Source organism: Microbacterium sp. SL62 (genome assembly GCF_026672635.1).
GTDB lineage: Bacteria > Actinomycetota > Actinomycetes > Actinomycetales > Microbacteriaceae > Microbacterium > Microbacterium testaceum_A.
In genome coordinates this window covers 1,192,251-1,422,936 of sequence record NZ_JAPPRM010000001.1, presented here as the reverse complement: position 1 = coordinate 1,422,936, position 230,686 = coordinate 1,192,251, and the positions used below count along the sequence as shown (strand labels likewise).

Below are 230,686 nucleotides of genomic sequence, written 5' to 3'. Positions count from 1 at the left end.
CCAGGGTGAAGTCGGGTTCGATCCGCGAGGAGTCCCGCGCGGTGGTCGCGACGCGGTGTCCCGCGTCCTGCAGTCGTTTCGCCGTCGCCTGACCGATGTCGCTCGAGGCCGCGATGAGGAGGAAGTTCGCCATGCCCGGATCATGACGACCCCACCCGGGAGGGAACGGGTTCTTGACAAGCGCCGTCGCCGTGGTCCGCGACTGTAACAGTCCGGTCGACCCCTCCGACACCGGAGAGAATGGATGCCATGGACTGGCAGATCTCCGAAGACACGGTGCCCTCGGCCCCGGTGACGGAGGCCGACGCCCGGTCCCTCCTCGGCCGCCCTCCCGCCACCGGCGCCTGGCGCGACGGCGACCCGGTCGGCGACCGCCGCTTCGCCGCGTTCGGGGCGTTCGAGACCGAGAGCGGCGAGTCCCTCCCGGCGTTCCGCCTCGCCTTCGAGACGTGGGGCGAGCTCTCCCCCGCGGGCGACAACGCGGTCCTCATCCTGCACGCCCTCACCGGCGACAGCCACGTGCGCGGCGCGGCCGGGCCCGGCCATCCCACGGCCGGGTGGTGGAGCGACCTCGTCGGCCCCGGCGCCGCGATCGACACCGACCGCTTCTTCGTGGTCGCCCCGAACATGCTGGGCGGATGCCAGGGCTCGACCGGCCCCGCGAGCATCGCGCCCGACGGGTACGAGTGGGCCTCGCGTTTTCCGTACCTGACGATCCGCGATCAGGTCGCGGCGCAGGCCCTGCTCGCCGATCGCCTCGGCATCGGCAGCTGGTACGCCGTGGTCGGCGGCTCGATGGGCGGCATGCACGCGATCGAGTGGGCCGTCGGTCACCCCGACCGTGTGGAGCGTGCCGCGATCCTCTCGGCCCCGCCGATCACGACGGCCGACCAGATCGCGCTGAACTCCGTGCAGATGGACACCGTGCGGGTCGACCCCCGCTTCGCGGGCGGCGAGTACTACGACGCGGGCGACGGGGACGGCCCGCACCGCGGTCTGGCGCTCGCCCGCCGCATGGCCCTTCTCAATTACCGCAGCCCCACCGAGCTCAACTCGCGCTTCCAGCGGTCGTGGCAGTCGGGGGTCAGCCCCCTGGGCCGCGGCGGACGCTTCGCGGTGGAGTCGTACCTCGACTTCCACGGCAACAAGTTCACCCGCCGCTTCGACGCGAACAGCTACCTGACCCTGGTCGAGGCGATGAACTCGCACGACGTCGGCCGCGACCGCGACGGCGTCGAAGACGCCCTCGGCCGCGTCACCGCGACCACGCTGGTACTCGGGATCGACAGCGACCGCCTGTTCCCCATCGACGGCCAGCACCGCATCGCCCGCGGGGTCCCGCACACGCTCGACGGCGACAGCGCGGTCGTGCTCTCGAGCGACTTCGGCCACGACGGCTTCCTCATCGAGACCGCCGCGGTCGCCGCGCACCTGCGCCGCCTGCTCGCGAGCTGAGCATTCCCGGATGCCGTGAGCCCGCGGCATCCGCGATTTCGGTCGACCCGCGAGCGCGCTCGCGCCCGCTTCAACGCTGCGTCGGGATCGAGCCGGTGATCGCCGTCTGCGCGGCCTCGGCCGCCGGCATCCGGTGGGTGGGGTGACGGCCGGTGCGATCTTCGACGCGATAGGCGAGCACGGCGACGACCAGTCCGCCGAGGGCCAGGACCGCCCCCACCCACGCGGGGGCCACGAGTCCCAGCCCCGCGGCGATCGCGAGGCCGCCGAGGAACGCTCCGAGGCTGTTGCCGATGTTGAGCGCCGAGTGGTTGAGGGCGGCGGCGATCGACTGGTTGTCCTCGGCGACGTCCATGAGCCGCGTCTGGATGGCGGGGCTGAGCGCCGAGCCGCAGAAGGCCACGAGGAACGCGAACAGCACGAGACTCACGATCCACCCGGCGGTCAGGGCGAGGCCCACGGAGGCCGCGCCCAGCGCGATCAGCCCGGTGAACAGCCAGAAGCGCAGGTCTTTGTCGGCGAGCGCTCCTCCGACGATGTTGCCGATCGTCATGCCGATGCCCACGAGCACCAGGACGAGCGAGACGGCCCATTCCGGCTGGCCCGCGACGTCGGTGATCATGGGCGCGATGTAGCTGTACATCGCGAAGAAGCCGCCGAATCCGACGGCGCCGATGCCGAGCGCGAACCACACCTGTCCGAGCCGGAAGACCCGCAGCTCGTCGCGGAGGCGTCGACCGGGCGTGCCCGGGTGCTTCGGCACGAAGAACGCGATGCACAGCGTCGCGAGGGCGAAGATGCCCGCGACGACCGCGAACGCGGCACGCCACCCGACCTGCTGGCCGAGGAGGGTGCCGAGCGGCACGCCCACGACGTTCGCGATCGTGAGGCCCGTGAGCACGAAGGCCACGCCCTTGGCGCGGTTGCCCGGGCCGAGCACGTCGGCGGCGACGAGGGCGCCGATGCCGAAGTACGCCCCGTGCGGGAGTCCTGCGAGGAAGCGGGATGCCGCGACCAGCTCGAACGTGGGGGCGATCACGGTCAGCAGCGTGAAGAAGGCGAGCGCTGCGGCCAGCACGATCATCACGCGGTGCCGCGGGAAGCGCGCGACCGACCCGGCGATGGTGGGGGCTCCCACCACGACGCCGAGGGCGTACAGCGAGATGAGCCACCCGGCTTGGGCGATCGCGTCGTCGGGCGACGCCGCGTAGGCGGTGGGCAGCAGGTCGCGGCCGATGTTGGGCAAGAGGCCCATCACCACGAACTCGGTCATGCCGATGCCGAAACTGCCGATGGCGAGAGAAAGGAGCGCCCGCATCGCCGCACCTCTCGAGGTCGTCGAAGAGGTCACCAGCCGATCGTAGTCGGCCGGCGAGGGTCAGGTCGAATCGTTTCGAGAACCGGGAGTGGCGCCCGCGCGGTTCAGTCCTCGCGACGCTCCAGCGCGTCCTCGAGCCGCTCGATCTTGCCGTCGAGCTCGCCGGTCCGCCCGGGGCGGATGTCGGCCTTGAGTACGAGCGAGACACGAGAGCCGTAGGGCATCACGGCATCCGTCGCCGCCTTCACGACGGCGAATACCTCGTCCCACTCCCCCTCGATCTCGGTGAACATCGAGGTCGTGCGGTGCGGCAGCCCCGACGCGCGCACGACGGCGACCGCCGCGGCGACGGCGTCGTGAACCGAGGCGTCGGGGTTCTCGGCGGCGAGGGTGCCGACGCCGGAGGGGGCGACGGAGAAGGCGATGAGCATGGTCCGAGCCTACGGCGGCGACCCGCCGGGCGGAACGGGCTCAGCGCCCGGACGGAACCCGCGCGGGGATCGGCCGGCGCCCCGTCACGATCTCGCGCAGCCCCGCCGGCGGACGCACGCGCCCCGTGGGCACGCGCACCACGCGCACGATCGCCCATACCAGCAGGACCAGGGCGAGCAGGTTGCGCGCCTCGAGCACGACCACGGGGAAGGGGTTCGGGTGCGTCGCCATCAGTCCGTCGTACATCAGCGGGTACATCCACTGCGTGAGAGCGGCGATCACGAGCGTCATCCCCGCGAACGCGTACCAGCGGCGACGGTCGATCATCAGGCCCAGCACGACCGGGGCGAACAGCCACACGTAGTACTGCGGCGAGCCGACCTTGTTCAGCGCGATGAACGCGGTCACCAGGGCCAGCGAGAGCGGGGGGAACAGCGAGAGGAAGGTCGCTCCGCGGCGCATCTTCATCACGCCGACGACGGCGACGGCGACCATCGTGAGCAGCATGATCGGGGTCATCGCGGCGATGAGGGGCTCGGCGCCCGGCCCGGTCACCTGGAAGGTGAGTACGCCGCCGTCGTAGTAGACCTCACTGCCGGGCACGTAGAAGGCCGCCAGGAACATGTACAGGCCGCCGACCGGCGCCTCCATCTGGATGCCGCGGGACGTCTGGTCTCCCACGAAGCCGAAGACGTAGGGCGCTCCGCCCAGCGCCACGACGGGGATGATCGTCGCGAGCGACACCGCGACCGCGCCCCCGATCAGCGCCAGGCGACGGCGCACGACGATGAGACCCGTGGCGAGGATCGCGGCGGGCCACACCTTCATCCACACCGAGATCGAGAGCAGGAGCGATGCCACGAACGGGCGCCGCAGCATCCAGATGCTGCCGAGGATCGCGAACGGCACCGTGATGCCGTCGATGCGATAGAGCCCCACGGGACCGATGAGGAGGATCGCGGCGAGCCAGAACCATGCGGCGAGCACGCGACCCGTCGAGCGGCCCGTGCCGACCAGCACGACGAAGGCGACGAGGTTGAACAGGGCGACGGTGATCGCCCACGCGGGGGTGTACCCGACCGCCCAGGCGAAGACCCACGCGAACGTCATCGGCAGGAAGGCGAGCTGCGGGTAGATCCACTTCTCGGTGATGCCGGGCCACGCCCACGCGTCGCTGCGCGTGCACGAACTCACGTCGATGCCGCCGAAGAGCGCGCAGCGCGACCAGGGTTCGTATACCAGGTACACGTCGCCCATGGGCTCGTTGGGCTGCTGATAGCCCAGGATCCCCACCACGACGTGTACGGCGACGAACGCGACAAACAGGGGAACGACACGCCTCAACACCGCCTCATCCTAAGCGGGCGGGGCTTCCCGACCCGGACGGCCGGCGGCGCGACCCCCGTCGTCGCGCGGTGCGCGGGGGCGAACCGTTACGTGATCGAGTCCCGCAGGACGGCGGCCACGACGCCCGGGAGGGCCTCGGCGACATCGAGCGCCGCGATCGGTCCGCCGCCTTCTTCGAGGGCGAGGGATGCCGCCCGCCCGGCGCGTCCGTGCAGCCACGCGGCCGCGGCGGCGCTGGTGGCGAGGTCGCCCACGGCGTCGCGGCCGGCGGCCACCGACCCGGCCAGGACGGCTCCGAGCACCCCGCCGAGCACGTCACCGGTGCCCGCCGTCGCCAGCCACGGGGTCCCGGCCGACACGCGACGCGTCCACCCGCCCGCGGCGGCGACGATGGTCACCGCCCCCTTCGAGAGCACCACTCCCCCGAACGCCTCCGCCGTCTCGCGAGCCGCCGCCTCTCGCGCGTCGTCGTCACGGGCGTCGGCCGCCGGCATCCCGAGGCTCTCGCGGAGCCGGTCGAGCTCCCGCGCGTGCGGGGTGACGATCACGGGGGCCGTCGCCCCCGGCACGAGATCGAGCGCTCCGGCGTCGACGACGACGGGGATCTCTCCCGACAGGATGCCGCGCAGCGCCGCGGTCTCGGCGGCGTCGCGCTCGGCGGCATCCGTCCCCGATCCGATGACCCACGCCTGCACGCGCCCGTCCGCGGTGACGGTCTCGGGGCGCCGGTGGAGCACGAAGTCCTGGGCGCGCGCGGGGCCGAGGTATCGGACCATCCCCGTTCCCGTCCGCCAGGCCCCCTCGACCCCGAGGACCGCGGCGCCCGGGTATCGGGCCGAGCCGGTGCGCAACCCGACGACTCCGCGGGAATACTTGTCGTCGTCCGCCGTTGGCTTCCGCAGTGCACGGGCGACGTCCTGCCCGTTGAAGTCCTTCGCCGTCATGGCGTCACCCTAGAACGCAAAGGTCCTCATGAGTTCCCTCTTCACACCCCTGTCGATCCGCGGTACCGAGATGCGCAACCGCCTCTGGGTCTCGCCGATGTGCCAGTACAGCGCTGTCGAGGGAGTGCCGAACGAGTGGCACCACGTGCACCTCGCGCAGTTCGCGGCCGGAGGCGCGGGTCTGGTGATCGCCGAGGCGACCGCGGTGGCCCCCGAGGGGCGGATCTCGCCCGAGGACGCGGGCATCTGGACCGACGCGCAGGCCGAGGCGTGGGCCCCGATCGTCGCCGCCATCCGCTCGCGCGGAGCGGTCGCCGGAGTGCAGCTCGGCCACGCGGGCCGTAAGGCCTCGACCACCTCGCCCCTCACCGGCGGTCGCGGCACGGTCTCTCCCGCTGAGGGCGGCTGGACCACCGTCGCCCCCTCGGCTCTGGCGTACGACGCCTTCGCCGCCCCCGTCGCCCTCGACGCCACGGGGATCGAGAAGGTCGTCACCGACTTCGCGGATGCCACCCGCCGGGCCGTTCGCGCCGGCTTCCAGGTCGTCGAGGTGCACGCCGCCCACGGCTACCTGCTCCACCAGTTCCTCTCGCCGCTCACGAACCACCGCGACGACGAGTACGGCGGATCGTTCGAGAACCGTGTGCGCCTCCTCGCGCGGGTGACCGAGGCCGTGCGCGAGGCCGCGGGAGAGGCGGTCGTGTTCGTCCGCTTCTCGGCCACCGACGCCGCCGACGGCGGCTGGGACGTCGCCGACACCGTCGCGGCCTCGCGTCTCGTCGCCGACGCGGGCGCCGACCTCATCGACGTCTCCAGCGGCGGCCTCGTGCCCCATCAGCACATCGTCCCCGGGCCCGGCTACCAGGTCGACTACGCCGCGACCGTCCGACGCGAGACGGGCCTGCTCGTCGCGGCCGTCGGCATGATCGACGACCCGACCTTCGGCGAGCAGATCCTCGCCGACGGCCGCGCCGACGCGATCCTCTCGGCCCGCGAATGGCTCCGCGACCCGCACTACGCGCTGCGGGCCGCGGCCGAGCTGGGCGCACCGAGCCCCGCCCCCGCGCAGTACCTCCGCGCGTACTGAGGCCCGCCGCACCCGCGCACCCCGGCCGACATCACACGCAACGACCGCACCCTCACCCGAAGACACCGGATGCCACGAGGCCCAGGCCCCGTGGCATCCGGTGTTCTGCGTTCAGACGAAGCGACGACGCTCGGTGGCGTCCTGCACCTCGCCGACGAGCTCTTCGATCACGTCTTCGAGGAAGAGGACCGACTGCACGTCGCCGCGGTCGTCGCGCACCTGGGCGAGGTGACGACCGGAGCGGCGCATGAGGGCCAGGGCGTCCTCGAGATCGGTGGTCTCGAGCATCGACACCATGTGGTGCACGCGCTTGGCGGGGATGGGGCGGGCCATGTCGGCATCCGATCCCTCCGCCGCGCGCAGCACGTCCTTCAGGTGCACGTAGCCCGTGGGGTGTCCCGTCTCGTCGACGATCACGTACCGCGAGTATCCGTGCTGGGCGACGGCGCGCTCGATCTCGGCCGGGGTGGTCGTCTCGGGCAGCGTCACCAGGGCGCTCACCGGCACCGCGATGTCGGCGGCCTTCTTCTCGGTGAACTCGACCACGGCGGTCACCGTTCCGGCGGAGTCGTCGAGCACGCCCTCGCGCCGCGACTGCGTCACGATGGTCGCGACCTCGTCGAGCGTGTAGGTCGAGGCGGCCTCGTCCTTCGGCTCCACGCGGAACAGTCGCAGCACGTGGTTGGCCGTCCAGTTGAGCGCCACGATGATCGGGTGGAACGCCTTCGAGACGGCGACCAACGGCGGGGCGAGCATGAGCACGGCGCGATCCGGGAGCGAGAACGCGAGGTTCTTGGGCACCATCTCGCCGAACACCACGTGCAGGTACGACACCACCAGCAGCGCGACGACGAAGCCGATCACGCCGACGGCGGCCTCGGGCAGCCCGGTGAGTCCCAGCGGCCCCTCGAGCAGGTGGTGGATCGCGGGCTCCGAGACGTTCAGGATCAGCAGCGAGCAGATCGTGATGCCCAGCTGGCAGGTCGCGAGCATGAGCGTCGCGTGCTCCATGGCGTACAGCGCGGTCTTGGCCGCGCGCGAGCCGCGGTCGGCGTGCGGCTCGATCTGCGAGCGGCGCGCCGAGATGACGGCGAACTCCGCGCCGACGAAGAAGGCGTTGGCGGCCAAGAGGACCACCAGCCAGGCGATTCCGGCCCAGTCGCTCATCGCTGGTCACCGCCCTTCGCCGCGCGCACCAGCTCGTCGACGTCCTGTTCCACCGGGGTCGGCGTGAACTGCACGCGGTCGACACGCCGGCCGTCCATGCGCTGCACGGCGAGTCTGCCGTCTTCGAGATCGACGGTGTCGCCGACGACGGGGATGCGCTCGAGCGCCGCCATGATGTAGCCGCCCACCGTGTCGTACACCTCTCCCTCGGGCACGCGCACGCCGGCGCGGTCGAGGGCCTCATCGGGCCGCAGGTCGCCGGGGAACGTGACGGACGCCGCCGAGCGCACGACGCCGGCGCGCGAGCGGTCGTGCTCGTCGAGCACCTCGCCCACGATCTCCTCCACGAGGTCTTCGAGGGTGACGACCCCGGCTGTTCCGCCGTACTCGTCGATGACGATCGCCATCTGGTACCCGCGCGAGCGCAGCTCGGACACCAGCGCGTCGAGGTGCACGGTCTCGGGTACGCGCAAGGGCTCGGTCGACAGAGCGGCGACGGGAACCTCGCCGCGCTTCTCGCGAGGCACACCGATCGCGGCCTTGAGGTGCACGACGCCGACGATGTCGTCCATCGACTCCCCGTACACGGGGAAGCGGCTGTGCCCGGTGCGGCGGGCGAGCTGCACCACGTCGTCGGCGGGGTCGCCCGCGGCGAGCGCGTGCACGCTCGGGCGCGGGGTCATGACGTCGGCCGCGCTGAGGCGCGCGAAGGTGAGGCTGCGGTCCAGCAGCGAGGCCGTGTCCTTCTCGAGCATGCCGGCGCTGGCCGATCGCTTCACGAGGCTCGACAGCTCCTCGGCGGACCGGGCTCCCGACAGCTCCTCTTTGGGTTCGACGCCCATCGCGCGCAGCACGCCGTTGGCGCTGCCGTTGAGCACGACGATCGCGGGCTTGAACACCGCGGTGAAAGCGACCTGGAACGGCATGACGAGCTTGGCCGTCTGGCGCGGGATGGCCAGCGCGAAGTTCTTGGGGACGAGCTCGCCGAGGATCATCGAGAGCACGGTCGCGAAGCCGACGCCGATGACGGCGGCCACCGAGACGGTGAGCGCCTCGGGGAGCCCCCACGACTGGAAGACCGGCCGGAGCAGGTTCGAGATCGCCGGTTCCATCGTGTAACCGGTGAGCAGCGTCGTGAGCGTGATGCCCAGCTGCGCGCTCGACAGGTGCGTCGAGGTGATGCGCAGGGCATCGATGGTCAGCGACAGACGGGTCTCACCCGCGGCACGACGGGACTCGAGGTCGGCACGGTCGAGGTTGACGAGGGCGAACTCGCTCGCGACGAAGAGTCCTGTTCCCACGGTGAGCACGAGCCCCACGCCCAGCATGACGAAATCCATCAGGCATCACCCCCGCTCGATCGATCGGCGGAAGAGGGTCGTTGGGGCCTGGGTCTACAACTGGGAGGGTCGTCCATCGTGACGTCGATTCTATTGCAGCCCCGGGCGTGCGGCATCCGTCTCGTGCTCGTCTTCGGCAGTCGAGAAGATGGACGAATGGATGCCGACACCCCGGCGCAGCACCGCGCCGCCGCCGCGGAACGAGCGGTGCTCGAGCGCTACCTCCACCGCTACGGTCCGGTCGCCTGGGCGCACGCCTCCGTCGCCGACGCCCGCAGCGCCCGGACGTGGCACTACTGGTGGCACGCCCACCTGATCCACCTGCTCGCCGACGCCGAGCGCAACCGCCCCGACCCGCGGCGCCGCCGACTCCTGCGCCGACTGGGCCGCGGCGTGACGCTGCGCACCATCGGGCGCTGGACGACGCCGTTCTACGACGACATCGCCTGGATGGGACTGGGACTGTTCACCAGCCGCGCGAACCCCCGCGCGTTCCGCAAGATCGCCGGGCGCCTGCACGAGGCGATCGACCCCGGTGTCGGCGCCCTCCCGTGGAGCGTCGGCAGCGCGCTGTACAACGCGCCCGCGAACGCCCCGGGGGCGATGGTGCTGGCCTTGACCGGTCACCGCACCGAGGCGGAGCGGCTCGCCGACTGGATGGCATCCACCCTCGACGACGACACGACCGGTCTGGTTCGCGACGGCATCGAGCACGACGCGGTGCGGCCCGACCTGTGGACCTACAACCAGGGCGCGACGATCGGACTCGAGCTGCTGCTGGGCGAGTCGGCGATCGACGAGACCGACGCCGCGTGGAGACACGTGCGCCGGGCGCGCGAGCTCGTGCACGCGGTCGAGCGGTGGTGCGCCGACGACGGCGGGCTCTTCCCCGCGGCCGGAGGCGGCGACGGGGGCCTGTTCGCCGGCATCCTCGCCCGCTATCTCGCCGACGCGGCCGCCGAGCTGTCCGAGAGCGAAGACGACGAGGGCGACGCCGCGGCGCACGCGGCCCGGCGACTGGTCGAGCGCAACGCCGACGCCCTGTGGGAGGGCCGCCGCGACGGGCTGTTTCCGGCCGACCCGCGCCGCGCGGCCGTCGCCGACGGCGACGACCTGGACCTCTCGGTGCAGCTGGGCGCCTGGATCACGCTCGAGGCCGCGGCGACCCTCGACCGCCTGCTCACCAGCTGACGGGGAGCGCCTTGCCCTCGTCGTACCCGGCGGCCGACTGCAAGCCGACGCGGGCGCGCTCGTGGAACTCGGCGACGGTGGCCGCTCCCGCGTACGTGAACGACGAGCGCACGCCCGAGGTGATCATGTCGAGCAGGTCCTCCAGGCCCGGACGCTGCGGGTCGAGGTAGATGCGCGACGACGAGATGCCCTCGGCGAACAGCTCCTTGCGCGCCCGCTCGAACGGGTCGAGCGCACCGAACCGTCCCTGCACCGCCTTGGTCGAGGCCATGCCCCACGACTCCTTGTAGATGCGCCCTCCGGCGTCGGTCTGCAGCTCTCCCGGCGCCTCGATGGTCCCGGCGAACCACGAGCCGACCATGACCGATGCCGCACCCGCGGCGAGTGCGAGGGCCACGTCGCGGGGGTAGCGCACGCCGCCGTCCGCCCACACGTGCGCCCCCACCGACCGTGCGGCTTCGGCGGTCTCGAGCACCGCCGAGAACTGGGGCCGCCCGACCGCGGTCATCATGCGGGTCGTGCACATCGCTCCCGGTCCCACGCCCACCTTGAGGATCGTCGCCCCGGCGTCGGTCAGGTCGGCGACGCCGTCCGCGGTCACCACGTTGCCGGCGGCGATCGGGATGCCGAGATCGAGGGCGGACACCGCGCGCAGCGCCCGGAGCATCTGGGCCTGGTGGCCGTGGGCGGTGTCGACGACGAGGACGTCCACCCCGGCGTCCGCGAGGGCGCGCGCCTTGGTGGCGACGTCGCCGTTCACCCCGACGGCCGCGGCGACGATGAGGCGCCCCCGGTCGTCGACACCCGGGCGGTAGACGGAGGCGCGCAACGCGCTGCGTGCGGCAAGGGTGCCGACCAGCCGGTCGCCGTCGACCACCGGCACGATGTCGACGCCCGCGGCCTCGATCCGCGCGAACACCTCGCGCGGGTCGTGCACGTCCGCCGCGTCGAGCGCAGCGGCGTCCCGACGAGCGATGTCACCCAGCGTGGCGTCAGGGAGGGCCGTGGCGAGGCGCCCCGCGGACACGATGCCCCGCACCGCGGACACGTCCACCACCCCGTCCTCACGAGCGACGGCCACGACGATGCCCCGACCGGGCACCGCCGGGAGGATGCGGCGGGCGTCGGCGACGGTGGCCTCGGGCGGGAGGATCAGGGGCGTGTCCCACGCGGTCGGCTGGGCCTTGACCCACGACACGGCCTCGACCAGATCTTCCAGCGACATGTCCTGCGGCAACACGCCGAGGCCACCGCGACGCGCCAGGGTCGCCGCGAGCCGCGTGCCCGTGACCGAGTTCATGTTCGCCGAGACGAGCGGGATCGTCGCCCCGCTGCCGTCGGCGGGGGCGAGGTCCACGTCGAGGCGGCTCCGCACCTCGGAATGGCGGGGGACGAGGAACACGTCCGAGTACGTCAGGTCGACATCGGGCTGCGCGCCGGAGAACTCCATGGCATCCACCTCACCACATCAGGGGAATGTAAAGACCCGAAAGGCGTCCAGAATCCTCGGCTAGGCTGGCAGGAACGCAGGACGGCGACGTCCGCGTATCCACAGGAATCTTCATCGAGGAAAGCAGGCGATCGACTGTGTCGAGCCAGGTGACGGGCGTCGGTACTTCGAGCGAGGGCGAGTTCGGCGCGAACGAGTGGCTCGTAGACGAACTCTACGAACAGTTCAAAGTCGACAAGCACTCCGTAGACAAGGCCTGGTGGCCGATTCTGGAGGCGTACCACCCGGTCGTCGATGGATCCTCCGCCGCCGCTCCCCCGCCCTCCGCGCCGCAGGCGCCGGCGGCGTCCGAGCCCAAGCCGGTGACGGCTCCCATCCCCGTGGTCGGTCAGGCGCCCGTCGCCCGCACGACGGCGAAGCCGGCCAAGCCGCAGCCGATCCCGGCGCAGGCGCCCAGCGTGGTGCCCTCCGCTGCCGGAGAGAGCACCGAAGAAGACCGCGTGACGGTCCTCAAGGGCATGCCGAAGGCCCTGGCGTCCAACATGGACGACTCGCTCACGGTGCCCACCGCGACCAGCGTGCGCACGATCCCGGCGAAGCTGATGATCGACAACCGCATCGTCATCAACAACCACATGTCGCGCACGCGCGGCGGCAAGGTGAGCTTCACCCACCTCATCGGCTGGGCGCTGATCCAGGCGCTCAAGGAGTTCCCCAGCCAGAACGTCTACTACGCCGAGATCGACGGCAAGCCCTCGGTCGTGGCCCCCGCCCACGTCAACCTCGGCATCGCGATCGACATGCCCAAGCCCGACGGGTCGCGCGCCCTCCTCGTCCCGAGCATCAAGCGGGCCGACACCCTCACCTTCGGCGAGTTCCTCGCCTCGTACGAAGACCTCGTGCGCCGCGCCCGCACCAACAAGCTGACCCCCGCCGACTTCCAGGGCACCACGGTCTCGCTCACCAACCCCGGCGGCATCGGAACGGTCCACTCGGTCCCCCGCCTCATGCGCGGCCAGGGCGCGATCATCGGCGCCGGTGCGCTCGACTACCCCGCCGAGTTCATGGGCGCGAGCGAGAAGACGCTCAACGAGCTGGCGATCGGCAAGACGATCACCCTCACCAGCACCTACGACCACCGCGTCATCCAGGGCGCCGGCTCGGGCGAGTTCCTCAAGAAGGTCCACGAGCTGCTCATCGGGCAGCGCGGCTTCTACGACGACATCTTCGCCGCCCTGCGCATCCCCTACGCGCCCATCCACTGGGCCGCCGACATCAGCGTCGACATCTCCGAGCGCATCGACAAGAGCGCCCGCGTGCAGGAGCTCATCAACTCCTTCCGCGTGCGCGGCCACCTCATGGCCGACATCGACCCGCTCGAGTACGTCCAGCGCACGCACCCCGACCTCGAGATCGAATCGCACGGGCTGACCTTCTGGGATCTCGACCGCGAGTTCGTGACCGGAGGTCTCGGCAACAAGCGCGTCGCCAAGCTGCGTGACATCCTCGGCGTGCTGCGCGACTCCTACTGCCGCACCATGGGCGTCGAGTACATGCACATCCAGGACCCGGCCCAGCGCCAGTGGTTCCAGAGCAACCTCGAGGTCAAGTACACCAAGCCCGGCCACGACGAGCAGCTGCGCATCCTGTCGAAGCTGAACCAGGCCGAGGCGTTCGAGACGTTCCTGCAGACCAAGTACGTCGGTCAGAAGCGCTTCAGTCTCGAGGGCGGCGAGTCCCTCATCCCCCTGCTCGACCAGATCCTCCAGGGTGCGGCCTCCGCCGGACTCGACGGGGCCGCCATCGGCATGGCCCACCGCGGGCGTCTGAACGTGCTCACCAACATCGCCGGCAAGACCTACGGGCACGTGTTCCGCGAGTTCGAGGGCGCCGTCGCGATCGGCAGCAAGCGCGGCTCCGGAGACGTCAAGTACCACCTCGGCACCGAGGGCACCTTCGTCGGTGACGCGGGCGACGAGCTCCCCGTGTACCTGGCGGCCAACCCCTCGCACCTCGAGACCGTCGACGGCGTGCTCGAGGGCATCGTCCGCGCCAAGCAGGACCGCAAGCCCATCGGCACGTTCTCGTGGCTGCCCATCCTCGTTCACGGCGACGCCGCGTTCGCAGGTCAGGGCGTCGTGGTCGAGACGCTGCAGATGTCGCAGCTGCGCGGCTACCGCACCGGCGGCACGATCCACGTGGTCGTCAACAACCAGGTCGGCTTCACCACGACTCCGACCGACGCCCGCACCTCGGTGTACGCCACCGACGTCGCCAAGACGATCCAGGCCCCGATCCTGCACGTGAACGGCGACGACCCCGAGGCCGTCGTCCGCGCCGCGGAGCTCGCGTTCATGTACCGCGAGGAGTTCCACCGCGACATCGTGATCGACCTCGTCTGCTACCGCCGCCGCGGTCACAACGAGGGCGACGACCCCTCGATGACCCAGCCCCTGATGACGAACCTCATCGAGGCGAAGCGTTCGGTCCGCCGTCTGTACACCGAGTCGCTCGTCGGCCGCGGTGACATCACCGAAGACGAGTACGAGCAAGCGAAGCAAGACTTCCAGAACCGCCTCGAGGTCGCCTTCGCCGACACGCACGAGGCCGAGACCGGTGCGAACCCCGTCGTCACCATCGACGCGACCGAAGAGCCGGCGGTGGGCGCTCCCGAGACCACGGGTGTTTCGCGCGAGGTCGTCCAGCACATCGGCGACGCCTTCGTGAACAAGCCCGACGGCTTCACGGTGCACACCAAGCTCCAGCAGCTGCTCGAGAAGCGCCACGACATGAGCCGCAACGGCAACATCGACTGGGCTTTCGGCGAGCTCCTCGCCTTCGGCTCGGTGCTGATGGAGGGCACCCCGGTACGCCTCGCGGGCCAGGACTCGCGTCGCGGAACCTTCGTGCAGCGTCACTCGGTGCTCCACGATCGCGACAACGGCCAGGAGTGGCTGCCGCTGGCGAACCTCAGCGAGAACCAGGGCCGTTTCTGGGTCTACGACTCCCTCCTGAGCGAGTACGCCGCCATGGCGTTCGAGTACGGCTACTCGGTCGAGCGCTCCGACGCGCTCGTGCTGTGGGAGGCGCAGTTCGGAGACTTCGCCAACGGCGCCCAGTCGGTCATCGACGAGTTCATCTCGTCGGCCGACCAGAAGTGGGCGCAGCAGTCGAGCGTCGTGCTGCTGCTCCCCCACGGCTACGAGGGCCAGGGACCCGACCACTCGTCGGCCCGCATCGAGCGCTACCTGCAGATGTGCGCACAGGACAACATGATCGTCGCCCGCCCCTCGACCCCCGCGTCGTACTTCCACCTGCTGCGTCGTCAGGCCTACCAGCGTCCCCGTCGCCCGCTCGTGGTCTTCACCCCGAAGGCGATGCTGCGTCTGCGCGGCGCGACGAGCCCCGTCGAGGACTTCCTCGAGGGTCGCTTCGAGCCCGTGCTCGACGACAACCGCGGGGTCGACAAGGGCGCCGTCACGCGTGTCCTGCTGCACGCGGGCAAGATCCACTGGGATCTGCGCGCCGAGCTCGACAAGAACCCGAACCCCGAGATCGCCCTCGTGCGCCTGGAGCAGTACTACCCGGCGCCCATCGAGGAGCTGACCCGCGTCCTCGGCGAGTACCCCAACGCCGAACTGGTGTGGGTGCAGGACGAGCCCGAGAACCAGGGGGCGTGGCCGTTCATCGCCCTCGAGATCGCCGATCAGCTCGGTGGCCGCTCGATCCGCCGCATCTCGCGCGCCGCCGCGGCCTCGACCGCGACGGGTTCGCCGAAGGTGCACGCCAACGAGCACGCCGCGATCATGAAAGAAGCGCTCGCGCGCTGACCCGCACGCCGAGGGGCCCGAACGACATCCTGTCGGTCGGGCCCCTCGGCGTTTCACCGCACCGGCGGCAGAGGGCTACAGCGTGTCCCCGGGCGCCGCGCTCTCACCAAGAGCTGCGCACACGCGCGCCTCGGCGGGAGGCCTGGCGGGGCCGGGATCGCCGAAACTGCATCTCGCCGACGAAGCGGCGTCATCCTGCGGCCCCGTTGTCAGCGAGATGCCGTCTCGCGCTCCCCGCGCCCCGCGCCCCGCGCTCCCCGCGCCCGCGGATCGGGCCTACCGCGTCGCCAAGCCGGGTCCGCGATCCATTTCCGGGCGAAGCCGCTCACGCTGTCTTCCGGCGGTGGCCTCAGGATGCCGGCGCAGCCAGCCCCAGCGTGGGCGCCAAGGCCGGGATCGCCCAGGCCAGACTGCCGTCGAGAGCCTCGCCGGTGTGCCCGGCTCCCTCGACGATGTGCGTCTGCACCGTGAATCCCGCGGCCTCCGCCGCCTTGGAGTTCGCGAGCTGCCCCGGGCCGTAGGTCTTGTCTTCGCTCCCCCACGTGAAGATCGCCGTGTGGCCGCTGAACGTGCCGGGCGCCGCGGCCGCCATGACCACCGACGGCTTGTTCGCCTGGAAGGCCCCGGCGTCTCCGTTGTACACGTCCTTGACCGTCTGATCGACGTGCTCCGACCCGGGGAACTCATTGCCCATCACGTCGAGCATCTGCCCCCACGTGCCCGGGTACTTGGCCCCGTACAGGGCGGCGCACGAGCCGCCGTTGGAGAACCCACCGATGGTCCAGTACGTGTGGTCGGTGGTGATGTTGAGGTTCTTCTCGGCCCACTGCGGCACGAGCTGGTTGATGTAGGTCGCAACGGCGCCGTACTTAGCGGAGTCGACGCACGTCGGATCGCGATCCGGGGCGGTCAGCTGGTCGACGACGATCGCGATGGGCGCGAGTCCCTTGTTCTTCGCAGCGAAGGCGTCGAGCGCCTTGGCCAGCGCCGTCGGGTCGGGAGAACCGGGTTGCCCCATCATGAACACCAGCAGAGGGAGAGCGGGAGGCTTGGCGACCTGGGCCGCGGGGGGCAGGTAGAGCGACGCGTCGCGCGCGGCGTACTGCCCGGTGGGGATCTTGGTGCTCCCCGTCAGAGCGCTGACCGATCCCTTGGTCGGCATGTCGGCCGGCGGCTCCCACGTCTGGTAGAGCGTGGCGGGATCTTCGGCGACGGCGTCCTGCTGCGGCAGAGACGCCGGATCGAGGGCTTGGACGCCGAGGATCGCGGCGAGGTTGTGGGTCACCCCGTACGAGGTGTTCACGCCGAGGACCCCCGCCAGCAGGGAGGCGATCACGGCGACGACGCCGAGGACGCGACGCGGCCACGGGGCACGGAAGATCCCGACGATGCCGATTGCGACGGCGACCATCGATCCCGATGCCCACCAGATGGCCGCGCCGGGCAACGGACCCTGGAAGGTGTTCATCGCCTCGAGGATCTTCGCGACGACGAACATCACGACGCCGGCAGCGATCCCGATCACGAGCGTGCCCACGACCCGACGCGGACGCCACACCACGACGGCGATCACGCCGAGGGCCGCGACGATGGCGCTGATGAGCAGCATGGGGCTGTCGATCAGTTCGAACGACAGGATGAACTTGTTCACCGGCGTCCCTCCCAGGCGGTTCGGGCCAGCGCAACGATCTCGCGGCGTGACGCGTCGGGCAGGTAGGCGCGTCCGACCGCGGCCCCGATGGCGGGAAGCTGCAGCGGATCACGGTAGGCGAGCGAGAGCGGGCGGTACCGGGGCCGGAACTTGCCCTTGAAGCGGAAGAGCGACGCGAACCCGTACGCCGGTTCGAGGACCTCGGCGAGCCAGCGCAGCAGAGCCCGAAGAGGCGCGGGGTCGCCGTCGACGGCTTCGTCCGGGTCGTCTGCGAGAGGCGCTCCCGACAAGCTCAAGACGGTGGCGCCCTCCTCTTGCAGCTCGAGGGCGGCCTTGGCGATGAGGAACTCCATCATGCCGTTGGGGCCGTCCGAGCGGCGCCGCATGAAGTCCAACGTCCACCCCGAGATCTCACCCGCCGTCCACGACGGCATCCAGCTGGTGACCGCCTCGATGCGATCGTCGGGGCCGACCGCCAACAGCAGGCGCACATCGCGGTCACGGAGTTCGTCGAGAGAGCCCAGGGTGAAACCCATCTCCGGCAGGGCGCGGTCGGCGACCCACTCCTCGTCGATGGCGATCACCTGCGAGGACTGACCGACGCTCAGTTCGTGCCAGCGCGACCACACGGCCGTGTACCCCTCGCGCTCGGCCCGGGTGAGGGGCTGCCGCACCTTCTGCCAGGTCTTGCCGGCGAAGGTCAGGCCCGGGAGGTCCATGACCGTCTCGACCCCGACGGGGACGTGTCTCCACCCCAGGTCGACCAGATCGTCGAGGGTGTCGGAGTGGATGCTGTAGAACGCCGGGGTCCACCCGTGCTCGACGCAGTAATCGGTAAAGCCCCTCAGCGCCTCCGGGCGCCGCCCCTCGGGGGCGAGGGGGTCGCCGACCGCCAGTGCCACGTCTCCACTCAAGCGGTAGGCGACGGCGCACTCCCGGTCGTCGGAGTACCAGTGGCTGTTCCCGGCCCAGGTGCCGAGGAAACCGAGCGTGTCGCTCCCGCGTCGCAGCAGATCGCGGTAGTGGCTGTCGTCGACCGCGGCGGGGCGCCGCGAGCGTCGATAGAGCCAGAGGATCGCGGCGACCACGATGGCCCAGAAGAGCACGCCGATCCACTGGTACGCGAAGAGCGCGGGTCCGCTGTGCGGGAACGCCGTGGACCCGCCCGGGTGGGTGAAGGACGGCGGGAGGAACCGTCGCACCGTCAAGCCGAGCAGATCGAGGACGGACACGTCCCGGTCGAAGGCGCGGTGCCCGATCGCCTCGACCACGAAGAGCGTCGTCGCGCACACGACGAAGGCGAGGGTGACCACCACGGCGACGATCCGCGCCGCGCGCGGGGTGGCGCGCACCGAGAAGCGCGCGCGGGCGACGACCAGGGCGGCGGCCAGCGCGAGGGGGATCACGATCGTCGCGATCGCCCAGAGCACGTACTCCGCGCCGCTGCCGTCGACCCACGGGTCGATGCGCAGGCGGCCGTCCAGCAGAGAGATGACGGGGAGGACGGCGGATGCCACGAGCACGAACTCCGCGACGATCCAGGCCGAGCGCCTCCCCTGCCGCAGCCCCCACGCGGCGACGAGGAGCAGCACGAGAGGCACGATCGCGAGGAGGGCGGGGCCCGCGCCCCGGGTCATGAGGAGGCCGATCTGCTCGTCGCAGACCGACGACGCGACTCTGCCGCACTGCGCGAGCAGTTCGTCGTCGTATTGCATGTAGGCGTCCACCACGAGCGAGAGCGGCCCGCGGCCTCCCCCGCTGACGAGCGCGACGATCGGGCCGCTGCCCACGACCGCGACCAGCAGGGCGAGGAGGGTTCGCGTCTCGCGCGTCGAACTGCGGTGCCACGACCGGCGCTCGCGGCCCCGCGCGAGCAGGGCACCGACGAAGAGTCCGATGACGGCCGCCGAGAGGCGGTACCAGGAGTCGGCGTCACCCGCGTAGAGCGCGAAGAGGGCCAACAGGGCGAAGCCGACCAGACGCAGACGACGACGCCAGAGCGTCGGTGCGAAGGCCGATCCGGCCATGACGGCCCCGGCGATCGCCGTGGTCGGGTCGAGCACGGGGACCTCGGCCGCGACGACGGGGCGGAGGTCGGTGATCGTCCAGGCGGCGGCGTGCAGGCCGATGCCCACGAGCAATCCGCTGAGCCCGATGGCGGCGAGGAACAGGCTCGTGCGCCGCGATCCGACCAGACGTTCGACGTACGCGAGCGCGGTCAGAGCGAGCAGCACCGACGAGAACGCGTCGATCGTCGAATCCGGCACGACGAGTGCGGTCAGCAGGGTCCACCAGCGGCCGCTGGCGAACGTGGCCAACGGCCCTGCTCCCCAGACCAGCGCGTCGTCGCCCCACAGCGACCCGGTCGCCGCGGCGGACGCCACGACGATCACCGCGACGACGATCGCCACCGGGTTGTGCGACAGGTAACGACGCAGCGACGCGCCCACCCTCGTCAGGCGTGACGGCGGTCGGTCGGCGACCGGAGGAGCGGCGGATTCGGACATCGGCGAAAGCGTATTGCCAATTCCTATGAGAAGGCGTCAGTACCAGATGTCGAGCAGCGGGGTCGCCTCGGGGGTGAAAGCCCGGTCGACGGAGACGAGGACGTCGGCCCCTGCCCGCACGAGTCCCGCGTGGGCGAGCTCCGTCGAGCGCACCCCGCCGAGCAGGAGCGAGCTCAGGGCGCCGACCGTCAGCTCGACCTCCGACGCCTCGCTTTCGTCCGCCCGGGTGACGACGGCTTCTCCGTCCGCGCCGACGCGCAGACGCCACGTTCCCTCGGCGAAGCCGAGCGGGTCGGCCACGCGGAGCACCACGTCGAGTGCTCCCGCGTACCGCCGCGAGCCCAGGGCCCCGGGCACATCGAGGATGCGCAGCCAGTGGTGGTCGGTGAGGGTCGCCGTCACGGCGCGACGGTCGGCGACCATCCACTGCACCGGCGGCACGGCGGGCTGCAGCCACGCTTTCACCCGACCGACGAGGTCGTGCTCGATCGCGAATCGCCAGAGGGCCGCGGACGCCTCGGCGTCGACGGCGAACAGGGCGCGCACCTCGAGCTCGTGCGCCGAGAAGTCGTCGCGCTCGTCGATCGTGTAGACGAGGATGCCCGTCTCGTCGCCGTCCGCGCCACGATAGGCGACCGCGCGGACCTTCTCGCCCGACTTGTCGCCGGGCGTGAGACCCGCGATCCCGCGCCACCGCCCGTCCCACCCGGGTACCGACCCGGGGCGCTGGATGCGCACTCGCTCGTGGACGGCCGCCACGCGCTCCACGACTGCCTCGCGCGGCACGAAGTCGAGCCGCCCGGGTGCCGTCGGACCCGTCCAGCGGGCGCGGCCCGTGTCGATCTGCACGTCGGAGGCCCACGCGGCGGGCGAGAAACCCCAGCGCCCGTAGATCGTCGCCTCGGTGACGGTGAGGCCCGCGATGGCGAAGCCGGCCGCGGCCGCCGTCCGCAGTTCACCGCCGATCATCGCGCGCGCGATCCCCCGGCGACGGTGCGTCGCGGCCACCGTGACGGCGCTGATGGACCAGAGCGGGGCGACGCGCCCCGGCGAGGTCGTCAGCTCGGAGGCCCACGAGTCGATCGTGCCGACCGGCACCGCGGGCTCGACGCCCCGACGGTCGTAGACCGCCGTCAGACGGCGGGTCCGCAGGGTCTTGCGCGCGTTCTCGGCCTCGTCGTCGGTCGACTCCCCGCCCAGGAAACCCCGGGCGACCGCCCGCTGGAACGGACGGAACCCCTCGCCGTCGGCATCCACCCGCTCGTATTCGAGCCCGGAGGCGGCGAGGTCGGCGGCGGAGGTCGGGTCGAGGGGCAGCGTCAGAGTGTCGAGGGATGCCATGACCCCAGCCTAGGGATCACCTCCGACACGCGGCGAGCGAACGCCCGCGGCGTCAGTGCGTGGCCTGGATGGCGCGCAGGCGCGAGAGCACCTGGTCGCGGAGTTCGTCGGGCGCCGTCTCTTTGCACGCACGCGCGACCACCTCGGTCAGCGTCCGTGCCACGAGGGCCTCGTCCTGGCATCCGGGGCAGTTCTCGAGGTGCTCCCGGATGTCCTTCTGCTGGGTCTTGCAGACCTCGTTGCGGAGGTACTCCTCAAGGTCGCGTCGCGCCTTGTCGCAGCCGCAGTCGCTCATTTCTTCTCTCCCGTCGCGGCCTGGATGCCGCGCTCCTTGGCGTAGTCCGACAGCAGGTCGCGCAGCAGCCGCCGGCCGCGGTGCAGACGGCTCATGACCGTACCGATCGGAGTCTTCATGATGTCGGCGATCTCCTGGTAGGCGAAGCCCTCGACGTCGGCGAGGTACACCGCCATCCGGAAATCTTCGGGGATCGACTGCAACGCGTCCTTCACGACGGATGCCGGCATGTGGTCGATCGCTTCGGCCTCGGCCGAACGGGCGCTGCTCGCGGTGGTCGATTCGGCTCCGCCGAGCTGCCAGTCCTCGAGATCGTCGATCGCGCTCTGGTAGGGCTCGCGCTGCTTCTTGCGATACGTGTTGATGTACGTGTTCGTCAGGATGCGGTAGAGCCACGCCTTCAGATTGGTGCCCTGCGTGAACGTCGCCCACGAGCCGAAGGCCTTCACGAAGGTCTCCTGCACGAGATCGGCGGCGTCGGCCGGATTGCGCGTCATGCGCATCGCTGCGGCGTACAGCTGATCCATGAAGGGCAGCGCCTGCTCTTCGAACTGTGCGCGGGGCTCCGCCTGTGGGCCGGCGTCTGCGGTGTCGTTCATCGCGCGCCAGTCTACGTCGAGCGTGTCGGCGACCACCGGGATGGCCTCCGGCAGGCGGTCGCGTTCGAGAAGTGCGGTCACGTGTCGTCCCCTTTCAGTAGGCTAGGAACCGATGACTCCCCTTGGGTATTCCCCTTCCGCCGCCACTCCCCGCGGTGAGTGGGACGCGCCCGTGTCCGACGGCCCCCTGGATGCCACGGTCACCGTGCCGGGTTCGAAGTCGCTGACCAATCGCGAACTGATCCTCGCCGCGATCGCCGACGGCCCCGGCACGCTGCACGGACCGCTGCACTCCGACGATTCCGCGCGCATGGTCGACGCGTTGCGCATCCTCGGCGTCGGGATCGACGAGATCGAGACCGGCTCGCCCTTCGGCCCCGACCTGCTGGTGACCCCTCCGTCCTCGTTCACGGGCGACGGCACGATCGACTGCGGCCAGGCCGGAACCGTCATGCGGTTCATCGCCCCCGTGGCGGGCTTCGCCCGTGGCGACGTGCACGTCACCGCGCACGAGAGCGCACTGCACCGTCCGATGGGCGCCATGATCCACGCCCTGCGCGACGTCGGTGTCGACATCGACGACGGCGGCCACTGGGCCCTGCCGTTCTCGGTGCGCGGGCACGGACACGTGCGCGGCGGCGAAGTCGAGATCGATGCGAGTCAGTCGAGCCAGTTCGTCTCGGGGCTCCTGCTCGCGGCCGCACGCTTCGACGTGGGGCTCCACCTGCGTCACGTCGGCTCGCGCCTTCCGAGCATCCCGCACATCGACATGACCGTCGAAGCCCTCGCCCACCGCGCGGTGCACGTCGAACGCCCCGCTCCCGGCGAGTGGATCGTGCCGGCCGGCCCCGTGCGCGCAAAGGACGTGGCGATCGAACCCGATCTCTCCAACGCCTCGCCGTTCCTCGCCGCGGCGATGGTCACGGGCGGCTCCGTCACCGTCACGGGCTGGCCGTTGCACAGCACGCAGCCGGGCGCTCTCCTCGTCGACATCCTCGCCGAGATGGGAGCCCGCGTCAGCCGTCGCGGCGGCGCCCTCACCGTGGCCGCCGGAGACGACGGCATCCTGGGTGTCGATCTCGACCTGTCCGCGGCGGGCGAGCTGGCGCCGACGCTGTTCGGCCTGGCGGCGTTCGCCGACGGTCCCACCACGCTCCACGGGATCGGGCACATCCGCGGTCATGAGACCGATCGCATCAGCGCCCTCGTCGGAAACCTCCGCTCGCTCGGCGGCGAGGCCCACGAGCTCGACGACGGCATCCGCATCGTGCCGCGGCCCCTCGTCGGCGGCGAGTGGAAGGCCCACCACGACCACCGTCTCGCCACCACCGGCGCCCTGATCGGTCTGCGTGTTCCCGGCGTGCGGATCGACGACATCGGAACCACCGCCAAGACCCTCCCCCAGTTCGCGGCGCTGTGGCAGGCGATGCTGCGCGCTCCCCGCGTGTGAGCGAGCAGCGACCGTGAGCTGGCTCGACGACGCCGACGACGACGAGGACGACCTCCGCTACGACGAGTCGTCCATCCGCGTCCGCCCCAATCCCAAGGCGAACAGGCCGCGGACGAAGCGGCGTCCCGCCCATGCCGACGCGCAGATCGCCCGCGTGCTCGGTGTCGACCGCGGCCGCTACACGGTCCTCGTCGACGAGGACGGCCCCGACGAACGTCGTGTGCTGGCCACTCGCGCGCGCGAGCTCCGCAAGCAGCCCATCGTCAACGGCGACCGCGCCCGCGTCGTCGGCGATCTCACGGGCGACGAAGGCACCCTCGGGCGCATCATCGGTCTCGAGGAGCGCACGTCTCTGCTGCGCCGCAGCGCCGACGACACCGACCAGGTCGAGCGCGTGATCGTGGCCAATGCCGACCAGATGCTCGTCGTGGTCGCCGCGGCCGACCCCGAACCCCGCGCCCGCCTCGTCGACCGCTACCTCGTGGCGGCGCTGGATGCCGGCATCCGTCCCCTGCTCGTCGTCACCAAGACCGACCTGGCCGACCCCACGGAGTTCCTCGCGCACTTCGTCGGTCTCGACCTGCGCGTGTTCACCAGCGCGCAGGGGCAGATGCCCCTCGACGAGATCGGCGAGGCCCTCGTCGGCCACTCGACGGTGTTCGTGGGGCACTCGGGCGTGGGCAAGTCGACGCTGGTGAACGCCCTCACGGGGTCGGAGCGCGCGATCGGTCATGTGAACACCGTCACCGGGCGGGGGCGTCACACCTCCTCGTCCGCGGTGTCGCTGCGGTACCGCGGACGCGCCGGCTCGGGCTGGGTCATCGACACCCCGGGCGTGCGGTCGTTCGGTCTCGGACACGTCGACCCCGCGCACGTCCTCGGCGCGTTCACGGATCTGGCCGAAGTGGCCGAGGAGTGCCCGCGCGGCTGCACGCACCTGCCCGACGCTCCCGACTGCGCCATCATCGAGGCGGTCGAGTCCGGCCGCCTCGGCCCCGGGGCCGCCGCCCGGTTGGACTCCCTGCAGCGCCTGCTGACGACGTTCCAGGGCATCGAGCGTTCTAGGCTGGAGGGGTGACGAACCTCGAAAAGGGCGACATCGCCCCCGACTTCACCCTCATCGACCAGGACGAACACCCCGTCTCGCTGGGCGACTTCCGCGGCCGCCGCGTGATCCTCTACTTCTACCCCGCGGCTCAGACGCCGGGATGCACCACGCAGGCATGCGACTTCCGCGACAGCCTCGCCTCTCTCCAGGGCGCCGGGTACACGGTGCTCGGGATCTCGCGCGACACCCCCGAGAAGCTGCGCGCGTTCCGCGACAGCGACGGTCTGACCTTCCCGCTGCTGAGCGACGCCGACCACGCCGTGCACGAGGCCTACGGCGCGTGGGGCGAGAAGCAGAACTACGGCAAGACGGTCACGGGCGTGCTCCGCTCGACCTTCGTCGTCGACGAAGAGGGCAAGATCGTCGAGGCGATGTACAACGTCAAGGCCACCGGCCACGTGGCGCGTCTGCGCAAGACCCTCGGTCTCGCCGCCGCCTGATCCGCGAATGCCGCGACCCCGCCCCGCACGAGCGGTCGGCGGGGTCTTCGCGTCTGCGCCGTGACTCAGTCGTCGTCGCGACGTCGCGGCGCCGCCGCGCGCACCGCCAGCGCGAGCAGCACGAGACCGACGACGGCCGGCACCGCGATGAGCACGGCGATCGCCGGAGACGCCCACTCCCCGGTCACCGCGCCGATGGCGACCGAGAGGATGAGCAGTTGCGTGACGATCCCCCCGGATCGACCGGCCGAGACATCGCGGGCCGTGGCGACGCCGAAGGCACCGACGATGGCCGCACCGACCACGGTGAGGACGATGAGGGCGAGCGAGCTCACCACCGAGTCGGTGTCGCCGCCGACGAGGGCGACCGTCTGCCAGCCGGCGAGCGCCAGGATGCCGAGGCTTTCGAGTCCGAGCAGGACCGCGGCAGCGAGACGAATCGGCATCCGGAAGGCCTCCCCGGCGGGCGAATCCGCGCCGTTACGATCTGGAAACCTCGCGGTTACCTCTTGATCAGGCGGAATCGCTATGGGAGCATGGAACAAGCCGTGTGCTCCCACAGCGAAGTGGGGCGAGCAATCGCTCGCGTTCCCACCAGGGTACCGGACCCGAATCCCGGTGCCGAATCGACCAATTTTCTGTTACAAGGAGCACCCCCATGGATTGGCGCGACAAAGCAGCCTGCCTCACCGTCGACCCCGAACTGTTCTTCCCGGTCGGCAACACCGGCCCCGCGGTCGACCAGATCGAGAAGGCCAAGTCGGTCTGCGCTCGCTGCACCGTCACCGAGGTCTGCCTGCAGTACGCCCTCGAGTCCGGCCAGGACTCGGGCGTCTGGGGTGGTCTGAGCGAAGACGAGCGTCGCGCGCTCAAGCGCCGCGCCGCTCGCGCCCGCCGCGCCTCCTGACGTCCGTCGCCGCGCCGAAGCCCGCCCCTCGGGGCGGGCTTTCGCGCGTTCAGGGCCCTGGCTCCCGCCTGAGCGCTCCCCGCGCCCCACGACACCCCGAACCTTCGAGACCCCGCGCCGCGCGCGCGACGCGGTAGGGAGCCGAGGCGACACGCCGTCCGGATCAAGGGATGCCGCGGGGCGGTGCCGCGTCAGGCTGCGGAACCGCCGATGTAGCGCAGCGGGATCTCGATGGTGACCTCGGTGCCGCTACCCATCAGGGTGTGCCAGTCGATCGTGCCGCCGAGCTCGCCCTGGATGAGGGTGCGGACGATCTGCGTACCGAGCCCGCGGCCCACCTGACCCTCGGGCAAGCCCACTCCCGTGTCGCGCACGCTGACCTCGAGCATCTCGCCGCTCCGCTCCGCCGCGATCTCGACATCGCCCTCTTGCCCGGCGAGCCCGTGCTCGACCGCGTTGGTGACGAGCTCCGTGAGCGCGAGGGCCAGCGGGGTGGCGAACTGACTCGGGAGCGTGCCGAACTTGCCCGTGGTGCGCGTGCGCGCCCGTGTGTTGGGGGCCGCGGCGACCTCGGCGACGAGCTTGAGCACGCGCGCGAAGACGTCGTCGAAGTCGACGTTCTGGGCGAGTCCCTCCGAAAGGGTGTCGTGCACCACGGCGATCGCCGACACGCGGCGCATGGCCTGGGTGAGCGCGTCGCGCGCCTCGTCGGAATGGGTGCGGCGCGCCTGGATGCGCAGCAGCGAGGCGACCGTCTGCAGGTTGTTCTTGACGCGGTGGTGGATCTCGCGGATCGTCGCGTCCTTGGTGATGAGTTCCTGCTCCTGGTGGCGGATCTCGGTCACGTCGCGACTCAGCACGATCGCGCCGATGCGCGTGCCGCGGTCGCGCAGCGGGATCGTGCGCAACGAGACCTGCACGCCGCGCGCCTCCATGTCGGCGCGCCAGGGAGCGCGCCCGCTGACGACGACGGGAAGGGACTCGTCGACGTCCTGGCGCTTGGCCGGGAGGATGCGCGCGGTCACCTCGGCGAGCGACTCACCCTCAAGCTCGTCGTCGAAGCCCATGCGGTTGAACGCCGAGAGCGCGTTCGGGCTCGCGAAGGTGGTGATGCCGTCCACGTCGAGACGGATGAGTCCGTCGGAGGCGCGGGGAGCCCCGCGCCGGGGGGCGGTCGGGGCCGAGAGGTCGGGGAACTCGGCCGAGGCGATCATGCCGAAGACGTCGTCGGCGCAGTCGTTGAAGGTGATCTGCTGCCGCGAGGGGGTCCGCGTCTCGCCGAGATTGGTGTGGCGGGTCAGCACGCCCACCGTCGTCACCGCGTGGCCCTCGCGCGAGAGCTCGCGCACGATCGGCACCGCGCGCACGCGCGTGGGCGTCTCTTCGAACCAATCGGGGGATGCCGAGTCGACGATGCGACCGCTCTGGAAGGCCTCCCGCACCTGGGTACGCCACTGCGGACGGACGCGGTCGCCGACGATGTCGCGGTAGAAGAGCGTCGCCGCTCCCCCGGGCCGCGTGTGGGCGACGGCGACGAACGAGTCGTCGGGAGTGGGGACCCAGATGACGATGTCGGCGAACGCGAGGTCGGCGAGCAACTGCCCGTCGCCCGCGAGCCGGTGCAGCCACTCGACGTCCGCCTCGCTGGAGCGGCCCTGGGCGTAGACGAGTTCACTGAGTGTCGACACCCCTCCACCCTAGGGGGAGCCTCCGACGCGGGCATCCGCGAGAGGCGTCCGGCCGGCGCTCGGTGAGGGTGCGGGTGAAGTTCGACCGCCTCGAATGCGTCGGCAGGTTAAGGCGCGGGCGAGAGAAACCCACCCGTCCCCTCGAGCTCTCCTGCCCGGCAGGCCCGGGCGGTGCGCAGGGTGAGGTCGCGACGTCCGCACAATGGTGGACGTGGTGAGGCCAAGACGGAGAGGCACTCACCCCGTGGACGATTTACCGTGACGACGAACGTCGCACAATCGCCCGGAAGCGATCCCGTCCGGGTGGTCGCGCCAGCGCCCGACGATGCGCGCCGCGACCTCGAGGTCGGGGCTCCCCCGCGCCGGGACGCCGATCCCGAAGGCGTTCACGCGTCCGCCGGCGAGCAGCCCGACATGACGCGGAGAGCGTCCCTCTCGAGCGACCCGTGGGCGACGAGGTCCGTGGAGCTGAGGGAAAGAGTCGCGGTGCGGAACGGTCGACGCGGCGACGAGAAGAATGACCGCGGCTCCTCCTCAACCTCACCCCGTCGAAAGCCCTCCACAGACACCGCGAAAACTCCGTGGCCCGTGCGATGACTGTCCTACTGTCGGCCTCACCCCGACTCGCCGAACGTACGACGCACAGACAGAGGACCCATGCCCGAATCAGCACGGCGACGCGAACCTTCGCGGCGTGCCCAGCAGAACGCCCGTCCAGTGAGCAATCCGGGTCCGGAGCACGCCGCTGACGGCCTCCCCGCCATCGAGGTCTTCGTCGGCAACATGGTCCGCGGTGTCCTCGAGGTGGTCGCCGGCGTCCGTGACCCGGAGCAGTTGGCACGGTGGATGTCCGAGGAGGTCTACCGTGCGCTCCTCGTGCGAACGAGCCTCGCCGCCCGCGCCCGGAGTGCGCGAGGCGTTCAGATGTACCGCGCCGTCCACCATGTCCGCGGCATCCGCCTCTTCTCACCTCGGGAAGGTGCCCTCGAAGCGACCGTCATCGTCTCGGGTCGTCTGCGTACCCGCGCCATCGCCCTCCGGCTCGAGACGATCGAGCGACGGTGGCGCATCACGGCGCTCCACCTGCTGTAAGCCGGCGACCGCCCGACGAGACCGCGCCGACCGGCGAAGTCGTCGACCTCTTCTCGCCCGCTCGCTTGCGACCGTGCGGAAGAGGTCCGCGCCCGCCCCGGGTCACGGCCGCCAGGAAGCCAGGAAGTTTCCGAGACGCTCGATCGCGTCGGTGATGACGCGGGCCTCAGGGAGCGTGACGATGCGCACGTGATCGGTCGCGGGCCAGTTGAAACCCGACCCCTGGACCAGCAGCACGTGCTCGGCCAGAAGGAAGTCGCGGACGAACTGCGCGTCGTCCGGGATCTCGTACACGTCGGGATCGAAGCGCGGGAAGGCGTAGAGCGCCCCCCGCGGCATGACGCACGAGACGCCCGGAATGGCCTCGAGGCCCTGCCACGCGGCATCCCTCTGCTCGTGAAGACGACCCGTCGGGGCGATGAGCGCGTCGATCGACTGCACCCCCGACAACGCCGCCTGCACCGCGAACTGCGCCGGCACGTTCGGGCACAGGCGAGTGGATGCCAGCAGGTTGATGCCGTGCAGGAATCCCTGCGCGTGCTCCTTGGGGCCGGTGATCGCGAGCCAGCCGGAGCGGTATCCCGCCACCCGGTAGGTCTTCGAGAGGCCGTTGAAGGTGAGGCAGAGCAGGTCGGGGGCGACCGTGGCCATCGGGATGTGCACCGCGTCGTCGAACAGGATCCGGTCGTAGATCTCGTCGGCCAGCAGCAGGAGCGAGTGCTCCCGGGCGATGTCGGCGATGCCCTCGAGGATCTCGCGCGAGTACACCGCGCCCGTGGGGTTGTTCGGGTTGATGACGACGATCGCCTTGGTGCGGGGCGTGACCTTGGAGCGGATGTCCTCGAGGTCGGGCTGCCACTCGCGCTGCTCATCGCACAGGTAGTGCACGGGCGTGCCGCCGCCCAGGCTCGTCATCGCCGTCCACAGCGGGTAGTCGGGGGCGGGGATGAGCACCTCGTCGCCCTCGTCGAGGAGCGCCTGCATCGTCATCGTGATGAGCTCGGACACGCCGTTGCCCAAGAAGACGTGATCGGGGTCGAGGTGGGGGAAGTCGGGCTCCTGCTCGTACCGCGAGACGACCGCGCGACGAGCGGACAGGATGCCGCGGCTGTCGCTGTAGCCGTGGGCGTTGGGGACCGAGGCGATCATGTCGCGCACGATCTGGTGCGGCGCCTCGAAGCCGAAGATCGCCGGGTTGCCGGTGTTGAGCTTGAGGATCGAGTGCCCCTCGGCCTCGAGTCGATCGGCCTCGACGAGGGCCTCCCCGCGGATCTCGTACAGGACGTCCTTCAGCTTGGATGACTGGTCGAGGGGGCGCAGCGGGCTCATCGGTTCAGGATATCCCCGGGCCGTCGCGGCCAATCGACACCGCGTGGACCCCTCGGTCGGGCCAGTCCCCCGACCGGCGGCCGGACGACGTACCCGAAAACGACGGATGCCGCGCCCCGACCTCGGGGCGCGGCATCCGTCGTGCGATCACTTCTTCTTGGCGGCGCGACGATCGGCGCGGTTGCTCGCGGCGGGCTCATCGCCCGGGGCCACCCGCTGGCCGAAGGCTCCGCGGGCGGCGGGGGCCTGCTCGGCAGGCGGCTCGGCCTGCTGCTCGGCCTGACGGAGGCGGTTGGTGGCGGCCTGCTGCACCTGACCGCGGTCGTTGCGGACCTCGACCTCGCCGGCGTCATTGGCCGCGGAGTACTCGAGGCGCTGGGTCTCGACCGGCGTCGGGGCAAGGCCCTTCGCCTCGACCTGAGCCTCGTCACCCTCGACCTTGCGCACCTCGACCTCGAGGTTGTAGAGGAAGCCGACCGACTCCTCCTTGATCTGCCCCATCATCGACTGGAACATCTGGTAGCCCTCGCGCTGGTACTCGATGAGCGGGTCGCGCTGGGCCATGGCGCGCAGGCCGATGCCGTCCTTGAGGTAGTCCATCTCGTAGAGGTGCTCACGCCAGCGGCGGTCGAGGACCTGCAGCACGACGCGTCGCTCGAGCTCGCGCAGCGCCTGCTCGCCGAGGGCCTTCTCGCGGTTCTCGTACGCGATGCGGGCGTCGGAGATGATCTCGCGCTTGAGTCCCTCGGGCGTGATGCGACCCTTGTTGCCACCCGCCTCGGCCACGACCTCGTCGATCGTGACGCTCACGGGGTACATGGTCTTCAGCTCGGTCCAGAGGGCGTCGAAGTCCCACGACTCGGTGTGACCCGAGCCGGTGTGGTCGTCGATGACGGCGGTGATCGCGTCCTCGATGAAGTGCTGCACGCGATCGGCGATGTCGTCGCCCTGGAGCATGTGGCGACGGTCGGCGTAGATCGCCTCGCGCTGACGGTTCAGCACGTCGTCGTACTTCAGCACGTTCTTGCGCATCTCGGCGTTGCGCGCCTCGACCTGTGACTGGGCGCTCTTGATCGCGCGCGAGACGAGGCCCGACTCGATTGCGACGTCGTCGGGGAAGTTCGTGCGCGCGAGGATCGCCTCGGCCGCGCCCGACTGGAACAGGCGCATGAGGTCGTCGGTGAGCGAGAGGTAGAAGCGGCTCTCACCCGGGTCGCCCTGACGGCCCGAACGACCGCGCAGCTGGTTGTCGATGCGACGCGACTCGTGACGCTCGGTGCCCAGCACGTATAGGCCACCGGCCTCGACCACCTTCGCGGCCTCCTCGGCCACGGTGTCGCGCATGCTCTGGTACACGGTATCCCACTCGGACTCGTAGGCCTCGGGGGTCTCGACCGGGTCGAGGTTCTTCGCCTTCATCTCCTGCACGGCGAGGAACTCGGCGTTTCCGCCGAGCATGATGTCGGTTCCGCGACCGGCCATGTTGGTGGCGACGGTGACGGCGCCCAGGCGGCCCGCGCGCGCGACGATCTCGGCCTCGCGCGCGTGGTTCTTGGCGTTGAGGACCTCGTGACGCACGCCCTTCTTCGCCAGAAGCCGCGAGAGGTACTCGCTCTTCTCGACGCTCGTGGTGCCCACGAGGACCGGCTGGCCCTTCTCGTGGCGCTCGACGATGTCTTCGACGACCTGCGCGAACTTGGCCGTCTCGTTCTTGTAGACGAGGTCGGACTGGTCCTTGCGGATCATCGGCTTGTTGGTCGGGATGGGAACCACGCCGAGCTTGTAGGTCGACATGAACTCGGCCGCCTCGGTCTCGGCGGTACCGGTCATGCCGGCGAGCTTGTCGTACAGACGGAAGTAGTTCTGCAAGGTGACGGTCGCGAGGGTCTGGTTCTCGGCCTTGACCGGCACGCCCTCCTTGGCCTCGATCGCCTGGTGGATGCCCTCGTTGTAGCGACGACCCACGAGGATGCGGCCGGTGTGCTCGTCGACGATCATGACCTCGTCGTTCATCACGACGTAGTCGGTGTCGCGCTTGAACAGCGCGATCGCCTTGATCGAGTTGTTCAGGAACGAGATCAGCGGGGTGTTGGCCGATTCGTACAGGTTGTCGATGCCGAGGTAGTCCTCGACCTTCTCGATACCGGGCTCGAGCACGCCGATCGTGCGCTTCTTCTCGTCGACCTCGTAGTCGACGCCGGCCTCGAGCGTGCGGGCGAGCTTGGCGAACTCCGCGAACCAGCGGTTGGCTTCGCCGGATGCCGGGCCCGAGATGATCAGCGGGGTGCGGGCCTCGTCGATGAGGATCGAGTCGACCTCGTCGACGATGGCGTAGAAGTGACCGCGCTGCACGAGGTCTTCTTTGCGCCAGGCCATGTTGTCGCGCAGGTAGTCGAATCCGAACTCGTTGTTCGTGCCGTAGCTGATGTCGGCCTCGTACTGCTCGCGGCGCACCTCGGGGGTCTGTCCCGCGACGACCGTTCCCGTGGTCATGCCGAGGGCGCGGTAGACGCGGCCCATGAGCTCGGACTGGTAGCTCGCGAGGAAGTCGTTGACCGTGATGACGTGCACGCCCTGTCCGGCGATCGCGTTGAGGTACGCGGGCAGCGCCGCGGTCAGCGTCTTGCCTTCACCGGTCTTCATCTCGGCGATGTTGCCGAGGTGGAGGGCTGCCCCACCCATGATCTGCACGTCGTAGGGCCGCTGGCCGAGCGTGCGCTTGGCCGCCTCGCGAACGGCGGCGAAGGCCTCGGGCATGAGCTGATCGAGCGTCTCACCGGCTTCGTAACGCGCGCGCAGCTCGACGGTCTCGTTGCGCAGCTCGTCGTCGGTGAGTTGCTCGTAGTCCTCTTCGAGCGCTCCGGTCGCTTTCACGACGCCCTGCAGTCGGCGCAGGATGCGGCCCTCGCCGGCGCGCAGCAGTTTCTCGAGCGGATTGGCCACGGAGCATCTCCATCTGTCGGGTGCGGCGCCCGCGTGGACGCCGGCCTGCGAACAGGCATACATCGCCCATGTTATCCGTGTTACCCGTTCGTGACCTGCGAGGAGGCCGCAATCCGAAAGAGCGGTGCGCGCCCGCAGCGAACACACGGCGACGCCGCCGAACCCGACGCTTAGGATCGACCCATGGCCGGTTTCTGGGGCAAGAGGAAGCGCGAAGAGCAGGACGCGGCGGATGCCGATCTGGCACGCCGAGCGGAGCTCGCGATCGTCGCGGCCGACGAGCGCGTGCGCCTGACCTCGGACGAACTCGATTTCGCCCGCGCCGAACTCGGCGACAAGGCGACCGAAGACCTCGCGGCGGCCCTCGACTCCGTGCGCACCCACCTCGCCGAGGCGTTCCAGCTGCACCAGCTGAACCACGACGAGATCCCGGACACCAAAGAAGAGCTGCGCACGCGCAACGCCCGCATCATCCAGCTGTCGCAGTGGGCCGAAGACCTGCTCGAAGAGCGCACCCAGGTGCTCCAGCCCAAGATCGACGCGGTGCGCCGCGCTCCCGAGACCCTGGCGCGGGTGCGCGCGGATCGCGACCGACTCGCCGAGCGCGTCCCGAACGCCCGCGAGGTCGTCGACAGACTGTCCCGCCGCTACAGCGATTCGGCCCTGGCCCAGATCGGCGGCAACCCCGAAGAGATCGAGCAGCTGCTCGACTTCGCCGTGCACACCGCCGCCGTCTCAGAGCGCCGCCGCGAAGCGGGCCAGCGCGAGCAGGCGTCGGTCGCCCTCGAGGCGGCCACCGAGGCCGTTCGTCGGGCGGAATCGCTCCTGGATGCCGTGGACACCTTCGAGATCGAAGCCCTCCGCGCCGAGTCGACTCTCGCCGCCGTGGTCGACGACTCCCGCAACGACCTGATCGAAGCGCGCCTCGGCGCGCAGACACCGGCCGTGGTCCAGGCCATGGCCACGCTGCAGCAGGCCTTGACCGCGCTCCCCGCCTCGGGATCGCGCAGCGATCCCTTCCAGGCGCTGTCGTCGCTGCGCCAGGCCAACGCCGATCTCGACCTCGCGCGCGAGCGCGCTGCCCGCCCCGTCCCCTCGCAGGATCAGGTGGAGCACGCGATCGACGACGCCGACCGGCAGATCGCCGTCGCCCGCGGCCTCATCACCGGTCACCGCGGATGGATCGGTGCCGACGCGCGCACCCGCTTCGTCGAGGCCGAACGCCTCCGCGCGGGTCTGCCGCTCGGTCCCGTGCCCGAGGACCAGCGCGAGACGGTTCTCGCGACCGCGCGGCGCGCCGGGTCGCTGGCATCCGAGGCCCTGCAGATCGCTCAGCGCGACATCGAGCAGTCCCGCCCGAACGACTGGAGCGGAGACAACCGCGGCGGCGGGTACGGCCGCGGGGGCGGAATGGGCGGCGGCAACATGGTCGGCGGCATGCTCGGCGGCCTCGTCATCGGCTCGTTGCTGGGCGACATCTTCGACGGCTGAGCCTGCTTCCCACGGCTCGCCCCGCACGACGACGCCCCCGGTCCGAGGACCGGGGGCGTCGTGTCGTTCTCAGGTCAGGATGCGACCCCGACGGCCGGGGCGGCCTGGGTCGCCAGCGCGATCACTCCGTAGTCCCAGCCCTTGCGGCGGTAGACGACGCTCGGGTGATCGGTGCGGGCGTCGATGAAGAGGAAGAAGTCGTGGCCGACGAGCTCCATGCGGTCGACGGCGTCTTCGACCGTCATCCACTCGGCGCCGAACTCCTTCTGTCGGATGACCACGGGCGAGTAGTCCTGTTCGTCGGCACCGGTCTCTTGCACGGGCACCGAGCCGGTCGCGACGGCACGCAGCACCTCGACGGAGGCGGGCTCGACGTCGATGCCGGCGAGCTCTCCGGTGCCCTTCTCGAACTTCGCGCCCCGGGGGTGGTTTCGCGCGTCGATGCGCTTGTCCTTCGCCCGGCGCACCTGCTCGGAGATCTTGTCGACCGCGAGGTCGAGGGCCGCGAACTTGTCGGTGTCGGTCGCCTCCGCGCGAACGACCGGGCCCTTGCCGTCGAGCGTGAGCTCGACGGTGTCGTCTTCGAGACGACCGTTGCGATAGGAGCGGTGGGTCACCTTGACCTCGAGCGCGTGAGCGCGCGGCGCCAGGTGCTCGATGCGACTGACCTTCTCTTCGACCACCGAGCGGAAACGATCGGTGATACCGACTCCCACGCCGACGATGTTGGTGTCCATCTGTGACCTCCTTGTTCCGGGTTCCGCCCGGTCTAAGGGCGGAACATCCGTCGCCTTCAGTCATCCTTACGCTAGTAGCCCGCCACCCCCGTGTCACGTCTCAATCACTCGGGATTCACCTTCGATGTTCCTGCGACGCGGCGTGTGCGCCAGCGCCACGGCGATCACCTCGTCCGCCCCCGCCGCGCGCAGGGCGCGTGCCGCCTCGGACAGCGTCGATCCGGTGGTCACGACATCGTCGACGACCACGACGACCCCGCCCGGCACAGGTCGGGCGGCGAAGGCTCCCCCGACGTTCTCGCGGCGAGCGCTGCGACCGAGTCCCCGCTGGTCATCGGTCGCGCGGGCCACCCGCAGCAGTCGCTCGTGCGTCCACCCCGCCCGCCGCAGCAGGATGTCGAGGGGGCGGAAGCCCCGTCGCCGGAAGGCCGCACGCGTCCCCGGCACGGTCGTCACGCGCGCGCCGGCGGGCACCGCGAGACGCAGCACGGCATCGAGCGCCGGGGCCAGGTCGCGCGCGAGGCCGGTCCGCCCCTCCTCTTTGAGCGAACGGATGACGCGGGCCGCGACCCCGTCGAACGCGAGCGCGCTCGTGACCGTCATCCCCGATCCGATGGCGCGGCGGATCGGGCTCGGGGCCAGGGCGTCACGGCATCCGGCACAGAGATCGGTGTCGACGACACCGCACCCGGCGCACGCGACGGGGAGCCAGAACGTCAGGGCATCTCGGAACGACGAGGTCAGGGCCGCGGACAAGGGCATGCGCTCAGCCTGCTCCGCGGCGCGAGGGCTCCGCCCGCCCCGCCGCCCCATCGGGGCGGAACTGCCCGGACGAGCGCGCTGGGGAGAAGGGTCAGGAGGTCGTGCCCTGCTGGGCGGCGAGCACGCGGATGCCGGTGGCCACCAGGGTCCACGAGCTGCCGCGACGGCTGTAGAGGCGACCGGTGTCGTCGAGGACGCGGACGCTCGTGCTGCCGGCGGCGAGAGTCGTCGCGCCGTCCGGTGCCGCGGCCTCGGTGCCCCGGCCCCCCACATTGAGCTCGCGCAGACGGCTGGCGCCGTCGACATCGGCCAGGACTCCGACCGTGGTGTCGTCGAGCCACGCCAGATCGAACGCCCCCTGCTGCGCGAACGACAGCACGTGCGGAACCCCGAGATCCACCTCGCCGCCCTCGCGCTGGATGCCGGCCACCCACACCTCGCGCGTACCCGAGACCGTCACGATCGCCGCGACCCGCGTGCCGTCGCGCGAGATCTGCATCGCACTGATCTCGGAGGCATCGGGCCACGCGTTGCCCACGTTGCGCGGAACGCCCTCGGCCGTGATGACCCGCAGCTGCGTCGGAGCGGCGCTCGGCACGCTCCAGATCGCCCCCTCGGCGTCGATCGTGGGCGCGATGAGCCCGGAGCGCTCGTCGAGGAGGAAGGTGCGCCCGTCGGCGAGCGCGCTCGCGACGGTGCCCTGCTGCGTGCGGACGGCCGCCAGACTCCGATCGGCCTCGAGTTCCACCGAGGCCGGCGAGAGCGACTCGATCGCGTCGGAGAGCCCGCCGAGCGACTCGACCGTGTCGCCGGCGAGCGCGCCGAACGCCCCCGCCGTCGTGAGCACGGCCGGAGAGGGATCGACGCGCGTGACGCGGACCGACACCTCGGACGCGGGGACGGGAGTGCCCTCGACCGTCATCTGGACGTCGCTGATCCCCGCCGTGACGAGACTCTTCGACAGCTGGGTCTGCATGCGGTCCAGCGTCGTCCGGTCGAGGCTCAGAGCGGCCCGCGGCAGCTGCACCTGGGCGACCCCGCTCGACGAGAGCGTCACCGACCGCCCCACCAACGACAGCTCGTCGGGGAACGCCGTCTTGACCGCCCCCGCGAGCCACGCACTCGGCTGACCGTCGACCAGGGCCGTCGCCACCCGGCTGGCCACCAGCGCCCGCGGGAACCAGCGGACGTCGGGGACGATGAAACTCCACGTGGGATCGAAGTACGCGATGGATGCCGACTGGTAGACGGTCGGGAACACCTCCTCGTACAGCACGACCCCGTCGGGCGCCGAGGTGATGCGCCATTGATCGTCGACGCGCGCGAGGGTGAACGACAGCGTCTCCGCGGTCCCCGAGGCCGTCGGAGCGTAGGCGCCGTTGGCATCCACTCCCGCCATCGTCGTGAGCGAGACCGTCACCCCGGTGCCGTCGGCGTTCGCGGTGGCGCGGCGATCGGCCAGACGGTCGATCGTGACCCGCGCTCGCGGATCCCACTGCGTCCCGGACGCCAGGAACAGCTTCGCCGTGGCCCAGTCGTCGGCGGGACCGGAGCCGGCGCGGAGGAACCCCTCCACGATCTCGGCGGGAGACGCGTCGTCCTGCGGCCCGTCGGGGACGAACGCGAAGGCCTGCGTGTCGTCGACCTGCGGGCCGCGACCGGGGTTGACGTACCCGGAGGTCGGCAGGCCCGTGCAGGCGGTGAGCACGAGGACGAGGGCGAGGCCGACGAAGGCGATAACGCGTCTCATGTCGTCTTCCTCACTCCCGGACGGGTGGAGATGGGCTGCGTGAGCCCCAGGGCCTCCAGGGCCCCGCCCTGCTCGTCGTCGGGGACGAGCGGCAGGGGCGAACTGCTGACCGGCTCGCCGGCCCGCGGGAGCGTGAGCACGAAGTTCGAGCCGCGCCCCGGCTCCGACCAGACCGACAGCGTCCCCCCGTGCAGCTTGGCGTCGCCGAGCGCGATCGACAGGCCGAGGCCCGTGCCGCCGATGGTGCGCACGCGAGAGGGGTCGGCGCGCCAGAAGCGGTCGAAGACGCGCTCGACGTCGTCGGGCTGCATGCCCAGACCGAAGTCGCGGACGCCGAGGGCCACGGCATCCCGATCACTGTCGACCGACACCACGATCGGGCGTCCCTCCCCGTGCTCGATGGCGTTGCCGAGGAGGTTGCGCACGATCCGGCGCACGCGCCGGGCGTCCATGTCGACCGGGGTGTACCCGCCCGGCGCGACCAGGCGCACGTCCGAACCGTGCCCCTCGGCGAGCTGCTCCATCGAGAGGATGACGTCTTCGGCGAGGTGGGCCAGGCTCGTCGGCTCGAGCTCGAGCTGCACGGACCCGGCGTCGTACCGGCTGATCTCGAGCAGGTCGGTGAGCAGCACCTCGAAGCGCTGCACTTGCGCGTGGAGGAGCTCGGCCGCGCGGCCGGTGGCGGGATCGAACTCCTCGCGCTGATCGTTGATCATGTCCGCGGCGAGCTTGATCGTGGTCAGGGGCGTCCGCAGCTCGTGGGAGACGTCCGAGACGAAGCGCTGCTGCACGAGCGAGAGGTCGGCCAGCTCCTTGATCTGCGACTCGATGCTGTCGGCCATCGCGTTGAACGAACGGTTCAGGGTCGCCAACTCGTCCTCGCCGCGCACCGGCAGACGTACCCCGAGATCACCCGCGGCGAGCTTGGCGCTGGTCTCGGCGGCATCCGCGATCGGGGTCGTCACCGATCGGAGGACGAACCACGCGATCGCACCGATCAGCAGGACCAGGACGAGCCCGACCACCCACAGCAGCACCTGCACGAACGCGAGGGTCTGCGAGGCGCTGGTGAGGTCGTATCCCATGTACAGCTCGTAGGAATCGACCCCGTCCTCGGCGGGGAAACGCAGTTGATGACCGACCAGGATGCCGGGAACCTCACGGCCGTCGTCGGCGGGCAGCGCCACCGATTGCCACCACTGCAGATCGGGGCTGGACTGCACCTGCGTACGCAGCGCATCGGTCACCATGCTCGACTCGAAAGCCGGGGAGATGAAGGGCTGCGGGGCCAGGGGCGAGGGCGGCCCGATGCGGTACAGCGCGATGAGATCGCTCGACGACTGCTGCGACAGGCGCGTCGCGATGCCGTTCATCAACGTCTGCGCGGCGGCGGGATCGGTCGAGTCGACGGCGGCGTCGAGGGTCGCCTGGGCCGCCGCGGTGGCGCGCTGGGCCTCGAGGAGCACCTGGTCCTTGCGGGCCGTGAACAGCTCGTTCTGGATGACGAGCGCCATGGCGACGCAGGTCACGAGGATGGTCGCCGCCGTGAGCGTCACCGTCAGCACGATGGTGCGGAACCGCAGCGAGCGGCGCCACAGGGTGGCCAGGCGGTCGCGCACCATGCGCCAATCCCGCCATCCCCGCACTCGCGGGAGGGTGCGCACCGCCCCCGTCATGAGGGGATCAGGCCACCGCGCCGGCGCGGTAGCCCACGCCGCGCACGGTCGTCACGATGCGCGGGTTGTCGGGGTCGGCCTCGATCTTGGCGCGCAGTCGCTGGACGTGCACGTTGACCAGGCGCGTGTCGGCCTTGTAGTGGTAGCCCCACACCTGCTCGAGCAGCATCTCGCGGGAGAACACCTGCTGCGGTTTCTCGGCCAGGGCGACGAGAAGCTCGAACTCGAGGGGCGTCAGGGCGATCGGGACGTCGCCGCGGCGGACCTCGTGCGCGGCGACGTCGACGACCAGGTCGCCGATGCGCAGCGTCTCGTCGACGGGGGCCTGCACGGGACGCAGACGCGTGCGGATGCGCGCGACCAGCTCCTTCGGGTTGAAGGGCTTCATGATGTAGTCGTCCGCACCCGATTCGAGGCCCTTGACCACGTCGGCCGTGTCGGTGCGCGCCGTCAACATGATGATCGGCACGCCGGACTCGGCCCGCACGCGCGTGCAGATCTCGATGCCGTCGACGCCCGGGAGCATGAGGTCGAGCAGGATGAGGTCGGGACGCTCGGTGCGCCAGGCGTCCACGGCCTGGGCGCCGTCCGCGCAGAACACCGTGTCGAATCCCTCGGTGCGCAGCACGATGCCGATCATCTCGGCCAGCGCGGTGTCGTCGTCGACCACCAGGATCCGTGAAGTCATTCGGGTGCAGGTCTTCCGTCTCGAACCCGCTCGGGGACGGGTGGAGCGCCCCGGGTGAGGGCGCGTCATATCGAGAGTAGTCGACCTGCCTGGGCGACAGGGGTGCGTGTCGGGGGTGTGTGACACGATGAGGACACCGCCATGTGACGAGGAGGGGCCCACATGACCGCGTACCCGGCTTGGACACCGGCATCACGACCGGGCATCGTCCCGCTGCACCCCTACGGGTTCGGCACGATCCTGGCCCGCTCGTTCGTCGCTCTGCGGCACAACCCCAAGGTGCTGCTCGGGTTCGCGCTCGTCGTGCAGGCCGTGGCGTACATCCTCGTGACGGTCGCGATCGGCGGGGTGGCGATCGCGAGCTTCTCGCGACTCGACACCGTCGCCCCGGGCAGCGACGAGTTCGACGCGATCACCGCGGGCTCGGTCGCGCTGACCGGTATCACCGCTCTCGTACTGGGGGTGCTGTCGGGAGCGCTCGGCGTCGTCGTCCAGGGCGTCGTCGTCGCCGAGGTCGCCCACGCGGTGGTCTCCGAGAAGCCGACCCTGCGGGCCGTCTGGGGCCGCGTCCGCCCGGTGTTCTGGCGGCTGATCGGCTACAGCGCTCTCACGATCGGCGTCGTGGTGATCGTGGTGGGCGTGCTCGCCGGGATCGTGACGCTGCTGGTGATCGCCGCGACCTGGGTCGGAGCGCTCGTCGGCGTGCTGTTCTTCCTCGCGCTCATCCCGCTCTCCCTGTGGCTGACCCCGAAGCTGTTCCTCGTCCCCTCGGTCATCATCCTCGAGCAGGCCCCCGTGTTCCGGGCGATCGCCCGGTCGTGGCAGCTGACCCGGGGGCGCTTCTGGTCGACGCTCGGCGTCATCATCGTGATCTCGATGGCGTTCGGCCTCGTCGCCCAGATCATCTCGATCCCCCTCAGCCTCGTGAGCGGGTTGGTGCCGGCCATCATCGCCCCCACGGGCGACAGCGACGTCAGCGCCGTCATCGGGTTCGTCGCCCTGCAGGTCGTCGGGCAGTTCGGCATCCTCCTCGTCCAGTGCATCGCCCTCGTGGTGCAGTCGACCTCCGCCGTCCTCGTCTACGTCGACGCCCGCATGCGCGTCGAGGCGCTCGATCACGACCTGCAGTCGTACGTCGAGGCCCGCGACGCCGGTGCCAGCGACCTGAACGACCCCTACCTCGTGGGAGTCGGTCGCGTCGTCGAGCGCCCCGCCCCCGTGCCGTTCGGCGCCGCCCCCGCGTTCGCGGGCTACGCGCCGCCGGTGGGCACCGCGGGGTACGCCGCACCCGCCGGATACGGTGCACCGTCGGCCGGAGGTTACGCCCCCGCGCCGCAGGGGTACGCGCCGCCGCAGGGCCCGCCGGCACCGCAGAGCCCACCGGCGCCCCAGGGCTACGCGCCACCGCAGGGACCCGCGGTCCCGCAGGTGCCGGCGCCCGGCGCGACGACCGAGCCCTCGCCGCCCGCAGCGGACCGCTCGCGAACGACGTGGGCCGCCCCCGGGTCGAGCGAAGACGCGTGATCCCCACCGTGCTGGCGGCGGCGTTCCCGCTGCTCCCCGACCCCGACCAGGCTCGCGAATGGGCCGAGCAGGAACTGCGCGATCCCACCTACCAGGCCGCCGAGCCCACGTTCATCGACCGCATCTCGCAAGCGGTCGGGCGGTTCCTCGAAGACCTCCTGCGCGTCCCTGAAACCGGCGGATGGGGGCCGTCGGCCCTGATCGTGCTGGGCGTCATCGTGGTCGCCGCGATCATCGTCGGCATCCTGATCTGGGGCCGCCCGCGGCTGTCGACGCGCGCCACCGAGCCGGCTCGCGCGCTCTTCGACGACGACGATGCGCGCTCGGCCGACGAACTCCGCGCCGACGCCGCCGCCGCCGCCGGCAGAGGCGAATGGGACGAAGCGATCGTGCTGCGCTTCCGGGCCGTCGCCCGCGGCCTTACCGAACGCGGGCTCGTCGACCCTCCGCCGGGCGCCACCGTGCGCGCGTTCGCCCGCGAGACGGCCACCGCTCTGCCCTCGCTCGTCCCCCTGCTCGATCCGGCGGCGACGACCTTCGACGACGTCCGATACCTCCGCCGCCCCGGCACCGCCGAGCGCTACCGCGCGGTGGCCGATCTCGACGACGCGGCGGTGCGCGCCCGCGCTCTGCCGGTGGCACCCCGATGAGCGCGCCGACGGCGACCGCCGCTCCCGTGCGCTCCCGGCGCAAAGCCGCGCTCGGGTGGGTCGCACTCGTCGTCGGGCTCCTCGTCGTGGCCCTCGTCGGGGGCACCCTCGTCTTCGGCGGATACACGCAGCGCGCGATCCTCGATCCCGAGTCGGCGGGGCCCGAAGGCAGCCGCGCGGCCGTGCGCATCCTCGAACAGCAGGGGGTCACGGTCACCGTCGCCCGTGACCGGTCCGCCGCCGAGCGCGCCCTCGCGGGCGGCGGGGCCACCCTCGTCATGCGGGACGCGCCGATGCTGTCGGACGAGGGCCTGCGCGATCTGGCCGGACGCGCCGCCCACGTGGTCCTCGTCGAGCCCCGCTCCCGCGCTCTCGACGTCCTCCTCGACGGCTCGGCGCTCGGGGGCTTCTCCGCCGACCTGGCGACGGGTCCCGAGTGCGCCCTCCCCGCCGCGGCGAACGCCGGAACCGCCCGCGTCGGCGAGCTCCTGCGTCCCGGCGACGACGTCGACGGGTGCTATCCCGTCGACGGCGAGTTCGGACTCCTCCGCTCCGTCGCGGCCGACGGCACGACGGTGACGGCCCTCGACGGTCTCTCGGTGCTGACCAACACCGCTCTCCCCCTCGACGGCAACGCCGCTCTCACCCTCGGCGTGCTCGGGCAGACCGACTCCGTGGTCTGGTACGTCCCCTCGCTCTCCGACGCGGATCAGGGGACCACCGCCCCCACCCTCGGCGACCTCACCCCCGACTGGGTGACGCCCGCCCTGTTGTTGCTGCTGACCGCGGCCCTCGCGGCCGCGATCTGGCGCGGCCGTCGCTTCGGGCCCCTCGTCGCCGAGCGCCTGCCCGTCACCGTCCGCGCCACCGAGACCACCGAGGGTCGCGCTCGTCTGTACGCCTCGTCCAAGGACGCCGCGCACGCGCTCGACGAGCTGCGCCGCGCCGCCCGGTCGCGCCTGGGCCGACTGCTCGGCCTGACCACGCGCACCTCGCCGAACGACGTCGCCGACGCCGTGGCGCAACGCCTCGGCGCGGACCGCGCCCAGGTGCGCGGCATTCTCGTCGACGACACCCCCCGCACCGACCGCGAACTCGTCGCGGCGGCCGATCGCCTCCGCGACCTCGAAGAGAGCGTGCGCGCCGCCGTCCGAACCGAAGGGACCACCCGATGACCGACAGCCCCGAGACCCCCGCAGCCGCGGCCCCCGTCGCGCGCGGCGACGACCACGCGGAGCTGCGCGACGCGATGCACCGGGTCCGCCTCGAGGTCGGCAAAGCCGTCGTCGGACAGGACGGAACCATCACGGGCCTGCTCATCGCCCTCCTCTCCCGGGGGCACGTGCTCCTCGAGGGCGTCCCCGGCGTGGCCAAGACCCTTCTCGTGCGCTCCTTCAGCCGCGCCCTCGGCCTCGACACCCGCCGGGTGCAGTTCACGCCCGACCTCATGCCCGGCGACGTCACCGGGTCGCTCGTGTACGACGCCCGCGCGGGGAACTTCGAGTTCCGCCCCGGTCCGGTCTTCACCCACGTGCTGCTCGCCGACGAGATCAACCGCACGCCCCCGAAGACGCAGGCGGCGCTGCTCGAGGCCATGGAAGAGCGACAGGTGTCGTCCGACGGCGAGAGCCGCGCGCTCCCCGATCCCTTCCTCGTCGCCGCGACGCAGAACCCGATCGAGCACGAGGGCACCTACACCCTGCCCGAGGCGCAGCTCGACCGCTTCCTCCTCAAGCTCGTCGTCGACCTGCCCGGTCGCGACGCCGAGGTCGACGTGCTGCGGCGGCACGCCTCCGGCTTCGACCCGCGCCGCCTCGACGACGCCGGTGTCGCGCCGGTCGTCACGGCGCCGCAGATCCTCGCGGCCCAGCGTGCCGCGGCATCCGTCGCCGTCGACGACGACCTGCTCGGCTACGTCGTCGACCTCGCCCGCGCGACCCGCCAGAGCCCCTCGGTGCTGGTGGGGGTGAGCCCCCGCGCCTCCACGGGTCTGCTGGCCGCGGCCAAGGCCTGGGCCTGGCTGAGCGGCTACCCCGCGATCACACCCGACCACGTGCAGACGATGCTCGTGCCCGTGTGGCGCCACCGGATCCGCCTGCGCCCCGAGGCCGAGATCGAGGGCGTCTCGGTGGATGCCATCCTCACCTCGGTCCTGCAGCAGACCCGCGTTCCCATCTGATGTTCGTCACCGGCCGTCTCGCCCTGCTCGTCGCCCTCGGCGTCGTCCCCCTCGTGCTGTTGAGTACGGCGGGGGTTCCGGCGTGGGCGGTCGCCGGCGGATGGGTCCTGCTGTGCGTCGTGCTGGCGGTCGTCGACACGACGCTCGCGGCCGATCCGCGTCGCGTCGAGATCACGCGCACGCACCCCGAGCGGGCGCTGCGCGATGAACCCGTGGCCGGCGAGCTGAGGGTCCGCAACCTCGGTACCCGCTTGCTGCGCGCGCGCGTGCGCGACGCGTGGCAGCCGACGGCCGGGGCCCCCGACGAGCGCCAGCGCTTCACGGTTCCCCCGGGCGAGCGGCGTGCCGCCCCCCTGCCGCTGCTCCCCCGCCGTCGGGGAGAGCTGCGCAGCGCCTTCGTGGTGGTGCGCGCCCTGGGCCCCCTGGGGCTGGCCGGCCGGCAGGGGCGCGTCGACGCCCCCGCCCGGATCCGCGTGCTGCCGCCGTTCACCTCGCGGCGGCATCTGCCGTCTCGTCTCGCCCGGCTCCGCGAACTCGACGGCAACACGAGCCTGCAGGTGCGCGGGCAGGGCACCGAGTTCGACAGCCTGCGCGAGTACGTGCGCGGAGACGACGTGCGATCGATCGACTGGCGCGCCACCGCCCGCGCGGGGACCACGATGCTCCGCACCTGGCGGCCCGAGCGCGACAGACACGTCGTGATCGTCATCGACACGGGTCGAACGGCGGCTGCGCGCGTGGGCGACGGGGTGCGCCTCGACGCCGCGATGGAAGCGGCCCTGCTCCTATCGGTGCTGGCGACGCGCGCGGGCGACCACGTGCACCTGCTGATGTTCGACCGCCTGCCCCGGGCGCGCGTCACCCGCGTCGACGGGACCCAGCTGCTTCCCGCCCTGGTGGATGCCATGGCCCCGGTCGACCCGCAGCTCATCGACACCGACTGGGATGCCGCCTTCGCCCACGTCCGCGGGTTCACCGTGCGCCCGGCGCTGGTCGTCCTGCTGACGGCGGCCGACGACCCCGAGGCCGCGCGGGCCTTCCTCGCCTCGCTCCCCGCGGTCGCCTCGCGCTCGCGCCTGCTGGTGGCCACCGCCACCGACGGCCCCGGAGACACCCCGGTGCACCGCGACGCGTCGGACGTCTACGCCGCCGCCGCGATCGAGCGGGCACGTCACGACGCCGAGCGGGTCGCCGCGGCCATCGTGCGCGCCGGGGGCGACGCCGTCTCGGCATCGGCCGACGACCTGCCGCCCCTCGTCGCCGACCGTTACCTGGCGCTGAAGGCCGCCGGTCGGCTGTAGCACACCCACCCCCCATGCAGCCTGCGACATATCTCGCGGCTTATCCTGGGGGGTACCCTTCCAGCCGTCGATGCGTTCCCTCCGCGCCCGGCTGCGCCGTCTACGCACAGGATGCGGGAGATCTCTTGCCAGGTAACGCCACCACGCACTTCGACGATGTGGCCCTCGTTTCGGTGGCGAGCGTCCTGCCCAGCCGCGTCACGACGTCGGACGACATCGAAGACCGTCTCGCCCCGGCGCTGCAGCGCCTGAAGCTCAAGCCGGGACTCCTGCGTCGCGTGGCGGGCGTCAACGAGCGCCGCAACTGGGCGGAGGGCGAGTCCTCCGACGAGGCGACGATCGCCGCCGGTAAGCAGGCCCTCGCCGACGCGGGCGTCGACCCGAGCGAGATCGGTCTGATCATCAACACCTCGGTGACGCGCAAGCACCTCGAGCCCTCGGTGGCCGTGCGCCTGCACCACGGCCTGGGCCTGCCGAGCTCGGCGATCAACTTCGACGTCGCAAACGCGTGCCTCGGTTTCATCAACGGCATGAGCCTGGCCGCCGGCATGATCCAGTCGGGTCAGGTCAAGTACGCCCTCATCGTCAACGGTGAGGATGCCGACGAGATCCAGGTCAACACGATCAACCGCCTCGTCCGCGAGGACCTCGACCGCGACGCCTTCATGCAGGAGTTCGCCTCCCTGACCCTCGGCTCGGGAGCCGCCGCCGCCGTCCTCGGCCGCGCGAGCGACCACCCCGAGGGCCACCGCATCGTGGGCGGCGTCACGCGCGCCGCGACGCAGTTCTACGACCTCTGCGTCGGCAGCGTCGACGGCATGTTCACCGACGCCAAGGCCCTGCTCAAGGGCGGGCTCGACCTCGTCGTCTCCGCCTGGAAAGAGGCGAAGGGCGAGTTCTCGTGGACCGGCATGGACCGCTACATCACGCACCAGGTGTCCTCCGTGCACACCTCGGCCATCGTCCGCGCCGCCAAGCTCGATCGCGAGCGCGTCCCCGTGACCTACCCCGCCCTCGGCAATGTCGGCCCGGCCTCGATCCCGATCACGCTCGCCGCCGAGCAGAAGACGCTGCGCCGAGGTGATCGCGTCCTCCTGATGGGAGTGGGCTCCGGCCTGAACACCGGCATGCTGGAGCTGGCCTGGTGAGCTTCGCGCGCGTCACAGGACCCCAGGCCACGCTTCCCCCCGCGGGTCTGCCCGGGCTCGACCCGGCCCTGTCGCGCCTCGTGAGCGTCGACGGCGTCCTCGCCGATGCCGGCGCCACGCGCCTCTGGCACGTCCTCGACACGGGCGACGCCCTCGCCGAGCGCGGCGTCGAGCCGATCGGCACGATCGTCGCCGTACACGGCAATCCCACGTGGTCGTACCTGTGGCGAGCCCTCGTGAACGCCTCCCTCGCGCGCGCCGAAGCCGGAGCGGCCGTGTGGCGCGTGCTGGCCGTCGACCAGCTCGAGATGGGCTTCTCGGAGCGATCCTCGCTGCGGCGCACCCTGGCCCAGCGCATCGCCGATCTCGACGCTCTCGTCGAGGGTCTCGGCATCCGGGGTCCGATCGTGACCATCGGTCACGATTGGGGCGGGCCGGTCTCGCTCGGCTGGGCCGTGGAGCATCGCGATCGTCTCGCCGCGGTGATCGCCTTGAACACCGCCGTGCACCATCCCGAGGGGGCGTCGCTGCCGTTCGCGTTGCGCGTGGCCACGGCTCGCGGCCTGCTCGCCGCCGGCACGACGGGCACGACGGCGTTCCTCGACACCACCTTGGCGCTGGCCGAGCTCGATCCGGCGGTCACGGCCGCGTTCCGGGCGCCGTACGCCACCGTCGCCCGTCGCCGCGGGATCGGCGGCTTCGTCGCCGACATCCCCGCGACCCCCGAGCATGAGAGCACGCCCGCGCTGCACCGCATGTCGGCGGGTCTGCGCGAGCTCGAGGTGCCCGCTCTGCTGCTGCGCGGTCCGAAGGACCCGGTGTTCGGCGAGGACCACCTCGACGACCTCATCGACCGCCTGCCGCACGCGGACGTGCACCGTTTCGAGGGGGCAGGCCACCTGGTCGCCGAGGAGCGCCCGTACGCCGACGTCGTGCTCGACTGGCTCGACGAGAAGGTCGTGGATGCCGTCGCCCCCGCGACCCGTTCGCGTCGCTCCGCCGCCGCGAAGCGCGCCGCCGCCGTTCCCGCCCCCGAAGCCGCCGCCGCGCCCTCCGGCCATCTGTGGGACGCTCTCGACGCCCGGCGCGATGACGACGGCACCGCCGTCATCGACATGACCACCGAGAGCGACGGGGCACCGCTGCGCGTGAGCTGGCGCCGGCTGTCCGCCCGCGTCGACGAGCTCGCCGCGGGACTCGATGCCTTCGGCGTGCGCGCGGGCGACCGTGTCTCGCTGCTCGTGCAGCCCGGCCCGACCCTCACCGCCGCCCTGTACGCGTGCCTGCGCATCGGTGCCGTGGTCGTCGTGGCCGACCGGGGTCTCGGCATTCGGGGTCTGTCGCGCGCCGTGCGCGGCGCCGTCCCCGACGTCGTCATCGGCGAGGTCGCGGGTCTCGCCGCCGCTCGCACCCTCGGCTGGCCGGGGCGTCGGATCTCGGCCGCCGCCCTTCCCGCCGTCACCTCCCGCGCGCTTGGTGTCGAAGCGAGCCTGTCCGACTTGGCCCGCGCCGGTCGGGGCCGCGCCGTGCCCGCTGCCCCGGGCCCCGACGCCGACGCGGCGGTGCTCTTCACCTCGGGTTCGACGGGACCGGCGAAGGGCGTCGTGTACACGCACGCGCAGCTGACCGCGTTGCGCGACACCCTCGCCGCGCACTTCGGCGTCACCGCCGAAACGGGCCTGGTCACCGGCTTCGCCCCCTTCGCCCTGCTCGGACCGGCGCTCGGCACGCGCTCGGCGACGCCCGACATGGACGTGTCCGCCCCGCGCACCCTGACCGCGGCCGCCGTCGCCGCCGCCGTCCGGGCGTCCGACGCGCGGATCGTGTTCCTGTCGCCGGCGGCGGTCTCGAACGTCGTCGCGACGGCGTCCGACCTGACCCGCGACGACCGCGCGGCCCTCGAGAAGGTCGAGACGTTCCTCTCGACCGGTGCCCCCGTGAGCGTCGATCTGCTGCGCCGCGCGCAAGAGCTCATGCCGAACGCCGTGGCCCACACCCCCTACGGCATGACCGAGTGCCTGCTCGTCGCCGACGTGACCCTGCCCGAGATCGAACAGGCGCGCGGCGACCGCGGGGTCTGCGTCGGCCGCCCGCTCGGCACCGGCCAGGTGCGCATCTCGGCCCTCGACGCCGAGGGTCGCGCCGCGGGCGAACCCCGGACGGACGCCGGGGTCACCGGCGAGGTCGTCATCTCGGCGCCCCACCTCAAGCGCGGCTACTTCCGGCTGTACCTCACCGACCGCGAGGCCCGGCGCGGGCTTCCCGAACGCTGGCACCGCACGGGCGACGTCGGTCACCTCGACGTCGACGGCCGCCTCTGGATCGAGGGGCGCCTCCCCCACGTGATCACCACCGCCGACGGCCCGGTCACTCCCGTCGGGATCGAGCAGAACGTCGAGTCGGTTCCCGCCGTCGAACGCGCCGCGGCCGTGGGCGTGGGACCGGTGGGCCGACAGGTCGTCGTGACGGTCGTCGAAGCCGGCGTGCGGCGCCCCGGTCTGGCATCCCCCGATCTGACCGAGAGGGTCCGCGCGGCGACGTCGCAGCGTCTCGCGGCCGTGCTCGTGGTCCCGACGCTCCCGACCGACATCCGCCACAACTCGAAGATCGACCGCTCGCGCCTGGCCCGGTGGGCGGAGCGCGTGTTGGCCGGAGAGAAGCCGACGGCGCCGTGAAGGTCCTCGCCACCGGGTCGTCCGGCTTCCTCGGCCGCGCCGTCGTACGCGCTCTCCACGACGCGGGCCACGAGGTGCGTACCCTGCAGCGCCGCCCCTCGGGCGTCGACGGCGCCGACGACCGGCTCGGATCGGTCACGGATCCGGATGCCGTGGCATCCGCCCTTGAGGGCATCGACGGGATCGTCCACCTCGCGGCGAAGGTCTCGCTCGCCGGTGACCCCGCGCAGTTCCGCGCCGTGAACGTCGACGGCACCCGCACCCTGCTCGACGCCGCCGCGGCGGCCGGCGTCACGCGCGTCGTGCACGTGTCGTCGCCGTCGGTCGCGCACGCGGGACACGCTCTCGCGGGCGTGGGCGCGGAGCTCGCTGATCCGGATGCCGCGCGCGGCGAATACGCCCGCACGAAGGCCGAGGCAGAGGTGCTCGCGCTCTCCCGCGCCGGCGGGGGGACGGCCCTCGTCGCGATCCGCCCGCACCTCGTCTGGGGCCCGGGCGACACCCAACTCATCGAGCGCGTCGTCGCCCGCGCGCGCCGGGGCACCCTGCCCCTGCTCGACGGCGGCACGGCGCTCATCGACTCCACGTACGTCGACAACGCGGCATCCGGGATCGTGGCCGCCCTGCACCGTGTCGACGAGGTCAGCGGGCGCGCCTACGTGCTGACCAACGGCGAACCGCGGCCGGTCGGCGACCTTCTCGCCGGCATCTGCCGCGCCTCGGGCGTCACTCCCCCGCGATTCAGCGTGCCCGCGGGAGTGGCCAAAGCCGCAGGCTCGCTCATCGAGCGGGTCTGGGCCGTGCGTCCGGGTCAGGACGAACCGCCCATGACCCGCTTCCTCGCCGAGCAGCTGTCGACCGCGCACTGGTTCGACCAGACCGAGATCCGCCGCGACCTGCGGTGGAGTCCCACCGTGTCACTGGACGAGGGCCTCCGCCGCCTCGCGCGCGCCTGACCCCGCGGCATCCGGCCCCTCCGCCGCCCTGAAGCCGCCGCGCGCGGCATGCGTGCACAACGCAGGACTTCCGCGCCTTCAGCGCGGTCCGATCCACCGAATCGGCGCCCCGGGCCCGGCCGTTCCTGTGTTGTGTCCCGCGCGGGCCCCAGACCCGGCACACGCGCGTGCGTCCCGCCCGATCCGGCCGTCCGCCCCCGGGCACCGCAGCCCCTGCGGCGCAACGCACGACTTGCGTCGGCGATGCGGCCGCCACGGCCGGTCCGGCCACCCGGGAGCATGGAAGTCCTGCGTCACGTCCGCGCGGGTGCCATCCGCAGACGCGGAAGGCCCGCCCCGCGAGGGGACGGGCCTTCCGGATGCCGCGACGACCGAGCCGCAGCGGACCGGGCTCAGACCAGGTCGAACCGGTCGAGCTCGGTGACCTTGCGCCACGCGGCGACGAAGTCGCGCACGAACTTCTCCTTGGCGTCGTCCGAGGCGTAGACCTCGGCGAGCGCGCGCAGCTCGGAGTTCGACGAGAACACCAGGTCGACGCGGGTGCCGATGCCGACCTTCTCGCCCGAGCCGTCCTTGGTGCCCTCGAACGCGTGCTTGCCGCTGTCGAGCGGCTTCCACGTCGTGCCGAGGTCGAGGAGGTTCGCGAACACGTCGTTGGTCAGGGCGCCGGGGGTGTCGGTGAACACGCCCCAGTCGCTGCCGTCCCAGTTGGCACCGATCGCGCGCAGGCCGCCGACCAGTACGGTCATCTCGGGAGCCGTGAGCGTCAGCAGGTTGGCCTTGTCGAGCAGCAGGAACTCCGCGGGCAGACGCGCCTCGCGCGAGGCGTAGTTGCGGAAGCCGTCGGCCACCGGCTCGAGCCAGCGGAACGACTCGATCTCGGTCTGCTCCTGCGAGGCGTCGGTGCGGCCGGGGGCGAAGGGCACCTCGACCTCGACGCCGCCGGCGAGGGCGGCCTGCTCGACACCGGCGTTGCCCGCGAGCACGAGCAGGTCGGCGATCGAGACCTTCTTCTCGCCCTGCGCGTCGAAGTCGGCCTTCACGCCCTCGAGCACGGAGAGAACGGATGCCAGCTGCTCGGGGTTGTTGACCGTCCAGCTCTTCTGCGGCTCCAGGCGGATGCGCGCGCCGTTCACGCCGCCGCGCTTGTCGCTGCCGCGGAACGTGGATGCCGCGGCCCACGTCGTGGTGACGAGCTGCTGCACCGTGAGACCGCTGTCGAGGATGCGCTTCTTGAGGGCGGCGGCATCCGCCTCGTCGATCAACGGGTGGTCGACCGCGGGCACGGGGTCCTGCCACACGAGCACCTCGGCGGGCACCTCGGAGCCGAGGTAGCGCTCGCGCGGTCCCATGTCGCGGTGGGTGAGCTTGAACCAGGCGCGGGCGAAGGCGTCCTGGAAGGCCGCCGGGTCGTCGAGGAACCGGCGCGAGATCTTCTCGTACGCGGGGTCGACGCGCAGGGCCAGGTCGCTGGTGAGCATGCGGGGCTCGCGGCGTCCCTCGGAGTGTGCGAGCGGCACCATGTCGGCTCCCCCGCCGTTGACGGGCCGCCACTGGTGGGCGCCCGCGGGGCTCTGGAAGAGCTCCCACTCGTAGCCGAAGAGGATGTGGAAGAACTCGTTGTCCCAGCGGGTGGGGTGGTAGGTCCAGGTGACCTCGAGGCCCGAGGAGATCGTGTCGTCGCCCTTGCCGCTGCCGAAGTCGCTCTTCCAGCCGAAGCCCTGGTCTTCGATGTCGCCGGACTCGGGGTTGGGGCCGACGTGCGAGTCGCTCGCCGCGCCGTGCGTCTTGCCGAAGGTGTGGCCGCCGGCGATGAGGGCGACGGTCTCCTCGTCGTTCATGGCCATGCGACCGAACGTCTCGCGGATGTCGCGTGCCGACTTCAGCGGGTCGGGCTCGCCGTTGGGGCCCTCGGGGTTGACGTAGATGAGGCCCATCTGGACCGCGGCGAGCGGCTTGTCGAGCTCGCGATCGCCCGTGTAGCGCTCGTCGCCGAGCCACGTGGTCTCGGGGCCCCAGTACACGTCGTCGTCGGGCTCCCACACGTCGGTGCGGCCACCGGCGAAGCCGAAGGTCGAAAAGCCCATGTCCTCGAGCGCGACGTTGCCGGCGAGGATCATCAGGTCGGCCCACGAGATGGACTGGCCGTACTTCTTCTTGACCGGCCACAGCAGGCGACGGGCCTTGTCGAGGTTGACGTTGTCGGGCCAGCTGTTCAGCGGGGCGAAGCGCTGCATGCCCGCGCCCGAGCCGCCGCGACCGTCGGTCACGCGGTAGGTGCCGGCGCTGTGCCAGGCCATGCGGATCATGAGGGGGCCGTAGTGGCCGAAGTCGGCGGGCCACCAGTCCTGCGAGGTCGTCATGACCTGCTGGATGTCGCTCTTGACGGCGGCGAGGTCGAGCGCCTCGAAGGCCGCCTTGTAGTCGAAGCCCTCGTCGAGCGGGTCGCGCAGAGCGTTGTTCTTGGCGAGGATCTTGACGTTCAGGCTCTCGGGCCACCACACGCGATTGGCGGATCCCTGGGTGGGGTGGGGCAGGGCGCCGGCGGGCTCGCTGTCGGCGGGGGCTTCGCCCACGGGCAGTCGGTTGTCGTCGGGGGCGGCACCATCGTGGAAGACGGGGCACCCGTTCAGAGCGTCGCTCATCGGGATCCTCTCGGTTTTTCGGCTTCGGACTTCGCCCGACAATCGGAGCACACGCCCCAGAACGTCACCTCTGCGGTTTCGATGAGAAAGCCGCTTCCCGCCGGCATGTGCAGGCACGGCGCGGCCCCGACGACGCAGTCCACGTCGTCGATGCGGCCGCACCCGGTGCACACCACGTGGTGGTGGTTGTCGCCCACGCGCAGTTCGAAGGTTCCGGCGTGGCCGGCGGGTTCGATACGGCGGGCGAGTCCCGCGTCGGCGAAGTCGCCGAGCGCGTTGTACACCGACTGCTTGCTCGTTCCGGGGAGAGTGCCGACGATCCCGTCGTAGACGGCGTCGGCGGTGGCGTGCGGCCGGGCGCGGAGGGCTTCGAGGACGGCGATGCGTGTCGCCGTCACCCGCAGACCCGCCCCGCGGATGAGGGCATCCGCGGGAGCGTCCGGCCGACTGTCGAGCATGCGACCAGCGTATCTATTTTTGAGTGAATCAAAAATGACACGCCGGGAAACGCTCGGGAACGCTCACCCGATCGTCGTCATGGCGCGGAGCACACGGCATCCGGATGCCGTCACCCCGCCGTCAACGTCGGAGTGCCCGCCTCGTACTCAGTGAGATCACCCGTCTCGCCCACGCGCGCCGCGCGTCGACCCACGACCAGCATGTAGAACAGGAAGACCCCGAGGGCCAGAGCGCCGATCGCGATCTTGATCTGCCACGGCCACTCGCGCGGGGTCACGAATCCCTCCACGAGGCCCGACAGGGCCAGGGCGAAGACCAGGCCCACGGCCACCGTCGCGAGCGATCGACCCGCCGCCGCGAGCGCCTCCGCCCGCGTCCGCCGGCCCGGGGCGACCCACGCCCAGAAGATCTGCAGGCCCGCCCCTCCCGCGACGAAGATCGCCGTGAGCTCTAGCAGACCGTGCGGGAGGATGAACTGGAAGAACAGGTCGCCGCGGTCGAACGAGAACATGATCGCCGCCGACGTCCCCACCCCCACGGCGTTCTGCATGATCACCATGAGCGGCCAGATGCCCGTGACCCCGAACAGCACGCACTGCGCCGCGATCCAGGCGTTGTTCGTCCACACCGACCCGGCGAAGATGGCGTTCGGGTTCTCGCGGTAGTAGCTCACGAACTGCTCGTCGGCGTAGTTCTGCAACTGACTCTGCTCCCCCAGCGCCGCCACGGCCGCGGGATCGCCCGAGATCCACAGGGCGACGAGCGTCGCCACCACGAGGAAGCTCAGGGTCACGGCGAGCGTGCTCCAGCGCACGCGATACAACGCCGCCGGCAGCTGCAGCACGAAGAAGCGCGGCAGCTGCCGCAGGACGTTGTCGCGGACGCCCGTGAGACGCAGGCGCGTCCGCGCCAGCAGGATCGAGACGTAGTCGCCCTCGGGCGTGCGTCCGGCCGAGGTCTTGATGTCGGCCAGGTCGGCCGAGGCCGCGCGGTAACGGGTGACGAGTTCGTCGACGTCGGGGCCGCTCAGGCGTTTACGGCGGCCCAGTTCGTCGAGTCGCGCCCACTCGTCGCGCCGGGCGGCCGTCAGGGCGTCGAGGTCCATGTGGTCAACTGTACGCATGGCTTCGTCGTCGACCCCCGCTCCCGCGGTCGCCCTCGTCCACACGAGCGCCGATGAGACGCTGACCGGAGAGGCCGTCGCCCTCGACGTCCAGCCCGTCGGCTTCTTCTTACGCGCGGTCGGCGCCGTCATCGACTTCCTCGTCGGGGTCGTGCTGCTCATCGGCGGCGCACTGCTGCTGGTGTCGATGGTCGCGGCGGGCACCCTGCCCGAGTCCGCCGTCCGGATCGGCGTCATCTCGCTGCTGGTGCTCGTGACGGTCGCGATCCCCACCACCGTCGAGACCCTCTCGCGCGGCCGGAGCCTCGGCCGCCTCGCCGTGGGAGCGCGCATCGTCCGTACCGACGGCGGGGCCGCGGGCTTCCGCCAGGCCCTGATCCGCTCGCTCACCGGGGTGCTCGAGGTGTGGTTCACGCTCGGCGCGATCGCGGCGGTCGTCGGCATGTTCACCCCGCGCGCCCAGCGCCTGGGCGACCTGCTCGCCGGCACCGCGAGCGAGCGCACCCGCACGCGCCGTCTTCCTGATCCGGCCCCCGGCCTGCCCGCCGGCTGGGAGTCCTGGGCCGCGATCGCCGACGTGTCGCGCCTGCCCGATCGACTGGCCGCGCGCGTCGCGCAGTTCGTCCGCGGGGCCGACGCGCTCGAGCCGGCCGCCCGGGTGCGCGTCGCCGCCTCGCTCGCCGAGGCCGTGCGTCCCTTCGTCTCACCGCTGCCCCCGTCCGACCCGGAGGGGCTCGTGCGGGCGGTCTCGGCGGTGCGCCGGGACCGCGAGTACCGCGCGCTGCTGCTCGAGAACGATCGGGCGGCGACCCTCACCGAGAAGGCGTGAGTCGCCGAGGATCGTCGCTTCGGACGCGCCGTAAGCGGCGATTCCCGGCGACGCGCGTCTGAGGGACGCTCACGCCCGAGAGCCGTCAGCGGATCAGGTGCGCAGCGTCTCGTGACGAACGACGACCCAGCCCTTGGGCACCGACAGCCGGTCGGCGTGAATCGCGCACAGATCGTGCGCGTGCGGGTCCCCCGCGGGACCGAGGGGGCCGAGAGCCGCCATCTGGTCGCCGTAGTCGTAGGTGAGGGTGCTCATCGCCTCGCGGGCGCATCCCACCTTCGAGCAGAGTCTGTCGCGCATCGCGGGTCAGCCTAGTCAACCCCTCCGACACCGCGCGGACGCCGCGCCGCTCGAAGCGCATGCCGGCGCCCGGGCGGCAGCATCCAGACCGGGGGTGGGGCACATCGGCGGGCCCCCGACCCGACACACCGGCGGCATCGGTCTCTCAGCGGCGTCCCCCCGTCGTGCATGCGACGCGCCGAGGCCGCCCCGGACAACCCCGGTCCGGATACCGGGACCCCGGCCCGCCGATCACTCCGGCGTCGACGAGCGGGGGACACGGCACGACCGAGCCGGGCCCCCGAACGTAGGATGGGCCCATGATGCGTCGCCGATCCCGCGAAGCGCGACCCGTGGCCCGCCCCTCGCGGCACGGTCGTCACGGCCGTGAGAATCGCAGCCCGGTCGTACGCCCGCCGTTGCCCCCGATCGACACGCGCGTCGAGAGATTCGACATCGCGGTCGGCGCCGCGGCCGAGTTCCTCCGCTCGGCCTGGACCGACCTGCGCGAGGTCTCGTTCGAGATCGGGATCATGCCTCCCGCCGCGGCCGACGGCATCCCGCGCTGGACCGTCCTGCGCGAACAGAAGCGCATCATCCTCTACCGCGTGCCGATCGAACGCCTCGGTCACCCCCATCACGACGATGACCTGCACCGGCGGATGATGATCGAGGGCGCGGTCTTCCGGGCGGCCGCCGAGTACCTCGACCGCGACCCGTGGGACCTCGGCCCCGAACGCTTCCGCTTCTTCTGACCCGCACCCGGCGGCGCGACGCTACGGCAGGATCGTGAGCGCCGAGGCCGCGGCATCCGCCGGCCACAGGGGGTACGACGCCAGCGCTCCGGCGCCCGCGTACGTCACGGCCGCGCGCACGGGCGCCCCCGTCTCGAGACGGTAGACGCCCGCCGCGACCGGCACGGCGACACTGGCGCCGGCGGCGACGGCCGTGGTGACCGCGGCGCCGCCATCCGCGGGGGTGAGGGTGACGGTCGCGTCGGTGTCGCCGCCGGCGATCACCAGGTTCGCGCCCACACCCGAGGCAACGGCGATATCGCTGGGCGTCGAGATGGCGGGCGCGGGGACGTACCAGGCGAAATCGGAGCCCTCGCCGAAACCGGTGGTCGACCACGTCGCCCCGACGATCGGCGCGGTGGCCAACACGTCGACCGTGTACGCGCCGGCAGCGGCGCCCGACAGGTTCACCGAGGTGGGCAGCCCCGCCGTGAGAGGGATGTCGGTGGGGGCGGGAGCGCTGACCGAGGGGTCGTTCGGCACGAGCGTCACGGTCGCCGAAGCGTCGGATCCGGGAGACAGCAGGCGCAGCACCGTGCCCGCCTGGCTGGCGTCCGCGGCCAGGACCTGCACGCCCGGCATGACCAGTCGCGTGTCGGCCTGTGCGAGAGGCGCCACCTGATCCACCCCGCCCGGCAGCAGCAGACGCGTCAGCTGCGCCTGCAGCGACGCGTGCACCGGGGCGCCCGACGACACGACGCGCACGACCGGGCTCTCTTCTCCGAGCAGCAGACCCGCAAGGGGCACGACACGGCGACCGCCCGCGGGAACCACGAGGTTCTGACCGCTGGGAGGATCCGACACCCCCTTGGCACCGTAGACCGACAGCTGGACGGTCGCGGGAACGGCCCCGGGATTGGCGAGGACGACCAGATCGTTGGCGCCCGTCGTGGTCGCGCCCCCGACGAGCCAGGATTCCGCCAGGGGCGGGCGGCAGGCGGATGCCGCGAAACCGACGAGGTCGCTCGCGGCGGCCGTGGCGGACCCGGCGGCGGCGAGCGGGGACGGAACGCCGTCACGGGGGGCCGCGCGCAGGGCTTCGGCGTCGCCCGAGGCGTCGGAGGTCGCCCCCGTCAGCGCGGTCGAGGAGGCGTCGGAGTCGGCGGGACCGCTGACCACCTGCTGGCCGGCCGCCGAGCTCAGCGAGCTCGCGGAGTCGGCGCTCCGCCCGAGGGCCAGCAGCGGACCGTCGCACGCCAGGACCGTATCGCCGGGGGCCGGCGTGGCCTGCACGCGCACGGGGGTCGCGGAGTACTGCGGCCAGGGCGCGGCGATGCCGACGACCGTGCCGATGACGGCGGCCGTCGCCACCGCGGCTCCCGCGACGACGCGGGCGCTCGTGGCGGCGACACGGACGAGACGACGCTCGCTCATCGGGATCCTCCCGGGTTCGGGCCGACGATGCGCGGCGTCCGGCGGGCGACCCGGCGCGAGGCCGCGGTGGGCACCGCGAGCAGGAGGGCGACGAGAACGACACCGAGCGAACCGACGGCAACGAGTCGCTGGAGGCCCAGACGGTGGTCGTCGAGCGCGGGACGCGGCGTGATCGCCGCGTTCACCCGCCACAGGTCACCGCGTGTGGTCGCTCCCACGGGGTCGAGCAGGTCGCGCTGGTCGAGCGAGGTGGCCGCGCCCAGTCGCGTGCCGCGGATCACGTCGTCCTCGCCGGCGGGAGCCGACTCGAGCAGCACGAACGAGATCCCGCGTGCGGCGAGCCGCGACACGACGTCGTCGGCGGAGGGAGTCACGAGGTCGGCGGCGAGGGCCGCGAGCTCGACGTCCTGATCGTCGGCCGTGGTGCGCGTGGCTTCGACGGTGCTCTGCCCCGAGAGGGTGGCGCTCCCGCCCCACACCACCTGTACGCGCAGGCCGTCGGAGCGCGGGTCGAGGACGATCGTGCCGATGTCGAGCGACCCGCGGCCCTCGGCGGCGACGAACGCCGGGAGGGTCGAGACGGGACCGTTCGTGAGGACGGAGCGGTCGGTGCCGGGGCCTGCGGTCTGCGCGGTCAGGGCCGGGGCGACCGAGACGGCGAGAGCGGCGAGGGCGAGCAGCGCGCCGACGGGGCGGAGCACGCGGACGCGCGCGGGGATGCCGGCGTCGAGCGCCACCACGGCCCCGCCGACGGGACCGATCCACGCGAGGCTCAGTCCCGCTCCCGGCCAGATCGGCACGGGCTCGGAGTGGTCGAACGACACGGCGATCCCCACCGCGGCGAAGGCGGTGGCCAGGCCCGCGACGGCGATGACGATGAGGGCGGATGCCGTGATCCACCGCGGCGTGAGCACGGCGAGCACGGCGAGGACCGCGAGAGGGGCCACGAGCAGGCCCACCCACCAGACCGGTCCCTCCGTCAGGCTGGCCCACCCGCCCGGGTCGGACGTGGGGAACCCGGCTGCCAACAGCGCGCGGCCGAGCGGCGTGGCCGAGGCCTCGGCTCCCGCGTAGACGATGCCGGGGTCGGCGAGCAGGCCCCAGGGGTTGCCGGCGCGCACCTGGGTCCACACGAGCGGGGCGAAGACGACGGCCGAGGGGATCAGGAGCCACACGACGCGGGCGACACCGCGGCCGGCCACGAGCGCGACGACGACGAGCGCCGCCGACCACAGGACCACGACCGCCGGCGCGAGCGAGGGCGCGCACGCGAGGACGGCGACGAGCAGGAGGGAGGCCGCTCCCGCGGGCGCCCACGAGCGATGCGCCACGCACGCGGCGTAGAAGAGCCACGGCAGGAGCAGGTGGACGAGCACACCGGCCGGCCGCCCCTCGGTGAGGGCGGCGAGGAAGGTGGGGGCGAGCGCCCAGGCGACACCGGCGACGATGCGCAGCATCGACGACTCGGTCACGCGGGTCGCGGCGAACCACCCGCCCAGCACCGCGAGCGGAAGGGCGAGCACCCAGAGCACGACGAACGCGCGTGAGGGGTCACCGGGCGACAGCGTGCCGATCAGGGCGACGAGAGCCGAGAACGGGTCCGCCGGGCCGATGGCATCCAGGCCGAGGGGGCGCGCTCCCCAGGCGGCGTCCTGCCACAGCTGGGCGACGTTCTGGCGCAGCGGGGCGAGGGCTCCCCCGCCGAGCACGGGCCACGCCAGCAACGGGGCGAAAAGGGCCGCCGAGACCGCGAGGGCGCCGAGCACAGCCCATGCTCCCCCGCCGACGAAGAAGCGCAGTTCCGAGCGCACGGGGGCGTCGGGGTCGGCGACGTCGCTCTCCCAGCGCAGCCGCATCTCCGAGCGGGAGACCCGGAGCGGCGCGAGCCGTGACCATCCGACCACCCGCGAGGAGCGGATGCGACGACGGGCCCGGGCGATGGCCGCCGGTCGGGCCATGACGAGCAGCGTCGCCCCCCACTCGGGAAGGACGCGGTACGGGACCTTCGAGACCAGGTGCAGGATCGTGCGCCACAGGGCGAGCGGCAGCAACGACAGCCAGTGCAGCGCCACCGCCGGAGCGGGCGCGTAGACCAGGCGGCGGTGGAGTTGCGCGGTCCGTGTCGCAAAGGCGCGGCGCCGCGCGCGGCGGCGACCGCGGGCCATCGCCGCGACCCCGTCGCCGGCGACGGCGACACGGGCGGCGGGCACGAGCGAGACGAGGTGGCCCGCGAGACGTGCGCGCACGCCCAGATCGAGCCCCTCGTCGGCGCCGCCCAGCGCGGGGTCGAGACCGCCGAGGGCGGTCCAGGCGTCGCGGCGAACGAGCAGGCCGCGGACGTCGGCGCCGAGCACGTCGGCATCGCCGTCGCGCTGTCCCTGGTCGAGTTCGCCGGCCGCGAGCTCGACGGTGCCGCCGTAGCGGTTCATGCTCACGCCCAGCGAGAGGATCGCGTCGCGGTCGTCCCACGCCACGAGCTTGGGGGCCGCGACGACCAGCGGGGGCGAGAGTTCGAGGGCGCCGGCCAGGCGCACCAGGGCGTCGGGGCCGGGCGCGGTGTCCTGCGCGAGCAGCCAGACCGCATCGCCGGTGAGGCGCGGGGTGGCCAGAGCCGTGGCGGCGGCGAACGAGGTGCCGGCCGGAGCCGTGATCACGCCCTCCGCGCCGGAGGAGGCGGCGAGACGCGTCAGAGCGGGGTCGGAGCCGCACAGCACGATCGTGAGGGCGTCGACGGGGCGGGTCTGGGCGGCGAGGGCCGCGAGGGTGCGCTCCAGATGGTTCGCTGCAGGAGTGCGTCCTTCGGGACGCACGACGAGGATGGCGTGAACACGGGCGGGCATGACGCGGATCAGCCTAAGCGCGTGCTCCCCTGATCACGGACGCCGCGCCGTCGGCGCGAGGATCGCTCGAGCGGACGGATGACGCGGATCAGGCGCGACGCTTGAGCTTGCGGCGCTCGCGCTCGCTGAGGCCGCCCCAGATGCCGAAGCGCTCGTCGTTCTGCAGCGCGTACTCGAGGCACTCCGACTTGACGTCGCACGACGTGCAGATGCGCTTGGCATCTCGCGTCGAGCCGCCCTTCTCGGGGAAGAACGCCTCGGGGTCGGTCTGCGAGCAGAGCGCATCGGTCTGCCAGGCGAGCGTGTTCTCTTCGGTGGAGTCGATGTCGCGGCGAACGCCTGGTACACCGAGATCGACCGGATCGACGAACCAATTCTCCGGGACACCGGACCGGTACTGCGACGTCGCCATATCGTCCTCCGCCTCGTTCAAGCCCCCATGACGCGGTTCCGCGCAGTCATAATTACACCCGTGTCATTCCGCTGAGTCAAGTCGCGGATCGTAAACCCTCAAGGGCGAGGTGAACCTTTAGCCGCGTCCCCGGCGTGTCGCGGCTCTCACGCACCGGGCATGGCGACGAAGACCTCGCCGCCACCGTCTGCGGCGAGAGGGGACTCGTCGGGCGTGACGAGGGCGGCCTGACCCGGGAGCACGGTGATGCTCCGCCCCGAGGCGCCCGTGAGCACGGTCTCGCCCGTCACGCCGAGGGCGATCGCGACACCGCGGAGCTCCAGGCTGCCCACAGCGCCCACCTCGAAGCGACCGAGCGCGAAGTCGGCGATCCCGGGCGCGAAGACCTCGGCGTTCTCCCCCGTCGCGACCGGGCGCAGGAACGGGGGTTCGGCCGGCCGGAAGTCGACCAGGGCGAGCAGTTCGGACACGTCGATGTGCTTGGGTGTCAGGCCCCCGCGCAGCACGTTGTCGCTCGCCGCCATGATCTCGACGCCGAGACCGGCGACGTAGGCGTGCAGGACGCCGGCGGGGACGAAGATCGCCTCCCCGCGGCGCAGCTCGACGAGGTTCATCAGCAGGGCCACCACGATGCCCGGGTCGGCGGGGTACGCCGCGTGCAGCGACCGCGTCAGGGCCAGCTCGGCGCCGAACTCCGGCGCCTCGGCCGAGGCCGCGGCATCCACGATCTCTTCGATCTCGGCGCGCTCGGCCTCGCCGAGCAGCCAACCGATCGCGGAGCGCAGCGGGTCGTCGCCGGCCAGGTGGGCCCGCAGGGTCTCGACGGCGGGAGCGTCACCCAGGGCCGAGACGAGGGCACGCGTGCGCTCCAGGTCGCGGAGCCCCGCGAGGGCGGTGAAGGTGTCGCTCAGTGCGACGATCACCTCGGGCTTGTGGTTGTCGTCCTTGTAATTGCGCTCCCCCGCATCGCGGGGAACCCCGGCACGCTCCTCACGGGCGAAGCCCTCGACCGCTTGCTCCTTCGAGGGGTGCACCTGGATCGAGAGGGGAGCTCCCGCGGCGAGGAGCTTCAACAGGTACGGCAGCTTCGCGGGAACACCCTGCTCGGCCGCGACGGCCGGCAGCCACGCGTCGAGCGTGCGGGCGGAGCCGTCGTGCACCTCGGCCGGCGATCCCGGGTGGTCGCCGAACCACACCTCGGCTTCGGGGGCCCCGGTGGGCTCGCGCCCCTCCAGGTCGGCGATGAGGGTCGGGCTCCCCCAGGCGTAGTCGCGGGGGGTGTTCGAGATGGCGATCAGCACGGCGTCAGCATAATGTGCGCACCCGACGGCGACGGATGCCGACCGCTACCCTGAACAGACCATGGCGATGCACACGAATCACCCGGTGTCGGCGCTGCCGACGGCACCGGCGCGCGAGACGACCGGGCACCTGCTGCTCCGGGCCTGGTGCGTCCTCCTGCTCGTGCTCGCCCTCGGCGGTGTCGGCCTCGTGCACGCCGTCGGGCCGGCCGCGACCGCCGTGGTCGTGGCGGCCAGCGCCGTCGTGTCGGCGATCGTGTGGCTCGTGGTCCGCCCACCCCTCGCGGTCCGGCGACTGCCGTGGATCGCCGCCGGCTACCTCGTCTGGGCGACCGCGTCGCTCGCATGGAGCGCGTGGCCCGCGGCATCCGTCCTGACTCTCCTTCTGCTGTGGATCACGACCTTCCAGGGACTGTTCGTCGGCGCCGTCCTCACCTGGAGGGATGTCGTGCGGGCGATTGCGTCCGCCGCGAAGTGGGTAGTCGGGCTCTCGCTCCTCTTCGAGATCGCGGTCGCTCTGATCGTCCGGGGACCGCTGCTCCCGGGATTCGCCGCGCCGACCGCAGGCGCGGATCCGGTCGCCCCCTGGTCCGACGGCGCCCTCCTCACGGGCGGCCGGATCCAGGGGATCTACGGCGACGCCGACCTGTTGGCGGCCGTCATGCTCGTCGCCATCATCGTCTTCGGCGTGCGGTTGGCGGCGGGGGCGCCTCGGCGGGCCCTGCTCATCGTGTGGATCGCGGTGGCCGGATTCCTCTTCGTCCGCGCCGCGTCGATCACCGCCGTCATCGCCGCGGCCTTCGTCGCGCTCGTGCTGGGGACCGTCCTGGTCATGCGGACGGCCAAGCGCCCCGGCGAGCGCACGCGGTGGTACCTGCTCTACGCCGCGATCGGGCTCGGGGGCGCTGCGGCGCTGTGGTTCGGGCGCGACACGATCTTCGAGATGCTGGGCCGCGGCGCCGACCTCACGGGTCGCGAGGGCATCTGGGCCGACGTGCTCACCCGGGCCGACCAGCATCCGTTCATCGGCTGGGGGTTCTCGACGCCGTGGATCAGCACGGAGCCGCTCATCGACGGCTGGATCGTCGACCAGGGGCAGACCGTCGCCCAGGCGCACGGCATGTGGCTCGACGCGTACCTGCAGCTCGGCGGGGTGGGCATGGCGCTGTTGGCGCTCGTGTACCTCGCCTACCTGTGGAGGTCGTGGTTCTTCGCCGTCGATCGCCCCCGGTGGGACCTGCGAGCCGATCGCCCGCACTCTCCCCTCACGCTCCTGCCGACCCTCGTCGGCGCCCTCCTCGTCGTACAGGGACTGACCGACTCGGGCCCCCTGCTGCTGTGGGGCTGGATGTTCGTGGTCCTGTTCGGCGCGAAGATCAAGCAGACCCCGCTCGTGGGGGTCGGCCCGAGCGAGCAGAGCATCTCGATCGAACGCGGCGAACTGCAGCGCCCCGCGCCCTGACCGGCAAGCGTCGGACGCTCAGGGTGGCGCGGAGAGCGCCCGGTAGACTTCCCGCTGGCCGTCCGCGGCCGCGGCTCCTCGACCGAAAGATCTCTTCGTGACGTACACCCTGCAGAACGCCGTGCTGCCGCTCGACCGCGACCCCGACCTCCTCCCGTTGTACGTCGACCCCGAGACGTGGTCGACCATCGACGAGGAACCGGTGCGGGTCACCAACGTCGCCCAGCTCAGCAACATCCTCGATCGCCACCGCGCCCGCATCGTCGCGGGTCGACGCGTGTCGTTCGGCACGTACTTCAACGCCTTCCCCGCCTCGTACTGGCAGCACTGGACGGCCGTGCGCCAGGTCCGCCTCACGGTGCACACCTCGGGGGATGCCACGGTGCTCGTGTACCGCTCGAACGGCGGCGGCACGAAGCAGCGCATCGAGACCCGAGAGGTGCGCGGCGACGCCGTCGCCACCTCGTTCGACCTCGTCCTCGATCAGTACAGCGACGGCGGCTGGATCTGGTTCGACGTCGCCGCCGACCGCGCGGACGCCATGTTCGAGGGCGCCGAATGGACCACCGAGCAAGAGCCGGTCCGCGGCGGCAAGGCGAGCATCGGCGTCACGACCTACAACAAGCCCGACTACTGCGTCGAGACGCTCATGGCCCTCGCCGACGCCCCCGACGTCCTCGACGTCGTCGACCGGGTGTTCATCATCGATCAGGGCACCGACCTGGTCGAGGCGCAGGACGCCTACCCGGAGGTGGCCGAGCGTCTCGGCGACACCCTCCAGGTGGTGCGTCAGCCCAACCTCGGCGGCTCCGGCGGCTTCGCCCGCGCCATGGTCGAGACCCTCGCCCGCGAGGGCAGCGACTTCGTGCAACTGCTCGACGACGACGTGCGCATCGAGCCCGAGTCGATCCGCCGCTCCGTGGTGTTCGGTCGATACGCCTCGGTGCCCACGATCGTCGGCGCCCACATGTTCGACCTGCTCGACCGGCCGAAGCTGCACGCGTGGGCAGAGGTCGTCGACGACGCGCCCTTCATGTGGCGTGCCCTGTTCCAGGAGCGTCTCCCCCACGACTTCAGCGTCGCCAACCTGCGCCAGAGCCCCCTGCTGCACATGCGCCTCGACGCCGATTACAACGGCTGGTGGATGTGCCTCATCCCGACCAGCATCCTGCGCGAGATCGGCCTGTCGCTCCCCGCCTTCATCAAGTGGGACGACGCGGAGTTCTGCGTCCGGGCTCGGGATGCCGGCTACCCCACGGTCTCCATGCCCGGTGTCGCGCTCTGGCACGTGTCGTGGCTGGGCAAGGACGACTCGATCGACTGGCAGGCGTACTTCCACGCGCGCAACCGCATCGTCGCCGCCCTCCTGCACTCGCGATCGCCGCTGGGCGGAACGCTGATCCGGCACAGCCGTCGCGTCGACCTCAAGCACCTGATGATGATGCAGTACTACCCGGTTGAATTGCGTCACCGCGCACTCCGTGACGTGCTCTCCGGCCCCGATCACATGCGCGCGAACCTCGCGACGGCCATGCCCGACGCGCGGACGGTCGCGAAGAAGCACCCCGAGACCGTCGTGCACAAGGATTCGGGCGTGCCTTTGCGCTCACGCCGCGGACGTCAGGTGTTCAAGCGCCTCAAGAAGCATGAGTTCGACAGCCCGACGGGTGTGGCTCTGCGGACCTTCACCGTGCGCACGCTCCTATCGCACTGGTTCCACACCCCCCAGCCCGAAAACGTCGCGCAGCCCGAGGTCGAGTTCGGCAAGGGCGACGCCCACTGGTGGCGCGTCCCGCTCTACGACAGCGCCCTCGTGAGCGCCGCCGACGGGTCGGGCAAGAACATCTACACGCGCGACCGCGCAATGTTCCGCCGCATGCTCGTCGACAGCTGGAAGCTGCACCGCCGCCTCCAGCGCGAATGGCCCCGCCTGTCCCGTCAGTACCGCCGCGCCCTGCCCGACCTCGTCTCCGAGGCCAACTGGCGCGCGACCTTCGAGGAGCGTCCGTGACCACGGCCCCGTTCGACCCGAAGACCGCGACGATCGTCGTGGTCACCTACAACCGCACGCACCTGCTGACGCGGTTGCTCGAGAGCATCGAGCGCATGGACCCGGCGCCCGGTCACCTCGTCGTGATCGACAACGCCTCGACCGACGACACGACCGCGGTGGTCGAGTCGTTCCGCGACCGCCTGCCCACCGAACTGGTCTACCGCCGCCTCGAGACGAACACCGGTGGTTCCGGAGGCTTCAGCGAGGGCATGCGGGTCGCCTACGAACTCGGGTCCGAGTGGATCTGGCTCATGGATGACGACGTCGAGGTGGTCACCGACGGGCTCGCCCGGATGGGCCACTGGACGCCGCGTTTCCGCAGCATCCAGGGACGCCGGTACGACTACGACGGCAGCGAGTTCTACTGGCAGTACCGGGTGGCCGAGTCGATGGCGATCCCGATCCCCTTCGCTCCGGCGGATTTCGACGACTCCGGCTTCAAGCCGATGAACTCGGGCTGCTTCGAAGGCATGTTCATCCACCGCGACATCGTGGCCAAGATCGGCCTCCCCGATCCGCGCTTCTTCATCTACTGGGACGACCAGCTCTACGGGTGGTTGGCCTCGCGCCAGACGCCGTCGGTCATCGTGAACGAGTTCGTGCTGCGTCGCACGCGCGAGATCAAGCAGTGGGACATGGGCATCCGGCACATGAACGCCTCGAGCGACGCGTACCGGTACTACATCATGCGGAACCGCGCGTACCTGCAGAAGTACTACCGCGCGCTCGGCGTCTACCGCGCGCTGCCCTTCACCCTCGGGACGACGCTGACCTTCGTCAAGGAACTCATCCGTCTCGTCGTCGTCGAGCGCAAGATCACCGGCACGAGCCACCTCTTCCGCGGACTCCGCGACGGCCGACGCATCCTGCGCGACGCGTCGTGGAAGCCCATGCCGCCGCTGGAGCAGTCGCAGCCGGTGTAGCGCCCGGTGTCGAGGTGCCCGGCGGCCGTTGCGAAGAGACCGGCGCTGGAGCGGCCGCCAGTTCACCCCGGTCCGGGCGTCATTCCCACGGGCCCGGAGAACCTGCTGGGCAGGACAGATTCCACGCCGCGGGCGGAAGCTCCGTCGTCGGTGCGGGTCGACCCATCGCCACCCATTCCGGGTAGGACAGCCCGCGGTTCGACAGCGGCGGCTGGAGCCCGGACGACGGATCGTAGGAAAGGTTCATCGCCCCGACGTAGCTGAGCCCGGAACTACGAGATGCTATGCGCCACACCGCGTCGTTCGCCGTCCTCGTCACCGCCATCGGAGTCGGAGAGCCAGCGCGAGTCCACTGCTCGTACGTCACCCGACCACCCTTGCCTGCAGCCGTGTCGCAGAGATAAGCGATACCTCCGCCGGCGTCCCAGCTCAACCGCACGAAGCCACGACCGTCTCGAACCTGGTACGACGGGTAGCCCGCCTCACGCCACTGCCCATACGTCAGCTTGATGACCATGCCGGTGTGATCCTCAGCGAGGAGCTCCGCAGACGTCCCCCACTTGTGAACGGACACGCCCTCGCCCCACGCGACGGTGCGGACGGGCGGGTACCCCGCAGCCCGGTACTCGTTCCAGTCGACGTCCTGCATGATCTGGATGCCGGCACGGTCGAACGCGCTCACCGCGATGACGGTCGGAAAACTGAGGATCTTCTCGTACGTCGTCTTCGCATCGACGAAGGTGGGGAAGCCGCGAGCCGACCACTCGGCGAAGTCAAGGGCGACGGCGCCGTCATCGGTCACCTCGAAGATCGTTCCGTCGTAGGCGGTACGAACATACTCTGGCGCATTCGGCGCGGCGTGGGCAGCTGGGGCGAAGAGACCGGCGAGGGCCGCGGATGCTGCGAGGGCGCTGAGCAGTCGGAGCTTCATGTCTTCGGAACGATCTTTCTTTCGGGTCTGGATGTCGAACAGATCAGGAGAAGGGGGCCGGGTCCCCCATACCGCAGTACCGCTCGACGCTCGAATAGCTGGGCTCGGGCGCGGGAGCAGGCGACCCCATTCCTCGCCACTCCTCGTATCGAAGCTCTCGAAGAGTCAACCGTGGCGGATTGCCGTCAGGGACATACGCCATGTTCATGGCACCCAAATACACGAGTCGCGATTGGCGCGGGTCAGGTCGCCACAGGACATCCCGGGCGGTGCCCACCACGACGTCCGGCGGAGGCGAGCCTTAGCTGCGCCACTGGTCATAAGTGAGACGCGCTCCGCGACCGCCGGAAAGGTCGCACATGTAGGCGATTCCGCCGGATTCGTCCCATGACAGGCGAACGAAGCCCCGATTCTCCCGCGTCGCGAAGGCGGGGTATCCCGCGGCTTGCCACTGGAGCGCGGTGAGGACGATGACGTCGCCCTGGCGATCTCGCGCGAAGATCTCAGGACCGGTAGCCCATTTATACGCGGTCAAAGACTCGTCCCACGGCGCCGTCCACACGGCCGGAAATCCGACGGACGCATACTGCGACCACGTCAGGGCTCTCCGCAGTTCTTGCCGAGCCCTGGGAAAGGCGGTCAATGCGGTGACGGTGGGCAGAGTGAGGGTGCGGTGATAGACGGTCTCCGCGGTCCGCCAAGCGGGAAAGTCGCGCTCCGCCCACCCGTCCCAGGTGAGCGGGGTCACGCCGCTGCTCGTCACCTCGTAGATCGTCCCGTCATAGGCCGTGCGCAGATACTCGGTACCCGCGACTGCACCCGCCGGAAGCGGCGGCGCCATCAGCGCCCCCGCGACGATCACAACACCGATCATCGCCGTCCCGAGACGTGTCCCCACACAAGCCTCCTCGGCCGCTCCCCGTGCTTCGAAACGAAACGTACCGCATTTTCCCAGGCTGACACGGTCGACCGACCGGATGGAGGAACCGTTCGTCGTTCGCGCCGGTCCGCGAACCCTGCGCACTCTGATCGCGGCGAAGGGCTCAGGAGAATTGCAGCAGCGGAAGCAGTCTTTCTTCGAGAAGGGGCACGGTCGATAGCACCCACGAGTTCGTCAGATGATGTGCATCGCGGTACACGATGCGGCCGCCCTGGACGGCAGGGCACCAGCCCTCGGGGCAGATCACGTCGTTCACGTCGAGCGGGTGGATGAGCGAAGACGACTCCACGTGATCAGAGCGCGGCACCGACGCGTCGAGAACGTCTGCGCGCGCGACACCGCACGTCTCATCCTTGCTCGACACGTCGCCGAGACACTCGAGAGGACCCGAGCCGACCCAGGGATTGTCTCGAATGACCACCACGGGGATATTGCGGTCGGTCAGTCGCGTCCACGCACGCTCGTATGCCACCGGCACCATTTCTTTCACCGTCGAACCGGTCGCCGGACGGGTCCATGTCGTGAAAACGGCGTCCGGGGACAACGTGCGTATCTCTTCGAGCGCGTTGTCGCCCCATTCGAGGCAATCCTCATCGAACTGTTCGACGCCCTCGCTCCCATCGACCAACTCGCATCCCCACTTGATGGCCGTCGCGACCCGGAATCCATGTATCCGGCCGAGCTCAGCGATCGCATCCGTCCACTGTTCGGTATGGGAGCCGCCTGCGACGACAACGGTGCGGTCCGCACCCACATCGCCGTAGAAACATATCGGGACCTCGGAGACGATCGAATTGCATCCGTCGAAGACGGCACGCGACTTGTCCTCGAGAGCCATGGACACGTCGGGAATGAACCCGTCCGACGGATTCCACGGGAAGAGATCCGGGTAGGTCACGGCGGCCGCGCCAGGATAACGAGCCAGGTCTTGAGCCGCCACTCCCAGCTGCGCTCGTCCGAGGTCGACGTGCGTCAGCCATGCCGCGGGAACGCCCACGGCCACGACTGCGACGAGCGATGTGAGGACAAGCCCAGGACGCCAGAGCCTCGCGTTTCGCATCCGACGAATACGGGTCGGGTCCATCCACCCGGCGACGACACGGTGCGTCACGAAGGCCAGCACCGCGCTCAGGAGAAGAACCGCCGACCCTGCGAGCCAGCCCACCTCTGCGCCGCCGCGTGCTTCGGTGACGAAGATGAGGATCGGCCAATGCCAGAGATAGAAGCCGTGGGCGTAGGTGCCGGCCGCGGCGAGAGGACGCCAGGAAAGGGCACGAGACGGCGCCCACGAGCCACCGACGTTCCAGATGAGGACGGCAGCCGCCCCGATCGGGAGCAGCGCTGCAGGCCCAGGGAAGAATTGGGCTCCATCCAGGAAAACACTCGTGCTGAGGATGAGAGCAAGGGCAAGCCACCCCAGGGCGGAACGTGCATGGGAACTCGCCGCACTCCCAGCCGGACGAGGAGAAGTGCGCCCCGCCGTGACCAGTGCGAGGAGCGCACCCGCGAGGAACTCCCACGCCCGCGCCAGGGTGTCGTAGTAGGCCGTCGGCTGGTCGACGACCGTCATCACCGCGGCATACGCGAAGGACAGCACCGTAGCCACGGACACGGTCACGACCAACCGTCGTGACGTGACAGCGACGCCTCGCGTCCTGGCGATGAGAGCCACCGCGCCCGCCACCGCGAGGATGACGAAGAACTGGCCCTGCACAGACATCGACCACAGGTGTTGAAAGGGGGCGTCCACAACCCCCGCAGCGCCGTACTCCTGGCCGACCGCGACGAGATACCAATTCTGGATGTAGAGCAACGAGCTCACCGCTTGGCGGGAGACCTCTGCCCACGTCGTGGATGGAGCCGAGACGGCGGCAACGACCACGACCGAAGCGACGACCACGACGAGCGGCGGCAGGAGCCGTCGTCCGGTGCGGATCAAATACTCCCCCGCATCGAAATCACCCCGGAGACATGCTCTCGCAACGCCCCCGCCCACGAAGAATCCCGACAGCAGAAGGAAGACATCGACACCGCCGGAGACACGATGAGTCCAGATATGCGACACGGCGACGAGGACGATGGCCACCGCACGCAGACCGTCTAGATCGGCTCTCCGAGCCCGGCTCGCTCTGCCCGCCCCCGTCGCTGTTCGCTCACGACGCTCTCGTGAGGACGATGACAACACCTTCACACCGCTGCGGGCGCGACTCGCGGGCGTTGCGGCCGGATGCCACGTCGCGAGCGCGTCGCGGAGAGAACGGTCCACCCGAGGCCCAGGAGGAGGGCAGCGATGGCCGCGCCGATCTCGAGCACGGCCCCCGGGGGACGGAACGTCACGGTCACCTCATCCCCGGGCGCGGCCGTGGACACATCGACGGTCAACAAATAGCCGCGCAGGGGATCGGACAGCTCGGCCCCGTCCACCGTGTAGCCGGGCCACGCCAGCCGGCTCATCACGACCTTGCCGTCGCCGCCGACGGAGTCGACCCGGAACGTGAGGCTGGAGTCCGTTTGATCGACGACGTCGACCGCTGTGCCCTCATCCGCCCAGACGACTCCGCCTGCCGGTGGCGACTGCTGAATGCGCTCCATCGTCCATGCGTATTCACCCTCGTGGGTGATCTGCCACCCGGCGGGGACGACGAGAGGGGGATCCGGGAAGGTGTCCCGGTATCCGAGGATCCGACTGACGGACAGAAGATCGACGAGCGGCACCCCCGTCGTGGGGTCGGTCCGGAAGAGAGCCGGCAGAGCCCCCTGACAAGTGCTCCCTCGAAGATCGAGACAGAAGTCCTGAGAGAACTTCGAGTACGGAAGGACCGTGTAGACGTTGGACACAGCCGCGTCCGAGAAGTACCACTCGTTGGCGATGAGCCGTTCGGAGTACGACGCGGGATCCCCCGCCGATGCATAGGCGTCGCCCACCGTGAAAGTGTCGCCCCCGCCACCGGGGAGCACCGAGGTGAGATCAGCCGTCTGGGTCGGGCTCGCGAAGACGGGCAGCGGCGTGTGCGGAAAGGTGCGTAGTTGCAGAACGGTCAGGCCGACCGTCGAGACGACGAGGACGGCCGCCGCGGTCACCGCAGCCTTTCCGAGCGATCGGCGGGATACGGCGTCCTTGCGCTCATCCGCAGCCTTCACTCGTCGTGCGGTCCAGCTGAGTATCAGGATCGCCACGATCTGGACGGCGAAAGTGCCCCAGATGGATCGCCACGGGCCCGGCGTCAGAGCCCAGGTCAACGCCAGCAGACCACCCCCTGTGGCCATGGCCGCGATGACGCTCGACCGTGTCACCCGTTCGGGGAATCCGCGACTCATCAGAATCGCGAAGAGAAGCAGCGCAGCCAGCGCCACGTAGGGCATGAAACGAACGGGCCACCGGATCGGACCGAGAGTGCTCGGAGCCACGACGATGTAGGCAGACACGGCCAGCAGTACGACGGGCATCGCCGTGCCGCGCCACATCTCCCGCCCCCACGGGCGAACCATGACCACCAGCGGAAGCACCCAGGCCACGTACATGAGCGGACCGGCCGTCACCGGCCCCCACCAGGAACTGATGGTCGCGGTCGTGAGAGGGGACGCCGACGTCGCGAAGTCGCCCAAGTCGGCGTTGAGGAACATGTCATTGCTGATGCCCACCGCGCCTCGGTCGGTGACGGGTGCGGTCAGCACACCGGGCAGGTAGATGACGACGGTCCAGAACGCGCCCCAGGCGGATGCGAGAACGACACGCAGGACTGCCGTCTTGTCGCGGGCGATCATCGCCTGCACCAGGTGCGCGACGAGGAGCGCGACGAGAACGATCGTGCCGAACACGTAGCCGGAGGCGATGAGGAGGTAGCTCGCGACGAGGAACGGCCAGGGCTGTCGTCCCCGCGTCACACGACGCAGCGTCCACCATGCCCAGGGGAAGAGTGCCGAGGTCATCAAGCCGGTGGACCACGATGCGGCATCCATGTAGGCGGTGAACCCCGCCATCGGAACGAGCGCCGCGCTGAGCGCTGCCCAGGGCTGGCGTACCAGGAACGACCGCATGAGGAAGTAGGCGCCGAGGGCTGAGATCGCGAGGAGCGCGATCTTCACACCCGCCGTCCAGAGGGCGACGTCGCTCGATAGCCGCGTACCGATGGCGATCAACCACGTCAGCGGACTGATGAGCCCCCACTGCCCCTCCGCCCAGTAATTACCGGCTTGCCATGCTTGCGGACTGAGAAGCGGAATCTCACCGCGAAGAAGGCGACCACCCAGCTCGTACCATTGCCCGACGGACCCGAGCTGTGTGTCGTCCGCGTAGTAGAACCCGGGTGTCCACAGCTGGCGCAACGTACCGATGGCAACGGCGAAAACGACGACGGCGATCGGCCACCAGACGTTCTTCACACGCGACCCAGCAGTGGCTTCGCGGCTCACGACGATGCAGCCTGGTGACGACGGGCATCCTCGATGTAAGACGTCCACGCCTCGGGCGAGACGATTTCGGGCGCGCGACTCCGGTACTTCTCTCGGAGCGACTTCCATCGGAGCACCAGTCGGGCATGGAGCCGCGCCGACGTCAGCAGTGCCGTCACCATCTTTCGGCGGTCGCGCTGGTACCAGGCGACGCCCATTCCGTCCGGTGAGGTCACGAGCGCGGAGTCGATGTCGGCGAAGCGCCACCATGAGATGTCCTGCGCCGCGATGATCCGCTGCGGATTGCGGCGACTCGCGGCCGACGCGGGCACGAACAACTGGCGGAAAGTTACACGGAGCGCGAGCGAGAGGGTGGCGAAGGGGTTCGTCGGGCGCCGCACCTTGCCGGTGATCCGGCTCGAGCTCGGGCGAATCGGCGGAAGCGTGCTGAGTTCACCCTCGACGGCCGCATCGATGTACCCGCCGCGGATCGCGCGGATCTCGGCCTGCCGGGTGGGAAGCATCTTGGCAATCGCGTCCGGCCCGCGAAGGATGTCGCGGAGGGCCTCCTGGCGGAGACGGGCCGAGGAGTACTGCAGCAGAAAGAGCTGCTTGACGTCGCCGAGGAACGAAATCAACGGAAGCGCGTTGCCCGGTGTCGTACCGTGAAGCAGACCCGTGATCCATCTGTTGCGGTGGAAGAAGTACTCCTCCCAGGTGCGCGTGGGGTCCTTGTCGTGCCAGGCCATATGCCAGACAGCGACTCCCGGCAGGCAGATCGTGGGGTATCCGTGGGCCTGAGCTCGGATGGAGTACTCGATGTCATCGAACTTGATGAAAACGGGCAGCGAGAGACCGATCGACCGCAGGATCTCGGTCGGGATGAGGCACATCCACCACCCGTTGAAATCAGTGTGGAGTCTGCGATGCAGATCGCTCGTCGTTCTGAGGGGTTCCTCGACGAAGTCGTGGTTGTATTCGCTGCCGCCGGAGGGGGCCATCCAGACGCGTCGAGGATCCCATACTTCGCCGCGCGTGTAGAGAACGGATCGGTCGTCCAAGTGCAGCATGCCGCCGCCGACGATCGTCGGCACGACGGCGAAGTCGGAGAAGAGCACGCTGCGTGCGATGGCCTCCGGCTCGGAGATGGCGTCATCGTCGAGAAGCAGCACGTACTCGCTGTCGCGGCCGATGCCCTCGAGCATCGCGCGGGAGAAGCCCCCCGAACCGCCGAGATTCGGCTGTCGGACGAGATCCAGACGGGATCCCAACATATCTGCAGCGGCGGCGAAGCCCGGCTGATCGGAGACGAGGTCCGTGCCCTGGTCGACGACGACCACGGCGTTCACGACGTCGACGAGCGACTCATCACCACCGAGGATCTCGAGCTGTTTCAGGCAGTAGGACGGACGGTTGAACGTAGTGATGCCGACGGTCGCCGCGCCCGTGCGTCGACGAACGCTTTCTTCCACGCTCCAGTCAGCCTCGAGCAGGACCGCGTCGTCGTTGCCGCACGCGATTTCGAACCAGTACATGCCGCCATCGACGAACGACGTCACCGGAAGATCGAAGGTGACCGTCTCATTGTCGAACGAACGCGACGCGACAGCCGACGATCGTCCTCGCGCACTCGACCGATAAACGGAGATCAGTCCTGTGCCGGAGAACGATGCCGTCAGTCTGACCTCCCGCACCGAGGTGTAACGCTGCCAATAGCTAGCGGGGAAGGCGTTGAAGAATGCGGCCAGCGAGACGCGACGGTGGGCGTAGATGCGGATCGAACGCCGACCGACGATCTCATAGAACTCGCCGGGCTGAGAACCGTCACCGGTCCCCGTGTCGACGTAGAGCGCGGACACTTCGGCGACATCCTCCGTGGGGAAGACGGCTCGATTGACGACGGCGTAGTGCTGCTCCGAGTGATCCATGGCGCTCACGCGAGGGTGTTGTTCCACATGGACAACGCGGAGCCGATGGCCATGTGCATGTCGAGGTACTGGTACGTACCGAGGCGTCCGCCGAAGTGCACATCCTGCTCACCCTTCGTCAGCTCTCGGTAAGCGAGCAGGCCGGTGCGATCATCGGCCGTGTTGACCGGGTAGTAGGGCTCGTCTGCGCGGGTGGCGAAGCGCGAGAACTCGCGAACGACGACCGTCTTGTCGGTCGGGTATCGATCGGCGCGCTCGGGGTGGAAGTGCTTGAACTCGTGGATGCGCGTGTACGGCACGTCAGCATCGGCGTAGTTCATCACGCTGGTTCCCTGGAAGTCGCCGATCGGCAGAACCTCCTGCTCGAAGTCGAGGGTGCGCCACGACAGCTCACCCTCGGCGTAATCGAAGTAGCGATCGACAGGCCCGGTGTAGACCACGGGCACCTGACCGACGGTCGCCTTCTTGTTCAACGGCTGCGACTCGTCGAAGTAATCGGTCGACAGCTTCACCTCGATGTTCGGGTGGTCCGCCATGCGCTCCAGCCAGGCGGTGTAGCCGTCGACGGGGAGGCCCTCCCACGTGTCGTTGAAATAGCGGTTGTCGTAGGTGTAACGGACCGGCAGGCGCGAGATCACCTCGGCGGGCAGATCCTTCGGATCGGTCTGCCACTGCTTCGCGGTGTAATCGCGGATGAACGCCTCGTACAGGGGGCGACCGATCAGGGCGATCCCACGCTCCTCGAGGTTGGCGGCATCCTTCGCCTCGAACTCCCCCGCGAGCTCGTGCACGAGCGCACGCGCCTGGTCTGGGGTATACGCGGCCTGGAAGAACTGGTTGATGGTGCCGAGGTTGATCGGCAGCGGGAAGACCACGTTCTTGTGCGTCGTGTACACACGGTGCACGTAGTTCGTGAACTGCGTGAAACGGTTGACGTACTCCCACACGGTCGGGTTGGACGTGTGGAAAAGGTGAGCGCCGTACTGGTGCACCTCGATGCCCGTCTCGGGCTCGTTCGCCGAATACGCGTTGCCACCGATGTGGTGACGGCGGTCGATGACCGTCACCTTCCGCCCCGCCTCGGCCGCCCGTTCGGCGATGGTGAGGCCGAAGAAACCTGAGCCGACGACGAGGAGATCCATACTGTGCAACTTCTTCCGTTCGCAATCCGTGAGGGCATGCGAGACCCGGACGGCCTCCGATGCGCTCCCGGGAGTCTACCCGCGGCAGGCAGCCCGGACCGCACGGAACGTGCGGATGATGAGGGGACGCCCCGGTAAGCTGGGGCGCGCCCCACCGGGCTGTCAACGGTCATTCAGACTCGAGGCGGTAGCGTCGTGTGGTCCGTGGTGTGCCCACCGATCCCCCGCACGCGTCGGCGATCGGTCGTCTCCGAGTGGCCCACCGACACCGAATGAAAGGTTTGCGAACGATGAGTGTCATCACGGTCTCGCGACCTTCTCGACCGGCATCGCCGATGGCGAGCCGTCCTCTCCTGGAAGATGACGATGTCTGAACGCGAGACCGTCGGTGGGATGTCCGGTCCCGATGGACCGCTTCTCCGCCTGATCAAGGATCGGCGGATCGCGTTCGTCATCGTCGGTGTCATCAACACCGTGGTCGGCTTCGCGTGGTTCGCCCTTTTCGACCTCAGCGTGGGACGACTCTGGGGATACATGGCCACTCTGCTGTTCGCACACGTGGCATCCGTCCTCTGCGCTTTCGTCCTCTACAGGCGCTTCGTGTTCCGCGTCCGGGGGCATGTCTGGGTCGATCTCGCGCGCTTCGAAAGCGTGTACCTCGTCGCCCTCGGGATCAATGCCCTGCTCCTCCCCCTGTTGGTGGAGTTCGGGGGCCTGCAACCCATCGTCGCGCAGGCGGTCATCGTCTTCGTCACGACTCTCGTCAGCTACATCGGCCACAGCCGGTTCTCGTTCCGAAGGAAAAAAGTCTCGTGAGGACACCCCGACTCAGCGTCGTGATCCCCGCCTACAACAACGGCAAGACGATCGCGGAGACGATCCGCTCGATCCTCGCGGATGGGGGCGACGATATCGAGTTGGTCGTGGCGGATCACTCCTCCACCGACGACACGCTCGAGCAAATCCGGCAGTTCGCGTCGGACGATCGCGTCACCATCCTCGAAACTCCATCGGGCGGCGGCGCGCCCCGAAACTGGAACCGCGTGACCGAGAGCGCCCGGGGCGAGCTGCTCAAGCTCGTGTGCGGCGACGACATCGTCCTTCCCGGGACGCTTCGTCGGCAGATGGCGATTCTCGAGGACCCATCCGTCTCGCTGACCGCCTGTCGGCGCGACATCGTGGATGCCGAGGGCAAAGTCCTCTTCTCCGGCTGGGGTCTCCGCGGTATCGGCAGGCGCATGCCCGGGCACCGCGCTGTGCGAGCCGCCGTGCGGGCAGGATCCAATCTGTTCGGCGAGCCTGCCTCGGTGATGATGCGCAGGTCGGCGCTGGAAGACGCCGGCGGTTGGCGTTCGGACTTCCCCTACCTGATCGACCAAGCGACTTACTCGCGCGTGCTCTTCCAGGGCGACTTCGTACCGGACCTGGCCACCGGCGCGACGTTCCGCATGAGTGCGACGCAGTGGAGCGTGGTTCTCGTGCGCGACCAAGCGACCCAAGCCAAGCAATTCCACCGTGCGCTGCACGCCGAGCACCCCCGCGCCGTGTCCGCCGTCGACGTAATGGTCGGCAACGTCCGCGCGACATTGATGGCGAGAGCGCGCCAGGTTTCGTACTGGATGCTGAAGCGGAGAATGCGATGAACGCCCCCGAGAACCCGGCCTACGTGCACAACATCACCATCGTCATCCCGGTCTACCAGGCCGAGCGAACCCTCCGCGATGTCCTCGCAGAGATCGTCCCCCTCACCGAGGGCTTTCGCACTCCCCACGGACGAACGGGGCGCGTCACCGAGGTCATCACGGCTTACGACCACGGCCCCGACGGCTCAGCGGCAGTGATCCGCGAGTTGGCCACCGAGTTCTCCTGGGTGCGTCCGGTATGGCTCAGTCGGAATTTCGGCCAGCACGCGGCCACGCTCGCCGGAATCGCCTCCTCCGGCGGCGACTGGGTCGTCACCTTGGATGAAGACGGCCAACACGACCCCTCCTTCATCGGCAGCCTGCTCGACACCGCGCTCGACGACCAAGCCGACGTCGTCTACGCCGAGCCGACGAACCGCCCTCCGCACGGCGCCGTGCGCAATGCCGCGTCGAAGGCCTCCAAACGCATCCTCGAGACCGTCTTCGGTGGCGGGCGCGCTTCACACTTCAACAGCTACCGCCTCATCCTCGGCGAGGTGGCACGCAGTGTCGCCGCCTATGCCGGAACGGGCGTCTACCTCGACGTCGCACTCGGTTGGGTCGCGGCACGTATCGTCACCTCGCCCGTCCAGCTACGAGAAGAAGGAGACCGCCGGTCCGGATACTCCTACCGCCGCCTGATGGCGCATTTCTGGCGGATGATCCTGACCTCCGGTACCCGCGGACTGCGGTTGGTCACCGCGGCTGGAGCGGTGTTCTTCGTGGGCGGAGTCCTTTTCGCCATCTACCTCGTCATCATGCGCTTCGCTTCAGGAGACATCCCGGAGGGATGGACTTCGCAGATGGTCGTCACGGCCCTCGGCACGGGGCTCATCCTCGTATCCCTCGGAATCGTGGCCGAATATCTCGGGGTGGCGGTGAACATGGCCATGGGGCGGCCTCCCTACTTGATCGTGCGAGACCCGGCCGCGGGACCCCTCGGGCACGCACGCGATGGCAAGTGACAACGGCTGGGTGATCGGTCGCGGTCTCCTGGGGCGCGCTGTCGAACGCGCTCGGGGCCTGCCGCCCATCATCCGACCCGTGCGGTGGGGGGACGCCGACGACGCCCTGTCGGACCTTCGCGCGCACGCGATGGCGCTCAGTCTCGTCGAGGGACCTCTCGAGATCTATTGGTGCGCAGGACGGGGCGTCACATCGACGCCGCAACATGAACTCGACGCCGAGGTCGAGCTCTTCGAGCGGGCGCTGACGGAGTTCGCGTCGATCCTGCGGGGTCGCGACGTGCGCTTCTTCCTCGCCTCATCGGTGGGGGGCGCTTACGCTTTGGCCTCCGAACCGCCCTTCTCCGAGCACACACCGGTCGCCCCCGGCTCCTCATACGGTGTCGCGAAACTGGCGATGGAACGAAAGCTCACGGAGACCGCCCGGTCGGCAGGCTGGCGAGCGTTCATCGGGCGCATCACCAACCTGTACGGACCCGGTCAGGATATGGGGAAGGGGCAGGGGCTCATCTCCGTCATCACGGACAGCTACGTCTCCGGCAAACCGGTCTCCCTTTACGTGTCGCTCGACACCTTGCGCGACTACATCTACGAGGACGACTGCGCCAGAGTCGTGGCAGCGGGGACCGAACGACTGTCGACCGAGGCACCGGGAACGACGATCACGAAGATCGTCGGGGCCATGACCGCCGTCTCCATCGGAGCGCTGCTCGGAGAGATCACCCGCCTCCGGCGGCAGCGCTCACGAATCACCCTCGGCCAGAGCAGGGCCGGTGGCCAGGCCTCCGATCTGCGGGTGCGATCCGTCGTCTGGACCGAGCTCGATGCCCTGGTGCGGACCACATTGCCCGAGGGATTGGACAAGGTCTATCGCTCCCGCATGCGCGCCCAAGCGGAGGTCGGAGCGTGAGCGGTTCGCGCGCTCACCGCGTGACGGCAGCGGGAGGAGCGGTCTTTTCCGCCGTCCTGTACGCGGTCCTCATGTTCTGGCCGCTTCTCGTGTCGCCTCCGGGGCCGCTCCGGTCGATTCGAACGTTCGCCTGGCACGACCAACTCGGATACCTGAGCATGGTGGCCAACGTCGCGGACGGCGACGTCAGCAACACCGAACCCGTCACCGAGACGGGTGTGAATCATTACCCGCGCTTCTATTACACGACCGTGGGTCTGGTCGCGCACGCCCTTCACCTCGAGCCCATCACCGCCTGGAACGCCGTTTCGCTCGTGTTGCAGGTGTCCGCAGTGGTCGCTCTCTCCTTGTGCCTCGTCGTCGTCTCACGACGAGCGTGGGCAGGTTTCCTCGCGCCGCTGCCGTTCTTCGCCGGCGTTCTCGCTTTCTCATCGCCCCTGAGCGATGTGTGGTTCCGCCCGCTCGACTCGCACGCCGTTCTCTGGGGGCCCTACGGGGTGATGTTCTCGAACAACGGTGAGACGGCGGGAATCTGCATCATCGTGATCGCTACGAGCGCGCTCGCGGCCGTGTGGTTGCGCCCCCGGCGCGCCTCCGTACGGGTGATGACCTCGGTCGTGGCCATGCTCGCTCTCGGGGGGCTCTCGAGTTTTCAGACCTACAGTTTCCTCAGCGGCGCCTACGTGGTTGCTTATGTCGCCGCCGCCCTGTTCCTGACTCGTCCCGGGCATCGACGGTGGTGGATCGCTCTGACGCTCGCGACATTCCCGGTCCTCTTCGTGGCGGGCCCTCTCGTCTCCAGCGCCGCCGGACAACTTCCCGCCCTCGTGTTCGGACTCCTGCCGGCGGTCCCCGGACTCGTGCGCGGGCTCGTCCTCACGCGAGGTCTTCTCGCGGTTTATGCCGCAACCTTCGCGGCGGCCGCGCTTCCGCAAATCGTCTGGACGTTCTCCGGCGTTCTCCAGGGCGACCCCTTCTTGAGCTACCGAGTCGCCTCGAACGTGAACCTGGGTGTCATCCGACCGGAAACGCTTGTCGCCTCGACGGTTGTAGCGGTGCCGCTTCTGGTCGTGCTGACCCTGGCGATCCGTCGACGGGCCGCCATTCCCGCCGCCGTCGCTTCCGCCGGCGTGGTGGTGTGGGGCATCCTGGCTACCAACGACGTCTGGGGCGCGAACGCTGAGCCGTATCGTTTCTGGATCGACTGCTTCCTCTTCGGGGGGATCCTCACCCTCGTTGCCGGAGCCGCACTCATCGGCGGCGCCGAGCGAGAGGCCGCGCCGCGCCGTGTCACCGTCGGAGTGACCCGTGCCCTCGCCGTGGCGTGTGCCGCCCTCTACGCGGTGGGCCTGGTGGATTTCATCAATTTCACGGGCGATCCTCGAATGTCGGAAACGTGGAACCCCGACGCGCCCCGTGCCGCCGCGGCGACAGAACTCGCGCGATCGACCGTCGACGCCGACGACAGGCTTTTGCTCGTCGACACGTGCATGGACGACCGAACGGTCAAGGCCACGTCCGGAGCGCCGATGGCGTTCTACTATCTCGGAATGGCGTGGCCGACCGATCGAGAGGCGATCCAGACGGTCATGGACCACCGAGAAGCAGGCAGCCCCATCAGCTCTGATCTCGCGTCAGACGCCGGCGTCGGGTGGATCCTCCGGGATAGCGCCTGCCCCACCCACATTGAGGTCACGGGAGAACAAGGGACCTTCGTGGCGGAACGCAGCTACGGCGAGGGCCAGACCCTGCAACTCTGGCGATTGCCGTGATCGCGGTCTCGGGACCGGCGGTCAACCTGGCAGGATGGACATCGTGAAGGGCATCATTCTCGCCGGCGGCTCCGGCACGCGTCTGCATCCGATTACGCTCGGCGTCTCGAAGCAGCTCATCCCTGTCTACGACAAGCCGATGGTCTACTACCCGTTGTCGACGCTGATGCTCGCCGGCATCCGCGAGATCTTGGTCGTGACCACCCCGCACGACGCTCCGTTCTTCGAGCGCCTCCTCGGCGACGGCTCGCAGTTCGGAGTCGAGCTGTCGTTCGCTGTCCAGCCTTCCCCGGACGGGCTGGCCCAAGCGTTCACGATCGGTGCGGATTTCATCGGTGACGACAAGGTCGCCCTCGTCCTCGGAGACAATCTGCTGTACGGCCCGGGCCTGGGAACGCAACTGAAGCGCTACGCCGACGTCGACGGCGGCGCGGTGTTCGCTTACTGGGTTGCCGAGCCCTCGGCGTATGGAGTGGTCGAATTCGACGACGACGGGCGAGCGGTCTCCCTCGAGGAGAAACCGTCGCAGCCGAAGAGCAACTATGCGGTGCCGGGTTTGTATTTCTACGACAACGACGTGATCGACATCGCCCGGAACCTTGCGCCGTCCCCACGCGGCGAGTACGAGATCACCGACGTCAACGCCGAGTACCTGCGACGCGGCAAGCTCCAGGTGGAAGTCCTCCCGCGCGGAACGGCGTGGTTGGACACGGGCACCTTCGACCAGATGACGGATGCCGCGGACTACGTCCGCACCATGGAGCGTCGCACCGGACTCCGCATCGGAGTCCCGGAAGAGGTCGCGTGGCGGCAGGGCTTCCTCTCAGACGACGAAGTGCGCGAACGGGCGAACAAGCTGGTGAAGTCGGGGTATGGCGCATACCTGCTGGAGATCCTGGAAAGGGGCCGCTGATGGCACATCTTCTCGTTACCGGCGGTGCCGGTTTCATCGGTTCGAACTTCGTTCATCACGTCGTCGAGCACACCGACCACACCGTCACCGTGCTCGACAAACTGACCTACGCGGGCAACCGAGCTTCCCTGGAGGGCCTGCCTCCGCAGCGCGTTCGTCTCGTCGTCGGCGACATCGCTGACGCCTCCGTCGTCGACCCGCTGGTCGCCGAGGCGGATGCCGTAGTCCACTACGCCGCCGAATCGCACAACGACAACTCCCTGCACGATCCGCGCCCTTTCCTCGACACCAACATCATCGGGACTTACACCCTGATCGAGGCGGCGCGTCGATACGACGTGCGGTTCCACCACATCTCGACGGACGAGGTGTACGGCGATCTCGAACTCGACGACCCGGCCCGCTTCACCGAGCGGACTCCGTACAATCCCTCGTCGCCGTACTCGTCCACCAAGGCCGGGTCTGATCTGCTGGTGCGCGCCTGGGTCCGCTCGTTCGGCGTCCGGGCAACCATCAGCAACTGCTCGAACAATTACGGTCCGTACCAGCACGTGGAGAAGTTCATCCCCCGCCAGATCACCAACGTGCTTCGCGGGATCCGTCCCAAGCTCTACGGCACCGGCGAGAACGTGCGCGACTGGATTCACGCGGACGACCACTCGTCGGCAGTTCTCACCATCCTCGACAAGGGAGAGATCGGCGAGACGTACCTGATCGGGGCGGATGGCGAGAAGGACAACAAGAGTGTCGTCGAGCTGATCCTTCAGATCACCGGCCAGGCTCCCGATGCATACGACCTCGTGACCGATCGTCCCGGTCACGACCTGCGGTACGCAATCGACTCCACCAAGCTCCGCACCGAACTGGGATGGACCCCCACGTATGGTGACTTCGGCTCGGGCCTGGCTGCGACCATCGACTGGTATCGCGAGAACGAGGCGTGGTGGGCCCCCGCCAAAGACGGCGTCGAAGCTTTCTACGCCTCGAAAGGGCAGTAACCCTTGACGCTCGAGTTCGGCCGATCCCTCGGTAGCCGCACCACGCCGATTCCGGGACTGATGCTCTTCGACCTCCCCGTTCACGGAGACGCGCGAGGGTGGTTCAAAGAGAACTGGCAGCGCGAGAAGATGACCGCGGGCGAGGTGGGGTTGCCCGATTTCGGACCCGTCCAGAACAACATCTCCTTCAACGATTCGGTCGGCACGACGCGCGGTATTCACGCCGAGCCGTGGGACAAGTTCGTCTCCGTCGCGACCGGTCGTATCTTCGGTGCGTGGGTCGACCTTCGCGCGGGCGACACCTTCGGTGCCGTCTTCACGGCGGAGCTCGATCCCTCGCGAGCAATCTTCGTCCCGCGCGGGGTCGGTAATTCCTACCAGACGCTCGAAGAGGACACCGCTTACACGTATCTCGTCAACGACCATTGGTCACCGGATGCGACGTACACATTCCTCAACCTTGAGGACGAGACCGTCGCGATCGATTGGCCGATCCCCCTCGACGAGGTCGAGATCAGCGAGAAGGACAAGAGACATCCGCGTCTCTCCGACGTCGTGCCGATGCCTCCGAAGAAGATGCTCGTCACGGGTGCGAACGGCCAACTCGGACGTGCCCTGAAGGCCGAGCTCGGAGATCACGCGTGGATCGAGTACGCGTCTCGAGCTGACCTGGATGTGACGTCACCCGATCTGACAACGGCACGACGATGGCGTGACTACTCGACCATCATCAACGCGGCGGGCTTCACCAAGGTGGACGACGCGGAAACCCCCGCAGGTCGAGTCGCCGCGTGGTCCGAGAATGCCGGTGCCGTCGCAGCGCTCAGCAAGATCTCCAGCGAGAACGCCATCACTCTTGTCCACATTTCGAGCGACTACGTCTTCGACGGCAGCAAATCCGGGAGCTACACCGAGGCCGATCCGGTCTGTCCGCTCGGCGTTTATGCACAATCGAAGGCCGCCGGTGATGCCGCTGCCGCCGCTTCGACGGGTCGGCACTACATCATCCGTACCAGCTGGGTCATCGGCGATGGAGCGAACTTCGTCCGCACGATGGCTTCACTTGCCGAGCGGGGGGTGAATCCTCGTGTCGTCGACGATCAAACGGGTCGTCTCACCTTCACCGCCGACATCGCCGCAGCGATTCGCACACTTCTCGAGCGGCGGGCGCCCAGCGGGACGTACAACGTCACCGGATCCGGCGACGCAGCCACATGGTTCGACATCGCACGCGAGGTCTTCCGCCTCACGGGCCACGATCCCGAGCGGGTCACCGGTGTGAGCACAGCGGAGTATTTCGCGAGCTCGACGGCCCCGGTTGCGCCTCGCCCCGCCAATAGCCTTCTGGACTTGACGTCCGCCGAGCGCCACGGCATCCGTACCCCGTCTTGGCGGGACAGTCTCGAGGCCTACCTCGGATCGATCTGAACACTGCGATAGCGCGTGAGAAAGCCCCCGCCGTCGGCGGGGGCTTTCTCGCACGCTATCGCACCTGATCAGGTCATCGGCTGCCCGAGGGGCAGGCCCGTGACGGTCGAGGGTGACAAGGTCAGCACAGTGGGATTGCCGTTCGCGAGAGCCTGCAGGGTGGCCCAAGACTGAACGTGCCGGTACACACCTCCGGTTGCGACATAAACCTTGTCACTCGACGACGATTTGACGAAAACGGTCTGCAGCGTCCCGGCTCGCGTGGTGAAGCGCTGACAGGCGGCCTCCGAGAGTTTCGGAACGGTGAAGCCTTGAGCAGCGGTGGCCGCCACGGCCGTGACTCCGCCCGAACCGACCGCGAAAGTCGTTCCCGCACACGAGATCCACACTCCGAGCGGCGAACCCGCGGGGGTGAGCTTCGCGATCTCCGCATCAGCCAAGGGGACGAAATCCGTGCGCATCCCTGCATCCCGGGCGAGATCGAACGACGGCACCGCCACTGTGGTGGTACCGGACACCAACGACAGAGTCGCCGCTGTCCCCTTGACGATCTCTCCGTCGGCGATCGGAGCACCGCCACGAAGCCCGTCGAAAGTGCCTGCCGACACCGTCGCAATCGTCATGTCCGTCCCGTTCATGTACGCCATGAGCGACGACCACGTTGCGGCCACGCGACGGGTGCTCCCATCGACCGCTGCAACAGACGTGCGTCCCGCGACCTTGATGAGAGGCGTCTTGCCCATCGACGGACCTCTGGTGAACTGCGCGCACGTCGGTGATCCAGCATTCATAGCGGACAGCCCCGAGACGCTCGGGTCCGGAAGCGGGTAGATGACGCCCGAACCGGGGAAGAAGGTGGTCCCGTCGCAGTTCAGGAGCGAACGAACCTCGCCGACTTCTCGGTACCGGCCGAAGAGATCGGTGTCGGATACGACGGCCATCGTCGATGCGTCACGGTTGTACTCGGCGAGGTCGCTCCACGAGCGGACCCACACGAGGGAGCCCGCGTCGATGGTCATGTAGACCTTGTCTCCCCCGGTCGATTTGACCACCTGAGCGGGGGCGAAGAAGAGCGGGCTCTTCGACTTGGAGGCGAGGACCCCACGGCTCAGAGATGCTGCGTAAATCGGTGTGCCGGGATCGCCGTTGGCTGCCCGAGCGGCCGCCTCGTTCCACATCGGCGTGACCGTCGACGACGACTCGATCCGTCCCCACTGCGTGGTCCCGGCGACCCGGTAGTACGCGGTCATCTCCGAGCCCACCGAGGCACGTTGGAACAGCGAGCCCGCCACCGAAACGGGCGCCGCGCAATCTCCACCCCATCGGCTCACGAGATCGCAGGACGCGAGACGGTGTCGTTGGCCGTCCTGGAAGTAGGCGATCTCCCCGGTGGAATCGTCCCGCAGAACGGGTCCCGTATCGCCCGAGGCGGTGAAGCCGGAAAGGTATCCGTCGGTCACCGTGTAGACCTGCCCGAAAACACTCGAGAGAGATGCGAGGTTGTCCCCGTCGGTGACGTGCCAGCGCCGCCCGTTCGAGACGAGGTAGACGGCGGGGTTCGCAGCCGTTCGAACCAGAACCATCCCCGTTCCACGAACGGTTCCGAACCACTCGGTGAAGTAGTGGTAGAAGTTGCGGTTTCCGTAGGCGGAGCATCCGTCACCGGTGCCGGTGCCCGCCGCCAACGCGGCAGCATTGGGTTGGTAGGGCGTGTAGTAGTAGAGATCTGCCGTGGCCTGGTTGGCGACGAAAACCGGCGAAGACCCGCAGTTGGCATTGGGGTTGAACTGGATGTTCCACGTGTTGCCGGGGGCGTACCACGTGAAATACCGACTGGTGCCCGGGGGGTTCGCATAGCGCTTGAACTGCCAGGCGGCGCCGTAGACCTGGTTGAAGAAGCCGTAGTACCTCGTGTCGCACGCCGCCGTGTCCGGGCACCCCTGGCCCATCGCGATGCGATAACGCCAGTCACTCGGCCATGTGTGAGTAACCAGTCCCTGCTCTTTCTGCAGAGTCGCGAGGATCACCTGAGGGTTGATCCCGCAGGCTTGAGCGACTTTGAAGATGATCCGGGAGGCACGCTCGTCCGAAGCTCCAGAGTACGGCCCGCACATCGCGTCCGCTGCTGTCGTCCGAGACGTATCGCGCCAGTCCTTCAGACAGGTGTATCCACTTTGGCAGTTGGGGACACGGGCCTCGAGGAACCGCTGGATGTCGTCCTCGCTCATCGTGGCGGAGTTGAAGAACACCCCATCGTCGATGATGTTGCCCGGTGTGAATCCGTCGAGTGACGCCAGTCGCGGCACGCCGATCGCCGCCCTCGACTCGCTGGCGGCGGCGAGCGGTGCAGATTCGAGACGCGGCTGGGCCGCAGCGGGCGCTGGCACGGCGAAGGCGAGGAGGACTGCCATGACAGCGGACCCCGAGAGGACGCGCGACGCGATTGACCGCGACCATCGATGATTCACTTGAACAGTCTCGCCCGCCGTGCGGTGGTCCGCGAGCATTTTCTCGACGACTCGCCGCGATGCGCGCGCTCCCAGCCTGCCGCCAGGCGAACGGCCGCGGGCGGATTATGATAGCTCGGGCGCGTGTCGCCGATCTCCCGAAAGAAGGCTTATGAGCGCTGTGACGAGCGACGACGTTCTGATTCCGCCAGGCCGTGGCATCGGCTTGGCCGACGTTTTCAGACGGCGCTACCTGCTGTCCCTCATCGTGCGCAAAGAAGTGCAAATCCGGTACCGCGGCTCCGTACTGGGCTGGATGTGGTCCTATGTGAAGCCGCTGGTCCAGTTCGCGGTTTTCTACCTCGCTATCGGTGTATTTCTCGGCCTGAACTCGCGGGTCGAATTCTTCCCGCTGTATCTGCTCTCCGGAATCACCATCGTCACCTTCTTCAACGAGGCCTTCACGAACGGCACTCGTTCACTCGTGGACAACGCCGCCCTGATCAAGAAGATCTACTTGCCTCGGGAGATGTTCCCGGTGTCGAGCATGATGATCGCCGGAGTCAACATCCTTCCGCAGATCGCCGTACTGGTCGTGATCGCGCTGTTCTTCGGGTGGGCGCCGTCCGTTCTCCACATCGCTGCGATTCTGCTCGCTCTGGTCATCATCGCGGCTCTTGCGACGGGGCTCGGCCTGCTCTTCGGCGCCGTCAACGTCACTTTCCGCGACGCCCAGAGCTTCGTCGAGATCATCACCATGTGCGCGGTGTGGGCATCTCCGGTCATGTACCAGTGGGAGATGGTCGCGGACAAACTGCCGGACTGGCTCTTCGTCGCCTACCGGTTGAACCCGCTGACCGTGTCCGTCGAGCTCTTCCACTACGGCATCTGGTACCCGCTCAACCCGTCGGGCGGTCAACTACTCCCCGACATGTGGACATACGCCGGCATCGCCACCGCCATCTCTCTTCTGTTCCTGATCGTGGGACAGCTCGTCTTCCGTCAACTGGAGGGGCGTTTTGCCCAGGACCTCTGAGGCCACCGAACCGCGCATTCGTGTTGCGGACGTGCATAAAGAATTCAAGCTCCGACACACGCACTCCGTGAAGGAGACGTTCCTCGCGGCGGTGCGGCGCAAGCAGCTGACCACAGAGTTCCATGCCCTGAACGGCGTCAGCTTCGACGTGGGGGCGGGCGAGTCCGTCGCCCTCCTCGGATTCAACGGCTCGGGGAAATCAACGCTGCTCAAGCTCATCTCAGGCGTCCTGCGACCTGACAGAGGAGGCGTTTACACTCGCGGGCGCGTCGCAGGCTTGATCGAGGTGGGAGCGGGATTTCACCCCGATCTCTCCGGGCGGGAGAACATTTATTTGAACGCCGCCATCCTCGGCATGAGCAAGCGAGAGACCGAGGAGCGGTACGAGGACATCGTGGCCTTCAGCGAGATCGAGAAATTCATCGATACAGAGGTGAAGCACTATTCGTCGGGGATGTTCCTGCGCCTCGCCTTCTCCGTGGCCATCCACACCGAGGTCGACATTCTCCTCATCGATGAGATCCTCTCGGTCGGAGACGAACCCTTCCAGCAGAAGTGCTTGGCACGCATTCGCGAGTTGCATGCTGCCGGCAAGACGCTGGTCGTCGTGTCCCACGACCTCGATATGGTCTCCGACCTGTGCGAGCGCGGCATACTCCTTCGAGACGGCGGAGTGGCGTTCGACGGCGGGAGCAAGGACGCCGTCGCGCTCATGCGAAACTAACGGAACTCCTCACCGTGCGAAGGGTGGTCGTGCAGCTCACAGCGCACGACCACCCTTCGCGTCGCGGAACCGATGAGAAGCTCTTCAGTACGTGAAGTCCTCACATGCGACGCCGTTGCTGTTCGCATCGAGGCGGAACACGTCTCCGTAGGCCTCGAAGTAGTACGCGAACGCCGCCTGGGCTGCTGCCTGTGACGGGAACGAGTTGCAGTTCTTCGTGTCGCCAGGATGAGCGGGGACTCCACGCAGTTCGGGCGTCGGCCGACCCATGACAGCCCACTCCTGGGCGGTGACACGTCGGTTCGTCGTGGGACCGGCGTACCAGATGTCGAGGGAACCATAGTTGCGCCACACGTGATCCCCCGCGAATCGCGGGGCCGTCGCCTGTTGAGGGAAACCCTCGTCTCGCCACCGGCTGTACCCGATGGGTCCGCCCTGCCCGGTCGGGAGGTCCGCCATGAAGGCGATCGAACTATCCCAGGTCAGTCGGACGAATCCTTGGTTCGCTCGACGTTCGAACGGCTCGAAACCGGAATCCCGCCATTCCTCGTAGGACAGCGCGTGCCGGACACCCCCGACGTCCTGCACAAAAATCTGGTCACTCGTGCCCCACTGGTAGAAGACCGACCCCTCGATCCATCCGGCGCTCCGGGGGCTGGGAAATCCCGCTCGGCTCCACTCGGAGTATGTGATGTGTCGCCACACCCATCGATCGCGCGTCTGACCGAAGAACGTCACGGCGCTGATGGTCGATGACCAGGGATAGCGAACGTAATCGGTGGGCGCGGGTTCCGGCTGCGGGAAATCGGCTGCCGCCCACTCTTCGTATGACAGGGCGTGAATCTCCGTGTCCGAGACGCGCCAGATCGTTCCGTCGTAGGCCGTGAGCACATACCGCTCAGCCGGCACCGCGCACTCGATTTCTACGACCTTGTTCAGGATGGGCTGACCACTCTCCGTCGATACCGTCACGCGGTACACACCATCGCCGCGCTGTGTGACCGGCAGGTCTACCCGCCCCCGGGGAACCACCTCAGCCCCGTCTCCGAAGTCGAGTGTTCCGTCATCGCCTTTGTCGACGTCGAAAACGACGCCCTGCATGACGCTGGTCCCATTGCGCATCGACACGGTGAGAGTTCCACCGTCGCCACATGAGACGAACACCTCCGCCGTTACACTCCCCTCGACCGCGGAGGCTGGCATAGCGACAAGACCCCCCTGCATCGACCCGAGCAGAACAGCCAGAGCACCCGCTCGAAGGCCACGCCGTACAGCTGTGGACGTGATGTTCGGTTTCATTTCCCCCCCCCCAAGGATAAAACGGCCGCATTGCCGTTTCACATCACTCTAGGGGGCGCCCTCACAGCTCCGCGTGCAGCGCCCACACCCGGTCGGCCGAGGCCCCCCAGGCGAATCCCTTCGCGCGGTCGCCGGCCAGCACGCGCAGGCGCTCGGCATCCTCTCCCAAGGCTCGTGAGAGCGCGGAACCGAGCCCGTCGGCCGGGGCGAAGGCCGCGGCATCCGCCAGCACCTCGCGGAGAACCGGCGCATCGACGGCTGCGATGGGCACCCCCACGGCGAGGGCGTCGACCGCCCGCCACGGCCAGTCCGCGCGCGCGGACGAGGCAACGAACGCCGCCGCATGCGAGAGCACGGCAGCCCGGTCCCAGCGGTCGAGCGCACCACGGGCGTGCACGCACCCCTCGGCCAGCCCCGCGGCGACGGCGAGGTCGATCACGGCGGGCTCGTCGCCCTCGGGCACGTCGAGGACGACGACGTCGCCCTCCCACCCCGAGGCGACGACGGCGGCGAACGCGCGCCCGAGGGCGTCGGAGGCCGCGCTCCCCCCGGCTGCCGCGACGAATGTCTGCGGCAGGTCGAGGGCGCGCAGGCGCCCGACGGCGTCGGAGGGCACGCGCAGTCCCGCGGCGGGAGCGCCGCCGATCACGCGCAGCTTCTTGACGAGCTTGGGCTTGGCGACTTCGGCGAGGCGCTCGGCCATCGCGTGCGTGGGCACGATCACGGCGTCCGCGTGCTTCGTCACGCGCGAGAGCAGCGCGCGGCCGGCGAGAACCTCGGCCTTGGGCAGTTCGTCGGGGGTCTCCCACGCGCGCAAGTCCCATAGGGTCACCACGATCTGGTGCGTCTCGTTGACGCGGTCGTGGCGCACGAGAGGTGCGAGCGGGGTCGGCGAGTGGATGAGTCCCTTGCCGATTCCGGGGGCGACGCCGAGCTGCCAGGATGCCGCGAGCTCGCGGCGACGCATCGACAGACGGGTCTCGGAGCTCAGGCCGGCGATGCCCTCGCCGTCGGGGATCCCGGGTGAGGGGACGATCGCGCCGACATCGCACCCGCGGGGGGCGGTGGCGATGAGGGCCTCGGTCAACGAGGCGGACGCTTCGGCGAGGTCGAGGGAGGTCGGGGCGACGAGCTGGTCCAGCACGACGCGCAGGGTCACGGTCACGAGGAGGGCGCCTCCGTCTCGGTCGGCGGGTGCAGTTTGTCGTGCACCATCTGCTGCACCTGGGCGTAGTCGGGATCGAACTCGTCGACACCGCCCGCCGGGGTCAGCTCGAGCGTGCCGACCGGCTGGCCCTTCGCCTCGAGGGCGAGGTTCACCAGGGTCGGGGCGATGAGCCCCTGCGGCAGGTCGGTCTGGACGATGTTGGTTCCGGCGGTGGCCACGTCCTGGAAGTGCGTGAGCACGTTCTGCGGGGTGGTCTGCGCGAGGATCGCCTCCTGCAGCTCGCGCTGGCGGCGCATGCGGTCGAAATCGCTCGTCGTGTACCGCGAGCGGGCGTACCACTGGGCGGTGTCGCCGTTCATGTGCTGCTGCCCGGGTTCGATCCAGCCGAAGGCCCAGTCGTCGACCGGCTGACCGTCGTAGGCGGGGCCGCCCTTGGGCAAGCGTTCCTTGACGTCGATGTCGACGCCGCCGAGCGCGTCGACGAGGTCGGCGAAGCCCTTCATGTCGATCAGCACGTAGTACGGGATCTGGATGCCCATGATGCCCTCGGCGGCGTCCTTCGTCGCCTCGATGCCGGGCTCGGACCCCTCGGCCTTCGCGTTCGGGTACAGCGTGTTCCCGTCCTGGCAGACCTCGACCTCGGTGCGGAGCTGGTTGATACCGCTGCCCCAGCCGCACGTCGCGTTGGCGTACCCGGTGTGCCCGTCGGGGTATTTGTCCTGCATGGGTCCCGGGGCGAAGGGGAAGTGCGGCATGTCGCGCGGGATGCCGGTGATCGTCGTCGCACCGGTGTCGGCGTTGATCGAGACGACCGAGATGCTGTCGAAGCGCATGGAGTCGCGCCCCTCGCCGGAATCGGCGCCCAGAAGGAGGATGTTGTAGTACCCGTCGGACGGCGGGACGACGGGGGCGGACTGCGCGAACAGCTCCGAGAAGGTGTCGCGGGTCGTTCCCGCCGCCTGTGCCGCCCACGCCGCGCCCGAGCCGGACACGACGAGCAGCGCCACCGAGACGACGGCGATGGCCACGCGCGACAGCGGTCCGACCTTGACGAGTCGGACCAACCGCAGCGTGTCGATGGTCAGGACGATCCAGAGCACGGCGTACGCGATGAGCGCGATCTGCACGAGCGTCAGCGGGAGAGGGCGGAACCACGACAGGAAGTCGGGGATGAACGATCCGGTCGCCAGGGCGAACAGTCCGCTGGGCAGGAGCAGGGCTCCGAGACCGGCGAGCACCAGGATCGTCCACATCGCCAGGGTCGCGCCGAGGCCGAATCGACCGAGGCGCCTGTTGCCCGCCAGAACCTGAGCGGAACCGGGAAGCAGGAAGTTGAGGGCGACGAGCCACCACCCGCGACGGGTCATGACCGCCCGCGAGGTCGCGTCGGGATGACGCATCGGGCGCTGCTCGACGACGTGCGCCCGAGAGCGGGGCCGGGCGGCGGCGAGCGTCATAGGGAATCCTTCAGGCGACGGTTCTTCTCTTCGACCTGCGCCTCGAGATCGCGCGCGTAGGCCTCGACGCGCCCGGCGAGCGCGGTGTCGGCGCTGCCGAGGATCCGCGCGGCGAGGAGGCCGGCGTTCTTCGCTCCGTTGATCGAGACGGTGGCCACCGGGATGCCCGCGGGCATCTGGACGATCGAGAGCAGCGAATCGAGGCCATCGAGCGTCGCCAGCTGCACGGGGACGCCGATGACAGGGAGGGCGGTGACGGATGCCAACATGCCCGGCAGGTGCGCGGCTCCTCCGGCGCCCGCGATGATGGCGCGTAGCCCGCGTCCGCGCGCCTCGCGCCCGTACCGGACGAGCTTGTCGGGGGTGCGGTGGGCGGAGACCACCTCGACCTCGTGCGGGATGCCGAACTCGGTCAACACCTCGCTGGCGGCGTTCATCACGCGCCAGTCGGAGTCGGAGCCCATGACGACGCCGACCACGGGCGTCTCGGAAGAATGCAGCGGCCGGGTCACCGGTCCAGGGTAGGGCGGCTCGCTGGAAGATCTCGGAACGGCGCGCTCAGTCGAAGAACGCGGCGGCCGCGCGACCCTCGTAGACGACGTCGTCGAGGTCCTCCCCGATGACGTTGACGTGGCCCACCTTGCGGCCCGGGCGCGGGGCCTTGCCGTAGGTGTGGATCTTCGCGGCGGGGTGCGCGGCCATGGCGGCGGCGAACCGCTCGTCGAGGCCGCCCTCGGCGGGGCCGCCCAGGACGTTGATCATGACCGTCCACGGGGCCACGGCATCCGTCGATCCGAGGGGCAGGTCGAGGACCGCGCGCAGGTGCTGCTCGAACTGGCTCGTGATCGCACCGTCCTGCGTCCAGTGACCGCTGTTGTGGGGGCGCATAGCGAGTTCGTTGATCAGGATGCGCTGGTCGCTCGTCTCGAACAGCTCGACGGCGAGCATGCCGGTCACGCCCAGTCCCTCCGCGACCGCGACGCCGATCTCGGCGGCGACGCGCTGGACGCGGGCGTCGGCGCGGGGCGCCGGGGCCACGACCTCGGCGCACACGCCGTCGCGCTGCACGGTCTCGACCACGGGGTAGGCGCGCACCTCGCCCGAGGGACGACGTGCCACCTGCTGGGCCAGTTCGCGGGTGAAGTCGACCAGTTCTTCCGCGAGGAGGGCACCGCCGTTGCCGTCCTCGGCGAGCGCGGCGAACCAGTCGTCCGCCTCGGTGGCGGCGGAGACCACCCGGACGCCCTTGCCGTCGTACCCGCCGCGCGGCGTCTTCACGACCGCTCGCCCACCGTGCGCGTCGAGGAATTCCTGCAGATCGGATGCCGTGGACACGGCGGCCCAGTCGGGCTGCGGGAGCCCCAGCTCGGCCATCTTGGCGCGCATGACCAGCTTGTCCTGCGCGACCCCGAGCGGTGCCGGCCCCGGGTGGACGCTGACACCGGCGTCGACGAGGGCGGCGAGCACATCTTGCGGCACGTGCTCGTGGTCGAAGGTGATCACGTCGACGTCGCGGGCGAAAGCCAGCACGGTGTCGGCGTCGCGGTAGTCGCCGACCGCTGTCGCGGCGAGCGCGGCCGACATGCCCTCGCTCTCGGCGAGGACGCGGATCTCGACCCCGAGCTCCACGGCGGGCGCGATCATCATCCGCGCCAGCTGTCCGCCACCGACCACTCCGACTCGCAGCGCCATGCCGCTCCTTCCGTCGGCATCCATTCTGTCTGGCCGCCCGCGGGGGCGCGAGTCGGTCCGGATGGCCGGGCGATGGGGACCGAGCCATCCGCCGGTGCACCTTGCGCTGGACACAACGCAGGAGATGTGCGCGCGCGACCCCGGTCGCAGCGCGATCTCGGCAGGAGGAGCGTGCGTCTCCTGCGTTATGTCGTCAGGGGGCAGGTGCGCACGCCGGGGCGGACGGTGGCCGCGGCGCGCTCAGAGACCGCCGACGGCGCCCGAGCCGAAGGTCTGCGCGTCGCGGTGGGCGAGGATCTGGTTGACCTCGACCTGGTCGACGAGCGTCTCGTGAACGAGCACCGCGTGCGGGATGTTCTTCAGACGCAGCGGAGGCTCGACGCCGTTCGAGAGCGAGAGCGTGCCCGCGCCCCACATCCTTTGCAGGATGCCGCGCCGCATCTCGATGGCGTACCCGCGCACGTGGGAGACTTCGCGCCGGTTGGCCCCGAAGGGACCGGAGCGCTCGATCACGCGGCGCGTCGTGATGGTCCAGGTGTGGGAGAGCCATACGAGGTAGGGGACGACCACGAGCAGCAGGACGAGCAGGCCCGCCGCGGTCAGCAGCATCCAGTTCTCGTAGGGCGCCGGCAGGTTGTCGTAGAAGAAGGCCGCCGCCCCCGCGACGCCGATCAGGACGAGCGCCGACCAGAACAGGCGCCGCGCGTGCGAGCGCAGTCGAGCGATGCGCAACTCGGGCGCGGCCGTCCCCGGCGCCGGCATCCGCGGGCGCCCGATCGAGTTCGACGGCTGGGTCACGGTCTCATTGTGCGACGCGCGAGGCCGGGCGGGCCGGTGCCACGCGGGGCGCCTCGCCGTCAGCGGACGTGGACCACGTCTCCGGCCGAGACGACGGTCTCGATGGTGCCGGCGTCGACGACGAGGCGCCCGTCCCGGTCGAGGCGCGTGGCCGTGCCCTGGAGGGTGGAGCCGTCGGGCATCGCGACGGTCACCTCTTTGCCGACGGTGACGCAGAGTTTCTCGATCTCGGAGTGCACACGCTCGACGTCGTCGTGCACGAGGCGCGAGAGCATCTTGCCGAGATCCTCGAGGTAGTCGGCGAGGAGGCGGTCGTCGTCGCTCTCCGCGCCGATCGCGGCGAACGAGGTCGCGGTGGTGACCGGAAGATCGGCGCGGCTCATGCGCGTGTTGACGCCCGCCCCGACCACGACCGTGTCGGCCGCGCCGGGTACGACCTCGGCCAGGATGCCGCAGATCTTGCCCCCGTCGACGAGCACGTCGTTCGGCCACTTCAGCTCTGCCGTTCCGCCGTGGCCGGTGAGCTGGGCGCGCACCGCACGCGTCATGGCGGCGCCCGCGACCAGCGGGATCCACCCGCGCTGGGCGATCGGGACCATCGCCGCGTCGACGACGACCGAGACGGCGAGCGCGGTTCCGGCCGGTGCCGTCCAGCTGCGGTCGAGCCGCCCGCGCCCGGCGCGTTGGTCGTCGGTCACCAGCAGCGACAGGTGCGGCCACCCCTCGGGATCGGCGGCGACCGCCGCGATCACGTCGGCGTTCGTGGAGTCGGTCGTCTCGACGACCTGCACGCGCGGGCTGTGGGCGGCGGCGAGCGGGTATCCGGCGGCGGGGATCGGCATGAGCACACCCTAGAGAACGCGCCGGGTCCACGGCATCCTCTTGCGCTCGACGCGGCGGCCCGGCACGGGAGGACATGGGCGGATGCCACAGCGCCTCGCGCATTCGCTTGTGCGCACCCTCCAACGCGGGCGCCGACGCTGTCGCTAGGGTGGAAAGCGTGACCGACCAGCCCGATCTCTTCACCACCGCCGGCAAGATCGCGGACCTGCGCAACAGGTTCCAGGAGGCGGTCGTCGACGCCGAAGCCGCCGCCCGCGACAAGCAGCACGCGAAGGGCAAGCTCACCGCCCGCGAGCGTCTCGAGATGCTGGTCGACCCCGGCTCGTTCGTCGAGCTCGACGAGTACGTGCGCCACCGCACCTCCGCGTTCGGCATGGACAAGTCGCGCCCCTACGGCGACTCGGTCGTCACCGGCACCGGCACGATCCACGGCCGCACGGTCGCGGTGTACGCGCAGGACTTCTCGACCTTCGGCGGGTCGCTCGGCGAGGTCGCCGGCGACAAGATCATCAAGGTCATGGAGCTGGCGCTGCGTAGCGGCATCCCGATCATCGGCATCCTCGACTCGGGCGGAGCCCGCATCCAGGAGGGCGTCGTCGCCCTCGGCAAGTACGGCGAGATCTTCCGCCTGAACACCGCGGCATCCGGGGTCATCCCCCAGATCTCGATCATCATGGGACCCGCCGCCGGTGGAGCGGTGTACTCCCCCGCCCTCACCGACTTCGTCATCATGGTCGACAAGACCAGCCAGATGTTCGTCACCGGCCCCGACGTCATCAAGACCGTCACCGGCGAAGACGTCGGAATGGAAGAGCTCGGCGGAGCCCATACGCACAACACCCGCTCGGGCGTCGCGCACTACCTCGCCGACGACGAGGACGACGCGATCGACTACGCGCGCGGCCTCATCAGCTACCTGCCCGACAACAACCTCGCCGAGATCCCCGTCTACGACACGCCCTTCGAATTTGAGACGACGGATGCCGACCGCTCGCTGAACACCGTCATCCCCGACTCCCCGAACCAGCCGTACGACATCCACACCGTGATCGACGGCATCGTGGACGCGGCGGAGTTCCTCGAGGTGCAGCCGCTGTTCGCCCCCAACATCGTGATCGGCTTCGGCCGGATCGAGGGCCGCACTGTCGGCATCATCGCCAACCAGCCCTCGCAGATGGCCGGAACCCTCAACATCGACGCGGGAGAGAAGGCCAGCCGCTTCGTGCGCTTCTGCGACGCGTTCTCGGTGCCGATCGTCACCCTCGTCGACGTGCCCGGCTACCTCCCCGGCACCGACCAGGAGTGGACCGGCGTCATCCGCCGCGGCGCGAAGCTGCTGTACGCCTACGCCGAGGCCACCGTGCCCCTGGTGACGGTGATCCTGCGCAAGGCCTACGGCGGCGCGTACATCGTCATGGGCTCCAAGCAGCTGGGCGCCGACATCAACCTCGCGTGGCCCACGGCCGAGATCGCCGTCATGGGCGGTCAGGGCGCGGTCAACATCCTCTACCGCGGCGAGATCAAGCGCGCCGAAGAGGCCGGCGAAGACGTCGCGGCCGTGCGCACGCGCCTGGCGAACGAGTACACGTACAACGTGGCATCCCCCTTCCTCGCTGCCGAGCGCGGTGAGCTCGACGGGATCATCGAGCCGGCGCAGACGCGTGTCTCGATCGCCAAGGCCCTGCGGGCGCTGCGCAACAAGCGCGCGAGCCTGCCCGCGAAGAAGCACGGGAACATCCCGCTGTGAGCGACACCGTCGACCCCGACGCCTCCCGACCCATCGTCGCGGAGGTCGTACGCGGTACGCCCACCGAAGAGGAACTGGCCGCGGCGATCGTCGTGGTGAGCGAGTCCTACGTGCGCGAGGTGGCCGACGCCACGGTTCCCGACGAGACGCCGCGCTCCCGCTGGGAGCTGTCGGCTCGCGGCCTGCGCACCCCGCTGAACCGCACCGCCGGATGGCACGGTTTCACCGGCTGACACGTGTTCGAAATGTCCCCCGAAATACCTACAGACGGGCGAGGCACTCTGCCGAATACTGGAGGAGCTGGAACGCATCACGCGTTCGGTCGGACCGCTCCTTAGAGCCGGATTCGACCGCGCGGACGGTTTTCGGGTAACCGTTCGCACGGGTGAGGGGCAGGCGCATTCGCCGCCCCTCACCCCCATCTTCTTCCCCCGCGGAGGGCATGGCAGCGTCGACGGACCCCCCTCACGTCGTCGCCGCCGGCCGCGGGGGCGCGCACACGCGGGGCTCGATCACAGCCGAGATCACGGTCGCGGCAATGCTGCCGCCTGCGGGTCAGCGCGGGCGACGGATCTCGCGCCAGAGGTCGACCTGATCGTCGTCTCCCCCGGCGCTCTCACCACTCGAGCGCCCGACGATCGTGACGGCGATCTCGTGGTGCGGAGAGGTGCGGATGATCACGCGCTCCGACACGGACTCCCGCAGGATGCCCGCCAGCTCCGAGCGAATGCCCTTCAGATCCGCGGCGCCCAGTCCCTCGAGACCGCCCTCGTCGAACAGACTCACCGCGGACCCCCGGCGACGCGCGGCGTCGATCTCGGCCCGCACGTCGTCGTCGAGCAGGCGGTTGCCCCGCAGCTCATCGCGCAGGCTGGCCTCGGCGCGTCGAGCGGCCTGCTTGTCGGCCGCGCGCAGGTTGCCGCCGTTCTCGATGGTGCGGGCGAGGATGGGGCCCGCCGCCTGCAGCGCGCGCTGAACGTGAAGTCGACGCTCTCGTTGCCGGCCGCTCTGCGAGGCCTGCCACGCGGATGCCGCTTGCTGGAGCTCGGCGAGACGCTCGGCGTCCCGCGCCGCGCGGTCGAGGGCGATGGTCACGAGCTGCGCCGCGGTGACCCACACGATCGAGCCGACCAGGCCCAGGCTGAGCGCCTGCAGCGGCCCCAGCCAGAACGACGTCGACACGGCGAGGATCAGCATCCCGACCCATGCGACGATGGGCCGACGCCGCACCATGACGATGGTCATGAGCGCGCCGACACCGCCGATCACCCACGTGACGAAAGGCTGTGTGCGACCGGCCTCGGTGACCGCGAGGAACGTCGCGTTCGACACCACGATCGCCACCACGAGAGCGAGCACGACCCCCCAGGCGGGCAGTCGCGCACCCGAGGTCGGCGCCGGCTGTCCCCGCCGGCCGCGCGCGCCGATCGCGAAGATCCACAGCCACGTCACCGGGAGGTAGAGCACCAGGGCCGCCACGATGAGCCACCCGCGCTCGACGGTCTCGGGAGAGGTCCAGATGAGGCCGCGCGCCGCGAGGTAGGCGGTGAAGGCCAGTCCGATGACCGACAGGATGGCGCGAACGGTCACCAGCGGTCTCCGCTCTCCCACTCGAGGGTGACCGTGGTGCCACCGGCGTGCGAGTCGATCTCGCTGCGACCGCCCACGGCCGCCAGTCGCGCGTCGATCGAACCGCGGATGCCGAGTCGGTCGGCCGGGATGGCGGTGACGTCGAAGCCGGGGCCCGTGTCGCGCACCCGGACCGACACGCTTCCCGGGGAGGCGTAGCCCGTCAACTGCACCGTGAGGCCCTGCGCATCGGCGTGCTGTACGGCGTTGGCGACGGCCTGCATCGCCGCGAGGACGAGAGCGCGGGCGATCCGCCCGGGGACGTGCGGTGTGCCCTCGTCGACGTGGCGGACGACGGTCAGGTCGACCCCGAGCTCGCGAGCGGCGGCCTCGATGTCGTCGGCCAGGCGCAGCGCGGGGACCGGCTCGTCGCTTCCTTCGAGGGAGTCCTTCTCGGCGTTCGCCAACCGGGTCAGCGCCTCGCGCGCCATGCTGACGGCGAGGGTGCGCTCGCGCGGGGTCGTGGCGCGGTCCGCCGCGAGCAGGGCGCCCAGGACGCTGTCGTGCATGAGAGCCGCCACCGCGACCCGCTCGTGCTCGGTCGCGGCCGTCGCGGCCGCGGCCGCGTAGCTCGACACGGCCGACGCGCGGGCCTGGTCGACGTTCGCGGCGATCGAGCGGTACATCCAGCCGAGGGTCACCAGGACGCTGCCGAGGATCAGCGCGAACGAGACGTCGAGCGAGATCGGCAGGATGAACTCTCCCCGCCCGCCGGCCTGCAGCAGGCGCACCACCCCGAACAGCAGCGGTGCGGCGACCGTCCAGACGATCTGCAGCGAGAGGGGGAACGCGACCACGGTGGCGACCGTAGCGACGTTGATGAGGTAGAAGATCCAGGGGTTCTCGGTGGGGACCGGTGTGGGTCCGCCGGCCGTGGCAACGGGCCAGAACGCGAGGGCGAGTATGAAGACGACCGCGAAGACACCCGAGAACACCCGCGCGAAGCGTCCCACGGTGCAGGCGATGATCATCGCCACCAGCGGCACGAAGACGGCGAGGACGAGAGGCATGTGCCACCCGGCCGCCTCATCTCCCGGGCCGAACGCGGCGACGAATGCCTGCAGCCCCAGCACGAGAGAGCCCGGGCCCACGATCAGGGTGATGACGCGCTCGATCCGCGTCTGCGTGAACGACCCCTGCTCCGCCTGCCCCTCGCGGGTGTGGGGGATCCGCCCCCAGGCTTCGTCGAGCACGGACCGATGGTTCTCAGCCATGGCGAGGAGCATCATCGGGTGCGTCCTGCAGGATGCCGTCCTCCATGGCGCGCCGCAGCAGGTCGACCTTCGTCGGTGCCGGGCGCCCCACCTCGACGTACTTCACGCGGACGCGGGTGATGTTCTCCTTGGCGGTGGAATAGGCGACGCCGAGGCGGTCGGCGACGGCCTTGAGCGGAAGGCCCGCGGCGTACAGGCGCAGGACCTCGCGCTCTCGAGCGGACAACTGCGCGTCGGCGAACTCCCGATCGCCTTCGACGGCGCTCGCCCACTCGACGTTGTCGAGCACCTCGCCCCGGGCGACGGTGCTGATGGCGCCGAGCACCTCGTGCGTCGGCGACGACTTGCTGACGATCCCCGCGGCGCCCGCGGCGAGTGCCTCGCGCACCGCGGCGGCGCGGTCGGCGACGCTGTGGATGATGACGCTGGAGCCGTCGCGGACGACGCGGTCGACGTTCTCGGAGACCGTCGTGCCGTCACCGAGCGTCAGGTCGAGCACCACGACGTCGGCGGGGTTCGCGGCCGCCGCCTGACGCCAGGACAGGTACGAGGCGACGTTCGCGCCCGAGAAGACGACCTCGGTGGCCTCGGTGCGCGCGAGGGCGGCCTCCAGCCCGAGTCGGACCGACTCGTGGTCATCGATGAGGGCGACGCGCGTCATCCCCACATCGTATCGGCGCGGGGGCCACCGCGCGGGTGAAGCTCGCGCGACCCGGCGCGTCAGCGGCGCAGCACCGTGACGGCCTCGACGTGGTGCGAGTTCGGGAAGAGGTCGACACCCCGGATGCCGCGCTCGGCGCGGTACCCGAGTTCGGCGAACAGCGCCAGGTCGCGGGCGAGGGCCACGGGGTCGCACGCGACGTAGACGACGGCGGACGGGGTCAGCGCGGCGATGCCCTCGACGGCGACCCGGCCCGCACCCGCCCGTGGCGGGTCGAGCAGCACGACACCGCGCTCCAGACGCTCGCGCTCCCGCTCGGAAGCGCCGGCGGCGAGGTTCTGGACGTAGCGATCGACCCGTGCCGTCTCGGCCCGCGCACCGACCCACTCGGCGAGGTTCTCACCGGCGTGCTCCGTCGCCCGGGGGTCGGATTCCACGCTCACCACGCGCGTCGACGACCCGCCCAGCTCGGCGAGCGCGGCGGCGAAGAGGCCGACGCCGCCGTAGAGGTCGAGATGCATCGCCTCGGGGTCGAGGGCCCCGACCGAAGCGGTGAGCTCCGCCGTGACGAGAGAGGTCAGCGTGGACGCGGCGAGGCGGTGCACCTGCCAGAACCCGCCCGCATCGACGCGGAAGACGCGCTCACCGACGATCTCGTCGACGACCTCGGGGGCAGCGGTCGAGCGATCGCCCTCGGGCCGCGGCAGGACGCGCACGCGTCCGTCGGCCGGCTGGACGAGGTCGATGCGCCCGGGCGCGCTCCCCCGCGCACCTCGGCGGCCGCATGCGCGACGGCCTCTGTCGCGAGGGGGAAGTCGGGGGTCTCGACGACGTGGTGCGACCGCGCGGCGTAGGCGCCCACCCGGCCCCGGTCGTCGACGTGGAGGCTCACGCGCGTCCGCCAGCCCGTTCCGTCGACGGACTCGGGGTGATCGGCGTCGCCGGCGGGGCGCACGTCGACCGGCAGCTCGAGCCGGCCCACGCGCTCCATGGCCTCGCGGATCACGCGCTCCTTGAGGGCGCGCTGGTGCGCGAGGTCGATGTGACCGAACTCGGCCCCGCCCACGCGTTCCGCGGGATCCACATCGATATCGGCCGAACGCCAGACGTGCGGACGGCGCTGGGGAGCGGCATCCACGACCTCGACGGCCTCGGCCCGCCAGAACGCCTTCTTGCGGGTGTCGGTCAACCGCGCGCGGACGCGTTCGCCGGGCATCGTGTCCGAGACGAAGACGACCCGCCCCTCGTGCCGTCCGACGAAGACGCCGCCGTGGGCGATGCCGGTGATGTCGAGTTCGATGAGGTCGCCGTCATGCATCCTCCGAGCCTTTCACATGCGGCCGGGAGACCGCCGGGGGCGGACGCGGCGACGCCCGACCGCCCCGGCGGGAGGTCCCTGAGCTCGTCGAGGGGTCCGGGCGGCGCGGAGACCGCCGCCCCCGCACCTGGGTAGCGTTGTCGCATGCGCGTGTGCTTGGCATCCACTTCTCCCGCTCGTCTCATGCTGCTGCGCCAAGCGGGCATCGAGCCCGAGGCGCGGGCACCTCAGGTCGACGAGGAAGCCGTGATCGCCGAGGTCGAGGCGGCCGAGGCGCGGCGCCTGCCCGCCCCCGAGCACGTGCTGCTGCTCGCGCGCCGAAAGGCCGCCGACGTCGCGCACCGCCTGCGCGCGGAGGAGCCCGACTTCGAGGGCTTCGTCATCGGGGGCGACTCGATGTTCGCCCTCGGCGACGAGATCCTCGGAAAGCCGTACACCCCGGATGCCGCGACCGCACGCTGGCGCGGGATGCGAGGGCGCACCGGGGTGCTGCACTCCGGGCACAGCGTCTTCCGCCTCTCCCCCGGCTCCGAGCCGCGCGAGGCCTTCGCCGTCGCCGAAGCGTCGGTGACCTTCGCCGCCGACGTCGACGACGCCGAGATCGCCGCGTACGTGGCCACCGGCGAGCCCCTGCTGGTGGCGGGGGCGTTCACCGTCGACAGCCTCGGCGGGGCGTTCATCGAGCGGGTCGACGGGGACCCCTCGACGGTGGTGGGCATGTCGCTCTCGACGGTCCGCCGACTGGTGCGCGAACTGGGCGGTTCGTGGACCGACCTGTGGAACCGTTCGTAGACTCCCTCTCACGTTTCTCGGCGTTTCTTATCGAGGAGGGTCAAAAGGCCGGGGTGACCCCTCGCTAGGCTGGGAGGATGCCGAAGATCGCCAAGGTCCTTGTCGCCAACCGCGGCGAGATCGCCGTCCGAGTCATCCGCGCCGCCCGTGATTCGGGGAAGGCCTCCGTCGCCGTCTACGCCGATCAGGACCGCGACGCCCTGCACACCCGCCTCGCCGACGAGGCCTACGCCCTCGACGGTGCGACCAGCGCCGACACCTACCTGTCGATCGAGAAGATCCTCTCGGTCGCCCGCCGCTCCGGCGCCGACGCCGTGCACCCCGGCTACGGCTTCCTCGCCGAGAACGCCGACTTCGCCCGCGCCGTGATCGGTGCCGGCCTCGTCTGGATCGGCCCCTCGCCCGACGCCATCGAGGCCCTGGGCGACAAGGTCACCGCGCGCCACGTCGCCGAGAAGGTCGGCGCACCGCTGGCCCCCGGAACCCCCGGCCCCGTCTCGGGCGCCGACGAGGTCATCGCCTTCGCCAACGAGGTCGGCCTGCCGATCGCCATCAAGGCCGCGTACGGCGGCGGCGGACGCGGGCTCAAGGTCGCGCGTGAGCTCGACGAGGTCGCCGAGATGTTCGAATCGGCTACGCGCGAGGCGGTCGCCGCCTTCGGCCGCGGCGAGTGCTTCGTCGAGAAGTACCTCGACAAGCCGCGTCACGTCGAGACGCAGTGCCTGGCCGATTCGGCCGGCAACGTCGTGGTCGTCTCCACGCGCGACTGCTCGCTGCAGCGCCGCCACCAGAAGCTCGTCGAAGAGGCCCCCGCGCCGTTCCTGACCGACGAGCAGAACGCCATCCTCTACTCGGCGTCGAAGGCCATCCTCAAGGAGGTCGGCTACGTCGGCGCCGGAACCTGCGAGTTCCTCATCGGCGCCGACGGCACGATCTCGTTCCTCGAGGTCAACACCCGCCTGCAGGTCGAGCACCCCGTCTCCGAAGAGGTCACCGGCATCGACCTCGTACGCGAGCAGTTCCGCGTCGCCGAGGGCGAAGAGCTCGGCTACGACGACCCGGCCCCGGTCGGTCACTCGATCGAGTTCCGCATCAACGGCGAGGACCCGGGTCGCGGGTTCCTCCCCCAGCCCGGCCCGATCCACGTGTTCAAGACGTTCGGCGGCCCCGGCATCCGCCTCGACTCCGGCGTGACCGCGGGCGACAGCGTCTCGGGCGCCTTCGACTCGCTGCTCGCGAAGATCATCGTGACCGGCCGCGACCGCGCCGAAGCCCTCGAGCGCTCGCGCCGCGCCCTCGACGAGTTCGAGGTCGCCGGCATGCCCACCGTGCTGCCGTTCCACCGCAAGGTCGTGCGCGACCCCGCGTTCACGGCCGAGGACGGGTCGTTCGGCGTGTTCACGCGCTGGATCGAGACGGAGTTCGTCAACGACATCCCCGCGTGGGACGGCGAGCTCGAAGCCCCCGCCGCAGCCCCCGGCCGCCACACGGTGGTCGTCGAGGTCGGCGGCAAGCGCCTCGAGGTGAGCCTGCCCGACCGCATCACGGCCGCGGCTCCCTCGGTCGGTCGTCCGGCCGCCGCTCCCCGTCCCGCCGCGCGCACGGTGCCTCGCCCACGGCCGGCGCCACCGGCGACGCGGTGAAGTCGCCGATGCAGGCCACCGTCGTCAAGGTCGCCGTCGAAGAGGGCCAGCAGGTCGTCAAGGGCGACCTGGTCGTGGTGCTCGAGGCGATGAAGATGGAGCAGCCCATCCAGGCCCACAAGGACGGCACCGTCGCGAGCATCGACGCCTCGGCCGGCACCACGGTCGCCGCGGGGCACCAGCTGCTGCTGATCAGCTGACGGGCCACTCCATTCGACACGGCGCCGCGCTCCTTCGGGGACGCGGCGCCGTCGTTCGTGGGGGCTGCGCCAGCAACGGCGGGCTGCGGCACGCTGCGGCGCGCTGCGGTGCCCTGCGGGCTGCGGCGCGTTGCGGCACGGCGATAAACGGCATCCGTACCGAAACACGCCACGACGCCGCGTTTCCCGGCAGAAACAGCGTTTGTCGCAAGGGAGCGGCGCGGTCCGGCGCGGCGCGGTCCGGCGCGGCACGATCCGACGGGGTGCGGCGGGGCGGGGCACGGTTCGGCGCAGCCGAGCGGCGCAGCCGGACGGCGATAAACGGCATCTGTGGCGAGACACGCCGCTAGGCGGCGTTTCTCGACAGGAACGGCGTTTATCGCGAGAGAGGAGGGGGCACGGCCCGCCGGGGCGCGATCACCCGGGGCGCGGTCCGAGATGGCCAGGCGGCGATAAACGGCATCTGTGCTGAGACACGCCGCGAGGCGGCGTTTCTCGACCGGAACGGCGTTTATCGCGCGGGAGGGAGCACCTGGAGGCCGCGGATCGCACCGCTGCCCCGCGCCTCACCACGCCCGTGCCCGGGCGTCGGACGAGGGACGGATGCCGCGAGGCCGCGGCATCCGGAATGCTCAGTCCTCGCCGGGGTCGTCGCGGTCGACGATGTGCATGGCGCGCGCAGCGTCGGTGATGCTCGAGGTCAGCGAGGGGTACACCGCGAACACGCGCGCGACCTGGTCGACGGTGAGGCGGCGCTCGACGGCGATCGCGATCGGGTAGATGAGCTCCGACGCCTTCGGGCCGACGATTACGCCGCCCATCACGGTGCCGCTGCCCTCGCGGGCGATCAGCTTGACGAAGCCGTCGGTGATGCCCTGCATCTTCGCGCGGGGGTTCGCCGAGAGCGGGAGCTTACGCACCTTGCCGGCGATCCGCCCCTCGGTGACGTCCTGCTCGCTGAAGCCGACCGTGGCGATCTCGGGCGCGGTGAAGATGTTGGCCGTGATGCGGCGCGTCTCGAGCGGGATCACGATGTCGCCGAGGGCGTGGAAGATCGCCTGACGCCCCTGCATCGAGGCGACGGATGCCAGGGGGTAGAAGTTCGTGCAGTCGCCCGCCGCGTAGATGTTGGGCACCGAGGTGCGCGCGACGCGGTTGACGCGGATGTGACCGGATGCCGTCATCTGCACCCCCGCCTGCTCGAGCCCGATGCCGGCAGTGTTGGGGATCGACCCGACCGCCATCAGGCAGTGGCTGCCCTCGATGGTGCGGCCGTCGGAAAGGGTGACGGTGACTCCATCGCCGGTGTTGACGACCGAATCGGCCCGCGCCTTCGCCAACAGGGTCATGCCGCCGCGCTGGAACACGCGCTCGAGCACGGCCGCGGCATCCTGATCCTCACCCGGGAGCACCTGGTCGCGGCTCGAGACGAGCGTGACCTTGGCACCGAGGTTCATGTACGCCGAGGCGAACTCGGCGCCGGTCACGCCGGAGCCCACGACGATGAGGTGCGAGGGCACCGACTTCATGTTGTAGAGCTGCGTCCACGTGAGGATGCGCTCGCCGTCGGGCTTGGCCGAGGGGAGCTCGCGGGGAGACGCACCGACCGAGACGACGAGGGTCTCGGCCTCGACACGGTCGAAGTCGGTTCCGCCGGCCTCGGTCGAGACCACCACGGCGCCGTTGCCGTCGAGACGTCCGTGGCCCGAGATGATGCGGACACCCGCCTCGAGCAACGAGGCGCGCATGTCGTCGGACTGCTGCCGCGCGAGCGAGAGCAGGCGCTGGTTGACCGCGGCGAGGTTGATCGCCACCTCGGGGGTCAGCGGCTTGCCGCGGTCGTCCTTGGCGAACAGCTGCACGCCGAGGCTGCTGGCATTGCGGATCGCGACGGCCGCGTCGGCGGTGGCGATGAGGGTCTTCGAGGGGACCACGTCGGTGATTACGGCCGAGCCGCCGACTCCCGCGCGCTCGACGAGGGTGACGTCGGCGCCGAGCTGCGCGGCGGAGAGAGCCGCCTCGTACCCGCCGGGGCCGCCGCCGACGATCGCGACGGACTGCTTGCGCTCGAAGCTCTGCACCATGGCATCCATTCTGTCAGCGCTGGGCGGATGCCGATGCTCCACACAGCTGCGCCCGACACGATGATCCGAGGTGTGTGCCGTCTGGCCCGCAGGCCCCGCAGTTTCTAGAGTGGGGGAATGTCCAACAGCACCTCACACCCGCTCGACGACCCCGCGGTCGACCCGTTCGAGATCGCCGCCGCCGCGGCTGCCGACATCGCCCGCCTCTCGGGCGTCGAGCACCACGACATCGCCGTGACCCTCGGGTCCGGCTGGGGACGCGCCGCCGAGCTCATCGGCGAGGAGACGGCGTCGTTCCCCGCGACCGAGGTCGTCGGTTTTTCCAAGCCCGCCCTCGAGGGGCACGTCGGAACGCTCCGCAGCGTCCGCACCCCCGGCGGCAAGAACGTCCTCGTCATCGGCGCCCGCACGCACTACTACGAGAACCACGGCGTGCGCCGGGTCGTGCACAGCGTGCGCACCGCGGCCGCGACGGGTGCGAAAACGATGATCCTCACGAACGGCGCCGGCGGCATCCGCGAGACGTGGAAGCCCGGCCAGCCCGTGCTCATCAGCGACCACATCAACCTCACGGCCGACTCGCCCCTCGAGGGCGCGACCTTCATCGACCTCACCGACCTGTATTCGAAGCGCCTGCGCGACATCGCCCGCTCGATCGACCCGTCGCTCGACGAGGGCGTGTACACGCAGTTCCGCGGGCCGCACTACGAGACGCCCGCCGAGGTGCAGATGGCCAAGACCATCGGCGGCCACATCGTCGGTATGTCGACCGCCCTCGAGGCGATCGCCGCGCGTCAGGCCGGCATGGAGATCCTGGGCTTCTCGCTCATCACGAACCTGGCCGCCGGCATCCAGCAGACGCCCCTCAGCCACGAAGAGGTGCTCGAAGCCGGCCGCGAGGCCGAGCCCGTGATCTCGGCGCTGCTCGCCCGTGTGATCGGCGCGTTGTGAGCGCGTACGTCGACGCGGCCCGCGCCTGGATGGCGCAGGATCCGGATGCCGTGACCCGAGAAGAACTGTCGGAGCTGCTCGCGCGCGTCGAGGACGGCGATGCGGAGGCTGCCGCCGCCCTCGAGGATCGTTTCTCGACGCGGCTGGCCTTCGGCACCGCGGGCCTGCGCGGAACACTCGGTGCCGGCTCCAACCGCATGAATCGCGTGCTCGTCGCCCAGGCGGCGGCCGGTTTCGCGGCGTACCTGCTCGAGCGCTCGGGCGGCGAGACGCCCACGGTCGTCGTCGGGTACGACGGACGCCGAAATTCCGACGTGTTCGCGCGCGACTCGGTCGAGATCTTCGCCGGCGCGGGCCTGAACGCGATCCTGCTCCCCCGCCTGCTGCCCACGCCCGTGCTCGCCTTCGCCGTGCGCCACCTCGGTGCCGACGCGGGCGTCATGGTCACCGCCAGCCACAACCCGCCCGACGACAATGGCTACAAGGTCTACCTCGGCGGCGCCGACGAGGGCGCGCAGATCGTCTCACCGGCGGATGCCGAGATCGCCGCCCACATCCAGCGGATCGCCGACGAGGGCAACATCACCACCCTCCCCCGCTCGGTCGGCTACGCCAACGCCCCCGAGTCGGTCGTCGAGGCGTACGTCTCCGCGACCGCCGCGGTGGCACCCGCACCCGCCGCAGCCGAGGGTCTCAACTGGGTCTACACCGCCATGCACGGCGTCGGATGGGAGACCGTCTCGCGCGTGCTGACCGAAGCGGGCTACCCCCAGCCCACCGTCGTCGAGGCGCAGATCCACCCCGACGGGCGCTTCCCGACCGTCGCGTTTCCCAACCCCGAAGAGCCCGGGGCCATGGACCTCTCGTTCGAGACCGCGCGCGCCGTCGACGCCGAGCTCGTCATCGCGAACGATCCGGATGCCGACCGCCTGGCCGTCGCGGTCCCCGACGCCGACTCCGAGGGCGGGTGGCGACGGCTGACCGGCAACGAGATCGGGCTGCTGCTGGGGTGGCGCGCGGCGCGGCTCGCGGCTGCGGGGTCGGGCATCGGCGGAGACGCCGGGGCGCCGGCATCCCTCGCCTGCTCTCTGGTCTCGTCGCCCGGACTCCAGGCCGTCGCCGAGCACTACGGTCTCGAGTTCCACTCCACCCTCACCGGGTTCAAGTGGATCTCGCGGGCGCCCGGCATCGTGTTCGGCTTCGAAGAGGCCCTCGGCTACCTCGTCAACCCGACGACCGTGCGCGACAAGGACGGGATCTCGGCCGCCGTGGCTCTTCTGGGCATGGCATCCGAGGCTCGCGCTCAGGGCCGCACCGTGGCCGACCTGCTGCAGGAGTTCCGCGACACGTTCGGCGCCTTCGCGAGCGACCAGATCTCGGTGCGCGTGAGCGACGTCAGCGAGATCGCAGGGATCATGGCCGCGCTGCGCGCCCAGCCCCCCGCCGCGGTGGGCGAGATCGCCGTGTCGCGCATCGACGACCTGCTGCTCGGCGTCGACGGACTGCCCCCGGGCGACGTGCTGCGCCTGTGGCTCGACGACGGCTCCCGCCTGATCGTTCGCCCCAGCGGCACCGAGCCCAAGCTGAAGCTGTACCTCGACGTGCGCGGCTCGTCGGCCAAGAAGGCGCGCCGGCGTCTCGAGGCCCTGCGCGCCGGGGCCGAAGAGCTGCTGGTGTCGGTGCGCTGAGGGGTCCGGCGCGGCGGACGACGAGCGCCGACCCGGTTCGGGGCGCGAACCGTGGCCCCGGGGTGCACTCCATGGCCCCGGGGTGCACTCCATGGCCCCGGGGCCACGAATGAGCAGGTCACCGCGCCTGAGGGGACGTGGCCGCAGGCATCATGAGCATGCGGGGACGCGGAATCGCTGGTGCTGCTGCGCTGTGAAGCGCGCAGGGGGCCTCCCTGCTGGCTACGGTCTGCGGCGCAGATTGTGGCCCCGGGGCGTGCCCCGTGGCCCCGGGGCCACGGACGGGCATGTCAGCGCGCTCGGGCTGTATGGCCGCAGCCTGGTGGGGAAGAGGCTGCCGCGGGGTGCGCCCCTCCTCCCCATCCACGGGTTCGCGCCCTCTGTCCGCAGTCGGGGCGTCCCGGTCCGCGAGGGAGCGCCGGTGACCGCAACGATCAGGCCATGTCGAATGCATTCGTCGTTCCTCTGCGTCGTCGTCGTGACCTGGAGGATCTGGGGTGGGACTCCCGCCAGATCGCCCGCGCTTTGAAGGCCGGCCAACTCATCGCCGTGCGGCGCGGTGTGTTCGCACGCGCTTCCGAGCTGCAGGATCTAAAGATCGAGGAGCAGGTGGTCCTTCGGGCACGCTCCTACGGTGCCGTCGCGACCTCTCGCCCAATTTTCGCCGGTCGCACTGCTGCGGCCCTCCATGGACTCCCGCTGCTCGCAGATGATGGGCGACTGCACGTCTGCTCGCCCGAAAATCGACCGAGCGCTGCTTCTGACGTCGTCCGGCACCGCGGAGAACTCAGCACCGATGACATCACGGAAATCAACGGAATCGCATGTACGTCACTCGTTCGAACCGTCGCTGACGTGGCGAGATGGGAATCGCGAGAGTCGGCCGTTTCAGCGGCTGACGCCGGTCTGCGCGCCATCGCTTGGACACCATCCAACACGTACGACCTGGACAAGGCGGCGACGTTTCGCGCGTCCGCAATCGACGCTCTCGACGTCTCTCCGCGCGGACGTCGCCGCGGGCGCCGCGCTCTGGAGTTCGCAGACGGACGAGCACAGCGCCCCGGAGAGAGCATCAGCCGAATCCGACTCGACGAGCTGGGCTTCGCCTCCCCGTCACTGCAGGTTGCCGTTGACGGGCCGCGTGGTAAGACCTACTGGCTCGACTTCGGGCTCGATGAAGCGAACGCATGGGGAGAATTCGACGGCAAGGTGAAGTACCGCGAGCTCGCCGACACCTCTGGACGCTCGTCTCGCGAGGTCGTCGAAGCGGAGAAGCGGCGCGAGGACTGGATTCGAGGCACCACGGGGCGCGCCGTGGTGCGCTGGGGGTGGGAACACATCAGCGACGCCGCCGCTCTGGGCCGCCGTCTTGCTGCCTTCGGTGTGCGCCCCGGACCGCGTCCGTGAACCGCTTCGAGTAGCAGGCGCGCCCACATCCGTGGGTCATGGATCGGTGCCCAGGCCAGCCGCAGCCTGAGACGCACAGCGCACAGCGCACGACTGGTGCGCCAAGCTGCCCCTGCCGTTCGACATCACGCCGTCGCCCAGCGGGGCCGGGGCGGCCGTTCGGGGCGGCGGATGTGGCCCCGGGACCACGAACCACGCCCCGGAGCCACGAATCACGCCCCACAACGACCGAGAGAGGTACCGTCCACGCCCCGGGACCACCAACTACGCCCCACAACGCGTGAGAGACGTGCCGGGCAAGCTTCGACCGGCGGCGAGGACCCGCCTCAGCCGTCGATCACCGCGACCAGTTCGTCCAGGAACGCGGGGAACGACACCGCGCGGCGGACGATGCGCTGCACGCTCTCGCGCTCGCTGAACACCTCGACGAACTGCTCGAACACCGTCTGGAAGGCCTCGCGGTCGGTCTCGCTGAAGGCCACGAGCGCCACGACCTGCACGCGACCCTCGCCCCATGCGATCGAGGGGTCGGCGATGCCGATGGCGATGCGGGTCTGGGTCGCCGTCATGCCCATCGCGTGAGGCACGGCGAGCGCGTCGGTGAACGCGGTGGACGAGATGGCCTCGCGCTCCACGGCCCGAGCCACGTAGGCGTCGTCGATCACGCTCTGCTCGACGAGCATCTCGCCGAGGCGTCGGATGACGCCGGCCTCGCCGTCAGCGGCATCCAGCCCCCGCACGAATGCCTCGGGCGCGAAGTACCGTTCGAGCTCGGCCCGCAGGCGCGCCAGACGCCGCCCGCGGCGGATGCGACCGGCGGCGGCTTGCACGCGCTCGACGTCGGCGTCGGTGAGGAACGGCTGGATCCGCACGAAGCGGTCGCCCGGCCGCGGCGGGTCGATGGTCGTGAGCACGAGGTCGGTCTCGATCGAATCCCACGCCGGGTCGATGCGCGTCTCGACGCCCACGACCTCGATCGCCTGGCCGAGCGAGCGGTCGACGCTCGAGCGCAGGAGCTCGTGCAGCTCGTAGTACCCGGGGCACACGATCGTCGCCGTCAGCAGTTGGTCGGCGCGGCGGCTGCGCTCGAGGCGGCCGCCGACGTGCATCGCGATGTAGGCGATCTCGTCGTCGAGGATCGGGATGCCCAGGCCGTCCTGCAGCCCCTTGGCGATGTAGACCGCGACCTCGAAGATCATCGGGTACGTCGACTTCAGCGACCGCGTGAGCGGATTGCGCGACCACGCCTGCTCACGCGAGCGGTGCAGAAGGTTCTGCACGTGCAGCGCCAAGCGCAGGATGAAGTCGTCGTGGGCGATGTCGACGAGGAACTCGGATGCCGCGTTCTCGACGACCCGCCGGACGGCCACCTCGACCGCCGGGTCGAGGCGGGAGCGCACGTCGTCGCCGGCCGGGGAGCCGGGTGCGACGATGCGGGTCAGCACGAGGGTCGCGAGGTGGCGCAGGTCGCCCGAGCCGAGTTGCACGCCGATGTGCTTGACCGTCAGTCGGTCGAGCAGGGCGACGACGGCGGCCGCGGCATCCGACGAATCCCCGCCCGGGGAGCCGAGGGCCCGATCGCGCGTCGTGCGGTCGGCGGCGATCGCGATGTGCATCACCACATCGCCGATGCCGATCTCGTTGACGTAGTAGCCGAGGGCGCCGAGTTCGGCGACGAGTTCGGCTTTGAACGGCCCGAATGCGCGGGCGCCGACCGACTGCTCGCCGAGTGTGCGCCGCAGGGCGTCGAGGTCGAAGAGCCCGGCGTCCATCTCGTCGTGCGCGAGTTTCGACAGGAGCCGGCGTTGGGCGACCTCGGTTCCGCGCAGGCGGGCGGTGGATGCCGAGCGCTCGAGCGTCAGCTCCGTTCCGCCGAGCAGTCCCCGCACGCGTGACAGATCCGCCTCGAGGGTCGCGGCACTCACGTGCAGGGCGTCGGCCGTGTCGAAGACGTCGATGCCGTCGGCGGAATCCAGAAGCCGCCGGACGAGGGTGTGCAGACGATCGCGGGGGGTGCCGGCATCCGTTCCGGTCAACGCCCGAAGGGCTGCGGCGGCGTCGGACCCGGCGCGATAGCCGAGGGGCCCGGACTCGATTGCGGCTCCGCCGGGGACACGGGCGTTGATCGCCGTGACATAGGACCGGACACTGCGCGGGGTCACTCCGAGCGCGTCGGCGAGAGACGCCGCGGTCGACCATTCCCCGTCCCGCAGCAACAGGGCCAGCAGGCGGTCTTGGCGAGCCTTCGTCGTCACGATCCGTCCTCCGCACCGCCCCGGTTGGCAGCCTTCCATCCATCCTTTCACGCCCGTCCGCACCGGGCGCGGCTAGGGACGGCGCGCGCAGGAGGCGGCTGCGGCATCCGCGTTCCGGGGGGTGGGAAACGAACCTGGTTGTCCGCTGTGAGACAGGTGCGGACAATCGAGAGGAAGAAAGGCCGGTCGATGAGGATCCTCGTGGTGTGTGGAGCGGGTGCGTCGAGCACGTTCGTCGCGCAACGCGTCCGTCGTGCTGCGCACGAGAAGGGCCTGGACTACTCCGCCTCGGCGGGAACCTCGCGGTCCCTCCCGATCGACCTCGATGCCGCCGACCTCGTGCTGGTCGGCCCGCACCTCGCGCCCGAACTCGAGCGCATCCGCCTCGAGGCCGCCCCGCGCGGCGTGACCGTCGTCCTGCTGCCCGACGACGTCTTCGCCGACCAGAGCGGCACCCGAACCCTCGCCCTGGTCGAGGACGCCCTGCGTTCCGCCCAGCCCGCGGACACGATCTGAACTCGACGGAGAGGACACCCATGCCCCACCTGACACGCACCGTCCGCATCGGATCGTCGCACGGCCTGCACGCGCGCCCCGCGAAGCTCTTCGCCCAGGCGGCGAAGGACTCCGGCATCCCGGTGACCCTCGCCAAGGACGCGGGGAAGCCGATCAACGCCGCGAGCATCCTCGGGATCATCGCGCTGGGACTCGAGCAGGGCGACTATGTGACCCTCACCGCCGACGGCGACAACGCCGAAGCGACGCTGGAGCGCCTCGCGGAGCTCCTCACCACCGACCACGACGCCGAGTAAAGGAACACAGCACCATGACGGAACTCCGTGGAGTCGGAATCGGACTGGGCGTGGCCCAGGGACCCATCGCGCGCATGGCCGAGCCCCTGCCCGCTCCGAAGGACGCCAAGAGCGAGCTGAGCGTCGACGACGAGACGGCGCGCGTGCGCGAGGCCATCGGTGCCGTCGCCCGCGAGCTCGAAGCCCGCGGCGCCCAGGCCGGCGGCGCCGCCCGCGACGTGCTCGAGGCGCAGGCGATGATCGCCGAAGACCCGACCCTCGAAGCCGAGGTCGACGCGCGCCTGGCCGCCGGCAAGACCGGCGAGTTCGCCGTGCACGACGCCTTCGCCTCGTTCCGCGAGCAGCTCGTGGCCCTCGGCGGCTACCTCGGCGAGCGCGCGGCCGACCTCGACGACGTCGCCCAGCGCGTGATCGCGCGTCTGCGGGGCGTCGCCGCTCCCGGCATCCCGGATCCTGGTCACCCCTTCGTGCTGGTCGCGAAGGACCTCGCCCCCGCCGACACCGCCCTGCTCGACCTCGACAAGGTGCTGGCCCTGGTCACCACCGAGGGCGGCCCGACCTCGCACACCGCGATCCTCGCGCGCGAGAAGTCGATCGTCGCCGTCGTGGGCGCGGCCGGAGCGAAGGACCTCGTCGACGGGCAGTCGGTCATCGTCGATGCCGCCGCCGGCGTCGTGACCGTCGACCCGAGCGACGACGAGAAGGCGCGAGCCGCCAACCGTGCCGAGGCGCGCGCAGCCGCGGCATCCGCCCCCATCACCGACGGCGCCCTCGCCGACGGCACGAAGGTTCCGCTGCTGGCCAACCTCGGCAAGCCCGGCGGAGCCGCCGAGGCCGTCGAGCTCGGCGCCGAGGGCGTGGGCCTCTTCCGCACCGAGTTCCTCTTCCTCAGCTCCAGCTCGGCCCCCACCGTCGAGGAGCAGCGCGCGGCGTACACCGAGCTGCTCAGCGCCTTCCCCGGCAAGAAGGTCGTCGTGCGCGTGCTCGACGCCGGCGCCGACAAGCCCCTGCCGTTCCTCAACGACGCGCACGAGGAGAACCCCGCGCTGGGTCTGCGGGGCCTGCGCGCCCTCCGTGCCAGCGAGGACATCCTGCGCGAGCAGCTGACGGCTCTCGCCGAAGCGGATGCCGCGACCCGGGCGTCCGAGGCTGGCCCCGCCGACCTGTGGGTCATGGCGCCCATGGTCTCGACCGTCGAAGAGACCCGGTACTTCACCGCGCTGGCGAAGGACTACGGCCTGAAGACCACCGGCGTCATGGTCGAGGTCCCCTCGTCGGCCCTCCTGGCCGACCGCATCCTCGAGATCGCCGACTTCGCCTCGATCGGCACGAACGACCTGACGCAGTACACGCTCGCCGCCGACCGCCTGCTCGGCTCGGTCGCGTCGTTCCAGGACCCGTGGCATCCGGCCGTCCTCCGCCTCATCCGCGAGGTCGGGGCCGCGGGCCGCACGCACGGCAAGCCCGTCGGCATCTGCGGCGAGGCCGCGGCCGACCCCATGCTCGCCGTCGTGCTCGTCGGGCTCGGTGCCACCACGCTGTCGATGGCCCCCACAGCCCTCGCCGACGTGCGCGCGACCCTGCTCACCCACACTCTCGACGATGCCCGCCGCATCGCCGAGGCCGCCCTGGCCGCGGATGACGCGGCCTCCGCCCGCGAGGCAGCGCAGGCCGCCTCCACCCTCGTCCACACCCCGTAAACCCCGGGGCGGTTCCGGCCGCCCCGTCGACACCGCGGCGTCAGCCGCACCCCCATACGGCCCCGGCCGTGCAGTCAGTCAAGGAGACACAGCAATGACGACGACGTCACCCACCAAGAAGCCGGGAGGGGCACGGATCGCGGTTCAGCGATTCGGCACGTTCCTCTCCGGCATGATCATGCCGAACATCGCGGCATTCATCGCATGGGGCTTCATCACCATGCTCTTCATCCCCGCCGGATTCTTCGGTGCCAACAGCCCCTTCGGCTGGCACTGGGCCCCCGTCGCCGAGATCCTCGGCGGAGGCGGAAACGCCGCGACCATCAACTGGCCCGGGGCGATGACCGCGCTCACGGCGAACGAAGACGGCAGCACCTACCAGGGCTACGTCGGCCTGGTCAGCGTCATGATCACCTACCTGCTGCCGCTGCTCATCGCCAACACCGGTGGGCGTATCGTCTACGGCGCCCGCGGTGGCGTCGTGGCGACCATCGCCGTGATGGGCGTCATCGTCGGCACCAACATCCCGATGTTCCTCGGCGCGATGATCATGGGCCCGCTCGCGGCCTGGGTCACCAAGCAGATGGACAAGCTGTGGGACGGAAAGATCCGCCCCGGCTTCGAGATGCTCGTGAACAACTTCTCCGCCGGCATCCTGGGTATGATCCTCGCGATCGTCGGCTTCTTCGCCTTCGGTCCCGTGTTCCTCGGCATCAGCGCGGTCCTCGGCAGCATCGTCGCGTTCCTTGTGCAGTTCAACCTGCTGCCGGTGCTGTCGATCATCGTCGAGCCGGCCAAGGTGCTCTTCCTCAACAACGCCATCAACCACGGCGTCTTCACCCCGCTCGGCATCGAGCAGGCGGCGGAGTCGGGCAAGTCGATCCTGTTCCTCATCGAGGCGAACCCCGGCCCCGGCCTGGGCCTGCTGCTCGCCTTCACCTTCTTCGGTGTCGGTGCGGCCAAGGCCTCGGCTCCCGGCGCGATCATCATCCAGTTCCTCGGTGGCATCCACGAGATCTACTTCCCGTACGCCCTCGCGAAGCCCATGACGATCCTCGCGCTGATCGCCGGTGGCGCCTCGGGTGTCGCGACGAACATGATCTTCCAGGGCGGACTGGCCTTCCCGGCCGCTCCCGGCAGCATCATCGCCGTCACCGTCGCCGCCATCGGCGCCGGTCCCGCCAACCTCCTCGTGGTCTACCTGTCGGTCGTCGTGGCCGCCGCGGTGACCTTCCTGGTGGCCGGCGTCATCCTCCGCGCCTCGCGCAAGCGCGACCAGGAGGCCGAGGGCGACAGCTTCGCCGCGGCCATCGACCAGACCGCCGCGAACAAGGGCAAGGAGTCCTCCGCCCTCGGTGCCCTCCGCACCCGCGCCGCCGGAACGACCGGCTCGGGCACGACCGAGGCGGCCGACCGCGACGTCGACGCCGCCCTCGGCGGCACCGCCGGCGCCGTGGCGACCAAGCAGCTGAACAACATCGTGTTCGCCTGCGACGCCGGCATGGGCTCTTCGGCCATGGGCGCCAGCGTCCTGCGCAACAAGATCAAGAAGGCCGGCATCGACGGCGTCACGGTCACCAACCAGGCGATCGCGAACCTCGACGGCTCGGCCGACCTGGTCATCACGCAGAACCAGCTCACCGACCGCGCGAAGGCGCAGTCGCCCGACTCGCTCCACGTGTCGGTCGACAACTTCATGAACTCGCCGAAGTACGACGAGGTCGTGGAGATGGTGCGCGCTCAGCACGAAGCCAAGTAATTCCCCTAGCACGCCAGGGGTCGGTGCGTCAGCCCGGCCCCTGGCGTCTTCCCGTCCGGCCCGCGGTTTGCGAGGCTGGACAGCACGACGAGAAAGGCGAGAATCATGTCGAACGTCCTCCGTAGCGAATCCGTCCGCATCCACCCCGGCAGCGCCACCCGCGAGGAGGCGATGAAGGAGGCCGCCGACCTGCTCCAGGCCACCGGCGCCGTCACCGCCGACTACTTCGCCGCCATGCAGCAGCGCGAAGAGACCGTGTCGACCTACATGGGCAACGAGCTCGCGATCCCGCACGGCACGAACGAGACCAAGCAGGCGATCCTCGAGTCCGGCCTGTCCGTCGTGCGCTACGACGGCGGCGTCGACTGGGGCGGGGAACCCGTCACCTTCGTCATCGGCATCGCCGGCAAGGGCGACGAGCACCTCGAGATCCTCTCGCAGATCGCGATCCTGTTCTCCGAGGAGGACGACGTCGCGCGCCTGAAGGCCGCTTCCTCCCCCGAGGAGCTCTTCCAGGCCCTCTCGGGCTCCGTCAACGCATGAAGGCCGTCCACTTCGGCGCCGGCAACATCGGCCGGGGCTTCGTCGGTCTGCTCCTGCACGAGGGCGGGTACGACCTCGTCTTCTCCGACGTGTCGGCGGCCCTCGTCGAGGCGATCAACTCCGCGTCGTCGTACACCGTCCACGAGGTGGGCGAGGGCGGCGTCGACAAGGAGGTGACCGGCTTCCGCGCGATCGACAGTTCGGTGGATGCCGAGGCGCTCGTCGACGAGATCGCCACCGCCGACGTGGTGACCACCGCCGTCGGGCCGACGATCCTGAAGTTCGTCGCCCCGCACATCGTGGCGGGTCTGGCTCTTCGCGACCCCTCGCTCGCGCCGCTGCAGATCATGGCGTGCGAGAACGCGATCGGGGCGACCGACCAGCTGCGGGAGCACGTGGTCGAGCTCGCCGGTGAGTCCTGGGATGCCTTGGCATCCCGTTCGGTCTTCGCCAACACCGCGGTCGACCGCATCGTCCCGGCCCAGTCCGGCGGCGGCGTCGACGTCACCGTCGAGCCGTTCTACGAGTGGGCGATCGAGCGGCCGCCCTTCGGCGACAACCCCCCGCACATCCCCGGGGCGCACTTCGTCGACGACCTCGAGCCCTATATCGAGCGCAAGCTCTTCACGGTGAACACCGGGCACGCCACCACCGCGTACTTCGGTGCGCAGGCGGGCATCGAGCGCATCTCGGACGCCCTGGCGGACCCCGAGATCGCGGCGAAGGTCGAGGCCGCGCTGGAGGAGACCAGCGCTCTGCTGGTCGAGAAGCACGAGTTGGATGCCGGCGTGCAGGGCGAGTACCGCGCGACGATCCTGCGCCGCTTCCGCAACGCCGCCCTGCCCGACACGGTGTGGCGCGTGGGGCGTCAGCCGCTGCGCAAGCTCTCGCGTCACGAGCGTTTCGTCGGACCCGCCGCCGAGGCCGTGGAGCGGGGCCTGCCCGTCGACGCCCTGGTCGCCGCCATGGCCGCCGCACTCGAGTTCTCGGACGCCGAGGACGCCCAGGCCGTCGACCTGCAGCGCATGCTGCGCGAACTCGATGCCGAGGCGTTCACGGCGGAGGTCACCGGCCTCGACCCCGAGCACGCGCTGTACGCGCGCATCGTCGAGATCGTCGCGGCGCGCAAGGCGGCACTGCCCGCCTGAGCCCCGCGTTACCCTCGAGAGGTGACCGACACGACCCCGTCCGACGCCGGCGGAGCGCCCCGAGCGCCCCGCCGGCGTCGTCGTCTTCTGCGCTGGATCCTCGGTGGTCTGGGCGCGATCGTGGTGCTGCTGGTGGGCGGCATCCTGATCTACAGCCAGGTGGGCGTCATGGGCGCCGAACCCGAGCCGCTGTCTGAAGCGCAGGCGAACCCCGGGCTCACCATCACCGACGACGGGTCCGGCCTCGTCCTCTCCCCCACCTCCGGCGCGACCGGGCAGGGGCTGGTGTTCATCCCGGGGGCGAAGGTCGCGGCCGCGGGGTACATCGCGACCTTCGCCGACACCGTCGTCGACGACGGCGTCACCGTCGTCATCACGAAGCCCTGGCTGAACCTCGCGTTCTTCGACCCGCGGCCGCTGTCGACCTTCACGGGCCTCGCCCCCGACGTGTCGACCTGGGCGGTCGGCGGTCACTCCCTCGGCGGCGTGCGGGCGTGCCAGTTGGCACCCGACGCCGATGCCCTCGTGCTGTTCGCCTCGTACTGCGCGAACGACCTCTCGGCATCCGGTCTGCCCGTTCTGAGTCTGTCGGGTTCGGAGGACGGCCTGTCCACGCCGCAGAAGATCGCGGATGCCAAGGGCGAACTCCCGGCGAACACGACTTTCGTCGAGATCCCCGGCGCCTCGCACGCCTCCTTCGGCGCGTACGGCCCGCAGCCGGGCGACGGCACCCCGACGGCGGAACCGGCCGAGGTCGACCGCGTGATCGCCGCGCAGCTCGCCGGCTTCCTCCCCCGGCCCTGACGCGCCGGCCCGGCGGCCAGTCGTCGCGGGGCAGGCGGACGGCGGCGCGAGCGAAACTCCTGAGAATCTCTCCGCTCAATCGCCGTCGGCGGGGCAGCAGGCCCGTCTGGCGCGAAAAGTCAGGAGTCTGGCACGAGCGAGGGCTGAGGCACCGGTTCCTCCCCAGCATCCGTTATCCACAGCTCGGGCCCTCGCCGCCCTGGGGGCGACCAGACCGACCAGTGTGAGCGGATGACGTCCCTTGATCCTTGGCGCGACGAGAACCGGGAGTCCGTCTGGACGACCCACGAACTTCACGCTGCCGGGTGGACGCGGCGCGCTCTCAACCGCGCCGTCGCAGACGGCGTTCTGACGCGCGTGCGGCAAGGGCGGTTCGTCGCGGCGGGCGCGCACGACGACATCGTCGCAGCGGCGCGTCTGGGTGGGCGACTGGACTGCGTCACCCTCCTGGCCCTGCGCGGGGTGTTCGTCCATCATCACTCGCACCGCCATGTGCAGCAGGACCCGCTGGCGAGCCGCCGACCTCCGGCACCCCGCGACGTTATCTACCACTGGCGTCCGTCGTCAGCGCCACGGGACCGCGCCGCGGTCGACGTCGTCGAAGCGCTCGCGCAGGCCATACGGTGCCAACCGCCACGGTCTGCGGTCGCCACGCTCGACAACGCCTGGCACCTCGGGCTCGTCGATGAAGCAGACGTCAGCGAGGTCTTCGCACGTGTCCCCCATCGATTCCACGCCCTGCGCCCACTGCTGGACTCGCGTGCCGAAGCGGGGACAGAGTCGCTGGCTCGCCTTCTTCTGCGTCAGCTCGGCTGCCGTGTCGAACTACAGGTTCAGATCGGCGGCGTGGGGCGTGTCGACCTGCTGGTCGATGGATGGCTCATCGTCGAGTGCGACAGCGAGCAGTTCCACAGCGGCTGGCACGTTCACAAGAAGGATCGTCGCCGCGATATGGAAGCTTTGGAGCGCGGCTATGCGACGTTGCGGCTGCTCGCCGAGGACATCCTGTACCGTCCGGACCGTGTCCGCGCCGCACTCGGGCGCATCCTGGCGCACGGCGCTCCCGGGCCGAACTCCTGAGTTTTCGACCCCACAGGACTGCGACCCGCCCGTGTGACCGCGGTCAGGCGCAACCGTCAGGAGTTTCGCGCGCCGCTCACTCGGGCGCCCCGCTCCTGCGTCCGACCGACAGCCACCCCGCCCGCACCGACGGCGGCGGACCCGGCGGGCAAAAACTCCTGAGAGGCGGGGCAGCCGAGGCAGACTACAGGGCCCCGGGGCCGTGTAAGAGCGCAGACCTCAGGAGTTTCGCGCGCCGTGCGACATTCCCGCCGCCTTTGCGAACGACGACGGCGCCCATCGAAACGATGAGCGCCGCCTCGTCCGCGCGTCAGCGCTGGAAACCCTCCGAGATGATCTCGATGAGCTCCTCGCGCTCCTCCACCGGCAGGAAGGCCCCGGCGGCCGCGTTGAGCTGGAAGGCCTCGAGGTCATCGAGGTCGTACTCGAAGGCCTGAGCGAGCAGACCCAGCTCGCGCGTGAGCGTCGTCGCGCTCATCAGGCGGTTGTCGACGTTCACGGTGACCGAGAAGTCGAGCTGGTACAGCAGGTCGAACGGGTGGGCGTCCATCGTGTCGCCCCAGGCCGTGACGGCCCCGCTCTGCAAATTCGACGTCGGCGATAGCTCAAGCGTGATCTCTCGGTCGCGGACCCAGCGGGCGAGGTCGCCGAAGGTGACCTGCACCTCCTCGCCCTCGCGCGAGACGACGTCGAGATCGTTGGCGATGCGCACGCCGTGACCGAGGCGGAGCGCCCGTCCATCGAGCAGAGCGGAGCGGATGGATGCCAGCCCCGCCCCCTCCCCCGCGTGCACGGTGGTGGGGAAGAACTGCTCGGCGAGGTAGTCGAACGCTTCGCGGTGCCGCTGCGGCAGGAACCCGTCCTCGGGGCCGGCCAGATCGAAGCCGACCACGCCGCGCCCCCGCCACGACACGGCCAGCTCGGCGATGTCGCGGGCGTTGTCGTTGTGCCGCAGGGCTGTGAGCAACTGCCCCACGCGGATGTCGCGACCGCGGGCGTCCGCGGCATCCTCTCCCGCTTCGATGCCCTCCTGCACGGCATCCACGACCTCGTCGAGGCTGAGCCCGCGCGTGAGGTGCTGCTCGGGCGCCCAGCGGACCTCGCCGTAGACGACGCCGTCCGCGGCGAGGTCTTCGACGAACTCCTTCGCCGTGCGCACGAGGCCCTCTCGCGTCTGCATGACGCCGACGGTGACCGAGAACTTCTCGAGGTAGTCCTCGAGAGAGCCGCCGTCGATGTGGTCCGAGAACCAGGCCTCGAGACCCTTCGCGTCGTCCGCGGGGAGGTCGAGATCGACCTCGTCGGCCAGTTCGAGGACGGTCTGCGGGCGCAGACCGCCGTCGAGGTGATCGTGCAGCGAGACCTTCGGAAGATCGCGCAGTTTCCGGCCGCCGATGCGGAGGTCGTCGGATGCCATGGTGCTCCTCTTTCCGGATGCCATCACGCGGTGATGCGCTCGCGCACGATCGGGGACGCCGAGGGCGCGGTGTCGCCGATCTCGAGGGCGCCCTCGACGGCGCCGAGGGCGCGTTCGAAGCGCGACTCATCGTCCGCCGACAGGGTGAACAACGGCTGACCGGCGGCGACCGTCTGACCGACGGTCACGTGCAGGTCGATGCCCGCCGCGTGCACGACGGCGTCCTCGGCACGCGCGCGGCCCGCGCCCAGGCGCCAGGCTCCGATGCCGAAGGGCAGGGCCTCGACGCGCGTGACGACGCCCGAGCGCTCGGCCACGACCGTGTGCGTCTCGCGCGGCGTCGGGAGGGCGGCATCCGGGTCTCCGTCCTGCGCGCGGATCATGCGCTTCCAGACGTCCATCGCGCGCCCGTCCGACAGGGCCGCCTCGACGTCGGCGTCCGGCTGCCCCGCGAGGCTGAGCATCTCGCGCGCCAGAGCGACCGTGAGCTCCACGACATCGGCGGGGCCGCCACCGGCGAGCACCTCGACCGATTCGCGCACCTCGTTGGCGTTGCCGATCGCACGTCCCAACGGGGTGTTCATGTCGGTGAGCAGGGCCGTGGTGTTCACCCCCGAGTCGGTGCCGAGGGCCACCATCGTCTCGGCGAGCTCACGCGCACGGTCGATGTCCTGCATGAAGGCGCCGGAGCCGAACTTCACGTCGAGCACGAGCGAGTCGGTGCCCTCAGCGATCTTCTTCGACATGATGCTCGACGCGATCAGGGGGATCGCCTCGACGGTGCCCGTGACGTCGCGAAGCGCGTACAGCTTCTTGTCCGCGGGAGCCAGGCCCGTGCCCGCGGCGCAGATGACCGCACCCACGTCGCGCAGCTGCGCCATGATCTCGTCGTTCGACAGCGCCGCGCGCCAGCCGGGGATCGACTCGAGCTTGTCGAGCGTTCCGCCGGTGTGACCGAGACCGCGGCCCGAGAGCTGCGGGACGGCGACGCCGAACGCGGCGACGAGCGGAGCCAGCGGGAGGGTGATCTTGTCGCCCACGCCCCCGGTGGAGTGCTTGTCGACGGTGACCTTGCCGAGCGAGCCGAAGTCCATGCGCTCGCCCGAGGCGATCATCGCGTCGGTGAGCACGCGAATCTGGTCGCGGCCGAGGCCGTTCAGCAGGACCGCCATGGTGAACGCCGACATCTGCGCGTCCATGACGTACCCACGCGTGTAGGCGTCGACCAGCCAGCGGATCTCGCCCTCGGTGATGGCCCGCCCGTCGCGCTGGGCGCGGATGATGTCGACGGCGTCGTACTGCTCGGCGCTCATCGTGCCGCCTCCTCGAGGTCGCGGGGTCCGAAGGCGTCGGGGAGCACGTCGTCGATGGTCCGGATGCCGCTGACGGTCTCGAGCAGCATGCCCGGGATCGCGTGCTCGAAGAGCAGCTGACGGCAGCGACCGCACGGCATGAGCGTGCGACCTTCACCGTCGACGCAGACGAAGGCCACCAGCTGGCCGCCCCCGCTCATGTGCAGGTCGGACACCAGTCCGCACTCGGCGCACAGCGTCACGCCGTAGGAGGCGTTCTCGACGTTGCACCCCGAGACGATCCGTCCGTCGGCGACGAGCGCGGCGGCTCCCACCTTGAATCGGGAGTAGGGCGCGTAAGCGCGGTGCATGGCATCCGTGGCGGCCGAACGGAGTTCGTCCCAGTCGATGTCGGTCATCGTGGAGTGGTGGATCCTCTCGTGAAGGGAAGGGGGTCAGCCCTTGATGTAGGGCTTTCCGGCGGCCGCGGGCCCCCGGATCTGGCCGGCGAAACCCGCCACCGCGATGATCGTCACGATGTAGGGCAGCATGAGCATGAACTCGCTGGGGATCGGGGTGCGCAGCACGGTCAGCAGGTTCTGCAGATTGGTCGCGAAGCCGAACAGCAGCGCCGCGAGCGTCGCGCGGATCGGGTCCCAGCGGCCGAAGATGACGGCGGCGAGGGCGATGAAGCCGAGGCCGGCGGTCATCTCTTTGGTGAACTGCCCGACCGAGACGAGCGTGAAATACGCCCCGCCGATGCCGGCGATGGCGCCCGCGAGCGAGACGTTCCAGAAGCGGCTCGAGTTGACCTTGATGCCGACGGTGTCGGCGGCCTGGGGGTGCTCGCCGACCGCGCGCAGACGCAGACCCCAGCGCGTGCGGTACAGGCCCCACGCGACCACGGCGACGACGGCGTACATCAGGTAGACGATGAAGGTCTGGTTGAACAGCACCGGCCCGATGATCGGGATGTCGCCCAGCAGCGGGATCTCGATGCGGGGGAAACGCTCGGGGCGGTTCAGCACGTCTTCGTTCGGGACGAGCAGCGCACCGTAGAGGAAGCCGGTCAGACCCGTGACGAGCACGTTCAGCACGACACCGACGATCACCTGGTCGACGAGGTACTTGATCGAGAACGCCGCGAGGACGAACGCGACGAGCACGCCGCCGACCATGGCCGCGACGAGCCCGAGGAAGGGATTGCGGGTGAGGGATGCCACGAGCGCGGCGCTGAACGCTCCGAACAGGAACTGCCCCTCGATCGCGACGTTCACGACACCGACGCGCTCGCCGATCACGCCGCCCAGGGCGCCGAAGATGAGCGGGACCGAGAGCGAGAGCGCTCCGAACAGCAGACCGGTCACGGGGACCAGTCCGTCGGCCGCGGCCCACACCAGGAACGCGAAGACGGCCAGCGCGCCGAAGGCGATCGGCAGCCAGAGCGGGGTGCGGCGGTAGCCCACGGCATCCCAGACCGACCACGCGGTGAGCAGGACCAGCAGGACGAGCACGCTCCAGCTGGTGACCGCGGTGGGAACCGCGACGCTGCCGAGGTCGATGTCGGAGGCCGGGTCGCCGAGGCGGAAGGTGCTCTGCCCGTCGCGCGGGACGAGGGCGAACAGCAGGGCGAGCAGCACGGTCACGACCGCGAGGCTCACCGCCAGCTTGATGTGGCGCACACGCACCGTGGTCAACTGGATCGCGTCATCCGCGAGATGCGTCGCGGTCATGCCGCCACCGCCTTCTTGGCCGCCTTGGCCCGGTCTTTGGCCGCGCGCTCGGCCTCGCTCTTGGGGAGGAAGAAGATCGTGCGCACCAGCGGCGGCGCCGCGATGAAGAGCACGATGAGGGCCTGCACGACGAGCACGATGTCGACCGGGATGCCCTGCGACGCCTGCATGGTGAACGAGCCCGACTTGAGGGCACCGAACAGGATGCCGGCGGCGAACACGCCCCACGGACGGCTGCGGCCGAGCAGGGCCACGGTGATGGCGTCGAAGCCGATGCCGGAATCGATGAGGCCGTCGAAGCCCGTGGTCACCGCACCCTGGATCTGGTTCATGCCGGCGAGGCCCGCAAGGCCTCCGGCGAAGAGCATCGCGTAGACGTACATGCGGGGCACCGAGATGCCCGCGGCGCGCGCGGCGTGGGGGTTCTCCCCCACCGCGCGGAGGCGGAAGCCGAGGCTCGAGCGCTCCATGAGCCACCAGACGAAGACCGTCGCGGCGATCACGAAGACGAAGCCGAGGTCGAGCAGCGGGAACTGGGGACCGAACAGCTCGGGGAACTGCGCGTTCGCGGGGGTGGCCGACGAGATCGGCTGGTCACCGGCCGGGCGCTGCAGCAGGCCCGGAGTGCGCACCATCCACGTCACCAGGTAGTAGGCGACGTAGTTCAGCATGATCGTGAGGATGACCTCGTGCGCGCCGGTGCGGGCCTTCAGAAGACCCACGATCCCACCCCAGAGCGCTCCACCGGCGATACCGACGATGAGCGTCAGCGGCAGCTGGATGATCATCGGCAGGTCGAGGTTGAACGTGACGAGTCCGGCGAACGCGCACGCGATGAGGATCTGACCGCGCCCACCGATGTTGAACAGGCCGACGCGGAACGCCAGCGCGACGCCGAGACCGGCCGCGATCAGCGGAGCCGCGAACCCGAGGGTGTTCGTGAGGGGGCGGATCTGCGCACCGAAGTCGGCGACACGGGAGTTGAACACGGCACCGCGGAACAGGGCCTCGTACCCGCCGTACACCGAGTTCCAGATCGCGGCCAGCATGTCGCCGGGACGCGCGAAGAAGTACGCGGACGTCGTGCGCACCTGGTCGTTGGTGGCGGCCATCAGGATGCCGCCGACGATCATCGCCGCGACGACCGCGAGCACCGTGGTGATCCACGACGAACGCAGCAGCTCGGTGAGGAACTGGTTCGTGCGAGGCGGTGCCGGCGTCTCGGCCGGGGTGTGACCGGTCAGGGGACCGGATGCGGTCGGCAGCTGCTCGGGCGGGAGACCGGAGTCCCCGTTCGCGCCCGTGCTCGGGATGTGGCCGCTCACGCTGTCTCCTCCGCGGGCTGCTCGCCCGCCATCATGAGCCCGAGGACCTCGCGCGGGGTGTTCCCCGGCACGATGCCCACGATGCCGCCGCGGTACATCACCGCGATGCGGTCGCCGAGGGCGGCGATCTCGTCGAGCTCCGTCGACACGACGATCACGGGCACGCCCGCATCGCGCGCGGCGACGATCTGCTTGTGGATGAATTCGATTGAGCCGACGTCCACGCCGCGGGTGGGCTGGGCGGCGACGAACAGCTTCAGCGGACGGCTCATCTCGCGGGCGATGACGACCTTCTGCTGGTTGCCGCCCGAGAGGGTGCCGACCGGGGTGGATGCCGACTGCGTCCGGATGTCGTACTCCGCGATGCGGTCGCGGGCGAACGAGCTGAGGGCCGCGCGCTTGATCGTCCCCCCGGAGACGAACGCCGCGTCGGACGAGCGGTCGAGGATGAGGTTCTCGGCGACCGAGAACCCGCCGACAAGTCCGTCTTCTTTGCGGTCCTCGGGCACGAAGCCGACGCCCGCGTCGAGGATCGCGCGGACGCTCTTGCCGACGAGGTCGGTGCCGTCGAGATCGACGGTGCCGGTCACGCCGTCAGCGAGCCCGACGATGGCCTCGACGAGTTCGGTCTGGCCGTTGCCCTGGACGCCCGCGATCGCAACGATCTCGCCGGGACGCACGTCGAGGTCGACGTCGTCGACGACCACGGTCCCCTCGGCGGTGACGACGCGCAGGTTCCGGATGGAAAGACCGCCGGATGCCGCCGCCTTCGGCGCGTCCTTGACCACGGTGAGCTCGACGGCACGACCGACCATGAGGGATGCCAGCTCGCCGTTGCTGGCGGTGGGCTCGGCCTCGCCGACGATCTTGCCGAGACGGACGACGGTGATGCGGTCGGCGACCTCACGCACCTCGCGGAGCTTGTGCGTGATGAACACGATCGAGGTGCCCTCGTCGCGCAGCTGCCGCATGATGCCCATGAGCTCGTCGGTCTCCTGCGGTGTGAGGACGGCGGTGGGCTCGTCGAACACGAGCACCTTGGCATCCCGAGAGAGGGCCTTGATGATCTCGACGCGCTGCTGCACGCCCACGGGCAGGTCGCCGACGAGGGCGTCGGGGTCGACCTCGAAGCCGAAGCGCTGCGCGACGTCGCGCACGTGCGTGCGGGCCGCGTTCAGGTCGAGAGCGCCGAGGGCCTTGGTGTTCTCGTGGCCGAGCATGACGTTCTCGGCCACGGTGAAGACGGGGATGAGCATGAAGTGCTGGTGCACCATGCCGATTCCCGCGGCCATGGCGTCGCCCGGACCGCGGAAACGTTGGACGACGTCGTCCAGGAGGATCTCGCCCTCATCGGCCTGGTACAGGCCGTAGAGGACGTTCATGAGTGTGGATTTACCGGCACCGTTCTCTCCGAGGAGAGCGTGGATCTCACCAGGCTGAACGACCAGATCGATGTGGTCGTTCGCAACCAGGGACCCGAACCGCTTGGTGATGCCGCGGAGCTCGAGCTTCATGCTGTGCACCCTATTCGAAGACGTTAAGAAGACGGAAAGAAACCGCGGTCGCTCGGACTCCTGGTCCGAGCGACCGCGGTTGTGATCTCAAAGGGCCTCAGGCCCGGGGGCCGCTCGGACTCCTGGTCCGAGCGACCGCGGTTGTGATCTCAAAGGGCCTCAGGCCCGGGGGCCGCTCGGACTCCTGGTCCGAGCGACCGCGGTTGTGATCTCAAAGGGCCTCAGGCCCGGGGCCTTACGGCGAGCTGGGCGAGGTGACCTTCAGCGAACCCGAGACGATCTGCTCACGCAGCGCCGACAGCTCGTCGGTGAGGCCGGCGGGCAGCGTGAACTTCGAGTTGAAGTCGGCCAGGCCGACGCCGTCGTTCTCGAGCGTGCCGACGTAGGGGGTCACGTCGAAGTCACCCTTGGCCGCCTGCGTGACCGAGTCGTACACGGCGGTGTCGATGCGCTTGAGGATCGAGGTCAGCACCAGGTCCGACACGTTCGGGTCGGCCTTGGCGAGGTCGGAGTCCACACCGAGCATGACGCTCTTCGAGCCGCTGTCGCGGATCGCATCGGCGGCGCTGCTGTAGATCGGGCCACCGACGGGCAGGAGCACGTCGACACCCTGGTCGAGCAGACCCTGAGCAGCCTGCTTGGCCGCGTCGTTGGCGGCGAAGCCACCGGTGAACGAGCCGTTCTGCGCGGCGACGTCCCAGCCGAAGGTCTGGACGCTGGCGCTCTTGTCCTCGTCGTACTTCTTGACGCCGTCGACGAAGCCGTCCATGAAGATCGTGACGGGCGGGATCGGGATGCCACCGACGGTGCCGACCTTGTTCACGCCGTTCTCAGCCGAGTAGGCGGCGGCGGCGTAGCCACCGAGGTAAGCGGCCTGGACGGTGTCGAACAGCAGCGGCTTGATGTTCGGGGCGTCGGTCTTGCCGTCGTTGTCGGTGTCGGCACGGTCGTCGATGATCGCGTACTGCAGGTTCGGGTTGGCCTTGGCCGAAGCGACGGTGTCGGCGCTGAGCTTGAAGCCCACCGCGACGATGAACGTGCAGCCCTCGGCGACGAGGTTCTCGAGGTTCGGGGCGTAGTCGTTCGCCGAGCTGGACTCGACCTCGATCGCCTTGACGCCGAGCTCGCTCGCCGCCTTGTCGATGCCTTCCTTGGCCGACTGGTTGAACGAGCGGTCGTTCCACCCACCGTCATCCGAGATGATGCAGGGGGTGAAGCCCTCGACGATGTCTCCCCCGGCAGCAGCGGTCGAGCCGTTGCTCTCGGGCGCAGCGCCGCAACCGGCGAGCAGCACGGCGGCGCCGAGCATGGCGAGACCGCTGACGACGGCCTTCTTCGTGGTCTTCACGAATGGTCCTCCAAGACGGATGCCCCCAACGGGTTTGAGGGACGATCCCGTCACGTTACCTACTGTGTCGCCGCGCTTGCGTGCCGGGAGCCCCCGCTCGCGGCAATGGTTACAAAGACGCAATCTCGCGTCACGCCACCGCCACACACCCGGACATGCACGAGACCGGATGCCACGAGGTGTGGCATCCGGTCTCAGAGGCGATCAGGGGACGGGCGCCTAAAGGACGTCGCCGCGACCGGTGAGCTTCAGCGCGTCGACGACGCCCTTCACCCGCTGGGCGTTCTCGCTCGTGGTGACCAGCAGCGCGTCGGGGGTGTCGACGACCACGATGTCGCGCACGCCGATGAGGCTGATGACGCGCTTGGTCTGCGAGACGACGATGCCACTGGAGGCATCGGAGAGGACGCGGGCGTCCTCACCCAGGATCGCGAGCTCGTTGCGCCCGCCGGAGGAGTTGAGCTTCGACAGGCTCGCGAAGTCGCCCACGTCGTCCCAGTCGAAGTGGCCGGGGATGACCGCGAGGCGTCCCTTCTCGGCGGCCGGTTCGGCGACGGAGTAGTCGATCGCGATCTTCTTCAGCCCCGGCCAGATGCGGTCGACGGCGGGGCCGCGACGGTCGCGGTCGTCCCAGGCCTCGGCCAGTTCGAGCAGGCCCGCGTGCAGCTCGGGCTCGTTGACGGCGAGTTCGGCGAGGAGCACATCGGCACGCGTGATGAACATGCCCGCGTTCCAGAGGTACGCGCGGTCGGCGAAGTACTCCTTCGCGGTGTCCAGGTCGGGCTTCTCCACGAAGCGTTCCACCAGGTAGGCCTCGGGAGCGCCGTCGACGATGAGCTCACCGGCCTGCTTGATGTAGCCGAACCCGACCGATGCTTCGGCGGGCTGGATGCCGATCGTGCAGATGTACCCCTCGCGGGCGACCGCGACGGCCTGACGCACGGCGAACTCGAACTGGCGAGTCTGACGGATGACATGGTCCGCCGCGAACGATCCGATGATGACGTCGGGCTCTCGGCGGACGAGGATCGCCGCGGCGAGGCCGATGGCCGCCGAGGAATCACGGGGCTCCGACTCGAGGAAGACGTTGTGGTCGGGGACCCCCGGGAGTTCCCGCTCGACGGCCGCCCGGTGCGCGCGACCGGTGACGACCGCGATACGCCCCTCGCCGGAGAGCGGGGCGAGCCGGTCCCACGTGTCGCGCAGCAACGTCTGACCCGAACCGGTCAGATCGTGGAGGAATTTCGGAGCGTCGGCACGGGAGAGAGGCCAGAGGCGGCTGCCGATCCCGCCGGCGGGGATCACGGCGTAGAAGTCGTCGATAACGGGGTCTGCCATGGCCCCGACCCTAGCGGTCGCACCTGCGAACGCACGGGAGGTCGAGGCGGCGCCCACGGAGGGGTGAAAGGCATCCGATTTATCTCGATGTCGAGAGAGTGTTAGGCGACCCTCATCCCCGCCGTTCATAGCCCGGCCGTAGTATTCAATGGCGCCCGTGTGACGCTCGGGGCCCATGCGAGGCCCCACACCGTGTTCGATCAGGGAGGACGACCGTGTCAGCACCAGCACGTGCCACGCCGTCGGTGAAAGAGACCACCTCGAAGAGGCCCCGCGGCACTCTGTACCGGGGCCGCGAAGGAATGTGGTCGTGGGTGCTTCACCGCATCACCGGTGTCGCCATCTTCTTCTTCCTCCTGGTGCACATCCTCGACACGGCGCTCATCCGCGTCTCACCCGAGGCCTACGACGCCGTCATCGGCACCTACAAGAACCCGATCATGGGTCTCGGCGAGGTGGCCCTGGTCGGTGCGATCGCGTACCACGCGTTCAACGGCCTGCGCATCATCCTCGTGGACTTCTGGCCGTGGGCCACGCGCCACCAGCGTCAGCTGTGGTGGGGCGTTCTGGGCCTGTGGGTCGTCACGATGCTCGGGTTCACCCCGCGCCACCTGATCAACGTCTTCAGCGCCGTCACCGGGAGCCACTGATGTCCGTCGCCCAAGAAGCCGCCACGATCCCCGCCCCCCGCACGCCCAGCGTGCGCAAGAAGGGCTCCAACCTCGAGAAGTGGGGCTGGATCTACATGCGCGCCTCCGGCGTGCTGCTGATCGTCCTGATCTTCGGCCACCTCTTCGTCAACCTGATGACGGGCGAGGGCATCCACCAGATCGACTTCGCGTTCGTCGCGGGCAAGCTCGCCTCGCCGTTCTGGCAGTGGTGGGACGTGCTGATGCTCTGGCTCGCCCTCATCCACGGTGCCAACGGCATGCGCACGATCGTCAACGACTACGTCGGCAACGCGACCGTCCGCAAGATCCTCGTCGGATCGCTGTGGGTGTCGGCCGGATTCCTGATCCTGCTCGGCACGCTCGTCGTCTTCACCTTCGACCCCTGCCTCGGTGTGACCGAGAGCAGCTCCCTGTGGGACGTGTGCCAGGCGGCGTGAGCCGGCGGCATCCCTTCTCTCCCCTGACAGCAGAGGTATTGCACACGTGAGCACTCAGACCAGCTCGGACTCGATCGTCAAGGACGGCGTCCACTATCACCAGTTCGACGTCGTCATCGTCGGCGCCGGCGGCGCGGGCATGCGCGCGGCCATCGAGGCCGGCCCCGGCGCGAAGACCGCCGTCATCTCGAAGCTCTACCCCACGCGTTCGCACACCGGTGCGGCGCAGGGCGGCATGGCCGCAGCGCTGGCCAACGTCGAAGAGGACTCCTGGGAGTGGCACACCTTCGACACCATCAAGGGCGGCGATTACCTCGTCGACCAGGATGCCGCCGAGATCCTCGCCAAAGAGGCCATCGACGCCGTCATCGACCTCGAGAACATGGGCCTGCCGTTCAACCGCACGCCCGAGGGCAAGATCGACCAGCGTCGCTTCGGCGGACACACCGCCGACCACGGCAAGACGCCCGTGCGCCGCGCCTGCTACGCCGCCGACCGCACCGGCCACATGATCCTGCAGACGCTGTTCCAGAACTGCGTCAAGCTCGGCATCAACTTCTTCAACGAGTTCTACGTGCTCGATCTCATCACGGTGAAGGACGCCGCCGGCAAGACCCAGGTCGCCGGTGTCGTCGCCTACGACCTGGCGACCGGCGAACTGCACGTCTTCCAGTCCAAGGCCGTCGTCTTCGCGACCGGTGGGTTCGGCAAGATCTTCAAGACCACCTCCAACGCCCACACCCTCACCGGTGACGGCGTCGGCATCGTGTGGCGCAAGGGTCTGCCGCTCGAGGACATGGAGTTCTTCCAGTTCCACCCGACCGGTCTCGCCGGTCTCGGCATCCTTCTCACCGAGGGTGCTCGCGGTGAGGGCGCGATCCTGCGCAACGCGAGCGGTGAGCGCTTCATGGAGCGGTACGCCCCCACCATCAAGGACCTCGCTCCCCGCGACATCGTCGCGCGCTGCATGGTGCAGGAGGTGGCCGAGGGCCGCGGCGCCGGTCCCCACCGCGACTACGTGCTGCTGGACTGCACGCACCTGGGCGCCGAGGTGCTCGAGACCAAGCTCCCCGACATCACCGAGTTCGCCCGCACCTACCTGGGCGTCGACCCGGTGGTCGAGCCGGTGCCGGTCATGCCGACCGCGCACTACGCGATGGGCGGCATCCCGACCAACATCAAGGCCGAGGTCCTCGCCGACAACGACACCGTCGTCCCGGGCCTCTACGCCGCCGGTGAGTGCGCGTGCGTCTCGGTGCACGGCTCGAACCGCCTGGGCACCAACTCGCTGCTCGACATCAACGTCTTCGGAAAGCGCGCCGGGCGCAACGCCGTCGAGTACGTCAAGACCGCGGACTTCGTGCCGCTCCCCGAAGACCCCGCCGCCGAGGTGCGCGGGCTCATCGAGGGTCTGCGCTCCAACAGCGGCACCGAGCGCATCGCGGTGCTCCGCAAGACGCTGCAGGACGAGATGGACAAGGGCGCGCAGGTCTTCCGCACGCACGAGTCGCTGGCCCACGTCATGGACGTGATCGCCGACCTGCGCGAGCGCTACAAGAACATCCACGTCGACGACAAGGGCAAGCGCTTCAACACCGACCTGCTCGAGGCCGTGGAGCTGGGCTTCCTGCTCGACCTCGCCGAGGTCGTCGTCTACTCCGCGCAGAACCGCGAAGAGAGCCGTGGCGGTCACATGCGCGACGACTTCCCCACGCGCGACGACGAGAACTACATGCAGCACACCATGGCGTACCTGTCGGGCGACCCCCACTCGTCGCACCCCGCCGATCACATCGAACTCGGCTGGAAGCCCGTGGTGTTCACCAAGAACGAGGCCGGGGAGCTGCGCTACCCGCCGCTGGAGAGGAAGTACTGAGATGGCATCCACCGTCATCGAACAGGTCGACACCTCGGACGAGGTCGCCGAGACCCCCGAAGACACCGGGATCCAGTCGTTCCTGGTCACCTTCAACATCCGCCGCTTCGACCCCGAGGTCGACGACGAGCCGCGCTGGGTCGACTACGACGTGGAGCTCTACTCCACCGACCGCGTGCTCGACGCGCTGCACAAGATCAAGTGGGAGGTCGACGGCTCGCTGTCGTTCCGCCGCTCCTGCGCGCACGGCATCTGCGGATCGGATGCCATGCGCATCAACGGCCGCAACCGCCTCGCCTGCAAGACGCTCATCAAGGATCTCGACATCTCGCAGCCGATCTACGTCGAGGCCATCAAGGGTCTGCCCCTCGAGAAGGACCTCATCGTCGACATGGAGCCGTTCTTCGCCTCCTACCGCGAGGTTCAGCCCTTCCTCATCTCGAACTCGAAGCCCGAGGCCGGCAAGGAGCGCGTGCAGTCGATCGTCGACCGCGAGGTCTTCGACGACACCACCAAGTGCATCCTGTGCGCCGCGTGCACCTCGTCGTGCCCCGTGTTCTGGACCGACGGTCAGTACTTCGGCCCCGCCGCGATCGTCAACGCGCACCGCTTCATCTTCGACTCGCGCGACGACGCGGGCGATGTGCGCCTCGACATCCTCAACGACAAAGAGGGCGTGTGGCGCTGCCGCACCACCTTCAACTGCACCGAGGCGTGCCCCCGCGGCATCGAGGTCACCAAGGCCATCGCCGAGGTCAAGCAGGCCGTCCTCCGCGGCGGTCGCTGACCCTCAGCCTCTCGAACGGCGGGTGCGCCCGATCCCTGAGCTCGTCTCACGGGGCCGGCTCCCCCGCCGTTCGGCGTTCCCGCCCTCCTTCCGCGCGCGAGTCGCCGAGATCCGTCGCTTACGGCGTGGCCGAAGCGACATCTTCCGGCGACTCACGCGGGGGAAAAAGGGGACGGATGCCGTGGCTCCGCGGAACGGCCGAGGCTGCGGCATCCATTCATTAGGCTTTTCCGGTGACCGATCGCCGCCACGACCCGCGGCCGCTGCCCGCGGTGCGCGACGACGACACCTCGCTGCGCGAACGCCTCGAGGCGGCGCAGACGGCCGTACGCGAGCGGTTGGACGAACCCATCGCCCGTGCCGCGAAGATCGCGGAGTGGTTCCCGATCCGCGTGTGGCGGCACTTCCTGCGGCACAACGGCTTCCTGCTCGCCGCCGGCATGAGCTACCAGGCGCTCTTCGCCGTGTTCTCGGCGCTGTACCTCGCGTTCGCCGGCGTCGGAATCTGGCTGGGCGGCAGCAAGACGGCGATCGACGGGCTCATCCACATCGTCAACAGCTACATCCCCGGGATCATCAGCGAGAACGGCCTGGTCAAGCGCGAGCAGGTCGAAGCCGTCGCCCAGGAGAGCGGTCGACTGCTCACCATCACGGGCATCGTGGCCGTCGTCGTGGTCGTGTGGACGGCGATCGGCTTCGTCACCTTCACCCGCCGCGCCGTGCGCGACACGTTCGGACTGCCCTTCGACCTGCGCAACTACGTGCTGCTGAAAGCCCGCGACCTCGTCGCGTCGATCCTCTTCGGCATCGCCCTGCTCGTGGGCGCACTGCTCGGCTCGATCACCACCGGCGCCGTCGATCTCGTGTTCGGGCTGATCGGGTGGGATCGCGAGACGCTCGGCTGGTCGATCGGCGCACGGATCGTGTCGCTCGTCGTGGCCTTCGGCGTGAACACCGTCGCGCTCGCGTCGCTCTTCCGGTTCCTCACCGGCACGACCCTCACCTGGCGTCGCGCCTGGCCGGGGGCGCTCGTCGGCGCGACCGGCATGGTGGTGCTGCAGGTCGCCGCGGGCTTCCTCTTCGTCTACACACCCTCGAACCCGCTGCTGGCCACCTTCACCGTTCTGATCGGATTCCTGCTGTGGTTCCGCTTCATCGGCATCGTGATCCTCGTCTCGGCCGCCTGGATCGCCGTCGCCGCCGGAGACCGCGACGTGCCTCTCCGGTCTCCCGAGGACCGACTCGCGATGGAACAGGCCGCCCTCGTCATCGCCGCCCAGGTGGGCGTGCGTGAGGCGCAGAAGGCACTCGCTCTCTCGCACTGGCCGTGGCGGTGGCGGGCCCAGCGCAGGCTGAATACGGCGGAGAAGCAGCTGGCACGGGCGCGGGCCGACGTCCCGGCACCGCGTCGGGTGTCCCTCATTCCGGACTGATCCGGCGGCAGGCGCTGTCGGATGGAGCTCTCTCGGTGGGCGCTCTGTCTGCGGGCGCTCTGTCTGTGGGCGCTCTGTCTGTGGGCGCTCTGTCTGTGCGCGCTCTGTCTGTGGGCGCTCTGTCTGTGCGCGCTCTCTCGGCGGGCCCGATGTCGGAGCTCGTCGGTAGGCTCGTCGGGTGGCTCGTTCCGTGCGTATCGTCTCCGTCAACGTCAATGGCATCCGTGCCGCCGTCCGCAAGGGCATGGTCGAGTGGCTCGACGCCTCGGGCGCCGACATCGTCACTCTGCAAGAGGTGCGGGCCACCGCCGACCAGCTCGCCGAGGCCCTCCCCGGGTGGGAGATCGTCAACGACGAGGCCCTCGCGAAAGGCCGCGCGGGAGTCGCCATCATCAGCCGTCTGCCCGGCGTCGAGACCCGCACGCACCTCGGCCCCGAGCCGCTCGACGCGTCGGGGCGCTGGATCGAGACCGACTTCGACATCGACGGCGAGACCGTCACCATCGTCAGCGCCTACGTGCACAGCGGCGAGGTCGACACCCCCAAGCAAGACGCGAAGTGGCTCTTCCTCGACGCGATGGAGCGTCGCCTCGCCGAGCTGAAGTCCGAGCGCGAGCTGGCCCTCGTGACCGGCGACCTCAACGTCGGCCACCGCGAGCTCGACATCAAGAACTGGCGCGGCAACCGCAAAAACGCCGGGTTCCTCCCGCGTGAGCGTGCGTACTTCGACCGCTTCTTCGGCCCCGCGGGCGAGCAGGTCGAGGGCGTCGACGGCTCCACCGGCACCGGCCTCGGCTGGATCGACGTGGGCCGCCGCGCCATGGGCGAGGTCGACGGCCCGTACACGTTCTGGTCGATGCGCGGCAAGGCGTTCGACACCGACAGCGGCTGGCGCATCGACTACCACGTCGCCACGCCCGCCCTGGCCGAGCGCGTGACGTCGTACCGGGTCGACCGCGCCCCGTCGTACGACACCCGGTGGAGCGACCACTCCCCCGTCATCGTGGACTACACACTCGGGCGCTGACACCGAGGGCTTCCCCGAGGACGCGGGGCGCCCGCGGCCCGGGGCGCGCGGGTGTCCGGCCCGGAGCGTCGGGGTGTCCGGCCCGGGGCGCGTCAGGCCCGGGACACCGGCATCCGGGTCGTCCTGCGCCGAGGGCGGTGTCCCAGATCGCCCGGCGGGCCGGGTGTCGGCATCCGGAAACCGCTTCGACGGCAGGAACGTCCCGCGCACGCCGCCTAGGATCGTACGGTGACCACCGAGCGCCTCTACTCCGGAATGCAGCCCTCCGCCGACAGCCTTCAGATCGGCAACTACATCGGGGCTCTCCTGCAGTGGCGCGACCTCCAGGACCAGTACGACGCCTTCTTCTCGGTCGTCGACCTGCACGCCCTGACGCAGCCCGGCGACCCCGCCGAGCGCCGCGAGAAGACCCGCCGCACCGCCGCCCAGTACATCGCCGCCGGCATCGAGCCCTCGCGCTCGACGCTGTACGTGCAGTCTCACGTGCCCGCGCACGCCGAGCTGCAGTGGGTGCTGTCGACCCTCACGGGCTTCGGCGAGGCCGGGCGCATGACCCAGTTCAAGGACAAGTCGGCCCGCTACGGCACGGACGCCACCAACGTCGGCCTCTTCACCTATCCGGTGCTGATGGCCGCCGACATCCTGCTGTACCAGACCGACGTCGTGCCCGTCGGCGACGACCAGAAGCAGCACATCGAGCTCACCCGCGACCTCGCCGAGCGCTTCAACCAGCGCTTCGGCGAGACCTTCACGGTTCCCAAGCCCGTGATCCAGCGCGAGACCGCGCGCATCTACGACCTGCAGAACCCCACGGCCAAGATGTCGAAGTCGGCCGAGTCCGACGCGGGCGTCCTGTGGCTGCTCGACGACCCCAAGGTCAGCGCGAAGAAGATCATGCGCGCCATGACCGACTCCGAGGGGTCAGTGCGCTTCGACCGCGAGACCAAGCCCGGCGTGTCGAACCTGCTGGTCATCTACTCGGCCCTCACCGGCCGCGAGATCACCTCGATCGAAGACGAGTACGCCGGCCGCGGGTACGGTGACTTCAAGAAGGGCCTCGCCGAGGTCGTCGTGAACGAGTTCGAGCCGGTGCGCGCGCGGGCCAGGGAACTGCTCGACGACCCCGCCGAGCTGGACCGCGTGCTGGCCGTGAACGCCGGCAAGGCGGCATCCGTCGCCGAGAAGACCCTCACCGACGTGTACGACCGGATCGGTCTGCTCCGCCGCGGCTGATCCTTCGTCTGTCCGACGCCCGCACGACTCGCCGAGTCGTGCGGGCGTCGTCGTTTCGGGGGCGGGTGGCAGGCCTCCCGAGGCCCGATTGCGTCCGACTGCCGTCGGAGGAAGCCCGTCCTCGGGCTCCCCGGACACAGCGCAGGAGCCCCGCGCCTCTGCCCCCGCCCCCCTCGCGACCGCCCCCACCGGTCGCCACGCGAGCGATTCTCCTGCGCTGCGTCAGGGAGACGCCCTCCCCGCCGAGGAGAAATCGCCCAGTAGGCGATTGAGGAACTGCAGCCGGATCCGCACGTCATCGAGACCGATCGCAGGAGATTGGCGCTCTGAGTGGGGCTCACATCCCCTTTGCGGTTGCTGGAGTCCTGTCTTCCTGCGTTACGTCTCAGCAGGCACGCCCGACTGTCATCTGCTGAGCCGAGCGGGGTGCTGCCGAAGGCCGGCAACGGCGCGCGCGAGGATCTCAGGCTCGGTAAAGATCAGCCTCGCGGAGGGACGCAGGACCACGTAACCGCGTTCAGCCAGGCGCAGGTCGCGCAATCTGTCACGCTCTTGCGCCTCCCACCCACCGTGATGAGCGCGACTGTCGCATTCGACGACGATCCAGTCATCGACCAGGAGGTCAACTCGCCCGACTCCGTCGATCTGTACCTGAACGCGAACGTCGAAACCGTTCCCACGCAAGAGAAGGCGGGCAATCGTTTCGGAACCCGTCTCTGCGCGAGCATCGGTGAGGGGTCGGAGTACCTGATATCGAGCCGAGAGGAGCTTGAACACCTCCGCAAGACCATCCGCGTCGATCGCACCGGTGAATAAGGCGCTGTCGAGTGTCGCGATGGCGGCGCGAGGAGGCTGACAACGAACCGCAGCCGCGAGAGCCTCAACGATGGGGACGGTGTGGAGGCTGCCCGCGGCGCACGCGCGCCAGTGGACGACGACCCCCTGAGAACCGGACAGTCGGGTTCGGCGGGAATGGGGCGACCTCAGCCGCGAACGCTCCGGCTCGACCTGGACGTGCAGGCCGTTCGGGTCGAGAACGAAGATGCCCGCTTCAGCGATGGCGGAAACGCAGTCGAGTCGACCGCCGACACGCTGCGCTGCTCGAACGGCTCGCGGCGCTGTGCCATCGAGGTAGACGTTCCGACGGGCGCGCACCAGCACCCCCTCGGCCAGCGCCGAGCGCACCTCGGCCCGGGTCGCCCCCGATGCGCGCAAGTCGGCGTAGGTCAGCGTGTGGTCGGGTTCGATACCTGGAAAGGAAAGTGAGGTCATTCCGCACACAGTGGACGTGTCCGTCCGCGGTGTTCCGGGAATTCGGCTCGGGCGGGAACAACTCGCGCGGCGACGCCGATGGGGAGAAGCCTCGCCACAGCGCAGGAGAAGCACCTCGCGTCGCCAACGATGCCGGTGTCATTGCCCTTTTGCACCGTGAACGTCCTGCGTTGTGTCTGTTGAGGCTCGCGCCGCGCCGGACCGGTCACCGAGCTCTCGCCGGGTCGGGCTAGCCCGCCTGTGCGCGGTGCCGGGCACGACGCAGGATTCTCTCGGGCAATCCGCGACCCATGGCGTGTGAGGGCGCGGAACGGGCGGATAGTCCTGCGTTGTGCCGCAGTACGGAACTGAGGTGCGGGGGTCCCCCGGCCGATTGACGGACGCGGCCACCTCCACCTCCACCTTCACCGCCCCCGGTAGCGTGGCCGGATGGAACCGGAGATCCTGCGCACCGCCCGCCTCGAGCTGTCGGCGCCGCGCGAGAACGACGTCGCGGCGATCCACGCGGAATGCCAGGATGCCGCGATCCAGAGGTTCACGACGGTGCCTGCGCCGTACCTCCCCGAGGACGCGGAGACGTTCGTCGAGCTGACGCGCGGGTGGTGGGCAGAGGGGTCGGAGGCGACCTGGGCGATCCGCCTCGAGGGGCGACTCGTCGGCATGGTGGGCCTGGCGAAGCTGCCCTCCGGCGGTCCCGAGATCGGATACTGGGTGTCGCCGAGGGTGCGTGGGCGGGGGCTGGCGACCGAGGCCGCGCGCGCGGTCGTCGACTGGGGCTTCGCGCCCGAGCGTCCGGCGATAGAGCGCATCGAGTGGCGCGCGGTCGTGGGCAATGCCGGCTCGGCAGGCGTCGCGCGGGCGCTGGGATTCCGCTACGAGGGGCTTCTTCGGCACGCGCACGTGAACTCCCTCGGTCGTTCCGATCTCTGGGTCGGAGGGCTGCTGCGCGACGACGACCGCGCGCCCCAGCCCTGGCGGGTGCTCGAACCCTGACGCAAGGCCCCGCGCCGATGTCGGAGGTCGGTGGCACGATGGGCGCATGCCGGAGATGCCAGAGGTCGAGGGGCTCGTCGAATACCTGCGCGGGCGGGTGACGGGGCTGCGCGTCGACAAGGCCACCGTGTCGGCGATCAACGCGCTCAAGACGTACGACCCGCCGTTGACGGCCCTCGTCGGCGCGCGCATCACGGGCGTCGATCGCCACGGCAAGTTCGTCGACGTGGCGTCCGACGCCGGCATCCATCTCGTGTTCCACCTCGCCAAGGCGGGATGGCTGCGCTGGTACGACGCCCTGCCCACGACGATCATCAAGCCGGGCAAGACGCCGATCGCGCTGCGTGTGGGCTTCGACGACGGCTCGGGTTTCGACCTCACCGAGGCCGGCACGAAGAAGTCGCTCGCCGTCTACGCCGTGCGCTCCCCCGCCGAGGTGCCGGGCATCGCGCGGCTGGGTCCCGATCCGCTGAGCGAAGGCTTCGACCGGGCGACGTTCGGCTCGCTGCTCGAGGGCCGTCGCACGCAGATCAAGGGTGTGCTGCGCGATCAGTCGACCATCGCGGGGGTCGGAAACGCCTATTCCGACGAGATCCTGCATGCGGCCAAGATGTCGCCGTACGCCCTGGCCGCGAACCTGTCGGAGGCCGAGGTCGACCATCTCTACAGCGCGATGACGACGACCCTGGCCGAGGCGATCGACGCGGCCCGCGGCAAGCCCCCGGCCGAGTTGAAGGACGCGAAGCGTCGCAGCATGCGCGTGCACGGACGCCGCGGCGAGGCGTGCCCGGTGTGCGGCGACGAGGTGCGCAGCGTGTTCTTCGCCGACAACTCCCTCGAGTACTGCCCCACCTGCCAGACCGGCGGCAAGCTGCTCGCCGACCGTCGACTGTCGCGACTGCTCAAGTGACCGCATCGCGAGACGCGGGGTGCGAGACGCAGCGCCGCAGGAGCCGGAGAGAACTACCACGAAACGTCGCCGTATGACCGGGAATGAAACCGCGAGAGGCACGTTGAGTAGGATCAGAAGTGCAAAAACGTGCTCCGGGGTCGGTGAGAATCCGAACCGGCGGTGACAGTCCGCGAACCCCTCCGCTCACGCGGTGGGGCCGATCCGGTGGAATTCCGGGACCGACGGTGATGCGAGGGTGAGCCCTCGCTAGTCCGGATAGGAGGCAGCACGGACGGCGTGACGCGCCTTCCCGCTGGCCCTGCCCCGACTCCGCGGGAAGGACAAGGAAATGGCATCCGCCGTCGAGATCGACGCCATGCGGCGAGCTCTGCAGCTCGCCCGGCGCGGCCCGCGCGGGCTCAACCCCCAGGTGGGCGCCGTGATCCTGTCGCCCGCGGGTGAGGTTCTCACCGAGGGATTCCATCGCGGCGCGGGCACCGCCCACGCCGAGGTCGACGCGCTGTCGCAGCTCGCCCCCGGTGCCGCACGCGGCGCCACTGCCGTGGTGACCCTCGAGCCCTGCAACCACACCGGTCGCACCGGCCCGTGCGCTGTCGCGCTCATCGAGGCAGGCATCGCGCGCGTGGTCTACGCGCTCGACGACCCCACCGACGCGGCGGCCGGTGGAGCCGACCGCCTGCGCTCAGCCGGGGTCGACGTCGAGGCGGGACCCGAGGCAGCTGCCGCCGAGGCGCTCGTCGCCGACTGGACGCACCTGCAACGCAGCGGCCGCCCGCACGTCACCGTGAAGTGGGCGCAGAGTCTCGACGGTCGCGCCGCGGCCGATGACGGCACGAGCCAGTGGATCACCGGACCCGACGCCCGCCGCGACGTGCACGCGCGCCGCGCGCAGGCGGACGCGATCGTCGCCGGCACCGGCACGGTGCGCTCCGACGATCCGGCGCTGACCGCGCGAGCGGATGACGGGACCCTGCTCGAGGACCAGCCGATGCCGGTCATCATCGGCGAGAGCGAAACGGCTCCGGATGCCGCCGTGCGCCGCCACCCGCGCAAGCCCCTGTTCTGCTCGACGCGCGACCTGCGCGCGGTGCTCGCCGACCTCGCCGAGCAGGGCGTGCAGCGCGTGTTCGTCGAGGGCGGGCCGACCCTCGCGAGCGCGTTCGTGCGCGAAGGCCTCGCCGACGAGCTGCTCGTCTACATCGCGCCCGTGCTGCTCGGCGGTTCGCGCCTCGCACTCGGAGACGTCGGCGTGCCGAGTATCGACGCGGCGAAGCGCCTGGCGGTGGCATCCGTCACCTCCCTCGGCGACGACCTGCTGGTCGTCGCCCGCCCAGCCGAGACCGCACCCGAAAGCACCGAGACTGTGCCCGCGACCGCGGGCGAGAACGAAGGAGACGCCTGATGTTCACCGGAATCGTCGAAGAGATCGGGGCCGTCACGGCCGTCGACCCCTCGGGCGACGGCGTGCGCCTGACGCTGCGCGCCCCCCTGTCGGTGTCGGACGCCGGCCACGGCGACTCGATCTCGGTGAGCGGTGTGTGCCTCACCGTCGTCGATCAGGGCGACGACTGGTTCACCGCCGACGTGATGAAGCAGACCCTCGACATGTCGACGCTCGCCGACGTCGCCCCGGGCCGCGCGGTCAACCTCGAGCGCGCGACCGCCGCGCACGGCCGCCTGGGCGGGCACATCGTGCAGGGCCACATCGACGGCACCGGTGTCGTGCGCGAGGTGCGGCCCGGAGCGCAGTGGAGCGTCGTGCGCGTCGGCATCCCGGCCCCCCTCGCCCCGCTCGTGGTCGACAAGGGGTCGATCGCGATCGACGGCGTCTCGCTCACCGTGAGCGCCGTGAGCGAAGCCTCCGAGCCCGAGCCGTGGCTCGAGGTCTCGCTGATCCCCGAAACCCTCGAGGCCACGACACTCGGCCGCGCCGAAGCCGGCACGCCCGTGAACCTCGAAACCGACATCCTGGCCCGTCATGTCCAGCGCATGCTCGCCTTCCGCACGACAGAGAATCCCGCGGCGACCGCCGCACAGACCGAGAGGGGCTCCCGATGAGCCTGTCCACCATCCCCGAGGCCCTGGAAGCCCTGCGTCAGGGGCGGCCGATCCTGGTCGCCGACGACGAGAACCGCGAGAACGAGGGCGACGTCATCATCTCGGCGCAGCTCGCAACCCCCGAGTGGCTCGCCTGGACCGTCCGCTGGTCCAGCGGTTACGTCTGCGCCCCCATGCCCGCCGAGTGGGCCGACCGTCTCGACCTGCCGCCCATGGTCGAGGTCAACCAGGACGCCCGCGGCACCGCGTACACGGTCAGCGTCGACGCGGCATCAGGAGTCACCACCGGGATCAGCGCCGCCGACCGCGCGCGCACCCTCAACGTGCTGTCCGACCCCGCGTCGGTTCCGACCAGCCTCATCCGTCCGGGACACGTGCTGCCGCTGCGCGCCGTCGACGGCGGAGTGCGCGAGCGGGCGGGCCACACCGAGGCCGCGGTCGACCTGATGCGCCTCGCGGGTCTCGAGCCGGTCGGTGCGATCGCCGAGGTCGTCGCCGAGGACGGCAGCATGATGCGCCTGCCCGGACTCTTCGAGCTCGGCGAGCGCGACGGCATCCCGGTCATCACGATCGAACAGCTCATCGCTCACCTCAACGAGACCGACCCGCTGCCCGCCACCGCGCCCGCCCGCCGCCGCGTGAGCCTGCGCGCCGAGTCGAACGTCCCCACCTCGCACGGCACCTTCCGCTTCCTCGCCTACAAGGACCGCATCACCGGCACCGACCACCTCGCGGTGGTCTCGGGCGACCTCACCGAGAAGGCACCCCTCGTGCGCGTGCACTCGGAGTGCCTGACGGGCGAGGCGTTCGGTTCGCTGAAGTGCGAGTGCGGCCCGCAGCTCGAGGCGGCTCTCGATACGATCGACCGCGACGGCGGCATCGTGATCTACATGCGCGGTCACGAGGGTCGCGGCATCGGCCTCATCAACAAGCTGCGCGCCTACAACCTGCAGGAGCGCGGCATGGACACCGTCGACGCCAACCTCGCCCTCGGCCTGCCCGCCGACGCGCGCGATTACGCCGCGGCCGCCGGCATCCTGACCGACCTCGGCGTCGAGAAGGTGCGTCTTCTGACGAACAACACCGACAAGGTCGCGCAGCTGCGTGGCTTCGGTCTCGACGTCGTCGAGCAGGTTCCGCTGCTCGTGGGCGTCGGCCCGAACAACCACCAGTACCTCGAGACGAAACGCGACCGTATGGGTCACATCATCGCCGAGGACGACTTGCGCGATGCCCTCGCGCACATGAAGGAAGAGAGCGCCTGATGGCCGGCAGTGGAGCACCCGAGACCGGTGGCGTCGACGCGTCGGGCCTGAACGTCGTCGTGGTCGCGGGAACGTGGCACGAGGTCATCACGAACGGTCTGATCGCGGGCGCGAAGCGCGTGCTCGACGCGACCGGTGCGACCTACCGCGTCGTGCGCGTGCCCGGCTCGTTCGAGCTCCCCGTCGCCGCCAGCGCGGCATTCGAGGGCGGAGCGGATGCCGTGGTGGCCCTGGGCGTGATCATCCGGGGCGGCACGCCGCACTTCGAGTTCGTCTCGTCGGCGGCCACCGACGGGCTGACCCGCGTGGCCCTCGACGCCGGCAAGCCGGTCGGCTTCGGCGTGCTGACGCTGGACGACGAGCAGCAGGGCCTCGACCGTGCGGGGCTCGAAGGTTCCAAGGAGGACAAGGGCGAAGAGGCCGCGGATGCCGCGATCCGCACCGCCCTCGTTCTGCGGGAGCTGCGCGGCTGACGCGTTCTTCCTGACGGGCCCGGTGACCTCTGCGGTCGCCGGGCCCGTTCTCGTCCGAGGGTGCAGGTGGCTGAGCCCGTCGACGCCACCGAGGTCCGCGCGTCGGGGCGCGCCCTTCGACAGCCTCAGGGGCCGCTCGCGGGTCCGGGGCCGTGCGCGCGGGTCAGGAAGCGCGCGCGGTGAGGCCCCCCTTCCTGGCGGGTGACGCGCCGCGTCCCTACCCTGTCGGGTATGGAGATCCTGCGTAGCGTCGTCGTCCTCGTCCACCTCGTCGGCTTCGCCATCCTCTTCGGCGCGTGGGTCGTCGAGGCGGTCAGCCGCCGGGCGCGCGTCACCTCGTTGATGAACTACGCCCTCCTCATCTCCCTGGTCACGGGCCTGGCGCTCTCGGCGCCGTGGGGCCTCGATCACGAGCTCAACTACGCCAAGATCGGCATCAAGCTCGTCGTCCTGCTCGTCATCGGCGCACTGCTGGGCATCGGTTCGGCCCGACAGAAGCGCAACGGGTCGCTGTCGCCGGCGATCTTCTGGCCGATCGGCATCCTGGCTCTGCTCAACGCCGGCCTCGCGGTGATCTGGCACTGACGACGCCGCTCGTCGGCGTCCACTCAGCACGCGCATAGACTGGAGGGTCTAACGCCCCCCACTCGGAGACGTTTCCGGTGCTCCCTCGCGCACCCGCTCACACACACCCCCGTGATCGCGGCGCGCCACCGCTGCGCCCCACCCCGGACGCGATTGATCGACCTTCTCGTCAGGCAGTCATGACCACCTCCTCCCCCTCCACCCGATCCGCTGCGGCCCCCGCGAACCCCCGTTCGCGCGTCATCACCGCGAGCCTGATCGGCACCACGATCGAGTTCTACGACTTCTACGCGTACGCCACGGCTGCGGTCCTCGTCTTCCCGATCCTCTTCTTCCCGACCGGCAACGAGACCACCTCGCTGCTGCTGTCGTTCAGCGTCTTCGGCGCCGCGATGATCGCGCGCCCGCTGGGCGCCATCGTCTTCGGCCACTTCGGCGACCGCTTCGGCCGCAAGGCCACCCTCGTGGCATCCCTTCTCACCATGGGTGTGGCGACCTTCCTCATCGGCTGCCTGCCCACCTTCAACGAGATCGGTGTGTGGGCCGCGGTCCTGCTGCTGGTCATGCGTCTCGCGCAGGGCTTCGCACTGGGCGGCGAGTGGTCGGGCGCGGCGCTCGTCGCCACCGAGAACGCCCCGAAGGGCAAGCGCGCCCTGTTCGGCACCTTCCCGCAGCTGGGTGCCCCCATCGGCTTCATCATCGCCAACGGCGTCTTCCTGTTCATCAACTTCGCCCTCCCCCACCCCGACGGCACCGCGCAGCGCTCGGCCGAATTCCTCGCGTGGGGCTGGCGCGTACCGTTCCTGTTCTCGGCGGTCATGGTGATCGTCGGACTCTGGGTGCGCCTGCGACTGGTCGAGAGCGAATCGTTCGCGAAGGCCGAGAAGACCGGCGCCATCAAGAAGTTCCCGCTCGGCGAGGCCGTGCGTCGCAACGGGAAGCAGCTCATCCTCGGCACGTTCATCATGCTGGCGACGTACGTGCTCTTCTACCTCATGACGAGCTTCACGCTCTCGTACGGCATCAAGCCCACCCTCGAGGGGGCTCAGGCCGCCGCCGAGAAGGCGGGGACGGCGTTTAACGCGGCCGAGTTCGTGCCGGGCCTGGGCTACGGCTACACCGACTTCGTGATCATGCAGATCATCGGCGTGGTGTTCTTCGGCGTCTTCACGATGCTGTCGGGCCCGATCGCCGACCGGATCGGCCGGAAGCGCCTGCTCATCGGCGTCACGGCCGCGATCATCGTGTTCGGTCTGACGTTCTCGTTCTTCCTGGTGCCGCACGCCGACCCGGCGTTCACGCGCATCCTGGTGCAGTCGTTCCTGATCCTCGGCTTCATGCTCATGGGGGCGACCTTCGGGCCGATGGGCGCGGTGCTGCCGGAGCTCTTCCCGACCAACGTGCGCTACACGGGGTCGGCGATCTCGTACAACGTGTCGTCGATCCTCGGCGCGGCCCTCGCCCCGATCGTCGCTGTCGCGCTGTGGGCGGCCGGTGGCGGCAACCCGTGGCTCGTGGGCGTGTACCTCTCGGCGATGGGCGTGCTGACCCTCGTCGCACTCGTGCTCTCGCCCGAGACGAAGGACGTCGACTACGACGACAACCTCGCCGCGGGAGCGACCGCGCCGTAACGGGTTCGTTCTCGACACCGGATGCCACGGGGCCCAGGCCTCGTGGCATCCTTCGTTGCGATCGGGCTTCGTCGGCGGGCGGGCCGAACTCCTGAAGATCGGTGCGCCCCGGGGGTCTTCACCCGGGAACGACGGCGCTTCGCGGGATTTCTCCGGAGTTTCGCACGCCATCGAGGGGACCGACCGGCGGTGTCGGTGGGGCGGGGTACGGTCGAAGCACCCCATTCCTTTCCCGAGGTGAGCATGTCGTTTCCCGCTCCCGCGCGTGGTCGGCGCGGCCGCCGCGCGCCCGAAGGCCCGCGCGCGTCGTTCCGTCAGCTGGTCCCCTTCCTGCTCGAGCACAAGAGAACGCTCCTCGTCGTCGCCGTGCTCAGCGTGCTCGGCGCCGCCGCCACGCTCGCGCAGCCGCTGCTCGTCGGCGAGGTCATCTCGCGCGTGCAGAGCAGCGTTCCCCTCGGCGCCCTGGTGTGGCTGCTGGTGGCTTTCGTCGTGCTGTCGTCGGTCATCTCGGGCTTCCAGCACTACCTGCTGCAGCGCACCGGCACCGCCGTGGTCTTCTCGAGCCGGCGGCGACTCATCTCGCGCATCCTGCGCCTCCCGATCAGCGAGTTCGACGCGCGTCGCACCGGCGATCTCGTCTCGCGCGTGGGAACCGACACGACCCTGCTGTACGCGGTGCTCACCCAGGGCTTCGCGGATGCCGTGGGCAACGCCCTCATCCTCGTCGGCGCGGTCATCGCGATGGCCGTCATCGATCCGCTGCTGCTCGGGCTCATCATCGTGGTCGTCGGCGCCTCGCTCGCGGTGGTCGTGCTGCTGAGCACGCGGATCCGCTCGGCATCCGCCGATCAGCAGGCCAAGGTCGGCGAGCTGTCGTCGGGCGTCGAGCGCGCGGTCGGCTCCATCCGCACGATCCGCGCGTCGGGGGCGACCGAGCGCGAGATCGCGGCGGTGACCGAGAACGCCACGGCCGCGTACGCCGCGGGCGTGCGCATCGCGCGGGTGTCGGCGCTCATCGTGCCGATCGCCTTCGTCGCCCTGCAGGTGTCGCTGCTCGTCGTTCTCGGCGTCGGCGGCTACCGCGTGGCATCCGGCGCCATCGACGTCGCCGCGCTCGTCACGTTCGTGATCTTCCTCTTCCTGCTCGTGCAGCCTCTGGCCTCGGCGATCGGCGCGATCACCTCGGTCAACCAGGCGCTGGGCGCGCTGGGGCGCATTCAAGAGGTGCTCGACCTCCCCCTCGAAGACGACGCCGACCGTCCGTCGTCGCCTGCGGCGGTTCCGGATGCCGCGGCCCTCGCGTTCCGCGACGTGCACTTCCGCTACCCCGACGACGTCGTGAAGGCGCGCGAGGCCGCCGCTGCCGAGGCCCGGTCCGTGTTGGAGCAGGCGCACCTCGAGCGGGCGGCCGATGAGACGGTCGCCGAGGTCGACGACGACCGCGACGTGCTGCGCGGGGTGTCGTTCGAGGTGCCGCGCGGATCGCGCGTCGCGCTCGTCGGCCCCTCGGGCGCGGGCAAGAGCACGATCCTCGCCCTGATCGAGCGGTTCTATGATCCGACGGAGGGGGCGATCCTCGTCGACGGCGTCGACGCGCGCGACCTCTCCCGCGACGACCTGCGCGCGCGCTTCGGCTACGTCGAGCAGGACGCGCCGACCCTGGCCGGCACGATCGCCGACAACCTGCGACTCGCCTCGCCCGCGGCATCCGACGCCGACTGCGAGAGGGTGCTGCGCGCGGTCAACCTCGGCGACGTGCTCGAGCGCAGTCCGCTCGGCGTCGACGCTCCCGTCGGCGAGGACGGCGTCATGCTGTCGGGCGGAGAGCGCCAGCGCCTCGCGATCGCCCGCGCGCTGCTGGCCGCTCCCCCGATGCTGCTGCTCGACGAGTCGACCTCGTCGCTCGACGGCGTGAACGAGCAGCGCATGCGCCAGGCGATCGACGCCGTCGCCACCGACCGCACCCTGCTCGTCATCGCGCACCGCCTCTCGACGGTCGTGGACAGCGACCTCATCGTGGTGCTCGACAAGGGCCGGGTGGTCGGTCGGGGCACGCACAGCGAGCTCGTGGCATCCACCCCGCTCTATCGCGACCTCGCGAAGCACCAGCTGCTGGTCTGAGCCGCGACCGCGGGTCAGTCGCCCGCGAGGGCGTCGATCGGCGACACCGCGGTGGCCAGGCGCGTGGGCGCGACGGCGGCGACGGCGGCGAGCAGTGCCGTCGCCACCGCGACGATGCCCACGGTCGCCCACGGGATCGCGGGCAGCACGAACGTCGGTGACGAGAACTCCGGCGGGACGCCGACCGAACCGAGCAGCGACTGCGCTCCCGCCCAGCCGTAGACCACGCCGAGCACGAGCCCGAGGGCCACCGACGTCACGGTGAGGTGTGCGGCCTCGAGCAGCACCATGCGTCGGATCTGCGGGGCGGCGAAGCCGAGCGTGCGCAGGAGGCCGAGCTCCCGACGGCGCTGGATCACCCCGAGGGTCAGCAGGTTCACCAGGCCGACAGCGGCGATCATGGCCGACACGGCCACGAGCGACATCATGATCGCGGCGAAGGTGTCCATGAGCGACAGCAGTTCCTCCGGCGGTTCACCCCCGCCCGAGCTGATGAGCACCTCGCGAGCCGACTGCGACGCCACCGCGAACATCGTCACGAGCGTCACGCCCATCACGACGCCGATCGCCATGCGGCTCGATCTTTCGGGATAGCGCAGGGCGTTCTCTGCCGCGAGGCGCGCCTCGGCCGATCGGCCGAAGAGGCGTCCGGTCACCCGCAGCAGGGGCGGCATGATCACCGTCGCGCCCAGGCTCAGTCCCGTGAACGAGAAGATGCCGCCCACGAACGCGACGACCACACCGAGCGGTGACAGCAGGCCCAGAGCCACACCGGCCGCCAGGACGAGGGAGCCGCCGAAGAAAAGGATCCCCGCGACGATGCGGCGGGCACGACCACCGACGGCCTCGCTCCGATTGCGCTCGGTCGCGCCCGAGATCGCCTCGAGCGGCGTCACCTCGAGAACCCGGCGCGAGCCGGCCCAGGCGGCGGCCCACGTCGTGAGGGTCACGATGACCGCGGGCGCGACGAGCACCGGCTGCAGGAGCGCGTACTCGACGTCGATCCCCCACACGGTGCGCGCCACCGGCAGCAGTGCAGCAGCGCCCGCGGCGCCGCCGATCAGGCCCACGGCCGCTCCGATGGCCCCCACCACGAGACCTTTTCGCGCGACCCGCACCCGCTCCGACCGCGCCGACGCCCCGATCAGGCGCATCAGAGCGATCTGCCGGGTGCGCCCCGCGACGATGGTCGCGAACGTGGTGGTGGTGACGATCGCCGCGACGAACATCGCCACCCCCACCAGCAGTGCGCTGAGGATCGCCACGACCACCACGACGCTCTCGCGACCCGCGAGATACGGCGCCGCCAGCAGCCACGCGCCGATGAACCCCGTCGCGGCGATGAGCAAGGTGCCGAAGCCGCTCGAGATCGCGGCGACCAGCACCGAGGCGCCGAGACCGCGCTCCGCACGCGGCAGGGAGCGCGTCCGGCGGCGGGGGCGCGACGCGCGCACCGGCCGCTCGACGACGGCGCTCACGCCCCGACCTCCGACGACAGCATGTATGCCGAGATGGCCTCGGCGCTCTGGCGCGGAGTGTCGGCCACGACGCGGCCGTCGCCGAGGAAGATCACGCGGTCGGCGTGCGAGGCGGCCATCGGGTCGTGCGTCACCATCGCGATCGACTGCCCGTGCTCCCGACTCGCCGCAGCGAGCAACGCGAGCACCTCGCGGCCGGTGCGCGAGTCGAGGTTGCCGGTCGGCTCGTCGGCGAAGATCAGGTCGGGCTGCGTCGCCAGGGCTCGGGCGATGGCGACCCGCTGCTGCTGGCCACCCGAGAGCTCATGCGGACGGTGACGCAGGCGGCCGCCGAGCCCCATCGACTCGACCATCGCGTCGATGCGGCGTCGGGCCTCGGCAGAGGGCGAACGACCGGCCAGCTCGAACGGCAGGGTGATGTTGCCGAGCACGTCGAGCGTGGGCACGAGGTTGAACGACTGAAAGACGAACCCCACGCGCGACCGACGCAGCACCGTGAGGTCGAGGTCGCTGAGGCCCGTGATCTCGGTATCGCCGATGAACGCGCGGCCCGAGGTCGCGGCATCCAACCCCGCCATGACGTGCATGAGGGTGGACTTGCCCGAACCGGACGGCCCCATGATCGCGGTGAACTCGCCGCGTCGCAGGCCGATCGTCACGTCGTCGAGAGCGTGGACCCGCGATTCGCCGGCACCGAAGGTCTTCGTGAGGTTCTGCACCCGCGCGGCCATCGGCGCGGTGTCGAAAGAGTTCTGCTGCATGAACCCGACGCTACGAATCACTCCCGACCGGCGGCATCGGCCTGACGTCGTCTCGTCGTACATCCCGGGGATGACGCTGCACCGGCGGCGGGGTGAAATGCGTCTCGAGACGGACGGGAGTCATCCCCGCGGACGACGCCCCCGCGATCCCCACTCGGTCACGATCGACCCATGACATCGCACCGCTCGTCCCCCCTCCTCCTCGCGCTCGCCGTCGCCGCGGGCGGGAGCCTCACCCTCGCGTTGGCGGGATGCACCGGCATCCAAGAAGCCTTCTCTCAAGAGGTCACCACGAAGTTCCGCGATACGGCCGAGGTCGTCGCGCAGTCCGCGACGACCGTGCCCTGGCTGCCCGCCGACGCGACCGAGATCGTTCTGAAGACCAAGCGCGACGGCGAGGTCGCCGCAGCGATCGCGCGGAGCGGCTCCGCGCTCGATCCGGCCACCTGCGTCGAGATGGAGCGGCAGTCGGCCCCGACCGTGCACATCGACGACGCCCCCGACGTCTACTCGAAGGACCGGGTGTTCGCGTGCGGGGCGTGGTCGGTGATCGCCACGACCGACGGGTGGTACGGCTGGACGCCGAACAGCCCCGGCGAGAAGGAGAAATCGCCGGCGGCATCCTGAGCGGAAACACCGACGCCCCTCCCGCGCGCCAAGAACGGGAGGGGCGTCGATTCGAGGGCTCGCCCTGTCCGCACGAAACGGCGCGGAGGGCGAGCCGGTCTCAGGAGCGCTGCAGGCGGTAGCGCAGCGCGGCGAGCTCGGCGCGCAGGGCGGCCGGCAGGTGCGAACCGAAGGTGTCGTAGAACTCCTCGGTCAGGTCAGCCTCGGCGAGCCACGACGCGCGGTCGATCGAGAACAACTCCTCGAGGTCGGCGGCGGGCAGGTCGAGACCCGACAGCTCGAGGTCTTCGACCTTGGGCAGGCGGCCGATCGGGCTGTCCACGGCATCCACCTGTCCGTCGACGCGGCGGATGATCCAGTCGATCACGCGGGCGTTGTCGCCGAAGCCGGGCCAGAGGAAGCGTCCGTCGTCGCCCTTACGGAACCAGTTGACCTGGAAAATGCGCGGAGCGCGGTCGAAGCGGAGCTTCTGGCCGACCTTCAGCCAGTGGCCGAAGTAGTCGCCCATGTTGTAGCCGCAGAAGGGCAGCATCGCGAACGGGTCGCGGCGCAGTTCGCCGACGGTGCCCTCCTGGGCGGCGGTCTTCTCGCTCGAGACCGTCGAGCCGATGAACACACCGTGCGACCAGTCGGTCGCCTCGACGACCAGCGGCACGTTGGTGGCGCGACGACCGCCGAACAGGATGACGTCGAGGGGGACGCCCTCGGGGGCCTCCCAGTCCTCGGCGATCTGCGGGCACTGGGCGGCGCCGACCGTGAAGCGCGAGTTGGGGTGCGCGGCGGGGCGGCCCGACGCGGGCGTCCAGGCGTTGCCCTCCCAGTCGGTGAGATGCGGGGGCGCCTCGTCGGTCAGGCCCTCCCACCACACGTCGCCGTCGGGGCGGAGCGCGACGTTGGTGAAGATCGTGTTGCCCCAGAGCGTCTCGATCGCGGTGACGTTGGTCGACTCGCCGGTGCCGGGGGCGACGCCGAAGAAGCCGGCCTCGGGGTTGATCGCCCAGAGGCGTCCGTCTTCACCCGGTCGGATCCACGTGATGTCGTCCCCGAGCGTCTCGACGCGCCAGCCGGGGATCGTCGGGCGGAGCATCGCGAGGTTCGTCTTGCCGCAGGCCGAGGGGAAGGCGGCGGCGACGTGGTACGCCTTGCCCTTCGGGTCGATGACGCGGATGAGCAGCATGTGCTCGGCGAGCCAGCCCTCGTCACGGCCAATGACCGAGGCGATGCGCAGGGCGAAGCACTTCTTCGCGAGGATCGCGTTGCCGCCGTAGCCCGAGCCGAACGACCAGACCTCGAGGGTGTCGGGGAAGTGCACGATGTACTTCTCGTCGTTGCAGGGCCACGCGACATCCTGCTCGCCCGGGGCGAGGGGCGCACCGACCGAGTGGACCGTCTTGACCCACGGCGCTCCGCCTGCGATCTGCTGCGTGACCGAGGTGCCCACGCGGGTCATCACGCCGATGGATGCCACGGCGTAGGCGCTGTCGGTGATCTGCACGCCGATGTGGCTCAGGGGCCCGCCGACCGCACCCATCGAGAACGGCACGACGTACATGGTGCGACCGCGCATCGAGCCCTCGAAGACGCCGTTCAGCGTCTCGCGGATCTCGGCGGGGGCGATCCAGTTGTTCGTCGGTCCCGCGTCCTCCTCGCGCTCGGAGGCGATGTAGGTGCGCGACTCCAGACGGGCGACGTCGCCGGGGTGGGAGCGGGCGAGGTAGGAACCGGGACGCCACTCGGGGTTGAGCTTGATGAGCTTGCCCTCGTCGACCATCTCGCGCAGCAGCGCGTCGTTCTCCGCGGCGGAGCCGTCGACCCAGTGGATGCGGTCGGGCTGCGTGAGAGCGGCGACCTGGTCGACCCAGGCGGTGAGGGCGGCGAGGCCGGGGCCTTCGACGGCGGGGCGTTCCCCGTGGCCGGCGCGAGCCACGCGGCCCGCACGGGTGACGGGCGCGGCGGTGCGCGGGGTGGAGTTGAAGAGGTCGGCGAGTGCCATGTCGTTCTCCTCGGTTGAGAGCGAAATCGGTGGTCTTCCTCCATGGTGGGCGCGCGAGCGACTTCTTTCCGAGAAGTTTGCCCGTAAGAATCGACGATCTTTCGATATGGTCAAGGAATGGCATCGTCGTTCGAACTCACGACCCTGGGGCACCGCATCCGGCACCACCGACTCGCGCGCGGCTACACCCTCGACGAGCTCGGTGCGATGGTCGGCGTCGCCGGCAGCCAGCTGAGCCTCATCGAGAACGGCAAACGCGAACCGAAGCTCTCCCTCCTGCAGGAGATCGCGCGGGCCACCGAGACCGAGGTCACCGAGCTCCTCTCGCGGGAGCCCCCGAACCGCCGGGCGGCCCTCGAGATCGAGCTCGAGCGGGCGCAGACAAGTCCGTTCTTCCGGCAGCTCGGCATCCCTCCCGTCAAAGTGACCAAGGGAACGAGCGACGACACGATCGAGGCCGTGCTGGGCCTGCACCGCGAATTGCAACGGCGCGAGCGCGAGACGATCGCCAGCCCCGAAGAAGCCCGCCGCGCCAACACCGAACTGCGCCTGCGCATGCGGGAGATGTCGAACCACCTGCCCGAGATCGAACGTCTCGCCGAGAAGCAGCTCAAGGCCGCGGGGCACTCGACCGGCGCCCTCACCCACCGCACGGTGAGCATCATGGCGGAACAGCTGGGCTTCGAACTCATCTACGTCAGCGACCTGCCGCACTCGGCGCGCTCGGTCACCGATCTCGAGAACGGGCGCATCTACCTGCCTCCCGCGTCAATCCCGGGCGGCCACGGCCTGCGATCGATGGCTCTGCAAGCGATGGCGCACCGTCTGCTCGGGCACCGCCCGCCCACCGACTACGCCGACTTCCTGCAGCAGCGCCTCGAGATCAATTACTACGCCGCCTGCTGCCTCATGCCCGAGACGAGCTCGGTCGCCTTCCTCACGCAGGCGAAAAAGGACCGCAACCTCGCCGTCGAAGACTTCCGCGACGCGTTCGGGGTGACCCACGAAGCAGCCGCCATGCGCATGACGAACCTGATGACCGTGCACCTCGGCATCCGCCTGCACTTCATGCGCGTCGACGGCGACGGTGCGATCTCGCGCGTCTACGAGAACGACGATCTCCCCCTGCCCACCGACGTCACCGGCTCGGTGGAAGGGCAGATCGTGTGCAAGAAGTTCTCAGCGCGGTCCGCCTTCGACGAGCACAACCGCACCACCGAGCACTACCAGTACACCGACACTCCCGCCGGAACCTACTGGTGCTCGAGCCAGACGGGAACGACCTCGAGCGGCGACTTCTCGATCACCGTGGGCGTGCCGTTCGACGACGCCCGGTGGTTCCGCGGACGCGAGACCACGAAGCGGGGCGTCTCGCACTGCCCCGACGAGTCGTGCTGCCGCCGCCCCGACACCGAAGCCGCGGAGCGCTGGTCGGGCAAGGCCTGGCCGAGCGCCCGCGTGCACCAGTACATGTTCTCGCCGCTCCCCCGCGGCATGTTCCCCGGCGTCGACGACGCGGAGGTCTTCGCGTTCCTCGACCGGCACGCGGACGGCTGACGCCGGTTCCGCCGGGGATGTCGGCGTCCCTCCCCACCTCGACACAATGCAGGACTTTCGGTCGTCGAGGGTTTCCCCGGGCGTCGGATTGGCGACGGGGACCGTGATCTCCTGCGTTGTGTCGCGGGGTCGCCGACGGAACGACGGATGCCACGACCCCGGGCCCTCGCGGGGCGCCGGGGCCGTGGCATCCGGTGTCGTGTCCGGCCGATCAGGCGTACGGGTTGGCCGTCAGCGTGTACTTGGTCTGCAGATACTCGTGGATGCCCTCGTCGCCGCCCTCGCGGCCGAGGCCCGACTGCTTCCACCCGCCGAAGGGGGCCGCGGCGTTGGAGACGACGCCGACGTTGAGGCCCATCATTCCGGTCTCGAGCTTGTCGATCATGCGCTGACCGCGCGCGAGCGACTCGGTGAAGACGTACGAGACGAGGCCGTACTCGGTGTCGTTGGCGAGGCGCACGGCGTCGTCCTCGTCGTCGAAGGGGATGATCGCGAGAACGGGTCCGAAGATCTCCTCGCGGAGGATGTCACTGCCCGGCTGCACGTCGGCCACGACAGTGGGCTCGAAGAAGGTGCCGGGGCCGTCGATGGGCGAGCCGCCCACGGTGACCGTGGCGCCGCGCTCGACCGCGTCGCCCACGAGGGTCTTGGCCTTGTCGACCGCGCGGTCGTCGATGAGGGGTCCGATCTGCACGCCCTCCTCGGTGCCGCGACCGATCTTCATGCCCTGCACGCGCTCGGTAACGCGGCGGGTGAACTCCTCGACGACGCTGCGCTGCACGATGAATCGGTTGGCGGCGGTGCAGGCCTGGCCGATGTTGCGGAACTTCGCGAGCATCGCCCCCTCGACCGCCTTGTCGAGGTCGGCGTCGTCGAACACGACGAACGGCGCGTTGCCGCCGAGCTCCATCGAGGTGCGGAGCACTCCGGGAGCGGCCTGTTGCAGCAGCTTCACGCCGACCGGGGTCGAACCCGTGAATGAGAGCTTGCGCAGACGCGGGTCGGAGATGATGCGCTCCGAGACCGGGCCGGTGTTGGTGGTGGTCACGACGTTGACGACACCGGCGGGGAGCCCTGCGTCCTGCAGGATCTGCGCGAAGAACAGCGTCGTGAGCGGCGTGAGGGTCGCGGGCTTGATGACGACCGTGCAGCCGGCGGCGAGCGCGGGGGCGATCTTGCGGGTGGCCATCGCGAGCGGGAAGTTCCACGGGGTGATGAGGTAGCAGGGCCCGACGGGGTGCTGCGAGACGACCATGCGGCCGGTGCCCTCGGGGTTGGCGCCGTAGCGGCCCTGGGTGTGCGCGGTGACCTCGCTGAACCAGCGGAGGAACTCCCCGCCGTAGCCGACCTCCCCGCGAGCCTCGGCGAGGGGCTTGCCCATCTCGAGGGTCATCAGCAGCGCGATGTCCTCCTTACGCTCCTGCAGCAGGTCGAACGCGCGGCGGAGGATCTCGGCGCGCTCCCGCGAGGGGGTCGCGGCCCACGATGGGAACGCGTCTGCTGCGGCATCCATCGCCGCGATGCCATCGTCGACGGTCGCGTCGGCGATCTCGCGGATGACCTCACCCGTGGAGGGGTCGTTGACGTCGACGGTCTTGCCGCCGGTGGCGGGGCGCCACTCCCCGTTGATCAGCAGGCCGGTGGGTACGGATGCCAGCAGCTCGCTCTCGCGCGAATCGGTCATGAATCCTCCTGGATCGATGCGGGGGTGTCCCGCCCATTCTCGTCAGCACACGGGGGTGCGCCGATATACGTGGCGTACAAAGGGGGTGGTGTGCTCGCCGCCGTGGCCGGTGCGCTCGCGCCGCGTGGCCGACGCAGACGGCGGCGGGCGTCGCGCGGCAGGCGTCGCGCGGCAGGCGTCGCGCGGCAGGCGTCGCGCGGCAGGCGTCGTCCCGCGCCGCCGTCCGCCGCCGCCGCCACAGGCGTCCGCCGTCAGCGCCGCGTCGCGATAAACGCCATTTCTCGCCGGAAACGCCGCGACGCAGCGTGTCTGGTGAGGATCGGCGTTTATCGGAGCGTCTGAGCGAGGCGGCGGTGCACCGCGTCATTCCGCCGCGGGCCGGCCATCACCCCGGCGAAGAAGCGCTCGAGCCCGGCGGGGTCGGTCAGCGGCAACACGTGCGCGACGTACTGGTCGGGGCGCACGACAACGACGGCCCCCTCTGCCACGATCTCGCGCTCGGCGAAGATGTCGGCGCTCGTCCAAGCCGAGGGTGCGGCGGCGAAGACCTTCTCCCCGTCCGTGAGTCCGAGCGGGCCGGAGCGCGGGCGGAACAGATCGGGCACGTCGACCACGTCTTCCCAGCGGCCCGGGTACACCGCCTTCACGTCGAACACGGCGTCGAGGTCGGCCCCCTCGGGGGTGAAACGCTCGACGATGTCGCGCGCCGCCGTCGCCCACTCGCGCAGGGCCGAGCCCTCGGCATCCGCGAAGGCGTACACCCGCCAGCGCCCGTCGGCCTTGGCGTGGTGACCGAGGTGCACGGGGTTGCCGTCGCACACCCGCACGACCTCGACGCTCTTGAAGCGCTTGCCGACGGGGAATCCGGATGCCAGCTCTTGAGCGGGCGCGTCGGCGGTGATCGCCGAGGGGCCGTAATGCGTCATGAAGCCCGAGGGGAACTCGGCCGTGGCCAGGTAGTAGGTCGACAGCTCCGCGGGGTCGGTGATCTCGCCGGGCTTGCGCGCCATGAGCGACGACCACTCGCGGTCGAAGTCGATGAGCTGCTGGGCGACGGGTCGGCGCTCGTCGTCGTAGGTGCGCAGGAGGTCGGCGGATGCGAGGCCGGTGAGCACATGCCCGAGCTTCCAGCCGAGGTTGAAGCCGTCCTGCATCGAGACGTTCATGCCCTGCCCGGCCTTGGCGCTGTGGGTGTGGCAGGCGTCGCCGGTGAGGAAGACGCGCGGGCTGTCGAGGTCGTCGACGAACTGGTCGGTCACCCGGTGCCCCACCTCGTACACGCTGTGCCACGCGACCTGCTTCACGTCGATCGAGTACGGGTGCAAGATCTCGTTCGCCCGGCGGATCACCTCGTCGATCGGGGTCTGCCGCACGCGGTGGTCGTCGTCGGCCGCGACCTCGCCGAGGTCGATGTACATACGGCTGAGGTAGCCGCCCTCGCGCGGGATGTGCAGGATGTTGCCCGCCGCCGCGTTGATCGCGCACTTGATGCGCCAGTCCGGGAAGTCGGTTTCGACGAGCACGTCCATCACGCCCCACGCGTGCCGGGCGGCAGCGCCGACGTGGGTGCGGCCGATCGCCTGTCGCACGCCGCTGCGGGCACCGTCGCATCCGGCCACGTACTTCGCACGGATCGTGCGCTCGCCCTCGTCCGTGCGGACGCGCACCTCGACGTGGTCGTCGTGCACCTCGAGGCCGAGGAACTCCACGCCGTAGTCGGGGCGGATGCGCGCGGGGCCGTCGGCCGCGGCCTCGGCGAAGTAGTCCAGCACCCGCGCCTGGTTGACGATGAGGTGCGGGAACTCGCTGATCTTGAAGCCGTAGTCCTCGGTGCGGGTCGTGCGCACGATCTTGGCGGGATCCTCGGGGTCGGGCGCCCAGAAGTTCATCCAGCCGATGTTGTAGGCCTCGGCGGTGATGCGGTCGGCGAAGCCGAACGCCTGGAACGTCTCGACGCTGCGGGGCTGGATGCCGTCGGCCTGACCCAGCGGCAGGCGCCCCTCGCGCTTCTCGATGAGCCGGGTCGTGAGCTGGGGGAACTGCGACATCTGCGCGGCCAGCAGCATGCCGGCGGGTCCGGAGCCCACGATCAGCACGTCGACCTCGTCGGGCAGGCGCTCGGGCCGGTCGACGCCGGTGCCCGCGGCGTTCTGCACGCGCGGATCGCCCGAGACGTAGCCGTGGTGGTGGAACTGCATCGTTTCTCCTGACGTCGATGTCGAGGTTGCCCCGCGAGACGGTGTGTTCTATATTCGAACTCAGCGTTCCGCTATCGAACGAGAGGTTAGCCGAGCCATGACGCCACGGCAAGACTCCTCCCCCGCCTCGCAGACGCTGAGTCGCGGCATCCGCCTCCTCGAAACCCTCGCCGACGCCCGCACACCGCTCACGATCGACGAGCTCGCGGGGCGCCTCGACCTGCACCGCTCGGTGGCCTACCGCCTCCTCCGCACGCTCGAGGACCACGGTCTCGTCACCCGCGACGCCGCGGGGGCGGTGCGCCTCGGCACGGGCCTGGCCGCCCTGGCCGCGGGAGTCGCCGCCGACCTGCAGGCCGAGGCCCTGCCCGAACTCACCGCGGCCGCCACCGACCTCGGCATGACGTGCTTCCTCGTCGTGCTCGACCACGACGAGTGCGTGACCCTCGCGAGCGTCGAGCCCCGGCACACGGTGACCGCGGTCGCGCAGCGGCCCGGCACGCGGCATCCGGTCACCCGGGGCGCTCCCGGTCGCGCGATCCTCGCTCAGCTCCCCCCGCGCCGGTGGCCCGACGAGGTCGACGCGCAGCTGGCGTCGGAGGTGGCGGATGCCGCGGAGCGCGGCTGGGCGCGCAGTCACGACGAGGTGATCCCGACGCTCCGCGCGGTGGCGGTCCCCCTCGCTGTGCAGGGCCGCGAGCCCGCGGCTGTCGCCGCCGTGCACGTGTCGACCGACCTCGACGACGCCGCGATCGCCGCGCGGCTCGAGGCCGCGGCATCCGCGATCCGGGGAGCGCTGTAGGGCGGTCGCGCCCAGGGGGCGCCACCCGAAGCCCGCGACCGACGCCCACCGAGGGACGGACCACCCACGTACCGCGCAATCGCATAAGATCGCATCCGTCAGGCGCACGAGGTCGTGGGTCGCTGCTCGAAAAAAGGGCACGTAGCGGAGTCCCCGCGAGACACATACGGCATCCCTCCGTCCCGTCTCGAAAGGCCCTCCCCGTCATGCCCACCGTCTCCGCGCACGTCGCGCACACCCTCGCCCGCCACATCGACACCGTCTTCGGCGTGATGGGCAACGGCAACGCGTACTTCCTCGACGCTCTCGGGCGCGAGACCCCCTCGGGCTTCGTCGCCGTCCGACACGAAGCCGCGGGTGTCGTCGCCGCCGACGCGCACTATCGCGCGTGCGGGCGTCTCGCCGCCGCCACCGCCACCTACGGTGCCGGCTTCACCAACACGCTCACGGCGCTGGCCGAGGCCGTGCAGGCACGCACTCCCCTCGTGCTGATCGTGGGCGACGAGCCCACCTCGGGACCCCGCCCCTGGGGGGTCGACCAGATCGCCCTCGCGGCCGCGGTCGGCGCGCGCACCTATACGGTCGGTCACCGCGACGCTGCGGCCACCATCGTCATCGCGGTCGAGCACGCCCTGACGTATCGCCTTCCCGTGGTCCTCGGCATCCCGTACGACGTCGCGACCCGCGAGGCCGGTTCGATCCCGGATGCCGAGGCCCCCGGCGCCGCGCCCCAGGTGACGCCCGAGCACCCCCCTCTCGGCGCCTTCGCCGACGCGGTCATCGACCGGATCGCCGACGCGCTGGCCTCGGCCGAGCGCCCCCTGCTCCTGGGCGGACGCGGCGCGTGGCTGGCCGGCGCGGGAGCGGCCCTCGACGACCTCGCCGCGACCGCCGGAGCCCTGACGACCACCAGCGCCCTGGGCCGCGGACTGTTCTCGGACCCCGCGCGCGACCTCGGCGTCGCCGGCGGGTTCGGTGCGCCCGGCGCGATGGAGCTCGTGCGCGAGGCCGACGTCGCCGTCGTATTCGGCGCGGGGCTGAACCAGTTCACGATGCGCTTCGGCGAGCTCTTCGCCCCCGGCACGCGGGTCTTCCAGGTCGACCTCGCGCCCACCGCCACGCACCCGAACATCGGTGGGTACGTGCGGGGAGATGCCGCAGACGTCGCCACCGAGATCACGCGGCGCCTGCGCGGGCGCGGCGCGACGCCCTCGTCGTGGGGTCACGGCCTCGACCTCGCCGTCGCCCGGCGACAGCCCGAGGGACAGGGCACCGGCCCCGACGGACGGCTCGATCCGCGCACCGCCGCCGCACGCATCGCCGAGCTGCTCCCCGAGGACCGCGTGGTCGTCTCGGACGGCGGGCACTTCCTCGGGTGGTCCAACATGTACTGGCCGGTCGCCTCGCCCGACCGCATGATCATGGTTGGAACGGCCTACCAGTCGATCGGCCTGGGCTTCCCGAGCGTCCCCGGAGCCGCGGTCGCCCGCCCCGACTCGACGATCGTGCTCACCACCGGCGACGGCGGCGGACTCATGGCCCTCGCCGACCTCGAGACCGCGGTGCGCGTCGCGGGCGGTCGCGGTATCGCCGTGGTCTGGAACGACGCACAGTACGGCGCCGAGGTGCTCAACTACGGACTGAAGGGCCTGCACCCCGATCCCATGCTCATCCCCCAGGTCGACTTTGCCGCGGTCGCGCGCGGGTTCGGCGCCGAGGGCGTGGTGGTCGAGACGGTCGACGACCTGGAGGCCCTGGCATCCTGGGTCTCTCGTCCGGTCGAGGATCGCCGCTTCTTGCTGCTGGACCTCCGCGTGAGCGCTGCGGTCGTGGCGCCGTACTGGGAGGAGATCGCGGCGCGCTGACCGCGGCACGCGGCACCTCGAACGCCCGGGCGCACCCGAAACGGCCCCGCCGCTGCAGAGCGCGACGGGGCCGTGACGACGAGCTCAGACCCTGGACAGTCCGCGGACGGGGCTCACCTCCTGCTCCGCCTCGTGGTCGGGACCGAGGGGGATGCCTCTGCGGTCGCGCAGAAGCAGCGTCGCGACCGCGCCCAGCACGACCATGCCCGCGAGGTACCAGGTGACCGACATGGTCGACCCGGTCTCACGCACCAGAGCCTCGGCGATCGTCGGGGCGAAAGCTCCACCCAGGATCGCGCCGAGGGCGTACGAGATCGACACCCCCGAGAAGCGGATGGATGCCGGGAAGAGCTCGGCGTAGAGAGCCGCCTGGGGTCCGTAGGTGAGCCCGAGACCCACGGTCAGGATGACGAGCCCCAGGGCCAGCAGGCCGACGCTCGCGGAGTTCACCAGCGGGAACAGCAGGAACACACCGACCAGCAGGGCTGCCCACCCGATGAGGTAGGTGGTGCGACGCCCGATGACGTCGCCGATCCACCCACCGATCCAGGTGAAGACGAGCCACGACACCGCCGAGAGCGTCACCGCGCCGAGCACGTCGGGCGTCGCCAGGCCCACGGGCCCGTCGGGGTTGGTCGCGTAGCGCTGGATGTACCCGCCGGTGGTCATGTAGCCCACGGCGTTGTTGCCGGCGAACACGAACGCGGCGATGATCACGAGCAGCGAGTGCTTGCGGAAAAGCTGCACGATCGGCATCCGGGTCTGCTCCTTGCGCTCGGCGAGCTCGACGAACACCGGGCTCTCCTCGACCTTCTTGCGCACGTAGTAGCCGACGATGATCAGCACGAACGACAGCAGGAACGGCACGCGCCAGCCCCACGCGAAGAAGGCGTCTCCCGGGGCGATGACGGCCATCAGGGCGAGCATGCCGCTGGCGAGCAGCAGGCCGAGGGGCACGCCCAGCTGCGGCGAGGCGCCGAAGAGGCTGCGCTTGGCCTTGGGGGCGTGCTCGACGGCCATGAGCACCGCGCCGCCCCACTCGCCACCGGCCGAGATGCCCTGCAGAACGCGCAGCAGGATGAGCAGCACGGGGGCCGCGACGCCGATGACCTCGTAGGTCGGCAGCACACCGATGAGGGTGGTCGAGGCGCCCATCATGATGAGCGTCAGCATGAGCACGACGCGGCGGCCGTACTTGTCGCCGAGGTGCCCGGCGAGGAAGGCGCCGAGCGGGCGGAACAGGAAGCTCAGCCCCACCGTGAGGAACGACAGGATCTGCGCGATGCCGGGGCCGGCGGGCGCGAAGAACAGCTGGCCGAACACGAGACCGGCGGCCGAGGCGTAGAGGAAGAAGTCGTACCACTCGACGGTGGTGCCGACAACGGTGGCGAAGACCACGCGGCGGCGGTCCTTCGGGGTGGAGATGGTGCCGGTGGGCGTGAAGCCCTGCGGCTGAGAGCGGGACATGGGGACTCCTTCGAGACGTCATCGTCAGACCCCGGGACGTCGTCGTCGGCGACGAGGCGTGGTGTTGCTGGGGCGTTGGTCATCGTATACGATTTCGAATACGACGCAAGGGAGCTTCATGAACGACACCACCGACCCCCGGTTCACCGTCCTCGGTGCACGCCCGGGCAAGATCGTGGCCGTCCACCTCTCGTACGGCTCGCGCGCCGACCAGCGCGGCCGCCGACCGGCCGCCCCGTCGTACTTCTTCAAGCCGTCGAGTTCGCTCGCGGCATCCGGGTCCGAGATCGTGCGCCCCGCGGGCACCGAACTCCTCGCGTTCGAGGGTGAGATCGCGCTCGTCGTCGGCGAGCCGGCGCGGTGGGTGACTCCGGATGCCGCGTGGTCGCACGTGGCATCCGTCACCGCCGCCAATGACTTCGGTCTCTACGACCTCCGCGCGAACGACAAGGGCTCGAACGTCCGCTCCAAGGGCGGCGACGGCTACACGCCGCTCGGCCCCGCGCTCATCGACGCCCGTCAGGTCGACCCCGCCGCCCTGCGCCTGCGCACGTGGGTGAACGGCGAGCTGGTGCAGGACGACTCCACCGCGGGCCTCCTCTTCTCGCTCGCCCAGATCGTCGCCGACCTCTCGCAGCACTTCACCCTCGAAACCGGTGACGTCATCCTCACCGGTACGCCCGCCGGCTCGTCGGTGGTCGTCCCGGGAGACGTGGTGGAGGTGCAGGTGGATGCCGGCGCCCACTCGACCGGCCGGCTCCGCACGACCGTGACCCAGGGCGCGCAGTCGTTCGATCCCGCGATCGGCTCGCTCCCCGCGGTCGACGACACCCAACGCACCGAGGCCTGGGGCTCGGCCGAGGCGGCCGGGCTCACCCCTCCGGCCCCCGCCCTCTCCCCCGCCCTACGCGCCAAGCTCGAGCGCATCCCCGTCGCCGCCCTCAGCGGGCAGCTGCGCAAGCGCGGCCTGAATGACGTCACCATCGACGGCGTGCACCCGCTCACCCCCGGCAGCCGCTTCGTCGGCACGGCGCGGACGCTGCGCTTCCTCCCCCACCGCGAAGACCTCTTCGCCTCGCACGGCGGCGGACAGAACGCCCAGAAGCGCGCGTTCGACGCGGTCGGCGAGGGCGAGGTCATCGTCATCGAGGCACGCGGCGAAACCGGATCGGGCACGCTCGGCGACATCCTCGCGATCCGCGCGCACGCCCGGAAGGCCGCGGCGATCGTCACCGATGGCGGGGTCCGCGACGCCGAGGCCGTGGCCGCGGTGGGCATCCCCGTCTTCACCGCGGGCCCGCACCCGGCCGTCCTGGGTCGCCGTCACGTGCCGTGGGAGACCGACGTGGCCGTCGGCTGCGGCGGCACCACCGTCGAGCCCGGCGACATCCTCGTCGGCGACGGCGACGGCGTGATCGTCATCCCGCCCGCGATCGCCGAAGAGATGGTCGACGCCGCCCTCGCGCAAGAGGCCGAAGACGCGTGGATCGCCGGTCAGGTGGCATCCGGTCATCCGATCGAGGGGCTGTTCCCGATGAACGCGGAATGGCGTGCCCGGTACGAGAGCGAGGCCACCCGATGAGCGACGTCACCGCCAGCAGGAGCAAGTCGCAGCAGGCGTACCACTGGATCAAACAGCGCATCGCCTCGCAGGACTTCACCCCCGGCTACCGCCTGGTGCTCGGCTCGATCGCCGGCGAACTCGACATGAGCGTCGTGCCGGTGCGCGAGGCGATCCGCCAGCTCGAGGCCGAGGGCCTGGTGATGTTCGAGCGCAACGTCGGCGCGCGCGTGTCGATGGTCGATGACACCGCCTATCGCTTCAGCATGCAGGCCCTCAGTCTGCTCGAGGGGGCCGCGACCGCCCTGTCAGCCCGCTCGCTCACCGCCGACGACGTGCGCCGCGCCCGCCAGGTCAACGAGCTGATGGTCGAGACGCTCGAGCACTTCGACCCGCGCGCGTTCACTGCGCTCAACCAGGAGTTCCACGCGATCCTGTTCGAGAAGTGCGCCAACCCGCGCATGCTCGAGCTCGTCGAGGCCGAGTGGGCGCGCCTTGGACACCTGCGCGACTCCACGTTCAGCTTCGTGCCGGGGCGAGCTGCGGAATCGGTGCGCGAGCACGAGAACATCCTCGTCCTCATCGAGAACGGCGCTCCCCTGGCCGAGATCGAGAAGGTCTCGCGACGCCACCGCTCGGCCACCCTCGACGCCTACATGATCCACGAGCACCCCGACGAAGTGCTCGGCCTCCCCGCTTTCTGACCTCGAAAGACCCTTCCGGATGCCATGACCTCGCGCCCGACGACATCGCCGTCGCGGTTCGCCTGCCACCCGGCATCCACCCCTCTTCACCGAAGGAGCACCCATGACCACCCCGCTCACCACCGCCCGCCGGATCCCGGCCGATCTGCCCGAGCGCATCCAGCACTACATCGGCGGCCGGTTCGTCGACTCGGTCGACGGCGACACCTTCGACGTGCTCGACCCGGTGACCAACCAGACCTACCTGCAGGCCGCCGCCGGCAAGAAGGCCGACATCGACCTCGCCGTCGCGGCCGCACGCAAGGCCTTCACCGAGGGACCCTGGCCCCGGATGCTGGCGCGCGAGCGCTCGCGCGTGCTGCACCGCATCGCCGACCTCGTCGAGTCGCGCGACGAGCGCCTCGCCGAGCTCGAGTCGTTCGACTCGGGCCTGCCGATCACGCAGGCGCTCGGTCAGGCCCGGCGCGCGGCCGAGAACTTCCGCTTCTTCGCCGACCTGATCGTGGCCCAGACCGACGACGCCTTCAAGGTGCCGGGTCGCCAGCTCAATTACGTCAACCGCAAGCCGATCGGCGTCGCCGGCCTCATCACGCCGTGGAACACCCCCTTCATGCTCGAGTCGTGGAAGCTCGGCCCCGCCCTCGCCACCGGTAACACCGTGGTGCTCAAGCCCGCCGAGTTCACCCCCCTGTCGGCGTCGCTGTGGGCCGGGATCTTCGAAGAGGCGGGCCTGCCCGAGGGCGTGTTCAACCTCGTCAACGGCCTCGGCGAAGACGCCGGCGACGCGCTCGTGAAGCACCCCGAGGTGCCGCTGATCTCGTTCACCGGTGAGAGCTCGACGGGCCAGCTGATCTTCGCCAACTCGGCGCCCTTCCTCAAGGGCCTCTCGATGGAATTGGGCGGCAAGAGCCCGGCCATCGTCTTCGCCGACGCCGACCTCGAGGCCGCGATCGACGCGACCATCTTCGGCGTCTTCTCGCTCAACGGCGAGCGCTGCACCGCGGGCAGCCGCATCCTCGTGGAGCGCTCGGTCTACGACGAGTTCGTCGAGCGCTACGCCGCTCAGGCCGACCGCGTGAAGGTCGGCTTCCCCGACGACCCCGACACCGAGGTGGGCGCCCTCGTGCACCCCGAGCACTACGCCAAGGTGATGTCGTACGTGGAGATCGGCAAGGCGGAGGGTCGCCTGGTCGCCGGCGGCGGCCGCCCCGAGGGCTTCGACGAGGGCAACTTCGTGCGCCCCACGGTGTTCGCCGACGTCGCCCCCGACGCGCGCATCTTCCAGGAGGAGATCTTCGGCCCGGTCGTCGCGATCACACCCTTCGACACCGACGAAGAGGCGCTCGCCCTGGCGAACGACACGAAGTACGGCCTGGCCGCCTACGTCTGGACCAGCGACCTGAAGCGGGCGCACAACTTCGCGCAGAACGTCGAGGCCGGCATGGTGTGGCTGAACTCCAACAACGTCCGCGACTTGCGCACCCCCTTCGGCGGCGTGAAGGCCTCGGGCCTGGGCCACGAGGGCGGCTACCGCTCGATCGACTTCTACACCGACCAGCAGGCCGTGCACATCACGCTCGGCCCCGCCCACAACCCGACCTTCGGCAAGGCGCAGGCGCACTGAGCCCGCCCGACCCCCGAGACGCCGACACACACGCAAGGACGCGAACCATGGCAAAGCACACCGAAGAACAGAAGACCTCCTCCGGGTTCTGGGTGACCGAAGAGGCACCGATCCAGTCGGACAACCCCATCCCCACGCCTGCCTCACCCGCACCCGACATCCTGCGCTGCGCGTACATGGAGCTCGTGGTGACCGACCTCGCGGCATCCCGTGTCTTCTACGTCGACATCCTCGGGCTGCACGTCACCGCAGAGGACGACGAAGCGATCTACCTCCGCTCGACCGAGGAGTTCATCCACCACAATCTGGTGCTGCGGAAGGGCCCGGTCGCGGCCGTCGCGGCGTTCTCGTACCGCGTGCGCGCGGCGGACGACCTCGACAGGGCCGTCGCGTTCTACACGGAGCTCGGCTGCGAGGTGCGCCGCGAGCCGAACGGCTTCACGAAGGGCATCGGCGACTCGGTGCGCGTGGTCGACCCCCTCGGCTTCCCGTACGAGTTCTTCTTCGACACCGAGCACCAGGAGCGCCTGTCGTGGCGCTACGACCTGCACTCCCCCGGCGAGCTCGTGCGTCTCGACCACTTCAACCAGATCACCCCCGACGTGCCGCGCGCGGTGAACTTCATGCAGTCGCTCGGCTTCCGCGTGACCGAGGACATCCAGGACGAAGAGGGCACCGTCTACGCCGCCTGGATGCGCCGCAAGCCCACCGTGCACGACACCGCTATGACGGGCGGCGACGGCCCCCGCATGCACCACGTGTGCTTCGCGACGCACGAGAAGCACAACATCCTCGCGATCTGCGACAAGCTCGGCGCCCTTCGTCGATCGGATGCCATCGAACGCGGCCCCGGTCGCCACGGCGTCTCGAACGCGTTCTACCTGTACCTGCGCGACCCCGACGGGCACCGCGTCGAGGTCTACACGCAGGACTACTACACCGGCGACCCCGACAACCCCGTCATCACCTGGGACGTCCACGACAACCAGCGCCGCGACTGGTGGGGCAACCCCGTCGTGCCGTCGTGGTACACCGAGGGCTCGCTCGTTCTCGACCTCGACGGCACCCCGCAGCCGGTGCGCGCCCGCACCGACGCGAGCGAGATGGCCGTGACGATCGGCGCCGACGGCTTCAGCTACACCCGCGCCCCCGAAGAGGTCGGCGCGGGCGCCGAGGCCGTGGCATCCGCTTCCGGCGAGTTCAAGCTCGGCAACCAGCTCTGACCCGCCCCACCGTGACACAACACAGGAGTTCTCAGCACGCCGCCGCGGGTGGCGGCATCGGCGTGCCCGTCGCTCGCGGCATCTCCTGCGTTGTGTCCGGGCGGGCCTTCGCACCGACCCCGGCGGCGAGCGCCCGCCGGCACCGACCGCCCCAAGACACAGCGCAGGAGATCCGTGCGGCGAGAGGGCCGGGAACGGCCGATTCCGCTCGCGGCACCGCCAATCTCCTGCGTTGTGTCCGCCTACCCGAGAGGACCCCATGCTCACCGACGCACAGATCGACGCCATCGCGGCCGAGCTCGCCGAGGCCGACCGCGCGCACGCGGTGATCCCGCGGATCACCAAGAGGTATCCGGATGCCGTGGTCGAAGACTCCTACGCGATCCAGGGCCGCTGGCGCGATAGGCAGATCGCCGCGGGCCGCACCCTCGTCGGGCGCAAGATCGGCCTGACGTCGAAGGCGATGCAGCAGGCGACGGGCATCACCGAGCCCGACTACGGCGTGATGTTCGACGACACGGTCTACCGCTCGGGAGACGAGATCCCGGTCGCCCTGTTCTCGAACGTGCGCATCGAGGTCGAACTCGCGTTCGTGCTGAAGACCCCGCTCGAGGGTCCCGATTGCACGCTCGACGACGCCCTCGCCGCGATCGACTACGCCGTACCTGCGCTCGAGGTGCTCAACTCGCACATCGAGCTCGAGGGCCGCACGATCGTCGACACGATCAGCGACAACGCCGCCTACGGGGCGATGGTGCTCGGCGACGTGCGCAAGCGCCCCGACGAGATCGACCTGCGGTGGGTCCCGGGGGTGCTCAGCCGCAACGGCGAGATCGAAGAGACCGGCGTCGCCGCGGGCGTCCTCGGCCACCCGGCGACCGGGGTGGCGTGGCTCGCGAACAAGTTCCACCAGCACGGCGCGCGCCTGGAGGCGGGCGAGATCATCCTGGCAGGATCGTTCACGCGCCCGATGTGGGTGTCGCAGGGCGACGACGTGCTGTGCGATTACGGACCGATGGGAACGATCTCGTGCCGCTTCGTCTGACCCCGACTTTCCGGGCCGCCCTCGCGGCATCCGATCGCCCCCTCGCGGGCATGTGGGTGTGCTCGGGAAACGCCACGATCACCGAGATCGCCGCGGGCTCGGGCCTCGACTGGCTGCTGCTCGACATGGAGCACTCCGCGACCTCGCTGGAGTCGGTGCTGACTCAGCTGCAGGTGGCCGCCGCCTATCCGGTCACCCCGGTCGTGCGCGTGCCGTGGAACGACCCCGTGACCATCAAGCGGGTGCTCGACCTGGGCGCGCAGAACCTCATCGTGCCGATGGTCTCGACCGCCGACGAGGCACGCGCCGCGGTCGCCGCCACGCGCTACCCGCCCCAGGGCGTGCGCGGAGTCGGCAGCGCCCTCGCCCGCAGCGCCCGCTGGAACCGCGTCGACGACTACCTCATCGAGGCCGCCGAGCACGTCTCCCTCACGGTGCAGATCGAGACGACGGCGGGCGTCGACAACGCCGCCGCGATCGCCACGGTCGAGGGGGTGGATGCCGTCTTCGTCGGCCCCAGTGACCTCTCGGCCTCGATGGGCCTGCTCGGCCAGCAGTCGCACCCCGACGTCGTGGCCGCGGTGCATCGCGTGTTCGCCGCAGCGGCGGATGCCGGGACCCCCGTCGGCGTGAACGCCTTCGACCCCGCGGTGGCCGAGGCCTACCTCGACGCCGGCGCGGATTTCGTCGCGGTCGGCGCAGACGTGGCTCTGCTCGCCCGCGCGTCGGAGGCACTGGCGGCGCGGTTCGTCACTGCCCGCGCGGAGCAGCGCGACAGCTACTGAGCGCGCGCCGTCCCGAGGGCCGCGAGCTCGGCGCGGGTCGAGACCCCCGCTTTGCGCAGCAGATTCGACACGTGGAACTTCGCGGTGTTCTCGCTGATGCCGAGGCGTTCGGCGATCGCGCGGTTGCGTGAGCCGGCCACGACCAGGCTGAGCACCTCGCTCTCGCGGGGGCTGAGATCGACCGCTTCGTCGAGGAAGTCGGGTCGCGGCGGCGGATCGAGCGGCAGGACGACCGAGAGCTCCGACCCCCACCCGGGGGTCGAAGCGACGTCGAACGCCCCGTTGAGCGCGCTGACCCGCTCGACGATCGGTCCCAGCGAGTCGTCGTGAGCGGTGAGGGTGCCTGCTCCGTCGTCGCGGATGCCGATGAGGAGGTTGAGACCGTCGCAATCCCATTGGATGCGCACGCGGTGCGGAGTACCCCGGTCGAGCAGGGCGAGCACGGCGCTGCGAACGATCGCCCGGGCCTCGTGCGCGACTTCACCCGGCAGGGCGCGCCCGGTCGCCGGCGGCTCCACGAATTGCACGTCGAGGTCGCCGTGTCGAACGAGCGGGCGAAGGTCGGTGCGCAACCGGGCGAAGGCCCCGGTGACGGGCTCGAGCAGGGCGCTGCGATGTTGATCGGTGGAGGTCCGCAGCACGACGAGGGCGGCGGCCGCGGTCTCCACGGCCAGGGCGCGTGCCGCGCGGTCGTCGAGGCGCGTGGACCGCAGGATCGCCAGCACCGATTCGAGGGTCACGGCGTGGCGGTCGGCCTGCTCGGCGACGATGCGTTCGTGCTCGATGACGAGGGCGCGAGACGCGGGGGACGACAACTCGGCGGACGGCTTCACCCGCCCAAACCTAGCCGACGGATCGGCACCTACCCGATCGGGTAGGTCGACCTGTGCCGTCGACCGGCCATGAGCGCCGCTCCGCCGGCGAAGCATGGGGCCATGACTTCCCCCGACGCCGGCATCGCGGCATCCCTCTCCCGCATCGCGGGCGAGCTGACCTCGGTCGTCGACCGCCTGGCCACCGGCGACAGCGTGGACGACGTGCTCGAGGTGCTGGGCGGCGCCGACCGCGTGTTCGTCCTCGGCGCCGGCCGATCGGGCCTCGCGCTGCAGATGACCGCGATGCGCCTCATGCACCTCGGCCTCGCCGTGCACGTCGTCGGCGAGACCACCGCCCCCGCGATCCGCGCCGGGGATGTGCTGCTCACCGCCAGCGGCTCGGGAACGACGACCGCGATCGTCCGCGCCGTCGAGACGGCCACCGAGGTCGGCGCCCGCATCGTGGCGATCACCACCGCTCCCGACTCGCCCCTCGGGCAGGCGGCGGACGCCCTCGTCGTGGTCCCCGCCGCGACGAAGCTCGACCGCTCGGGCACGGCCTCCACCCAATACGCCGGCGGCCTGTTCGAGCAGGCCGTCGTGCTCGTCGGCGACGCGATGTTCGACGCGCTCTGGCAGCGCTCGGGCCACTCGGCCGACGACCTGTGGCCCCGCCACGCGAACCTCGAATGACCCTCCACCCCGACAGTCAGGACACCCAATGAAGCTGCAGTTCGCCATGGACACCCTCTCCACCGAGGCCGCCCTGGACCTCGCCGCCGCCGCGGCCCCGCACGTCGACATCCTCGAGCTCGGCACCCCGCTCATCAAGAGCGAGGGCCTGTCGGCCATCACCGCGATCAAGAAGGCGCACCCCGACAAGATCGTCTTCGCCGATCTGAAGACGATGGATGCCGGCGAGCTCGAGGCCGACATCGCCTTCGGCGCCGGAGCCGACCTCGTGACGGTGCTCGGCAGCGCCGGAGACAGCACGATCATCGGAGCCGTCACCGCCGCCAAGAAGCACGGCAAGGGCGTCGTCGTCGACCTCATCGGGGTCGCCGACAAGCCGGCCCGCGCGAAGGAGGTCATCGCCCTCGGCGTCGAGTTCGTCGAGATGCACGCCGGCCTCGACGAGCAGGCCGAGGAGGGCTTCACCTTCGCCACGCTGCTGCGCGACGGAGAAGCCTCGGGCGTGCCGTTCTCGGTCGCCGGGGGCGTCAACGCGTCGAGCATCGCCGACGTGCAGAAGGCGGGCGCGCAGGTCGCCGTCGCCGGCAGCGCCATCTACAGCGCTTCGGATGTGGGCGCCGCCGCGGCCGAGCTCCGCGCCGCGATCGTCTGAGCGCCGACCGCGTCCTGAGAACGGCGATGGGCCGGACGATCACTCGTCCGGCCCTTCGCCGTTTCGAGGGCGAGTCCTCGTTTCGACCTGACGATCCCGAGCGACCGGTCTAGCGTGGAGCGGTGACGACTTATCCGACTCTCCGGGCTCTCGCCGACCGCGCCTCGTTCTTCACCGCCCTCCGCCAGGACGCACTGGGCCAGGCGGCTGAGGAGCTCGGCGACCACCGATGGGACGTCGACCTCGCGACGGGGACGTTCGCGTTCTCGTCGACCACCGACCCGACCCGCCGATTCGTCTGCGGCGCGCACCTCATCGCGTCGATCGCCCCCGGTCCCCGCTCCGTCCTGTGGGGGTGGGCGCACCCCGCGGGAGGCGGCGATCAGGGAGTGGCCGCGCAGCTGCGCGCCTACGGCGAGACCCACGGGATCGCCGAGCTCACCTCACCCGAGGTTCCGTTCCCCGCGGATGCCCCGGGCGACGCCGACTGGATCGCGCAGGTCTCGCACGAGATCGCCGGAGCCGCCGTCGACATCACCGGCCGCTCGGCGTACTACTCCGCACCCTCGGGTGAATCCGGCACGCGCGCGGTGCTGCTTCTCGATGCCCCGTTGCCCGCGCTGACCGTCGCCGAAGCGATGATCCGGATGCCACGCATCCTGTCGACCACGACGCCCGCCGATCCGCGCGGAGCCGTGTGGAACCTCGCGCGCTTGGCCGGGTGGAGCATGACGTGGACCGACGAGGCGTTCTCGGGCGCCGTCGTCACCGACTCGTCCGGCTCGGTCACCTTCGACTTCGACGAGCAGGCGCGGATCACGTCGATGAAGGCCTCCCTCGGCGGCACCGCCTGAGAACGCGAAAGGGCCGCGCCGATGCGGCGCGGCCCTTTCGAACGGGAGTCAGTCCTCGTCTTCGTCGTCTTCTTCGTCGTCGTCACCGATGATCTCGATGTCCTCGACCTCGAGCTCGGGCGTGAGCTGCACGTGCACGAGAGCGTCGGGGAACGAGGTCTGACCGGCGAAGACCACGATGATCGCGTCGGCGAACACGCCCACGCCAATGGCCTCGAGGTCGGTGCGCAGGTCGACGTCGGCATCGAGCTCGTCGTCGTCGAGGGCGTCCTCGATGTCGCTTGAGATCTCTTCGACGATCGCGCGCCAGCGCTCCTCGCCGACCGAGAGCACATCCTTGAGGTTGCTCATGATCGCGTCGAGGTCGGGGGCTTCTTCTTCGTCGATCTCGGGGTCGAGGTCGACCTCCACCTCGACGCCGGCGGCATCCAGGTGTCCGGAACCGATGACGCTGTCTTCGTCGATCTGGGCGTCTTCGAGCAGGCCACTCTCGGCGACGCGGCGGAGGAGGTCGTTCAGCACGGACTCAGTCATGAGAAAACCTTGCCACGTCGCACGCGCTTGCGCCTCCCCATTGCGTGCGACGCTCCGTCTGTTCAACCGGCGGCACGCCGTGGTTCACCGTCAGGGGGTGGTGGCGCGCTCCGCCGCCTCGACGACGTTGGTCATCAGCAGGGCCACGGTCATCGGTCCGACCCCGCCGGGGTTGGGCGAGACGAAGCCCGCGACCTCGGCCACGTCGGGGTGCACGTCGCCGTACACGCGCGACTTCCCCGTCTCGGGATCGGTCTCGCGCGTGACACCCACGTCGAGGACGGCCGCGCCGGGCTTGACGTCCTCCGCGCGCACGATGTGCTTCACGCCGGCGGCGGCGACGATCACGTCGGCCTCCCGCAGGTGCTTCGCGAGGTCGGCGGTGCCGGTGTGCGTGAGGGTCACGGTGGCGTTGATCTCGCGACGGGTCAGCAGCAACCCGATAGAGCGGCCGATGGTCACCCCGCGGCCGACGACGACGACCTCTTTGCCCTGCAGGTCGTAGCCGCCTCGCAGCAGCAGCTCGATGACCCCGCGCGGCGTGCACGGCAGGGGCGTGTGGATCGGGGCGTTGACGTTGAGCACCAGACGACCGAGGTTCGTGGGGTGCAGGCCGTCGGCATCCTTCGCCGGATCGATGCGCTCCAGGATGGCGTCGGTGTCGATGTGCTTCGGCAGCGGGAGCTGCACGATGTAGCCGTGGCAGGCGGGGTCGGCGTTGAGCCGGTCGATGACGGCCTCGACCTCGTCCTGCGTGGCCTCGGCGGGCAGCTCGACCTGAATCGAGTTCATGCCGATCGCCTCGGACTGCTTGTGCTTCATGCCGACGTACAGCTGCGAGGCCGGGTCGGCCCCGACGAGCACGGTCGCGATACCGGGGACCACGCCCTTCGCGCGCAGGGCCGCGACGCGCTCGGTGAGCTCCGCCTTGATCGCCGCCGACGCGGCCTTACCGTCGAGAATCGTCGCCGTCATGGCATCCCTCGTTCTGTGTCTGTCGTTCGTCGTGTCGCGAAGTAGCCGCCCCGCAACCCCTCGGCGATAAACGCCGATCCTGTCGAGACACGCCGCCTCGCACCGTGTTTCGGAAGAAAGAGCGTTTGTCGCGGCTGGGCGCCGCGCGGGCTGCGCGGCGGGAAGCGGGGGCCGGATGCCGGCATCCGGCGCCGCGCGAAGAGCGGCCGCCCACCGGGACGGGGCCGCCGCAGCAGCCCCGCCCCGGCCGGGGGTCACTGCTGCAGGTCGGGGTACAGCGGGAAGGCGTCGGCGAGGGTCGCGACGCGCGCGCGCAGGGCCTCGACATCGGCGCCGGGGATCAGCGCGAGCGCGATGATGTCGGCCACCTCGGTGAACTCCGCGTCACCGAAGCCGCGGGTCGCGAGCGCCGGCGTTCCGATGCGCAGACCCGAGGTCACCATCGGCGGACGCGGGTCGTTCGGCACCGCGTTGCGGTTGACCGTGATGTGGATGTCGTGAAGCAGGTCTTCGGCCTGCTTGCCGTCGATCTCGGCCTCGCGCAGGTCGACGAGCACGAGGTGCACGTCGGTGCCGCCCGAGCGCACGGCGATGCCGGCGTTCTTCACGTCGTCCTGTGTGAGGCGGTCGGCGAGGATCGATGCTCCGCGCAGGGTGCGCTCCTGGCGTTCTGTGAACTCGGGGGTCATCGCGAGCTTGAACGCGGTGGCCTTCGCGGCGATGACGTGCATGAGCGGACCGCCCTGCTGGCCGGGGAAGACCGCGGTATTGATCTTCTTGGCCAGGTCGGCGTCGTTGGTCAGGATGAGGCCCGAGCGGGGGCCGCCGATCGTCTTGTGCACGGTGGTCGAGACGACGTGGGCGTGCGGGATCGGCGAGGGGTGCACGCCAGCAGCGACGAGGCCGGCGAAGTGCGCCATGTCGACCCAGAGCAGCGCACCCACCTCGTCGGCGATCGCGCGGAAGGCGGCGAAGTCGAGCTGGCGGGGGTAGGCCGACCAGCCGGCGATGATGACCTTCGGCTTGTGCTCGAGGGCGAGGCGGCGCACCTCGTCCATGTCGATGATCGAGGTCTCGGGGTCGACGCCGTACGCGACGATGTCGTAGAGACGGCCCGAGAAGTTGATCTTCATGCCGTGGGTCAGGTGACCGCCCTGGTCGAGGGCGAGGCCGAGCAGCGTGTCGCCGGGGCGGGCGATCGCGTGCAGCACCGCGGCGTTGGCCGAGGCGCCCGAGTGGGGCTGGACGTTGGCGAACTCGGCGCCGAACAGCTGCTTGGCGCGCTCGATCGCGAGCGACTCGGCGACGTCGACCTCTTCGCAGCCGCCGTAGTAGCGGCGACCGGGGTAGCCCTCGGCGTACTTGTTCGTCAGCACCGAGCCCTGCGACTGCAGCACCGAGACGGGGACGAAGTTCTCGGACGCGATCATCTCGAGGAAGCCGCGCTGGCGGTTGAGTTCGCGCTCGAGGACCTCGGCGATCTCGGGGTCGACCTCGGAGAGGGGGGCGTTGAAGTACGGATCGGTCATGCGATCTCCTTGACGATGGTTCCGGATGCCACGGACTCGGCGAGCCCGCGGAGATACCGCATCGACCCAGGCGTGCGGTCGAATACCGTCAAGCGGTCGCTCCCCGGTGGTTCCCCACCTCAACGCCAGTCGCGACGGTGCCACTTTAGCGGGTAAACCCCTCGCGGCCCCACGCGTCGTGGCATCCACCGTTCCTCCACAGGTTCCGCCCCACCGGGGCCCGGTCCCTTCGGCCGAGCCTCGATCGCGCCACCGTCGGCTCGACGCCGAGGGATCGCGGATGCCGCGGCCCGAGGCCCGCGTAAAATGGCGGGGTGACCGACTCCCGCAACGTCCGCGCCCAGGCGCCTCTCGCTCCCGGCATGCGCCCCCGGCCGTCGGTGTGGGAGATCGGCAGCGTCATCTGCGGCCTGTTCGCCTTCGTGACCCTCGCGGTCTGGGGTTTCCTGGCCTGGCCGTTCCCCTGGAACATCGTCGCCGGCATCGGCGCCCCGGCCCTGGCGATCCTGGTGTGGGCGCTCTTCGTCTCGCCGCGCGCCGTTCTCGCCGTGCACCCGTTCGTGCGCGCCCTCGTCGAACTGTTCGTCTACGCCGCCGCCACGGTGGCCTGGTGGAGCATGGGTCAGGCCTGGATCGGCCTCGTCTTCGCGATCGTCGCCGTCGTGCTGGGCGCTCTGAACGGCCGCCGGCGCCTGGCATGACGCCCGACGGGACGGCGGATTCCGCGCCGTCCGCGCGCTCCCGGGCTGCGGCTGACCGCGCACTCGCGCTTCTGCGGGCCGAGCTCGGCGAGCGCGTCGACACCTCGCCCGCGGCCCTCGACGCCGCGCGGGCCGACAAGTCGGGCCACGCCTCCGAGGGACTCCCCCTCGCGGTCGTGCACGCGGCATCCGTCGCCGATGTCCAAGCGGTCATGCGCGTCGCCACGGCCACCCGCACCCCGGTGGTCCCCCGCGGAGCGGGTACCGGCCTCGCCGGAGGCGCGAACACCGGCGGCGGCGAGATCAGCCTGTCCCTGCGCGGCATGGACCGCGTGCTCGAGGTACGCCCCGACGATCTGCTGGCCGTTGTCGAACCCGGCATCCTGAACGCAGATCTCAACGCGCAGCTCGAACCGCACGGGGTGTGGTGGGCGCCGGATCCCGCGAGCCGGGCCATCTCGACAGTCGGCGGAAACATCGCCACCGGCGCGGGCGGCCTGCTGTGCGCGAAGTACGGCGTGGTGCGCGACGCGGTGCTCGGCGTCGACCTGGTGCTCGCCGACGGGCGCCTCCTCCACCTCGGTCACCGCAGCGTGAAGGGCGTGACCGGCCTCGACCTGACCTCCCTGGTCATCGGGTCGGAGGGCACGCTCGGCGTCGTCGTCGGCGCGACCCTGAAGCTCCGTCGCCTCGTCGAGGGCGAGCGCGTGACCCTCACGGCCCTGTTCGAGGGCGTGCGGGCCGCCGCCGTCGCGTCGGCCGCGGTCACAGCATCCGGTATCCAGCCCGCGATCATGGAGCTGATGGATGGCAGGAGCCTCGCGGCCGTGCACCGCCTGCTGTCGCTGCCGGCCCCCGTCGCCGGCGCCGCCCAGCTGACCGTGCAGACCGACGGACCCGTTGCCGTCGACGAGGCGCGCGCGGTCGCCGAGGTGCTGCGCGCCGCCGGAGGCACGGTGACCGTCGCCGCGGACGCCGCCGAGGGCGAGGCGCTACTGGCCGTCCGCCGCGCGATGCATCCCGCGATGGAGACCCTCGGCACGACCCTCATCGAAGACGTGTCGGTGCCGCGCAGCGCCCTGCCCGACATGTTCGACGAGATCGCGCGGATCGAGCGCGAGTTCGGCCTCGTCATCCCCGCGGTCGCCCACGCGGGCGACGGCAACCTGCACCCCAACTTCGTGTTCGAGGGGCCCGAGGTGCCGCCGATCGTGTGGGCGGCGGCCGAGGAACTCTTCCGCGCGGCACTGGCGCTGGGCGGCACCCTCACCGGAGAGCACGGGATCGGCGTGCTGAAGCGGCGCTGGCTCGCCGACGAGCTCGGCGACGACCAGTGGGCTCTGCAGCGCGACATCGCGCGGGTCTTCGACCCGCTCGGCATCCTGAATCCGGGCAAGGTCTTCACCCCCTGAGCGGTGCGGTGCGTGGCCGCTCCGGCCGCGTCGCGCCACCGACGTGATCAGACCGTGATATTGCTCACGGTGTACGCGCAACATCCGCTCGTAGCATGGGAAGACTGACTATCGGGGGGTTTGACTTATGACCGACGGCGCACCTGGCACCGACGGCGCGACCTACGCCTGGGCACCGCCCGAGCCGACGAAGCGCAAGAACCGTTCCGGCCTCTGGATCGGCATCCCCGCCGGCGCGACGGCCGTGGCTCTCATCACCGCCTCCCTCGTACTGATCGCACCGGGTGCATCGGTCGCGGGCGTGCAGATCGGCGGCCTGACCGCCGGCGCCGCCGCCCAGGCGATCTCGAACCGCCTGGCCGAGACCGCGATCACCGTCGACTCCCCCGCCGGCGCTGTCACCGTCACGGGAGCCGACCTCGGCGCGACCGTCGACGCCGCCGCCCTCGCCGACAAGGCCTTCGCCGACAACCCCATGTGGAAGCCCGCTTCGTGGTTCCCCGAGGGAACCGGCGTGCAGGTGCAGGTGAACGCCGACGAGGCCGCCACCGCGCTGAAGAACCGCGCCCCCGGCACCTACCGCGCGCCCGTCGACGCCTCCATCGCGTACGACGCGGGCTCGCAGGCGTACGTCGCCACCCCCGCCGAAGCCGGCGAGGGCATCGACGTCGCCGCCGTGACAGCGGCCCTCCAGTCCGCGTTCGACGCGGGCCAGAGCACCGCGACCGTCACCGCGAGCCTCGTGCCCGTCGACGCCCCCGTCTCGACCGACGAGGCCGGCGCCGCTGTCGCCACGCTCAACGGCATCCTGGATTCGGTCGGCTTCTACGTCGGCGAGGAGCGCACCGTCCCCGTCGACCGCGCGACCGCCGCTTCGTGGCTCACCGTCACTCCCGACGGCAAGGGCGACTTCGCCATCTCGGCCGATCAGGCCGCGATCCAGTCCGCCGTCGCGGGCCTCCCGGGTGCGGTCGACCGCGCCGCCGTCAACGCCGACGTGATCGTCGACACCGGCGGAGAGGTCATCAAGGCGCTCACCGAGGGCCAGACGGGCCGCGCGCTCGGCGACACAAGCGGTGTGGCCGCAGCCTTCGCGAAGCAACTCGCCGAGGGCAACGGCCGCTACGCCCTGCCCGTGACCGAGACAGCGTTCGACACCACCAAGACCGAGCGCCGCATCGACGTCAACCTCAGCACGCAGACCACCACGCTGTGGCAGAACGGCGAGGTGTACCGCACGTACACGATCTCGTCGGGCGCGGGCGACCACGCCACCCACACCGGCAACTTCCGCATCGGCTGGAAGACCGCGATGCAGGACATGGGCTGCGTCCCCGGCTACGACTACTGCACCAAGGACGTCCCCTGGGTCGCGTACTTCAACGGCGACGAGGGCTTCCACGGCACGTACTGGCACAACAACTTCGGCACGCCGATGAGCCACGGCTGCATCAACATGACCATCCCGCAGGCCAAGGAGCTGTACGACTGGGCATACCGCGGTACCGAGGTCTCGGTCCACTACTGAGCCCGGATCCCTGGAGAGGGGCGGATGCTTCGGCATCCGCCCCTCTGTCGTTCCTCCCGGCAGATCGGCGTCATCGCGTCTCGCGTCGCCCCGCTCCGACACAACGCAGGACTTCCGCCCTGCATCCCGCCCCGACACTCCGCTTGCGCGGCCCGGCGCGCATAACTCCTGCACTATGCCCCGACCGGGCCCCCGAGGCGCCCGAAACCAGCGGATCGCAGGAGTTGTGCCGCCAGCACCTCGGGTCGCCGCGCGGCGACCCGAGACCGACTGGGCGGCCCGTGCCACGCCGGTGGTCCATCAACGGCCGGGTCGCACTCCGCTCCGGTCACAGCGCAGGACTTCCACCCTGCAGCCCGCTCCGGCACTCCGCTTCCGGCATCCCGGCGCGCACAACTCCTGCACTATGCGCCGACCGGGTCCCCCGAAGCACCCGAAACCAGCGGACTGCAGGAGTCGTGTCGGGCCGACGAGCCGAACCGCGGCCCGGATATGCAGAAGGGGCGGATGCCGTATGGCATCCGCCCCTTCCGGGTTTCAGGATCAGCGCAGCGCGTCGACCACGGCGTTCAGCGTGGCCGAGGGGCGCATGACCTTCTCGACGAGCTCCGTGTTCGGGCGGTAGTACCCGCCGATCTCGGCGTGGTGGCCCTGGACGGCGTTGAGCTCGGCGACGATCGTCTGCTCCTCCGCGGCCAGCTTCTCGGCGACCGGGGCGAAGACCTGGGCGAGGTCGGCATCGGTCGACTGCTTCGCCAGCTCCTGCGCCCAGTACAGGGCGAGGTAGAAGTGGCTGCCGCGGTTGTCGATGGTGCCGAGGGCGCGGCCGGGCGACTTGTCGTTCTCGAGGAACGTGCCGGTCGCGGCGTCGAGGGTCTGCGCGAGCACGCGGGCACGGTCGTTGCCCGTGGTATCGGCGAGGTGCTCGAGCGAGGCCGCGAGGGCGAAGAACTCACCCAGCGAGTCCCAGCGGAGGTAGTCCTCTTCGACGAGCTGCTGCACGTGCTTGGGGGCCGAGCCGCCGGCACCGGTCTCGAACAGGCCACCGCCCGCGAGCAGCGGGACGATCGAGAGCATCTTGGCGCTCGTGCCCACCTCGAGGATCGGGAACAGGTCGGTGAGGTAGTCGCGCAGCACGTTGCCGGTGACCGAGATCGTGTCCTCGCCTCGGCGGATGCGCTCGAGCGAGTACGTCGTCGCCTCGGCGGGGGCGAGGATCTCGATAGTGAGGCCCTCGGTGTCGTGGTCGGCGAGGTACTCGTGCACCTTGGCGATGAGGTTGCGGTCGTGCGCGCGGGTCTCGTCGAGCCAGAACACGGCCGGGACACCGGTCGCACGGGCGCGGGTGACGGCGAGCTTCACCCAGTCGCGCACCGCGACGTCCTTGGTCTGGGTCGCGCGCCAGATGTCGCCGGTGCTCACCTCGTGCTCGAGCAGCACGTCGCCGTTCGAGGCGACGACCTGCACGCGGCCGGCAGCGGCGATCTCGAACGTCTTGTCGTGGCTGCCGTACTCCTCGGCCGCCTGGGCCATCAGACCGACGTTCGGAACCGAGCCGATGGTCGCCGGGTCGAGGGGGCCGTTCGCGATGACGTCCTCGATGGTCGCCTGGTAGACGCCGGCGTACGAGGAGTCGGGGATCACGGCGAGCGTGTCGTCTTCTCCCCCGTCGGCGCCCCACAGCTTTCCGCCGTTGCGGATGAGCGCGGGCATCGACGCGTCGACGATCACGTCGCTCGGCACGTGCAGGTTGGTGATGCCCTTGTCGCTGTTGACGTACGACAGGCGGGGGCCGGATGCCAGAGCGTCGCGGATCTCGGAGGCGATGGCGTCGCCGCCCTCGACGTTCGACAGACCCGCGAGGATCGAGCCGAGGCCGTCGTTGGGGGTCAGGCCGGCCGCGGCGAGGGCGTCGCCGTGGCGGTCGAACACGTCGGCGAAGAACGCCTTGACGACGTGACCGAAGATGATCGGGTCGCTGACCTTCATCATCGTGGCCTTCAGGTGCACCGAGTAGAGCACGTCGTCGGCCTTCGCCTGCGCGAGGGTGTCGGCGAGGAAGGCGTCGAGGGCCGCGGCCGAGAGGAACGTGGCATCCACGATCTCGCCCCGGAGGACCTTGAGCCCCTCCTTCAGCGTGGTGGTGAAGCCGTCGGCGGCCACGTGCTGGATGGTGAGCACGTCGTCGTCGCCGAGCACGACCGACTTCTCGTTCGAGCGGAAGTCGTCGTGGCCGAGGGTCGCGACGCGGGTCTTCGAACCCTCGGCGAACGCCTTGTTGCGGTGCGGGTGCTTCTTGGCGTAGTTCTTCACCGCGAGCGGGGCGCGGCGGTCGCTGTTGCCCTCGCGCAGCACGGGGTTCACAGCGGAGCCCTTGATGCGGTCGTAGCGCGCGCGCACGTCCTTGTCTTCGACGCTCGACGCCTCATCGGGGTAGTCGGGGATGTCGTAGCCCTGCGACTGGAGCTCCGCGATCGCGGCCTTCAGCTGCGGAATGGATGCCGAGATGTTCGGCAGCTTGATGATGTTCGCCTCGGGCAGCGTGGCGAGACCGCCGAGCTCGGCCAGCGCGTCGCCGACCTGCTGCTCGGGCGTCAGGCGCTGCGGGAAGGCCGCGAGGATGCGGCCGGCGAGCGAGATGTCGCGGGTTTCGACGTCGACACCCGCCTGCTTCGTGACGGCCTGCACGATGGGCAGGAACGACGCGGTGGCGAGAGCCGGCGCCTCGTCGGTGTACGTGTAGATGATGGTGGAATCGGGCACGTCAGATCTCTCCGTAGAGGCGGCCAGGGTTGCGATTCAGCCTATCGCACGTGGACAAAGTCTCTTGATGTCGAGATAGTTCTCGGCATCCCTCCGCCGTCCCGTGCGGACTTTTCAGCCCCGGATGCCGTGCTCGCGCGCGGTCCGCGGGTGCCCCAGGCTCTCGCGGGGAACGTCGACCGCCCGCGCCCAGCCGGGTCCCTCGACGACGACGCCACGAGCGACGAGGTCGTCGATGGCGGCATCCACCTCTCGGGCGATCTCGGGCGCGACCTCTCCCCCGACCACCATCGACACGATGACGCGGGTGAGATCGTTCACCGTGCGCGTCGTGAGGACGACGACCGCCTGCATCGAGAGGGGCCCGACACGGGTGGTCAGCAGGGACAGACCGGTCCCGTTGAAGAGTGTTTCAGCGAGGAAGCTGCCACGTTCGTAGACGGTGAGCGTCTCTCCCGTCGCACCCGGGTTCGCGTGGCCCGCTCGGTCCGGCGCGGCACGCAGATGTGCGCGCTGCAGAGCCTGCTCGAACGCGAGCAGAGCGGCATCCTGGACGCCTTGCGGAACGTGCACTGTGCAGGACAGGGGGATCCGGTGACGCCCCGCGCTCGTCTCGGGCGCTCGCAGGGGCCGGTCAGCATCGCGCACCCGCCCAGCGTATGCACAGGTGACGAGAACCGCATGCGACGGCATGCGATCTTGGGGGCGGGGTCGGGGTGCCGCTAGCCTGGGCCCATGGCTGACCTGCGTCTCGTCGAACTGTCCGCCGCCACGATCGTGGCCGTGAACACCCTGTCGCTCAAGCCCGGGCAGGAGCAGTTCCTCGCGCCGGTCAGTTACGGCATCGCGGCGACCGTCAGCAACCCGCAGACGTCGTGGCAGCGCGTCGTGCTCGACGGCGACGAGGTCGTCGGCTTCGTCAGCGCGAACTTCGACCCGGACGCGCACGAGGAGCACTTCCGCTCGGTGCTGTGGCGCATCAACGTCGACGCCGACGAGCAGGGCCGCGGTGTCGGCAGCTACGCGATCGCCGCTGTCCTCGAAGAGGCCCGTGGCCGCGGCACGGACCACGTCGACGTCATCTACGAGCCCGGCGTCGGCGGCCCCGAGGCGTTCTTCCAGCGCGTGGGCTTCGAGCCCGTCGGCGAGACCGAGTACGGCGAGATCATCGCCCGCGCCAGCGTCTGACCCGTTCTCGGGCGCACCCGCTGTCACCCGCTGACTGTTCTCGGGTAGACCCGTTGTGCCCCGGTGAGGGGCGCCGCTCTGCGAACGCGTCGCGCGGTCGCAGAGCGCTCCCGGTGATGTTCTGTAGGAACACGGATGCCACGCCCCCGAGGGAACGTGGCATCCGGTGTGCGCTATCGGTTCAGACGAGGGACTCGCGCCAGGCGGCGTGCAGCTGGGCGAACTTGCCCGTCCCCGCGATCAGGGCGGCGGGGGTGTCGTCCTCGATGATGCGGCCGTGCTCCATCACCAGGACGCGGTCGGCGATCGCCACCGTGGACAGGCGGTGGGCGATGATGATGGCCGTGCGGTCGGCGAGGAGCGTCTGCAGCGCGTTCTGGATCTGGCGCTCGCTCGGGATGTCGAGAGAGGCCGTGGCCTCGTCGAGGATCAGAACGGCCGGGTCGGCCAGGAATGCGCGGGCGAACGAGATCAGCTGACGCTGACCCGCCGAGACGCGGCCACCGCGCTTGTTCACGTCGGTGTCGTAGCCGTCGGGCAGCTTCGAGATGAACGCGTCGGCACCCACGGCGCGAGCGGCGGCGCGGATCTCGTCCATGGTCGCGTCGGGCTTTCCGAGGGCGATGTTGTCGGCCACCGTTCCGCTGAACAGGTACGCCTCCTGCGTGACCATGACGATCGCGCGCCGCAGATCCTTGGGGTGCAGACGGCGGAGGTCGACCCCGTCCAGGGTCACCGCCCCCTTCGAGGGGTCGTAGAACCGCGAGACCAGTTTCGCCAGCGTCGACTTTCCGGCACCCGTCGTCCCGACGAGGGCGACGGTCTGCCCCGCCGGGAGGTCGAGCGAGAAGTGCGGCAGGATGACGCGGTCGTCGGAGTACCCGAAGGTCACCTCGTCGAACCGCACGTGCCCCTTCGCGGTCCACAGGTCGATGGGGTCGGTCGGGTCGGGAACCGTCGGCTCCTCTTCGAGAACTCCCGAGACCTTCTCGAGCGCCGCCGTCGCCGATTGGTAGGAGTTGAGGAAGAACGCGACTTCCTGCAGCGGCGAGAAGAAGTTGCGCACGTACAGCACCGCCGCGGTGAGCACACCGATCTCGAGGGGACCGGCGATCACGCGACCGCCACCCCAGAGCAGGACGACGGCGACCGAGACCGCGGCGACCGCCATGATCCCGGGCTCGAACGTGCCGAACAGCTTGATCGAGCGCATGTTGACGTCGCGGTAGTCGGCGGCGAGCTTGCCGAACTCCTGATCGTTGCGGGGCTCCTTGCGGAACGCCTTCACCGCGCGGATGCCGGTCATCGACTCGACGAACTTCACGATGACCTGGGCACTGATCACGCGCGACTCGCGGTAGATCACCTGCGAACGCGAGTAGAACCAGCGCATCAACAGGTACATGGGGATTCCCATGACCGTCAGGATCAGCCCCGACTGCCAGTCGATCAGGAAGAGCGCCCCGAGGGTGAACAGGCCGTAGAGCACTCCGGACACGAGCTCGTTGAGGCCACCATCGAGCAGCTCGCGGATCGTGTCGAGGTCGCTCGTCTGACGCGAGATGATGCGGCCCGAGGTGTACGACTCGTGGAACTCCAGGCTGAGCTTCTGCGTGTGCAGGAAGATCCGCTTGCGCAGGTCGAGCATGACCGCCTGCGTGAGCCGAGCGGCCACCACGACGTACCACCCGATGAGGACGGCACCGCCGATCCCCGCGAGCAGGTACACGCCCACGACGCCGATGGTCGGCATCCAGTCTGATCGTTCGATGACGGCGGGCAGGGCGTTGTCGATACCGAAGGCGATCAGCGCGGGACCGGCGACGCGCAGAGCGGTCGACACGACGAGGACGGCACCGGCGAGGACGAGCTGCCAGCGCAGGGGCGACACGAGCGTGCCGAGGAGGCGCAGCGAACGCTGGCGGATCGACCGGCTCTCGTCGCGTGTGTAGTCGGAGCGGTCCTCGCCGCTGGTTCCGGAGACGGTGGCGGTGCTCATCGGGTCGCCTCCTTGTCGGCGAGGGCATCATCGGTCATGACGGGAATGGCCCCGGTGCGGGCTTCGCGTTCGGCCTGCTCGGCCTCTTCGAGGCTCGAGATCACGTAGCGGTAGTGGTCGCTCTCGCGCAGCAGATCGGAGTGCGTGCCGACCGCGGTGATACGCCCCTCTTCGAGAAGGGCGACCCGATCGGCGAGGGTGACCGTCGACGGGCGGTGCGCGACGACCAGGGCGGTCGTCTCGCTGAGGACCTCGCGCAGGGCGTCCTCGACGAGCGCCTCGGTGTCGACGTCGAGTGCCGACAGCGGATCGTCGAGCACGAGCACGGCCGGACGCGCGGCGACGGCGCGCGCGAGGGCGAGACGCTGACGCTGTCCGCCCGAGAGGCTGAGCCCCTCTTCGCCGATGACGGTGTCGAGTCCGTCGGGCAGGTCGTAGACGAACTGGGCCTGGGCGACCTGCAGGGCTTCGCGCAGGATGTCCTCGGCTTCGTCCGAACCAGGCGTCAGGTCTTCTCGACCCAGCAGCACGTTGTCGCGCACGGTCTGCGAGAACAGCGTCGCGTCTTCGAACGCCATACCGACGTGACGCCGCAGTTCGGCGAGTGTGAGGTCGCGCACATCGACGCCGTCGATCAGCACGCGCCCGCCGGTGACGTCGTACAGGCGACCCGGCAGGGTCGTCAACGTCGTCTTTCCGGAACCCGTGAGACCGACGAGGGCCATCGTCTCACCGGGGTGCAGGACCAGGTCGACGCCGTCGAGCAGGTCACGCTCGGTGTCGGCGGCATCCTGGTACCGGAAGTGGGCGCTCTCGAACGTGAGCTCGCCGCGGGGTTCGGTGAGCGTGCGGGGGTTCTCGGGGTCGACGATGGTGTTCTGCTCGTCGAACACCTCGAAGATGCGATCGGTCGCGGTGCGCGCGTCGAGGAGGAACGAGAACAGGAAGCCGATCGACTCCATCGGCCATCGCAGCACCGTGGCCATCGCGAAGAACGCCACCAGCTCGGGCACCTGCAGCTGCCCCAGCTGCGTCAGCACGATGCCCGCGCCGAGGCACACCGCGAAGGCGATGTCGGGCAGAAGGACCAGCCAGAACCAGATCCATCCGATGGCGCGGGCTTTGTCGATCTCGGTCTCGCGCAGCGACTCGGCCTGGCGGGTGAACTTCTTGAGCGCGTGTGCGCCCCGTCCGAACGCCTTGAGGACGCGGATGCCGTGGACGCTCTCTTCCACGGATGTGGCGAGGTCTCCGGCCTGGTCCTGGCTCTGGCGGGTGAGCGCGCCGTAGCGCTTCTCGAAGCGGAAGCCGACGTAGATCACGGGCGCCGAGGTGACGAGGAACAGGGCGCCGAGCAACCAGTGCCAGCGGAAGAGCAGGACGGCGCCGATGGCGATCGTCAGCATGTTGACGACGAGGAGGATGACGCCGAAGGCCAGCCAGCGGCGGAGCATGCTGATGTCCTGCATCATGCGCGAGAGCAACTGGCCGGATTGCCACCGATCGTGGAACGCGACGGGCAGACGCTGCAGACGCGAGTAGAACGACTGGCGGAGGTCGTACTCGACCTTGGTCGCCGGCGCGAGCACGAACCAGCGGCGCAGCCACACCATCGCGGCCTCGGCGAGACCGAGACCGAGCACGGCGAGCGAGCCCCACACCAGGGCTGCAGGATCGAGAGAGGCGATGGGGCCAGCGACGATCTGCTCGAGCACCAGCGGGATCGCCAGCGCCAGGAGGCTCGCGATGAGGGCGGTCACGGCACCCGCGATGAGACGCGGGAGCACGGGCCGTGCGATGGGGAGAAGCCGCGCGAGCGCGCGCGGTGTCGAAAGACGGGGCGGAGACGTGGAGGGAGTCATGATCCTCGTGGGGTCGAAGCGGGCGCCGGGATCGGGCGCGGAAAGAGGTGCCAGGGGCGCGACGAAGGTCGTCGATCGGGGCGGAGCGGGGCGCCGGAGCGCGGACGCGGAGCCCTAGGGGCGTCGGCCGGGTCGTGCAGCACGGGAGGGTGCGGCGGCAACAGGGGCGACGGGGGCGTCGGTCTGGTCCATGGCATCCTCCTTGTTCGGTGAAGCTTCCGCGGGGGGACGGCAGCCCTCCAGGATATCCCTGAGAAAACGCTGGAGGCAAGAGCGTCTTGTGACGACGGGCCGGTCAGACGGCGGATTCGCGTGCCAGCAGGCTCTCTTTCACGTGCGTGCCCCAGGCGAAGCCGCCCATCGACCCGTCGCCGCGCAGCACGCGATGACAGGGCACGAACAGCGCGACCGCGTTCCGCGCGCAGATGGACGCCGCCGCCCGCACGGCGGACGGTGAGCCGAGCGCCGCGGCGAAGCCCGTGTAGGTGAGGGGCGTTCCCACCTCGATCGCTCGCAGCGCCTCCCACCCGGCGAGCTGGAGGGGTGTCCCCCACTGCGAGACGGCGACGGCGTCGATCGCGGCGAGGTCACCGCTGTAGTACCTGCGCACGGCCTCGGCCGCCGAGGTGTCGCCAGGGCGGATGTCGGCGGGTCGTCGCTCGGGGCGGAGGCGCGCGAGGACGGCGTCGGTGTCGTCGGTCCAGCCGGATACGAGCACCCGGTCGGCCTCATCGGCGAGGATCGCGAACGGCCCATCGGGGGTCTCGACGAACTGGAGGGTGGCAGCGGTCATGCGAGATTCTCGCTCTCGGTCTCGGGTGCGGGTGCGGGTGCGGGTGAGGAAGGCAGGACGATGTCGGCGCGGAGGCGGGGGCCTCGCCGGCGGGTCGGCGCCGCGGCGACCGCGGCCCCGGACTCCGCCGGAGCGCGCCAGGCCTGCGTCACGGGCGCGGCGTACCAGTAGTGCGCCATCGCGTAGCTGCGCCAGGGCGCCAGCCGCTGCGACCAGCTCGTGAAACCGGCCGGATCGGAGGGGAGGCCGAGGGCCGCCGCACCGGCGCGGGCGGCCACGTCTCCGGGGAGGAGGACGTCCGGGTCGCCGAGCACGCGCATCCGCACGTAGTCGGCGGTCCACGGGCCGATCCCCCGCATCGCCAGGAGCCGCTCCCGTTGCTCGGCACCGTCGTCGCCGGCGCCGAGCTCGAGGCTGCCGTCGGCCAGCGCCGCCGCCGTCTCGACGATCGCCCGCATGCGCGCGGCGGGGCCGCGCAAGACCTCGAGCCCGCGCTCGGCGATCACCGCCGGCGAGGGGAAGAGCGTGAACGGCCGGGGACCGACGGCGATCTGCTCGCCGAGTTCGGCGGTCAGACGCCCCTGCATCGTGCGGGCCGAGGCCACGCTGATCTGCTGCCCGATCATGGCGCGGAGCAGCATCTCGTCGGCGTCGATCGCCCCGGGCACCCGGACGCCCGGGATCGCCGCGACGGAGGGTGCGAGTTCGGGATGCCGTGCGAGGGCCTCGTCGATCGCGAGCGGATCGGCGTCGAGGTCGAACAGCCTCCGGACGCGGGCGATGAGGGTGCCCAGGTCGGCCAGGGCCGAGAGCCGAGCGCGCAGGCGAAGGCGCCCGTCGTCGGCGAGACGCACCTCGAACCACGCCGGCCCCGCCGGAAGACGCGCGACCCGCGCGAACGACCGATCGTCGCCCTCTTCGACCCCGGGGATCGCGTGGGCCCTCATCCATCCGAACAGACCGATCGTGTCGATCGGCCCGCGGACGGGGAGGGCGAGGTCGATCTCGCCCGCCGAGGCTTCGAGCCCCGAGTCGCGCGAGCGCCGCGCGCGGAGGTCGCGTGGCGGCATGCCGAACACCTCCCCGATGGTGTCGGTGAACTGTCGGACGCTCGAGAATCCGGCCGAGAACGCGACATCGGCCGACGACAGATCGGTGCCGACGAGCAACGCCCGGGCCGTGTGGGCCCGGTGTGCGCGGGCGAGGGCGAGAGGACCGGCCCCCAGCTCCGCGGTGAGCAGGCGCGTGAGGTGACGCAAGGAGTAGCCCAATCGGCGGGCGAGTCCCGGAACCCCTTCGCGATCGACGACACCGTCGGCGATGAGGCGCATGGCGCGCGCCACGACGTCACCGCGGACGTCCCACAGGGGCGAACCGGGAGCAGCCTCGGGCAGACATCTCTTGCACGCGCGATAACCGGCCTCGTGCGCGGCCGCCGAGGTGGCGTAGAACGTGACGTTCTCTTCCTTCGGCGTGCGCGCGGGGCAGCTCGGACGGCAGTAGATGCGCGTGGACCGGACCGCGGTGACGAACTGCCCGTCGAAGCGTCGATCGCGCGACTGGATGACGCGGTAGCGCTCGGCGAAGCCCGGGATCTGGGGGACGGTGGCGGTCATGGCATCCACCCTGCCACCGACCTCCGACATCGGCTGGCGGAAATCGGACACGGCCGTGGGACGCCCGCCCCCCGGACTTCTCCCTCTACCCGCCCGGGCGCAACCCCGATGCGATGTCGGAGGTCGTCGGTACCGTGAACACCATGAGCGAACGCGAATACGACCTCATCGTCATCGGCGCCGGCCCCGTCGGCGAGAACGTGGCCGACCGAGCCGTCCAGGCCGGCCTCACGGCTGCCATCGTCGAATCCGAGCTCGTCGGCGGCGAGTGCTCGTACTGGGCCTGCATGCCGTCGAAGGCTCTGCTGCGCAGTGCTGCCGCGCTGCGGGCCGCTCGCGACGTCGACGGCGCGAAGCAGGCGGTCACCGGCGACCTCGACATCGCCGCCGTACTGCGTCGACGCGACACCATGACCAGCAACTACGACGACTCCGGCCAGGTGCAGTGGTTGCAGGGCGCGGGCATCGATCTCGTGCGGGGCCACGGCACGCTCAGGGGCGAGAAGACGGTCCGCGTCACCGCCGCCGACGGCACGATCACCGACCTCGTCGCGCGCCACGCGGTCGCGGTGTGCACCGGGTCGGCTGCGCTCCTTCCCGACATCCCGGGCCTGGCCGACATCTCGCCGTGGACCAGCCGCGAGGCCACCGCGGTCGAGCAGATCCCCTCATCCCTCGCGATCATCGGCGGCGGGGTCGTCGGCGCCGAGATGGCCACCGCGTTCCAGAGCCTCGGCAGCGACGTCACGATCATCGCCCGCTCGGGACTGCTCGGCGGCAACGAGCCGTTCGCCGGAGAACTCGTCGCCGACTCGCTCCGCGACCGCGGGGTCACCGTGAAGACGGGCGCCGACACCACCTCTGCCCGGCGCGACGACGACGGCCGCGTCACGCTCGAGCTCTCCGACGGCACGGCGGTCACGGCCGACGAGGTGCTCGTCGCGATCGGGCGCACGCCTCGCACGCAAGACCTGGGAGTGGATGCCGTGGGTCTGACGCCGGGCGCCTGGCTCGACGTCGACGACACCCTCCTCGTCCGCGGCTTCGACTGGCTGTACGCCGTCGGCGACGTCAACCACCGCGCGCTGCTCACCCATCAGGGCAAGTACCAGGCTCGCGCGGCCGGCGACGTGATCGCCGCCCGGGCGAAGGGCGACGAGATCGACGACGCGCCGTGGGGCGCGCACGTGGCGACCGCCGATCACGACGCGGTGCCCCAGGTGACCTTCACCGACCCCGAAGTGGCCTCGGTGGGGCTCACCGCGAAGAAGGCCGGAGAGAAGGGCCTGAACGCGGAGGTCCTCGACTACGACCTCGCGAGCGTCGCCGGCTCGAGCGAGCAGTCCGACGCCTACGTGGGCAAGGCCCGTGCGATCGTCGACCTCGATCGGGGCGTGCTGGTCGGCGCGACCTTCGTCGGCCCCGACATCGCCGAGCTGCTGCACTCCGCGACCATCGCGATCGTCGGCGAGGTGCCGGTCAAACGGCTCTGGCACGCCGTCCCCTCGTACCCGACGGTCAGCGAAGTATGGCTGCGCCTGCTCGAGACCCTGGGGCGCGACTCGGCCTGAGTCGGGGCGGGCGTGAGACGCCGATCGGTGCTCGACCGGGCCGGGGCGTGGCCTGATGCGTTTCACTCGTCGCCCCACCCTCTCCCGACGGAGCCCCACGGAATAAGGTCGCTTCATGTCACGCTCCGTCGCCCTGATCCGTGGAGTCGGTGGACCCACGGCGATGAAGATGCCCGCGCTGCGCGAGGTGCTGGCATCCGCCGGTCTGGGTGAGGTCGAGACGCTGCAGGTCGCGGGCAACCTCGTACTCGACCCGGGGCGGCGCAGTTCCGCCACCATCGCGAAGACGGTGCGCGCGGCGGTGCGGGACGGGTTCGGCTTCGACCTGCCCGTCATCGTGCGCACCCACGCCGAGCTCGCCGATGCGCACGCCCGCAATCCGTTCGCCTCCGATCCGGAGGGGCGGTGGGTGCAGACCGTCTTCCTCGACCAACTCGCCGCCACGACCACTCTCGAGCTCCCGGCCGACGCGCCCGAGCAGGCTGTGGTCGACGGGCGCGAGGTGTTCGTCCGCTACCCCGACGGCATCGGGCGGTCCAAGGTGCAGGCGAGCTACATCGAGAAAAGGCTCGGCGCCATCGGCACGGCGCGCAACGCAAACACCGTCGCGAAGCTCATCGAGATGAGCGCGTGAGCGCAGCGGCATCCGTCGCGTCGAGCGAGGTAGGCGCCGCAGGCCACGTCGAGCGCTGACGGATCGTCGCGGCGATCGCCGCGCACGCGATGACGGCCAGACCGCCCGCGACGGTCCCCAGCGTGAGCGGCTCTCCGAGCACAAGGGCGGCCCAGGCCAACGACAGCACCGGCTGGGCGAGCTGCAGCTGGCTGACACGGGCCATGGGTCCGAACGCGAGTCCGCGGTACCAGGCGACGAACCCGAGGAACATGCTCACGACAGCCAGGTAGACGAAGGACCCCCACGCGGCGGGATCAGCGTTGATCGGCGTGCGGATCCCCGCGAAGAGAGTGAGGCCGATCATCACCGGGCTCGACAGCACCAGGGCCCACGAGATGGTCTGCCACGCGCCGAGCTCGCGCGACAGAACCCCGCCCTCGGCGTAGCCGACGGCGGCGGCCACGACCGCGCCGAGCATAAGCAGATCGGTGGCGCGCAGCCCCTCGCCGCCCGAGCCCCCGACCGCGAAGAGCACGGCGACGACCGCCCCCATTGCGGCCGCAATCCAGAACCCGCGGCCCGGTCGCTCGCGCGTGCGGAGCACCGCGGCCACGGCGGTGGCGGCGGGAAGCACCGCGATCACGACCGCGCCATGGCTCGCGGGCGCCGAGGTCAAGGCGAACGAGGTCAGCAGCGGAAAGCCCAGCACCACTCCCCCGCCGACGATGGCCAGACGCGCGGCCTGCCCGAGCGACGGCATCCGGGATCTCGTCATCACAAGCGCGACCCCCGCGATCGCCGCAGCCACGACGGCGCGGCCCGCCCCGACGAAAAGCGGGTCGAGCTGAACGACGGCGACGCGGGTGAAGATCACGGTGAACGAGAAGGCGAGCACGCCGAGCCCACCCCACACGAGGCCGCGCCGCGAGACGTGTTCGGATGCCGACTGCATCCCCCCACCCTGCGAGATCGGGCGCCGCGCTCGCGCGGTCCACTCACCCCCGCGTGGACTGCGGCCGCCCTCGCCGGTTTGGGGCGGATTCTGTCAGTCGGGGCGGATTTTTTACGCCCCAAACGACAGAACGCACCCCGAACGACGCCCACCCGAGCCCGAGACGGCTCCGCCTCCCCGGCGAAAACCCCCTCACCGGGTTTGGGGCAGATTCCGTCGTTTGGGGCGGACATTTCACGCCCCGAACGACAAAAAGCGCCCCAAACCGCGCCCCGCAAGCCCTCGCAACGCCCCGCCAACGCAAGGCCAAGGCCAAGGCCAAGGCCAACCCCCGCCCGAAACACCACACCGCCCCCGCGACCGAGGTCACGAGGGCGGTGCGAAGCGCGACGGCTCAGTGGAAGAAGTGGCGCTCTCCCGTGAAGAACATCGTGACGCCCGCGGCGCGCGCGGCGTCGACGACCTCGGCATCCCGAACCGACCCGCCGGGCTGGATGATCGCCGAGATGCCGGCGTCGATCAGCACCTGCGGGCCGTCGGCGAAGGGGAAGAAGGCGTCGGATGCCGCGATGGAGCCGGCGGCGCGGTCACCGGCGCGCTCGACCGCGAGGCGGCAGGAGTCGACGCGGTTGACCTGGCCCATGCCGATGCCGACCGTGGCCGAGCCCTTCGCGAGCACGATCGCGTTCGACTTGACCGCGCGGCACGACTTCCACGCGAAGATGAGGCTCTCCATGTCCTCGTCGGCGGGGCGCTCACCCGAGACGAGCTCCCAGTTCTTCGCGACCGACTCGATGTCGTCGGGGAAGCGGTCAGCGTCCTGCAGCAGCAGGCCGCCCGACACGAGGCGGACGTCCATACGCTCTTGCTGCCAGTCGTTCGGCAGGCGCAGCACGCGGAGGTTCTTCTTGAGCTTGAACACTTCGAGCGCCTCGGGCTCGAAGTCGGGCGCGATGATCACCTCGGTGAAGATGTCGCGGAGGTTCTCGGCCATCTTGAGCGTCACGGTCCGGTTCGCGGCGATCACGCCGCCGAAGGCCGAGACGGGGTCGCACTCGTGCGCGCGCAGGTGCGCCGAGGCGATCGGGTCGAGGGCGTTCGGGGCGGCGACGGCGATACCGCAGGGGTTCGCGTGCTTGATGATCGCCACGGCCGGCTTGACCATGTCGAAGGCGGCGCGCAGGGCCGCGTCGGCGTCGACGTAGTTGTTGTACGACATCTCCTTGCCCTGCAGCTGCGTGGCCTGGGCGATGCCGTGACCGCCGACGCGCGTGTAGATCGCGGCGCGCTGGTGCGAGTTCTCGCCGTAGCGCAGGGTCGACAGACGCTCGGCCTGGATGGTGAGGTGCGCGGGCAGGTCGATGTCGTCGGCGAGGGTGCCTTCGGCGAACCAGGTCGAGACGGCGGTGTCGTAGGCGGCGGTGTGCGAGAAGGCGCGGGCGGCGAGTTCGCGGCGCTGCACGAGGTTCGTGCCGCCGCTGGCCTGCAGGGCGTCGATGATCGCGGGGTACGACTCGGGCGAGACGACGATCGCGACGTTCGCGTGGTTCTTCGCCGAGGCGCGCACCATGGCGGGGCCGCCGATGTCGATCTGCTCGACGACATCGTCGCCCTCGGCACCGGATGCCACGGTCTCGACGAACGGGTAGAGGTTCACGACGACGAGCTCGAAGGGGCGGATGTCGAGCTCTTCGAGCTGCGCCTCGTGCGAGGCCAGACGCAGGTCGGCGAGGAGGCCCGCGTGCACGCTCGGGTGCAGGGTCTTGACGCGTCCGTCGAGCGACTCGGGGAAGCCGGTCACCGACGAGACGTCCGTGACGGCGTATCCGGCGTCGCGGAGGAGGGTGGCCGAGCCGCCGGTCGAGACGATCTCGACGCCCGCGGCGGCGAGGGCCGCACCGAGCTCGAGCAGACCGGTCTTGTCGCTCACCGACACCAGTGCGCGGCGGATCGGGACGATGTCTCGGGGGCGGTAGTCGGCGGGGTCGTGGCGGGGTCCGGCCATGGCGTTCGGCTCCTGTGTCTCGAGTCGGGTTCGGATGCGCGACGGGCCGGCGCCCGCCGAGCGGGTCAGGCTGTTCGGGATGCCGCGGCGGCGAGGTCGAGCTCGCCTTCGGCGATCCGTCGGACGACGTCGATGAGCAGACGTCGTTCGACGGGCTTGATGCGGTCGTGCAGCGAGTCCTCGTCGTCGCCGGGGAGCACGGGGATGCGCTCCTGGGCGAGGATGGGCCCGGTGTCGACGCCGGAGTCGACGACGATCACGCTCGCGCCGGTCTGCGTCACGCCCGCGGCGAGGGCGTCTCGCACGCCGTGCGCTCCGGGGAACTCTGGCAGGTAGGCGGGGTGGGTGTTGATGATGCGCGGTTCCCACGCGGCGACGAGGTCGGCGGGGAGCAGACGCATCATTCCGCTGAGCACGACGAGGTCGGGGTTCCACACCGACAGCTGGGCCCCGAGCTCGGCGCCCCACTCTTCGCGTGACGCGAAGGCGCTGAAGGGAACGAGGAAGGTCGGGATGCCGAAATGCTCGGCGTGGGCGAAGCCGTCGGCCTCGCGATCGGCACCGACCGCGATCACGCGCGCCGGAAAGTCGGGGGCGGATGCCGCCTCGAGCAGGGCGCGGAGGTTCGAGCCGGCGCCGGAGATGAGGACGGCGACCGTGAGCACGCGCTCAGTCTACGCAGGTGCGCTCGGGCGCGCGGGCCCGCCGGACAGGACGCCTGAGGGCGCGGCGCGGTCCGAGCGACCAGTCCGACCGACCCTGTCGCCGTGAGCACGGGAACCTCCGCGGTGCGCAGTGGTGGTCGTCAGTGCTTGCCGCCGGGCTCTCCGCCGTGCTCCGACCAGGCCGCGCGGATGCGCGCGCGCACCTCGTCGTCGGTGAGGTCGTCCGACGCCCCCGCACTCTCCGCCGACGTCACCGGGGCGGACGGCGTCGGATCGGAAGCGGGGGGAAGGGGCACCGAGAGGGACACTCCCGCGCCGGCCCGCGAGGACGACGTGTCGGCGTCCGCGGCGCCTCTCCGTGTCCCGAGCGCGGTGTCGGTCGCCACGGCATCCGGATCGCGGTACGAGCTCGGCCACACGTCGTGGGCGATCCCCGCCCCGAGCCGGGACCCCGTCGGGGTCGGACCCGTCGCGTGTTCATCACGGTCGAAGGGCACGTGCTCTCGAGCGGCGAAAGAGAACCCGCGGTGCTCGCGCTCCTCGAATCGGTCGTCACCCTCGTCGGCCCCGAACCTCGGGCTCAACAGCAGGATCGCGAGGCCCACGAGCACCTCGAGACCGAGGGTCAGCGCGAGCGGTCCCGGCTGCGGGCCCGTGTCGACGAGCCGGCCGGGTCCGATCGACCCCGACGAGACGACGGCGGCGAGCGCCCCCATCCCGCCGGTGAGCGCGGCGACCGCGACCGCCAGCACCAGCCGGGGCCCGAGGGGCTCGGGGCCGGTGGTGAACGGCATCCGGGATCGGAGGATCCACCCCGTCAACGCGCCGACGGCAATGGGCAGCAGGGCGAGGAGCAGCAGCCACGACGACGTCGAGTCGGGCACCGCCCCGAGCACCGGGATGCCGGGGAGCGCGCCGACCTGCGTCGCGGCCGGGGTCACCGCGGTGTCGGTGCCGAGGGCGAATCCGGGACCGGCGGCGAACGACATGCCCCAGAGCACGAGGGTCGGGAGGTAGAACAGTTGACCGAGCGCGATGACGGTCGCACCGATGAGGTCGGCATTGCTCGCCTGGTAGAGGCCGATGACCTGCGAGGCGCGGGCGATGAGCCCGGCCGCCACGACCGCGGCGCCCACGCCGACGAGCCCGAGGGTGGTGAGCGCGAGTCCGCGCAGCGCGAGTCCGGGCACGGGCGCCCAGGCGGTCGGCATCCGCTCGATCCTCTCGCGCAGGGCGTCGACCGGACCGTCGTCGCCCACGCGCCACGCGCCGATCAGGGCGCCGATGAGCGAGGGGACGAGGAAGATCAGAGAGGGCAGGAGGATCGCGAGCCAGGTCTCGGATGCCACGAGGGCTGCGCCCGAGGTGAGCGCGACGCCCGCGGAGAGAGCCGCGAAGACGAGCGATCCCGAGATCCATCCGGTCAGCCCGGCACCCGCCTCGGCCGCGCGTGCCCCCGAGCGGGCAGCGAAGAGCCCGGTGAAAGCCGCGAAGGCGAGGGGCGCGAGCGAGAGCGTGAAGGTCGCGAAGGTCGGGTCGATGCCGGTGACGGCCAGGTACGCGTCGGGCAGCGTGATCGTCACGGGGACGAGGTGGCCGAGGTGCCACACCGCGGCGGCAGCGGGCCAGAGCGCTCCCCAGTCGGGGCTGCCGACTCCGAAGACCCAGAGCAGCGTGAGAGGTGCGAGCACGACCGCGATGCCACCCGCGGCCGCCAGGACGGCGTCGAGGGCGGCGAGGAGTGTGATGAGGAGGCGATGCATGGGCGAGAGGAACCCTACCCGCGACGCGCGTGACCGCCGCTCAGGCGCGGCGGCATCCGCCGCACGGAGAAGTCGGCGTTCGAGGTGCGGGCACCCGCCGGAACGGGTGCCCGCACGACCCGGGTGTCATCCGAGCGACAGGCCCGTCCACGACACCGGCGGCAGGGTCACGGTGAGGGTTCCCGCCGAGATCGTCGCCGTCTCGTTGGGTGCCGGCGCGACGCGCTCGGGATCGTCGAGCGTGTTCGCGGCGGATCGGTCGTCGTCGGCGAGCGTGTGCGACTCGAGGACCGCGATCTCTCCGAGCGCCGAGACGTCGATCGTCACGTCGAGGGCCTCGGTGGTCGAGCGGTTCACGAGGAACACCGCGCTCCGGCCGGTCTCGGCGTCGTGCGTGGCCACGGCGTCGACCAGCGGAACCTCGCCGTACGCCGCGGTCGTGTAGGTCGGCGCCTGCAGATCGAGGCGCAGCGCCTCCCCTTGCGCCAGACGCGACGTGATCGAGAACGGGAAGAACGTGGTCTGCTTCCACGCGATCCCGCCCGGCTCCGTCATGATCGGCGCGATCACGTTGACCAGCTGGGCGAGAGAAGCGGATGCCACCCGGTCGGCGTGCTTGAGGAGCGAGATCATGAGGTTGCCGAAGACGACGGCATCCAGCACCGAGTACGAGTCTTCGAGCAGGCGCGGGGCGACGGGGAAGTTGTCGACTCCGGAGAGCTTGTCGACCTCGTGGTAGCGGTCGATGTACCAGACGTTCCACTCGTCGAACGAGATGTCGATGCGCTTCGCGGACTGCTTGACCGCGCCGACGTGGTCGGCCGTGGCGACGACCTTCTCGATGAACCCGTCCATGTCGACCGCCGAAGCGAGGAAGCTGTCGACGTCGCCACCGCGCTCCTCGTAGTAGGCGTGGCACGAGATGAGGTCGACGTCGTCGTAAGTGTGCGTGAGCACGGCCCGCTCCCACTCGCCGAAGGTCGGCATGTGAGCGCTCGACGAGCCGCAGACCACGAGCTGCAGGTCGGGGTCGAACATGCGCATCGCCTTGGCCGCCTGCGACGCGATCTTGCCGTAATCGTCGGCGGAGCGGTGGCCCAGCTGCCACGGGCCGTCCATCTCGTTCCCGAGGCACCACATGCGCACGTCGAAGGGCGCCGAGCGACCGTTGGCGATGCGCTGGTCGCTGAGCGCGGTGCCGCCGTGGGCGTTGGAGTACTCGAGCAGGTCGAGCGCCTCGAGCGTCCCCCGCGTGCCGAGGTTGACGGCCATCATGAGGTCGGAGCCGACCTTGTCGAGCCACGACGAGAACTCGTGCAGGCCGATCTCGTTCGTCTCGGTCGAGTGCCACGCGAGGTCGATCCGGCGCGGACGCTGCTCGACGGGACCCACGGAATCCTCCCACCGGAAACCCGAGACGAAGTTGCCGCCGGGGTAGCGGATGGTGTCGACACCGAGCTCCTTCACGAGGTCGATGACGTCCTGGCGGAAGCCCTCGGCATCCGCCGTCGGGTGACCCGGCTCGAAGATGCCGGTGTAGATGTGGCGGCCGAGGTGTTCGACGAACCCGCCGAAGATCTTGCGCCGGATCGGGCCGATGACGGATCCGGGGTCGATGGTGAGACGTGCGTCAGGCATGGGTGAGCTTTCTGTGGTCGTGCGAGAAGAAGAGGTCGGGGTGCGCGGGGGCGTCACTTCACGCTGCCGAGCGTCAGGCCGCCCTGCCAGTAGCGCTGCAGCAGGAGGAACGACAGCAGCAACGGCAGCACCGAGATGAAGGCACCCGAGGTGATGAGGTTCCACACCTGCTCGCCGCCGGCACCCGCGTTCGACAGCGCGAGCCAGCGGTTCAGCCCCACGGTCACCGGAAGGGTCTCGGGGTTGGTGAGCATCGCGAGCGGCAGGAAGAAGTTGTTCCACGTGCCCACGATCGACAGCAGCAGCACCGTGACGATCGCGGGGCGCAGCAGGGGGACGACGATCGTGGTGAACGTGCGCCACTCCCCCGCGCCGTCGATGCGCGCGGCCTCGAGCAGCTCATCGGGCACGGTGTCCTGCGTGTAGACGCGCATGAGGTAGACGGCGAACGGGTTCAGAAGCGAGGGCAGGATGACGGCCCATCCGGTGTTCACGAGGCCGTACTGGCTGAGCAGCATGAACTGCGGGATGACCAGTGCGGTCAGCGGGACCATGACCGACCCGAGGATCATGCCGAATACGAACCCCCGTCCGCGGAAGCGGTACTTCGCGAAGCCGTAGCCGGCGAGCACGGCCACGATCGTCGCGCCGACCCCCGACACGAACGAGTAGACGAACGAGTTGCCGAGCCAGGTCCAGTAGATGCCGCCCTGGTGCTCGAAGAGGCCCGCGATGTTGGCGAACAGCTGCGTCGGATCGTCGAACCAGAACGCGGGGCTCGAGAAGAGTCCGCCCGTGCTCTTGGTCGCGGCGACGAACAGCCACCAGATGGGGATGACGAAGTACAGGGCGAGCACCAGCAGAAGCACGTGCGAACCGATGCGGCGTCCGCCCTGGGCGACGCGGGCGTTGCGACGCGCCTCGCGGCGGGCCGAGCGGTCGGGGCGACCCGCGCCGGCGGTGACGATGGTGCGCGTGCGGTCGTCTCGCGCGGTGGTGGGGACGGCCATCACTTGAGTCCGTTCTGCTTGCGGGTGAGGAAGAGGAAGCCGAACGAGCCGATGAAGACCACGATCGCGAGCGAGAAGGCGATCGTCGAGGCGTAGTTGAACTGGCTGTAGCTGAAGGCGAGGGCGTACGCGTACATGTTCGGCGTGTACTCCGCCGGCAAGGCCCCGGAGGCGATCGAGCGCAAGACCGTCGGCTCGGTGAAGAACTGCAGCGTTCCGATCAGCGCGAAGGTGATGACCATCACCATCGACGAGGCGATCATCGGCACCTTGATGCGCGTCGCGATCTGCAACCCGCTGGCGCCGTCGACGCGCGCGGCCTCGTAGATCGAGGGGTCGATCGATCGCAGCGCGGCGTAGATGACGATCATGTAGTAGCCCGACCACTGCCAGGTCACGATGTTGACGAGGCTGCCGAAGATGGCGCTGCTGGCGAGGAAGTCGGGGGCGTCGAGACCGAACAGCCCGAAGATCGTGCCGGCCGGGCCGAAGCGGGGGCTGTAGAGGAAGCTCCACATCAGCGCACCGATGACGACGGGGATCGCATACGGCGCGAAGATCAGCAGGCGCGACGCCTTCGCCAGCCAGGTGCCGAGCGTGTCGAGCACGAGGGCGGCGACGAGCGCGACGAGCAGCTGAGCCGGGATCATCACGATCGCGTACAGCGCGACGCGACCCAGCCCGCCGAGGAAGAGCGGATCGGTGAAGGCCTTCAGGTAGTTGGCTGCTCCCACGAATTTGGTGCCCGTGGCCAGCGTCGAGCTGAACAGGCTCATCCCGAAGGCGTAGATGAGAGGAAAGATCAGGAACGCGGCGAAGATCACGAGGAACGGCGTGATGAAGAGCCACCCGACGCGCTGTCGACGCGCGTGTCCGGTGGCGCGGCACCGCGACCGCGTCGTGAGGGTGTGCGTGGCCATGGGGTCTCCCGGTGGGACGGTGGCGAGAGGGATGGGGCGGACGGTGGGCCGACCGTCGGGTCGGCCCACCGGGGACTCACTTGATCGTGAAGCCCTGCTCCGTGGCGTACCGCTCGAGGCTCGACTGGAGGTCGTCGAGCGCAGCGGAAGCGTCCTTCGAGCCGTCGACCGTCACGGCCGTGACCTGCTGCTGGAGCTGGTCGTAGGCGTAGTTCTGGAACGGGCTGAAGGTGAAGCCGCTGTAGCCTGCGGCCGCGGGCAGGAAGACCTCTTTGTTGATCTGCTGACCGCCGAAGAAAGGCGATTCGAGCTCACGGAAGTAGTCCGAGTCGAGAATGGGCTTCCACAGCGGGAAGAGCGCTGCCTTCTCGATGCCGATCTTCCACGCCTCTTCCGTGCCGAAGACTTCCTTGGCGACGGTCGCCGCAGCCGCCTTGTCCTTCGCCTGGCTCGTGACCGCGAAGGTCGAGCCGCCCCAGTTGACCTGCACGGGCTTCGCGGGGTCCCACTGCGGGATGGGGGCCGCGCGCCACGTGGCGCTGTCGTCGGTGCCCTCCAGTCCCTGCAGATAGCCGGGGCCCCACGCGGCCGCGACGTAGATGGCGTAGGTGCCGTCGACCAGCTTGGTGTTGTAGTCGGCGGTGAACGCCTCGTCAGTGGCGACCAGGCCCTTCGACGTGAGCTTCTGCCAGTACTCGAGCACGTCCTTCGACCCCTGGTCGTTGACGTCGATGCCGATGTCGGTGGGGGCGGCGCTGTCGTAGGTGAACGGCTTCGAGCCCGCCTGGGCGAACAGGGCCTGCGTGAACGCGCGACCGTTGGGCGGGAAGTTGGCGAGGACTCCGGGGGCTCCGGCGTCCTTGAGCTTCTGCGCGGCGTCGGCGAACTCGGCCCAGGTGGTGGGAGCGGCGATGCCGTACTTGTCGAGGATGTCCTGGCGGTAGAGCATGCCCATCGGACCGCCGTCGACCGGGATCGCGTAGACCGCGTCGCCGCTGGAGGCGTCCTTCCAAGCGCCATCGGTGTAGTTGCCCTTGACGTCAGCGGCGCCGTAGGCCGACAGGTCGACGAGCGCGTTGCGGATCGAGAAGCTCGAGAGCACCTCGGATTCGAGCATGATCACGTCGGGGGCTCCCGAGCCCGACTCGATCGACGTCGAGAACTTCGTGTACTCGTCGTTGCCCTGCCCGGCGTTGGTCCAGCAGATCTGCACGTCGTCGTGGTTCTGGTTGAACAGGTCGACGACCTGCTCGAACGCCGGGTACCACGCCCAGACGCTCACCTGCGTGGCATCCGGCTTCAGGATCTCGTTGGTGCACGAGGCAGCGGCGGACCCGGATGCCGAGCTGCATCCGGTCAGTGCGGCCGCGGCCACGGCGACGACGCCGAGACCGGCGAAGACCTTGTTCTTCATGGGCTGTGTGTTCCTCTCGCGGTGCGAAACACCGGTGTCTCTCGGAGATGGATCGGCGCAGCCCGGCGCCTGAAGAGTGCCGCTCTGCACGATTTACAACGTTGGAAGTAAACGTTGTAAAAGGATGATGCCTGTCGGGCGACGCGCTGTCAAGCGCCGCGTCTGCGACTCAGCGCAGGCCGGGCGCCGATTCGCGCTCGACCAGGCGATAGTCGGCGAGAAGCAGCTGCGGAGCCGGCGCCTCCGAGGGCCCGGCGATGCGCGCGAGAAGCGTCTCGACCGCTGTCCGCGCGATCCAGTCCTGGCCCGGATCGATGGTCGTGAGCGACGGGATCGAATACTGCGCCTCGTCGAGGTCGTCGAAGCCCACCACCCAGACGTCGTCGGGCACGAGTCGCCCTGCCTCCTGCAGGGCCCTCATGGCACCCAGCGCGAGAGTGTCGTTGAGCCCGAGGACGGCGTCGAAGTCGACGCCTCGGCGCAGCAACTCGCGCATCGAATCGGCTCCGTTGGCGCGATGCCACATGGTCGTGTACCCGACGATGTCGTCGTCGTACGCGACCCCCGCCTCGTCGAGCGCCTCGCGATATCCCTTCAGGCGGAGTCCGGCCGAGCCGATGACCTCGCCGTCGTGAGCGCCCACGAGGGCGATGCGCCGACGCCCGCTCTTCAGCAGGAATCGCGTCGCGTCGCGCGCGGCGTCGACGTTGCGCATGGTCACGTGGTCGGTCGGCCCGTCGAAGATGCGCTCACCCAGCAGCACCATCGGGTAGGTCACCTCGAGCCGATCGACGTCGTCCTGCCCCATTCCGAGAGGGCTGAAGATGAGCCCGTCGGTGAGCTTCAGCCGCGGCGAGCGCAGCAGCTCGATCTCGCGCTCCCGGTCGCCGCCGGTCTGCTCGACGAGCACGACCACACCTCGCCGTTCGGCCTCGGCGATGACGATCGCGGCGAGCTCGGCGAAGTAGCTCAACGCCAGATCGGGCACGGCGAGGGCGATGGCACCCGTGCGTCCGCTGCGTAGATTGCGCGCGGTCAGGTTGGGCGTGTAGCCCAGCTCGGCGATGGCCTGCTCGACCCGTTCGCGCGTGGCGGGGCGGATGTTCGGCCGATCGTTGATGACGTTCGAGACGGTCTTGATCGACACCGAAGCCAGCCGCGCGACGTCATGCAGGGTGGCCGTCATCGGATCTCCATGGGCTCACTGTACAACGTTGTACAGGCCGCTTCGCCACCGTGCGACGGGTCGGCTCTCGCCATTGTGCGCGACCGTCTGCAACGAAAGCTGCACACGCGCATCGCGCCACCGCTCCCACACCACCGTCGCCAGGCGCGGGTCGGCACCGATCGGGGCGGTAGTCAGGTCGGCACCCGCCTTCTCGATCACGCGCGAGAAGTGCCCCGGAGCGAGCACGTAGCTCGCGGCGACCGTGCGGCGACCGTCCGCGCGTGCCGTCGCCACGGCATCCGAAATGCGGGGATCGGATGCCGCGGCGTAGGCCGTGACGACGGGACCGGTGACCCCGGCATCCGTCATCAGCTCCGCCATGCGTTCGACGTCGACCACGGCGCCCGGGCGGGTGGACCCGGCCGCGGCGAGCACGACGGTGTCGTCGGGACCGGCTCCGGCGGCGCGCACGCGATCGGCGAGGATCTCGGCCAGCACCGGGTGGGGTCCGAGTGCGGGGGCGACGGGCAGTCCGTCGGCGGCCTCCACCAGGTCGACCTCGGTGTGGTAGCCGGTCGAGAGCAGCAACGGCACGATGACGATGTCGTCGGTGCGTTCGCGGGCTGCGGCGACCACGTCGGTGACGTACGGACCGTGCACGTCGACGTAGGCCTCGTGCACCTCGACGTCAGCGGGAGCTGTCGCGCGCAGCACCTCGAGCAGCTCGCGCACCACGACGCGGCCTTCTTCGAACCTCGTGCCGTGGGCGCAGGCGATCAGTACGGCGGTCATGCGTCCTCCTCATCGATCACGTCGAGCCGGTATCCGCGCTTGTAGACGGTACGGATCAGGTCGAGCCCGCCGAGCGCCTCGCGCGTGCGGGCCACCGCCACCTCGACAGCGTGGCCACTCGCCTCCGCGCTCGACAGCGCGGCGATCAGGTCGGCGCGCGAGACGACCGCCCCGGGGTTCTTGGCGAGCGCCCGCAGGATCTCGACTCCGGTACGCGGCAGGGGCGTGAAATCCCCGTCGAGCACGATCCCCGATGAGCGGATGCCGAGACGCCCGACCGTCGTGGGAATGAGCGCCGCGTCCGCCCCGCCGTAGTGCGTCACGACCGCGCGCACGAGCGCGCCGAGTCGCCCGCGGTCGGGGATGAGCGGGGTGATGCCCACCTCGAGGAGGGGACCCGCGGTGATGGGCCCGACAGCGGCGACGAGCGCGTGCCCGCGGGCCACTCGCGAGGCCACTCCGTCGAGCGCGTCGGCCCGCTCTGCGGCGAGGATCCACTCGCGCGCGGCGGGGGCCGAGGTGAACAGCACCGCGTCGATCTCCCCGCGCGCCACCTGCTGGGTCGACGCGGCGACGACCTCGGGGTCGGGCGGCGGACCCCAGCGGTAGATCGTGAGGCTGGTCACGCGCGCGCCGGCCGCCTCGAACGCCTCGTCGAGGCCGTCGGCGCCGGAGCCGTGGTGCTGGACCGCGACGTGCAGTCCCTCGATGCCCTCGGCCACGAGGAAGTCGCGCAGCTCGGCGGCCGTCTCGCTCTCGGCGACCCAGTCGGCCTCGAACCCGGCCTGCTGGATCGCCCCGCGCGCCTTGGGACCGCGCGCGACGATCCGTGCACCGTCGAGCACGGGCGCCAGAGCGTCGTGCAGGCCCGCCTCGTCAGCGGTCTCCATCCACGCGCGGAACCCCACGCCGGTGGTGGCCACGACGACGTCGGGCGGATCGTCCACCAGCGACCGCGTCTGCGCGATCAGCTCGTCGTCGTCGACGTGCGGGACGATCGTGAGCGCCGGAGCGACGCGCACGCGCGCTCCGTGCCGCTCGAGCGCTGCCGACAGCTCCCCCGACCGTCGATCGACGGGAAGCAGCACGGTGCACCCCTGGAGCACCGTGCTGATCGTCCGCGCGGGTGTGGTCACCCGATGCCCTCGCTCCGGGCGACCGCGCCCGATGCCGCGGGCGCCTGAGCCGCCGCGGGCGTCGCGACCGGCAGCAGCAGGTCGGCCCGAGCGACCTCACCGAACACCAGCACCGCGGGGTTCGCGAGGCGGTGGGTCTCGGCATCCGCCATCGCCGTCCCGAGCGTGGTGCGGATCGTACGCTGAGCGGGCGTGTGGCCGTTCTCGACGAAGGCGGCGGGGCGCGTCTCAGGAGCACCGGCAGCGCGGGCCGCGGCGACGAAGCGCGGCAAGGCGCTGACACCCATCAGCGCGACGACCGTGGCACTGTCGTCGCGCAGGGCGGCGAGGGTCGCTTCGCTCGGGGTGTCCTGACCGTTCACGACATGCAGGGTACCGGCGACGCCCCGGTGCGTCACGGGAATGCCCGCGGATGAGGGAACGGCGATCGCGCTCGAGATACCGGGCACGACCTCGACCGCGATGCCGGCCCCGCGGCACGCGATGACCTCTTCGCCGCCGCGGCCGTAGACGAACGGGTCGCCGCCCTTGAGTCGGACGACGCGCAGCCCGCGAGCCGCGCGGTCGACGAGGATCGCGTTGATCTCGTGCTGCGGCACCGGGTGGTGCTGCGGCCGCTTGCCCACGTCGATCAGCTCGACGTCGTCACCGAGTTCGGCGAGCACGCCGGTGGGTCCGAGCCGGTCGTGCACGACGACGTCGGCCTCGGCCAGCAGCGCGCGGGCGCGCACCGTCAGCAGATCGACCGGGCCGGGACCGCCGCCGACGAGGGCCACGCTCCCCACGAGCGGGCGACGTCGGCGGCGGAGCGGAAGGGCGCCTTCGGCGAGGCGCTGGGCGATGGCGTCGCGCACGGCGACGCTGCGGCGGGGGTCGGCTCCCGCGGCGGAGACGACGCCGACCATGACGTCGCCGCTCGTGGTCTCGGCGGCGAGGCGCGCGGTGCCCTTGCCGCCGTGGCCCGCGTTGACGCACCACACGCGGCGCGCTTCGGCTGCGGCGACGACGGCGGCGTCGACGGATGCCGCGCCCGTGGCCGTGTGGCAGAACCAGGCGTCGTCGAGGTCGGTGTCGGCGAATCCCCTGGCGTGCCACTCGATGTCACCCGCGGCGGCGAGCGCGGCGAGCCCCGGCGTCACCACGGGGGCGACCATCCGCACCCGGGCGCCGGCGGCGCGCAGTCGAGCGATGCGCTTCTCGGCGACGGAGCCGCCGCCCACGCACACGACGAGCTTGTCGGTGAGGTCGAGTCCTGCGAGAGCGATCATCGGGCGTCTCCTTCTGCGGGTGCAGCGTGCGCGGGGTCGGCGTGCGCGCTGCCCGCCGGCACCGAGCCGGTCACGAGCTTCACGAACACATCCCCGCCGGCGACCGCGACGGGGTGCACGGTCACGGTCAGCGACTCTTTGCCCTGCGTGTCGAGGCAGGCTCCCGTGCGGAGGTCGAACACCTGCTTGTACATGGGCGAGGCGACGGTGGGCACTCCCCCGCGATCGCCGACGATCCCGCGCGAGAGCACGGCCGCCCCGCTGAACGGGTCGATCTGGTCGGTCGCGAAGATGCGGCCGTCGAACGTGCGGAACAGCGCGATCTGCCGACCGCCGAGCAGGGCCGCTGCCCCGCGCTCCACGAGCAGGTCGTCGACGCGGCAGACGCGGATCCAGCCCTGTGCCGCCGGCCCGTCGGGAGCGCCGGCCGAACCCGACGTCATGGCCGGGTTCCCGGCATCCGGAGTCGCCTGCATCAGGGTCATGACCGCACCGCCAGCGTCGTGCCGCCGATGAGCACCGCGCCCGACGCGCGCTCCTCGGCCGTGGCGGGTCGGGCCTGGCCGCGCTCGGCGACGTAGGCGAGCGAGGGGTCGGCCTTCTCGGGCGCGTTGACGAAGCTCTGGAAGCGCTTGAGCTTCCCGGGGTCGGCGAGGGTCGCGGCCCACTCGTCTTCGTAGGCGTCGATATGGGATGCCATGGCCCGGTCGAGATCGTCGGCGATGCCGAGCGTGTCGTCGAACACGACGCCCTTCAGCGCGTCGAGGCCGCCCTCGTACTCCTCGACCCAGGGCGCGGTGCGCTGCAGCCGGTCGGCGGTGCGGATGTAGAACATGAGGAACCGGTCGATCGCCCGCAACAGCCCCTCGTCGTCGAGGCCCTCGGCGAACAGCATCGCGTGGCGCGGGGTGAAGCCGCCGTTGCCGCCGACGTAGAGGTTCCACCCGGCCTCGGTCGCGATCACCCCGATGTCCTTGCCGCGGGCCTCGGCGCATTCGCGCGCGCAGCCCGAGACGCCGAACTTCAGCTTGTGCGGCGAGCGCAGGCCCCGGTAGCGCAGCTCGAGCTGCACGGCCATGCCGACCGAGTCCTGCACGCCGTAGCGGCACCAGGTCGAGCCGACGCACGACTTCACGGTGCGCAGCGACTTGCCGTAGGCGTGTCCGGATTCGAAGCCGGCGTCGACGAGGCGCTTCCAGATGTCGGGCAGCTGGTCGAGGCGGGCACCGAACAGGTCGATCCGCTGTCCGCCGGTGATCTTCGTGTAGAGCCCGAAGTCGCGCGCGACCTCGCCGATCACCACCAGACCCTCGGGCGTGATCTCGCCGCCGGGAATGCGCGGGACGACGCTGTAGCTGCCGTCGCGCTGGATGTTGGCCATCACGTGGTCGTTGGTGTCCTGCATGGTCGCGAGCTCGCCGTCGAGCACGTGCCCCGAGTAGAGGCTGGCGAGGATGCTCGCGAGGGCTGGCTTGCAGATGTCGCAGCCGCGGCCGGTGCCGAAGCGCTCGACGATCGAGGTGAAGGTGCGCAGCCCCGACACTCGGACGGCGTCGAACAGCTGCGCCCGGGTGAACGAGAAGTGCTCGCACAGTCCGTTCGAGACTTCTTTTCCGGATGCCGCGAGCTCGGTCGCCACGAGCTTCTTCACGAGCGTGAAGCACGAGCCGCACGCGGCCCCGGCCTTGGTGCAGGCCTTGACCTCGGCGGCATCCGCGCACTGGTGCTCGGTGACGGCCTCGCGCACGGTTCCGGCGGTGACGCCGTTGCACGAGCAGACGATCGCGTCGGCGGGCAGGTCGCCTTGCGGGGCCGGGGCGAGATCGGAGGGCATGAGGTAGGCAGCGGGGTCGCTGCCGAGCGCGCGACCGACCAGCGGACGCAGCGAGGTGTACGCCGAGGCGTCGCCGACCAGGATGCCGCCGAGAAGCGTCTGCGCGTCGTCGCTCAGCACGAGCTTCTTGTAGACGCCCGACACCGGGTCGGCGTAGGTGACGTCGAGGGCGTTCGGCGTCTCGGCGAACGCGTCGCCGAAGCTCGCGACCTCGACGCCCGAGAGCTTGAGCTTGGCCGAGGTGTCGAAACCGGGGAAGGCCGCCTCGCCGCCGAGCAGGCGGGTCGCGGCGACCTCGGCCATCGCGTAGCCGGGGGCGACGAGGCCGATGCACTGCCCGTCGAAGCTCGCGACCTCACCGATCGCCATGATCGTGGGGTCCGAGGTGTCGCAGCCCTCGTCGATCACGACGCCGCCGCGGGCGTCGACCCGCAGCTCGGCGGCACGGGCGAGCTCATCGCGGGGCCGGACGCCGACCGTGAAGACGACGATGTCGACGGCCTCCCACGTGCCGTCGCGCAGCTCGAGGCCGCACACGGCGCCGGTCTTGTCGGCATCCACCCGGGTCGTCACCGAGCTCGTGCGCACCTCGATGCCGCGCGCTTCGATGAGCCGCTGCAGGGTGCGCGCCCCGCCCAGGTCGAGCTGGGCCGACATCAGACGCTCGTTCGACTGCAGCACGAAGGGTGAGACGCCCTCGGCCTGCAGGGCTCCCGCGGCTTCGAGTCCGAGCAGACCGCCGCCGACGACCGCTCCGCGCAGGGGGCGGCCGAGCTGGGCCGAGCGCTTCGCGACCCAGGCGCGCATGCCGGCAACGTCGTCGAGCGTGCGGTAGACGAAACACCCCTGGTGGTCGAAGCCGTCGAGAGCAAGACGGGCGGCGAACGACCCGGTCGCCAGCACGAGGCGGTCGTACGCGTGGGTCGAGCCGCCCGCCGTGGTGACGGTGCGCGCCGCGCGGTCGATCTTCGTGACGCGGGCGTCGGTCTTCACCCGCACCCGCTCGTGGGCGAGTACCGCGGGATCGAGGGCGAGGTCGTCGGGGGTCTTGCCGCTGAAGATGCCGGTCAGGCCCACGCGGTCGTACGGCCCGCGGGCCTCGTCGCCCAACACCGTGACCGACCAGTGGCCCTCGGTGTCGCGGCTGGTGAGGCTCTCGACGAAGCGGTGGGCCACCATTCCCGCACCCACGACCACGACGGATCCGGATGGAGCGGGGTGGAGCATGCCGTCACCGTACGCGGCGGACTTTGCCGACGCGTCAGCGGCGTGTTTCGTTCCGATTGCGGGGTTCGAGCGGGCCATGCCCCGACGCTAGGCAGCCGAGGTTTCCCCCGCCCTCGCGCCCGCGTTACCCCCGGCGAACGTTTCTCTCACGCGGGGGCGGGGGTGGTGTGAGGTTTGGATCCCGGCATCCGGACCTCTGCTCCACGTTGCGCGTCGGCCCCACCCCGTCGTGTGTCCAGGACACCCGGACGAATGCTCGATCCGTCCGGGTGTCGTGGACACTCACGCGGATGAGCGACCGAGAGGACTTACTCGACCGGCTCCAGCACGAACAGCTCGATGCGGCGGTCGGTCTTCTTCTGGTACTCGTCGTAGTCGGGCCAGACCTCGGTCGCGTAGCCCCACCACTCCTCGCGCTCGGCACCCTCGGCCTGGTGCGCTTCGTACTCCTTCTTCACGTCGCCGTCCTGCAGGGCGACGCGGGGGTTCTTGACGAGGTTGTAGAACCAGGCGGGGTGCTCAGGGGCGCCGCCCTTGGATGCCACGACCGCGTACTTTCCGTCGTGCTCGACGCGCATCAGCGCGGTCTTGCGCAGGCCGCCCGTTTTGGCACCGACGGTGGTGAGGACGATGATGGGTACGCCCCGCATGTCGGCGGACTCTTTGCCCCCCGTGGCTTCGAAAGTCTCCGCCTGCTGGCGGGCCCATTCGCTGGTGCTGGGTAGATACTCTCCTGAGAGTGACATAGCTCACACGATACGTCGGCGTCTTCCCCTCCGGTCTAGTCCCTCCCCCTTTTTCCTGGAGCCTTCATGAGCGCTTCCGCTCCCGAGACCACGGCCGTCCCCGAACCGAAGAACGGCCTCGACCGGTTCTTCGAGATCACCGCCCGCGGTTCGACCGTCGGCGGAGAGATCCGCGGCGGCGTCGTCACCTTCGTCACGATGGCGTACATCGTCATCCTGAACCCGATCATCCTGTCGGGCACCCCCGACGTCGCGGGCAACGCGCTCGGCTTCTCGCAGGTCGCCGCGGTCACCGCACTCACCGCGGGCGTCATGACGATGCTCTTCGGACTGGTCACGCGCCTGCCGTTCGCGTTCGCCGCGGGTCTCGGCATCAACTCGTTCCTCGCGGTCGGCATCGTGGGACAGGTCACCTGGCCCGAGGCGATGGGCCTCGTGGTCATCAACGGCCTCATCATCGTGCTGCTCGCCGTCACCGGCCTGCGCCGCATGATCTTCGAGGCCGTGCCCCTCGCGCTCAAGACGGCGATCACCGTCGGCATCGGCCTGTTCATCGCGTTCATCGGCTTCGTCGACAGCGGCCTGGTCACCTCGACCGGCCTCAGCTCTCCCCCGGTCGGCCTCGGCGTCGGCGGCTCGATCACCACGATCCCCACCGCCCTGTTCGTGTTGACCCTGGTCATCACCGCCGTGCTCCTCGTGCGCAAGGTCAAGGCCGCCCTGCTGATCGGTCTGCTCTCGGGCACCGTCATCGCCGTCATCGTCCAGGCCGTCACCGGTCTCGGCGCCAAGGCCGATGGCAACCCCGGCGGCTGGGGCCTGAGCGTCCCGACCCTCCCCGCCCAGTGGGTGAGCCTCCCCGACCTGTCGCTCGTCGGTCAGGTCGACCTGGTCGGATCCTTCGGGCGCATCGGCGTGCTCGCCGCGCTCATGCTCGTCTTCACGCTCGTGTTCACGAACTTCTTCGACGCCATGGGCACGATGACCGGCCTCTCGCGCGAGGCGGGCCTCGCCGCCCCCGACGGCACCTTCCCGCGCCTGCGTTCGGCGCTGGTGATCGAGGGCATCGGCGCCGTCGCGGGTGGAGCGACCTCGTCGTCGTCGAACACCGTGTTCATCGAGTCGGGCTCCGGCATCGGCGAGGGTGCCCGCACGGGTCTCGCCAACGTCGTCACCGGCGGCCTGTTCCTGCTCGCGATGTTCTTCACGCCGCTGACGAGCATCGTCCCCACCGAGATCGCCGCCGCAGCCCTCGTGATCGTCGGGGCGCTGATGATGGCGCAGATCCGCCACGTCGACCTGAGCGACATGTCGGTGCTCATCCCGGTGTTCCTCACCGTCACCGTGATGCCCCTCACCTACTCGATCGCCAACGGCATCGGCGCGGGCTTCGTCAGCTGGGTGCTGATCCAGGCACTGTCGGGTCGCGCGCGCCGCATCAGCCCGCTGCTGTGGATCGTCGCCGCCGGCTTCGTCGTCTTCTTCGCCCGCGGTCCGGTGGAGGCCCTGCTCGGCTGAGCCGTGCCCGTTTCGGGGGCCTGGATGCCACGGCATCCGGGCCCCTTTTTGGTCGCCGCCGCGTGCCGGGTGCGCGTCGCGGCCCCACGCGTCGCCCGCCCCGCACCCGGCCGCCGTCGCGCGCCTGGCCGCCGTCGAGATCACACGCGTTCGCCGAGAAGACCCGCGTTCAGACCGAATGGCCGGTCACCTCACGAAAGCCCCGTCATCTCGGAGTTCCGCCCGCCCCGCCCCGGCGCCCGGGCATGAGAACGGGGCCCGGATGCCATGACGTCCGGACCCCGCAGAGTGACGCCGGCGGCATCCAGGGCCTCCCCCTCACACGCGCAGGGCGGCGATGGGGTCGGTCGTCGCTGCACGCCTGCTCGGCGCGAGAGCGGCCAGCACCAGGGCGACGAGGCACACCACGGCGACGACTCCGAGAAGCGCGGGATCCCACGCGGGACTGAGTCCGATGCGCAATAGTGTGCCGATAGACGACGCCACCGCCGCCCCCATCAGAAGTCCGGTCGGGATACCGACGACAAGCGCTGCGACCCCGACGAGCATCGAGTCCAGCAGCACAAGTCCGCGGATGCCACCCCGTTGAGCGCCAAGAGCCCGAAGCACACCAAACTCGGTGCCACGCATGACCACGGACAACGCGAACGCGCCTCCGACTCCGAGCGCACCAAGAATCAGCGCAAGGACCACCATCAGCGCGACGGTGCTGATGTAGGGCGAGATCTGCCCTTCCACCTCGGTGCGGACCTGCTGGCTCGTCGACACCCAGAGTCCCGGGATGTCCGCGAACGCACCTTGGACGCGCTGGCGGAGTACCTCCGGATCGATCCCGCCGGCGGCGAGCACCGTCCACCCCGCGACGCCCTCCACACCGAGCCGCTCCCCGACAGCGCGCGAGGTCACCACATTGTTGCCCGCGAGCTGAATCGAGGTGTAGGTGCCGACGATCGTGACGGCGACGGTTTGCGAGCCTCGCGACAACGTGAGGCGATCGCCGACCTGCACCCCGAGCTGTTGCGCATACGACTCCGAGAGCACGAGCCCGTCGGCCTCGACCTGCTGCGGTGTGGCAGCGGTGCCGCCGGTCCAGGCGAACTGGGCGGTGCGGAAGTAGCTTTCGGGGTCGATGAACATCGCCCGGGCGCTCTGCGCGTCACCCGCCTGCGTCGACAGCTCGACGTTCGCTCCGATGAACCCCGAGGTCGTCCCCACGCCGTCGATGCCGTGGAGGCGTTCGTCGAAGGACCCGTCGGTGAACGCCACCGGGGAGGCGACCCGCACGTCTGCACCGTACTGCGCGCCGATGACGGTTTCGGTGGCGGTGTTCAGCGATGCCGCCCCCACAGAGAGGCCGGTGGCGAGACACACGACGACCGCCATGACGCTCGTGACGGCACGCAGTTCGCGGCCCCGGAGCACACGGTCGGCGGCAAGGCGTGCCGGCCACCATAGCCTGCCCTGTAGTGCCTTCGCCGCCGCCAGACCCATCGGTCCGAGCATCGCCGCAGCGATGAGCAGGGGCACGGCTGCGGCGGCGCGCGCGACGCCGTCGGCGAAGACCGTGAGCGCAGCGCCTGCGACGAGGGCCGACAATGCGACCAGCACACGAACTGTCATGAGCATGCGGCGGGCCGGAGGCCGGGGCGTCGCGCCGTGGAGACTTTCCACCGGCGATCGGCTGACGACCCGGAGGGCGGCTCGCCCGCCTCCGATAAGACCGGCGACGACACCTACACCCAGCAGAGCCAACGGATGCCACCACTCGATGAGCACACCTCCCCCGGTGAGCGCACCAGCGCTGGCCAGGACCGACACGAGCACCGTCGACAAGCCGATGCTGAGGACGAACCCGATGGCGGTGCACACGGTCGTGAGTGCGATCGTCTGCGTCACGATCATCGTCGCGAGCCAGCGTTTGCTCGCCCCCGTGCTCCGAAGGGCTCCGAACGAGACCGCGCCCTGACGGATGCCCGCCTCGAAGACGCCGGCGGTGAGCGCGACGGCGACCACCAACGCCGAGAGCGCGATGAGACCGAGGATTGCAGTGACGGCGACGAGCAGGTTGGCGAACGCGCTCGTGAGCGCCGTCTGAGAGGCGACCGTAAGTCCGGCGGGGAGGTCACGCGCGTGCGCCTTCTGCCAGGCGTCCGCCGTCGTTCCCGGCGACAGGCTGAGGACGAACGACGAGAAGCCGTCTTTGACACCGAAGGCCTTTCGGACGTCGGCCAGCGCGGCGACCACGACGCTGCGGTCACTCGCGGAGAGCGTGGACGAGTCGACGAGCTCCGTCACCCTGCCCTGCTTCGAGCCGAGAGGCGACGCGATCGTCAGGACATCGCCCTGCACGATGCCGTTCGACGAGGCGAACCCGGAGGGCACGACGACGGGGAACGTCGAGTCGTCGCCATCCATGCCCTGCAGGGCGCCCGCTGCGGACTCCGGTAGCGCGGCGGGCTCCCGTCCGCTCAAAATGATCGACACGTCGTCGTCCCCCACGCGGGCAGCGGTGGGCTGGTCGAGCCTGCCCTGAACCGTCGCGACGTCGGGCAGCACGGCCACCGAACCGCGCTCGTCGGAGGTGAGGGAGGCGCTCCCATCGTCGGACGTGACCGTGACCTCTGTCTCGGAGGCGAGGCTCCCGACCGTCTGGTGAAGTCCCGCGGACAGGCTGGTGGCTGCGAGAGGGGTCGCCCCCAGAAGCGCCGTGCTCAACGTCAGAGCGATTCCGACCACGACGAACCGCCGATACTCAACGCGCAGCTGACGCATACCAATCGCGAACGCGGTCGACACGGCTGCCTCCCGTCTGGTGTCGGTCGCCGGGGGCGCGGGTATCGAACTCGGCGACGATGCGTCCGTCCCGGAAGGCGAACACCCGGTCCGCGGTTGCGGCCGCGTGGATGTCATGGGTGACGAGGAGCCCGCACCGCTCTTCCGACACGGCTTCCCGGAGGAGCCCGAGCACCGCAGCGCCCGCTGCCGTGTCGAGATTTCCCGTGGGTTCGTCGGCCAACAGGATCGTGGGGTGCGAGTAGATGGCACGAGCGACGGCGACGCGCTGACGCTGACCCCCCGACAGCTCGTGCGGGTAGCGGCGGGAGAGGTGCGCGATGCCCAGACGTTCGAGGAGTTCGACGGTGCGCGGTCGCCACGCTCGCTCGGGTCGGTTCCCGACGATTGCGGAAAGGGCGATGTTCTCCGCCACCGTGAGATATGACACGAGGAAGAAGGACTGGAAGACGAAGCCGACCTGCTCACGCCGGAATCTCGTCTTCTCCGTCTGGTCGAGTTCGTCAACCCGGATGCCGTTCACCGTGAGCCGTCCGGAATCGAGGCTGTCGAGCGCGCCGAGCTGATGAAGCATCGTCGACTTCCCCGATCCCGAAGGCCCGAGCACCGCCACCAGCTCGGACGCACCGATGGTGAAACTGACGCCGTCGAGAGCCGCCACCGTGCCGCCTCCCTCGGCGTAGTGTCGCCGGAGCTCGACCGCCTCGATGAGAGGCGGTGTTCGCCGTTCGGTCGTGTGGGTCATCGAGACGCTCCAATCAGGACGGACGCGTTATGCCCGCCGAACCCGAAGGAGTTCGTGAGGGCGTATCGAGAGTGGCTGGCAAGCGGTCGAGGCTCCGGGGCGACGTTGACCGGGAGGTCCGGATCCCGCGCCACCGTCGACGTGATCGTGGGCGGAACAAGGCGAGTCCACAGGGTGAGTACCACGAACGCCGCCTCCAGCACGCCCGTGGCGCCGAGCAGGTGCCCCGTCGAAGCCTTCGTCGCCGAGAGGGGTATCGCATCGGCATCGGCGCCGAAGAGACCTCGCAGCGCGCGGTACTCCACCAGATCGCCGATCGGCGTGCCGGTCGCGTGCGCATTTACGTGTGCGACGTCGGCGGGCTCGACGCCGCCGACCGCCAGCGCTTCCTCCATCGCGCGGAGAGCGCCCTCTCCCGTGGGCGCGGGAGCGACGACGCTGTGGGCGTCGCCCGTCACGCCTGCACCGAGGATGTGACTGTATACGGTCGCATTTCGCGCTCGGGCGTGCGCTTCCGACTCCAAAATGATCGTGGCGGCACCCTCACCGAGGACCAGTCCTGCGCGATCCCGCGCGAACGGTGCAGACGCCCGGCTGAGGGAGGCCCCTACTGAGAGCGCATTCATCGCCGCGAAGCCGGCAATGGTTGCAGGGTGAATCCCTGCTTCCGTGCCGCACACGATGACCACGTCGGCACGGTCGAGCCGAACGAGATCGAAAGCGGCCGCGAGCGCTTCCGTTCCGGAGGCACATGCGCTCGCCACGGTCATTGCCGGTCCCCGCGCCGCTCGGTCGATCGCAATCGCCGCCGCAATCGCGTTAGGCATGAGCATAGGGATTGCCCTCGGGTGCACTCGGTGCCGCTGCTCCGCGAGGTGGAAGGACTCCACCGTTTGCAACGTGGTGGTCAGTCCGCCAAATCCCGATCCAACGATAACGGCGATCCGCTCACTCCGGACCTCGGGGCAACCGGCGTGCTCCCAAGCCTCACGGGCGCTCGCGACGCCGAGGAGCGTCGCGCGATCCATCCGACGAGCGCGACGCGAGACCACACGTGACTCATCATGGGTTGAGTGCGCCACGGCAACGTCGGGCAGACTGAACCGCGCGCGCAGCTCGGCGGCGAGTGGCTGGAGTCCGGAGACTCCAGCGAGGAGATTTGCCCACGAGCTGCCCATCGAAGATCCGAGGGGTGTGCAGGCGCCCAGGCCAGTGATGGCAACCACGGTCATGCGGCATCGTCCGGGGCGGGGGCGCTTGCCGAAGTGAATGCCGGATGGGTCGTGATGAGTGAGACGACATCGCGAACCGTGTCGATCCGGGCCAGGTCCGCCAGATCGAATCGGACGCCGAATCGATTCTCCGTGTCGACGGCGATCACCGCCATACTGAGAGAGTCCACCTCGAGGTCCTCCCGGAGGCGCGAGTCGAGGGTGACGACCCGCGTTTCATCGTCCATCTCCTTCTCGACGAGATCGATAACGAAATCTGCAACGGTCTGAACGCTCACATCTTCCTCTTTTCTGCGTATTCGCTGTCCAAGACCCCCCACACCCAGGCATCGATGTAGGACCCGTCGATGAAGTAGTAATCCCGCAGAAGGCACTCCCTGCGACCAAGCCGGTGGGCGGTGAGCAAATCGATGGCATGCGCGTTGTGGGCGGGAACTGTCGCCAAGAGTTTTCGTGCGCCGAGATCTTGGAACGCAAACTCCAGAGCGCGCGCGACCATCGCGCCCGCTGCAACGCTCTGGCGATGGGCTGGCTCTCCAACGAGGCACTCGATCTCGAACGTCCGAGAGCTCGGCGGACCGTAGGCACCCAGCCACACGAGTCCGAACGGGACATCGTCGCCGTCGAAGGCGACTAGCGTGTGCCCGGTCGGGTTGTCGACGATCTGCCGGACGACATCTCGCGACACAGCAGTCTCACCGTTCATGGCGAACTGGCGGGTATCGGACCGCGGACCAATCCATCGGTAAACGACCTCGACGTCATCGACAGGGTCCGCGTGGCGTAGTCGCATAAACCTGTTGTGTCTGGACACACACTCTCCTCGTGGCTGGGGGCTTCTGGCCCGCCGCGTCAGCGGACTGAGACAAGTTCTCGGTAGGGGTCGAATCCCGTCATCAGCTGCTCGTGCGTACCGTGGGCGACCATGCGACCCTCGCCCAAGACATAGATCCGGTCGAAATCACGCAGCATCTCCGGGGCGTGCGTGACGAACACCACGGCGGTCGCGGGGGGAAGGGAGGACAACTCCGCGATGAGAGCGCGGGCGGCCGCGCCGTCAAGCGCTGACGTCGGCTCGTCGAACAGGATGATGTCCGCGTCCGAGGAGAGCGCCCGCACCCAGGCGAGACGTTGGCGCTCGCCGCCCGAGAGACTGCCGGATCGCGCATCGGCATTCATGCGACCAGCGAGTCCGGCCAGCACCCGGCCCGCTCTCGCGGTCAGCCGCTCTTGTTCAAGTCCGACGTTCGTGCCGACCGACCCCGGAAGGAGCGGACTCGCCTGTTCGACAAGGTGGACACGTGTCCGAAGTCGCGAGAGGGACATTCCGCGAACGTCGTCTCCATAGACCCAGATAGTCCCGGTGCGAGGCTCGCGCAGGCGCACCACCAGGTCGAGAAGAGTGCTCTTTCCGGAACCCGAGGGCCCCACGATCCCAACGCGCTCCCCTGGAGCCACCTCCAGATCAAGGTCCCGCAGCAACTCCCGCGCGCCGCCACCGGTCGAGTAGCTGAGTCCCCGGATTCGGAGTGCCGACATGGCCTCCGTCTGGGCTCGGCGAGTTGCCGTCCGGGTCACCGGCGCTCCTGCAGATGATTCGGGGAGCAGAGCCAGCGTTTCTGCCACCCGACGAAGCGCGCCAGATCCCTGTGCGAGCGCACCAAACGCCGACCCTAGCTGTTGGAGCGGTCCGACCATGAAGTAGAAGTAGATGACGAACACGAAGAATGCAGCCGCCGTCAGTGTTCCCGCCGCCATGAGGGCGGCCGCGGCGCCGGTGACAGCAACGAGCGACAGCTGATTCCCGAGTGTGACAACGGGAGCGAGCATCGCGAGACGAACTGAGGCGCGGGCACGGGCGAAGGTGATCTCTGCGACCCCCGCACCCAAGCGCCGCACGGCTTCGTCCTCGAGTCGTCCGCTCTTCACGGTCCGCGCGGCCTGGAGGTAGGACGTCGTATCCGAGGTCAGACGCGCAACGGCAGCCTGTACTCGGACACCGAATGAATCGAGCGGGCGGGCGATCAGCCATGTGGCCGACAGCGCGACCGCAATACTGGCGAGGGCGACGCTCGCTAGGAGGGGGCTGACCGTCGCCATCATCGCGAACGAACCGACGACCAGAAGCAGGGAGGAGACGGGGATCAGCATGCCGTCGACCACCATGGTTCGCACGGCCGAGGTGTCGGCGGCGACGCGAGACGCCAGTTCGCCCGGCTGTGCGCGCACGACGTCCTCCAACGGAAGCCGGACGACATGGTCGATCAGGCGGCGACGGAGCCTGTCGAGCCCGCGGATGGTCACCCTCTCGACGTGAAGTTGCTGAAAGGTCAAGACCGCGACCTGCGCGAAAGTGATGAGGAGGAGTGCAGCAACCGTTCCCCAGGTGTCGGTTATCGAACCCGGGGCCGCCAGGAGACCCCCGAGGAGCTGAGGCTGGACCACCCACGCCCCCGCCACCACCGCTCCCAGCGTCAGGGAGACCAGCAGGACCGAAAACGGCTCGCCCAGGACCGTTCGAATAATTTCACGGCCCTGCTGACGGTGACCGGCGCTACCCACGCCGCGCCTCGAGGAGGTGCGTGGCAGAGGCGATCCAGGACGCGCTCACTTGCCGGTCAGGCATGACGCTCCGCCCCAGGATCCGCTGGATGTCGGCGAAGCGGGGATGGGCGACGTACTCTGTCCGCAGGATTCCCCAGCAGATGCCTTCGGCCAGCGCTCCCCCGCTAAGCGAGTACGCACGAAGCGTGCCTTCACGTCGACCGAGTTGATGAGAATCAAGTATTGCGAGCATCGGTGAGTTGCGCTCGATGATCCGAGCCGAGATCTTGTGCAGGTTCTTCCGCATGAAGAGGAAGTCAATTGCCATCAGCAGGGCCTCGCCCGCGAGGGGCGATCGGCGCAAGCCGGGTTCGCCAATGACGGCACTGAGCTCGACGTTGCGAGTGTTCAGAGGACCCGAAGGAAATGCCCAAACAGCGCCGACGGGCTTGCCTCCGGCCTCGACAATGAAGGTGGTCCCGGTGGGATTGTCGAGAACCCGGGCGATGTCCTCCCGTCGACACGGACGGTCCTGATGCGCGGCGTACTCGTTGCTGTCGGAGCGGGGACCGAGCCATTGGAAGAAGGGTTCGGTATCGACGGACGGATCAGGAAATCGGAGAGTCATGTATCGGCCGCAGAGCATGACGGCTGGGCTCCTCGTAATGGGCGACGCGATCGGCGCGACGGGCGAAATTCAGGCCTTGGGAAGCGTGGCCACGAACGAGACGCATGTCCGTGGCCACGCGATGCAACTCGAGCCCGCTGTTGCGAGCTCGGCGTCTCTTACGGGCGGCAGCCGCTGCCGTTGTGGTTGTTCTGACGGAACGGGCGGCAGCCGCCGCCGTTGGTGTTGTTCTGACGGAACGGGCGGCAACCGCCGCCGTTGTAGTTGACCTGCATGGTGATCCCTTCGTTCGAGTCGTCCAGCCCGGTCATGTGGGATGAGGACTCTGATCCCTCGTCGCTGAACGCTGGCGAACGTAGCACATGTTTACATGCTTTCTGAGCCTTCGAGCGACGGCCCGTTACCACGTCCACCGTGCGCCGGCTCTCGCGGCGTGCTGCGATAGGGATGCGGCCATTCCAACGGCACAAGAATTCACCCGCACCCTCACCCCGCCTAGTGGTCCGGACGCTCTACTGCTCGACCCTGCGAGGACCGAGATGCGAGGAAGCACGGTAGTCAACGCGTCGCCGCGATTCGTCGTTCGGCTCGCGGGCACCGTGAGGACTAAACCCGCGAGAAGTGCCAGGCGGATGCAACTCTGATGAAACTTCTCTCGCGTGCGTGCCAAAGCGGCCACCTCGACCTGCTTCGACCCATGGACGTACCGACCGCGTGCGCCGTTTCGAAGAAGGAGAACCATGCAGAAGACGAACATGTCCCCGTCGTCGTCGCACCTCTCCGGCAGACGCACTTGCGGTAGCCGGAATGCTCGGAACGGAAGCACTCGCCGCCCCACCCGACATCGCCGAGGGAGGGATCACCTACACGCTGCACCAGAACAGCACGCCGTCGGCTGACGAGCAGGACGCCGACGGCCGCATCGCCCCGGCCATGAACGCCGCCGACAACCGCTACAAAAATCTGTCGGACCTGGCAAAGCAGATCACCGTGTACTACGCCCCGCGGGCTTACACCGCCGGTGCGACATCATCGGAGACCTGCGCTTCGGCGACAACAGGTCGTAGATGACCGAGCGCACCGCGCTGCACAAGATCTCCCACACGATCGGCGCCGGCCAGAGCTGCGGGTTCTTCGACCCTTGCGGCTCCGGCGCTTAGACCGGCCCTCACACGAACGCTCTGATAATGAGCTGGGATGGCCCGGATGCCACCATCTCGCGCGGAGGCGGGAACATCTGGCTACGGCCTGGTCTACAAGATCGAGTGGTCAGAGCTCGACGCCGCCCGTCACGTCGACCTTGTCGAGGCGATAGCCACCGACGGCATGGAGACAACGGCGCGCGTTCTCGCGGCCAGTGCGCGCCGCCCGCCTCGCCCCGCACACGAGAAAGGGCCCGGATGCCATGGCATCCGGGCCCCGCAGGGAGTGCTGCTTACAGGCTCTCGATGATCTCGCGCATCAGGGCGGCGGCTTCGGACGGCGTCTTGCCGACCTTGACGCCGGCGGCCTCGAGGGCCTCCTTCTTCGCCTGAGCGGTTCCGGCCGAGCCCGAGACGATGGCGCCGGCGTGGCCCATGGTCTTGCCCTCGGGAGCGGTGAAGCCCGCGACATAGCCGACGACCGGCTTGGTGACGTTGGCCTTGATGAAGTCGGCGGCGCGCTCTTCAGCGTCTCCACCGATCTCACCGATCATGACGATGGCCTTGGTCTCGGGGTCGGCCTCGAACGCCGCGAGGGCGTCGATGTGCGTCGTGCCGATGACCGGGTCGCCGCCGATGCCGATGGCGGTCGAGAAGCCGAGGTCGCGCAGCTCGAACATCATCTGGTAGGTCAGGGTGCCCGACTTCGACACGAGGCCGATGGGTCCCTTGCCGGTGATGTTCGCGGGGGTGATGCCCACGAGCGCCTCGCCGGGCGTGATGATGCCGGGGCAGTTCGGGCCGATGATGCGGGTCTTCTCGCCCTTGGCCTTCGAGTACGCCCACGCCTCGGCGGTGTCGCCGACGGGAACGCCCTCGGTGATCACGACGAGCAGGGGGATTTCGGCGTCGATGGCCTCGACCATCGCGTCCTTCGTGAAGGCCGGGGGCACGAACGCGATCGACACGTCGGCGCCGGTCTCGCGGATGGCCTCTTCGACCGACGCGAAGACGGGCAACTCGACGTCGCCTCCCGACGCGTCCTTGTGCGAGACCGTGGTGCCGGCCTTGCGGGCGTTCACGCCGCCGACGACCTGGGTGCCGGCCTTGAGCATGAGGGCGGTGTGCTTGGTGCCCTCACCGCCGGTGATGCCCTGGACGATGACCTTGGAGTCCTTGTTGAGGTAGATCGACATGTTTCTGTCCCTATCCCTTACGCGTTGGCCAGTTCGGCGGCCTTGTCGGCGCCCTCGTCCATACCGGCGGCGAGGGTGACGAGCGGGTGGTTGGCGGCGGCGAGGATCGCGCGACCCTCTTCGACCTGGTTGCCGTCGAGGCGCACGACGAGCGGCTTGGTGGCGGTGTCACCGAGGATCTCGAGAGCCTTGACGATGCCCTCGGCCACGGCGACGCACGAGGTGATGCCACCGAAGACGTTGACGAAGACGCTCTTGACCTGCTCGTCGCCGAGGATGACGTCGAGGCCGGCGGCCATGACGGTGGCCGAGGCGCCGCCGCCGATGTCGAGGAAGTTGGCGGGCTTGACGCCGTTGTGCTTCTCGCCGGCGTACGCGACGACGTCGAGGGTCGACATGACCAGGCCCGCTCCGTTGCCGATGATGCCGACCTGACCGTCGAGCTTGACGTAGTTGAGGTCGTGCTGCTTGGCCTTGGCCTCGAGCGGGTCGGCGGCGTCCTTGTCTTCGAGCGCCTCGTGGTCGGGGTGACGGAAGCCGGCGTTCTCGTCGAGCGAGACCTTGCCGTCGAGGGCGATGATGTCGCCGTCTTCGCTCTGGATGAGGGGGTTCACCTCGACGAGGGTTGCGTCCTCGCCCTTGTAGACGTTGAAGAGCTTGACGAAGACGTCGGCGACCTTCGGAGCCAGCTCGTCGTCGAACTTCGCGGCCTTGGCGATCTCGAGGGCCTTCTCGGGCGTGATGCCCTCGATCGGGTCGACCTCGATGCGCGCGAGCGCCTCGGGACGCTCGACGGCGAGCTCTTCGATCTCCATGCCGCCCTCGACGCTCGAGAGCGAGAGGTAGGAGCGGTTGGCGCGGTCGAGCAGCACCGAGAAGTAGAACTCCTTGGCGATGCGGGCGCCGGCGGCGACCATGACGCGCTTGACGACGTGACCCTTGATGTCGAGGCCGAGGATGGCCTGGGCCGCCTCGAACGCCTCGTCGGGGTTCTTCGCGACCTTCACGCCGCCGGCCTTGCCGCGGCCTCCGGTCTTGACCTGAGCCTTGACGACGACGACACCGCCGAGCTTCTCCGCGGCCGCCTTCGCCTCCTCAGGGGTGTCGGCGATGATGCCGGCGAGTACCGGCACCTCGTACTTTTCGAACAGATCACGTGCCTGGTACTCGTAGAGATCCACGGACAATCCTTCGCTGGGCGATCGGTGGTGGGAGGAGGCGAACTCTCTCGATATCAAGAGATCTTCGCCAGTCGACAACCCTACTAGACGGGGCTGGAGACCCCCGACCCTTGCCCCTTCGATGGGAGGGAGTTGCGGGATGCCGCCGTTGCCGGCAGGGCGATCTGTGAGAGGTTCGACGCATGCATTCACAAGGTCGTCTGTACGCGCTGGTCCTGTTGGCTACCACGAGCGCACTTGCATTGACCGCCTGCGGCTCGGCCGAGTCCTCAGCCGCCCCATCGACGGCAACGCAAGACACAGCTCTGAGCGTCGACTCCGTTGCACTCACGTTCGAACTTGATGGAAAGACGCACACGATCGTCGGTTCCGTCGCCGACGGCCTGCGCACCTGCGACGACCGTTTCGTCACCGTCGCCGCGCAGGAGTTCCCCGACGCCGGTGTCCAGCTGGGCCTGACAGGAGGCTCCGTCCGCGCGAACGTCGCCGCGTGGGCGGTCGGCGACTACGCAGTGCAATTCCTCGGCGAAGGAGACATCGAGCGCAGCGACGCGGACTCGAGCATCAGCGGCTCGAACGTGACGGGGACGGCCACCGTTCGCGCGGTGCCGGCGGGAACATCACCCCGTCTCAACGACCTGGACATGCCCGGCGGCGAGCGCGTCGAAGCGACGGCGACTTTCTCGGTCGACTGCCCCACGCCGTGAGGATCGCCTGCGACATCGCCACCTCCCGGGAGCCTTGAGCCATGCCCTCCGCTGTGACCCTGATCCATTCCGCCTCGCTCTCGGACGCCGCCGAGTACGCCTACGCCGCCACCGCTCCGGCGAACGCGCGCCTCATCTTCCTCGCCGGCTCGTGCCCGTTGAACGCCGACGGCTCGACCGCCGGCGTCGGCGACTACGCCGCGCAGGCCGCGAGCTGCATCGAGAACATGACGGGCGCGCTGCGCGCAGCCGGCGCGGAACTCACCGACGTGATCAGCACCCGCGTGCTGGTGGCATCGACCCGTCAGGCCGACCTCGTCACCGCGTGGGAGGTCGTGCGCGACGCCTTCGGCGACCACGACGTGCCGAGCACGCTGATGGGCGTCACCGTCCTCGGCTACGACGATCAGCTGGTCGAGATCGAAGCGGTCGCCGCGGTCGTCGACTGACCGCGAGGCTCACCCCACGACCGCGAACCGCTCCAACACCACCGACGTGTCGTCGTCGACGACGAAGGCACTCCCGAGCTCTTCACGCATGGCATCCGAGGTCCAGAACCGCACGTGACCGCGGCGCCAATCCGCGACGGACGCGTACCCCTCGCCCTCGTCGAGCGCATGGGCGAGCGACACGTCTCGCAGAGCGACGATTTCTACCCCGGTCGTCTCGATGACGCACACAGGCTCACCGGCCGAGTCGACCACGGCGCCCCGATCCCCGACCGCCGGCAACGGCTCCCCCGCGACGAGATACTCCCGCACGAGCGAGCTGGTCGCCGTCTTCTCCCCCGCGCGGATCGCCGCGACGATCCGGTCGCGTCCCGCCCCGGGGAACATGAACTCGATCGGGGGCAGGTCGCCGGTCATACCGGCATCCGCTTCTCGAACCGGAACATGCGGTCGGGGCCGGGGTGATCCCCCTCGCTCCCGGCCTGGGGGCGGTGCCCCGGGTGGAAGAACTCCACGATCTGGAAGCCGCAGCGGTTGACGTAGAAGTGGATGTTGCGCTGGTCGAAGTACGGCCTCTCGGTCTCCCACACCTCGGTATCGGCGTAGCGCGCCTCTGTCGCCCGCCACGCGGACGCACCGATCCCGCCACCGTGATGACCGGCGTCGATGAAGAAGAGTTCGAGGCTGCGGCGCCCGTCATCCGGTGCTGTCACGGCGGCCCCGCCGATGACCAGGTCGTCGCGCACGATCTGAAGGGTCTCGGTGCCGGGTGCGTCCAGCACCCTGTCCATCTCGTCCGCCTGGGGAATCGGCTGCTCCCCCGGCTTCAGCCCGGCATCGCGCAAGCCCGCAGCGAAGGCTGTCTCCATCCGCGTCAGCCACACGGGGCGATCGGCCGCCTCGAGCTCCACCAAGCGAACTTCGCCCATCAGATCCATCCTCTCTCGCACGAGTGCGTCGTCGCACGGTTCCGACCCGCGCGTCCCCGCTGTCGACCACCGACGATACGGGGTGGCGTGCCGCTCCCGTCACGGCGCGGCGGCCCCTTCCGCCCTGCGCCGGACGGTCGCACCCCACCCGTCCATCGTCTCGGAAGCGCGTTCTGCTGGCCCGCCGAGCCGACGCTGCACCCGGGCGAAGACGAGGCAGAAGCCATCGTCGCCCCCGCACCAGCCCCGCGCTGGATCGACGGTCGTCGACTAGATCCAGCCCCGCTCGCGCGCATGGATCGTCGCCTGCTGCCGGCTCGCCAGCCCGAGCTTGCCCAGCACCGACGAAACGTGGTTGCGCACCGTCCCCGCCGACAGATGAAGGGATGCCGCGATCTCGGCCACCGTCTGCCCTCGCGCTCCCGCGCGCAGCACGTCGAGCTCCCGGTCGGTGAGGGGGCTCCGCTCGTCGCTCAGCGCATCGGCCGCGACCTCGGGGTCGACGTACCTCCGCCCGGCCGCGACTTCACGGATCACGGCCGCCACGTCATCCGCGGGCCGCGACTTGGGGAGGAACCCGCTGACCCCGGCGCCGAGCGCGCGCCGCAGCACTCCGGGCCGCGCGTGCCGCGTGACGATCACGCAGCGCGAGGGCACGCTCCGCAGGATCTTCGCCGCGGTGTCGACGCCGTCGAGCCCGGGCATCTCGAGGTCGAGCAGGCACACGTCGGGCTTGAGCCGCTGCGCCTCGGTCACGGCGCTCTCGCCGTCGCGGCATTCGGCGACGACCTCGAGGTCGTCCTCCAGTCGCAGCAGCGCGGCGAGCGCGGTACGGATCATGTCCTCGTCGTCGGCGATGAGCACGCGGATCATGCGGAAACCTCCTCGGGCACTCGAACCGTCACGCGGAAGCGGTCGCCGAGGCGGGTGGCATCCACCGTTCCTCCCACCGAACCCACGCGCTCGGCGATGCCCGACAGGCCCGCCCCATCGCCGACGGGAGACGCGGCCCCCCGCGAGTCGTTCTCGACGATCAGCACCCACGATCCGTCGTGGCGGGCGAGGGAGAGGGATGCCGACACCCCACCCCCGTGTTTCAGCACATTCGTCGTGGACTCGCGGACGACGGGTCCGAGCACGTCGGCGGGCGCGCGGTCGGCCTCCGTGTCCACGAGCAGGTCGACGGTCAGGCCCGCCGCGCGCAGCAGATCTGCGGCGTTCGCGAGTTCGTCGGGCAGGGGCACTCCGCGGAACCGCGCGGCGAGGTCCCGCGTGCCGCGACGGGCTTCGTCGACGCTCGCGCGAGCCGCGCGCACCTGTCCGACGGCGGCATCCGGGTCCCTCCCCATCATCTTCTCGGCGAGTTCGAGCTGCAGCGCGATGACCTGCAGGTGGTGGCCCTGCAGGTCGTGCAGGTCGCCGGCGAGGCGCAGGCGCTCTTGGGCTGCGGCGAGACGCCCCTCGGCGCGGCGGGCGCGGTCGAGTTCGCGCACGATGTCCCACCACCACAGCGAGGTGGCGGTGAGCGGCGCAAGCATCGTGACGAACAGCGGCAGCGCGAACGTCAGCGAGATGTACCCGTCGGGGCTCAGCCGCGTCGCCTCGATCACCCACACCGCGATAACGACGACGAGCATCAGCGCGACGAGCCGCACCCGGATGCCACCCCGCCACCGCACCGTGCACAGCGCCTGCGCCGCGAGGGCTGCGGCGAGCAGCACCGACCCGGCGCCGATGCCGAGCACGACCGCCGACGCGACCCCGAGCAGCACGAGGGGCCACACCGGCCTGCGCGCGGAGTCGTCACCGTCGTCGAGAGGTTCGCGTCGGTAGTGGATGAGAAGAAGGACTCCGGATGCCACCGCCCCGGCCGCCCCGATCAGCACGAGGACGATGTCGAGCGGCGTCCCCCGCAGCACGACCACCAGCGCCCACATGAAGACCGCGAACACGTGCAGGAACAGGATCGACGACGCCGTGTACCACCAGGTGACGCGGACGTCACGGGCGTACGTCGCCGCGGGCGTACGGACGGGTGCGGGTGCGGGGGCGCTCACACCCGCCACTGTACGGGCGTGACATTCGTCACGGGTGGCGCGGCTGATCGTCCCGCGGAGCGGCGCGCGCGGCGGTCAGCGGTAGCTGTCGGGGAGCTCTGGTGGCACCCGATCGCGGTCCTGCGCGGTCTCGACCGACGTGGGCTCCGCCCTCAGTTGCAGTGAGGTCGACGGCGTCCACCCGTAGAAGGCCGACTCGACGGCGCCCGCGTCGATGACGGGGCGGATCGCCTGGCGCACGGCGTCCTTCCGTCGGCCCGCGCGACGTCGTCCGAGCACCATCCCGAGACGCACGAGCACCCCGACCGCGATGGCCGCCCAGAAGAGGTATTCGATCCACACGAGGAAGCTCGGCATCGTTGCTCCTTCGGATCGGCCGCGGTCTCTCGCGGGGTTGCGACGATACGCCACGCCCGCGGCGCCCGAAAGGGCGACCCTGACATTCGTCACGGGTGCGCCCTCGCATCCTCCCGCTCGCTCGTGACACCACGACACTGCCGCCGCGAGCCGCACGCCGGTGGGATGGAATCACCGCGGAACACGCCGCGAACTCATCCCCCAGGAGTCCTCGTGTCGAACCCCGTATCCGACCTCATCCTCGGCTTCCAGGGCCTCGTCGCCGACGTGCCCGACCTCGTCCAGCCGCTCATCGTCGCCCTCGCCGGGGCCGTGCCGTTCATCGAGGGTGAGGGTGCGGCGGCGATCGGCATCCTGGGCGGCATCCCTCCCGTCGTCGCCGCTCTCGCCGGGGCGATCGGCAACCTGCTCTGCGTGGCGATCGTCGTGTTCGCGTCGTCGCGCGTGCGCACCGCGGTCACCACCCGCCGCGGAGTGACCGAGAAGCCAACGTCGGCCCGCCGCGAGAAGTTCGAGAAGGCCTACCACCGCTACGGAACCCCGGGCGTGAGCCTGCTCGGCCCGCTGCTGCTGCCGACGCAGTTCACCGCCGCGGCCCTCACCTCCACCGG

At 70.1% G+C, this 230,686-nt stretch carries 190 protein-coding genes, 3 pseudogenes and 2 riboswitches (2 of these 195 only partly in view); of the genes and pseudogenes, 88 read left to right on the top strand and 105 right to left on the bottom strand.

Annotated features, from left to right (window positions below):
* Positions 1-133, bottom strand: the beginning of a protein-coding gene (locus OVA26_RS06615) for an SDR family NAD(P)-dependent oxidoreductase (RefSeq protein WP_268103517.1). Its footprint begins 566 nt before the window's first position; only the first 133 of its 699 coding nucleotides appear in the window; it begins with the start codon at positions 131-133; its stop codon lies beyond the left edge, outside the window.
* 116 nt (positions 134-249) lie between these two features.
* On the opposite strand from OVA26_RS06615, the gene metX reads away from it, so the two are divergent.
* Positions 250-1,455: a homoserine O-acetyltransferase MetX gene (gene metX / locus OVA26_RS06610; RefSeq protein ID WP_268103516.1), complete on the top strand. Its 1,206-nt coding sequence runs from the start codon at positions 250-252 to the stop codon at positions 1,453-1,455.
* A 70-nt stretch (positions 1,456-1,525) separates the two neighbouring features.
* Here the strand turns inward: metX and OVA26_RS06605 are convergent, their stop codons facing one another.
* The 4 genes from OVA26_RS06605 to OVA26_RS06590 all read right to left on the bottom strand — a co-directional run bounded on the left by OVA26_RS06605 (position 1,526) and on the right by OVA26_RS06590 (position 5,496).
* Positions 1,526-2,773: an MFS transporter gene (locus OVA26_RS06605; RefSeq protein WP_074694394.1), complete on the bottom strand. Its 1,248-nt coding sequence runs from the start codon at positions 2,771-2,773 to the stop codon at positions 1,526-1,528.
* A gap of 104 nt (positions 2,774-2,877) precedes the next feature.
* Positions 2,878-3,204, bottom strand: a complete 327-nt coding sequence (locus OVA26_RS06600; RefSeq protein WP_056226935.1) for a thiamine-binding protein — start codon at positions 3,202-3,204, stop codon at positions 2,878-2,880.
* A gap of 40 nt (positions 3,205-3,244) precedes the next feature.
* Entirely contained in the window at positions 3,245-4,552 is a 1,308-nt protein-coding gene (locus OVA26_RS06595) for a glycosyltransferase family 87 protein (protein ID WP_268103515.1), read from the bottom strand.
* Positions 4,553-4,638: 86 nt separating this feature from the next.
* A complete protein-coding gene (locus OVA26_RS06590) occupies positions 4,639-5,496 on the bottom strand; it encodes an ADP-dependent NAD(P)H-hydrate dehydratase (RefSeq protein ID WP_268103514.1) in 858 nt (285 codons plus the stop codon).
* A 28-nt stretch (positions 5,497-5,524) separates the two neighbouring features.
* Here OVA26_RS06590 and OVA26_RS06585 point away from each other — a divergent pair, with 28 nt between their 5' ends.
* A complete protein-coding gene (locus OVA26_RS06585; RefSeq protein WP_268103513.1) occupies positions 5,525-6,583 on the top strand; it encodes an NADH:flavin oxidoreductase/NADH oxidase in 1,059 nt (352 codons plus the stop codon).
* Positions 6,584-6,694: 111 nt separating this feature from the next.
* Here OVA26_RS06585 and OVA26_RS06580 read toward each other — a convergent pair whose 3' ends face one another.
* Both OVA26_RS06580 and OVA26_RS06575 read right to left on the bottom strand, forming a co-directional pair.
* Positions 6,695-7,750 (bottom strand): hemolysin family protein, encoded by a 1,056-nt coding sequence (locus OVA26_RS06580; protein WP_056226926.1) that lies wholly within the window; start codon positions 7,748-7,750, stop codon positions 6,695-6,697.
* Positions 7,747-9,090 (bottom strand): hemolysin family protein, encoded by a 1,344-nt coding sequence (locus OVA26_RS06575; RefSeq protein ID WP_268103512.1) that lies wholly within the window; start codon positions 9,088-9,090, stop codon positions 7,747-7,749. The genes OVA26_RS06580 and OVA26_RS06575 overlap by 4 nt, the downstream gene beginning before the upstream one ends.
* A 78-nt stretch (positions 9,091-9,168) precedes the next feature.
* Between OVA26_RS06575 and OVA26_RS06570 the strand changes: the two genes are divergently transcribed.
* Positions 9,169-10,281 (top strand): glycoside hydrolase family 76 protein, encoded by a 1,113-nt coding sequence (locus tag OVA26_RS06570; protein WP_268103511.1) that lies wholly within the window; start codon positions 9,169-9,171, stop codon positions 10,279-10,281.
* Here the strand turns inward: OVA26_RS06570 and OVA26_RS06565 are convergent.
* Positions 10,271-11,731, bottom strand: coding sequence for a GuaB1 family IMP dehydrogenase-related protein (locus OVA26_RS06565; RefSeq protein WP_268103510.1), 1,461 nt, complete (start codon positions 11,729-11,731; stop codon positions 10,271-10,273). The two genes, OVA26_RS06570 and OVA26_RS06565, sit on opposite strands and share 11 nt — an antisense overlap.
* 137 nt (positions 11,732-11,868) lie before the next feature.
* Between OVA26_RS06565 and OVA26_RS06560 the strand changes: the two genes are divergently transcribed.
* Positions 11,869-15,561, top strand: a complete 3,693-nt coding sequence (locus OVA26_RS06560; protein ID WP_268103509.1) for a multifunctional oxoglutarate decarboxylase/oxoglutarate dehydrogenase thiamine pyrophosphate-binding subunit/dihydrolipoyllysine-residue succinyltransferase subunit — start codon at positions 11,869-11,871, stop codon at positions 15,559-15,561.
* A gap of 349 nt (positions 15,562-15,910) precedes the next feature.
* Here the strand turns inward: OVA26_RS06560 and OVA26_RS06555 are convergent, their stop codons facing one another.
* Genes OVA26_RS06555 through OVA26_RS06535 form a run of 5 tightly spaced genes read right to left on the bottom strand, consistent with a single transcriptional unit; the run spans position 15,911 to position 21,954 of the window.
* Positions 15,911-17,212: an alpha/beta hydrolase gene (locus OVA26_RS06555; RefSeq protein ID WP_268103508.1), complete on the bottom strand. Its 1,302-nt coding sequence runs from the start codon at positions 17,210-17,212 to the stop codon at positions 15,911-15,913.
* A complete protein-coding gene (locus OVA26_RS06550) occupies positions 17,209-19,719 on the bottom strand; it encodes a bifunctional lysylphosphatidylglycerol flippase/synthetase MprF (protein WP_268103507.1) in 2,511 nt (836 codons plus the stop codon). Before OVA26_RS06550 ends, OVA26_RS06555 begins: the two co-directional genes overlap by 4 nt.
* 36 nt (positions 19,720-19,755) lie before the next feature.
* Positions 19,756-21,060: a GNAT family N-acetyltransferase gene (locus tag OVA26_RS06545; RefSeq protein WP_268103506.1), complete on the bottom strand. Its 1,305-nt coding sequence runs from the start codon at positions 21,058-21,060 to the stop codon at positions 19,756-19,758.
* A gap of 52 nt (positions 21,061-21,112) precedes the next feature.
* Positions 21,113-21,355, bottom strand: coding sequence for a zf-HC2 domain-containing protein (locus tag OVA26_RS06540; RefSeq protein WP_056226914.1), 243 nt, complete (start codon positions 21,353-21,355; stop codon positions 21,113-21,115).
* On the bottom strand, positions 21,352-21,954 hold the full coding sequence (locus tag OVA26_RS06535; RefSeq protein ID WP_056228410.1) for a sigma-70 family RNA polymerase sigma factor: 603 nt from the start codon (positions 21,952-21,954) through the stop codon (positions 21,352-21,354). The genes OVA26_RS06540 and OVA26_RS06535 overlap by 4 nt, the downstream gene beginning before the upstream one ends.
* 112 nt (positions 21,955-22,066) lie before the next feature.
* Here OVA26_RS06535 and aroA point away from each other — a divergent pair, with 112 nt between their 5' ends.
* The 3 genes from aroA to bcp are packed head-to-tail and all read left to right on the top strand — an operon-like array spanning position 22,067 to position 24,952.
* A complete protein-coding gene (gene aroA / locus OVA26_RS06530; RefSeq protein WP_268103505.1) occupies positions 22,067-23,404 on the top strand; it encodes a 3-phosphoshikimate 1-carboxyvinyltransferase in 1,338 nt (445 codons plus the stop codon).
* 13 nt (positions 23,405-23,417) lie between these two features.
* The gene (gene rsgA / locus OVA26_RS06525) at positions 23,418-24,482 is read left to right on the top strand and encodes a ribosome small subunit-dependent GTPase A (protein ID WP_056226911.1); all 1,065 of its coding nucleotides are present in this window, start codon (positions 23,418-23,420) and stop codon (positions 24,480-24,482) included.
* Positions 24,479-24,952: a thioredoxin-dependent thiol peroxidase gene (bcp, locus tag OVA26_RS06520; protein WP_268103504.1), complete on the top strand. Its 474-nt coding sequence runs from the start codon at positions 24,479-24,481 to the stop codon at positions 24,950-24,952. Before rsgA ends, bcp begins: the two co-directional genes overlap by 4 nt.
* Before the next feature lie 65 nt (positions 24,953-25,017).
* On the opposite strand, the gene OVA26_RS06515 is transcribed toward bcp, so the two are convergent.
* Complete coding sequence (locus OVA26_RS06515) at positions 25,018-25,398, bottom strand: histidine kinase (protein ID WP_268103503.1); 381 nt, start codon at positions 25,396-25,398, stop codon at positions 25,018-25,020.
* Between the two features lie 212 nt (positions 25,399-25,610).
* On the opposite strand from OVA26_RS06515, the gene OVA26_RS06510 reads away from it, so the two are divergent.
* Positions 25,611-25,859 carry a WhiB family transcriptional regulator gene (locus OVA26_RS06510; RefSeq protein WP_013583608.1) on the top strand — a complete coding sequence of 83 codons (249 nt, stop codon included), beginning with the start codon at positions 25,611-25,613 and terminating at the stop codon, positions 25,857-25,859.
* 191 nt (positions 25,860-26,050) lie between these two features.
* Here OVA26_RS06510 and OVA26_RS06505 read toward each other — a convergent pair whose 3' ends face one another.
* Complete coding sequence (locus OVA26_RS06505) at positions 26,051-27,547, bottom strand: sensor histidine kinase (RefSeq protein ID WP_115915631.1); 1,497 nt, start codon at positions 27,545-27,547, stop codon at positions 26,051-26,053.
* 717 nt (positions 27,548-28,264) lie between these two features.
* Here OVA26_RS06505 and OVA26_RS06500 point away from each other — a divergent pair.
* Entirely contained in the window at positions 28,265-28,639 is a 375-nt protein-coding gene (locus OVA26_RS06500; RefSeq protein WP_268103502.1) for an Rv3235 family protein, read from the top strand.
* A 102-nt stretch (positions 28,640-28,741) separates the two neighbouring features.
* On the opposite strand, the gene OVA26_RS06495 is transcribed toward OVA26_RS06500, so the two are convergent.
* Together OVA26_RS06495 and secA are read right to left on the bottom strand one after the other, a co-directional pair.
* Entirely contained in the window at positions 28,742-29,968 is a 1,227-nt protein-coding gene (locus tag OVA26_RS06495; protein ID WP_144782283.1) for a pyridoxal phosphate-dependent aminotransferase, read from the bottom strand.
* Positions 29,969-30,115: 147 nt separating this feature from the next.
* Positions 30,116-32,911: a preprotein translocase subunit SecA gene (gene secA, locus OVA26_RS06490; RefSeq protein WP_268103501.1), complete on the bottom strand. Its 2,796-nt coding sequence runs from the start codon at positions 32,909-32,911 to the stop codon at positions 30,116-30,118.
* Between the two features lie 183 nt (positions 32,912-33,094).
* Between secA and OVA26_RS06485 the strand changes: the two genes are divergently transcribed.
* Entirely contained in the window at positions 33,095-34,402 is a 1,308-nt protein-coding gene (locus tag OVA26_RS06485) for a hypothetical protein (RefSeq protein WP_268103500.1), read from the top strand.
* 74 nt (positions 34,403-34,476) lie between these two features.
* Here the strand turns inward: OVA26_RS06485 and hpf are convergent, their stop codons facing one another.
* The 5 genes from hpf to mtrA all read right to left on the bottom strand — a co-directional run bounded on the left by hpf (position 34,477) and on the right by mtrA (position 40,015).
* Positions 34,477-35,139 (bottom strand): ribosome hibernation-promoting factor, HPF/YfiA family, encoded by a 663-nt coding sequence (gene hpf / locus OVA26_RS06480; RefSeq protein ID WP_268103499.1) that lies wholly within the window; start codon positions 35,137-35,139, stop codon positions 34,477-34,479.
* 93 nt (positions 35,140-35,232) lie between these two features.
* Complete coding sequence (locus tag OVA26_RS06475; protein WP_268103498.1) at positions 35,233-35,901, bottom strand: ComF family protein; 669 nt, start codon at positions 35,899-35,901, stop codon at positions 35,233-35,235.
* 91 nt (positions 35,902-35,992) lie between these two features.
* Positions 35,993-37,651: an LpqB family beta-propeller domain-containing protein gene (locus OVA26_RS06470; protein ID WP_268103497.1), complete on the bottom strand. Its 1,659-nt coding sequence runs from the start codon at positions 37,649-37,651 to the stop codon at positions 35,993-35,995.
* Positions 37,648-39,327 (bottom strand): MtrAB system histidine kinase MtrB, encoded by a 1,680-nt coding sequence (gene mtrB / locus OVA26_RS06465; protein WP_442786052.1) that lies wholly within the window; start codon positions 39,325-39,327, stop codon positions 37,648-37,650. The genes OVA26_RS06470 and mtrB overlap by 4 nt, the downstream gene beginning before the upstream one ends.
* Before the next feature lie 7 nt (positions 39,328-39,334).
* Positions 39,335-40,015, bottom strand: coding sequence for an MtrAB system response regulator MtrA (mtrA, locus tag OVA26_RS06460; RefSeq protein ID WP_056226885.1), 681 nt, complete (start codon positions 40,013-40,015; stop codon positions 39,335-39,337).
* 162 nt (positions 40,016-40,177) lie between these two features.
* On the opposite strand from mtrA, the gene OVA26_RS06455 reads away from it, so the two are divergent.
* From OVA26_RS06455 to OVA26_RS06420, 8 genes are all read left to right on the top strand, one after another.
* Positions 40,178-41,539 (top strand): glycerophosphoryl diester phosphodiesterase membrane domain-containing protein, encoded by a 1,362-nt coding sequence (locus tag OVA26_RS06455; protein WP_268103495.1) that lies wholly within the window; start codon positions 40,178-40,180, stop codon positions 41,537-41,539.
* Positions 41,536-42,189, top strand: coding sequence for a DUF4129 domain-containing protein (locus OVA26_RS06450; protein WP_268103494.1), 654 nt, complete (start codon positions 41,536-41,538; stop codon positions 42,187-42,189). Before OVA26_RS06455 ends, OVA26_RS06450 begins: the two co-directional genes overlap by 4 nt.
* Entirely contained in the window at positions 42,186-43,364 is a 1,179-nt protein-coding gene (locus OVA26_RS06445; protein WP_268103493.1) for a DUF4350 domain-containing protein, read from the top strand. Before OVA26_RS06450 ends, OVA26_RS06445 begins: the two co-directional genes overlap by 4 nt.
* Positions 43,361-44,368 (top strand): AAA family ATPase, encoded by a 1,008-nt coding sequence (locus OVA26_RS06440; RefSeq protein ID WP_056226876.1) that lies wholly within the window; start codon positions 43,361-43,363, stop codon positions 44,366-44,368. The genes OVA26_RS06445 and OVA26_RS06440 overlap by 4 nt, the downstream gene beginning before the upstream one ends.
* Positions 44,368-45,669 carry a DUF58 domain-containing protein gene (locus OVA26_RS06435; RefSeq protein WP_268103492.1) on the top strand — a complete coding sequence of 434 codons (1,302 nt, stop codon included), beginning with the start codon at positions 44,368-44,370 and terminating at the stop codon, positions 45,667-45,669. Before OVA26_RS06440 ends, OVA26_RS06435 begins: the two co-directional genes overlap by 1 nt.
* A 125-nt stretch (positions 45,670-45,794) precedes the next feature.
* The gene (locus OVA26_RS06430) at positions 45,795-46,817 is read left to right on the top strand and encodes a 3-oxoacyl-ACP synthase III (protein WP_268103491.1); all 1,023 of its coding nucleotides are present in this window, start codon (positions 45,795-45,797) and stop codon (positions 46,815-46,817) included.
* Positions 46,814-49,492: an alpha/beta fold hydrolase gene (locus OVA26_RS06425; protein ID WP_268103490.1), complete on the top strand. Its 2,679-nt coding sequence runs from the start codon at positions 46,814-46,816 to the stop codon at positions 49,490-49,492. The genes OVA26_RS06430 and OVA26_RS06425 overlap by 4 nt, the downstream gene beginning before the upstream one ends.
* Entirely contained in the window at positions 49,489-50,448 is a 960-nt protein-coding gene (locus OVA26_RS06420; RefSeq protein ID WP_268103489.1) for an NAD-dependent epimerase/dehydratase family protein, read from the top strand. The genes OVA26_RS06425 and OVA26_RS06420 overlap by 4 nt, the downstream gene beginning before the upstream one ends.
* A gap of 392 nt (positions 50,449-50,840) precedes the next feature.
* On the opposite strand, the gene katG is transcribed toward OVA26_RS06420, so the two are convergent.
* The 3 genes from katG to OVA26_RS06405 form a co-directional block, all read right to left on the bottom strand.
* Positions 50,841-53,093, bottom strand: coding sequence for a catalase/peroxidase HPI (gene katG / locus OVA26_RS06415; protein ID WP_268103488.1), 2,253 nt, complete (start codon positions 53,091-53,093; stop codon positions 50,841-50,843).
* Positions 53,090-53,551: a Fur family transcriptional regulator gene (locus tag OVA26_RS06410; RefSeq protein WP_268103487.1), complete on the bottom strand. Its 462-nt coding sequence runs from the start codon at positions 53,549-53,551 to the stop codon at positions 53,090-53,092. Before OVA26_RS06410 ends, katG begins: the two co-directional genes overlap by 4 nt.
* A 110-nt stretch (positions 53,552-53,661) precedes the next feature.
* On the bottom strand, positions 53,662-54,657 hold the full coding sequence (locus tag OVA26_RS06405; protein ID WP_268103486.1) for a stage II sporulation protein M: 996 nt from the start codon (positions 54,655-54,657) through the stop codon (positions 53,662-53,664).
* 16 nt (positions 54,658-54,673) lie between these two features.
* On the opposite strand from OVA26_RS06405, the gene OVA26_RS06400 reads away from it, so the two are divergent.
* Positions 54,674-55,504 carry an RDD family protein gene (locus OVA26_RS06400; protein WP_268103485.1) on the top strand — a complete coding sequence of 277 codons (831 nt, stop codon included), beginning with the start codon at positions 54,674-54,676 and terminating at the stop codon, positions 55,502-55,504.
* A 93-nt stretch (positions 55,505-55,597) separates the two neighbouring features.
* Here OVA26_RS06400 and OVA26_RS06395 read toward each other — a convergent pair whose 3' ends face one another.
* Positions 55,598-55,804 (bottom strand): DUF3499 family protein, encoded by a 207-nt coding sequence (locus tag OVA26_RS06395; RefSeq protein ID WP_103206488.1) that lies wholly within the window; start codon positions 55,802-55,804, stop codon positions 55,598-55,600.
* 302 nt (positions 55,805-56,106) lie between these two features.
* Here OVA26_RS06395 and OVA26_RS06390 point away from each other — a divergent pair, with 302 nt between their 5' ends.
* Positions 56,107-56,538 (top strand): hypothetical protein, encoded by a 432-nt coding sequence (locus OVA26_RS06390; protein WP_431844593.1) that lies wholly within the window; start codon positions 56,107-56,109, stop codon positions 56,536-56,538.
* 21 nt (positions 56,539-56,559) lie between these two features.
* On the opposite strand, the gene OVA26_RS06385 is transcribed toward OVA26_RS06390, so the two are convergent.
* From OVA26_RS06385 to manA, 4 genes are all read right to left on the bottom strand, one after another.
* Complete coding sequence (locus tag OVA26_RS06385; RefSeq protein WP_268103483.1) at positions 56,560-57,951, bottom strand: DUF5719 family protein; 1,392 nt, start codon at positions 57,949-57,951, stop codon at positions 56,560-56,562.
* Entirely contained in the window at positions 57,948-60,791 is a 2,844-nt protein-coding gene (locus OVA26_RS06380; protein ID WP_268103482.1) for a glycosyltransferase, read from the bottom strand. Before OVA26_RS06380 ends, OVA26_RS06385 begins: the two co-directional genes overlap by 4 nt.
* An 88-nt stretch (positions 60,792-60,879) precedes the next feature.
* Positions 60,880-61,203 carry a WhiB family transcriptional regulator gene (locus tag OVA26_RS06375; protein ID WP_074694106.1) on the bottom strand — a complete coding sequence of 108 codons (324 nt, stop codon included), beginning with the start codon at positions 61,201-61,203 and terminating at the stop codon, positions 60,880-60,882.
* A 146-nt stretch (positions 61,204-61,349) separates the two neighbouring features.
* Positions 61,350-62,504 carry a mannose-6-phosphate isomerase, class I gene (manA, locus tag OVA26_RS06370; protein WP_268103481.1) on the bottom strand — a complete coding sequence of 385 codons (1,155 nt, stop codon included), beginning with the start codon at positions 62,502-62,504 and terminating at the stop codon, positions 61,350-61,352.
* A gap of 61 nt (positions 62,505-62,565) precedes the next feature.
* Between manA and OVA26_RS06365 the strand changes: the two genes are divergently transcribed.
* The 3 genes from OVA26_RS06365 (at position 62,566) to OVA26_RS06355 (ending at position 66,942) form a co-directional block, all read left to right on the top strand.
* The gene (locus OVA26_RS06365; protein ID WP_268103480.1) at positions 62,566-63,966 is read left to right on the top strand and encodes an O-antigen ligase family protein; all 1,401 of its coding nucleotides are present in this window, start codon (positions 62,566-62,568) and stop codon (positions 63,964-63,966) included.
* Positions 63,967-64,063: 97 nt separating this feature from the next.
* Positions 64,064-65,977 (top strand): glycosyltransferase, encoded by a 1,914-nt coding sequence (locus OVA26_RS06360; protein WP_268103479.1) that lies wholly within the window; start codon positions 64,064-64,066, stop codon positions 65,975-65,977.
* Positions 65,974-66,942 carry a glycosyltransferase family 2 protein gene (locus OVA26_RS06355; protein ID WP_268103478.1) on the top strand — a complete coding sequence of 323 codons (969 nt, stop codon included), beginning with the start codon at positions 65,974-65,976 and terminating at the stop codon, positions 66,940-66,942. The genes OVA26_RS06360 and OVA26_RS06355 overlap by 4 nt, the downstream gene beginning before the upstream one ends.
* 79 nt (positions 66,943-67,021) lie before the next feature.
* On the opposite strand, the gene OVA26_RS06350 is transcribed toward OVA26_RS06355, so the two are convergent.
* The 6 genes and pseudogenes from OVA26_RS06350 to glf all read right to left on the bottom strand — a co-directional run.
* A complete protein-coding gene (locus tag OVA26_RS06350) occupies positions 67,022-67,873 on the bottom strand; it encodes a hypothetical protein (protein ID WP_268103477.1) in 852 nt (283 codons plus the stop codon).
* A gap of 301 nt (positions 67,874-68,174) precedes the next feature.
* Complete coding sequence (locus OVA26_RS06345; RefSeq protein WP_268103476.1) at positions 68,175-68,771, bottom strand: hypothetical protein; 597 nt, start codon at positions 68,769-68,771, stop codon at positions 68,175-68,177.
* Between the two features lie 145 nt (positions 68,772-68,916).
* Positions 68,917-70,998, bottom strand: a complete 2,082-nt coding sequence (locus OVA26_RS06340; RefSeq protein WP_268103475.1) for an acyltransferase family protein — start codon at positions 70,996-70,998, stop codon at positions 68,917-68,919.
* Between the two features lie 2 nt (positions 70,999-71,000).
* Positions 71,001-73,226, bottom strand: coding sequence for a hypothetical protein (locus OVA26_RS06335; RefSeq protein WP_268103474.1), 2,226 nt, complete (start codon positions 73,224-73,226; stop codon positions 71,001-71,003).
* Positions 73,223-75,133 carry a glycosyltransferase gene (locus OVA26_RS06330; RefSeq protein ID WP_268104887.1) on the bottom strand — a complete coding sequence of 637 codons (1,911 nt, stop codon included), beginning with the start codon at positions 75,131-75,133 and terminating at the stop codon, positions 73,223-73,225. The genes OVA26_RS06335 and OVA26_RS06330 overlap by 4 nt, the downstream gene beginning before the upstream one ends.
* Positions 75,134-75,138: 5 nt before the next feature.
* A pseudogene (gene glf / locus OVA26_RS06325) lies at positions 75,139-76,335 on the bottom strand (UDP-galactopyranose mutase); the annotation flags it as partial.
* Between the two features lie 333 nt (positions 76,336-76,668).
* Here glf and OVA26_RS06320 point away from each other — a divergent pair.
* Genes OVA26_RS06320 through OVA26_RS06285 form a run of 8 tightly spaced genes read left to right on the top strand, consistent with a single transcriptional unit; the run spans position 76,669 to position 84,943 of the window.
* The gene (locus tag OVA26_RS06320) at positions 76,669-77,091 is read left to right on the top strand and encodes a GtrA family protein (RefSeq protein WP_268103472.1); all 423 of its coding nucleotides are present in this window, start codon (positions 76,669-76,671) and stop codon (positions 77,089-77,091) included.
* Positions 77,088-77,918 carry a glycosyltransferase family 2 protein gene (locus tag OVA26_RS06315; RefSeq protein WP_268103471.1) on the top strand — a complete coding sequence of 277 codons (831 nt, stop codon included), beginning with the start codon at positions 77,088-77,090 and terminating at the stop codon, positions 77,916-77,918. Before OVA26_RS06320 ends, OVA26_RS06315 begins: the two co-directional genes overlap by 4 nt.
* Entirely contained in the window at positions 77,915-78,922 is a 1,008-nt protein-coding gene (locus tag OVA26_RS06310) for a glycosyltransferase (RefSeq protein WP_268103470.1), read from the top strand. The genes OVA26_RS06315 and OVA26_RS06310 overlap by 4 nt, the downstream gene beginning before the upstream one ends.
* The gene (locus OVA26_RS06305; protein WP_268103469.1) at positions 78,912-79,832 is read left to right on the top strand and encodes an NAD-dependent epimerase/dehydratase family protein; all 921 of its coding nucleotides are present in this window, start codon (positions 78,912-78,914) and stop codon (positions 79,830-79,832) included. The genes OVA26_RS06310 and OVA26_RS06305 overlap by 11 nt, the downstream gene beginning before the upstream one ends.
* The gene (locus OVA26_RS06300) at positions 79,829-81,604 is read left to right on the top strand and encodes a hypothetical protein (RefSeq protein ID WP_268103468.1); all 1,776 of its coding nucleotides are present in this window, start codon (positions 79,829-79,831) and stop codon (positions 81,602-81,604) included. The genes OVA26_RS06305 and OVA26_RS06300 overlap by 4 nt, the downstream gene beginning before the upstream one ends.
* Positions 81,605-81,647: 43 nt before the next feature.
* The gene (gene rfbA, locus OVA26_RS06295) at positions 81,648-82,517 is read left to right on the top strand and encodes a glucose-1-phosphate thymidylyltransferase RfbA (RefSeq protein ID WP_268104885.1); all 870 of its coding nucleotides are present in this window, start codon (positions 81,648-81,650) and stop codon (positions 82,515-82,517) included.
* Complete coding sequence (gene rfbB / locus OVA26_RS06290) at positions 82,517-83,515, top strand: dTDP-glucose 4,6-dehydratase (protein WP_268103467.1); 999 nt, start codon at positions 82,517-82,519, stop codon at positions 83,513-83,515. Before rfbA ends, rfbB begins: the two co-directional genes overlap by 1 nt.
* A gap of 3 nt (positions 83,516-83,518) precedes the next feature.
* The gene (locus OVA26_RS06285; RefSeq protein ID WP_268103466.1) at positions 83,519-84,943 is read left to right on the top strand and encodes a bifunctional dTDP-4-dehydrorhamnose 3,5-epimerase family protein/NAD(P)-dependent oxidoreductase; all 1,425 of its coding nucleotides are present in this window, start codon (positions 83,519-83,521) and stop codon (positions 84,941-84,943) included.
* 68 nt (positions 84,944-85,011) lie between these two features.
* Here OVA26_RS06285 and OVA26_RS06280 read toward each other — a convergent pair whose 3' ends face one another.
* Positions 85,012-87,354 (bottom strand): hypothetical protein, encoded by a 2,343-nt coding sequence (locus tag OVA26_RS06280; RefSeq protein WP_268103465.1) that lies wholly within the window; start codon positions 87,352-87,354, stop codon positions 85,012-85,014.
* Between the two features lie 208 nt (positions 87,355-87,562).
* Between OVA26_RS06280 and OVA26_RS06275 the strand changes: the two genes are divergently transcribed.
* Positions 87,563-88,426 (top strand): ABC transporter permease, encoded by an 864-nt coding sequence (locus OVA26_RS06275; protein ID WP_268103464.1) that lies wholly within the window; start codon positions 87,563-87,565, stop codon positions 88,424-88,426.
* Entirely contained in the window at positions 88,410-89,150 is a 741-nt protein-coding gene (locus OVA26_RS06270) for an ABC transporter ATP-binding protein (RefSeq protein WP_268103463.1), read from the top strand. The genes OVA26_RS06275 and OVA26_RS06270 overlap by 17 nt, the downstream gene beginning before the upstream one ends.
* 84 nt (positions 89,151-89,234) lie before the next feature.
* Here OVA26_RS06270 and OVA26_RS06265 read toward each other — a convergent pair whose 3' ends face one another.
* The 7 genes from OVA26_RS06265 to OVA26_RS06235 all read right to left on the bottom strand — a co-directional run bounded on the left by OVA26_RS06265 (position 89,235) and on the right by OVA26_RS06235 (position 96,406).
* Positions 89,235-90,449, bottom strand: coding sequence for a hypothetical protein (locus OVA26_RS06265; RefSeq protein ID WP_268103462.1), 1,215 nt, complete (start codon positions 90,447-90,449; stop codon positions 89,235-89,237).
* Between the two features lie 61 nt (positions 90,450-90,510).
* On the bottom strand, positions 90,511-91,614 hold the full coding sequence (locus OVA26_RS06260) for a glycosyl transferase (protein WP_268103461.1): 1,104 nt from the start codon (positions 91,612-91,614) through the stop codon (positions 90,511-90,513).
* Complete coding sequence (locus tag OVA26_RS06255) at positions 91,611-93,074, bottom strand: LCP family protein (RefSeq protein ID WP_268103460.1); 1,464 nt, start codon at positions 93,072-93,074, stop codon at positions 91,611-91,613. Before OVA26_RS06255 ends, OVA26_RS06260 begins: the two co-directional genes overlap by 4 nt.
* The gene (gene purE, locus OVA26_RS06250; RefSeq protein WP_268104884.1) at positions 93,071-93,538 is read right to left on the bottom strand and encodes a 5-(carboxyamino)imidazole ribonucleotide mutase; all 468 of its coding nucleotides are present in this window, start codon (positions 93,536-93,538) and stop codon (positions 93,071-93,073) included. The genes OVA26_RS06255 and purE overlap by 4 nt, the downstream gene beginning before the upstream one ends.
* A gap of 94 nt (positions 93,539-93,632) precedes the next feature.
* Positions 93,633-94,766: a 5-(carboxyamino)imidazole ribonucleotide synthase gene (locus OVA26_RS06245; RefSeq protein WP_268103459.1), complete on the bottom strand. Its 1,134-nt coding sequence runs from the start codon at positions 94,764-94,766 to the stop codon at positions 93,633-93,635.
* Positions 94,767-95,006: 240 nt separating this feature from the next.
* Positions 95,007-95,564, bottom strand: coding sequence for a PH domain-containing protein (locus tag OVA26_RS06240; RefSeq protein WP_268103458.1), 558 nt, complete (start codon positions 95,562-95,564; stop codon positions 95,007-95,009).
* 59 nt (positions 95,565-95,623) lie between these two features.
* Entirely contained in the window at positions 95,624-96,406 is a 783-nt protein-coding gene (locus OVA26_RS06235) for a biotin--[acetyl-CoA-carboxylase] ligase (protein WP_268103457.1), read from the bottom strand.
* Between the two features lie 158 nt (positions 96,407-96,564).
* On the opposite strand from OVA26_RS06235, the gene OVA26_RS06230 reads away from it, so the two are divergent.
* Together OVA26_RS06230 and OVA26_RS06225 are read left to right on the top strand one after the other, a co-directional pair.
* On the top strand, positions 96,565-98,154 hold the full coding sequence (locus tag OVA26_RS06230) for an acyl-CoA carboxylase subunit beta (protein ID WP_371129294.1): 1,590 nt from the start codon (positions 96,565-96,567) through the stop codon (positions 98,152-98,154).
* The gene (locus tag OVA26_RS06225; RefSeq protein WP_268103456.1) at positions 98,151-98,387 is read left to right on the top strand and encodes an acyl-CoA carboxylase subunit epsilon; all 237 of its coding nucleotides are present in this window, start codon (positions 98,151-98,153) and stop codon (positions 98,385-98,387) included. The genes OVA26_RS06230 and OVA26_RS06225 overlap by 4 nt, the downstream gene beginning before the upstream one ends.
* A 322-nt stretch (positions 98,388-98,709) precedes the next feature.
* On the opposite strand, the gene OVA26_RS06220 is transcribed toward OVA26_RS06225, so the two are convergent.
* The 4 genes and pseudogenes from OVA26_RS06220 to OVA26_RS06205 form a co-directional block, all read right to left on the bottom strand.
* Positions 98,710-99,744 (bottom strand): hypothetical protein, encoded by a 1,035-nt coding sequence (locus OVA26_RS06220; protein WP_268103455.1) that lies wholly within the window; start codon positions 99,742-99,744, stop codon positions 98,710-98,712.
* The gene (locus OVA26_RS06215) at positions 99,741-100,976 is read right to left on the bottom strand and encodes an ATP-binding protein (RefSeq protein ID WP_268103454.1); all 1,236 of its coding nucleotides are present in this window, start codon (positions 100,974-100,976) and stop codon (positions 99,741-99,743) included. Before OVA26_RS06215 ends, OVA26_RS06220 begins: the two co-directional genes overlap by 4 nt.
* Before the next feature lie 13 nt (positions 100,977-100,989).
* Entirely contained in the window at positions 100,990-101,658 is a 669-nt protein-coding gene (locus OVA26_RS06210) for a response regulator transcription factor (protein ID WP_056226776.1), read from the bottom strand.
* A gap of 59 nt (positions 101,659-101,717) precedes the next feature.
* A pseudogene (locus tag OVA26_RS06205) lies at positions 101,718-102,976 on the bottom strand (class I SAM-dependent RNA methyltransferase).
* Between the two features lie 144 nt (positions 102,977-103,120).
* Here OVA26_RS06205 and OVA26_RS06200 point away from each other — a divergent pair.
* Complete coding sequence (locus tag OVA26_RS06200; protein ID WP_268103453.1) at positions 103,121-103,768, top strand: Maf family protein; 648 nt, start codon at positions 103,121-103,123, stop codon at positions 103,766-103,768.
* A 77-nt stretch (positions 103,769-103,845) separates the two neighbouring features.
* Positions 103,846-105,611 (top strand): annotated as a pseudogene (locus tag OVA26_RS06195) (ATP-binding protein).
* 632 nt (positions 105,612-106,243) lie between these two features.
* Here OVA26_RS06195 and OVA26_RS06190 read toward each other — a convergent pair.
* Complete coding sequence (locus OVA26_RS06190; protein WP_268103452.1) at positions 106,244-107,704, bottom strand: NAD(P)H-quinone dehydrogenase; 1,461 nt, start codon at positions 107,702-107,704, stop codon at positions 106,244-106,246.
* Between the two features lie 108 nt (positions 107,705-107,812).
* On the opposite strand from OVA26_RS06190, the gene OVA26_RS06185 reads away from it, so the two are divergent.
* From OVA26_RS06185 to OVA26_RS06175, 3 genes are all read left to right on the top strand, one after another.
* A complete protein-coding gene (locus OVA26_RS06185; RefSeq protein WP_056226767.1) occupies positions 107,813-108,646 on the top strand; it encodes a purine-nucleoside phosphorylase in 834 nt (277 codons plus the stop codon).
* A gap of 29 nt (positions 108,647-108,675) precedes the next feature.
* Positions 108,676-110,334: a phospho-sugar mutase gene (locus OVA26_RS06180; RefSeq protein WP_268104882.1), complete on the top strand. Its 1,659-nt coding sequence runs from the start codon at positions 108,676-108,678 to the stop codon at positions 110,332-110,334.
* Between the two features lie 855 nt (positions 110,335-111,189).
* Positions 111,190-111,741 (top strand): hypothetical protein, encoded by a 552-nt coding sequence (locus OVA26_RS06175; RefSeq protein WP_268103451.1) that lies wholly within the window; start codon positions 111,190-111,192, stop codon positions 111,739-111,741.
* 326 nt (positions 111,742-112,067) lie between these two features.
* Here the strand turns inward: OVA26_RS06175 and OVA26_RS06170 are convergent, their stop codons facing one another.
* Positions 112,068-114,035, bottom strand: coding sequence for a BglG family transcription antiterminator (locus OVA26_RS06170; protein ID WP_268103450.1), 1,968 nt, complete (start codon positions 114,033-114,035; stop codon positions 112,068-112,070).
* A 150-nt stretch (positions 114,036-114,185) separates the two neighbouring features.
* Between OVA26_RS06170 and OVA26_RS06165 the strand changes: the two genes are divergently transcribed.
* The 8 genes from OVA26_RS06165 (at position 114,186) to OVA26_RS06130 (ending at position 121,842) form a co-directional block, all read left to right on the top strand.
* The gene (locus OVA26_RS06165; protein ID WP_056226764.1) at positions 114,186-114,512 is read left to right on the top strand and encodes a PTS sugar transporter subunit IIB; all 327 of its coding nucleotides are present in this window, start codon (positions 114,186-114,188) and stop codon (positions 114,510-114,512) included.
* 20 nt (positions 114,513-114,532) lie between these two features.
* A complete protein-coding gene (locus OVA26_RS06160; protein ID WP_056226762.1) occupies positions 114,533-114,808 on the top strand; it encodes an HPr family phosphocarrier protein in 276 nt (91 codons plus the stop codon).
* A 14-nt stretch (positions 114,809-114,822) separates the two neighbouring features.
* Positions 114,823-116,508, top strand: a complete 1,686-nt coding sequence (gene ptsP, locus OVA26_RS06155; RefSeq protein WP_268103449.1) for a phosphoenolpyruvate--protein phosphotransferase — start codon at positions 114,823-114,825, stop codon at positions 116,506-116,508.
* A gap of 94 nt (positions 116,509-116,602) precedes the next feature.
* Entirely contained in the window at positions 116,603-118,267 is a 1,665-nt protein-coding gene (locus OVA26_RS06150; RefSeq protein WP_268103448.1) for a PTS mannitol transporter subunit IICB, read from the top strand.
* Positions 118,268-118,372: 105 nt separating this feature from the next.
* Positions 118,373-118,810: a PTS sugar transporter subunit IIA gene (locus tag OVA26_RS06145; protein ID WP_056226758.1), complete on the top strand. Its 438-nt coding sequence runs from the start codon at positions 118,373-118,375 to the stop codon at positions 118,808-118,810.
* The gene (locus OVA26_RS06140) at positions 118,807-119,958 is read left to right on the top strand and encodes a mannitol-1-phosphate 5-dehydrogenase (protein WP_268103447.1); all 1,152 of its coding nucleotides are present in this window, start codon (positions 118,807-118,809) and stop codon (positions 119,956-119,958) included. Before OVA26_RS06145 ends, OVA26_RS06140 begins: the two co-directional genes overlap by 4 nt.
* A gap of 21 nt (positions 119,959-119,979) precedes the next feature.
* Positions 119,980-120,762, top strand: coding sequence for an alpha/beta hydrolase (locus tag OVA26_RS06135; protein WP_268103446.1), 783 nt, complete (start codon positions 119,980-119,982; stop codon positions 120,760-120,762).
* A gap of 231 nt (positions 120,763-120,993) precedes the next feature.
* Complete coding sequence (locus OVA26_RS06130) at positions 120,994-121,842, top strand: endonuclease domain-containing protein (RefSeq protein ID WP_268103445.1); 849 nt, start codon at positions 120,994-120,996, stop codon at positions 121,840-121,842.
* A gap of 310 nt (positions 121,843-122,152) precedes the next feature.
* Here the strand turns inward: OVA26_RS06130 and OVA26_RS06125 are convergent, their stop codons facing one another.
* The 8 genes from OVA26_RS06125 to OVA26_RS06090 all read right to left on the bottom strand — a co-directional run bounded on the left by OVA26_RS06125 (position 122,153) and on the right by OVA26_RS06090 (position 131,809).
* Positions 122,153-123,259 (bottom strand): adenosine deaminase, encoded by a 1,107-nt coding sequence (locus tag OVA26_RS06125; RefSeq protein ID WP_056226753.1) that lies wholly within the window; start codon positions 123,257-123,259, stop codon positions 122,153-122,155.
* Positions 123,260-123,282: 23 nt separating this feature from the next.
* Complete coding sequence (locus tag OVA26_RS06120; RefSeq protein ID WP_268103444.1) at positions 123,283-124,572, bottom strand: thymidine phosphorylase; 1,290 nt, start codon at positions 124,570-124,572, stop codon at positions 123,283-123,285.
* A complete protein-coding gene (locus tag OVA26_RS06115; RefSeq protein WP_268103443.1) occupies positions 124,569-124,970 on the bottom strand; it encodes a cytidine deaminase in 402 nt (133 codons plus the stop codon). The genes OVA26_RS06120 and OVA26_RS06115 overlap by 4 nt, the downstream gene beginning before the upstream one ends.
* 36 nt (positions 124,971-125,006) lie before the next feature.
* Positions 125,007-126,284 (bottom strand): ABC transporter permease, encoded by a 1,278-nt coding sequence (locus OVA26_RS06110; RefSeq protein WP_056226749.1) that lies wholly within the window; start codon positions 126,282-126,284, stop codon positions 125,007-125,009.
* Entirely contained in the window at positions 126,281-127,609 is a 1,329-nt protein-coding gene (locus OVA26_RS06105; protein ID WP_144782423.1) for an ABC transporter permease, read from the bottom strand. Before OVA26_RS06105 ends, OVA26_RS06110 begins: the two co-directional genes overlap by 4 nt.
* Positions 127,606-129,123: an ABC transporter ATP-binding protein gene (locus OVA26_RS06100; protein ID WP_268103442.1), complete on the bottom strand. Its 1,518-nt coding sequence runs from the start codon at positions 129,121-129,123 to the stop codon at positions 127,606-127,608. The genes OVA26_RS06105 and OVA26_RS06100 overlap by 4 nt, the downstream gene beginning before the upstream one ends.
* 235 nt (positions 129,124-129,358) lie before the next feature.
* On the bottom strand, positions 129,359-130,432 hold the full coding sequence (locus OVA26_RS06095; protein ID WP_056228365.1) for a BMP family lipoprotein: 1,074 nt from the start codon (positions 130,430-130,432) through the stop codon (positions 129,359-129,361).
* A 258-nt stretch (positions 130,433-130,690) separates the two neighbouring features.
* On the bottom strand, positions 130,691-131,809 hold the full coding sequence (locus tag OVA26_RS06090; RefSeq protein WP_268103441.1) for a mannose-1-phosphate guanylyltransferase: 1,119 nt from the start codon (positions 131,807-131,809) through the stop codon (positions 130,691-130,693).
* Between the two features lie 215 nt (positions 131,810-132,024).
* Here OVA26_RS06090 and sdhC point away from each other — a divergent pair, with 215 nt between their 5' ends.
* The 7 genes from sdhC to trpS all read left to right on the top strand — a co-directional run bounded on the left by sdhC (position 132,025) and on the right by trpS (position 139,273).
* Positions 132,025-132,459 carry a succinate dehydrogenase, cytochrome b556 subunit gene (gene sdhC, locus OVA26_RS06085; RefSeq protein ID WP_013583715.1) on the top strand — a complete coding sequence of 145 codons (435 nt, stop codon included), beginning with the start codon at positions 132,025-132,027 and terminating at the stop codon, positions 132,457-132,459.
* Positions 132,459-132,917, top strand: a complete 459-nt coding sequence (locus tag OVA26_RS06080; RefSeq protein WP_056226744.1) for a succinate dehydrogenase hydrophobic membrane anchor subunit — start codon at positions 132,459-132,461, stop codon at positions 132,915-132,917. The genes sdhC and OVA26_RS06080 overlap by 1 nt, the downstream gene beginning before the upstream one ends.
* A gap of 46 nt (positions 132,918-132,963) precedes the next feature.
* A complete protein-coding gene (sdhA, locus tag OVA26_RS06075) occupies positions 132,964-134,793 on the top strand; it encodes a succinate dehydrogenase flavoprotein subunit (RefSeq protein ID WP_268103440.1) in 1,830 nt (609 codons plus the stop codon).
* 1 nt (position 134,794) lies between these two features.
* The gene (locus OVA26_RS06070; protein WP_144782429.1) at positions 134,795-135,580 is read left to right on the top strand and encodes a succinate dehydrogenase iron-sulfur subunit; all 786 of its coding nucleotides are present in this window, start codon (positions 134,795-134,797) and stop codon (positions 135,578-135,580) included.
* A gap of 233 nt (positions 135,581-135,813) precedes the next feature.
* Positions 135,814-137,013 carry a YihY/virulence factor BrkB family protein gene (locus OVA26_RS06065; RefSeq protein ID WP_268103439.1) on the top strand — a complete coding sequence of 400 codons (1,200 nt, stop codon included), beginning with the start codon at positions 135,814-135,816 and terminating at the stop codon, positions 137,011-137,013.
* A 178-nt stretch (positions 137,014-137,191) separates the two neighbouring features.
* Positions 137,192-138,040: an exodeoxyribonuclease III gene (locus OVA26_RS06060; protein ID WP_268103438.1), complete on the top strand. Its 849-nt coding sequence runs from the start codon at positions 137,192-137,194 to the stop codon at positions 138,038-138,040.
* A gap of 228 nt (positions 138,041-138,268) precedes the next feature.
* Positions 138,269-139,273, top strand: a complete 1,005-nt coding sequence (gene trpS / locus OVA26_RS06055; protein WP_268103437.1) for a tryptophan--tRNA ligase — start codon at positions 138,269-138,271, stop codon at positions 139,271-139,273.
* Between the two features lie 405 nt (positions 139,274-139,678).
* Here trpS and OVA26_RS06050 read toward each other — a convergent pair whose 3' ends face one another.
* Complete coding sequence (locus OVA26_RS06050) at positions 139,679-140,545, bottom strand: endonuclease domain-containing protein (protein ID WP_268103436.1); 867 nt, start codon at positions 140,543-140,545, stop codon at positions 139,679-139,681.
* A gap of 429 nt (positions 140,546-140,974) precedes the next feature.
* Here OVA26_RS06050 and OVA26_RS06045 point away from each other — a divergent pair, with 429 nt between their 5' ends.
* From OVA26_RS06045 to OVA26_RS06005, 9 genes are all read left to right on the top strand, one after another.
* Complete coding sequence (locus OVA26_RS06045) at positions 140,975-141,538, top strand: GNAT family N-acetyltransferase (RefSeq protein WP_268103435.1); 564 nt, start codon at positions 140,975-140,977, stop codon at positions 141,536-141,538.
* Between the two features lie 46 nt (positions 141,539-141,584).
* A complete protein-coding gene (locus OVA26_RS06040; protein ID WP_268103434.1) occupies positions 141,585-142,448 on the top strand; it encodes an Fpg/Nei family DNA glycosylase in 864 nt (287 codons plus the stop codon).
* 126 nt (positions 142,449-142,574) lie between these two features.
* A riboswitch (FMN riboswitch) is annotated at positions 142,575-142,723 on the top strand.
* Between the two features lie 56 nt (positions 142,724-142,779).
* Entirely contained in the window at positions 142,780-143,853 is a 1,074-nt protein-coding gene (gene ribD, locus OVA26_RS06035; RefSeq protein ID WP_268103433.1) for a bifunctional diaminohydroxyphosphoribosylaminopyrimidine deaminase/5-amino-6-(5-phosphoribosylamino)uracil reductase RibD, read from the top strand.
* The gene (locus tag OVA26_RS06030; protein ID WP_268103432.1) at positions 143,853-144,509 is read left to right on the top strand and encodes a riboflavin synthase; all 657 of its coding nucleotides are present in this window, start codon (positions 143,853-143,855) and stop codon (positions 144,507-144,509) included. The genes ribD and OVA26_RS06030 overlap by 1 nt, the downstream gene beginning before the upstream one ends.
* Positions 144,506-145,774 carry a GTP cyclohydrolase II gene (ribA, locus tag OVA26_RS06025; protein ID WP_268103431.1) on the top strand — a complete coding sequence of 423 codons (1,269 nt, stop codon included), beginning with the start codon at positions 144,506-144,508 and terminating at the stop codon, positions 145,772-145,774. Before OVA26_RS06030 ends, ribA begins: the two co-directional genes overlap by 4 nt.
* Positions 145,774-146,247: a 6,7-dimethyl-8-ribityllumazine synthase gene (gene ribH, locus OVA26_RS06020; RefSeq protein ID WP_056226723.1), complete on the top strand. Its 474-nt coding sequence runs from the start codon at positions 145,774-145,776 to the stop codon at positions 146,245-146,247. The genes ribA and ribH overlap by 1 nt, the downstream gene beginning before the upstream one ends.
* Positions 146,248-146,478: 231 nt before the next feature.
* A complete protein-coding gene (locus tag OVA26_RS06015) occupies positions 146,479-146,832 on the top strand; it encodes a hypothetical protein (protein WP_056226721.1) in 354 nt (117 codons plus the stop codon).
* A 179-nt stretch (positions 146,833-147,011) separates the two neighbouring features.
* Complete coding sequence (locus OVA26_RS06010) at positions 147,012-148,463, top strand: MFS transporter (protein WP_268103430.1); 1,452 nt, start codon at positions 147,012-147,014, stop codon at positions 148,461-148,463.
* 243 nt (positions 148,464-148,706) lie between these two features.
* Positions 148,707-150,584, top strand: coding sequence for an ABC transporter ATP-binding protein (locus OVA26_RS06005; RefSeq protein ID WP_268103429.1), 1,878 nt, complete (start codon positions 148,707-148,709; stop codon positions 150,582-150,584).
* 14 nt (positions 150,585-150,598) lie between these two features.
* Here OVA26_RS06005 and OVA26_RS06000 read toward each other — a convergent pair whose 3' ends face one another.
* A complete protein-coding gene (locus OVA26_RS06000) occupies positions 150,599-152,062 on the bottom strand; it encodes an ABC transporter permease (RefSeq protein ID WP_268103428.1) in 1,464 nt (487 codons plus the stop codon).
* The gene (locus OVA26_RS05995) at positions 152,059-152,823 is read right to left on the bottom strand and encodes an ABC transporter ATP-binding protein (RefSeq protein ID WP_268103427.1); all 765 of its coding nucleotides are present in this window, start codon (positions 152,821-152,823) and stop codon (positions 152,059-152,061) included. The genes OVA26_RS06000 and OVA26_RS05995 overlap by 4 nt, the downstream gene beginning before the upstream one ends.
* 171 nt (positions 152,824-152,994) lie before the next feature.
* Here OVA26_RS05995 and OVA26_RS05990 point away from each other — a divergent pair, with 171 nt between their 5' ends.
* Entirely contained in the window at positions 152,995-153,450 is a 456-nt protein-coding gene (locus OVA26_RS05990) for a hypothetical protein (RefSeq protein WP_268103426.1), read from the top strand.
* A 100-nt stretch (positions 153,451-153,550) separates the two neighbouring features.
* On the opposite strand, the gene OVA26_RS05985 is transcribed toward OVA26_RS05990, so the two are convergent.
* Positions 153,551-155,443 carry a phosphoenolpyruvate carboxykinase (GTP) gene (locus OVA26_RS05985; protein ID WP_268103425.1) on the bottom strand — a complete coding sequence of 631 codons (1,893 nt, stop codon included), beginning with the start codon at positions 155,441-155,443 and terminating at the stop codon, positions 153,551-153,553.
* Between the two features lie 117 nt (positions 155,444-155,560).
* On the opposite strand from OVA26_RS05985, the gene OVA26_RS05980 reads away from it, so the two are divergent.
* Positions 155,561-157,000, top strand: a complete 1,440-nt coding sequence (locus OVA26_RS05980) for an XRE family transcriptional regulator (RefSeq protein ID WP_268103424.1) — start codon at positions 155,561-155,563, stop codon at positions 156,998-157,000.
* Positions 157,001-157,211: 211 nt separating this feature from the next.
* Here OVA26_RS05980 and OVA26_RS05975 read toward each other — a convergent pair whose 3' ends face one another.
* Together OVA26_RS05975 and OVA26_RS05970 are read right to left on the bottom strand one after the other, a co-directional pair.
* Positions 157,212-158,684 carry an NAD-dependent succinate-semialdehyde dehydrogenase gene (locus OVA26_RS05975; protein WP_268103423.1) on the bottom strand — a complete coding sequence of 491 codons (1,473 nt, stop codon included), beginning with the start codon at positions 158,682-158,684 and terminating at the stop codon, positions 157,212-157,214.
* Between the two features lie 326 nt (positions 158,685-159,010).
* Entirely contained in the window at positions 159,011-160,882 is a 1,872-nt protein-coding gene (locus tag OVA26_RS05970) for an FAD-dependent monooxygenase (RefSeq protein WP_268103422.1), read from the bottom strand.
* A gap of 97 nt (positions 160,883-160,979) precedes the next feature.
* Here OVA26_RS05970 and OVA26_RS05965 point away from each other — a divergent pair, with 97 nt between their 5' ends.
* Both OVA26_RS05965 and OVA26_RS05960 read left to right on the top strand, forming a co-directional pair.
* Positions 160,980-161,684, top strand: coding sequence for an IclR family transcriptional regulator (locus OVA26_RS05965; RefSeq protein WP_268103421.1), 705 nt, complete (start codon positions 160,980-160,982; stop codon positions 161,682-161,684).
* 206 nt (positions 161,685-161,890) lie between these two features.
* Complete coding sequence (locus tag OVA26_RS05960; RefSeq protein WP_268103420.1) at positions 161,891-163,549, top strand: thiamine pyrophosphate-binding protein; 1,659 nt, start codon at positions 161,891-161,893, stop codon at positions 163,547-163,549.
* 84 nt (positions 163,550-163,633) lie between these two features.
* Here the strand turns inward: OVA26_RS05960 and OVA26_RS05955 are convergent, their stop codons facing one another.
* The gene (locus tag OVA26_RS05955; RefSeq protein WP_268103419.1) at positions 163,634-165,016 is read right to left on the bottom strand and encodes an MFS transporter; all 1,383 of its coding nucleotides are present in this window, start codon (positions 165,014-165,016) and stop codon (positions 163,634-163,636) included.
* Between the two features lie 118 nt (positions 165,017-165,134).
* Here OVA26_RS05955 and OVA26_RS05950 point away from each other — a divergent pair, with 118 nt between their 5' ends.
* The 6 genes from OVA26_RS05950 (at position 165,135) to OVA26_RS05925 (ending at position 171,958) form a co-directional block, all read left to right on the top strand.
* The gene (locus OVA26_RS05950; RefSeq protein ID WP_268103418.1) at positions 165,135-166,598 is read left to right on the top strand and encodes a fumarylacetoacetate hydrolase family protein; all 1,464 of its coding nucleotides are present in this window, start codon (positions 165,135-165,137) and stop codon (positions 166,596-166,598) included.
* Positions 166,595-167,281 carry a GntR family transcriptional regulator gene (locus tag OVA26_RS05945; RefSeq protein WP_268103417.1) on the top strand — a complete coding sequence of 229 codons (687 nt, stop codon included), beginning with the start codon at positions 166,595-166,597 and terminating at the stop codon, positions 167,279-167,281. The genes OVA26_RS05950 and OVA26_RS05945 overlap by 4 nt, the downstream gene beginning before the upstream one ends.
* A gap of 103 nt (positions 167,282-167,384) precedes the next feature.
* Positions 167,385-168,905, top strand: a complete 1,521-nt coding sequence (hpaE, locus tag OVA26_RS05940; protein ID WP_268103416.1) for a 5-carboxymethyl-2-hydroxymuconate semialdehyde dehydrogenase — start codon at positions 167,385-167,387, stop codon at positions 168,903-168,905.
* Positions 168,906-168,952: 47 nt separating this feature from the next.
* On the top strand, positions 168,953-170,128 hold the full coding sequence (gene hpaD / locus OVA26_RS05935; protein WP_268103415.1) for a 3,4-dihydroxyphenylacetate 2,3-dioxygenase: 1,176 nt from the start codon (positions 168,953-168,955) through the stop codon (positions 170,126-170,128).
* A gap of 259 nt (positions 170,129-170,387) precedes the next feature.
* Positions 170,388-171,173: a fumarylacetoacetate hydrolase family protein gene (locus OVA26_RS05930; RefSeq protein ID WP_268103414.1), complete on the top strand. Its 786-nt coding sequence runs from the start codon at positions 170,388-170,390 to the stop codon at positions 171,171-171,173.
* Complete coding sequence (locus OVA26_RS05925; protein ID WP_268103413.1) at positions 171,158-171,958, top strand: HpcH/HpaI aldolase family protein; 801 nt, start codon at positions 171,158-171,160, stop codon at positions 171,956-171,958. The genes OVA26_RS05930 and OVA26_RS05925 overlap by 16 nt, the downstream gene beginning before the upstream one ends.
* Here OVA26_RS05925 and OVA26_RS05920 read toward each other — a convergent pair.
* On the bottom strand, positions 171,952-172,791 hold the full coding sequence (locus OVA26_RS05920) for a helix-turn-helix transcriptional regulator (protein ID WP_268103412.1): 840 nt from the start codon (positions 172,789-172,791) through the stop codon (positions 171,952-171,954). The two genes, OVA26_RS05925 and OVA26_RS05920, sit on opposite strands and share 7 nt — an antisense overlap.
* Positions 172,792-172,893: 102 nt before the next feature.
* On the opposite strand from OVA26_RS05920, the gene hxlB reads away from it, so the two are divergent.
* The 3 genes from hxlB to OVA26_RS05905 all read left to right on the top strand — a co-directional run bounded on the left by hxlB (position 172,894) and on the right by OVA26_RS05905 (position 174,972).
* Positions 172,894-173,466 carry a 6-phospho-3-hexuloisomerase gene (gene hxlB, locus OVA26_RS05915; RefSeq protein ID WP_268103411.1) on the top strand — a complete coding sequence of 191 codons (573 nt, stop codon included), beginning with the start codon at positions 172,894-172,896 and terminating at the stop codon, positions 173,464-173,466.
* 28 nt (positions 173,467-173,494) lie between these two features.
* Complete coding sequence (hxlA, locus tag OVA26_RS05910) at positions 173,495-174,118, top strand: 3-hexulose-6-phosphate synthase (protein ID WP_141375260.1); 624 nt, start codon at positions 173,495-173,497, stop codon at positions 174,116-174,118.
* A 122-nt stretch (positions 174,119-174,240) separates the two neighbouring features.
* Complete coding sequence (locus tag OVA26_RS05905; protein WP_268103410.1) at positions 174,241-174,972, top strand: DUF6882 domain-containing protein; 732 nt, start codon at positions 174,241-174,243, stop codon at positions 174,970-174,972.
* A gap of 48 nt (positions 174,973-175,020) precedes the next feature.
* Here the strand turns inward: OVA26_RS05905 and OVA26_RS05900 are convergent, their stop codons facing one another.
* The 3 genes from OVA26_RS05900 to glyA form a co-directional block, all read right to left on the bottom strand.
* Complete coding sequence (locus OVA26_RS05900; RefSeq protein ID WP_268103409.1) at positions 175,021-175,506, bottom strand: cytochrome C5; 486 nt, start codon at positions 175,504-175,506, stop codon at positions 175,021-175,023.
* A gap of 90 nt (positions 175,507-175,596) precedes the next feature.
* The gene (locus OVA26_RS05895; RefSeq protein ID WP_268103408.1) at positions 175,597-176,481 is read right to left on the bottom strand and encodes a bifunctional methylenetetrahydrofolate dehydrogenase/methenyltetrahydrofolate cyclohydrolase; all 885 of its coding nucleotides are present in this window, start codon (positions 176,479-176,481) and stop codon (positions 175,597-175,599) included.
* 254 nt (positions 176,482-176,735) lie between these two features.
* A complete protein-coding gene (glyA, locus tag OVA26_RS05890) occupies positions 176,736-178,010 on the bottom strand; it encodes a serine hydroxymethyltransferase (protein WP_056226671.1) in 1,275 nt (424 codons plus the stop codon).
* Between the two features lie 57 nt (positions 178,011-178,067).
* A riboswitch (ZMP/ZTP riboswitch) is annotated at positions 178,068-178,153 on the bottom strand.
* Between the two features lie 171 nt (positions 178,154-178,324).
* Between glyA and OVA26_RS05885 the strand changes: the two genes are divergently transcribed.
* The 3 genes from OVA26_RS05885 to OVA26_RS05875 all read left to right on the top strand — a co-directional run bounded on the left by OVA26_RS05885 (position 178,325) and on the right by OVA26_RS05875 (position 181,651).
* Complete coding sequence (locus OVA26_RS05885) at positions 178,325-178,711, top strand: YrdB family protein (RefSeq protein ID WP_268103407.1); 387 nt, start codon at positions 178,325-178,327, stop codon at positions 178,709-178,711.
* Positions 178,708-180,123, top strand: a complete 1,416-nt coding sequence (locus tag OVA26_RS05880) for an FAD-binding oxidoreductase (protein WP_268103405.1) — start codon at positions 178,708-178,710, stop codon at positions 180,121-180,123. Before OVA26_RS05885 ends, OVA26_RS05880 begins: the two co-directional genes overlap by 4 nt.
* 127 nt (positions 180,124-180,250) lie before the next feature.
* Positions 180,251-181,651, top strand: a complete 1,401-nt coding sequence (locus OVA26_RS05875) for a L,D-transpeptidase family protein (protein ID WP_268103403.1) — start codon at positions 180,251-180,253, stop codon at positions 181,649-181,651.
* 543 nt (positions 181,652-182,194) lie between these two features.
* Here OVA26_RS05875 and OVA26_RS05870 read toward each other — a convergent pair.
* Positions 182,195-184,414: an NADP-dependent isocitrate dehydrogenase gene (locus OVA26_RS05870; protein ID WP_268103402.1), complete on the bottom strand. Its 2,220-nt coding sequence runs from the start codon at positions 184,412-184,414 to the stop codon at positions 182,195-182,197.
* 114 nt (positions 184,415-184,528) lie between these two features.
* Positions 184,529-185,062, bottom strand: coding sequence for a hypothetical protein (locus OVA26_RS05865; RefSeq protein ID WP_268103401.1), 534 nt, complete (start codon positions 185,060-185,062; stop codon positions 184,529-184,531).
* A gap of 87 nt (positions 185,063-185,149) precedes the next feature.
* Here OVA26_RS05865 and OVA26_RS05860 point away from each other — a divergent pair, with 87 nt between their 5' ends.
* Positions 185,150-185,602 carry a GNAT family N-acetyltransferase gene (locus OVA26_RS05860; RefSeq protein ID WP_268103399.1) on the top strand — a complete coding sequence of 151 codons (453 nt, stop codon included), beginning with the start codon at positions 185,150-185,152 and terminating at the stop codon, positions 185,600-185,602.
* 181 nt (positions 185,603-185,783) lie between these two features.
* On the opposite strand, the gene OVA26_RS05855 is transcribed toward OVA26_RS05860, so the two are convergent.
* From OVA26_RS05855 to OVA26_RS05840, 4 genes are all read right to left on the bottom strand, one after another.
* Positions 185,784-187,601: an ABC transporter ATP-binding protein gene (locus OVA26_RS05855; RefSeq protein ID WP_268103398.1), complete on the bottom strand. Its 1,818-nt coding sequence runs from the start codon at positions 187,599-187,601 to the stop codon at positions 185,784-185,786.
* Positions 187,598-189,463, bottom strand: a complete 1,866-nt coding sequence (locus tag OVA26_RS05850) for an ABC transporter ATP-binding protein (protein ID WP_268103396.1) — start codon at positions 189,461-189,463, stop codon at positions 187,598-187,600. Before OVA26_RS05850 ends, OVA26_RS05855 begins: the two co-directional genes overlap by 4 nt.
* A 295-nt stretch (positions 189,464-189,758) precedes the next feature.
* Positions 189,759-190,256 carry a methylated-DNA--[protein]-cysteine S-methyltransferase gene (locus tag OVA26_RS05845; RefSeq protein WP_268103394.1) on the bottom strand — a complete coding sequence of 166 codons (498 nt, stop codon included), beginning with the start codon at positions 190,254-190,256 and terminating at the stop codon, positions 189,759-189,761.
* A complete protein-coding gene (locus OVA26_RS05840) occupies positions 190,253-191,872 on the bottom strand; it encodes an AlkA N-terminal domain-containing protein (protein WP_268103393.1) in 1,620 nt (539 codons plus the stop codon). Before OVA26_RS05840 ends, OVA26_RS05845 begins: the two co-directional genes overlap by 4 nt.
* A gap of 143 nt (positions 191,873-192,015) precedes the next feature.
* On the opposite strand from OVA26_RS05840, the gene OVA26_RS05835 reads away from it, so the two are divergent.
* Together OVA26_RS05835 and OVA26_RS05830 are read left to right on the top strand one after the other, a co-directional pair.
* Positions 192,016-193,443 (top strand): dihydrolipoyl dehydrogenase family protein, encoded by a 1,428-nt coding sequence (locus tag OVA26_RS05835; RefSeq protein ID WP_268103392.1) that lies wholly within the window; start codon positions 192,016-192,018, stop codon positions 193,441-193,443.
* A gap of 115 nt (positions 193,444-193,558) precedes the next feature.
* On the top strand, positions 193,559-194,077 hold the full coding sequence (locus OVA26_RS05830; protein ID WP_268103391.1) for a DUF1697 domain-containing protein: 519 nt from the start codon (positions 193,559-193,561) through the stop codon (positions 194,075-194,077).
* On the opposite strand, the gene OVA26_RS05825 is transcribed toward OVA26_RS05830, so the two are convergent.
* From OVA26_RS05825 to OVA26_RS05755, 15 genes are all read right to left on the bottom strand, one after another.
* A complete protein-coding gene (locus OVA26_RS05825; protein WP_268103390.1) occupies positions 194,058-195,011 on the bottom strand; it encodes a DMT family transporter in 954 nt (317 codons plus the stop codon). The genes OVA26_RS05830 and OVA26_RS05825 overlap by 20 nt on opposite strands.
* Positions 195,012-195,405: 394 nt before the next feature.
* The gene (gene purH, locus OVA26_RS05820; RefSeq protein WP_268103389.1) at positions 195,406-197,016 is read right to left on the bottom strand and encodes a bifunctional phosphoribosylaminoimidazolecarboxamide formyltransferase/IMP cyclohydrolase; all 1,611 of its coding nucleotides are present in this window, start codon (positions 197,014-197,016) and stop codon (positions 195,406-195,408) included.
* Positions 197,017-197,081: 65 nt separating this feature from the next.
* On the bottom strand, positions 197,082-197,681 hold the full coding sequence (gene purN, locus OVA26_RS05815) for a phosphoribosylglycinamide formyltransferase (protein ID WP_268103388.1): 600 nt from the start codon (positions 197,679-197,681) through the stop codon (positions 197,082-197,084).
* A gap of 140 nt (positions 197,682-197,821) precedes the next feature.
* Positions 197,822-199,444 (bottom strand): cell division protein PerM, encoded by a 1,623-nt coding sequence (locus OVA26_RS05810; RefSeq protein ID WP_268103387.1) that lies wholly within the window; start codon positions 199,442-199,444, stop codon positions 197,822-197,824.
* Between the two features lie 126 nt (positions 199,445-199,570).
* Positions 199,571-201,082: an arabinosylfuranosidase ArfA gene (arfA, locus tag OVA26_RS05805; protein ID WP_268103386.1), complete on the bottom strand. Its 1,512-nt coding sequence runs from the start codon at positions 201,080-201,082 to the stop codon at positions 199,571-199,573.
* Positions 201,083-201,135: 53 nt separating this feature from the next.
* A complete protein-coding gene (locus tag OVA26_RS05800; protein ID WP_144782562.1) occupies positions 201,136-202,092 on the bottom strand; it encodes a carbohydrate ABC transporter permease in 957 nt (318 codons plus the stop codon).
* Positions 202,092-203,012, bottom strand: coding sequence for a carbohydrate ABC transporter permease (locus tag OVA26_RS05795; protein WP_268103385.1), 921 nt, complete (start codon positions 203,010-203,012; stop codon positions 202,092-202,094). The genes OVA26_RS05800 and OVA26_RS05795 overlap by 1 nt, the downstream gene beginning before the upstream one ends.
* A gap of 76 nt (positions 203,013-203,088) precedes the next feature.
* Positions 203,089-204,426 (bottom strand): ABC transporter substrate-binding protein, encoded by a 1,338-nt coding sequence (locus OVA26_RS05790; RefSeq protein WP_268103384.1) that lies wholly within the window; start codon positions 204,424-204,426, stop codon positions 203,089-203,091.
* A 169-nt stretch (positions 204,427-204,595) separates the two neighbouring features.
* A complete protein-coding gene (locus OVA26_RS05785) occupies positions 204,596-205,612 on the bottom strand; it encodes a LacI family DNA-binding transcriptional regulator (RefSeq protein ID WP_268103383.1) in 1,017 nt (338 codons plus the stop codon).
* Positions 205,613-205,627: 15 nt separating this feature from the next.
* Positions 205,628-206,386, bottom strand: a complete 759-nt coding sequence (locus OVA26_RS05780) for a sirohydrochlorin chelatase (RefSeq protein ID WP_268103382.1) — start codon at positions 206,384-206,386, stop codon at positions 205,628-205,630.
* Positions 206,383-207,522, bottom strand: coding sequence for a uroporphyrinogen-III synthase (locus OVA26_RS05775; protein ID WP_268103381.1), 1,140 nt, complete (start codon positions 207,520-207,522; stop codon positions 206,383-206,385). Before OVA26_RS05775 ends, OVA26_RS05780 begins: the two co-directional genes overlap by 4 nt.
* A complete protein-coding gene (gene cobA / locus OVA26_RS05770) occupies positions 207,519-208,790 on the bottom strand; it encodes a uroporphyrinogen-III C-methyltransferase (RefSeq protein ID WP_268103380.1) in 1,272 nt (423 codons plus the stop codon). Before cobA ends, OVA26_RS05775 begins: the two co-directional genes overlap by 4 nt.
* Positions 208,787-209,275, bottom strand: a complete 489-nt coding sequence (gene nirD / locus OVA26_RS05765) for a nitrite reductase small subunit NirD (RefSeq protein ID WP_442786051.1) — start codon at positions 209,273-209,275, stop codon at positions 208,787-208,789. Before nirD ends, cobA begins: the two co-directional genes overlap by 4 nt.
* On the bottom strand, positions 209,272-211,851 hold the full coding sequence (nirB, locus tag OVA26_RS05760) for a nitrite reductase large subunit NirB (RefSeq protein WP_268104878.1): 2,580 nt from the start codon (positions 211,849-211,851) through the stop codon (positions 209,272-209,274). Before nirB ends, nirD begins: the two co-directional genes overlap by 4 nt.
* Before the next feature lie 308 nt (positions 211,852-212,159).
* Positions 212,160-212,597 (bottom strand): nitroreductase family deazaflavin-dependent oxidoreductase, encoded by a 438-nt coding sequence (locus tag OVA26_RS05755; protein WP_268103379.1) that lies wholly within the window; start codon positions 212,595-212,597, stop codon positions 212,160-212,162.
* 66 nt (positions 212,598-212,663) lie between these two features.
* Here OVA26_RS05755 and OVA26_RS05750 point away from each other — a divergent pair, with 66 nt between their 5' ends.
* Positions 212,664-214,115 (top strand): NCS2 family permease, encoded by a 1,452-nt coding sequence (locus OVA26_RS05750; RefSeq protein WP_268103378.1) that lies wholly within the window; start codon positions 212,664-212,666, stop codon positions 214,113-214,115.
* A 318-nt stretch (positions 214,116-214,433) separates the two neighbouring features.
* Here OVA26_RS05750 and OVA26_RS05745 read toward each other — a convergent pair whose 3' ends face one another.
* The 8 genes from OVA26_RS05745 to OVA26_RS05710 all read right to left on the bottom strand — a co-directional run bounded on the left by OVA26_RS05745 (position 214,434) and on the right by OVA26_RS05710 (position 222,368).
* Positions 214,434-216,911 carry an FtsX-like permease family protein gene (locus OVA26_RS05745; protein ID WP_268103377.1) on the bottom strand — a complete coding sequence of 826 codons (2,478 nt, stop codon included), beginning with the start codon at positions 216,909-216,911 and terminating at the stop codon, positions 214,434-214,436.
* A complete protein-coding gene (locus tag OVA26_RS05740; protein WP_268103376.1) occupies positions 216,868-217,653 on the bottom strand; it encodes an ABC transporter ATP-binding protein in 786 nt (261 codons plus the stop codon). Before OVA26_RS05740 ends, OVA26_RS05745 begins: the two co-directional genes overlap by 44 nt.
* Complete coding sequence (locus OVA26_RS05735; RefSeq protein ID WP_268103375.1) at positions 217,650-218,885, bottom strand: beta-ketoacyl-[acyl-carrier-protein] synthase family protein; 1,236 nt, start codon at positions 218,883-218,885, stop codon at positions 217,650-217,652. The genes OVA26_RS05740 and OVA26_RS05735 overlap by 4 nt, the downstream gene beginning before the upstream one ends.
* Complete coding sequence (locus OVA26_RS05730) at positions 218,882-219,163, bottom strand: acyl carrier protein (RefSeq protein ID WP_268103374.1); 282 nt, start codon at positions 219,161-219,163, stop codon at positions 218,882-218,884. Before OVA26_RS05730 ends, OVA26_RS05735 begins: the two co-directional genes overlap by 4 nt.
* Entirely contained in the window at positions 219,160-219,699 is a 540-nt protein-coding gene (locus tag OVA26_RS05725; RefSeq protein ID WP_268103373.1) for a GNAT family N-acetyltransferase, read from the bottom strand. The genes OVA26_RS05730 and OVA26_RS05725 overlap by 4 nt, the downstream gene beginning before the upstream one ends.
* A gap of 38 nt (positions 219,700-219,737) precedes the next feature.
* Positions 219,738-221,447 carry an ABC transporter ATP-binding protein gene (locus OVA26_RS05720; RefSeq protein ID WP_268103372.1) on the bottom strand — a complete coding sequence of 570 codons (1,710 nt, stop codon included), beginning with the start codon at positions 221,445-221,447 and terminating at the stop codon, positions 219,738-219,740.
* Complete coding sequence (locus OVA26_RS05715) at positions 221,440-222,057, bottom strand: GNAT family N-acetyltransferase (protein ID WP_268103371.1); 618 nt, start codon at positions 222,055-222,057, stop codon at positions 221,440-221,442. Before OVA26_RS05715 ends, OVA26_RS05720 begins: the two co-directional genes overlap by 8 nt.
* 158 nt (positions 222,058-222,215) lie before the next feature.
* Positions 222,216-222,368, bottom strand: coding sequence for a hypothetical protein (locus tag OVA26_RS05710; RefSeq protein ID WP_268103370.1), 153 nt, complete (start codon positions 222,366-222,368; stop codon positions 222,216-222,218).
* 496 nt (positions 222,369-222,864) lie between these two features.
* On the opposite strand from OVA26_RS05710, the gene OVA26_RS05705 reads away from it, so the two are divergent.
* Positions 222,865-223,128 carry a hypothetical protein gene (locus tag OVA26_RS05705; RefSeq protein ID WP_268103369.1) on the top strand — a complete coding sequence of 88 codons (264 nt, stop codon included), beginning with the start codon at positions 222,865-222,867 and terminating at the stop codon, positions 223,126-223,128.
* Between the two features lie 364 nt (positions 223,129-223,492).
* Here OVA26_RS05705 and sucD read toward each other — a convergent pair whose 3' ends face one another.
* Positions 223,493-224,395, bottom strand: a complete 903-nt coding sequence (gene sucD / locus OVA26_RS05700; RefSeq protein ID WP_268103368.1) for a succinate--CoA ligase subunit alpha — start codon at positions 224,393-224,395, stop codon at positions 223,493-223,495.
* Between the two features lie 17 nt (positions 224,396-224,412).
* The gene (gene sucC / locus OVA26_RS05695; protein WP_144782578.1) at positions 224,413-225,576 is read right to left on the bottom strand and encodes an ADP-forming succinate--CoA ligase subunit beta; all 1,164 of its coding nucleotides are present in this window, start codon (positions 225,574-225,576) and stop codon (positions 224,413-224,415) included.
* Between the two features lie 182 nt (positions 225,577-225,758).
* Here sucC and OVA26_RS05690 point away from each other — a divergent pair, with 182 nt between their 5' ends.
* Both OVA26_RS05690 and OVA26_RS05685 read left to right on the top strand, forming a co-directional pair.
* Positions 225,759-226,283: a hypothetical protein gene (locus OVA26_RS05690; protein ID WP_268103367.1), complete on the top strand. Its 525-nt coding sequence runs from the start codon at positions 225,759-225,761 to the stop codon at positions 226,281-226,283.
* Between the two features lie 41 nt (positions 226,284-226,324).
* Positions 226,325-226,732, top strand: coding sequence for a RidA family protein (locus tag OVA26_RS05685; RefSeq protein ID WP_268103366.1), 408 nt, complete (start codon positions 226,325-226,327; stop codon positions 226,730-226,732).
* Between the two features lie 9 nt (positions 226,733-226,741).
* On the opposite strand, the gene OVA26_RS05680 is transcribed toward OVA26_RS05685, so the two are convergent.
* From OVA26_RS05680 to OVA26_RS05660, 5 genes are all read right to left on the bottom strand, one after another.
* Positions 226,742-227,149: an ASCH domain-containing protein gene (locus OVA26_RS05680; RefSeq protein ID WP_268103365.1), complete on the bottom strand. Its 408-nt coding sequence runs from the start codon at positions 227,147-227,149 to the stop codon at positions 226,742-226,744.
* Positions 227,146-227,661 (bottom strand): GNAT family N-acetyltransferase, encoded by a 516-nt coding sequence (locus OVA26_RS05675; RefSeq protein ID WP_268103364.1) that lies wholly within the window; start codon positions 227,659-227,661, stop codon positions 227,146-227,148. The genes OVA26_RS05680 and OVA26_RS05675 overlap by 4 nt, the downstream gene beginning before the upstream one ends.
* Positions 227,662-227,931: 270 nt before the next feature.
* Positions 227,932-228,534, bottom strand: a complete 603-nt coding sequence (locus tag OVA26_RS05670; RefSeq protein WP_268103363.1) for a response regulator transcription factor — start codon at positions 228,532-228,534, stop codon at positions 227,932-227,934.
* Positions 228,531-229,718 carry a sensor histidine kinase gene (locus OVA26_RS05665; RefSeq protein ID WP_268103362.1) on the bottom strand — a complete coding sequence of 396 codons (1,188 nt, stop codon included), beginning with the start codon at positions 229,716-229,718 and terminating at the stop codon, positions 228,531-228,533. The genes OVA26_RS05670 and OVA26_RS05665 overlap by 4 nt, the downstream gene beginning before the upstream one ends.
* A 75-nt stretch (positions 229,719-229,793) precedes the next feature.
* A complete protein-coding gene (locus OVA26_RS05660) occupies positions 229,794-230,075 on the bottom strand; it encodes a hypothetical protein (protein ID WP_268103361.1) in 282 nt (93 codons plus the stop codon).
* Between the two features lie 213 nt (positions 230,076-230,288).
* On the opposite strand from OVA26_RS05660, the gene OVA26_RS05655 reads away from it, so the two are divergent.
* Positions 230,289-230,686, top strand: the 5' portion of a protein-coding gene (locus OVA26_RS05655) for a small multidrug efflux protein (RefSeq protein WP_268103360.1). 103 nt of this gene lie beyond the right edge of the window; the window shows 398 of its 501 coding nt (coding positions 1-398); its start codon is at positions 230,289-230,291; the stop codon falls past the right edge of the window.

What these genes read in the sequence shown, in the direction of transcription:
- metX (WP_268103516.1), top strand. Translation starts at nt 250, where the DNA reads ATGGACTGGCAGATCTCCGAAGACACGGTGCCCTCGGCCCCGGTGACG.
- OVA26_RS06605 (WP_074694394.1), bottom strand. Translation starts at nt 2,773, where the DNA reads ATGCGGGCGCTCCTTTCTCTCGCCATCGGCAGTTTCGGCATCGGCATG.
- OVA26_RS06600 (WP_056226935.1), bottom strand. Translation starts at nt 3,204, where the DNA reads ATGCTCATCGCCTTCTCCGTCGCCCCCTCCGGCGTCGGCACCCTCGCC.
- OVA26_RS06590 (WP_268103514.1), bottom strand. Translation starts at nt 5,496, where the DNA reads ATGACGGCGAAGGACTTCAACGGGCAGGACGTCGCCCGTGCACTGCGG.
- OVA26_RS06585 (WP_268103513.1), top strand. Translation starts at nt 5,525, where the DNA reads ATGAGTTCCCTCTTCACACCCCTGTCGATCCGCGGTACCGAGATGCGC.
- OVA26_RS06580 (WP_056226926.1), bottom strand. Translation starts at nt 7,750, where the DNA reads ATGAGCGACTGGGCCGGAATCGCCTGGCTGGTGGTCCTCTTGGCCGCC.
- OVA26_RS06575 (WP_268103512.1), bottom strand. Translation starts at nt 9,090, where the DNA reads ATGGATTTCGTCATGCTGGGCGTGGGGCTCGTGCTCACCGTGGGAACA.
- OVA26_RS06565 (WP_268103510.1), bottom strand. Translation starts at nt 11,731, where the DNA reads ATGGAGTTCTCCGGCGCGCAGCCCGATGTCGACCTGACGTACTCGGAC.
- OVA26_RS06550 (WP_268103507.1), bottom strand. Translation starts at nt 19,719, where the DNA reads ATGTCCGAATCCGCCGCTCCTCCGGTCGCCGACCGACCGCCGTCACGC.
- OVA26_RS06545 (WP_268103506.1), bottom strand. Translation starts at nt 21,060, where the DNA reads ATGGCATCCCTCGACACTCTGACGCTGCCCCTCGACCCGACCTCCGCC.
- OVA26_RS06540 (WP_056226914.1), bottom strand. Translation starts at nt 21,355, where the DNA reads ATGAGCGACTGCGGCTGCGACAAGGCGCGACGCGACCTTGAGGAGTAC.
- OVA26_RS06535 (WP_056228410.1), bottom strand. Translation starts at nt 21,954, where the DNA reads ATGAACGACACCGCAGACGCCGGCCCACAGGCGGAGCCCCGCGCACAG.
- aroA (WP_268103505.1), top strand. Translation starts at nt 22,067, where the DNA reads ATGACTCCCCTTGGGTATTCCCCTTCCGCCGCCACTCCCCGCGGTGAG.
- OVA26_RS06515 (WP_268103503.1), bottom strand. Translation starts at nt 25,398, where the DNA reads ATGCCGATTCGTCTCGCTGCCGCGGTCCTGCTCGGACTCGAAAGCCTC.
- OVA26_RS06510 (WP_013583608.1), top strand. Translation starts at nt 25,611, where the DNA reads ATGGATTGGCGCGACAAAGCAGCCTGCCTCACCGTCGACCCCGAACTG.
- OVA26_RS06495 (WP_144782283.1), bottom strand. Translation starts at nt 29,968, where the DNA reads ATGAGCCCGCTGCGCCCCCTCGACCAGTCATCCAAGCTGAAGGACGTC.
- OVA26_RS06485 (WP_268103500.1), top strand. Translation starts at nt 33,095, where the DNA reads ATGGCCGGTTTCTGGGGCAAGAGGAAGCGCGAAGAGCAGGACGCGGCG.
- hpf (WP_268103499.1), bottom strand. Translation starts at nt 35,139, where the DNA reads ATGGACACCAACATCGTCGGCGTGGGAGTCGGTATCACCGATCGTTTC.
- OVA26_RS06475 (WP_268103498.1), bottom strand. Translation starts at nt 35,901, where the DNA reads ATGCCCTTGTCCGCGGCCCTGACCTCGTCGTTCCGAGATGCCCTGACG.
- OVA26_RS06470 (WP_268103497.1), bottom strand. Translation starts at nt 37,651, where the DNA reads ATGAGACGCGTTATCGCCTTCGTCGGCCTCGCCCTCGTCCTCGTGCTC.
- mtrB (WP_442786052.1), bottom strand. Translation starts at nt 39,327, where the DNA reads ATGACGGGGGCGGTGCGCACCCTCCCGCGAGTGCGGGGATGGCGGGAT.
- mtrA (WP_056226885.1), bottom strand. Translation starts at nt 40,015, where the DNA reads ATGACTTCACGGATCCTGGTGGTCGACGACGACACCGCGCTGGCCGAG.
- OVA26_RS06455 (WP_268103495.1), top strand. Translation starts at nt 40,178, where the DNA reads ATGACCGCGTACCCGGCTTGGACACCGGCATCACGACCGGGCATCGTC.
- OVA26_RS06445 (WP_268103493.1), top strand. Translation starts at nt 42,186, where the DNA reads ATGAGCGCGCCGACGGCGACCGCCGCTCCCGTGCGCTCCCGGCGCAAA.
- OVA26_RS06440 (WP_056226876.1), top strand. Translation starts at nt 43,361, where the DNA reads ATGACCGACAGCCCCGAGACCCCCGCAGCCGCGGCCCCCGTCGCGCGC.
- OVA26_RS06435 (WP_268103492.1), top strand. Translation starts at nt 44,368, where the DNA reads ATGTTCGTCACCGGCCGTCTCGCCCTGCTCGTCGCCCTCGGCGTCGTC.
- katG (WP_268103488.1), bottom strand. Translation starts at nt 53,093, where the DNA reads ATGAGCGACGCTCTGAACGGGTGCCCCGTCTTCCACGATGGTGCCGCC.
- OVA26_RS06410 (WP_268103487.1), bottom strand. Translation starts at nt 53,551, where the DNA reads ATGCTCGACAGTCGGCCGGACGCTCCCGCGGATGCCCTCATCCGCGGG.
- OVA26_RS06405 (WP_268103486.1), bottom strand. Translation starts at nt 54,657, where the DNA reads ATGGACCTCGACGCCCTGACGGCCGCCCGGCGCGACGAGTGGGCGCGA.
- OVA26_RS06400 (WP_268103485.1), top strand. Translation starts at nt 54,674, where the DNA reads ATGGCTTCGTCGTCGACCCCCGCTCCCGCGGTCGCCCTCGTCCACACG.
- OVA26_RS06395 (WP_103206488.1), bottom strand. Translation starts at nt 55,804, where the DNA reads ATGCGCGACAGACTCTGCTCGAAGGTGGGATGCGCCCGCGAGGCGATG.
- OVA26_RS06390 (WP_431844593.1), top strand. Translation starts at nt 56,107, where the DNA reads ATGCGTCGCCGATCCCGCGAAGCGCGACCCGTGGCCCGCCCCTCGCGG.
- OVA26_RS06385 (WP_268103483.1), bottom strand. Translation starts at nt 57,951, where the DNA reads ATGAGCGAGCGTCGTCTCGTCCGTGTCGCCGCCACGAGCGCCCGCGTC.
- OVA26_RS06380 (WP_268103482.1), bottom strand. Translation starts at nt 60,791, where the DNA reads ATGCCCGCCCGTGTTCACGCCATCCTCGTCGTGCGTCCCGAAGGACGC.
- OVA26_RS06375 (WP_074694106.1), bottom strand. Translation starts at nt 61,203, where the DNA reads ATGGCGACGTCGCAGTACCGGTCCGGTGTCCCGGAGAATTGGTTCGTC.
- OVA26_RS06365 (WP_268103480.1), top strand. Translation starts at nt 62,566, where the DNA reads ATGGCGATGCACACGAATCACCCGGTGTCGGCGCTGCCGACGGCACCG.
- OVA26_RS06350 (WP_268103477.1), bottom strand. Translation starts at nt 67,873, where the DNA reads ATGAAGCTCCGACTGCTCAGCGCCCTCGCAGCATCCGCGGCCCTCGCC.
- OVA26_RS06330 (WP_268104887.1), bottom strand. Translation starts at nt 75,133, where the DNA reads ATGGATCACTCGGAGCAGCACTACGCCGTCGTCAATCGAGCCGTCTTC.
- OVA26_RS06320 (WP_268103472.1), top strand. Translation starts at nt 76,669, where the DNA reads ATGTCCGGTCCCGATGGACCGCTTCTCCGCCTGATCAAGGATCGGCGG.
- OVA26_RS06310 (WP_268103470.1), top strand. Translation starts at nt 77,915, where the DNA reads ATGAACGCCCCCGAGAACCCGGCCTACGTGCACAACATCACCATCGTC.
- OVA26_RS06305 (WP_268103469.1), top strand. Translation starts at nt 78,912, where the DNA reads ATGGCAAGTGACAACGGCTGGGTGATCGGTCGCGGTCTCCTGGGGCGC.
- rfbB (WP_268103467.1), top strand. Translation starts at nt 82,517, where the DNA reads ATGGCACATCTTCTCGTTACCGGCGGTGCCGGTTTCATCGGTTCGAAC.
- OVA26_RS06280 (WP_268103465.1), bottom strand. Translation starts at nt 87,354, where the DNA reads ATGGCAGTCCTCCTCGCCTTCGCCGTGCCAGCGCCCGCTGCGGCCCAG.
- OVA26_RS06275 (WP_268103464.1), top strand. Translation starts at nt 87,563, where the DNA reads ATGAGCGCTGTGACGAGCGACGACGTTCTGATTCCGCCAGGCCGTGGC.
- OVA26_RS06265 (WP_268103462.1), bottom strand. Translation starts at nt 90,449, where the DNA reads ATGAAACCGAACATCACGTCCACAGCTGTACGGCGTGGCCTTCGAGCG.
- OVA26_RS06255 (WP_268103460.1), bottom strand. Translation starts at nt 93,074, where the DNA reads ATGACGCTCGCCGCCGCCCGGCCCCGCTCTCGGGCGCACGTCGTCGAG.
- purE (WP_268104884.1), bottom strand. Translation starts at nt 93,538, where the DNA reads ATGGGCTCCGACTCCGACTGGCGCGTGATGAACGCCGCCAGCGAGGTG.
- OVA26_RS06245 (WP_268103459.1), bottom strand. Translation starts at nt 94,766, where the DNA reads ATGGCGCTGCGAGTCGGAGTGGTCGGTGGCGGACAGCTGGCGCGGATG.
- OVA26_RS06235 (WP_268103457.1), bottom strand. Translation starts at nt 96,406, where the DNA reads ATGCCGATCCCCGCCGCCGGATACCCGCTCGCCGCCGCCCACAGCCCG.
- OVA26_RS06210 (WP_056226776.1), bottom strand. Translation starts at nt 101,658, where the DNA reads ATGACGCGCGTCGCCCTCATCGATGACCACGAGTCGGTCCGACTCGGG.
- OVA26_RS06200 (WP_268103453.1), top strand. Translation starts at nt 103,121, where the DNA reads ATGCGCGTGTGCTTGGCATCCACTTCTCCCGCTCGTCTCATGCTGCTG.
- OVA26_RS06190 (WP_268103452.1), bottom strand. Translation starts at nt 107,704, where the DNA reads ATGGATGCCATGGTGCAGAGCTTCGAGCGCAAGCAGTCCGTCGCGATC.
- OVA26_RS06185 (WP_056226767.1), top strand. Translation starts at nt 107,813, where the DNA reads ATGTCCAACAGCACCTCACACCCGCTCGACGACCCCGCGGTCGACCCG.
- OVA26_RS06180 (WP_268104882.1), top strand. Translation starts at nt 108,676, where the DNA reads ATGGCGCAGGATCCGGATGCCGTGACCCGAGAAGAACTGTCGGAGCTG.
- OVA26_RS06170 (WP_268103450.1), bottom strand. Translation starts at nt 114,035, where the DNA reads ATGGAAGGCTGCCAACCGGGGCGGTGCGGAGGACGGATCGTGACGACG.
- OVA26_RS06165 (WP_056226764.1), top strand. Translation starts at nt 114,186, where the DNA reads ATGAGGATCCTCGTGGTGTGTGGAGCGGGTGCGTCGAGCACGTTCGTC.
- OVA26_RS06160 (WP_056226762.1), top strand. Translation starts at nt 114,533, where the DNA reads ATGCCCCACCTGACACGCACCGTCCGCATCGGATCGTCGCACGGCCTG.
- ptsP (WP_268103449.1), top strand. Translation starts at nt 114,823, where the DNA reads ATGACGGAACTCCGTGGAGTCGGAATCGGACTGGGCGTGGCCCAGGGA.
- OVA26_RS06150 (WP_268103448.1), top strand. Translation starts at nt 116,603, where the DNA reads ATGACGACGACGTCACCCACCAAGAAGCCGGGAGGGGCACGGATCGCG.
- OVA26_RS06145 (WP_056226758.1), top strand. Translation starts at nt 118,373, where the DNA reads ATGTCGAACGTCCTCCGTAGCGAATCCGTCCGCATCCACCCCGGCAGC.
- OVA26_RS06140 (WP_268103447.1), top strand. Translation starts at nt 118,807, where the DNA reads ATGAAGGCCGTCCACTTCGGCGCCGGCAACATCGGCCGGGGCTTCGTC.
- OVA26_RS06130 (WP_268103445.1), top strand. Translation starts at nt 120,994, where the DNA reads ATGACGTCCCTTGATCCTTGGCGCGACGAGAACCGGGAGTCCGTCTGG.
- OVA26_RS06125 (WP_056226753.1), bottom strand. Translation starts at nt 123,259, where the DNA reads ATGGCATCCGACGACCTCCGCATCGGCGGCCGGAAACTGCGCGATCTT.
- OVA26_RS06120 (WP_268103444.1), bottom strand. Translation starts at nt 124,572, where the DNA reads ATGAGCGCCGAGCAGTACGACGCCGTCGACATCATCCGCGCCCAGCGC.
- OVA26_RS06115 (WP_268103443.1), bottom strand. Translation starts at nt 124,970, where the DNA reads ATGACCGACATCGACTGGGACGAACTCCGTTCGGCCGCCACGGATGCC.
- OVA26_RS06110 (WP_056226749.1), bottom strand. Translation starts at nt 126,284, where the DNA reads ATGACCGCGACGCATCTCGCGGATGACGCGATCCAGTTGACCACGGTG.
- OVA26_RS06100 (WP_268103442.1), bottom strand. Translation starts at nt 129,123, where the DNA reads ATGAAGCTCGAGCTCCGCGGCATCACCAAGCGGTTCGGGTCCCTGGTT.
- OVA26_RS06095 (WP_056228365.1), bottom strand. Translation starts at nt 130,432, where the DNA reads ATGCTCGGCGCCGCCGTGCTGCTCGCCGGTTGCGGCGCTGCGCCCGAG.
- OVA26_RS06090 (WP_268103441.1), bottom strand. Translation starts at nt 131,809, where the DNA reads ATGGCAGACCCCGTTATCGACGACTTCTACGCCGTGATCCCCGCCGGC.
- OVA26_RS06080 (WP_056226744.1), top strand. Translation starts at nt 132,459, where the DNA reads ATGTCCGTCGCCCAAGAAGCCGCCACGATCCCCGCCCCCCGCACGCCC.
- OVA26_RS06070 (WP_144782429.1), top strand. Translation starts at nt 134,795, where the DNA reads ATGGCATCCACCGTCATCGAACAGGTCGACACCTCGGACGAGGTCGCC.
- OVA26_RS06050 (WP_268103436.1), bottom strand. Translation starts at nt 140,545, where the DNA reads ATGACCTCACTTTCCTTTCCAGGTATCGAACCCGACCACACGCTGACC.
- OVA26_RS06045 (WP_268103435.1), top strand. Translation starts at nt 140,975, where the DNA reads ATGGAACCGGAGATCCTGCGCACCGCCCGCCTCGAGCTGTCGGCGCCG.
- OVA26_RS06040 (WP_268103434.1), top strand. Translation starts at nt 141,585, where the DNA reads ATGCCGGAGATGCCAGAGGTCGAGGGGCTCGTCGAATACCTGCGCGGG.
- ribD (WP_268103433.1), top strand. Translation starts at nt 142,780, where the DNA reads ATGGCATCCGCCGTCGAGATCGACGCCATGCGGCGAGCTCTGCAGCTC.
- OVA26_RS06030 (WP_268103432.1), top strand. Translation starts at nt 143,853, where the DNA reads ATGTTCACCGGAATCGTCGAAGAGATCGGGGCCGTCACGGCCGTCGAC.
- ribA (WP_268103431.1), top strand. Translation starts at nt 144,506, where the DNA reads ATGAGCCTGTCCACCATCCCCGAGGCCCTGGAAGCCCTGCGTCAGGGG.
- ribH (WP_056226723.1), top strand. Translation starts at nt 145,774, where the DNA reads ATGGCCGGCAGTGGAGCACCCGAGACCGGTGGCGTCGACGCGTCGGGC.
- OVA26_RS06015 (WP_056226721.1), top strand. Translation starts at nt 146,479, where the DNA reads ATGGAGATCCTGCGTAGCGTCGTCGTCCTCGTCCACCTCGTCGGCTTC.
- OVA26_RS06010 (WP_268103430.1), top strand. Translation starts at nt 147,012, where the DNA reads ATGACCACCTCCTCCCCCTCCACCCGATCCGCTGCGGCCCCCGCGAAC.
- OVA26_RS06005 (WP_268103429.1), top strand. Translation starts at nt 148,707, where the DNA reads ATGTCGTTTCCCGCTCCCGCGCGTGGTCGGCGCGGCCGCCGCGCGCCC.
- OVA26_RS05995 (WP_268103427.1), bottom strand. Translation starts at nt 152,823, where the DNA reads ATGCAGCAGAACTCTTTCGACACCGCGCCGATGGCCGCGCGGGTGCAG.
- OVA26_RS05990 (WP_268103426.1), top strand. Translation starts at nt 152,995, where the DNA reads ATGACATCGCACCGCTCGTCCCCCCTCCTCCTCGCGCTCGCCGTCGCC.
- OVA26_RS05985 (WP_268103425.1), bottom strand. Translation starts at nt 155,443, where the DNA reads ATGGCACTCGCCGACCTCTTCAACTCCACCCCGCGCACCGCCGCGCCC.
- OVA26_RS05980 (WP_268103424.1), top strand. Translation starts at nt 155,561, where the DNA reads ATGGCATCGTCGTTCGAACTCACGACCCTGGGGCACCGCATCCGGCAC.
- OVA26_RS05975 (WP_268103423.1), bottom strand. Translation starts at nt 158,684, where the DNA reads ATGACCGATTCGCGCGAGAGCGAGCTGCTGGCATCCGTACCCACCGGC.
- OVA26_RS05970 (WP_268103422.1), bottom strand. Translation starts at nt 160,882, where the DNA reads ATGCAGTTCCACCACCACGGCTACGTCTCGGGCGATCCGCGCGTGCAG.
- OVA26_RS05965 (WP_268103421.1), top strand. Translation starts at nt 160,980, where the DNA reads ATGACGCCACGGCAAGACTCCTCCCCCGCCTCGCAGACGCTGAGTCGC.
- OVA26_RS05960 (WP_268103420.1), top strand. Translation starts at nt 161,891, where the DNA reads ATGCCCACCGTCTCCGCGCACGTCGCGCACACCCTCGCCCGCCACATC.
- OVA26_RS05955 (WP_268103419.1), bottom strand. Translation starts at nt 165,016, where the DNA reads ATGTCCCGCTCTCAGCCGCAGGGCTTCACGCCCACCGGCACCATCTCC.
- OVA26_RS05950 (WP_268103418.1), top strand. Translation starts at nt 165,135, where the DNA reads ATGAACGACACCACCGACCCCCGGTTCACCGTCCTCGGTGCACGCCCG.
- OVA26_RS05945 (WP_268103417.1), top strand. Translation starts at nt 166,595, where the DNA reads ATGAGCGACGTCACCGCCAGCAGGAGCAAGTCGCAGCAGGCGTACCAC.
- hpaE (WP_268103416.1), top strand. Translation starts at nt 167,385, where the DNA reads ATGACCACCCCGCTCACCACCGCCCGCCGGATCCCGGCCGATCTGCCC.
- hpaD (WP_268103415.1), top strand. Translation starts at nt 168,953, where the DNA reads ATGGCAAAGCACACCGAAGAACAGAAGACCTCCTCCGGGTTCTGGGTG.
- OVA26_RS05930 (WP_268103414.1), top strand. Translation starts at nt 170,388, where the DNA reads ATGCTCACCGACGCACAGATCGACGCCATCGCGGCCGAGCTCGCCGAG.
- hxlB (WP_268103411.1), top strand. Translation starts at nt 172,894, where the DNA reads ATGACTTCCCCCGACGCCGGCATCGCGGCATCCCTCTCCCGCATCGCG.
- hxlA (WP_141375260.1), top strand. Translation starts at nt 173,495, where the DNA reads ATGAAGCTGCAGTTCGCCATGGACACCCTCTCCACCGAGGCCGCCCTG.
- OVA26_RS05900 (WP_268103409.1), bottom strand. Translation starts at nt 175,506, where the DNA reads ATGACTGAGTCCGTGCTGAACGACCTCCTCCGCCGCGTCGCCGAGAGT.
- OVA26_RS05895 (WP_268103408.1), bottom strand. Translation starts at nt 176,481, where the DNA reads ATGACGGCGACGATTCTCGACGGTAAGGCCGCGTCGGCGGCGATCAAG.
- glyA (WP_056226671.1), bottom strand. Translation starts at nt 178,010, where the DNA reads ATGACCGATCCGTACTTCAACGCCCCCCTCTCCGAGGTCGACCCCGAG.
- OVA26_RS05880 (WP_268103405.1), top strand. Translation starts at nt 178,708, where the DNA reads ATGACGCCCGACGGGACGGCGGATTCCGCGCCGTCCGCGCGCTCCCGG.
- OVA26_RS05875 (WP_268103403.1), top strand. Translation starts at nt 180,251, where the DNA reads ATGACCGACGGCGCACCTGGCACCGACGGCGCGACCTACGCCTGGGCA.
- OVA26_RS05860 (WP_268103399.1), top strand. Translation starts at nt 185,150, where the DNA reads ATGGCTGACCTGCGTCTCGTCGAACTGTCCGCCGCCACGATCGTGGCC.
- OVA26_RS05855 (WP_268103398.1), bottom strand. Translation starts at nt 187,601, where the DNA reads ATGAGCACCGCCACCGTCTCCGGAACCAGCGGCGAGGACCGCTCCGAC.
- OVA26_RS05850 (WP_268103396.1), bottom strand. Translation starts at nt 189,463, where the DNA reads ATGACTCCCTCCACGTCTCCGCCCCGTCTTTCGACACCGCGCGCGCTC.
- OVA26_RS05845 (WP_268103394.1), bottom strand. Translation starts at nt 190,256, where the DNA reads ATGACCGCTGCCACCCTCCAGTTCGTCGAGACCCCCGATGGGCCGTTC.
- OVA26_RS05840 (WP_268103393.1), bottom strand. Translation starts at nt 191,872, where the DNA reads ATGACCGCCACCGTCCCCCAGATCCCGGGCTTCGCCGAGCGCTACCGC.
- OVA26_RS05835 (WP_268103392.1), top strand. Translation starts at nt 192,016, where the DNA reads ATGAGCGAACGCGAATACGACCTCATCGTCATCGGCGCCGGCCCCGTC.
- OVA26_RS05830 (WP_268103391.1), top strand. Translation starts at nt 193,559, where the DNA reads ATGTCACGCTCCGTCGCCCTGATCCGTGGAGTCGGTGGACCCACGGCG.
- OVA26_RS05825 (WP_268103390.1), bottom strand. Translation starts at nt 195,011, where the DNA reads ATGCAGTCGGCATCCGAACACGTCTCGCGGCGCGGCCTCGTGTGGGGT.
- purH (WP_268103389.1), bottom strand. Translation starts at nt 197,016, where the DNA reads ATGGCCGGACCCCGCCACGACCCCGCCGACTACCGCCCCCGAGACATC.
- OVA26_RS05810 (WP_268103387.1), bottom strand. Translation starts at nt 199,444, where the DNA reads ATGCATCGCCTCCTCATCACACTCCTCGCCGCCCTCGACGCCGTCCTG.
- arfA (WP_268103386.1), bottom strand. Translation starts at nt 201,082, where the DNA reads ATGCCTGACGCACGTCTCACCATCGACCCCGGATCCGTCATCGGCCCG.
- OVA26_RS05800 (WP_144782562.1), bottom strand. Translation starts at nt 202,092, where the DNA reads ATGGCCGTCCCCACCACCGCGCGAGACGACCGCACGCGCACCATCGTC.
- OVA26_RS05795 (WP_268103385.1), bottom strand. Translation starts at nt 203,012, where the DNA reads ATGGCCACGCACACCCTCACGACGCGGTCGCGGTGCCGCGCCACCGGA.
- OVA26_RS05790 (WP_268103384.1), bottom strand. Translation starts at nt 204,426, where the DNA reads ATGAAGAACAAGGTCTTCGCCGGTCTCGGCGTCGTCGCCGTGGCCGCG.
- OVA26_RS05785 (WP_268103383.1), bottom strand. Translation starts at nt 205,612, where the DNA reads ATGACGGCCACCCTGCATGACGTCGCGCGGCTGGCTTCGGTGTCGATC.
- OVA26_RS05780 (WP_268103382.1), bottom strand. Translation starts at nt 206,386, where the DNA reads ATGACCGCCGTACTGATCGCCTGCGCCCACGGCACGAGGTTCGAAGAA.
- cobA (WP_268103380.1), bottom strand. Translation starts at nt 208,790, where the DNA reads ATGATCGCTCTCGCAGGACTCGACCTCACCGACAAGCTCGTCGTGTGC.
- nirD (WP_442786051.1), bottom strand. Translation starts at nt 209,275, where the DNA reads ATGACCCTGATGCAGGCGACTCCGGATGCCGGGAACCCGGCCATGACG.
- nirB (WP_268104878.1), bottom strand. Translation starts at nt 211,851, where the DNA reads ATGCTCCACCCCGCTCCATCCGGATCCGTCGTGGTCGTGGGTGCGGGA.
- OVA26_RS05755 (WP_268103379.1), bottom strand. Translation starts at nt 212,597, where the DNA reads ATGTCACTCTCAGGAGAGTATCTACCCAGCACCAGCGAATGGGCCCGC.
- OVA26_RS05750 (WP_268103378.1), top strand. Translation starts at nt 212,664, where the DNA reads ATGAGCGCTTCCGCTCCCGAGACCACGGCCGTCCCCGAACCGAAGAAC.
- OVA26_RS05740 (WP_268103376.1), bottom strand. Translation starts at nt 217,653, where the DNA reads ATGACCCACACGACCGAACGGCGAACACCGCCTCTCATCGAGGCGGTC.
- OVA26_RS05735 (WP_268103375.1), bottom strand. Translation starts at nt 218,885, where the DNA reads ATGACCGTGGTTGCCATCACTGGCCTGGGCGCCTGCACACCCCTCGGA.
- OVA26_RS05715 (WP_268103371.1), bottom strand. Translation starts at nt 222,057, where the DNA reads ATGACTCTCCGATTTCCTGATCCGTCCGTCGATACCGAACCCTTCTTC.
- OVA26_RS05710 (WP_268103370.1), bottom strand. Translation starts at nt 222,368, where the DNA reads ATGACCGGGCTGGACGACTCGAACGAAGGGATCACCATGCAGGTCAAC.
- OVA26_RS05705 (WP_268103369.1), top strand. Translation starts at nt 222,865, where the DNA reads ATGCTCGGAACGGAAGCACTCGCCGCCCCACCCGACATCGCCGAGGGA.
- sucD (WP_268103368.1), bottom strand. Translation starts at nt 224,395, where the DNA reads ATGTCGATCTACCTCAACAAGGACTCCAAGGTCATCGTCCAGGGCATC.
- OVA26_RS05690 (WP_268103367.1), top strand. Translation starts at nt 225,759, where the DNA reads ATGCATTCACAAGGTCGTCTGTACGCGCTGGTCCTGTTGGCTACCACG.
- OVA26_RS05685 (WP_268103366.1), top strand. Translation starts at nt 226,325, where the DNA reads ATGCCCTCCGCTGTGACCCTGATCCATTCCGCCTCGCTCTCGGACGCC.
- OVA26_RS05680 (WP_268103365.1), bottom strand. Translation starts at nt 227,149, where the DNA reads ATGACCGGCGACCTGCCCCCGATCGAGTTCATGTTCCCCGGGGCGGGA.
- OVA26_RS05675 (WP_268103364.1), bottom strand. Translation starts at nt 227,661, where the DNA reads ATGGGCGAAGTTCGCTTGGTGGAGCTCGAGGCGGCCGATCGCCCCGTG.
- OVA26_RS05670 (WP_268103363.1), bottom strand. Translation starts at nt 228,534, where the DNA reads ATGATCCGCGTGCTCATCGCCGACGACGAGGACATGATCCGTACCGCG.
- OVA26_RS05660 (WP_268103361.1), bottom strand. Translation starts at nt 230,075, where the DNA reads ATGCCGAGCTTCCTCGTGTGGATCGAATACCTCTTCTGGGCGGCCATC.